General features: G+C 62.8%; 206 protein-coding genes, 1 tRNA gene, 1 other RNA gene, 1 pseudogene and 1 riboswitch (1 of these 210 cut by a window edge). Of the genes and pseudogenes, 100 read left to right on the top strand and 109 right to left on the bottom strand.

Features of this window, described 5'->3' with window-relative positions:
• Both C8348_RS09415 and C8348_RS09410 read left to right on the top strand, forming a co-directional pair.
• On the top strand, window positions 1-1,183 hold the 3' portion of the coding sequence (locus tag C8348_RS09415; protein ID WP_106753061.1) for an FAD-binding oxidoreductase. The gene continues 230 nt to the left of window position 1, outside the view; 1,183 of the gene's 1,413 nt are visible here — the last part of the coding sequence; its start codon lies off the left edge, out of view; it ends in the stop codon at window positions 1,181-1,183.
• A 44-nt stretch (window positions 1,184-1,227) separates the two neighbouring features.
• A complete protein-coding gene (locus C8348_RS09410; RefSeq protein WP_106753060.1) occupies window positions 1,228-5,253 on the top strand; it encodes an AsmA family protein in 4,026 nt (1,341 codons plus the stop codon).
• Window positions 5,254-5,395: 142 nt separating this feature from the next.
• On the opposite strand, the gene C8348_RS09405 is transcribed toward C8348_RS09410, so the two are convergent.
• The 4 genes from C8348_RS09405 to ssrA all read right to left on the bottom strand — a co-directional run bounded on the left by C8348_RS09405 (window position 5,396) and on the right by ssrA (window position 7,056).
• The gene (locus tag C8348_RS09405) at window positions 5,396-5,620 is read right to left on the bottom strand and encodes a ribbon-helix-helix domain-containing protein (protein WP_106753059.1); all 225 of its coding nucleotides are present in this window, start codon (window positions 5,618-5,620) and stop codon (window positions 5,396-5,398) included.
• Between the two features lie 99 nt (window positions 5,621-5,719).
• Window positions 5,720-5,962, bottom strand: coding sequence for a DUF4169 family protein (locus C8348_RS09400; RefSeq protein ID WP_106753058.1), 243 nt, complete (start codon window positions 5,960-5,962; stop codon window positions 5,720-5,722).
• Window positions 5,963-5,973: 11 nt separating this feature from the next.
• Window positions 5,974-6,555, bottom strand: coding sequence for an SspB family protein (locus C8348_RS09395; protein ID WP_106753057.1), 582 nt, complete (start codon window positions 6,553-6,555; stop codon window positions 5,974-5,976).
• Between the two features lie 142 nt (window positions 6,556-6,697).
• Window positions 6,698-7,056: a transfer-messenger RNA gene (ssrA, locus tag C8348_RS09390) on the bottom strand.
• Window positions 7,057-7,199: 143 nt separating this feature from the next.
• Here ssrA and C8348_RS09385 point away from each other — a divergent pair.
• The 9 genes from C8348_RS09385 to C8348_RS09345 all read left to right on the top strand — a co-directional run bounded on the left by C8348_RS09385 (window position 7,200) and on the right by C8348_RS09345 (window position 17,532).
• Window positions 7,200-7,994 (top strand): thymidylate synthase, encoded by a 795-nt coding sequence (locus C8348_RS09385; protein WP_106753056.1) that lies wholly within the window; start codon window positions 7,200-7,202, stop codon window positions 7,992-7,994.
• 32 nt (window positions 7,995-8,026) lie between these two features.
• Window positions 8,027-9,058, top strand: coding sequence for a glycerophosphodiester phosphodiesterase (glpQ, locus tag C8348_RS09380; protein WP_106753055.1), 1,032 nt, complete (start codon window positions 8,027-8,029; stop codon window positions 9,056-9,058).
• Window positions 9,059-9,070: 12 nt separating this feature from the next.
• On the top strand, window positions 9,071-9,649 hold the full coding sequence (locus C8348_RS09375; protein ID WP_106753054.1) for a dihydrofolate reductase: 579 nt from the start codon (window positions 9,071-9,073) through the stop codon (window positions 9,647-9,649).
• The gene (locus C8348_RS09370) at window positions 9,630-10,124 is read left to right on the top strand and encodes a GNAT family N-acetyltransferase (protein ID WP_244293971.1); all 495 of its coding nucleotides are present in this window, start codon (window positions 9,630-9,632) and stop codon (window positions 10,122-10,124) included. The genes C8348_RS09375 and C8348_RS09370 overlap by 20 nt, the downstream gene beginning before the upstream one ends.
• A 196-nt stretch (window positions 10,125-10,320) precedes the next feature.
• A complete protein-coding gene (gene hflK, locus C8348_RS09365) occupies window positions 10,321-11,520 on the top strand; it encodes an FtsH protease activity modulator HflK (RefSeq protein ID WP_106753052.1) in 1,200 nt (399 codons plus the stop codon).
• Entirely contained in the window at window positions 11,520-12,419 is a 900-nt protein-coding gene (hflC, locus tag C8348_RS09360) for a protease modulator HflC (protein ID WP_106753051.1), read from the top strand. The genes hflK and hflC overlap by 1 nt, the downstream gene beginning before the upstream one ends.
• Window positions 12,416-12,601 carry a DUF2065 domain-containing protein gene (locus C8348_RS09355; RefSeq protein ID WP_106753050.1) on the top strand — a complete coding sequence of 62 codons (186 nt, stop codon included), beginning with the start codon at window positions 12,416-12,418 and terminating at the stop codon, window positions 12,599-12,601. The genes hflC and C8348_RS09355 overlap by 4 nt, the downstream gene beginning before the upstream one ends.
• A 164-nt stretch (window positions 12,602-12,765) precedes the next feature.
• Complete coding sequence (locus tag C8348_RS09350) at window positions 12,766-14,211, top strand: Do family serine endopeptidase (RefSeq protein ID WP_244293970.1); 1,446 nt, start codon at window positions 12,766-12,768, stop codon at window positions 14,209-14,211.
• 327 nt (window positions 14,212-14,538) lie between these two features.
• Window positions 14,539-17,532: a putative bifunctional diguanylate cyclase/phosphodiesterase gene (locus tag C8348_RS09345; RefSeq protein WP_198646984.1), complete on the top strand. Its 2,994-nt coding sequence runs from the start codon at window positions 14,539-14,541 to the stop codon at window positions 17,530-17,532.
• 18 nt (window positions 17,533-17,550) lie between these two features.
• On the opposite strand, the gene serB is transcribed toward C8348_RS09345, so the two are convergent.
• Window positions 17,551-18,441, bottom strand: a complete 891-nt coding sequence (serB, locus tag C8348_RS09340; protein ID WP_106753047.1) for a phosphoserine phosphatase SerB — start codon at window positions 18,439-18,441, stop codon at window positions 17,551-17,553.
• Here serB and miaA point away from each other — a divergent pair.
• Together miaA and C8348_RS09330 are read left to right on the top strand one after the other, a co-directional pair.
• Window positions 18,440-19,393: a tRNA (adenosine(37)-N6)-dimethylallyltransferase MiaA gene (miaA, locus tag C8348_RS09335; RefSeq protein WP_106753046.1), complete on the top strand. Its 954-nt coding sequence runs from the start codon at window positions 18,440-18,442 to the stop codon at window positions 19,391-19,393. The genes serB and miaA overlap by 2 nt on opposite strands.
• A 136-nt stretch (window positions 19,394-19,529) precedes the next feature.
• A complete protein-coding gene (locus C8348_RS09330) occupies window positions 19,530-20,066 on the top strand; it encodes a GNAT family N-acetyltransferase (RefSeq protein WP_106753150.1) in 537 nt (178 codons plus the stop codon).
• A gap of 5 nt (window positions 20,067-20,071) precedes the next feature.
• Here the strand turns inward: C8348_RS09330 and C8348_RS09325 are convergent, their stop codons facing one another.
• The 6 genes from C8348_RS09325 to C8348_RS09300 form a co-directional block, all read right to left on the bottom strand.
• Entirely contained in the window at window positions 20,072-20,416 is a 345-nt protein-coding gene (locus C8348_RS09325) for an antibiotic biosynthesis monooxygenase family protein (RefSeq protein WP_106753149.1), read from the bottom strand.
• A 345-nt stretch (window positions 20,417-20,761) separates the two neighbouring features.
• Complete coding sequence (locus C8348_RS09320; protein ID WP_106753045.1) at window positions 20,762-22,336, bottom strand: 2-isopropylmalate synthase; 1,575 nt, start codon at window positions 22,334-22,336, stop codon at window positions 20,762-20,764.
• 393 nt (window positions 22,337-22,729) lie between these two features.
• A complete protein-coding gene (locus tag C8348_RS09315; protein WP_106753044.1) occupies window positions 22,730-23,641 on the bottom strand; it encodes a PhzF family phenazine biosynthesis protein in 912 nt (303 codons plus the stop codon).
• Window positions 23,642-23,780: 139 nt separating this feature from the next.
• Window positions 23,781-24,941: a GNAT family N-acetyltransferase gene (locus C8348_RS09310; RefSeq protein ID WP_106753043.1), complete on the bottom strand. Its 1,161-nt coding sequence runs from the start codon at window positions 24,939-24,941 to the stop codon at window positions 23,781-23,783.
• A 76-nt stretch (window positions 24,942-25,017) separates the two neighbouring features.
• A complete protein-coding gene (locus C8348_RS09305; RefSeq protein WP_106753042.1) occupies window positions 25,018-25,533 on the bottom strand; it encodes a GNAT family N-acetyltransferase in 516 nt (171 codons plus the stop codon).
• 3 nt (window positions 25,534-25,536) lie between these two features.
• A complete protein-coding gene (locus C8348_RS09300; RefSeq protein ID WP_106753041.1) occupies window positions 25,537-25,809 on the bottom strand; it encodes a type II toxin-antitoxin system TacA family antitoxin in 273 nt (90 codons plus the stop codon).
• A 254-nt stretch (window positions 25,810-26,063) separates the two neighbouring features.
• Between C8348_RS09300 and C8348_RS09295 the strand changes: the two genes are divergently transcribed.
• A complete protein-coding gene (locus C8348_RS09295; protein ID WP_106753040.1) occupies window positions 26,064-26,474 on the top strand; it encodes a hypothetical protein in 411 nt (136 codons plus the stop codon).
• A gap of 96 nt (window positions 26,475-26,570) precedes the next feature.
• On the opposite strand, the gene C8348_RS09290 is transcribed toward C8348_RS09295, so the two are convergent.
• Window positions 26,571-27,476: a pirin family protein gene (locus C8348_RS09290; protein WP_106753039.1), complete on the bottom strand. Its 906-nt coding sequence runs from the start codon at window positions 27,474-27,476 to the stop codon at window positions 26,571-26,573.
• 250 nt (window positions 27,477-27,726) lie between these two features.
• Between C8348_RS09290 and C8348_RS09285 the strand changes: the two genes are divergently transcribed.
• The 3 genes from C8348_RS09285 to C8348_RS09275 are packed head-to-tail and all read left to right on the top strand — an operon-like array spanning window position 27,727 to window position 30,365.
• Window positions 27,727-28,653 carry an ABC transporter ATP-binding protein gene (locus C8348_RS09285; RefSeq protein ID WP_106753038.1) on the top strand — a complete coding sequence of 309 codons (927 nt, stop codon included), beginning with the start codon at window positions 27,727-27,729 and terminating at the stop codon, window positions 28,651-28,653.
• The gene (locus C8348_RS09280) at window positions 28,650-29,411 is read left to right on the top strand and encodes an ABC transporter permease (RefSeq protein ID WP_106753037.1); all 762 of its coding nucleotides are present in this window, start codon (window positions 28,650-28,652) and stop codon (window positions 29,409-29,411) included. The genes C8348_RS09285 and C8348_RS09280 overlap by 4 nt, the downstream gene beginning before the upstream one ends.
• A 27-nt stretch (window positions 29,412-29,438) precedes the next feature.
• Window positions 29,439-30,365: a D-alanyl-D-alanine carboxypeptidase family protein gene (locus C8348_RS09275; protein ID WP_244293969.1), complete on the top strand. Its 927-nt coding sequence runs from the start codon at window positions 29,439-29,441 to the stop codon at window positions 30,363-30,365.
• Window positions 30,366-30,441: 76 nt separating this feature from the next.
• On the opposite strand, the gene ilvC is transcribed toward C8348_RS09275, so the two are convergent.
• Both ilvC and C8348_RS09265 read right to left on the bottom strand, forming a co-directional pair.
• On the bottom strand, window positions 30,442-31,461 hold the full coding sequence (gene ilvC / locus C8348_RS09270) for a ketol-acid reductoisomerase (RefSeq protein ID WP_106753036.1): 1,020 nt from the start codon (window positions 31,459-31,461) through the stop codon (window positions 30,442-30,444).
• A 66-nt stretch (window positions 31,462-31,527) separates the two neighbouring features.
• Window positions 31,528-32,196 carry a TetR/AcrR family transcriptional regulator gene (locus tag C8348_RS09265; RefSeq protein WP_106753035.1) on the bottom strand — a complete coding sequence of 223 codons (669 nt, stop codon included), beginning with the start codon at window positions 32,194-32,196 and terminating at the stop codon, window positions 31,528-31,530.
• A gap of 395 nt (window positions 32,197-32,591) precedes the next feature.
• On the opposite strand from C8348_RS09265, the gene C8348_RS09260 reads away from it, so the two are divergent.
• From C8348_RS09260 to C8348_RS09245, 4 genes are all read left to right on the top strand, one after another.
• A complete protein-coding gene (locus C8348_RS09260) occupies window positions 32,592-33,185 on the top strand; it encodes a DJ-1/PfpI family protein (RefSeq protein WP_198646983.1) in 594 nt (197 codons plus the stop codon).
• Between the two features lie 411 nt (window positions 33,186-33,596).
• The gene (locus C8348_RS09255) at window positions 33,597-33,947 is read left to right on the top strand and encodes a ribbon-helix-helix domain-containing protein (protein ID WP_106753034.1); all 351 of its coding nucleotides are present in this window, start codon (window positions 33,597-33,599) and stop codon (window positions 33,945-33,947) included.
• Window positions 33,948-34,069: 122 nt separating this feature from the next.
• Window positions 34,070-34,513 (top strand): hypothetical protein, encoded by a 444-nt coding sequence (locus tag C8348_RS09250; protein ID WP_106753033.1) that lies wholly within the window; start codon window positions 34,070-34,072, stop codon window positions 34,511-34,513.
• Window positions 34,514-34,529: 16 nt separating this feature from the next.
• A complete protein-coding gene (locus C8348_RS09245) occupies window positions 34,530-34,898 on the top strand; it encodes a DUF4087 domain-containing protein (RefSeq protein ID WP_106753032.1) in 369 nt (122 codons plus the stop codon).
• Between the two features lie 45 nt (window positions 34,899-34,943).
• On the opposite strand, the gene C8348_RS09240 is transcribed toward C8348_RS09245, so the two are convergent.
• The 4 genes from C8348_RS09240 to C8348_RS09225 all read right to left on the bottom strand — a co-directional run bounded on the left by C8348_RS09240 (window position 34,944) and on the right by C8348_RS09225 (window position 39,682).
• The gene (locus tag C8348_RS09240; protein WP_106753031.1) at window positions 34,944-35,693 is read right to left on the bottom strand and encodes a pyridoxine 5'-phosphate synthase; all 750 of its coding nucleotides are present in this window, start codon (window positions 35,691-35,693) and stop codon (window positions 34,944-34,946) included.
• Window positions 35,694-35,811: 118 nt separating this feature from the next.
• Entirely contained in the window at window positions 35,812-37,056 is a 1,245-nt protein-coding gene (serA, locus tag C8348_RS09235) for a phosphoglycerate dehydrogenase (protein WP_106753146.1), read from the bottom strand.
• Window positions 37,057-37,321: 265 nt separating this feature from the next.
• Window positions 37,322-37,894 (bottom strand): acetolactate synthase small subunit, encoded by a 573-nt coding sequence (gene ilvN, locus C8348_RS09230; RefSeq protein ID WP_106753030.1) that lies wholly within the window; start codon window positions 37,892-37,894, stop codon window positions 37,322-37,324.
• Window positions 37,895-37,906: 12 nt separating this feature from the next.
• On the bottom strand, window positions 37,907-39,682 hold the full coding sequence (locus tag C8348_RS09225) for an acetolactate synthase 3 large subunit (protein ID WP_106753029.1): 1,776 nt from the start codon (window positions 39,680-39,682) through the stop codon (window positions 37,907-37,909).
• 561 nt (window positions 39,683-40,243) lie between these two features.
• Between C8348_RS09225 and C8348_RS09220 the strand changes: the two genes are divergently transcribed.
• The 9 genes from C8348_RS09220 (at window position 40,244) to trhO (ending at window position 46,278) form a co-directional block, all read left to right on the top strand.
• Window positions 40,244-40,319 (top strand) — tRNA-Lys (locus C8348_RS09220).
• A gap of 620 nt (window positions 40,320-40,939) precedes the next feature.
• Complete coding sequence (locus C8348_RS09215) at window positions 40,940-41,518, top strand: RNA polymerase sigma factor (RefSeq protein WP_208983669.1); 579 nt, start codon at window positions 40,940-40,942, stop codon at window positions 41,516-41,518.
• Between the two features lie 48 nt (window positions 41,519-41,566).
• Complete coding sequence (locus C8348_RS09210; protein ID WP_106753028.1) at window positions 41,567-41,791, top strand: RebB family R body protein; 225 nt, start codon at window positions 41,567-41,569, stop codon at window positions 41,789-41,791.
• A 441-nt stretch (window positions 41,792-42,232) separates the two neighbouring features.
• A complete protein-coding gene (locus tag C8348_RS09205; protein WP_106753027.1) occupies window positions 42,233-42,925 on the top strand; it encodes a hypothetical protein in 693 nt (230 codons plus the stop codon).
• An 89-nt stretch (window positions 42,926-43,014) separates the two neighbouring features.
• Window positions 43,015-43,542 (top strand): hypothetical protein, encoded by a 528-nt coding sequence (locus C8348_RS09200; protein ID WP_106753026.1) that lies wholly within the window; start codon window positions 43,015-43,017, stop codon window positions 43,540-43,542.
• Complete coding sequence (locus C8348_RS09195; protein WP_106753025.1) at window positions 43,511-44,401, top strand: hypothetical protein; 891 nt, start codon at window positions 43,511-43,513, stop codon at window positions 44,399-44,401. The genes C8348_RS09200 and C8348_RS09195 overlap by 32 nt, the downstream gene beginning before the upstream one ends.
• A gap of 128 nt (window positions 44,402-44,529) precedes the next feature.
• A complete protein-coding gene (locus C8348_RS09190) occupies window positions 44,530-44,850 on the top strand; it encodes a RebB family R body protein (protein ID WP_106753024.1) in 321 nt (106 codons plus the stop codon).
• 169 nt (window positions 44,851-45,019) lie between these two features.
• Entirely contained in the window at window positions 45,020-45,349 is a 330-nt protein-coding gene (locus C8348_RS09185; protein WP_106753023.1) for a RebB family R body protein, read from the top strand.
• Between the two features lie 137 nt (window positions 45,350-45,486).
• On the top strand, window positions 45,487-46,278 hold the full coding sequence (gene trhO, locus C8348_RS09180; protein ID WP_106753022.1) for an oxygen-dependent tRNA uridine(34) hydroxylase TrhO: 792 nt from the start codon (window positions 45,487-45,489) through the stop codon (window positions 46,276-46,278).
• Window positions 46,279-46,293: 15 nt separating this feature from the next.
• Here trhO and C8348_RS09175 read toward each other — a convergent pair whose 3' ends face one another.
• Together C8348_RS09175 and C8348_RS09170 are read right to left on the bottom strand one after the other, a co-directional pair.
• Window positions 46,294-47,178 carry an SMP-30/gluconolactonase/LRE family protein gene (locus tag C8348_RS09175; protein WP_106753021.1) on the bottom strand — a complete coding sequence of 295 codons (885 nt, stop codon included), beginning with the start codon at window positions 47,176-47,178 and terminating at the stop codon, window positions 46,294-46,296.
• Between the two features lie 54 nt (window positions 47,179-47,232).
• Window positions 47,233-47,736 (bottom strand): Lrp/AsnC family transcriptional regulator, encoded by a 504-nt coding sequence (locus tag C8348_RS09170; protein WP_106753020.1) that lies wholly within the window; start codon window positions 47,734-47,736, stop codon window positions 47,233-47,235.
• 148 nt (window positions 47,737-47,884) lie between these two features.
• On the opposite strand from C8348_RS09170, the gene ald reads away from it, so the two are divergent.
• Window positions 47,885-49,003 (top strand): alanine dehydrogenase, encoded by a 1,119-nt coding sequence (gene ald, locus C8348_RS09165; protein WP_106753019.1) that lies wholly within the window; start codon window positions 47,885-47,887, stop codon window positions 49,001-49,003.
• Window positions 49,004-49,110: 107 nt separating this feature from the next.
• Here the strand turns inward: ald and C8348_RS09160 are convergent, their stop codons facing one another.
• The 4 genes from C8348_RS09160 to C8348_RS09145 form a co-directional block, all read right to left on the bottom strand.
• A complete protein-coding gene (locus tag C8348_RS09160) occupies window positions 49,111-49,392 on the bottom strand; it encodes a glycine zipper domain-containing protein (protein ID WP_106753018.1) in 282 nt (93 codons plus the stop codon).
• Between the two features lie 87 nt (window positions 49,393-49,479).
• A complete protein-coding gene (locus C8348_RS09155) occupies window positions 49,480-49,749 on the bottom strand; it encodes a glycine zipper domain-containing protein (protein ID WP_106753144.1) in 270 nt (89 codons plus the stop codon).
• 182 nt (window positions 49,750-49,931) lie between these two features.
• A complete protein-coding gene (gene pgi, locus C8348_RS09150) occupies window positions 49,932-51,557 on the bottom strand; it encodes a glucose-6-phosphate isomerase (protein WP_106753017.1) in 1,626 nt (541 codons plus the stop codon).
• Between the two features lie 124 nt (window positions 51,558-51,681).
• Window positions 51,682-52,281: a PhnA domain-containing protein gene (locus tag C8348_RS09145; protein WP_106753016.1), complete on the bottom strand. Its 600-nt coding sequence runs from the start codon at window positions 52,279-52,281 to the stop codon at window positions 51,682-51,684.
• A 249-nt stretch (window positions 52,282-52,530) separates the two neighbouring features.
• Here C8348_RS09145 and C8348_RS09140 point away from each other — a divergent pair, with 249 nt between their 5' ends.
• The gene (locus C8348_RS09140; protein WP_106753015.1) at window positions 52,531-52,929 is read left to right on the top strand and encodes a rhodanese-like domain-containing protein; all 399 of its coding nucleotides are present in this window, start codon (window positions 52,531-52,533) and stop codon (window positions 52,927-52,929) included.
• 22 nt (window positions 52,930-52,951) lie between these two features.
• Here the strand turns inward: C8348_RS09140 and C8348_RS09135 are convergent, their stop codons facing one another.
• The 8 genes from C8348_RS09135 to C8348_RS09100 form a co-directional block, all read right to left on the bottom strand.
• Complete coding sequence (locus C8348_RS09135) at window positions 52,952-53,887, bottom strand: calcium/sodium antiporter (RefSeq protein ID WP_106753014.1); 936 nt, start codon at window positions 53,885-53,887, stop codon at window positions 52,952-52,954.
• Between the two features lie 256 nt (window positions 53,888-54,143).
• Window positions 54,144-54,782 (bottom strand): 2-dehydro-3-deoxy-phosphogluconate aldolase, encoded by a 639-nt coding sequence (locus C8348_RS09130; RefSeq protein ID WP_106753013.1) that lies wholly within the window; start codon window positions 54,780-54,782, stop codon window positions 54,144-54,146.
• 43 nt (window positions 54,783-54,825) lie between these two features.
• On the bottom strand, window positions 54,826-56,646 hold the full coding sequence (edd, locus tag C8348_RS09125; RefSeq protein WP_106753012.1) for a phosphogluconate dehydratase: 1,821 nt from the start codon (window positions 56,644-56,646) through the stop codon (window positions 54,826-54,828).
• Window positions 56,647-56,832: 186 nt separating this feature from the next.
• Window positions 56,833-58,305 carry a glucose-6-phosphate dehydrogenase gene (zwf, locus tag C8348_RS09120; protein ID WP_106753011.1) on the bottom strand — a complete coding sequence of 491 codons (1,473 nt, stop codon included), beginning with the start codon at window positions 58,303-58,305 and terminating at the stop codon, window positions 56,833-56,835.
• Window positions 58,306-58,458: 153 nt separating this feature from the next.
• Window positions 58,459-59,253 carry an ATP-binding cassette domain-containing protein gene (locus tag C8348_RS09115; RefSeq protein WP_106753010.1) on the bottom strand — a complete coding sequence of 265 codons (795 nt, stop codon included), beginning with the start codon at window positions 59,251-59,253 and terminating at the stop codon, window positions 58,459-58,461.
• On the bottom strand, window positions 59,250-60,323 hold the full coding sequence (locus C8348_RS09110; protein WP_106753009.1) for an ABC transporter permease: 1,074 nt from the start codon (window positions 60,321-60,323) through the stop codon (window positions 59,250-59,252). The genes C8348_RS09115 and C8348_RS09110 overlap by 4 nt, the downstream gene beginning before the upstream one ends.
• Before the next feature lie 71 nt (window positions 60,324-60,394).
• Complete coding sequence (locus tag C8348_RS09105) at window positions 60,395-61,411, bottom strand: sugar ABC transporter substrate-binding protein (protein WP_106753008.1); 1,017 nt, start codon at window positions 61,409-61,411, stop codon at window positions 60,395-60,397.
• A 105-nt stretch (window positions 61,412-61,516) separates the two neighbouring features.
• Window positions 61,517-62,809, bottom strand: coding sequence for an ROK family transcriptional regulator (locus tag C8348_RS09100; protein WP_106753007.1), 1,293 nt, complete (start codon window positions 62,807-62,809; stop codon window positions 61,517-61,519).
• Window positions 62,810-63,349: 540 nt separating this feature from the next.
• On the opposite strand from C8348_RS09100, the gene C8348_RS09095 reads away from it, so the two are divergent.
• Window positions 63,350-65,011, top strand: a complete 1,662-nt coding sequence (locus C8348_RS09095) for a long-chain-fatty-acid--CoA ligase (protein WP_106753006.1) — start codon at window positions 63,350-63,352, stop codon at window positions 65,009-65,011.
• A gap of 276 nt (window positions 65,012-65,287) precedes the next feature.
• Here C8348_RS09095 and C8348_RS09090 read toward each other — a convergent pair whose 3' ends face one another.
• Genes C8348_RS09090 through C8348_RS09080 form a run of 3 tightly spaced genes read right to left on the bottom strand, consistent with a single transcriptional unit; the run spans window position 65,288 to window position 68,404 of the window.
• Entirely contained in the window at window positions 65,288-65,998 is a 711-nt protein-coding gene (locus tag C8348_RS09090; protein WP_106753005.1) for an ATP-binding cassette domain-containing protein, read from the bottom strand.
• 16 nt (window positions 65,999-66,014) lie between these two features.
• Window positions 66,015-67,214, bottom strand: a complete 1,200-nt coding sequence (devC, locus tag C8348_RS09085) for an ABC transporter permease DevC (RefSeq protein ID WP_106753143.1) — start codon at window positions 67,212-67,214, stop codon at window positions 66,015-66,017.
• Window positions 67,214-68,404: an HlyD family efflux transporter periplasmic adaptor subunit gene (locus tag C8348_RS09080; RefSeq protein ID WP_157950412.1), complete on the bottom strand. Its 1,191-nt coding sequence runs from the start codon at window positions 68,402-68,404 to the stop codon at window positions 67,214-67,216. Before C8348_RS09080 ends, devC begins: the two co-directional genes overlap by 1 nt.
• A 93-nt stretch (window positions 68,405-68,497) precedes the next feature.
• Between C8348_RS09080 and C8348_RS22520 the strand changes: the two genes are divergently transcribed.
• Together C8348_RS22520 and C8348_RS09070 are read left to right on the top strand one after the other, a co-directional pair.
• A complete protein-coding gene (locus tag C8348_RS22520; RefSeq protein ID WP_106753003.1) occupies window positions 68,498-69,148 on the top strand; it encodes a TetR/AcrR family transcriptional regulator in 651 nt (216 codons plus the stop codon).
• A gap of 126 nt (window positions 69,149-69,274) precedes the next feature.
• Window positions 69,275-71,575 carry a xanthine dehydrogenase family protein molybdopterin-binding subunit gene (locus C8348_RS09070; RefSeq protein WP_106753002.1) on the top strand — a complete coding sequence of 767 codons (2,301 nt, stop codon included), beginning with the start codon at window positions 69,275-69,277 and terminating at the stop codon, window positions 71,573-71,575.
• 28 nt (window positions 71,576-71,603) lie between these two features.
• Here the strand turns inward: C8348_RS09070 and C8348_RS09065 are convergent, their stop codons facing one another.
• Window positions 71,604-72,269 carry a hypothetical protein gene (locus tag C8348_RS09065; RefSeq protein WP_106753001.1) on the bottom strand — a complete coding sequence of 222 codons (666 nt, stop codon included), beginning with the start codon at window positions 72,267-72,269 and terminating at the stop codon, window positions 71,604-71,606.
• 316 nt (window positions 72,270-72,585) lie between these two features.
• Between C8348_RS09065 and C8348_RS09060 the strand changes: the two genes are divergently transcribed.
• A complete protein-coding gene (locus C8348_RS09060) occupies window positions 72,586-73,641 on the top strand; it encodes a DMT family transporter (RefSeq protein WP_106753000.1) in 1,056 nt (351 codons plus the stop codon).
• 55 nt (window positions 73,642-73,696) lie between these two features.
• Here C8348_RS09060 and C8348_RS09055 read toward each other — a convergent pair whose 3' ends face one another.
• Window positions 73,697-73,933 carry an Lrp/AsnC ligand binding domain-containing protein gene (locus C8348_RS09055; protein ID WP_106752999.1) on the bottom strand — a complete coding sequence of 79 codons (237 nt, stop codon included), beginning with the start codon at window positions 73,931-73,933 and terminating at the stop codon, window positions 73,697-73,699.
• A 124-nt stretch (window positions 73,934-74,057) separates the two neighbouring features.
• A riboswitch (TPP riboswitch) is annotated at window positions 74,058-74,161 on the top strand.
• 104 nt (window positions 74,162-74,265) lie between these two features.
• On the opposite strand from C8348_RS09055, the gene C8348_RS09050 reads away from it, so the two are divergent.
• The 8 genes from C8348_RS09050 to C8348_RS09020 all read left to right on the top strand — a co-directional run bounded on the left by C8348_RS09050 (window position 74,266) and on the right by C8348_RS09020 (window position 82,089).
• A complete protein-coding gene (locus C8348_RS09050; RefSeq protein WP_106752998.1) occupies window positions 74,266-75,018 on the top strand; it encodes a hydroxyethylthiazole kinase in 753 nt (250 codons plus the stop codon).
• 38 nt (window positions 75,019-75,056) lie between these two features.
• Window positions 75,057-75,869, top strand: coding sequence for a bifunctional hydroxymethylpyrimidine kinase/phosphomethylpyrimidine kinase (gene thiD, locus C8348_RS09045; RefSeq protein ID WP_106752997.1), 813 nt, complete (start codon window positions 75,057-75,059; stop codon window positions 75,867-75,869).
• Window positions 75,866-76,960, top strand: a complete 1,095-nt coding sequence (locus C8348_RS09040) for a TRAP transporter substrate-binding protein (RefSeq protein WP_106752996.1) — start codon at window positions 75,866-75,868, stop codon at window positions 76,958-76,960. Before thiD ends, C8348_RS09040 begins: the two co-directional genes overlap by 4 nt.
• A 145-nt stretch (window positions 76,961-77,105) precedes the next feature.
• Window positions 77,106-77,495, top strand: coding sequence for a hypothetical protein (locus C8348_RS21940; protein ID WP_157950411.1), 390 nt, complete (start codon window positions 77,106-77,108; stop codon window positions 77,493-77,495).
• Between the two features lie 39 nt (window positions 77,496-77,534).
• Entirely contained in the window at window positions 77,535-78,845 is a 1,311-nt protein-coding gene (locus tag C8348_RS09035) for an OmpP1/FadL family transporter (RefSeq protein WP_106752995.1), read from the top strand.
• Between the two features lie 338 nt (window positions 78,846-79,183).
• Entirely contained in the window at window positions 79,184-79,987 is an 804-nt protein-coding gene (locus tag C8348_RS09030; protein WP_106752994.1) for a UDP-2,3-diacylglucosamine diphosphatase, read from the top strand.
• Window positions 79,984-81,045 (top strand): glycosyltransferase family 4 protein, encoded by a 1,062-nt coding sequence (locus C8348_RS09025; protein WP_106752993.1) that lies wholly within the window; start codon window positions 79,984-79,986, stop codon window positions 81,043-81,045. Before C8348_RS09030 ends, C8348_RS09025 begins: the two co-directional genes overlap by 4 nt.
• Before the next feature lie 66 nt (window positions 81,046-81,111).
• The gene (locus C8348_RS09020) at window positions 81,112-82,089 is read left to right on the top strand and encodes a threonine ammonia-lyase (RefSeq protein WP_106752992.1); all 978 of its coding nucleotides are present in this window, start codon (window positions 81,112-81,114) and stop codon (window positions 82,087-82,089) included.
• 72 nt (window positions 82,090-82,161) lie between these two features.
• Here C8348_RS09020 and C8348_RS09015 read toward each other — a convergent pair whose 3' ends face one another.
• Complete coding sequence (locus C8348_RS09015) at window positions 82,162-83,196, bottom strand: DUF2336 domain-containing protein (protein WP_106752991.1); 1,035 nt, start codon at window positions 83,194-83,196, stop codon at window positions 82,162-82,164.
• Between the two features lie 385 nt (window positions 83,197-83,581).
• Between C8348_RS09015 and C8348_RS09010 the strand changes: the two genes are divergently transcribed.
• Window positions 83,582-84,925 (top strand): globin-coupled sensor protein, encoded by a 1,344-nt coding sequence (locus tag C8348_RS09010; RefSeq protein WP_106752990.1) that lies wholly within the window; start codon window positions 83,582-83,584, stop codon window positions 84,923-84,925.
• Between the two features lie 53 nt (window positions 84,926-84,978).
• On the opposite strand, the gene C8348_RS09005 is transcribed toward C8348_RS09010, so the two are convergent.
• Window positions 84,979-86,079: a protein phosphatase CheZ gene (locus tag C8348_RS09005; protein WP_106752989.1), complete on the bottom strand. Its 1,101-nt coding sequence runs from the start codon at window positions 86,077-86,079 to the stop codon at window positions 84,979-84,981.
• Between the two features lie 124 nt (window positions 86,080-86,203).
• On the opposite strand from C8348_RS09005, the gene C8348_RS09000 reads away from it, so the two are divergent.
• Complete coding sequence (locus C8348_RS09000) at window positions 86,204-87,388, top strand: MFS transporter (RefSeq protein ID WP_106752988.1); 1,185 nt, start codon at window positions 86,204-86,206, stop codon at window positions 87,386-87,388.
• Here C8348_RS09000 and dgcA read toward each other — a convergent pair.
• Entirely contained in the window at window positions 87,385-88,365 is a 981-nt protein-coding gene (dgcA, locus tag C8348_RS08995; RefSeq protein WP_106753142.1) for an N-acetyl-D-Glu racemase DgcA, read from the bottom strand. The genes C8348_RS09000 and dgcA overlap by 4 nt on opposite strands.
• On the bottom strand, window positions 88,365-89,378 hold the full coding sequence (dgcN, locus tag C8348_RS08990; RefSeq protein WP_106752987.1) for an N-acetyltransferase DgcN: 1,014 nt from the start codon (window positions 89,376-89,378) through the stop codon (window positions 88,365-88,367). The genes dgcA and dgcN overlap by 1 nt, the downstream gene beginning before the upstream one ends.
• 112 nt (window positions 89,379-89,490) lie before the next feature.
• Between dgcN and C8348_RS08985 the strand changes: the two genes are divergently transcribed.
• The 4 genes from C8348_RS08985 to C8348_RS08970 are packed head-to-tail and all read left to right on the top strand — an operon-like array spanning window position 89,491 to window position 93,763.
• The gene (locus C8348_RS08985) at window positions 89,491-90,639 is read left to right on the top strand and encodes an ABC transporter permease (RefSeq protein ID WP_106752986.1); all 1,149 of its coding nucleotides are present in this window, start codon (window positions 89,491-89,493) and stop codon (window positions 90,637-90,639) included.
• A 34-nt stretch (window positions 90,640-90,673) separates the two neighbouring features.
• Window positions 90,674-91,450, top strand: coding sequence for an ABC transporter ATP-binding protein (locus tag C8348_RS08980; RefSeq protein WP_425270814.1), 777 nt, complete (start codon window positions 90,674-90,676; stop codon window positions 91,448-91,450).
• A 10-nt stretch (window positions 91,451-91,460) separates the two neighbouring features.
• Complete coding sequence (locus C8348_RS08975; RefSeq protein WP_106752984.1) at window positions 91,461-93,107, top strand: MlaD family protein; 1,647 nt, start codon at window positions 91,461-91,463, stop codon at window positions 93,105-93,107.
• Window positions 93,108-93,157: 50 nt separating this feature from the next.
• Window positions 93,158-93,763 carry an ABC-type transport auxiliary lipoprotein family protein gene (locus tag C8348_RS08970; RefSeq protein ID WP_106753141.1) on the top strand — a complete coding sequence of 202 codons (606 nt, stop codon included), beginning with the start codon at window positions 93,158-93,160 and terminating at the stop codon, window positions 93,761-93,763.
• Window positions 93,764-93,872: 109 nt separating this feature from the next.
• Here C8348_RS08970 and C8348_RS08965 read toward each other — a convergent pair whose 3' ends face one another.
• On the bottom strand, window positions 93,873-99,260 hold the full coding sequence (locus C8348_RS08965) for an apolipoprotein A-IV repeat region-like domain-containing protein (protein ID WP_106752983.1): 5,388 nt from the start codon (window positions 99,258-99,260) through the stop codon (window positions 93,873-93,875).
• An 829-nt stretch (window positions 99,261-100,089) separates the two neighbouring features.
• Between C8348_RS08965 and C8348_RS08955 the strand changes: the two genes are divergently transcribed.
• Entirely contained in the window at window positions 100,090-100,461 is a 372-nt protein-coding gene (locus C8348_RS08955) for an Hpt domain-containing protein (RefSeq protein ID WP_106752982.1), read from the top strand.
• Window positions 100,462-100,550: 89 nt separating this feature from the next.
• Window positions 100,551-100,871 carry a 2Fe-2S iron-sulfur cluster-binding protein gene (locus C8348_RS08950; RefSeq protein WP_106752981.1) on the top strand — a complete coding sequence of 107 codons (321 nt, stop codon included), beginning with the start codon at window positions 100,551-100,553 and terminating at the stop codon, window positions 100,869-100,871.
• A 74-nt stretch (window positions 100,872-100,945) separates the two neighbouring features.
• Here the strand turns inward: C8348_RS08950 and C8348_RS08945 are convergent, their stop codons facing one another.
• The gene (locus tag C8348_RS08945) at window positions 100,946-102,172 is read right to left on the bottom strand and encodes an MFS transporter (protein WP_106753139.1); all 1,227 of its coding nucleotides are present in this window, start codon (window positions 102,170-102,172) and stop codon (window positions 100,946-100,948) included.
• 160 nt (window positions 102,173-102,332) lie between these two features.
• Here C8348_RS08945 and C8348_RS08940 point away from each other — a divergent pair, with 160 nt between their 5' ends.
• Entirely contained in the window at window positions 102,333-103,121 is a 789-nt protein-coding gene (locus tag C8348_RS08940) for an AraC family transcriptional regulator (RefSeq protein ID WP_106752980.1), read from the top strand.
• Between the two features lie 68 nt (window positions 103,122-103,189).
• Window positions 103,190-103,621 (top strand): universal stress protein, encoded by a 432-nt coding sequence (locus C8348_RS08935; protein ID WP_106752979.1) that lies wholly within the window; start codon window positions 103,190-103,192, stop codon window positions 103,619-103,621.
• Between the two features lie 58 nt (window positions 103,622-103,679).
• Here C8348_RS08935 and C8348_RS08930 read toward each other — a convergent pair whose 3' ends face one another.
• The 5 genes from C8348_RS08930 to C8348_RS08910 form a co-directional block, all read right to left on the bottom strand.
• Window positions 103,680-104,855 carry a vWA domain-containing protein gene (locus C8348_RS08930; RefSeq protein ID WP_106753138.1) on the bottom strand — a complete coding sequence of 392 codons (1,176 nt, stop codon included), beginning with the start codon at window positions 104,853-104,855 and terminating at the stop codon, window positions 103,680-103,682.
• A 57-nt stretch (window positions 104,856-104,912) separates the two neighbouring features.
• The gene (gene ppk2, locus C8348_RS08925) at window positions 104,913-106,019 is read right to left on the bottom strand and encodes a polyphosphate kinase 2 (protein ID WP_208983668.1); all 1,107 of its coding nucleotides are present in this window, start codon (window positions 106,017-106,019) and stop codon (window positions 104,913-104,915) included.
• Between the two features lie 112 nt (window positions 106,020-106,131).
• Window positions 106,132-107,163 carry a YcjF family protein gene (locus C8348_RS08920; RefSeq protein WP_106752978.1) on the bottom strand — a complete coding sequence of 344 codons (1,032 nt, stop codon included), beginning with the start codon at window positions 107,161-107,163 and terminating at the stop codon, window positions 106,132-106,134.
• Window positions 107,160-108,680 carry a YcjX family GTP-binding protein gene (locus tag C8348_RS08915; protein ID WP_106752977.1) on the bottom strand — a complete coding sequence of 507 codons (1,521 nt, stop codon included), beginning with the start codon at window positions 108,678-108,680 and terminating at the stop codon, window positions 107,160-107,162. Before C8348_RS08915 ends, C8348_RS08920 begins: the two co-directional genes overlap by 4 nt.
• A gap of 70 nt (window positions 108,681-108,750) precedes the next feature.
• On the bottom strand, window positions 108,751-109,266 hold the full coding sequence (locus tag C8348_RS08910) for a SixA phosphatase family protein (protein ID WP_106752976.1): 516 nt from the start codon (window positions 109,264-109,266) through the stop codon (window positions 108,751-108,753).
• Between the two features lie 302 nt (window positions 109,267-109,568).
• Here C8348_RS08910 and C8348_RS08905 point away from each other — a divergent pair, with 302 nt between their 5' ends.
• Window positions 109,569-110,942 (top strand): NAD(P)/FAD-dependent oxidoreductase, encoded by a 1,374-nt coding sequence (locus C8348_RS08905; protein WP_157950410.1) that lies wholly within the window; start codon window positions 109,569-109,571, stop codon window positions 110,940-110,942.
• Here the strand turns inward: C8348_RS08905 and C8348_RS08900 are convergent.
• Both C8348_RS08900 and C8348_RS08895 read right to left on the bottom strand, forming a co-directional pair.
• Window positions 110,914-111,480: a hypothetical protein gene (locus C8348_RS08900; protein ID WP_106752974.1), complete on the bottom strand. Its 567-nt coding sequence runs from the start codon at window positions 111,478-111,480 to the stop codon at window positions 110,914-110,916. The two genes, C8348_RS08905 and C8348_RS08900, sit on opposite strands and share 29 nt — an antisense overlap.
• A 3-nt stretch (window positions 111,481-111,483) precedes the next feature.
• Entirely contained in the window at window positions 111,484-112,329 is an 846-nt protein-coding gene (locus tag C8348_RS08895; RefSeq protein ID WP_106752973.1) for an AAA family ATPase, read from the bottom strand.
• A gap of 217 nt (window positions 112,330-112,546) precedes the next feature.
• On the opposite strand from C8348_RS08895, the gene C8348_RS08890 reads away from it, so the two are divergent.
• The 3 genes from C8348_RS08890 (at window position 112,547) to C8348_RS08880 (ending at window position 117,470) form a co-directional block, all read left to right on the top strand.
• Entirely contained in the window at window positions 112,547-113,998 is a 1,452-nt protein-coding gene (locus C8348_RS08890) for a flagellar hook protein FlgE (protein ID WP_208983667.1), read from the top strand.
• A 71-nt stretch (window positions 113,999-114,069) separates the two neighbouring features.
• Complete coding sequence (flgK, locus tag C8348_RS08885) at window positions 114,070-115,923, top strand: flagellar hook-associated protein FlgK (protein ID WP_106752971.1); 1,854 nt, start codon at window positions 114,070-114,072, stop codon at window positions 115,921-115,923.
• Between the two features lie 8 nt (window positions 115,924-115,931).
• Window positions 115,932-117,470 carry a flagellar protein gene (locus C8348_RS08880; protein WP_106752970.1) on the top strand — a complete coding sequence of 513 codons (1,539 nt, stop codon included), beginning with the start codon at window positions 115,932-115,934 and terminating at the stop codon, window positions 117,468-117,470.
• An 85-nt stretch (window positions 117,471-117,555) separates the two neighbouring features.
• Here C8348_RS08880 and flaF read toward each other — a convergent pair whose 3' ends face one another.
• The 11 genes from flaF to C8348_RS08825 form a co-directional block, all read right to left on the bottom strand.
• Window positions 117,556-117,939 (bottom strand): flagellar biosynthesis regulator FlaF, encoded by a 384-nt coding sequence (gene flaF / locus C8348_RS08875; protein ID WP_106752969.1) that lies wholly within the window; start codon window positions 117,937-117,939, stop codon window positions 117,556-117,558.
• On the bottom strand, window positions 117,842-118,315 hold the full coding sequence (flbT, locus tag C8348_RS08870) for a flagellar biosynthesis repressor FlbT (RefSeq protein ID WP_106752968.1): 474 nt from the start codon (window positions 118,313-118,315) through the stop codon (window positions 117,842-117,844). Before flbT ends, flaF begins: the two co-directional genes overlap by 98 nt.
• Before the next feature lie 91 nt (window positions 118,316-118,406).
• Window positions 118,407-119,906, bottom strand: coding sequence for a flagellin N-terminal helical domain-containing protein (locus C8348_RS08865; protein WP_106752967.1), 1,500 nt, complete (start codon window positions 119,904-119,906; stop codon window positions 118,407-118,409).
• A 266-nt stretch (window positions 119,907-120,172) separates the two neighbouring features.
• A complete protein-coding gene (locus tag C8348_RS08860; protein WP_106752966.1) occupies window positions 120,173-121,690 on the bottom strand; it encodes a flagellin N-terminal helical domain-containing protein in 1,518 nt (505 codons plus the stop codon).
• 540 nt (window positions 121,691-122,230) lie between these two features.
• Window positions 122,231-123,748 (bottom strand): flagellin N-terminal helical domain-containing protein, encoded by a 1,518-nt coding sequence (locus C8348_RS08855; protein ID WP_106752965.1) that lies wholly within the window; start codon window positions 123,746-123,748, stop codon window positions 122,231-122,233.
• 267 nt (window positions 123,749-124,015) lie between these two features.
• Window positions 124,016-125,176: a flagellin gene (locus tag C8348_RS08850; RefSeq protein WP_106752964.1), complete on the bottom strand. Its 1,161-nt coding sequence runs from the start codon at window positions 125,174-125,176 to the stop codon at window positions 124,016-124,018.
• A 262-nt stretch (window positions 125,177-125,438) separates the two neighbouring features.
• Window positions 125,439-126,599, bottom strand: a complete 1,161-nt coding sequence (locus tag C8348_RS08845) for a flagellin (RefSeq protein ID WP_106752963.1) — start codon at window positions 126,597-126,599, stop codon at window positions 125,439-125,441.
• Between the two features lie 296 nt (window positions 126,600-126,895).
• Window positions 126,896-127,285 (bottom strand): hypothetical protein, encoded by a 390-nt coding sequence (locus tag C8348_RS08840; RefSeq protein WP_106752962.1) that lies wholly within the window; start codon window positions 127,283-127,285, stop codon window positions 126,896-126,898.
• 128 nt (window positions 127,286-127,413) lie between these two features.
• Complete coding sequence (locus C8348_RS08835; protein WP_208983665.1) at window positions 127,414-127,905, bottom strand: hypothetical protein; 492 nt, start codon at window positions 127,903-127,905, stop codon at window positions 127,414-127,416.
• A complete protein-coding gene (locus tag C8348_RS08830; protein ID WP_106752961.1) occupies window positions 127,902-128,216 on the bottom strand; it encodes a rod-binding protein in 315 nt (104 codons plus the stop codon). Before C8348_RS08830 ends, C8348_RS08835 begins: the two co-directional genes overlap by 4 nt.
• On the bottom strand, window positions 128,216-129,340 hold the full coding sequence (locus C8348_RS08825) for a flagellar basal body P-ring protein FlgI (RefSeq protein WP_425270813.1): 1,125 nt from the start codon (window positions 129,338-129,340) through the stop codon (window positions 128,216-128,218). The genes C8348_RS08830 and C8348_RS08825 overlap by 1 nt, the downstream gene beginning before the upstream one ends.
• A gap of 282 nt (window positions 129,341-129,622) precedes the next feature.
• On the opposite strand from C8348_RS08825, the gene C8348_RS08820 reads away from it, so the two are divergent.
• Together C8348_RS08820 and dksA are read left to right on the top strand one after the other, a co-directional pair.
• On the top strand, window positions 129,623-130,042 hold the full coding sequence (locus C8348_RS08820; protein ID WP_106753135.1) for a flagellar assembly protein FliX: 420 nt from the start codon (window positions 129,623-129,625) through the stop codon (window positions 130,040-130,042).
• Between the two features lie 152 nt (window positions 130,043-130,194).
• A complete protein-coding gene (gene dksA, locus C8348_RS08815) occupies window positions 130,195-130,611 on the top strand; it encodes an RNA polymerase-binding protein DksA (RefSeq protein ID WP_106752959.1) in 417 nt (138 codons plus the stop codon).
• A gap of 489 nt (window positions 130,612-131,100) precedes the next feature.
• Here the strand turns inward: dksA and flgH are convergent, their stop codons facing one another.
• Genes flgH through C8348_RS08795 form a run of 4 tightly spaced genes read right to left on the bottom strand, consistent with a single transcriptional unit; the run spans window position 131,101 to window position 134,389 of the window.
• Window positions 131,101-131,847 carry a flagellar basal body L-ring protein FlgH gene (gene flgH / locus C8348_RS08810; protein WP_106752958.1) on the bottom strand — a complete coding sequence of 249 codons (747 nt, stop codon included), beginning with the start codon at window positions 131,845-131,847 and terminating at the stop codon, window positions 131,101-131,103.
• Window positions 131,844-132,839, bottom strand: coding sequence for a flagellar basal body P-ring formation chaperone FlgA (gene flgA, locus C8348_RS08805; RefSeq protein ID WP_106752957.1), 996 nt, complete (start codon window positions 132,837-132,839; stop codon window positions 131,844-131,846). The genes flgH and flgA overlap by 4 nt, the downstream gene beginning before the upstream one ends.
• Before the next feature lie 11 nt (window positions 132,840-132,850).
• Window positions 132,851-133,630 (bottom strand): flagellar basal-body rod protein FlgG, encoded by a 780-nt coding sequence (gene flgG, locus C8348_RS08800; protein ID WP_106752956.1) that lies wholly within the window; start codon window positions 133,628-133,630, stop codon window positions 132,851-132,853.
• 18 nt (window positions 133,631-133,648) lie between these two features.
• Window positions 133,649-134,389, bottom strand: coding sequence for a flagellar hook-basal body complex protein (locus tag C8348_RS08795; RefSeq protein ID WP_106752955.1), 741 nt, complete (start codon window positions 134,387-134,389; stop codon window positions 133,649-133,651).
• A 277-nt stretch (window positions 134,390-134,666) separates the two neighbouring features.
• Here C8348_RS08795 and C8348_RS08790 point away from each other — a divergent pair, with 277 nt between their 5' ends.
• From C8348_RS08790 to C8348_RS08770, 5 genes are all read left to right on the top strand, one after another.
• Complete coding sequence (locus tag C8348_RS08790) at window positions 134,667-135,167, top strand: flagellar basal body-associated FliL family protein (RefSeq protein WP_106752954.1); 501 nt, start codon at window positions 134,667-134,669, stop codon at window positions 135,165-135,167.
• Window positions 135,168-135,176: 9 nt separating this feature from the next.
• Window positions 135,177-136,406: a flagellar motor switch protein FliM gene (gene fliM, locus C8348_RS08785; RefSeq protein WP_106752953.1), complete on the top strand. Its 1,230-nt coding sequence runs from the start codon at window positions 135,177-135,179 to the stop codon at window positions 136,404-136,406.
• Window positions 136,403-137,170 (top strand): DUF6468 domain-containing protein, encoded by a 768-nt coding sequence (locus tag C8348_RS08780; protein WP_106752952.1) that lies wholly within the window; start codon window positions 136,403-136,405, stop codon window positions 137,168-137,170. Before fliM ends, C8348_RS08780 begins: the two co-directional genes overlap by 4 nt.
• A complete protein-coding gene (locus tag C8348_RS08775; protein ID WP_106752951.1) occupies window positions 137,167-137,871 on the top strand; it encodes a MotE family protein in 705 nt (234 codons plus the stop codon). The genes C8348_RS08780 and C8348_RS08775 overlap by 4 nt, the downstream gene beginning before the upstream one ends.
• Window positions 137,872-138,047: 176 nt before the next feature.
• On the top strand, window positions 138,048-142,049 hold the full coding sequence (locus tag C8348_RS08770; protein WP_208983664.1) for a hypothetical protein: 4,002 nt from the start codon (window positions 138,048-138,050) through the stop codon (window positions 142,047-142,049).
• Between the two features lie 16 nt (window positions 142,050-142,065).
• Here C8348_RS08770 and fliP read toward each other — a convergent pair whose 3' ends face one another.
• Window positions 142,066-142,875, bottom strand: a complete 810-nt coding sequence (fliP, locus tag C8348_RS08765) for a flagellar type III secretion system pore protein FliP (RefSeq protein ID WP_106752950.1) — start codon at window positions 142,873-142,875, stop codon at window positions 142,066-142,068.
• Complete coding sequence (locus C8348_RS22095) at window positions 142,872-144,785, bottom strand: flagellar biosynthetic protein FliO (protein ID WP_106752949.1); 1,914 nt, start codon at window positions 144,783-144,785, stop codon at window positions 142,872-142,874. The genes fliP and C8348_RS22095 overlap by 4 nt, the downstream gene beginning before the upstream one ends.
• A gap of 492 nt (window positions 144,786-145,277) precedes the next feature.
• Here C8348_RS22095 and flgB point away from each other — a divergent pair, with 492 nt between their 5' ends.
• The 8 genes from flgB to C8348_RS08720 all read left to right on the top strand — a co-directional run bounded on the left by flgB (window position 145,278) and on the right by C8348_RS08720 (window position 152,399).
• Entirely contained in the window at window positions 145,278-145,679 is a 402-nt protein-coding gene (gene flgB / locus C8348_RS08755; protein ID WP_106752948.1) for a flagellar basal body rod protein FlgB, read from the top strand.
• 11 nt (window positions 145,680-145,690) lie between these two features.
• The gene (flgC, locus tag C8348_RS08750; RefSeq protein WP_106752947.1) at window positions 145,691-146,101 is read left to right on the top strand and encodes a flagellar basal body rod protein FlgC; all 411 of its coding nucleotides are present in this window, start codon (window positions 145,691-145,693) and stop codon (window positions 146,099-146,101) included.
• 28 nt (window positions 146,102-146,129) lie between these two features.
• On the top strand, window positions 146,130-146,441 hold the full coding sequence (gene fliE / locus C8348_RS08745) for a flagellar hook-basal body complex protein FliE (RefSeq protein WP_106752946.1): 312 nt from the start codon (window positions 146,130-146,132) through the stop codon (window positions 146,439-146,441).
• A gap of 33 nt (window positions 146,442-146,474) precedes the next feature.
• Complete coding sequence (fliQ, locus tag C8348_RS08740) at window positions 146,475-146,741, top strand: flagellar biosynthesis protein FliQ (RefSeq protein ID WP_106752945.1); 267 nt, start codon at window positions 146,475-146,477, stop codon at window positions 146,739-146,741.
• A 13-nt stretch (window positions 146,742-146,754) separates the two neighbouring features.
• Window positions 146,755-147,528: a flagellar biosynthetic protein FliR gene (gene fliR / locus C8348_RS08735; RefSeq protein WP_106752944.1), complete on the top strand. Its 774-nt coding sequence runs from the start codon at window positions 146,755-146,757 to the stop codon at window positions 147,526-147,528.
• Window positions 147,529-147,535: 7 nt separating this feature from the next.
• Window positions 147,536-148,615 carry a flagellar biosynthesis protein FlhB gene (gene flhB, locus C8348_RS08730; protein ID WP_106752943.1) on the top strand — a complete coding sequence of 360 codons (1,080 nt, stop codon included), beginning with the start codon at window positions 147,536-147,538 and terminating at the stop codon, window positions 148,613-148,615.
• 85 nt (window positions 148,616-148,700) lie between these two features.
• Complete coding sequence (gene cckA, locus C8348_RS08725) at window positions 148,701-151,250, top strand: cell cycle histidine kinase CckA (protein WP_106752942.1); 2,550 nt, start codon at window positions 148,701-148,703, stop codon at window positions 151,248-151,250.
• A gap of 105 nt (window positions 151,251-151,355) precedes the next feature.
• Window positions 151,356-152,399, top strand: coding sequence for an alpha/beta hydrolase family protein (locus C8348_RS08720; protein WP_106752941.1), 1,044 nt, complete (start codon window positions 151,356-151,358; stop codon window positions 152,397-152,399).
• Between the two features lie 254 nt (window positions 152,400-152,653).
• Here the strand turns inward: C8348_RS08720 and C8348_RS08715 are convergent, their stop codons facing one another.
• The 8 genes from C8348_RS08715 to C8348_RS08680 form a co-directional block, all read right to left on the bottom strand.
• Window positions 152,654-153,733, bottom strand: a complete 1,080-nt coding sequence (locus tag C8348_RS08715; RefSeq protein ID WP_106752940.1) for a helix-turn-helix domain-containing protein — start codon at window positions 153,731-153,733, stop codon at window positions 152,654-152,656.
• Window positions 153,734-153,790: 57 nt separating this feature from the next.
• Window positions 153,791-154,285 (bottom strand): hypothetical protein, encoded by a 495-nt coding sequence (locus C8348_RS08710; RefSeq protein WP_106752939.1) that lies wholly within the window; start codon window positions 154,283-154,285, stop codon window positions 153,791-153,793.
• Window positions 154,286-154,388: 103 nt separating this feature from the next.
• On the bottom strand, window positions 154,389-154,892 hold the full coding sequence (locus tag C8348_RS08705) for a DinB family protein (RefSeq protein ID WP_106752938.1): 504 nt from the start codon (window positions 154,890-154,892) through the stop codon (window positions 154,389-154,391).
• A gap of 45 nt (window positions 154,893-154,937) precedes the next feature.
• Entirely contained in the window at window positions 154,938-156,377 is a 1,440-nt protein-coding gene (locus C8348_RS08700; RefSeq protein ID WP_106752937.1) for a coiled-coil domain-containing protein, read from the bottom strand.
• A 31-nt stretch (window positions 156,378-156,408) separates the two neighbouring features.
• The gene (locus tag C8348_RS08695) at window positions 156,409-157,347 is read right to left on the bottom strand and encodes a DUF6384 family protein (RefSeq protein ID WP_106752936.1); all 939 of its coding nucleotides are present in this window, start codon (window positions 157,345-157,347) and stop codon (window positions 156,409-156,411) included.
• A gap of 121 nt (window positions 157,348-157,468) precedes the next feature.
• The gene (locus C8348_RS08690; RefSeq protein ID WP_106752935.1) at window positions 157,469-158,638 is read right to left on the bottom strand and encodes a cell surface protein; all 1,170 of its coding nucleotides are present in this window, start codon (window positions 158,636-158,638) and stop codon (window positions 157,469-157,471) included.
• A gap of 387 nt (window positions 158,639-159,025) precedes the next feature.
• A complete protein-coding gene (locus tag C8348_RS08685; RefSeq protein WP_106752934.1) occupies window positions 159,026-159,976 on the bottom strand; it encodes a pseudouridine-5'-phosphate glycosidase in 951 nt (316 codons plus the stop codon).
• A gap of 82 nt (window positions 159,977-160,058) precedes the next feature.
• Window positions 160,059-160,973 (bottom strand): PfkB family carbohydrate kinase, encoded by a 915-nt coding sequence (locus C8348_RS08680; protein WP_208983663.1) that lies wholly within the window; start codon window positions 160,971-160,973, stop codon window positions 160,059-160,061.
• A 348-nt stretch (window positions 160,974-161,321) separates the two neighbouring features.
• Between C8348_RS08680 and recA the strand changes: the two genes are divergently transcribed.
• Complete coding sequence (recA, locus tag C8348_RS08675) at window positions 161,322-162,392, top strand: recombinase RecA (protein WP_106752933.1); 1,071 nt, start codon at window positions 161,322-161,324, stop codon at window positions 162,390-162,392.
• Window positions 162,393-162,904: 512 nt separating this feature from the next.
• Window positions 162,905-165,568: an alanine--tRNA ligase gene (gene alaS / locus C8348_RS08670; protein ID WP_106752932.1), complete on the top strand. Its 2,664-nt coding sequence runs from the start codon at window positions 162,905-162,907 to the stop codon at window positions 165,566-165,568.
• A gap of 60 nt (window positions 165,569-165,628) precedes the next feature.
• Here alaS and C8348_RS08665 read toward each other — a convergent pair whose 3' ends face one another.
• A complete protein-coding gene (locus C8348_RS08665) occupies window positions 165,629-167,656 on the bottom strand; it encodes a putative bifunctional diguanylate cyclase/phosphodiesterase (RefSeq protein ID WP_198646981.1) in 2,028 nt (675 codons plus the stop codon).
• A gap of 371 nt (window positions 167,657-168,027) precedes the next feature.
• On the opposite strand from C8348_RS08665, the gene C8348_RS08660 reads away from it, so the two are divergent.
• On the top strand, window positions 168,028-169,278 hold the full coding sequence (locus C8348_RS08660) for a cyclic nucleotide-gated ion channel (RefSeq protein WP_106752930.1): 1,251 nt from the start codon (window positions 168,028-168,030) through the stop codon (window positions 169,276-169,278).
• A gap of 37 nt (window positions 169,279-169,315) precedes the next feature.
• Here C8348_RS08660 and C8348_RS08655 read toward each other — a convergent pair whose 3' ends face one another.
• Together C8348_RS08655 and C8348_RS08645 are read right to left on the bottom strand one after the other, a co-directional pair.
• Window positions 169,316-169,753 carry a hypothetical protein gene (locus tag C8348_RS08655; protein ID WP_208983662.1) on the bottom strand — a complete coding sequence of 146 codons (438 nt, stop codon included), beginning with the start codon at window positions 169,751-169,753 and terminating at the stop codon, window positions 169,316-169,318.
• 637 nt (window positions 169,754-170,390) lie between these two features.
• Entirely contained in the window at window positions 170,391-171,605 is a 1,215-nt protein-coding gene (locus C8348_RS08645) for an NADP-dependent isocitrate dehydrogenase (RefSeq protein ID WP_106752928.1), read from the bottom strand.
• A gap of 131 nt (window positions 171,606-171,736) precedes the next feature.
• On the opposite strand from C8348_RS08645, the gene cutA reads away from it, so the two are divergent.
• Genes cutA through C8348_RS08630 form a run of 3 tightly spaced genes read left to right on the top strand, consistent with a single transcriptional unit; the run spans window position 171,737 to window position 172,632 of the window.
• Complete coding sequence (cutA, locus tag C8348_RS08640; protein WP_106752927.1) at window positions 171,737-172,054, top strand: divalent-cation tolerance protein CutA; 318 nt, start codon at window positions 171,737-171,739, stop codon at window positions 172,052-172,054.
• Window positions 172,055-172,114: 60 nt separating this feature from the next.
• Window positions 172,115-172,366: a type II toxin-antitoxin system Phd/YefM family antitoxin gene (locus C8348_RS08635; protein ID WP_106752926.1), complete on the top strand. Its 252-nt coding sequence runs from the start codon at window positions 172,115-172,117 to the stop codon at window positions 172,364-172,366.
• On the top strand, window positions 172,363-172,632 hold the full coding sequence (locus C8348_RS08630) for a Txe/YoeB family addiction module toxin (RefSeq protein WP_106752925.1): 270 nt from the start codon (window positions 172,363-172,365) through the stop codon (window positions 172,630-172,632). The genes C8348_RS08635 and C8348_RS08630 overlap by 4 nt, the downstream gene beginning before the upstream one ends.
• Window positions 172,633-173,378: 746 nt before the next feature.
• Here the strand turns inward: C8348_RS08630 and C8348_RS08625 are convergent.
• The 3 genes from C8348_RS08625 to C8348_RS08615 form a co-directional block, all read right to left on the bottom strand.
• The gene (locus tag C8348_RS08625) at window positions 173,379-175,589 is read right to left on the bottom strand and encodes an NADP-dependent isocitrate dehydrogenase (RefSeq protein ID WP_106752924.1); all 2,211 of its coding nucleotides are present in this window, start codon (window positions 175,587-175,589) and stop codon (window positions 173,379-173,381) included.
• A gap of 260 nt (window positions 175,590-175,849) precedes the next feature.
• Window positions 175,850-176,410 (bottom strand): HdeD family acid-resistance protein, encoded by a 561-nt coding sequence (locus C8348_RS08620; RefSeq protein ID WP_106752923.1) that lies wholly within the window; start codon window positions 176,408-176,410, stop codon window positions 175,850-175,852.
• Between the two features lie 169 nt (window positions 176,411-176,579).
• The gene (locus C8348_RS08615) at window positions 176,580-177,533 is read right to left on the bottom strand and encodes a DUF8189 domain-containing protein (protein ID WP_157950409.1); all 954 of its coding nucleotides are present in this window, start codon (window positions 177,531-177,533) and stop codon (window positions 176,580-176,582) included.
• A gap of 173 nt (window positions 177,534-177,706) precedes the next feature.
• Here C8348_RS08615 and C8348_RS08610 point away from each other — a divergent pair, with 173 nt between their 5' ends.
• The 3 genes from C8348_RS08610 (at window position 177,707) to rpsD (ending at window position 180,196) form a co-directional block, all read left to right on the top strand.
• Window positions 177,707-178,540 carry an RNA methyltransferase gene (locus C8348_RS08610; protein ID WP_106752921.1) on the top strand — a complete coding sequence of 278 codons (834 nt, stop codon included), beginning with the start codon at window positions 177,707-177,709 and terminating at the stop codon, window positions 178,538-178,540.
• Complete coding sequence (murI, locus tag C8348_RS08605) at window positions 178,537-179,325, top strand: glutamate racemase (RefSeq protein WP_106752920.1); 789 nt, start codon at window positions 178,537-178,539, stop codon at window positions 179,323-179,325. The genes C8348_RS08610 and murI overlap by 4 nt, the downstream gene beginning before the upstream one ends.
• 253 nt (window positions 179,326-179,578) lie before the next feature.
• Entirely contained in the window at window positions 179,579-180,196 is a 618-nt protein-coding gene (gene rpsD / locus C8348_RS08600; protein WP_106752919.1) for a 30S ribosomal protein S4, read from the top strand.
• 61 nt (window positions 180,197-180,257) lie between these two features.
• Here rpsD and C8348_RS08595 read toward each other — a convergent pair whose 3' ends face one another.
• On the bottom strand, window positions 180,258-180,983 hold the full coding sequence (locus C8348_RS08595; protein ID WP_106752918.1) for a proteasome-type protease: 726 nt from the start codon (window positions 180,981-180,983) through the stop codon (window positions 180,258-180,260).
• A 200-nt stretch (window positions 180,984-181,183) separates the two neighbouring features.
• Here C8348_RS08595 and C8348_RS08590 point away from each other — a divergent pair, with 200 nt between their 5' ends.
• Both C8348_RS08590 and ttcA read left to right on the top strand, forming a co-directional pair.
• Window positions 181,184-181,891 (top strand): substrate-binding periplasmic protein, encoded by a 708-nt coding sequence (locus C8348_RS08590; RefSeq protein WP_106752917.1) that lies wholly within the window; start codon window positions 181,184-181,186, stop codon window positions 181,889-181,891.
• Between the two features lie 196 nt (window positions 181,892-182,087).
• Entirely contained in the window at window positions 182,088-183,047 is a 960-nt protein-coding gene (ttcA, locus tag C8348_RS08585; protein ID WP_208983660.1) for a tRNA 2-thiocytidine(32) synthetase TtcA, read from the top strand.
• Between the two features lie 4 nt (window positions 183,048-183,051).
• On the opposite strand, the gene C8348_RS08580 is transcribed toward ttcA, so the two are convergent.
• From C8348_RS08580 to purL, 4 genes are all read right to left on the bottom strand, one after another.
• On the bottom strand, window positions 183,052-183,333 hold the full coding sequence (locus tag C8348_RS08580) for an antitermination protein (RefSeq protein ID WP_106752916.1): 282 nt from the start codon (window positions 183,331-183,333) through the stop codon (window positions 183,052-183,054).
• 193 nt (window positions 183,334-183,526) lie between these two features.
• On the bottom strand, window positions 183,527-183,850 hold the full coding sequence (grxD, locus tag C8348_RS08575) for a Grx4 family monothiol glutaredoxin (protein ID WP_106752915.1): 324 nt from the start codon (window positions 183,848-183,850) through the stop codon (window positions 183,527-183,529).
• 73 nt (window positions 183,851-183,923) lie between these two features.
• The gene (locus tag C8348_RS08570; RefSeq protein WP_106752914.1) at window positions 183,924-184,157 is read right to left on the bottom strand and encodes a BolA family protein; all 234 of its coding nucleotides are present in this window, start codon (window positions 184,155-184,157) and stop codon (window positions 183,924-183,926) included.
• Between the two features lie 101 nt (window positions 184,158-184,258).
• Complete coding sequence (gene purL / locus C8348_RS08565) at window positions 184,259-186,457, bottom strand: phosphoribosylformylglycinamidine synthase subunit PurL (protein WP_106752913.1); 2,199 nt, start codon at window positions 186,455-186,457, stop codon at window positions 184,259-184,261.
• Window positions 186,458-186,722: 265 nt separating this feature from the next.
• Between purL and C8348_RS08560 the strand changes: the two genes are divergently transcribed.
• The gene (locus tag C8348_RS08560; protein WP_106752912.1) at window positions 186,723-188,090 is read left to right on the top strand and encodes a methyl-accepting chemotaxis protein; all 1,368 of its coding nucleotides are present in this window, start codon (window positions 186,723-186,725) and stop codon (window positions 188,088-188,090) included.
• A gap of 3 nt (window positions 188,091-188,093) precedes the next feature.
• Here the strand turns inward: C8348_RS08560 and speB are convergent, their stop codons facing one another.
• From speB to purC, 6 genes are all read right to left on the bottom strand, one after another.
• Window positions 188,094-189,065, bottom strand: a complete 972-nt coding sequence (speB, locus tag C8348_RS08555) for an agmatinase (RefSeq protein ID WP_106752911.1) — start codon at window positions 189,063-189,065, stop codon at window positions 188,094-188,096.
• Between the two features lie 383 nt (window positions 189,066-189,448).
• Window positions 189,449-189,697, bottom strand: a complete 249-nt coding sequence (locus C8348_RS08550) for a DUF2164 domain-containing protein (RefSeq protein ID WP_106752910.1) — start codon at window positions 189,695-189,697, stop codon at window positions 189,449-189,451.
• 29 nt (window positions 189,698-189,726) lie between these two features.
• Complete coding sequence (gene purQ / locus C8348_RS08545; RefSeq protein WP_106752909.1) at window positions 189,727-190,398, bottom strand: phosphoribosylformylglycinamidine synthase subunit PurQ; 672 nt, start codon at window positions 190,396-190,398, stop codon at window positions 189,727-189,729.
• A gap of 31 nt (window positions 190,399-190,429) precedes the next feature.
• Window positions 190,430-190,537: a phosphoribosylformylglycinamidine synthase-associated small membrane protein gene (locus C8348_RS22370; RefSeq protein ID WP_198646980.1), complete on the bottom strand. Its 108-nt coding sequence runs from the start codon at window positions 190,535-190,537 to the stop codon at window positions 190,430-190,432.
• A 19-nt stretch (window positions 190,538-190,556) separates the two neighbouring features.
• Window positions 190,557-190,796: a phosphoribosylformylglycinamidine synthase subunit PurS gene (gene purS, locus C8348_RS08540; protein WP_106752908.1), complete on the bottom strand. Its 240-nt coding sequence runs from the start codon at window positions 190,794-190,796 to the stop codon at window positions 190,557-190,559.
• Window positions 190,797-190,972: 176 nt separating this feature from the next.
• Entirely contained in the window at window positions 190,973-191,770 is a 798-nt protein-coding gene (purC, locus tag C8348_RS08535; RefSeq protein ID WP_106752907.1) for a phosphoribosylaminoimidazolesuccinocarboxamide synthase, read from the bottom strand.
• Window positions 191,771-192,045: 275 nt separating this feature from the next.
• On the opposite strand from purC, the gene C8348_RS08530 reads away from it, so the two are divergent.
• From C8348_RS08530 to C8348_RS08520, 3 genes are all read left to right on the top strand, one after another.
• On the top strand, window positions 192,046-192,369 hold the full coding sequence (locus C8348_RS08530) for a DUF1476 domain-containing protein (RefSeq protein ID WP_106752906.1): 324 nt from the start codon (window positions 192,046-192,048) through the stop codon (window positions 192,367-192,369).
• Window positions 192,370-192,850: 481 nt separating this feature from the next.
• Window positions 192,851-193,624, top strand: a complete 774-nt coding sequence (locus tag C8348_RS08525; RefSeq protein ID WP_106752905.1) for an HpcH/HpaI aldolase family protein — start codon at window positions 192,851-192,853, stop codon at window positions 193,622-193,624.
• 144 nt (window positions 193,625-193,768) lie between these two features.
• Entirely contained in the window at window positions 193,769-193,981 is a 213-nt protein-coding gene (locus C8348_RS08520; RefSeq protein WP_106752904.1) for a hypothetical protein, read from the top strand.
• A 378-nt stretch (window positions 193,982-194,359) separates the two neighbouring features.
• Here the strand turns inward: C8348_RS08520 and C8348_RS08515 are convergent, their stop codons facing one another.
• The 3 genes from C8348_RS08515 to C8348_RS08505 are packed head-to-tail and all read right to left on the bottom strand — an operon-like array spanning window position 194,360 to window position 196,814.
• Window positions 194,360-194,914, bottom strand: coding sequence for an RBBP9/YdeN family alpha/beta hydrolase (locus C8348_RS08515; RefSeq protein ID WP_106752903.1), 555 nt, complete (start codon window positions 194,912-194,914; stop codon window positions 194,360-194,362).
• 4 nt (window positions 194,915-194,918) lie between these two features.
• Window positions 194,919-196,247, bottom strand: coding sequence for an adenylosuccinate lyase (gene purB / locus C8348_RS08510; RefSeq protein WP_106752902.1), 1,329 nt, complete (start codon window positions 196,245-196,247; stop codon window positions 194,919-194,921).
• A gap of 60 nt (window positions 196,248-196,307) precedes the next feature.
• Complete coding sequence (locus C8348_RS08505; protein ID WP_106752901.1) at window positions 196,308-196,814, bottom strand: hypothetical protein; 507 nt, start codon at window positions 196,812-196,814, stop codon at window positions 196,308-196,310.
• A 94-nt stretch (window positions 196,815-196,908) separates the two neighbouring features.
• On the opposite strand from C8348_RS08505, the gene C8348_RS08500 reads away from it, so the two are divergent.
• The gene (locus tag C8348_RS08500; RefSeq protein ID WP_244293967.1) at window positions 196,909-198,150 is read left to right on the top strand and encodes an NAD(P)/FAD-dependent oxidoreductase; all 1,242 of its coding nucleotides are present in this window, start codon (window positions 196,909-196,911) and stop codon (window positions 198,148-198,150) included.
• A 385-nt stretch (window positions 198,151-198,535) separates the two neighbouring features.
• Here C8348_RS08500 and C8348_RS08495 read toward each other — a convergent pair whose 3' ends face one another.
• Window positions 198,536-199,015 (bottom strand): Lrp/AsnC family transcriptional regulator, encoded by a 480-nt coding sequence (locus C8348_RS08495; protein ID WP_106753130.1) that lies wholly within the window; start codon window positions 199,013-199,015, stop codon window positions 198,536-198,538.
• Between the two features lie 154 nt (window positions 199,016-199,169).
• Between C8348_RS08495 and C8348_RS08490 the strand changes: the two genes are divergently transcribed.
• Entirely contained in the window at window positions 199,170-202,682 is a 3,513-nt protein-coding gene (locus C8348_RS08490; RefSeq protein WP_106752899.1) for an indolepyruvate ferredoxin oxidoreductase family protein, read from the top strand.
• A gap of 188 nt (window positions 202,683-202,870) precedes the next feature.
• Window positions 202,871-204,487 (top strand): Na/Pi cotransporter family protein, encoded by a 1,617-nt coding sequence (locus C8348_RS08485; RefSeq protein WP_157950408.1) that lies wholly within the window; start codon window positions 202,871-202,873, stop codon window positions 204,485-204,487.
• A 69-nt stretch (window positions 204,488-204,556) separates the two neighbouring features.
• On the opposite strand, the gene C8348_RS08480 is transcribed toward C8348_RS08485, so the two are convergent.
• The gene (locus C8348_RS08480; RefSeq protein WP_106752897.1) at window positions 204,557-205,570 is read right to left on the bottom strand and encodes a P1 family peptidase; all 1,014 of its coding nucleotides are present in this window, start codon (window positions 205,568-205,570) and stop codon (window positions 204,557-204,559) included.
• A gap of 377 nt (window positions 205,571-205,947) precedes the next feature.
• On the bottom strand, window positions 205,948-206,502 hold the full coding sequence (locus tag C8348_RS21930) for a flavin reductase family protein (RefSeq protein ID WP_198646978.1): 555 nt from the start codon (window positions 206,500-206,502) through the stop codon (window positions 205,948-205,950).
• 321 nt (window positions 206,503-206,823) lie between these two features.
• Here C8348_RS21930 and C8348_RS21925 point away from each other — a divergent pair, with 321 nt between their 5' ends.
• From C8348_RS21925 to C8348_RS08460, 4 genes are all read left to right on the top strand, one after another.
• Window positions 206,824-207,936: a branched-chain amino acid ABC transporter substrate-binding protein gene (locus C8348_RS21925; protein ID WP_157950407.1), complete on the top strand. Its 1,113-nt coding sequence runs from the start codon at window positions 206,824-206,826 to the stop codon at window positions 207,934-207,936.
• Between the two features lie 95 nt (window positions 207,937-208,031).
• Window positions 208,032-208,583 (top strand): L,D-transpeptidase, encoded by a 552-nt coding sequence (locus C8348_RS08470; protein ID WP_106753129.1) that lies wholly within the window; start codon window positions 208,032-208,034, stop codon window positions 208,581-208,583.
• 109 nt (window positions 208,584-208,692) lie between these two features.
• Window positions 208,693-209,076: a CidA/LrgA family protein gene (locus C8348_RS08465; protein ID WP_106752895.1), complete on the top strand. Its 384-nt coding sequence runs from the start codon at window positions 208,693-208,695 to the stop codon at window positions 209,074-209,076.
• The gene (locus tag C8348_RS08460; protein ID WP_106752894.1) at window positions 209,073-209,798 is read left to right on the top strand and encodes an LrgB family protein; all 726 of its coding nucleotides are present in this window, start codon (window positions 209,073-209,075) and stop codon (window positions 209,796-209,798) included. Before C8348_RS08465 ends, C8348_RS08460 begins: the two co-directional genes overlap by 4 nt.
• A gap of 16 nt (window positions 209,799-209,814) precedes the next feature.
• Here the strand turns inward: C8348_RS08460 and C8348_RS08455 are convergent, their stop codons facing one another.
• From C8348_RS08455 to C8348_RS08440, 4 genes are read right to left on the bottom strand one after another with little or no spacing between them, the layout of a single operon-like run.
• The gene (locus tag C8348_RS08455; protein WP_106752893.1) at window positions 209,815-210,102 is read right to left on the bottom strand and encodes a BrnA antitoxin family protein; all 288 of its coding nucleotides are present in this window, start codon (window positions 210,100-210,102) and stop codon (window positions 209,815-209,817) included.
• Entirely contained in the window at window positions 210,099-210,347 is a 249-nt protein-coding gene (locus C8348_RS08450; protein ID WP_106752892.1) for a BrnT family toxin, read from the bottom strand. Before C8348_RS08450 ends, C8348_RS08455 begins: the two co-directional genes overlap by 4 nt.
• Before the next feature lie 43 nt (window positions 210,348-210,390).
• The gene (locus tag C8348_RS08445) at window positions 210,391-211,629 is read right to left on the bottom strand and encodes a vWA domain-containing protein (RefSeq protein ID WP_106752891.1); all 1,239 of its coding nucleotides are present in this window, start codon (window positions 211,627-211,629) and stop codon (window positions 210,391-210,393) included.
• A gap of 4 nt (window positions 211,630-211,633) precedes the next feature.
• Window positions 211,634-212,596 carry an AAA family ATPase gene (locus tag C8348_RS08440; protein WP_106752890.1) on the bottom strand — a complete coding sequence of 321 codons (963 nt, stop codon included), beginning with the start codon at window positions 212,594-212,596 and terminating at the stop codon, window positions 211,634-211,636.
• Window positions 212,597-212,846: 250 nt separating this feature from the next.
• Between C8348_RS08440 and C8348_RS08435 the strand changes: the two genes are divergently transcribed.
• Together C8348_RS08435 and C8348_RS08430 are read left to right on the top strand one after the other, a co-directional pair.
• Window positions 212,847-213,230, top strand: a complete 384-nt coding sequence (locus C8348_RS08435) for a c-type cytochrome (protein WP_208983658.1) — start codon at window positions 212,847-212,849, stop codon at window positions 213,228-213,230.
• 131 nt (window positions 213,231-213,361) lie between these two features.
• Window positions 213,362-213,634, top strand: coding sequence for an usg protein (locus tag C8348_RS08430; protein WP_106752889.1), 273 nt, complete (start codon window positions 213,362-213,364; stop codon window positions 213,632-213,634).
• 156 nt (window positions 213,635-213,790) lie between these two features.
• Here the strand turns inward: C8348_RS08430 and C8348_RS08425 are convergent, their stop codons facing one another.
• From C8348_RS08425 to C8348_RS08415, 3 genes are all read right to left on the bottom strand, one after another.
• Window positions 213,791-214,120 carry an NHLP leader peptide family natural product precursor gene (locus C8348_RS08425; RefSeq protein WP_106752888.1) on the bottom strand — a complete coding sequence of 110 codons (330 nt, stop codon included), beginning with the start codon at window positions 214,118-214,120 and terminating at the stop codon, window positions 213,791-213,793.
• A 134-nt stretch (window positions 214,121-214,254) separates the two neighbouring features.
• Entirely contained in the window at window positions 214,255-215,049 is a 795-nt protein-coding gene (locus tag C8348_RS08420; protein ID WP_106752887.1) for a tRNA1(Val) (adenine(37)-N6)-methyltransferase, read from the bottom strand.
• Window positions 215,046-215,276 carry a putative signal transducing protein gene (locus C8348_RS08415; protein WP_106752886.1) on the bottom strand — a complete coding sequence of 77 codons (231 nt, stop codon included), beginning with the start codon at window positions 215,274-215,276 and terminating at the stop codon, window positions 215,046-215,048. Before C8348_RS08415 ends, C8348_RS08420 begins: the two co-directional genes overlap by 4 nt.
• Before the next feature lie 274 nt (window positions 215,277-215,550).
• On the opposite strand from C8348_RS08415, the gene C8348_RS08410 reads away from it, so the two are divergent.
• Complete coding sequence (locus C8348_RS08410; protein WP_106753127.1) at window positions 215,551-216,486, top strand: polyprenyl synthetase family protein; 936 nt, start codon at window positions 215,551-215,553, stop codon at window positions 216,484-216,486.
• 90 nt (window positions 216,487-216,576) lie between these two features.
• On the opposite strand, the gene C8348_RS08405 is transcribed toward C8348_RS08410, so the two are convergent.
• Window positions 216,577-217,491 carry a 4-(cytidine 5'-diphospho)-2-C-methyl-D-erythritol kinase gene (locus tag C8348_RS08405; protein WP_106752885.1) on the bottom strand — a complete coding sequence of 305 codons (915 nt, stop codon included), beginning with the start codon at window positions 217,489-217,491 and terminating at the stop codon, window positions 216,577-216,579.
• A 7-nt stretch (window positions 217,492-217,498) separates the two neighbouring features.
• Window positions 217,499-219,313, bottom strand: a complete 1,815-nt coding sequence (locus tag C8348_RS08400) for a tetratricopeptide repeat protein (RefSeq protein WP_106752884.1) — start codon at window positions 219,311-219,313, stop codon at window positions 217,499-217,501.
• 345 nt (window positions 219,314-219,658) lie between these two features.
• Between C8348_RS08400 and ppdK the strand changes: the two genes are divergently transcribed.
• Window positions 219,659-222,322: a pyruvate, phosphate dikinase gene (gene ppdK / locus C8348_RS08395; RefSeq protein ID WP_106752883.1), complete on the top strand. Its 2,664-nt coding sequence runs from the start codon at window positions 219,659-219,661 to the stop codon at window positions 222,320-222,322.
• A 4-nt stretch (window positions 222,323-222,326) separates the two neighbouring features.
• Window positions 222,327-223,277: a methylmalonyl Co-A mutase-associated GTPase MeaB gene (gene meaB, locus C8348_RS08390; RefSeq protein WP_106752882.1), complete on the top strand. Its 951-nt coding sequence runs from the start codon at window positions 222,327-222,329 to the stop codon at window positions 223,275-223,277.
• A gap of 78 nt (window positions 223,278-223,355) precedes the next feature.
• Here the strand turns inward: meaB and C8348_RS08385 are convergent, their stop codons facing one another.
• Window positions 223,356-225,620 carry a putative bifunctional diguanylate cyclase/phosphodiesterase gene (locus C8348_RS08385; RefSeq protein WP_106752881.1) on the bottom strand — a complete coding sequence of 755 codons (2,265 nt, stop codon included), beginning with the start codon at window positions 225,618-225,620 and terminating at the stop codon, window positions 223,356-223,358.
• 117 nt (window positions 225,621-225,737) lie between these two features.
• Window positions 225,738-225,902: pseudogene (locus tag C8348_RS08380) on the bottom strand (JAB domain-containing protein); the annotation flags it as partial.
• Window positions 225,903-226,015: the final 113 nt, after the last annotated feature.

Below are 226,015 nucleotides of genomic sequence, written 5' to 3'. Positions count from 1 at the left end.
CGTTCCGGTTATTCCGTTCGGCACGGGCTCGTCGCTGGAAGGCCACGTCAATGCCCCCGGCGGGGGCGTGTCGGTGGACGTCTCGCGCATGAACAAGGTGCTGGCCGTTCACGCCGAGGATCTGGATTGCGTGGTGCAGCCGGGCGTCACCCGGTCCCAGCTCAATGCCTATCTGCGCGACACCGGCCTGTTCTTCCCGATCGATCCGGGTGCCGATGCCAGCCTTGGCGGCATGGCGTCCACCCGCGCCTCCGGCACCAATGCGGTGCGCTACGGCACGATGAAGGATGTCGTCCTCGGCCTCACCGTGGTGACTGCCGAGGGCAAGATCATCCACACCGGTGGCCGTGCCCGCAAATCCTCCGCAGGTTATGATCTCACCCGCCTGTTCGTTGGTTCCGAGGGCACGCTCGGCATCATCACCGAGCTGACCTTGCGCCTGTTTGGTCAGCCGGAGGCCATTTCCGGCGGCGTCTGCCCGTTCCCGGATGTGGAAAGCGCCTGCAACGCGGTCATCATGACCATCCAGTCGGGCATCCCGGTCGCCCGCATCGAGCTGCTCGATGCGCTGCAGGTCAGGGCCTGCAACGCCTATTCCGGCCTTGGCCTTGTGGAAACACCAACCCTGTTCCTTGAGTTCCACGGCACCCAGAACGGGGTGAAGGAACAGGCCGAACTGTTCGAGGCCATCGCTGCCGATTGTGGCGGTGGCGCCTTCAAATGGTCGACCCAGGCGGAGGAACGGACCAAGCTCTGGACCGCACGCCACAACGCCTATTTCGCCGGGATCGGCCTTCGCCCCGGCAGCAAGGCTGTCACGACGGATGTCTGCGTCCCCATCTCCCGCCTTGCCGAATGCGTCGCGGCGACAGCCGAGGATATTGCCGCTTCGGGTCTCGTGGCACCGCTGGTCGGTCACGTTGGCGACGGTAACTTCCATGTGATGGTGCTGGTGGATGTCAACGAGCCCAAGGAAATCGCGGCCGCTGAAGCCTTTGTCGAGCGTCTCAACTGGCGCGCCATCGACATGGAGGGCACTTGCACCGGCGAGCATGGCGTCGGTCAGGGCAAGATGAAATACCTCAAGAAGGAACATGGCGAGGCGCTGGACGTCATGCGCACGCTGAAAATGGCGCTTGACCCGCAGAACATCATGAACCCGGGCAAGATCGTCACGGTCTGATCATCTTGATCTGATCTGCAGGGGCGCGCCAGCTGGCTGCGCCCTTGCCGCACTGGAGCCGCAATCGGCTCGAATCCTTCCCGCAGTCCGGTCCGGATCATCTGGCACCGACCTGGCAGAGCCCTTGGAGAACGAAGCTGAACTCGGTCTATATCACGGCAGGCGTGGTCATCATTCTGGCGCTGCTGACGGCGCTGGTCGGGCCGTTCTTTGTCGACTGGACAGCCTATCGTTCCACCTTCGAAACCTATGCCGAAGAGGCTCTGGGCCACAAGGTGACCGTGCTCGGCAAGGCGGACATGAGCCTGTTGCCAGCCCCGACCCTGACCTTCACCGATGTTCGCGTCGGCGAGGCCGAGGATCCGCTGCTGATCGTCTCGCGCTTCCAGATGCGGGTGGAATTGCCGCCCCTGTTGAAGGGCGAGATCCGGGTTCTCGACATGCGGCTGGAACGGCCGCAGCTGACCCTTGCGATGGATGAATATGGCCGGCTCGACTGGCTGACGGACAACACCCGCCCGGCCGGCCTGGCGCGGCTGGATCCGAAGAACATCGCATTTGACCAGATCGAAATCGACAACGGCTCGATCACCTTGCTTGATGCCCGCGACAGTTCCAGCCAGAAGGTCGAGAACGTCAACGTTGCTGTCAGCGCCCGGTCGCTCAAGGGGCCGTTCAAGGTTGATGGCAGTCTTGTGCATGAGGGCAAACCCTATTCCCTGCGCCTCACGACAGGAGAGCGGCTTGCAGACGGGCCTATGCGTTTGCGGGCCGAGCTTGTTCCTGCCCTCCAGCCACTACAATTGATCGTCGACGGGGCCGTTACACAGGATGCGGGTGCGCCGGGCTTTGACGGCCGGTTTACCGTCGCTTCAGTCGGGAGCGTGACGGACGCCGGCGTCTGGCGCGCGGAAGGGCAGGCCGTCGTCGGCGCTGCCGGCCTGACGATTCCCTCGTTTGAACTGCGCATGGGGCCTGAGGATCGCGCCATCAGTCTCAAGGGCGATGGCAGGGTCGAACTGGCCGCGCCGAGACGCTTTGAAATCCGGGCCAGTGCCAAGCAGGTCGACCTTGACCGTATTCTCGGCGAAGGTCCGCAGAAGCCCGTGGGACTGGCTGCCGCCCGCGACGGTGTCCTGGCTCTTATCGCGGATATTCCGGCAGCTCCGATTCCGGGTCAGATCGAACTCGATGTGCCGGCGATTGTTGTCGGCGGCGGGATCATCCAGTCGACGCGGCTGGATCTGGAAACTGTCGTTGGTGGCTGGCGGATTGCGCGGCTGGCCGCTCGATTGCCCGGTCGCACCGAACTGGCAACCCAGGGTGAAATCACCACCAGTCGCGAGATGTCTTATGCCGGGACGGTGTCGCTGAACTCTGCGCAGCCGCAGACGCTGGTTGCCTGGCTCAACAGGACTGCGGCCGGCGTGTCAGCCGGCGGGCCGATCGGAGTGGACGGACGGGTTGCACTCCAGCGCGGCGGCTGGTCACTCACCGGAGCAACCCTTGATCTGGCCGGCGCACGCGCGACAGGTTCGATGTCCTACGAGGCCAACGGATCAGGACGCGGGCGTTTTGCCGCCAGTCTTGATGCCAACCGGCTGGATTTTGATGAACTTGCCAGCCTCAGCGGGCTGGTTCGCCAGCCCGAAGTTACCGGCGCGCTGGTGTCCTCCGACATTTCCCTCCGCCTGTCAGCCCGGGAGCTGTCCATACGCGGCATTGACGGCAAGTCCCTGTCGCTTGAGGCCGCGCTCGCGGGGGATGACCTGACGATCTCCAGTCTGTCGGCGGCGGACTTTGCCGGCGCGAGGATCGAGGCCAGTGGTTCGATCGACAACATCTCAACCTCGCCGTCAGGGCTCATCACGGCGGAAGTGGACGCCAGGTCGCTCGCTGGCATTGTTGCCCTTGCCGAAGACCTGGCTCCGGCATCTCCCATAACGCTCCAGCTGATGCGAGCGGCCGATCATCTGGTTCCAGCGCAGCTTGCAGCACGGCTCGAAGCGAAGGCGACCGCTGATGGCAGCGACACTGATCTGCGCATTTCAGGCAAGGCCGCAGGCGCCGAATTGGAGCTGTCCGCCCGCTTTGCCGGCAGGACCGATGCCTGGCGTGACGGCGATGTGGCCGCGAGCCTGCGCCTGAAAGGGCCTGATGCGGCCGTCCTGGTACGGCAGATCGGCCTGGATATCGACACCGAGGGGAGCCTGAATGCGGGACAAATCGAGGCACGGCTGAATGGTCGTCCTTCGGAAGGCATGGCCATGAGCGTGCTGGCGCGGGCAGGGAATGCCAGGCTGGACGCCACGGGAGAGCTTCAGTTCGTCGAGGGCTCGCAGCCGCGTTATGCTGCGGAGGTGAAGACGAAGGTGGAGGATCTGGCGCCCATCGCCTTGCTGTGGGGTAAGGTTCTGCCGGTGCTGTCCGGGGAGATCGGCGCTGATTTCACCTTCGAACTGGTTGGCGAAGGCACCAACCTGACCCTGGATGATCTGAAGGGACAGTTTGCCGGAGCCGAGGTCAAAGGGCGTCTGGCCGGCAATTTGCGGCCCGGCGATGCCTCCGGCCTGCGGCGTCTGACGGGAGCGCTTGATTTTTCGGCCCTGGATCTCAGGGTCCTGTCGGAATTGCTGCTCGGCGCGGATCAATGGCTGCAGCCTGAGGAGAGCGAGATCTGGCCGAAGGCCGCGTTTGGTCCCTTGCAGTTGCCGCATCTGGATCTGGGGCTGGACTTGCGCGCTACGGAGACCTTTGTCTCCGATGATGTCGTTTTTGGTCCGCTGACCGCTAAACTCCGGCTCAAGCCCGATCTCTTGCGGTTGGAGGGCATTGAAACCACCTTGGCAGGGGGAAGCATTACCGGGCAGTTCGCTCTCACTCGCACTGGGCCGGAGGCTGCGCTGAGCGGTACGCTGCAGGTTGCCGGTGCCCGGCTGGAAGATCTCGTCTGGCGTCCGTCCGGACGGGCGTCGGCAACCGGCGGTCTTGATCTGTCCGGTGAGTTTCAGGGAACCGGACGCTCGATCTCTGCCGTTGTTGCCAATCTCTCTGGTGGCGGGACCCTGCAACTGACCGACGCCGAGTTGCGCTCGATGAATCCGGCCGCCTTCGGTCTGGTCATTCGGGCTGCCGATGCTGGCCTTGCGCTTGAGGACGACAAGATCCGGGAGGTCTTCGCCAGCCAGTTGGATGCTGGATCGCTCGCCCTCAAACGTCTGGATGGCAGCCTTGTTCTTAACGGCGGCCGGCTTGCCCTGCGCAATGTCGCCGTTGACGCGGACGACGTCGGCCTGTCCGGTCAGGCGCTGGTCAACCTCAATGACTGGACGCTCGACAGCGACATCACCTTGAAGGTGGAGGCTGGCCTTGACGCCGTCGCAGGCGCCGAGCCGCAGGCAGCGCTGTTGTTCAGCGGCCCGCTGTCCGAGCCAGAGCGGCGGATCGACGTTGCCCCCTTCACAGCTTTCCTGACCTTGCGCGCCTTCGAGCAGGAGGTGGAACGGGTCGAGCGGCTTCAGGCCGAGATCCTCGAGCGGGACCGATTGATGCGCGAAGTGAAGTATTTCCGCGAGGAGGCCCTGCGCCGCCAGCAAGAACGTGCGGCGAGCCTGATCCCCGTTGCCCCCGCAGAGCCTGCAGCGCCTGCTGAAGCGCCGGCTCCTGCTGCCCCGCAGCGGCAAGGCACAGCTCAGCCGCCCGCCGCAACGGCAACGCAGAAGAATGGCGATGCCATCGGCGATCTTCTCAATTTTGAAAGCCGCATCCGTTCCACGCTGGATGCCCGCACTCCTGCAAACGCCCCCGCCAGTGACCGTGCAACTTCATCCGCCGTCCTCCCGCCGCTCGAGCCGGCTCGCGAAATTGGTTCGTTGACGGGGCCGCAGCAGGTTCTGGAGAGTGCTGACCCCTTGCGGCTGGTTCCGCCGGAAGTCTCCCAGCCAGTGCCGCAGGCGACCCAGAGGCCCCGCCCGGCAGCGCAAGCAGCACAGGCGCCGGTGCAGCCCGGTCCGCGTTACGTGACCGATCCGAACGGCCTCGTCATCACCTATCCGGCACCACGCAACTGAGGTCCGGCACTGCAGATCCAGTGTTCCGGCATGCTGTTTGACGAGCGGTCCATGCAGGGGGGCCGTTTGTCGCGTTTTGGGTGGGCTTTGGGGTGCATGTGGCACTGAATTGTCGGATGAGGGGTCTCGCGGATACGTCCGCTCACTGGCCGGTCTTGCGCTGCAGCAGATACCGGATGACATGCACCCTCGCCGCCGAGGACAGGGGTTGATCGGGAGAACGTTGGCTGTCGATCAGGTCGATCAATCCCGCCAGAGAGCGTTGTTCCTGCTCGGTAATTTCGTCGAGGACCTGCCAGAACTCGGGCTCCAGCGCCAGTGACGTCCGATGCCCTTTGAGACTCAGGGAGCGTTTGACGAAGGTCATCCTCACAGCACCTTCAGCAGGGTCCTGTCTTCATGACACAGGATAAGCCGGATCGTCCGCTTCGCAAGCTGGAACCAGCTGCTGGCCGCCGAAAGCCGGTCAAGTGTCAGGAGAGTTGTCAGGACGTTTGTCAGCAGCACCTTCCGGATCGGCAGCGTCACCGCCGACGTCGAGGTGGTGACCGTCCAGATGTTTGCGGGCCTTGTCCTGCCGCGCTTGCGTCAGTTCGCGTTCCGACCGGGTTTGGCCGAATTTTCGGCGGTTTTCCGCCGCGTCCGCCTCTTTTTTCGAGCGGTCCCGCTGCTTGCGGGCCTGGCGCAGATTGATGATGTCACCGGCCATGGCCCGACCTGTCAGGTCTTCTTGCGGAAAGCATCAAGGGAGACAACGGCCGCACCACCGTCTTCCGGCTTGCCAGGCTCGTCCTTGGCCTCAGCTTTTGCCTCGGACTTCGAGGCAGCTTCGCGCTTCGTCTTTGCCGGCTTCTCGTCCGAGCGGGTTTCCAGACTGGTGGCCGTCTCAAGCCGCGTCAGTTCGCCGACGGCTTCGAGCAGGTCATCCGGGATCGGTTCGGCCGTCTTGCCCGGTTCGAACTCGAGCGCAAACTGGACCGAGGGATCGAAGAAACCCTTTATCGCACTGTAAGGAACCAGCAATTTCTCCGGGATGCCACCAAAGGACAGTCCGACCTCGAAGGCGTGTTCGCCGATGGCGAGGTCCCAGAACTGGTGCTGAAGGACGATGGTCATCTCGTTCGGGTAGCGCTCTTTCAGCCGCGAGGATACCCGCACGCCTGGCGCATTGGTGTCGAACGCGATGTAGAAATGATGCTCGCCCGGCAAGCCGGTGCGCCCGACTTCGGCCAGGATCTTCTTCACTGCCCCACGAAGGGCATCCTGCACGAGAATGTCATAACGGAGCAGGTCTTCTGCCATGGTCGTCGTCCGCCGGAATCGTCTCTAGTCTCGTCGCACCTTGGCGTCAGCGACCCGAAAAGGGAAGCCAGATGCGTCCGGTTCGTAGTCCAACTTCCCACCAATGCAGCGCGAAAAACACAAGCGCAACCCGGCAAAAGGAAGTGGAGGCTTCTGTTGCCAGGTGCCTCCGGACCCCGCCTGCCGGTGCTACCCGTCAGGACTTTAAGTGGACAACCCGCACCGCATTACGCGGCGAGAGCGACGTCCTGAGCATAGTTGTCATTGGCAACTACAGATTTGGTCCGATATCGGTGGTACCATGCCGAGCGAAAGCCCAGTCTTTACACCCTCGTCGATCCTATTTCGCCCCCGCCGAAACTCACCTTGAAGAGATGGGCTTGGGTGGAGGCGCCGGGTACCGCCCCCGGGTCCGAAAGGCTTATTCCACTGACAATTTATCGCCATAGCCGGCAAGCCGGCACGCTCAATATAGAAGCTGAGGACAAGGATTGAAAGGGGGAGGCTAAAAGGACTGTGGAGCGACTCGCCTTGCCGCGGGTATTGTCCTGGCAGATCAGTCCGCGCCGTTTGCATCGGTTCGCGGACCGGGATAGACCGCCCGCAGGATGAGCCCCTGCGGGACCTGAAAAGCGAGGCAAGCCGTGCAGCAATATCACGACCTGATGCGCCGCATTCTTGAGGAGGGGACGGACCGGGGGGACCGGACCGGAACCGGCACGCGCTCTGTCTTTGGTCATCAGATGCGGTTTGATCTTTCCAGGGGGTTCCCGGTGGTGACCACCAAGAAGCTGCATCTGAAGTCGATCATCCATGAGCTTCTGTGGTTCCTCGCCGGTGACACAAACATTGCCTATCTGAAGGCCAACGGGGTCAGCATCTGGGACGAGTGGGCTGATGCCAACGGGGATCTCGGTCCTGTCTATGGCGCGCAGTGGCGCTCCTGGCCTGCACCCGACGGTCGGTCGATCGACCAGATCGCCAATCTTCTCACGATGATAAAGACCTCGCCCAACTCGCGGCGGCTGATCGTGTCGGCGTGGAACCCGGCCGAGGTGGACAACATGGCCTTGCCGCCCTGCCATGCCCTGTTTCAGTTCTATGTTGCCGATGGCCGCTTGTCCTGCCAGCTGTACCAGCGCTCCGCCGATGTCTTCCTCGGCGTGCCGTTCAATATTGCGTCCTATGCGCTCCTGACCTTGATGGTGGCGCAGGTTTGTGACCTTGAGCCCGGCGACTTCGTCCATAGCCTGGGCGATGCGCATCTCTATGCCAATCACTTCGACCAGGCCAGACTGCAGCTCAGCCGCGAGCCACGTGCCCTGCCGGTGATGAAGCTCAATCCCGATGTGCGAGACCTCTTTGCGTTTCGCTACGAGGACTTTGAGCTGGTGGGCTATGATCCACATCCGGCGATCAAGGCGCCGATTGCCGTCTGACCTGTCAACTCTCTGAGACTGAAGGAAAATCCATGTCCCTGCGCCACCGGACCCGCTGTCTGCTTCTTGCCGCGCTTGCCCTGTCCTGTTCTGAATTCGGGACGGCGCCAGCCCGGGCGGATACAGGCGCGGTGCTGGTCATCGCCCATCGGGGGGCGTCGGGCTATGTGCCCGAACATACGCTGGCAGCCAAGGCGATGGCCCATGCCATGGGCGCTGACTATATCGAGCAGGATGTCGTGCTGTCGAAGGATGGAATTCCGGTGGTGCTGCATGACATCACGCTGAATGCGACGACGAATGTTGCGGAGATTTTTCCAGGCCGCGCCCGGGCAGACGGGTTGTTCTATGCCATCGACTTCCTGCTCGCCGAGCTGAAGCAGCTGGATGTGCTGGAGCGCGGCAACAGGCAGGGGGAGCAGGCATTCAAGGGCCGTTTTCCGCGCCAGAAGACCGGGCTGACCATACCGACGCTTGCCGAGGAACTGGCGTTCATCCGGGGCATGAACGCGTCGACCGGCCGGGTTGCCGGGATCTATCCGGAACTGAAATCGCCCGCCTTCCACCGCGAGGAAGGGCATGACCTGGCTGCGGCGGTTTTGCGTGTGCTGGAAGATGCGGGTTATAGCGCCGACGATGCGGTCTATCTGCAATCCTTTGATTTCAGCGAGATCAAGCGGGTTCGGAATGAGCTTGGCTACAAGGGTAAGCTGGTGCAGCTGATCGGCGAGAACGCCTGGAACATGGCTCCGGGAACCGACTATGACCAATTGCGCAAGCCGGAAGGACTGAAGGAAATTGCGTCTGTCGCCAATGGCATCGGCCCTTCGTTGACCCAGGTCCTGACCGATGACAACAAGGACGGGATCGCCGAGGTGACATCGCTGGTGGCGGATGCGAAGGCCGCCGGCCTTGAGGTGCATCCCTACACCTTCCGCGCCGACCGACTGCCGCCCTTTGCCGCGACTTTTTCGGAACTGATCCAGCTTGCTGTCGAGACAGCCGGGGTCGACGGGCTGTTTACCGATCAACCAGATCAGGCCCGTGCGGCACTGGGTAAGTAAGGCAGGTCGGCAATGGACAGGCGCCTGAGCATCGTCCTGGTGGCAGCCGTTGCTGAAAATGGCATCATCGGGGCAGGCAACACCATGCCCTGGCATATTCCGTCTGATCTCAAGCATTTCAAGGCCTTGACCCTTGGCCGGCCGGTCATCATGGGCCGGAAGACGTTCGAAAGCCTTGGCCGCCCCCTGCCGGGACGGTTCAACATCGTCGTCAGTCGGGGAGCGGCACAATTGCCCGAGGGAGTTGCGAGGGCAACATCGCTTGAAGAGGCGCTTGGATTGGCGGCGCAGCGGGCTGAGCAGGATGGAGTGGACGAAATCATGGTGATTGGCGGTGGCCAGCTCTATGCTGCGGCGCTGCCACTGGCCGACAGGCTGGAGATCAGCCGTGTCCATGCCGAGCCGGAAGGGGATACGGTGTTTCCGGAAATTGATGCGGCACTCTGGACCGTGAAGTCGGCTGTGCCCGGCCTTCGCGACGAGCGTGATACGGCCGAGGTGTCCTATCTGACATTTGAGCGCCGATTGGGCCCTGCGGATACCAGCTCTCTCATCACATCAGGGCGAGGAGATGACCGGCATGACACATGAAGTGCAAAGCGACACACTGGCATCGACCTGGTACCGCTTTGATGAGCTTGGTGCCCATCGGCTTCACGACTTGTTGAAACTGCGGGTGGATGTATTCGTTGTGGAACAGCAATGTGCCTATCCCGATATCGATGGGCTTGATCCGAAAGCTGATCATCTTCTGCTGGAAACACCAGGCGGACAGATCGCTGGATGTCTCAGGTGCTTTGCGCCTGGTGCCTTGGGCGAGGTCGAGGTTCGGCTTGGCCGTATCATTGTGGCGCCGGCGTTTCGCGGGCTGCGGCTGGGAGATCGCTTGATGCAACTGGCGATCGAACGGACACAGCAGGCCTTTCCGTCAGCCGATATCGTCCTGTCGGCACAGGCGCATCTGGAACGGTTTTATGCAGGGCATGGGTTTTGTCCCTATGGTGAAACCTATCTTGAGGACGGGATACCGCATGTGCACATGCGGCGCGACGCTTCGACCACTTGAGGAATGGGGCTGAAAAGCTTGAAATTTGGGGTGAAGAGCCCCAATTCCGGCAGTGCGTGGGCTGCAAGACGCGGTTTGGATTGTGGGGTCCATTTCCCGAGTGAAGTGGTAACCTCGCCCTAACCCCTTGCAGGGCACAAACCGTTAGATCAACCAGGAAGCTGTGTCTGACAGTTTCCCGACGAAGGAAGACCTTATGCCTTGGAGCAACCAGAGTGGTGGCGGCGGCGGCTGGAAGGGCGGCGGCAATGCCGGTGGTCCCTGGGGCAGCGGCGGTGGAAATGGCGGCGGCCCGTGGGGTGGTGGCCCCAATCGTGGCGGTGGCAATACGCCGCCTGATCTCGAGGAATTGCTCAAGCGTACCCAGGACCGCATGAAGACCGTGCTGCCGGGCGGTGGCGGCAACCTCGGCGCAAAAGGGATTGCGCTGGTGGGCGTGGTTCTGGTTGGTGTCTGGCTGGCGACGGGACTTTACTCCGTGGCGCCGGATCAGGTTGGTGTCGAGCTAGTGCTCGGCGAAGTGACCGACCAGACACAGCCGGGCCTCAACTACAACTGGCCTTATCCGATTGGCCAGGTCGAGACCCCGGGCGTGCTGCAGGTCCGGGAAATGACCGTCGGCATGGAAGAGTTCGTTACCGGTGGCACTGTGCGCTCGCGTGATGTCCCGGAGGAAAGCCTGATGCTGACCGGCGATGAAAACATCGTCGATGCCGATTTCAAGGTCCAGTGGCGCATCCGGAACACCCGTGAGGGCGTCTCTGACTATCTGTTCAACATCCAGAACCCCGAAGGCACGGTAAAGGCAGTTGCCGAGAGTGCCATGCGCGAGGTGGTTGGTGCTTCGGACATTGATGCGATCCTGACGGAAAACCGTGCTCCTATCCAGATTGCGGTGCAGGATCTGATGCAGAAGACGCTGGATGACTATCGTGCCGGCATCGACATCATCAATGTGCAGATGCAGAAGGTCGATCCGCCGCAGCAGGTCATCGATGCCTTTCGCGATGTTCAGGCCGCCCGCGCCGACCAGGAGCGTATCCAGAACGAGGCCCAGACCTACGCCAACCGGATCGTTCCGGAAGCCCGTGGTGAATCGGCCCGCGTGATCGAAGCCGCAACCGCCTACCGCGACCAGACAGTCGCCGAGGCGACCGGTCAGGCGCAGCGCTTCACCAAGATCTATGACGAGTATAAGAAGGCTCCTGATGTGACACGCGAGCGTCTCTACCTGGAGACCCTTGAACGTGTGCTCGGTTCCAACCCCAAGATCATCATTGACCAGAAACAGAACAGCGAAGGCGTTGTGCCCTTCCTGCCGCTCAATGAACTCTTGAACCGCTCGCAGGGTCAGTCCTCTGCACCGGCAGCCCGCAGCAGCGTAGGAGCCCAGTGATGAAGAACGGTCTTCTTGGCCTCGTTGGCGTTGTCGTGGCCCTGGCTGCCTTCGCCGTCTATCTCTCGATCTATATTGTCAGTCCGACGCAGCAGGCGCTTGTCCTGCAGTTCGGTAAGGTAATTTCTGCCACCCAGCAGTCCGGCCTGCATTTCAAGCTGCCGCTGGTCCAGAACGTGATCTATCTCGACAAGCGGATCCTCGACCTCAACATGCCGCCGCTTGAAGCGATTGCCTCCGACAAGAAGCGTCTTGTGGTTGATGCCTTTGCACGCTACCGCATCTCCGATCCGGTGCTGTTCTTCCAGCGCGTCAACAACGTCTCGGCTGCCAACCAGCGGCTGTCGACGCTGCTGCAGTCGTCGCTGCGTTCTGAACTCGGCAAGGCCTCGTTCACTGCGGTGGTGCGCGACGATCGCGCCGGTATCATGGGCAAGATCCGCCGGGATGTCGGCGTCAGCGCCTCGGAACTCGGCATCGAGATCGTCGATGTGAAGGTCCGCCGCGCCGATCTGCCTGAAGCCAACAGCCAGGCCGTGTTCAACCGGATGCAGACGGAACGTCAGCGGGAAGCAACCGAGATCCGCGCCCAGGGTGAAGAGCAGGGTCGCCGTATCCGCTCGCGCGCTGAACGTGATGCAACGGTTCTGGTCGCCGAGGCCCGTCGTGACGCGGAAATCATCCGTGGTGATGGTGATGCTTTGCGTAACGGCATCTTTGCCGAGGCGTTTGGGGTGGATCCGGATTTCTTCGGTTTCTACCGCTCGATGCAGGCCTATGAGGCAGGGCTGCGCTCCGGCGATACCAGCCTGATCCTGTCACCGGATTCGAGCTTCTTCCGGTATTTCAACAATCCAGCTGGGGCCGGTCAGCCGGCGCAGGCCCTGCCGGCGCAATGACCGACCTTGTGGTCGCACTTGGACTGGTGCTGGTGCTGGAGGGGATCCTCTATGCACTGGCACCAGAGAATATGAAGACCATGATGCGCAAGGTCCTGGAAGCTCCCGACCAGACCCTCAGGCTTGCCGGGCTCGTCGCAGCTGGAGCGGGTGTGTTGCTGGTCTGGTTCGTGCGCGGATGATTTTTTAAGGCGGCGGTGGCGATGTCGAACTGCCGCCATTTTGTCGTATGAATGTGGTGCAGACGGGTGGCTTGAAGCCGCTACGAGCTCTTGGGATGGAAGGACAAAGGCCGATGGCCCTCATGTTCGCTCGCAAACAAATTGCACGTGGGGCAGGGGCCGCGATGGCGGCCATTGTCGCGTTCTCGCTGGCCGGCGCTCCGCCGGCATTCGCCCAGGTTCAGGGGCCGGCCTCGGTCGCAGATCTTGCCGAGAAACTGGCCGATGCGGTGGTGAATATCTCCACCTCGCAGACTGTGAAGGCGCAGCGCTCGATTCCTTTGCCCAAAGTGCCGGACGGCTCGCCGTTCCAGGAGTTTTTCGAGGAGTTTTTCAACCGCCAGCAGCAGGGTGAGGGCGAAGGCGACGGGCAGCCGCGCCGCGTTCAGTCGCTGGGATCCGGCTTTGTCATCGATGGCAAGGAAGGCATCATCATCACCAACAATCACGTCATCGAAGGGGCCGATGAAATCACGGCGAACTTCAACGACGGGTCGAAGCTGAAGGCAGAGCTTATCGGCCGGGACGAGAAGACCGACCTAGCCGTGCTCAAAGTCACGCCGGTCAAGGAACTGACCGCCGTTGCCTTCGGCGACAGCGAAAAGATCCGCGTCGGCGACTGGGTGATGGCAATCGGCAACCCGTTCGGGCTTGGCGGAACCGTGACTGTCGGTATCGTGTCGGCGCGCAATCGTGACATCAACTCCGGGCCCTATGACAATTTCATCCAGACCGATGCCTCGATCAACCGGGGCAACTCGGGCGGGCCGCTGTTCGACATGGCCGGCAATGTGATCGGGATCAACACGGCGATCATTTCGCCGTCGGGCGGCTCGATCGGGATCGGCTTTGCTATCCCGGCGAAGACGGCCACAGCTGTTATTGCGCAATTGCGCGAGTTTGGTGAGACCCGCCGCGGCTGGCTCGGCGTGCGGATCCAGGAAGTGACCGACGAAATTGCCGAAAGCCTTGGCATGGACAAGGCGATCGGTGCGCTTGTTGCCGGCGTTTCCGAAAACGGTCCGGCGGCTGCTGCCGAAATCCTGCCGGGTGATGTGATTGTCGAGTTTGACGGCAACGAAGTGCCGAGCATGCGTGACCTGCCGCGAATGGTTGCGGACACTGCAATCGGCAAGGCTGTCGATGTGGTCGTGTTGCGCAAGGGAGAGCGGGTCAATCTGAAAGTTACACTCGGCCGTCTTGAAGAGGCCGAAGCTGGTACCGAGGGTGATGCAGACAAGCCGGCCAAAGTCGAGCCGGCAGTCGTCAGCGAAGTGCTCGGCATGAAGCTGGCCACCTTGGATGATCAACTGCGCCAGAAGTTCCAGATCGAAGCCGGTGTTGAAGGCGTCGTGGTGACTGAAGTCACGCCCGGCAGTGCTGCGGAAGAAAAGCGGGTACAGGCGGGTGACACGATCAAGGAAGTCGCGCAGGAGGCAGTGAAAGCACCGCAGGATGTCCTGGCCCAGATTGAAAAGCTGAAGAAGGAAGGGCGTAAGTCGGCCTTGCTGCTTCTGGCAAATCCGACCGGAGAACTTCGCTTCGTGCCGGTTCGTATCGAGGACAAGTGAACGGCGGGACGTTGTTGATTTGATTGGTATTTGGGAGGGCGAGGCGAAAGCTTCGCTCTCTTTCTTTTTTATTACATTTTTCCGAATTATGCCTCAGGGTTAATAAAGTATATCGTCACTATTCCCGGTGGTCCTTTACGGAAATTATAGCAAGTCGGGCTATTCTTGCCTCTGGTTATGCCTCTCCGGGCGAAGGAGAGGGCCAAAGGGAATGCCTGGGCGGCCCGCTCGATCCGAGTTGGCGCGCGCATGGCATGGTGGGACGACTGAATGTTTTTTGGTGTGCCAAAGCTGAGCTTGCCACGGGCGAAGAGGCTGCGGGTGGTCATGACTGCCATCGGGGCTGTCCTTGTCCTGCTCATCGGAACGCTTGGCGTGGTCAGCACACAGCAGATTCTTGCGGTCTCGCATGGCATCCGCCTGATCAACGAGACGACAGGGCCGCTCTATACGGACGCCTTGCGGGCCTCTGCGGCTCTGCAGCACGTCAACTCCCTGTCGCGCAACCTTATCGATGAGTGTTTCAACCGGACGGGAGCCGATGTCAGTCGGTCCATCTTTGCGCTGCGCAATGCGGATTTCACCGATATCGAAGCCTTCCGCAGCCATGCGGAGAAGGTCCGCCTCGACGAACTCGGACGCAACCTGATCGGCGCGCAGAGCGAACTCGTCGGGATCCAGCGTCAGATCATCAATGTCTGCGAAGCACGGCAAACCAACCGCGAACGCCTGCTGCGAGCGGAAGAGGAGATCCGGTTCAGCCTGACGCGTCTAGATATCGCTGTCGCCGGACTGCTGGAGCAGAGCGACAAGACGATCAGCGGCAGCCTCGACGATGCGGAACGCGTGTTCCGGCAGACGCAGGGCATGGACAATGAACTTCTCCGCCTTGGAGCCATCCTTGTCGGGGACTGGCCCTTGGTGCGCGGATCCTATGACTTGCGCCTGCATGCCCAGAAGCTGCGGGACAGCCTGCTGGGGGATGCCTATCCTGCCAGCAGCCAGAGCCTGGCGCTGGTTGTTCAGGGGCAGGTCGAGGAATTGACGGCGTTGCGCCGTCATGTCCTCAAGATCACCCCCTGGCTCAAGAGCCGCGGCCAGTCTGAGTTTGTGCAGCATCTGGAAGAGATCCTGTCCCGGATATCCGATGAACTCATCGGCATGAATGGTCTGCGGGATGTGCTGATGCAGAACGTCCACATCGGCGAGCGGGTGCTGACGACGACGCGCCTGCTGCGGCTGAACGAGTACCGCCTGTCGAAAATGCTGCAGAAACTTGCGATCTGGGCGAAGCTTGAAAATCAGGATTCTGTCGAACGGATTTCGCAGAAAATCGATAGCAGCCTGGTCACGATTATCGGCGTTGCCACTTTCGCCGCCCTTGCCTGTATTGCCGCCGTCCTGGCATTCGGGGCGCTGGTCACCCGGCCCATCGAGAAACTGACGGCTTGTGTCCGCCGGCTGCGCAGCGAAGGTGGCTATGCGCATCACTTGCCCGAACGGCTTCTCAGCCGGCCGGATGAAATCGGCTCTCTTGCAACCTCCTTTGACAATCTGATGCGCTCACTCGAACAGGCCCGGCTGGATCTGCTCGCCGCATCCCGGCTTGAAGTCCGCCAGCAGTTCGATCGGTTGAAGTCGGCAGTGGAGAGCATTCCGCAAGGTATTCTGTTGACGGGACCAGACGAGCGCATCCTTCTTGCAAACGGTAATTTCCGTGCACTTTTCGGCTTGACTGAAGAGGATGTTCAGCCCGGAACGGACTTGCAGGTGATCATTGCCCGTTGCAAGCAAAATGGCGCGGTGGTGCTGGCTGATGACAATGAGCGGACTGCGGAGCTTCATCCACATTTCTTCCTGAGCAGCCAGCGGATCGTCAGCATCAGGGGGGAGCGCACGATCGTGGTCACGACCGCGATTACGCCGGAGGGCGGGACTGTCGCCGTCCATGAGGACGTGACGGAACGGCGAAAGCAGGAAGAGAAAATCTCCTACCTGGCTCATCATGATGCGCTGACTGGCCTGCCGAACCGGGTGCTGTTTCGTGAGCAACTGGTCGAGACGCTCGCGGCCTGCCAGACCAGCGGTGCTGCTGCTGCCCTGCTATATCTCGACCTTGATCAGTTCAAGACAGTCAATGATACGCTGGGACATCCCATTGGCGATCGGCTGCTGATTGCCGTTGCAGAGCGGTTGCGCGAAGAGCTAGGCGATAGCGGACATGTTGCGCGGCTTGGCGGTGATGAATTTGCGGTCCTGCTCGTTGACCGGTCGAGCCCGACGCGAGCCGCCGAACTTGCCGATCGGTTCATCTCGGCCATTGGCGAGCCCTACGACATCAGTGGTCATTGCATCTTCATCGGCGTTTCGATCGGCATCGCAAATGCTCCTGTCGACGGGGATGATGCGGATCTCCTGATGAAGCATGCGGACATGGCGCTATATCGGGCGAAGCAGGATGGCCGCAACGTGCATCGCTTCTTTGAAGGGGCCATGGACAAGGAGATCCAGGCGCGCCGGGAACTGGAAATCGACTTGCGCCATGCGCTTGCCAATGACGAGTTCCTGCTGCATTTCCAGCCTCTGTTCAATCTGCAGGGCGGACAGATCGAAGGCTTCGAGGCCTTGCTGCGCTGGCCGCATCCGCGTCTGGGCTTCATTTCTCCTGCCGAGTTCATTCCAATAGCCGAGGAAACCGGCCTGATCAGCGGCATCGGGACATGGGTCTTGCGAAAGGCCTGCGAGGAGGCAGCCAGGTGGCCCAGCCATATTCGCGTCGCGGTCAATGTCTCCCCGGTGCAGTTCCGCACGAAAACCCTCGTTCTGGAGGTCATCGCAGCACTTGGCGCATCAGGTCTGAGTGCCAACCGGCTCGAGGTCGAAATCACCGAAGGTGTCTTGTTGCAGGATACCGATGCTACCCTGTCGATCCTGTCGGATCTGCAGCGGCTTGGTGTCCGCATCGCAATGGATGATTTCGGCACGGGCTATTCTTCGCTCAGCTATCTGCGCAAGTTCCGCTTCGACAAGGTCAAGATCGACCGCGCTTTCGTCCAGGATCTCAACAAGGGGGATGACAAACTTGCCGTCGTGCGCGCGGTAACCGGTCTTTGCACGAGCCTCGGCATCGCGACAACGGCCGAAGGTGTCGAAAGCGAAGAACAACTGCTCGCTTTGAAGGCCGAGGGCTGCACCCAGGCGCAGGGCTACTACACCGGCCGGCCAATGCCGGCGCAACAGGCAACAACTCTTCTGATGCAGCAGGAAGTCATGGGGATGAGCGTCCAGAGCTTCGGAGCGCCAGTCGTTGCAGGCAGCTGATCAGGGTGCGGTCCGGCCTCAGACCGAAAAGTCTGAGGCAGAATAACCCTGGAAGTAGAGCAGCGCAGTCAGGTCGCCGTGGTCAACCCGGGCATCAGCCTCCGCTGCGACCTTTGGCTTGGCATGATAGGCCACTCCGAGCCCGGCACGGGCGATCATCGCCAGATCATTTGCCCCATCACCGACGGCCAAGGTGTCGTTCATCGACAGGCCGAGTTCCTCGGTGAGCTGCTCCAGTCGTTCCCGCTTGGCTTCGCGCCCGAGGATCGGCTCCCGCACCACACCAGCCAGCTTGCCATCGGCAACTTCCAGAATATTGGCGCGGTTCTCGTTGAAGCCGATCCGCTCGCCAACGGGGCCGGTGAACAGCGTGAAGCCGCCCGAGACCAGCGCGCAGTAGGCGCCGTGCGCCCGCATGGTCCGGACCAGTTCGCGCGCACCCGGCGTCAGGGTGATGCGGGTGTCGAGAACCCGGGTCACTGCGTCCAGCGGCAGGTCTTTCAGGAGGGCCACCCGCTCTCGCAGGGCTGGCTCGAACTCCAGTTCACCGCGCATCGCCCGCTCGGTGATCTCTGCAACGTGGTCCTTCAGCCCGACCTCAGCTGCCAGTTCGTCGATACATTCCTGGCCGATCATCGTCGAATCCATATCGGCGATCAGCAGACGCTTGCGTCGGCCCTCAATCGGCTGCACATGGACATCAATCGCCAGATCAGCCAGAAGATCGCGCAGGCGTGCGTCTGCCTCAGTTGCGGACAGCGCGGCATCAACATCAAGATCGGCAGCGATGCCAGCAGCAAGCCATCTGGCCGGCGCAAGTGCGCCAACGGCGGCAGAGGCCCTGGCGACGACCTGATCATCAAGTGCCGGCGTGGCCGGATTGGAAACGAGCGTGGCAACCAGGGACATGGACAAACCTTTCGGCGGAAGCAGCACAGCAGATGCGACTGGCGCGATCCTGATAGCCGGGCCGACCGCCAGCGGCAAGTCTGCCCTGGCTATTGAGCTGGCCGAACGGACGAATGGCGTGGTCATCAATGCGGATTCCATGCAGCTCTATCGCGAACTGCGGCTTGTCACGGCGCGTCCCGATACCAGCGACGAGGCTCGGGTTCCGCACTGGCTCTATGGTGTGCTGCCTTCGTCCGAGGCGTTCTCCACCGGAGCCTGGCTCAAGCGTGTGGCGCAATGCCTGGCCGAGGCGAAGGCAGCGGGACTGCGTCCGATCATTGTGGGAGGCACCGGATTGTATTTCAGGGCGCTGACACACGGGTTTGCCGAGGTGCCGGACGTTGCCGCTGATGTCCGCGCCCGATGCCGGCTGCTTGCGGAGGAGGGCGGCGTAGAAGCGGTCAAGGCTGCACTTCTGCCGCTTGATCCTGACGCGGCCAATCGGCTGATCGATCTGCAGCGACTGACCCGGGCGCTTGAGGTGGTTTTGTCATCCGGCCGGACGCTGGCGAGCTGGCAGGCGGACAAGCCCGGCGCGCCAGTGCTGGAACCTGGAACGTTTGCATCCGTTGTGCTGGCTCCGCCCCGAGCCTGGCTCCACGCGCGCATCGCGCAACGCGCCCGGATGATGCTGGTGCCAGAGGGCGTGGAGGAAGTGCGCTCGCTTCTTGCGCTGGATCTACCAGACACGCTGCCTGCGATGCGGGCCATTGGCATTCGCGAGATCAGCGCCTGGGCCGCTGGGCATCTCGATCCTGAGGAGGCGAAGCAGCAACTGGTGGTGGCAACGCGGCAGTACGCGAAACGGCAGGAGACGTTTTTCCGGGGCCAGCTTGGCGATTGGGTTCGGCTTGATCCGTCAGTTCTGACGGAAAAAGAACAATTTATTCAGACGCATAGCGCTTGGTAGTGTAAACTGTCGCAGCGTCGGGCCGCAAACTTTTCCGCCTTTTGCCTTCCGCATGCCCTTGTATACGCACATTCCCCAGCTATCTCCAGGTTGCCGTTTGAGCCATCAAGCGAGCGTCCAAACGAGGGGTATGGGCATGCAGGAAACTGTTCTGGCGTCCCGGCAGCTCCGGGCCATCGCCTTTTCACAAAACGATCTCCCCGCACTCCAGGCATTGCATGGTGATCCGGAAGTCAACCGCTACCTCGACGGGGATGCCTCCGCCTGGGACCCTGCGCGGCTGGCCAGCCGATTGGTTGATTATGTCACCGGCCATGCGCTGCAGGGCTTCGGAATGTGGAAAATCCTGTCCCGCGAGGGTGAATTCGTCGGCCGTGCCGGGTTCCAGCCGTTTGAGGAAACGTCTGAAATCGAGATGGAAATCGTCATCGCGCGGGAGCATTGGGGCAAGGGCTATGCGCGCGAGCTGGCACCGGCGCTGGTGCGCTGGTTTTTCGACAACACCTACTACAGCCACCTGATCAGCTTCGCCCGCAGTGACCACACGCGGGCGCGGCGAGTGCTGGAACTGGCCGGCATGACCTTTCGCGAACGCCGCCGCATCCGCGACATGCCGCGGGATATCTATCAGGTGCTGAGCCCGGCCATGTGCCGGCTGGTTGCCAATGGCTGACAGCGTCAGCCATTGAGCCTGCGGCTGTCGTCGGGGGCCTCGTCGCGCTCGGTAAGGCCATAGTCCCGCAGAACGGCGGCGACGCGCAACCGGTAGCCTGCGAACATCATCTCCCGTCCAGCCTTTTGCGCCGAACGGTGCTGCGCCAGCCGGCGCCACTCGGCGAGTGCCGCCTCATCGCGCCAGAACGACAGCGAGACGAACTTGCCCGGCGTTGTCACGCTTTCGAAGCGCTCGACCGAGATGAAGCCGTCGATCTTGACAAGCTCGCTCTTCAGCGCGCCGGCGAGGTCGAAATAGGCCGCCACATGCTCGGCGTGTGGCTCGACTTCAAAGATCACGGCAATCACGGCTGGCCCCTTGCTGGCTGTCGACATCCATACGATCCGAAAGCCGGACCAAAGAGCAACGGAAAACCGCGGGCAGCGAACACAAAAGGCCGGGGGCTTGTGCCCCCGGCCTCAGACTGCTTACAAACCTCGACCTCACCGCCGTCATCCCGGCCAAGCGCAGCGCCGAGCCGGGACCGGGGAGTCGAGGCCTCTATCATTCAGTCAGTTAAACCCGGAGAGATCTCGGCTCTCCGGTCCCGGATCTCCGCTTCGCTGCGGCCGGGATGACGATAGAGGGTTTGTCATCAACCTCAGGCCGGGCACTTGCCCGGCCCTTGATTGTTACGAAGTACCTCTGCCGGTTCAGCCGGCCATCAGTGCGCCCGGGTTGGTCGACTGCTGGCGCAGGTTGAGCTTGTTCATGGCGGCGACATAAGCGCGGGCAGAGGCGACCAGCGTGTCCGTGTCGGCACCCTTGCCTGTGGCGATGCGGCCGTTGGCTTCAAGGCGGACGGAGACTTCCGCCTGCGCATCAGTGCCTTCGGTCACGGCATGAACCTGGTACAGCGACAGGGTGGCCGTGTGCGGGCAAATGGCGCGGATGGCCTTGAACAGCGCATCGACCGGACCGTCGCCGGTGGCTTCCTTGGTTTCGTGGCGGCCGTTGATGTCCATCGTCAGGATGGCCTTCTGCGGGCCGCCCGTGCCGGCGATGACGGTGAGCGCGATCACCTTGGCGCCTTCGCCAGCGGTTGCGATCTCGTCCTCGACCAAGGCTTCGATGTCCTCGTCATAGACGTTCTTCTTGCGGTCGGCGAGGTCCTTGAAGCGGCGGAAGGCTTCCTGCAGGGCGTTGTCGCCCAGTTCGTAGCCCAGATCCTTCAGCTTGTCCTTGAAGGCATGGCGGCCGGAGTGCTTGCCCATGACCAGCGAGGTGGCCTTCACGCCGACGTCTTCCGGACGCATGATCTCGTAGGTTTCGGCGTTCTTGAGCATGCCATCCTGGTGGATGCCGCTTTCATGGGCGAAGGCGTTCTTGCCGACGATGGCCTTGTTGTACTGCACCGGGAAGCCGGAGACGGCCGACACGAGCTTGGACGCGCGGGTCATGAACTTCGGCTGGACGTCGCAGGTGTAGGGCAGCACGTCGGAGCGGGTGCGGATCGCCATGACGATCTCTTCCAGCGCGGCATTGCCTGCGCGCTCGCCGAGACCGTTGATGGTGCATTCGATCTGGCGCGCGCCGCCCGCCACACCGGCCAGCGAGTTGGCGACCGCAAGGCCGAGGTCGTCGTGGCAGTGCACGGAGAAGATCGCCTTGTCGGCATTCGGGACCCGGTTGCGGATCTCCATGAACATCGACTTGTACTCGTCCGGCGTTGCATAGCCGACGGTGTCGGGCAGGTTGATCGTGGTCGCGCCGGCCTTGATCGCGGCCTCGACGGTGCGGCAGAGATATTCGATCGGCGTGCGGGTGGCGTCCATGGCGGACCATTCGACGTCATCGATCAGGTTGCGGGCGCGGGTGACCGTGTCGGCGATGATGGCCAGGACTTCGTCCTCGGACTTGTTCATCTGGAACTTCAGATGGATCGGCGAGGTGGAGACGAAGGTGTGGATGCGGCCCTTGTCGGCATGACGGACGGCTTCGCCGCAACGGTCGATGTCGGCGTGGATGGCACGGGCGAGGCCGGCGATCACCGAGTTCTTCGAACGCTTGGCAATCTCGCGCACCGCCTCGAAGTCGCCGTTGGAGGCAATCGGGAAACCGGCTTCGATGATGTCGACGCCCATGTCGTCGAGGAGTTCGGCCACCTGCAGCTTTTCCTCCAGGGTCATGGAGGCGCCGGGCGACTGTTCACCGTCGCGCAGGGTGGTGTCGAAAATGAATACCTTGTCCTTGGAGCTGGCCTTGTCTGCCGGGCTGTTCGCGGTCATCGGTGGTTTTCCTTCCCTTCAGTCCCGCTGGCCCTAGTCAATCATTGCCATGGAGGGCGGCAGGCGGGAGCGGTCTTCAATCCTTGGGTGAGTTCGCTATCCCCTGAGTGCCCGCCCACGCATGGGCCTGCCGACGCTCAGGGGCATCTAAGCAGCAGCAGCTTGCCAAGCAGGAGGGCGCGCGCAGAAAGGCCACCGCGGAGAGCCGCAGTGTTCGAAGCTTCGATCATGTCGCGAACGGCGATCATGCGGGCTTTCGGCCTTTTGTTGGGATCAGCCGGTGGCTGATCGTTGAAATGCCGGCCTGAGGGCCGGCGCGCGTCGATAGGCAAATTCTGTAGCGGATGGGGGAGGGGCGCGCAAGACAAATTGGGCCGTGCGCGCCTCAGCCAATCAGAGGAAGAGCTCGCCGCGGGCGATCAGGGTCGCCTGGCCGCCGATGCGCACTGCGTGCAGCGAACCGGCTTCCACATCGATTTCCAGGTCGATCAGGGACGGGCGGCCCATGTCGAAGCCTTGCTCGATGCGCAGGAAATGCGTGCCATTGGTCGGGCGGTCGAAGTGATGCACCACGCCGGCAAAGGCTGCGGCCGCCGAGCCCGTTGCCGGGTCCTCGTGCACGCCAAGGTCGGGGGCGAACATGCGGGCGTGGAAGGCGCTGTCATGTGACCGGGTCTGGCGCGTGTAGATATAGGCGCTGCGGGTCTTGGCCGGACCGAAGGCTTCGGACCACAGGGACACGACCGGGGAGACACGGGACAGGACGCTCATGTCGGCGACCGGCACGAACAGGAAGGCCACGCCAGCGTCATAGAGGCAGGGCTTGTGGTTCTCGAAACCGATCTCGGAGGGGATCAGCCCGAGGGCGGCGGCAATCGCCTCCTTGTCCTGCGCAGGCACGCCCGGCTGCGGCAGCTTGGGCACGTCGAACTCGGCAAAGCCGGCGGCGTTCTCCTTCAGCGTCACGCCGCAGCGCACGGTGCCGATCTCTTCCTCCAGCACGACAACGGCATTCTGCTCGCCCTTGATCTCGCCGAACCGTTCCATGGCAAGGAAAATCGCCGTGCCGACGGTCGGGTGGCCGGCAAAAGGCAGCTCGCGGGTTGTTGTAAAGATGCGCACCTGCGCCGAATGGGCGGGGCCGCGCGGGGGCAGCAGGAACACGGTCTCCGACAGGTTGAACTCCCGCGCGATGGCCTGCATCTGCGCTGTGTCGAGCCCTTCTGCGTCCTGGACCACGGCAAGGGGATTGCCCGCCAGGGCCTTGTTGGTGAACACGTCGAGCACGGCGTAGCGGCGTCCCATCGGCAGTCTCTCCCGGATGCGTGTCAGAGGCGTGTCCCGATCAGGCGGGACCGGCCGGACTTTTGCATGGTTTTGCCCGCGCTGCCAGTCCGCCCTGTTGCGAAGTGGTTAGCAAAGGGTTGATCCGCAAGGGATCCTGTCAGCCCAGAAGATGCTGCGCGATCAGCCGCGAAAAGGCCGGAACCTTGGCGGACGGCAAGTCGCCGGGGCGTTCGAGCACAAGAATGTCGGACAGTTCCTGCTCTTCTGTCGCGCGGGAATGGGCCAGCATGTCGTCCCGCAATTGCCGGGCCGGCCGGTTGAACCGCAGCTCGCGGGCGACCGACAGGCGCGGTCCGTCGCGCACGGCAAACAACGCGCCGGCTTCCGCGTCCTCCACCTTGAGCCCGGTTTCCTCCGTCAGCTCCCGCGCGATCGAACCTTCCAGATCGACGGTGCCGGCCTCGGTCAGGTCCCCCAGATCCAGGCTGCCGCCGGGGGGATAGATCAGGCCGTTGTTGGCTGTCTTCGGACCCATGACGCCGAACAGCAGCTCACCACCGGCCGCGCGCACGACGGCGGAGCCGAAGACATTGGCGCCGCGGCGGTCCGGACAGCCCCAGTCGCGCCAGGCGATGAAACTGGCAAAGGCAATCTCGGCGCAGGTGCCGCTCAGCGTGCCCGCTGCATTGATGGCAATGTCTGTCGTCTGCAACATGCGCCCGTTCCACATGTGCGGATTGCGCGCCAGCGCCTCTGCCCAATGGGCCGCGATGGCCGCCTCGTTGTCGGTCTCGAAGGCCCAGCGGGCGGCGGGGTCAAAGCGCAGGGCAACGCGCTGCAACGGCAGCACGCTGGGCGCAAGCTCGCGTTCCATCAAGGGGATGCGCAGGCCCGGGATCATCGTGCTGTCGCGCTCGGTCAACACCGCAAAGCCGAGGCGCTTGTAGAAGCCGACAGCATTGGCATCGCTCTCCAGCATCAAGCGCCGGTGACCGCTTTGGCGCATGTGGTCTTCCACGGCGTCAATGAGCAGCCGGCCAAGCCCCATGCCTTGCGCTTCCGGGGCGACAAACAGGAAATCGAGATAGAAATGATCGGCCCGCTTGTCTCCGGAGGCAAAGGCCACCGGCTTTCCATCAAGTTCGGCAACGATCACCGTCTGCGACGTCAGCATCGCCGGTGTCACCCTGTTGTTGGCACGAAACCCCGCCATCTCCGGCTCCGGATACCCCCAGGAGCCCTTTGACCGGTGCAGGATATCCGTCAGGGCAGCAGCATCAGAAATGCGCCCGGGGCGCAGGCGGGGAGCAGCAGGCATATCGGCAAGGTCCAGTCTGACAGGCTGGCGGGAGGCAGACAGGAAGTAGCCTTGAACGGCCGGGTCAGCAAGGGCGTCAGTGGCCGCTGCCGCTCAACACCCGGATATCCTTGATGAGGCGGTAGAGGACAAACGGCGCGCTTTCGAACGGGACGAAGCCGAAAGCCGTGTAGAAGGCGCGGGCGGGTTCGTCCTTGGCGTGGACCACGATAGCGCGAATGCCTGCGATGTCGGCAGCGCGCAGCGTCCTGAGCAGCGCATCCTTGAGCAGGCCCGAACCGAGACGCTGCCCCTGCCAACGGCGGTCGATGGCGAGGCGCGCCAGCAACATGATCGGGACCGGATGCCGTGGAAGCCCTTTACGCAGGCGATCCGGCGCGGCTGCGGTCTCGATCTGCCCGACAGCAAGGCTGTAGAAGCCCACGACACTGCCGTTCATCAGGGCGAGATAGGTTTGGGCACTGCCAGCAGACTGATTGCCCAAGGCATGGTTCTGGAGAAAGCTATTCAGCGCCGCCGAGCCGCAATCGAAGCTGCCAAGATCGTGCAGGGCAGTCAGTTTCTCGATTTTGGGCTTGTTCGGGCTCGTCATGCCTCAGTCGAAGACACTTGGGGACGTCAGAAGCTGTTCGAGCCGGTCGTCGCGCCGAGGTGGGCCATCCAGGGCCGCGAGAAAGGCGGTCCAGTCTACGTCGTTCAGCTGAATGATGCGGCGATCCAACAGTGTCGCCTCGGCTTCGGCCAGGGCGCTGTCGAGAACGAACTCCGACATGCTCTTGTGGCGCAGCTCTGCTGCCTCCCGCAGAAGCCGCTTGGCTTCCGGCGAGAGGCGCATTTCCAGCTTCTCTGTCCTTGCGGGCGATGACATCAGCCAAACCTTTGCGGGCGCATAATTCTTGCCTGTTAGACTAGCTCATCGTCCTGACGATGTCATGACCGGATTTTTGCCCCAACCCCTCACCCCTTGGTAAACGTCCCGTTGCGCAGTTCGGTGACGGCCTGGATGAGTTCCTCGCGGGCGTCAATTGGGTTCGTTTTTGGGAGTAAAATTGCGTCTCTGGCTATGACTGGCTATTTTGTTGAGTGAAGATGTCTTGTTGGTAGCATCACAGCGAATTTTTGATGAAGGCAATTCTAGACGTTGAGAACAAGGCGCCTAAAGAGGTGAGTAACTTTGGGGCTATTGAAAAATCTCTCAGGGCTTTGAAGAGCTATGGCTCTCAGTCTTTTGCTATCGTTACGAGGCCGGATGGTTCGTACATTCAGGTTGCTGGGGGACGGTTCACATGTGTCCTCGAAATGCGCAGCCAATCTGATCAGAAGCACTATCGAGCGCACTACGACGTGCCGAAAGTGCCTTTTGAAGGGCCGCAAGTCTTGGTGTTCGGCGGCGGTCAGATAACCGTAAACCCAGACGAAATCTTGTTTATCGATGATGTTGTGAACGCATTCACGGCATTCTTGGGTCTGGCCACCTATCCGGACAATATCGTCTGGCGCGATGTGACCGAGATTTTGAACAGTACACAATAGTCGTACAAAGACATTATTCGACTGTCAACCGCCCTTGCCCCGGACTAACCAGAGAGCAAAGGCAGCTGGACTTGGCCGTTCGGGCTCCCCAAACCCTCACCCTTTGATAAAAGTTCCGTTGCGCAGTTCGGTGACGGCCTGGATGAGTTCCTCGCGGGTGTTCATGACGATGGGGCCGTGCCAGGCGATGGGTTCGCGGATGGGGGCGCCGGAGACGAGGAGGAAGCGCATGCCCTGTTCGCCGGCCTGCACGACGATCTCGTCGCCCGCGCCGAAGATCACCAGCGTGCGGTCGCCGGTCTCGTCGCGGATGTAGAGTTCCTCGTTGTCGAGTTCCTTTTCCGTCAGCACGCCGAAGGGCTTGGAGGCGTCGGCGAACTTGCCGGCGCCCTCGAAGATATAGGCGAAGGCCTGGCGGCGCGTGTCGACGGGCAGGCGCTTGGCGCGGCCGGGCGGAATGGTGATGTCGAGATATTGCGGCTCGGCGGCGATGCCGTCGACCGGGCCGCGCTTGCCCCAGAACTCGCCGCAGATGACGCGCACGATGGTGCCGTCGTCGTCCTGGATCACCGGGATGTCCTTTGACGTCACGTCCTGGTAGCGCGGCGCGGTCATCTTCAGCTGCGAGGGCAGGTTGGCCCAAAGCTGGAAGCCATGCATGCGGCCGCGCGCATCGCCCTTCGGCATTTCCTGATGCAGAATGCCGCGCCCGGCGGTCATCCACTGTACGTCGCCAGCACCGAGGCTGCCATTGTTGCCGAGGCTGTCGGTGTGGTCGACGGTACCGGCCAAGACATAGGTAATGGTCTCGATGCCCCGGTGCGGATGCCAGGGAAAGCCGGCGGCATAGTCGCGCGGGTTGTCATTGCGGAAATCGTCCATCATCAGGAACGGATCGGTCAGCTCCGGATCGCTGAAGCCGAAGACGCGGTCGAGGCGGACGCCGGCACCTTCCAGGGTCGGGGTTGTGCCGCTGATCTGGCGGACGGGACGGATGGACATGGGAAGTCTCCCTTCAGGTCTTGTGTTGCCTTGAAGGTAGTGCGGTTTCGCCCGTCCTCAAACGGCGGTGACACGGACGCAGTGTTCACTCTGGGTAAACAGACCTCCGCCGTTGTTCTCGTCCTTTTTCGTCTGCCGGGGCTGTTTCGCCGGGAAGATCCCTCTATGATCCGCGCTATCCGCCAGCACGCTCAGGTCGTGTCAGCCCCGGTTTCCGTTTTCCTTTTCCCGGCCCGCTACGGGAGTTCCCATGCCGCCAGCCCTTCAGATCGAGCAGCTTTCGAAAACCTATGAGAGCGGCTTCAAAGCACTCAATTCCGTCAATCTCACCATCGAGCGGGGCGAACTGTTCGCGCTGCTTGGTCCCAACGGGGCGGGCAAGACGACCCTGATCTCGGTGATCTGCGGCCTGGTGCGCGCCAGTGCCGGCACCGTCCGGGTGCATGGGCACCACTGGACCGAGGAGTATCGCACCGCGCGCCGCCTGATTGGCCTGGTGCCGCAGGAGCTGACAACCGAGTCGTTTGAAACGGTGTCGGCAACGGTCAACTTCAGCCGGGGCCTTTACGGGCTGCCGAAGGATCCCGCCCGCATCGAGCAGATCCTGAAGGACCTGTCGCTGTGGGAGAAACGCGACTCGCGCATCATGACCCTGTCCGGCGGCATGAAGCGGCGCGTGCTGATCGCCAAGGCCCTGGCGCATGAGCCCAAGGTGCTGTTCCTCGACGAGCCGACGGCCGGTGTCGATGTCGAACTCAGGCGCGACATGTGGGACGTGGTGCGGCGGTTGAAGGCCTCGGGCGTCACCATCATCCTGACCACCCACTATATCGAGGAAGCCGAGGAAATGGCTGACCGCGTGGGGGTGATCACCAAGGGCGAGATTATCCTGGTCGAGGAAAAGAACGCCCTGATGCGCAAGCTCGGGCGCAAGCAGCTGGTGCTGCAGCTGGTCGAGCCGCTGGCCCGGCTGCCGGAAAGCCTGGCCGGCTATGACCTGACGCTGGCTGCGGCGGGGGATGAACTGACCTACACCTATGACAGCCAGGGCGAGCGGACCGGGATCACCGCCCTGATGAGCGAACTGAGGGAGGCTGGCATCCACTTCCGTGACCTGCAGACCCGGCAGGATTCGCTGGAAAAGATTTTCGTGAACCTGGTGAGGCAGTCCCAATGAACCTCCACGCGATCCGCGCCATCTACGCCTTCGAGATGGCCCGCACCTGGCGGACCCTGTTCCAGAGCATTGTCTCGCCGGTCATTTCCACCTCGCTCTATTTCGTCGTCTTTGGCGCTGCGATCGGCTCGCGCATTCAGGAGGTGGACGGGGTCAGCTATGGCGCGTTCATCGTGCCGGGGCTGATCATGCTGTCGCTGTTGACGCAGAGCCTGTCGAACGCGTCCTTCGGCATCTTCTTTCCCCGCTTCACGGGGACAATCTTCGAGGTCCTGTCGGCGCCGGCGTCCTATTTCGAGATCGTGGTCGGCTATGTCGGGGCTGCGGCCACGAAGGCGATGCTGGTGGGTGTGATCATCCTCGTCACCGCCAATCTGTTCGTCGACATGCGCATCGAGCATCCGCTGTGGATGGTGCTGTTCTTCGTGCTGACGGCGGTGACCTTTTCGCTGTTCGGCTTCATCATCGGCATCTGGGCGAAGAATTTCGAGCAACTGCAGTTCGTGCCCCTGCTGATCGTCACGCCGCTGACCTTCCTCGGCGGCTCGTTCTACTCCATCCGCATGCTGCCGGAGTTCTGGCAGACGGTGACGCTGTTCAATCCGGTGGTCTATCTGGTCTCCGGTTTTCGCTGGAGCTTCTATGGCCAGGCGGATGTCGGCGTCGGCCTCAGTCTTGCCATGACGCTGGTGTTTCTCGCCGCAAGCCTCGGTGTGGTTGCCTGGATCTTCAAGACCGGCTATCGCCTCAAATCTTGAATCACAGCCGTTTTGCGGAGACATCCCGTGCCTGTCCTGACTGCCCAGACGCTCGCCAGACCCCTGCTTGTGCTGCTCTTGGCCGGGGGGCTCGCCGCCTGCCAGAGCAGTGGTGCAAGTCAACGGGCAGTGCCGGCCCCGGGCAATCAGGTGGCGTCCGCCGCCGCTGTGGCGGCACCAGTTGTTGCAGGCGCGGCTGTTGCCCAGCCTCCAGCCAGTGCGGAAGCCCGCGCAAAGTCGGTTCTGGTGCTGGATGGCAGTGGCCGGGAGATCGACGGCTTCAACGCAGATGCGCCGCGTTATCCGGCGTCGCTGACCAAAATGATGACGCTCTATCTTCTGTTCGAGGCCATTGACCGGGGCGAACTGACGATGATGAGCGAAATCCCCGTCTCCGCCCGGGCCGCCTCGCGGCCACCGGCGCGGATCGGGGTGCCGGCCGGATCGACGATCCGTGTCGAAGACGCAGTCCAGGCGCTGGCGGTGCGTTCGGCCAATGACATGGCCGTTGCCGTGGCAGAAGCCGTGGCAGGGTCGGAAAGCGTCTTCGCGGCGCGCATGACCGCCAAGGCCCAGGCGTTGGGGATGAGCCGGACGCGCTTCGTCAATGCCTCAGGTCTCAGCGATACGCGGCAGGTGACCACCGCGCGCGATATGGCGCGCCTTGCCGCAGCGCTTAGCAGCCGATATCCGCAATATCTGCATTACTTCAACCGGACATCCTTCGCCTATGACGGCCGTGTCTTCGAGGCAACCAACAAGCTGATTGGCCGGGTGCCCGGCGTGAATGGCCTGAAAACCGGCTATCTGTCGATGTCCGGTTACAATCTCGTTGCGACCGCCGAGCGGGGTGGTCGCCGTGTGATGGTCGTGGTCATGGGCGGGGCTACGGAGGCAGCTCGCGACCGTGAAGTGACCGATCTGATCGAGCGCTATTACGCAGACGGCGTGTAAGCACATATTTGCCTCTGCAAGTGAAAACGGCCCGCCAAATGGCGGGCCGTCTGCGTTCCGAAAGGGCTGAGGACGATCAGTTGCGGGATTTGTCGACCAGCGCGCCCTTCTTGATCCACGGCATCATGCCGCGCAGCTTGGCACCGACTTCCTCGATCTGGTGCGCGTCGTTCAGGCGGCGGGTTGCCTTGAACTTGGCGGCGCCAGCGCGGTACTCCTGCATCCAGTCGGAGGTGAACTTGCCGGTCTGGATGTCCTTCAGGACGCGCTTCATCTCTTCCTTGGTTTCGGAGGTGACGATGCGCGGGCCGGTGACATACTCGCCCCACTCGGCGGTGTTGGAGATCGAGTAGTTCATGTTGGCAATGCCGCCCTCGTAGATGAGGTCGACGATGAGCTTCACTTCGTGCAGGCACTCGAAGTAGGCCATTTCCGGAGCGTAGCCGGCTTCAACCAGGGTCTCGAAGCCAGCGCGGATCAGCTCGACGAGGCCGCCGCACAGAACGGCCTGCTCGCCGAACAGGTCGGTCTCGCACTCTTCCTTGAAGGTGGTCTCGATGATGCCCGAGCGGCCGCCGCCGACGCCACAGGCGTAGGACAGGCCGAGGTCAAGGGCATTGCCCGAAGCGTTCTGGTGAACGGCCACGAGGCACGGCACGCCGCCGCCCTTCTCGTATTCGCCGCGCACGGTGTGGCCCGGGCCCTTCGGCGCGACCATCAGCACGTCGACAGTGGACTTCGGCTCGATCAGGCCGAAATGGACGTTGAGCCCATGGGCGAAGGCAATGGCGGCGCCGTCGCGGATGTTGGCTTCGATGTGGTCCTTGTAGATGTCAGCCTGCAGCTCGTCCGGGGTGGCCATCATCATCAGGTCGGCCCAGGCGGCAGCCTCGGCGACGCTCATGACCTTCAGGCCGTCAGCTTCGACCTTCTTAGCGGTGGTGGAGCCGGGGCGCAGGGCAACGACGATGTCCTTGCAGCCGCTGTCCTTCAGGTTCAGCGCATGGGCGCGGCCCTGCGAGCCGTAACCGATGATGGCGACTTTCTTCGACTTGATCAGGTTGAGATCAGCATCACGATCGTAATAAACGCGCATGGGTCTTCCTTTCTCCCTATTGCGGATCAAGAGGCGTTGCCGTGGCACCGGCTGGCCTCCCGTCTTTCATTTTCCTCCGCCCGCGAGCGGCGCATCGGCGCCGAACAGGCGGTAGAACCGGTCCACCGCCAGGCTTGCCTGACGGTCTACGTCCAGATCCTTCGTGCGCGGCTTGTCGCCGAGGAGCTGGCGGATATGCTGATCGCGGACGGCCAGGCCATAGAGCACCTGATAGGCCTCCTCCGCGTCTTCAAACTTCAGGAAACCCCGGAACCGGCCAGCCTCGAGCAGGGCACGGGCGCGGGTGGAAATCGTGTACTTGCCACGCAGCAGCAGCAGGCGGCCAAGGCGGGCATCCTCGCGGTTGGATTGACCAATCGCCAGCCGGTTGAGCGCCAGCGAGGTCTCGCCGGTCAGAACGCCCAGAAGCTCGTGCACGAAGGCGGTCAGGTGGCTGCGGAACGTGACCGCGTCGGTCGCCGCGCCTTCGGAGGCAAAATGCACCTTGCTGGCCTGGTAGGAGACGACGGCAGCCAGCAGGCCATCGCGGTCGCCGAACCACTTGTAGAGGCTTTCCTTGGAGCAGTTGGCGCTGCGGGCAAGACCTGCCGTCGTCAGGGCCTTTTCGCCACCTTCAACGAGCAGCTTCAGCGCGCATTCCAGCACGGCCTGCTGGCGCGGGGTGAAGGCCTCGGCCTCATCCGGCAAGCTGTCGTGTAGGGCTGTGTGCGCCACCGCGAACTCCTCTTCAATGTGTACCGTACCGTACGGTTCATGCTTTTAGGGGAGGATAGGCGGGCTCGTCAAGGGGGCAAGCGACGAAACGCAGAGGGCATTGAAAGGACGTCTTCGACCGCTCAGAGACCCTCGGTTGTCTTCCCGGAGGTAGCGAAGCGGAGATCCGGGACCGGAGACCCAAGGTCTCACAGGTTTTAGCTTATGGACACATCGATACCTTGGCTCTCCGGTCCCGGCTCGGCGCTGCGCTTGGCCGGGATGACGCAGGTGAGGGGAATGTCTGTCGGCTGTCCGTTCGATCAAAAAGGACGCTGTAGTAGCGCCATAATACCCGTGTGCCGCGCGGTTTTGCTAGGGTTTGCGCCTACCGCTTTCAGCCTAGGGAGGACAGCATGGCGGCCAAGAAGATCCTGATGATCACCGGCGATTTCACGGAAGATTACGAAACCATGGTGCCGTTCCAGGCCCTGATGGCCGTCGGCCATACGGTGCATGCGGTATGCCCGGGCAAGAAGGCCGGACAGACGGTGGCCACCTCGATCCATGATTTCGAGGGCGACCAGACCTACACGGAAAAGCGCGGTCACAACTTCGCGCTCAACGCGACCTTCGCCGACATCAATCCTGAAGACTATGACGCGCTGGTGATCCCCGGCGGCCGCGCCCCGGAATACCTGCGTCTCGATGCGGCGGTGCTGGCGGCTGTCCGGCACTTCTTCGAGGCCGGCAAGCCGGTGGCTGCCATCTGTCATGGCGCTCAGCTTCTGTCGGCCGCGCGTGTCATCGAAGGGCGGACGGTTTCGGCCTATCCGGCCTGCCGCCCAGAGGTGGAGCTGGCCGGTGGCACCTATGCCGATATCGCCATCGATGGCGCCGTGACGGACGGCAATCTTGTCACCGCCCCGGCCTGGCCGGCCCATCCCGCCTGGCTCGCCCAGTTCATGACGGCCATGGCGGCCGCCGACACGGCCCGCCAGGCAGCCTGAGCCGGCAGAACCAGCGAGGGGCGCACGATTGGGTGCGCCTCTGACCGGTGCGATTCCTTGTCATGTGGTCGTCATCCCGGCCCAGCTGAGCGACAGCGAAGCGCCGAGCCGGGATCCAGACATCAGTCGCGCGAAGCGCGACATGACTTAATCGGCGCTGGGTTTGAAGCTGACGAGTTGAGGCGCTCGCTTATGCTCGCACATATGTGCTGGATCCCGGGTCAGGCCCGGGACAGGCCCCGGATCTGCGGTTCGCTCACGCTCACCTTGTCCGGAATGACGGCGGAAAAGATTTAGGGCCTCGGCAGCCAGATCCAGCCGGCGTCCTGGCGCAGCATTCGGCTCGACAATGAGTCCGCCTTCGTTCCTGATGTGGAGCAGGGGGCGGCTTTGATCCTGGGGAGGATACCGATGTGCAAGCTGTTCATCAGCGCGGACCCGCAGCTTTGGGAGAGCACCACGCGGTCGCTGCGGATCGACGGCATGGTCACGAGTGTCCGGCTGGAAGCGTTCTTCTGGACCGTGCTGGAAGAAATTGCCGGACGCGACGGGATGAACGTGGTCCAGCTGATCACGCGCCTGCATCACGAATCGATCGACGCCGGACATGACCTTGGCAACTTCACCTCGTTCCTGCGTGTGTGCTGTGGCCGTTATCTGGCCTTGCAGTTGACGGGTGACGTTCCAGCGGACAAGCGCGTTGGGATTTCCAGCCTTGACGCAGACGGTATTCTCGAAGGCGAGCGCGGTCGGTGGCATTGATCGGGCTCTGATTGGGGCCATCAAGCCCGATGTGGACGCGGTCCGATGCCCCCAAACTTCGCCAAGCGGTTATCGCGCGGCTCGGATATGGTTCCAGACATCCTGAAGTCTGGAGCCCCCTGATGAAGCGTTTCCTGCTTGCCGTTGCTGTCGTGCTGTTTCCCCTCCTGTCAGGCCCCGTGCAGGCCGCGAGCGAGGAAGAGATCTACGCCGAAGTCGAGAACCTTCTGGGCGACGCGGCCGGGCTTGATCCGTTCCTCAACGAGCTGCGCCGGGCACTGGTGACCGGAACGGCCAGGGATGTCGCAAAGCTGACCGCCTTCCCGCTGCCGGTGAACAACAACGGCACATCCTTTGATGTCAAATCGGCCAAGGAGTTCGAGAAGAACTATGCGCGGCTGATCACCGAGGCGACCAAGGAGCTGGTCGCGTCTGCCGACTACACGGAGCTGTTCGTCTCGTCTGACGGCGTATCAATCGGCAATGGCGCGGTCTGGATTGCGCCGGTGTGTGACAACCAGTCCTGCAGCAAGAGCCATTGGGCTCTGGTGTCCGTGAACAACTGAAAACCGGAGAGCTGACATGCGCCGACTGCTTCTTGCCGCCCTGCCACTTTGCCTTGCCTTAGCAGCTGCCGAGGCCGCGCCGGAGAACCGCTGCGGTTGGGTCGTCAATCCGACGCCGGGCAACTGGTGGCTGACCGACCGCGACGGCGACTGGATCCTGGCCACCCAGGGCTCGGACCGGGAAGCGCTGGGCATGGAAAACATCGGCGACATTTCGGCCGGTGACTACAAGGCCGTCAACGGCAACTATGGTTACGCCTGCGGCTGCATGAAGGTCGAAACCGAGGTATCGGGCGGCCAAAGGCACATCACGGCGGTCTATTCCTTCAAGCAGGGCAAACTGGCCCAATGCGCCAAGGACAAAAGCCTGCCGCCAGTCGAGTGAGATGAGACCATCCGGCTTGTTCCGCCAGATGGTCTGTCGCCTCTATCAAATCTCGCCCATTGACCTGCGGAAGCGGCGGACGCTTTCGGCGAAGCCGTGGATCAGGGCGTCGGCGGTAAAGCCGTGGCCAATCGACATTTCGCGGATGAAGGGCGCACGCTTGATCAGGGCGGGGATGTTCTCGACGGTGAGGTCATGTCCGGCGTTGACACCAAGGCCGGCAGCCCGGGCGGCTTCCGCCGTCGCGACGATCTTGTCCAGTTCGCGCTGGGCGGCAGCCTCATTGTCGTAGCAGCCGCCATAGGGGCCGGTGTAAATCTCGATCCGCTCCGCGCCGATCGCAGCAGCTTCCGCGGCCAGTGCCGGTTCCGGATCCAGGAAAAGGGACACAGTCACGGAGGCGTCGCGGGCAGCGGTAATGGCTTCCTTCAGCAGCGCCTTGCTGGCCGGATCAAAGCGCCAGCCGTGGTCGGAAGTCTGCTGGTCCGCCGCATCTGGCACGAACAGCACCTGGTCTGGCCGCGCCTTCTCGACGAGGTCGAGGAAGTCAGGCGAGGGGTAGCCTTCCAGGCACAGTTCCTTGTGCGGGAACCGGTCCTCGATCAGTTCGGCAAGCTCGAACACGTCCGTCTTGCGGATATGGCGCTCGTCGGGGCGCGGATGAACGGTGATGCCCTTTGCGCCAGCCTCCAGAGCGATGGCCGCGAGGCCGGTGACGCTTGGCCAGGGCAGGTCCCGGCGATTGCGCAGCATGGCGATGGCATTCACATTCACGGACAGGCGCGAGGCGGTCATGGGCGGGATTTCCGGAAAACAAGACGGGAAGGGGCAGCCAACAGACCGCCCCTTTGCCTAGCGTGACGAAATTCCCGGTGCTGTCAACCGCTTCCCTGTGCTTGCCGATGAGGCAATTTCACACGCGGTTGAGCAGGCGGGCGCGAACGGTTCCCGGGAGCTGGCGGATTTCCTCAAGGATCTCGACGCTGTTCTCCACCTTGCCATCGACATCCAGCACCACATAGCCGGTTTCCTGAACCGTCTGCATGTACTGGGCGTGGATGTTGAGGTTGTGGCGGGCGAACAGGTCGTTCAGGGCGCGCATGGCGCCCGGCACATTGCGGTGCACCTGGATGAAACGGGTCGCATCGGTGCCGCGCGGCAGCTGAACCTGCGGGAAGTTGACCGCACCGAGTGTCGAGCCGACGTCGGAATACTCGACCAGACGGCGGGAGACTTCCTCGCCGATGCGCTCCTGTGCCTCTTCAGTGGAGCCGCCGACATGCGGCGTCAGGATGACATTGGGCAGGCCGCGCAGCGGGCTGATGAACTCGTCCGAATTGCCCTTCGGCTCGCTCGGGAACACGTCGATCGCGGCACCGGCAATGTGCTGGGTCTTCAGTGCCGCCGTCAGGGCGTCGATGTCGATGACCTTGCCGCGCGCATTGTTGATCAGGAAACTGCCGGGCTTCATTTTCGCCAGCTGCTCAGCGCGGATCATGTTGCGCGTCTCCGCCGTGTCGGGGACATGCAGCGAGACCACATCCGAGCGGCTCAGCAACTCGTCCAGCGTGTCGACCGGCATCGCGTTGCCGTGCCGCAGCTTGTCGGTCTTGTCGTAGTAGATGACCGTCATGCCAACGGCTTCGGCCAGAACCGCCAGCTGCGAGCCGATGTTGCCATAGCCGACGATGCCGAGTGTCTTGCCGCGCACTTCGCGGGAGCCGGTAGCGGTTTTCATCCAGCGACCCGCGTGAGCTGCGGAGGACTTTTCAAACACGCCACGCATCAGCATGACGATTTCGGCAATTGTCAGCTCTGCGACCGAGCGTGTGTTTGAGAAGGGGGCGTTGAACACCGGGATGCCGCGCTCACGCGCTGCGGCCAGATCAACCTGGTTGGTGCCGACCGAGAAGCAGCCGATGGCAACCAGCGTGCCGGCCGCCTCGATCACGTCGCGCGTCAGCTGGGTGCGCGAGCGGATACCCACCACATGCACGCCCTTCAGCGCCTCGATCAGGGCATCCTTGTCCAGAGCCTTGGTCAGCATCTCGACGTTTTCGTAGCCGCTTGCGTCCAGAACGTCCTTGGCCGTGGAGGCGATGCCTTCCAGCAGCAGCCAGCGGATCTGGTTCTTCGGGCGGGACAAACCGTTGCTCATGGGCATCTAGCCTTCCTGGTGGGACTGCTTTGGTCAGCGTCCGGATGTGGCGCGGCGGGGGCAGGAGGGGGCCCGGCCGGAGTCGGAGCTTCCTATATTGCCTCTGCCGCCATCCGTCTATGGGACTTCGGTTCTGAAGTACCATATGCCGCAAACGAGCTTGCGCGGCGGCAACAGGCTATTGCCAGTCACGAAAACGCCCGCCTGCGAAAACTGCGCGGGCGGGCGTCTAAAGGCGTCAAGACATTGAGCAGACGGACTTTTCTTACAGGCTTTCCGGTCCGCGCTGGACGGCGGCCACCCCTGTGCGGGAGACTTCCACCAGGCCAAGCGGCTTCATGATCTGGATGAACTGCTCGATTTTGGAGGTGCGGCCCGTGATTTCGAAGACGAAATGTTCGGTCGTCGCATCGATCACTGTGGCGCGGAAGGCATCGGCAAGGCGCAGGGCCTCGAGACGCTTTTCACCATGGCCCGCAACCTTCACCAGCGCCAGCTCCCGCTCCAGCGGGGCGTCGATGCTGTTGAGGCGGGCTTGAACCGTCAGGTCGGTTACGCGGTGCACGGGGACCAGCCGGTCAAGCTGATGGCGGATCTGCTCGATTACCATCGGCGTGCCGGTGGTCACGATGGTGATGCGCGACAGGTGCGCCTCGTGCTCGGTTTCCGAGACGGTCAGGCTGTCGATGTTGTAGCCGCGGCCCGAGAAAAGGCCGATGACCCGGGCCAGCACGCCGGGTTCGTTATCGACCAGCAGCGATAGGGTATGGGTCTCGGTCTTGTCGCTGACTTCGGCCATGAAATAGGCCGAAGGCGCGTTGACGTTCTGTGCGTTCATGTATCTCGCTCCTCAGACCAGCGCCTTGCCTTCGGCGGAAATGGCGTTGGCGACGGCTTCGTCGTTGGCCTCATCCGGAAGCAGCATTTCGTTATGCGCCTTGCCCGACGGAATCATCGGGAAGCAGTTGGCAAGGTTTGCCACGCGGCAATCGAACAGCACCGGACGGTTGACCGCGATCATCTCGAGGATGGCGTCATCCAGTTCGCCCGGCTTGTCGACGCGGAAGCCGACGCCGCCATAGGCCTCAGCCAGCTTCACGAAGTCCGGCAGGCTTTCCATGTAGGAATGCGACAGGCGGTTGCCATGCAGCAGCTGCTGCCACTGGCGCACCATGCCCATGTACTGATTGTTCAGGATGAAGATCTTGATCGGCAGGCCAAACTGCACCGCCGTCGACATTTCCTGCATGTTCATCAGAACCGAGGCGTCACCAGCCACGCAGACGCAGAGCGCATCCGGATGGGCGACCTGTGCGCCGAGAATGGCGGGCAGGCCGTAGCCCATGGTGCCAAGGCCGCCGGAGGTGAGCCAGTGGTTCGGCGATTCAAAGCCGAGATACTGGGCTGCCCACATCTGGTGCTGGCCGACTTCGGTGGAGATGTAGGTGTCGCGGCCCTTGGTGAGCGCGGCGAGGCGCTGCAGGGCGTATTGCGGCATGATCACATCGCTGTTCGGCATGTAGGCAAGGCAGTTGCGCGCGCGCCAGAGGTTGATCTGACCCCACCAGGCCTTCATCGCCGAAGGATCGGCCTTGTTGCCGGAGGTCCGCCAGAGGCGAACGAGATCCTCCAGGACATGACCGACGTCGCCGATGATCGGCACGTCGACCTTGACGATCTTGTTGATCGATGACGGGTCGATGTCGATGTGGATTTTGCGGGCGTTCGGGGCGAAGGCATCGATGCGGCCGGTGATGCGGTCGTCAAAGCGGGCGCCGACGCAGATCATGACGTCGCAATCATGCATCGCCATGTTGGCTTCGTAGGTGCCGTGCATGCCAAGCATGCCGAGCCAGTTGTCGCCGCTCGCCGGATAGGCGCCAAGGCCCATCAGGGTCGAGGTGATAGGGAAGCCGGTGAGTTGGACCAGTTCACGCAGCAGCATGCTGGCCTGCGGGCCCGAGTTGATGACGCCGCCGCCGGTGTAGAACACAGGCTTCTTGGCGTTTGCCATCAGTTCGATGGCTTGGCGGATGGCGCTGATATCACCCTTGACCTGCGGCCGGTAGCTCTTGTGGGCGGCGGCCGGCGTTGTCGACGGGCTCTGGTATGTGCCGGTCGCGAACTGCACATCCTTCGGAATGTCGACGACAACCGGGCCGGGCCGGCCCGAGGTTGCGACATAGAAGGCCTCGTGCAGGATGCGCGGCAGGTCGTTGACGTCGCGAACCAGCCAGTTGTGCTTGGTGCAGTTGCGCGTGATGCCGACGGTGTCGCATTCCTGGAAGGCGTCCGTGCCGATCAGATGTGTCGGAACCTGGCCGGTCAGGCAGACGAGCGGGATGGAATCGAGCATCGCATCGGTCAGTGCGGTGACCATGTTGGTCGCACCGGGACCGGAGGTGACGAGAACAACGCCCGGCTTGCCGGTGGACCGGGCGTAGCCTTCGGCCGCATGGCCGGCGCCCTGTTCGTGGCGCACCAGAATGTGCTGGATGTCGTCCTGCTGGATGATCTCGTCATAGATCGGCAGCACAGCGCCGCCGGGATAGCCGAAGACATGTTGAACGCCCTGGTCTTTCAGCGCCTGGAGCACCATTTCGGCTCCGGTCATCTCCCGTGTCATCGCGTCATTTCCTTGCGTTTGGCCCTTGGGTCTTGCTCGGGGTCTTGCTGGTGGATCGGGTTTGCGGGGGCTTTGCTTGGGGCTGTAACGAAAAAGGGCTCCGAAGGAGCCCTGTCTGCGCGCCAACCCGTTCCGAACGGATCAAACCGTTCCGGTGGCGCGCGTCCCTACTACAAGAATCAGACTTGCCATCTCAAGCAACCTGCCACCAGCCCCATCTCACCAGCCCGCCATTCGAGCCGATCGGGATGAGATCGTATCTCGCCGGCGGGCTCCGGCAGGGCGGAACCACATCAGCGATTGCGCCGCACACTAGTCGGGGCCGAAACCGCGGTCAAGTTCAAATTCTGAAAGTTTCGCAAATCAGGCATCAGCTTGCCGATTGTTGCGCGGGGTGCGGGCTCGATCTTGTTTCCCTATCGTCTTCAAGCACTTGTCGGGTTTCCCACAGAACCGGTCGTTTGCCATAAAAACTTCATCAGAGGGGGTTGCCACAAGTTAGGGGCGTAGGTATAAGCCGCTCATCCGACGCGGACGGCACGTTCGATCCGGCGGCGAGATGGGTGTATAGCTCAGTTGGTAGAGCATCTGACTCTTAATCAGACGGTCCAAGGTTCGAATCCTTGTGCACCCACCATCTCCTTCTAAAGATACGACGAGCGCCGAATGGCGCTGATGCAAGGTGGCGAGAGCCGCCTTTTTTGTTGTTTGTGTCGCGCGCTTGATATTTTGGCGAGGTGCAGCGCAGCTGCCAGATGCTGGCTGGCCTGTGCAGCGGGGCACCCATCTGCGGAGCCATTGTCTCGCAACTCTTTCTCGCTCCCGGTATGAGTGCCGGCTCCTGCAACCTCCATACAACTAGATCTGAGCCTTTCAGGACAGGATTCCTGAGTTGCGCCAAGGTTTGTCTTGCGGGGTGATGGTTATTCTGGGTTGTGCAAGTCGGGTGGTTCGTTGGTTGTATTTTGGTTGCATTTCCGCAATCAGGGGTGGATTTCCGTTGTCGGACTGTCAGGTCTTTCCAGGCAGATGATGCGTGTAGGTCACCCACAGGAATAACTGGCATCCGTCATTCAAATACAACCCGGATATCAATAAAAACATGCCTAACAAATTCCTAACGCATCGAATCTTTAAATAAAAAATCTTCTGATCTAATGTCACGAAGGAATATCTTCAGCGTCTCTGAGAGCACAAGGCCGTAAAAGAGCCAAATGCGCAGGGAGACAGTCCGTGGACGAGATCAGGAAGCGCGCGATGTTGGAAACGATGCCTGCCGGTGGCCTCTGGTCGAGCTGGATTGACGATGGCCCGGTGCTGCGGCGCAGGGCAATGCGGTTGACCCGAGGCGATCGGGAAGAGGCGGAAGACCTGCTCTCGTCGACGCTGATCAAGGCGATCAGTCATGTGGAGCGGACCGACACGCAGGTTCGTGAACCGCGCGCGTTTCTGCTTTTCGCCCTGAAGAATGAATACATCTCGAGGTTGCGGCGGCGGAATTCGGAGCGGCAAGTCCGCGATTTCTCGGCCGACATCTACGAGGACAGCACGGCAGACATGGCCGACAGCCGTCCGAGCCAGGAACATCTTCTGTGGCAGCAGGAAGCGCTCGCCAGGGTCATGCGGCTGATCGACCGGTTGCCGGAGGAGCACCAGAGGATCTTCGAGATGCGCTTCTGCGATGAGCTGGGCTACCGCGAGATCGCTGCGGACCTGGGTATTTCGGAGGCCCTGGCGCGCAAGCGGGTACAGAACCTGCGGCAGATGCTGCGAGCAGGTCTCGAACACGCGGAAGAGCCGCAGTTGATCCCGCCGCCGTCACGACGGAAAGGGTGAAACGTCCAGAGGGATACGGCAATCGCGAGCTGAACAGGAAAATCTACCATGGTCGATCTTGTAAACGCACAAATCACCGATGCAGTCACCCAGACCAATGTGAAGGTTGTGGCGGAGGCGCCGGCTCAGGCGATCGCCAGCCTGTATCAGGTCAGCAGCCATGCGACCGGTCTTTCGATCCAGAACGCCGTGCACAGCCAGCAGGCCATGAACCAGATCATGACGGCAGTCGTGTCGAAAGCGGTGCAACTGATCATGGACATCGGAGAGTAGCGGCAGCGCGCCGCTGGCCAGCGCTTTCGCGAGGCCGGCGTGTCGGAAATGCCCCTCGTCCTGTTGCGGTAACCCGTCGGCGGTCAGCGGACCTGTCGCCGGGGTTGATTCCACGGGAGACGGATCATGTGGCTGGCGTCAGGACTCCAGCGTCTCAAGTCATTCTTTGACGGACCGCCGCAAGCCGCTCCAGCTGGTGCGGGGCAGGGGGCGGGTTGGCCTGACGGCGGGAACGATGGCTGGACCGCCGATTGGGTGCCCGACCGGCCGCGGCGACGCCTGACTGCTGAAGGTCTTGCCGGAACGCCGAATGCAGCGCGCGCTACGGCACATGTCATGGAAGGGGCATCGCGTGGGGGAAGCGCCAGCCGTCCGCGCCCACAAACCGACGCGCCCACCACAAGCAACCGGGAAACCCGCGACAAACAGGGAAGGTCTGACATGGACATTCAGGGGCAAGGCAGCCTGGCCGCCGAAGGCAGGATGAACGGAGCGGCTGCACATGGTGCATTCGCCGCCCTGCCAGAAGACAATGACGCGCCGGTGCAGCTGCAGAGGTTGGCCGGCGAGGACATGGTGCGCCGCAGCCCTGCCCCGAACCGGAGTGCTGAACCGGCCGCAGCTCTTGCGGCAGCACCAGGCGGTGGCGGCAAGGGCACAGGCGGGCTTGGTGCCGGTATCGGCGGCAATGGTCTTGGAGACGGGGGCGGCGATGGTACGGGCGATGATCCTCCAGCCCCGCCAGCCCCTCCGGCCCCTCCCGCGCCATCGGGTGGCAGCACCTCGGCACTGAACCAGCAGGTGGTTCAGGCAGTGCAGTTTTCCAATACGGAGAACCTTGCCTACGGCATGAAGATGGCCGTGACGCCACCGGAAATCATGGTGGGCCAGACCACCGGGCAGGCGGTGCAGGATGCAGCCAGCTACATGAACGCCATCATGCAGATCGCGGTCGCTGCCCAGGCCATTGCGATCAAGAAGGCCGCGCAGGGTCCCGTTGGTGAGGCTGAAGCCGTGCCGCTGCTGGCAGAAATCCAGAGCATGGTGACCGCCGCCGTGCAGGTCTACGGGTCCGTGAGCACGACGGCCGGCCAGTCGGCCCAGACGATCTTCAGCGATCTCAAGACACCCTGACCGTCCCATCGGTCCGGATACGACCAGACCCTTGCGAAGCAGTCTTCGCCGGGCAGGGACCACGCATGCCCGAAAAAGGAGCGGTGATCATGGAACTCGAAATCAATGTCATCTGTACCGAACTGGACAGCCTGCTGGCTGACTTTCTAACCAGCTGGGCCGAGGATCTGGGCAAGGAGCGCGACGCTGCCGAGCTTGAACGGCTCTACTGCATGTATCCGCGCGTGATCAGCCAGATCGCCAGTGCCCGGGCCTCGTTGTGGGGCGCAGACCAGATGATGGCGGTTGCCCGCAATCTGCGCTTTGCCCCGGCACCCGAAGTCGAGCTGCGGGCCATGCATGTCAGCGGTGGATGTGGCCATCCCTGCAGCTCCGGCGTGAGCGGGGTCTATGTCGCCCGCAGTGGCGATCATGGCTGCCGCTGCCATGAACATGCGGAACCGCGCGGTACTGAGCGGACCACCGACCGGGATGTGATCCGTCCGTCTGACCGTGACTATGAGCGGGAAGTCAGCAGCACAACCGCAAGGGCTTCGGGCCGGGATGCCGGCCGCGAGGATGACCGCAATTCCGAGGAGAGCAGCGATGACCGAAACGCTGATCGTTTCCGCGCCTGAAACCCCGACGCTCGTCGCGCCGAACGTTGTGGCACCAACGGTTCCGATCCCGACCGCTGATGCGCCGGAAGTGACTGCGCCCGTGGTGCCCGTGCCCAAGATCGAGGTGATGGTTGGCGGGGTTCCTGAGCCGGAAACCCCGCCGCCCGCATCTCCTGCGCCTGTAGCATCTGCCAGCGGCAGCGAACCGCCTGTCGCCCAACCTGCTGTGCCGCCGGTGACGCCTGGCCCGGCGGGCGAACCCGCTGCTGCGGCGGCGGGATCGGGGCCGGCGTCCGGGCTCAGCGTGCCGGAAGGCGACCAGCTGATGCGCCGCCTCCTGCAGGATCATCTGAAAGTGGCGGCCTTGCAGGCGGGATATCAGGCCGTTTCCCGCTCGTTGCCGGCCATTCTTGCGGCCGGAATTGAAGCCGGCCGTCAGAAGCGCGCGGCCGATGCTGCATTCGAGCAGGGCATCGCGACGGCGGCAAAGATCCTGGCGGCCACGCGCGATACGGCCGCGCAGCTGTCGACCTCGATGCGCAGCGAGCACGAAACCATGCTGCGCCTCCTGTCGGACAAGGATCTGCTCGGACAGCTCACATCATCTGCCTCTGTCGCACTCGCTGCAGCCAACACGCTTGGACATGGCCTAGGCGCGCCTCCGGGCAGTGAACCGGCACCAGCAGCTGGACAAGGGCAACCTGCAGCCCAGACAGGTGCCATGCCCCAGGCGACGCCCAGGGGCATGGCCATGCAGATGAACCAGAGAATGGGCGATGTCCGCGGGGTCGTTGCTCAGGAAGTTGACCGGAAGATCTCCGGTCTTCTGGCCCAGCTTGCCGCCCGACTGGAGCAGAAACGCGCCGGTCGGGGATAGGCGCGTTTGGTGTTTTGGCTTGAAAAAACTCAATAAAAATAACGAGTTATAGTTCACACATACCAAGTTCAGGCGTCGATATGAAGGCAACGGGGAGGGCATCACCCCCCGCAATCAGGAGCAAACAGATGGCCGTACCTGTCACCGTGAATCCGATGGTCACCGACGCCGTGACCCAGTCCAACCTCAAGGTCGTGGGCGAAGCCCCGGCGATTGCCATCAGCACGCTGTATCAGGCGATGGCGCATTCAACCAGCATCCTGTTCCAGAACGCGGTGCAGGCGCAGCAGCAGCAGACGTCGCTGGCCCAGGCGGCTGTCAACCAGGGCATCATGCAGATCTATTCGCTCGACACCACGGCTGCCGCCGGTGCGACCGAGAAAATCGGCCAGACCGGCACCAGCGACAGCCTGACCAGCCTGCTGTCGGTTCTCAACTCCTTCAGCTGACCGGGCGCTCGTGGCCCCTTCGACCTCGCGAACCGAGCTTTGATTGCGAGAGCAGCGAACTGAAAAAGCAAAGAAACGCAGTGCTTTCCCGTCACAACGTCCCATCAGGGGCGTCCTATCAGATGCAAAGGCCGAGTGACGTGCGGCCTCCCTCTAAGGAGCAAGACCCATGGCAGATCCTGTAACCGTCAATCCGATGGTCACCGATGCGGTGACGCAGTCCAACGTCAAGGTCGTGGGTGAAGCCCCGGCCATTGCCATCAGCACGCTGTACCAGGCGATGGCGCACTCCACCGGCATCCTGTTCGAGAATGCTGTGCAGGCGCAGCAGCAGCAGACGTCGCTGGCCCAGGCTGCTGTCAACCAGGGCATCATGCAGATCTACTCGCTCGACACCACGGCTGCCGCCGGTGCGACCGAGAAGGTCGCCCAGACTGGCGTTGCCGACAACCTCACCAGCCTTCTGACCGTTCTGAACGCCTTCAGCGGCGGTCGCTGACGGCATCCTCCCGGCTTCCTCCCGGGACCAAACTGGAACGCTTTCCGCTGGCTCTGGCCGGAGGCAAGCGTTCCTTTTTGCGTTTTGCCAGCTTTGGGGGCATACAGTCCGCATCCAGACCTTGCTGACGCCGGACCATGACCCAGTTTCTCGTTGCTGCCCTTTACAAGTTCGTTCCGCTTGAGGACTACGCCGACCTTCGCCTGCCGCTCCACGAGGTTTGCACAACGAACGGAGTGTTCGGCAGTCTTCTGCTCGCGCGCGAGGGGGTGAATGGAACCATTGCCGGGCCTGAACAGGGGATCCGGACTGTGCTGGAGCATATGCGCAGCGATCCGCGCCTTGCCGATCTGGTGCACAAGGAAAGCTGGTGCGAGCACATTCCTTTCAAGCGCATGAAGGTGCGGCTGAAAAAGGAGATCGTGACGCTGGGTGTTCCCAGCGTGGACCCGCGCAAGCACGTGGGCACCTATGTCTCGCCGCAGGACTGGAACAGCCTGATCAGCGAGCCGGATGTGCTGATCATCGATACCCGCAATGACTATGAATTTGCCTTCGGAACGTTCAAGGGCGCGGTCAATCCGGAGACACGGTCGTTCCGCCAGTTCCCGGACTGGCTCAAGCAGCAGCGCGATCTCGGCAAGGCCAGCAAGGTCGCGATGTTCTGCACAGGTGGCATCCGCTGTGAAAAGTCGACGTCCTATCTGATGGATCTGGGGATTGAGAACGTGTTCCACCTGGACGGCGGCATCCTCAACTATCTGGAAAAGATGCCGCAGGCCGAAAGCCTGTGGGCCGGCGAATGCTTCGTCTTCGACGAACGCGTCTCGGTCGATCATGACCTCAAGCCTTGCTGGGGCAAGGTGATCCCTGAGGCGGCCAAGGGCTTCGTCCGGGCCGGACGGGACGTCTCGGACGAAGCTGCCTGAGGACGCGGCGCGGGCTCAGGCCCGCGCGCCGAAGCGGTAAGTGGGAAGGCCGCGCACGCCGGGGACAGCGTGGAACAGGCTGCCTGACTGCGGTGCTGCCTCAATGGCTGCTGCGTCGTCCGGGCGCAGGCTCGTCAGCACCAGATCCGACAGGTCCGGGCCGCAGAAGCAAGGCATGGTCGGGCGCGGAACCGGAACGGCATAAGCCCCAATCTGCGTGCCATCTGGCGCAAAGCAGTTGAGAACACCCGCAGACACTCCCGCATTCCAGTAGTTGCCGTCGCTATCAACGGTACCGCCGTCCGGACGGCCGGTCTCGGTGACGAGCTGTGCGAAGCGGCGGCGGTTCGATGCCTCACCGCTGGCCGGCTCGAAATCCCAGGTGTCAATCCAGCCGGGGCCGCTGTCGGCGTGATACAGGGTGCGGCCATCCGGCGACCAGGCAAGGCCGTTGGAGACGCGCAACTCGCCGATGATCCGGGTCAGGGATCCGTCAGGGCCGACACGATAGAGGCCACCAACAGGTTCGCGCGGGGTGCGGATGTCCATTGTGCCGACCCAGAAGGCGCCATCGGGGCCAACCTTGCCATCATTCAGCCGGGTATGCGGCAGGTCAGCTTCGATGCTGGCCAGAGGCTCCTGGGCGCGGGTCGCCGGATCGAAGAGATAGACTTCGTCCCACTCGGCCACGACGAAGCGCCCGTCCGCTGCCAGCCCGAAGGAACCGACCTCACGCTCGAAGTGCCAGCTTGCAGTGAGGGCGCGGCTTGCCCAGTCCAGCGCATGGATCGTCTTGCCCTTGATGTCGACGAAGTAGAGCGTGCCGGTTGTCTCGTCCCACGTCGGGCACTCGCCCAGGGCATAGCGGCCATCGAGCAGGCAGGTGAAGTCAAGCGACACGCGGAAACTCCTCAGGTTTTCAATCGATTCAGGCTGGCGGGACTATAACGGCGGTCAACCGGTGCGTCGACCGCCCTCGTCGTTCGGCCGCCCCTGCGCATCAAGCGAGAAGGCGGTCTTGCGGACAATGGGCCGGATGGCGAAGGAGGACTTCATGCGGGAAACGCCCGGCAGGCGGGCGAGGGTTTCGCGGTGGATGCGCTCGAAGTCATTCGGGTCTTCTGCGGTCAGGCGCAGGAGATAATCCGCGTCTCCGGCCATCAGGTAGCATTCCATGATTTCCGGATACTGCGCGACGGCCTGTTCAAAGGCGTTGAGCACCTCGTTGGCCTGGCCGACCAGCGATATCTCGACGAAGACGTCCATGCGCCGGCCGATCTTGCGCTGGTCCAGCAGGGCGACATAGCGGCTGATGACGCCGGTCTCCTCCAGCGCCCGCACCCGGCGCAGGCAGGCGGAGGCGGAAAGGCCGACCTTTTCGGCGAGATCAGCATTGGGAATGCGGCCATCCTGCTGCAATACGGCCAGAATGCGTTTGTCGAGCCGGTCAAGCTTCATTGCGGAACCTTCGAATTATCTGCGGTCAAACCTGTCATATGCGGCAGAATGTTGCGAGTTTACGTATTCATTCGCGCAGAACGCAATCCAATTCGAAACGGGCTCGGATACTGTAACTGAATAAGTCCTATCCAGAGAGGATCCTGCAATGCGTATTGGTGTTCCGAGAGAAATCAAAAACCATGAGTATCGCGTCGGCTTGACGCCAGATAGCGTCATGGAAGTCGTCGCGCATGGACACGAAGTATTTGTCGAAACCCAGGCCGGTGCTGGCATCGGTGCTGATGATGCAGCCTATGTCGCTGCCGGTGCAAAGATTGTCAAAACGGCTCGCGAAGTCTTTGACAGCGCCGAGATGATCGTCAAGGTCAAGGAGCCGCAGGCCGTCGAGCGCGCCATGCTGCGCCCGGACCACACGCTCTTTACCTATCTCCACCTTGCTCCGGATGCAGAGCAGACCGCTGACCTCGTCAAGTCGGGCGCGACCTGCATCGCCTATGAAACTGTGACCGACGGTCGCGGCGGTCTGCCGCTGCTGGCCCCGATGTCGCAGGTTGCTGGCCGCCTGTCGATTACGGCTGCTGCCAACGCGCTGCAGAAGGCCAACGGCGGTTCGGGCATTCTCGTCGGCGGCGTCCCGGGCGTTGCTCCGGCCAAGGTCGTTGTCATCGGCGGCGGTGTCGTTGGCGCGCATGCCATCACCATGGCTCTTGGCCTTGGCGCGGAAGTCACCGTTCTGGATCGCAACGTCGACGTTCTCGCCAGCCTGTCGCGGTCGTTCGGCTCGGCCCTGCGCACCGTCTACTCCACCAAGGCTGCTCTTGAGCAGTACGTTCTGGATGCCGACGTTGTCATCGGCGCGGTCCTGGTTGCCGGTGCTGCTGCTCCCAAGCTCGTCACCGCTGACATGATCAAGCGGATGAAGAACGGTTCCGTCGTCGTTGACGTCGCCATCGACCAGGGCGGTTGCTTCGAGACCGCGCATGCCACGACCCACGCCGAGCCGACCTATGTCGTCGACGGCGTCGTGCACTACTGCGTTGCCAACATGCCGGGCGCCGTTCCGCGCACCTCGACCTTCGCGCTCAACAACGTCACGCTGCCCTACACGCTGGCGCTGGCTGACCACGGTGCAAAGAAGGCGCTGCTGGCCAACCCGAACTTCCTGCCGGGCCTGAACGTCTACAAGGGCAAGGTCACCTGCAAGGCCGTGGCTGACGCACTTGGCTACGACTACGTCGCGCCGGAAGCGGCCCTGAGCGCCTGATTGCATAGTCGGGTTAGCCCTTGAAAACAGAAAGCCCCGGGTGACTGGCCCGGGGCTTTTTCCTTTCGGATTGTCCAGACATCAGGCTCTGCCGGTCAGGTGCAGGGTCAGGGGCAGGGGACCTTGTAGGGGTTCCGGTTGGCGTCGCGGGCAATGCATTCGCGTGGGGCGGTCGCAGCCCCGATCAGGCCACCGCCGACGGCACCGATGGCCGCGCCTGCCAAAGCTGCGCCGGCTGTCGAACCGGCTGCCGCCCCGATTGCCGCACCTGTCGCAGCGCCAAGACCGCCGCCAACCAGAATCCGGTCGCGTTGGCTGGTGCTCGAACAGGCTGCAAGGCCGCCGCAAATCAAAAGAAGAGATATGTGCGCGAGACGGCGCAATGTCATGCTGCGGTCTCCAGCGTCACGGAAAGGCAAGACGAGCCCGGCCGGGCGGCGAGAGCCAAACCCGGCGCGGGCCTAGATCTGATCCGATTACGGGCAAACCACGCGGTACGGACGGCCATACCGGTCGTAAGCAACGCAGTTCTTCGGGGTCGTTGCCGAACCGACGATTGCGCCGCCAGCTGCACCGATCACACCGCCGACAACTGCGCCGCCGACATCGCCGGTTGCTGCTGCGCCGATGATTGCACCGGTCGCAGCACCCAGGCCACCGCCGACCAGAGCACGGTCACGCTGGCTGTCAGACTGACAGGCAGCCAGTGCGAGGCCTGCCACGGCCAAGACTACAAACTTCTTCATCATGGGTCTCCCATAACCTGCGGACGAGGCATCAATGTCCCGCAGCCAATGCCCTAGGCGATAATAGGCTAACTTGGCGATAATGCGGTGATCTAAATCACTTGGTCAATGCGCAAGGGCCCGGATTCGCTCCCGGATCCCTGCGTCATGTTTGGGGCAGATGCCCGCTTCGCGCAAGAGTGTCAGGTCTGCTTGAGCGCGTTCAGCAGGCCGCGTGTGGAACTGTCCTTTGCGGACGAATCGGCTTCGCCCTTGACCATCGGCAGCAAGGCAGTCGCCAGTTCCTTGCCCAGCTCGACGCCCCACTGGTCAAACGAGTTGATGCCCCAGATGACACCTTCGACGAACACCCGGTGTTCATAGAGGGCAATCAGACGGCCGAGCGCATAGGGGGTGAGCTGGTCGTGGACGATGGTGATCGACGGGCGGTCGCCCGGGAACACTTTGTGCGGTGCCAACTGATCGATCTCGTCCGGCGACAGGCCTGCGGCTGCCAGCTGCGCGCGGGCTTCAGCTTCGGTGCGCCCCAGCATCAAGGCCTCCGACTGGGCGAGGCAGTTGGCCACGAGCATTTCGTGGTGGTGGGCGAGGTCCGACTCATGCCCCTGCGCAGCGACGATGAACTCGCACGGGATCACGGTCGTGCCCTGGTGCAGCAGCTGGTAGAATGCATGCTGGCCATTGGTGCCGGGCTCGCCCCAGACGAGCGGGCCGGTCTCGACGCTGACCGGAGAGCCATCGAGGGTCACGCCCTTGCCGTTTGATTCCATGTCGAGCTGCTGCAGATAGGCGGGCAGGCGCGACAGGCGCTGGTCATAGGGCAGGACGGCGCGGGCGGCATAGCCGAGCGCATTGCGGTTCCAGACGCCAACCAGCCCCATCAGCATCGGCAGGTTGTCCTCCACCGGCGCGGTCTGGAAATGCAGGTCCATGGCATGGGCGCCCTCGAGGAACTCCGCAAATGCATCCGGACCGACGGCGATCATCAGCGGCAGGCCAATGGCCGACCAGACGGAATAGCGCCCGCCAACCCAATCCCAGAAGCCGAAGACGCGCGAGGGTTCGATGCCAAAGGCTGCGACCTTGTCGATAGCGGTGGAGACGGCAGCAAAATGGTCACCCACGGCCCGCTCGCCGAGCGCATTGGCCACCCAGAGACGGGCCGAGCGGGCGTTGGTCATGGTCTCGATCGTGGTGAAGGTCTTCGACGCGACGATGAACAGGGTCGTTTCCGGGTCGAGTGCCTTCAGCGTGTCGGCAAGATGCGCGCCGTCCACGTTGGAGACGTAATGCAGGCGCGGGCCATCGTGGTAGGGCGCGAGCGCCAGGGTGGTCATGACCGGGCCGAGATCCGAGCCGCCGATGCCGATGTTGACGACATCGGTGAAGGGCTTGCCCGTCGCGCCGGTGATCTCGCCGGCCCTGAGGCCTTCGGCAAAGTCGCCAAGCGTCGCCAGCACTTCGCGCACATCCGGCATCACATCCTCGCCGTCGACGATGACCGGATTGTCGGACAGGTTGCGCAGGGCGGTATGCAGGACAGCACGCTTTTCGGTCGCGTTGATTTTCTCGCCGGCGAACATTGCATCGCGGCGGGCCTCGACACCAGCTTCCCGCGCGAACCGGCAGAGCAGTGCCAGCAGCTCCGGCGTCAGGCGTGACTTCGAAAAGTCGATCAGGAGATCCGCGTCAGACCGGCTGAGTTCTGCAAAACGATCCGGGTTGGCGGCGAAGAGTTGCCGCAGGCTGGTGCCCTTGAGGGCTTCGGCGTGAGACTTCAGCGACTGCCAGTGGTCAGCGGTAAACATGCAGGCTCCTAAATCGATTTAAATCAATCGCCGCAGGATCAGCGGTCCGGCCTTGGGATAGCACAGTCGACGTCGGATGGGCAGGCGGAAAAGGCCGGCAAAGTCCGGCTGCACCATTGGGGCGTCAGGTCGTCTTCTTGACGAATTCGGTCAGGATCACGATTCGCTGGTCGTTGACCCGGCCCTCGATCTGCTCCGGATTGTCGATGACCAGCGAGATGTTGCGCACGGCGGTGCCGCGCTTGGCGGTGAAGTTGGCGCCCTTGACCTTGAGATCCTTGATCAGGGTCACGGTGTCGCCCGCACTGAGGGGCGCGCCGAACGTATCCTTGTGTCCGGTGCCGGTTTCACCGCTGCTGTCAGCTTCCGCTTCGGGCTTGGCATGGACCCAGGCGAGTGTGTCCTCGTCGAGATAGAGCTGGTCGAGCAGGTCGCGCGCCCAGTCTTCTTCGGGCAGGCTCTCCAGAAGACGCCAGGCAACGACCTGGACCGCCGGTACCTGGCTCCAGGCGCTTTCGGTCAGGCAACGCCAGCGATGGTCCGGCGCGCTGCCCTCCGTCAGGGCGTCGCGGCACGTGCGGCAGGTCAGGATGGTTTCCTCGGCGCTGTCACCGGGGCGCGGCGATACCGCATAGGCAGCAAGCTCGGTCGTTGCGCCGCACAGTTCGCAGCAGCCTCCGGCCCGCGTGATGAGAAGGTCGCGCTCGGCGGCGGAAAGGGGCATCTGCAACTCCGGATCCTGAACAATTTTGCGTCCCTTACGCCATTTGACGTCCAAGTGATAGACCGTAGGTATGCATAGGGGGGCATCTGGTTCACTGATGTGGCCTGTTCAGGGTGTTAAGCCGCGCCGCTTCCAGTGCTTCTGTGTGATGTGCCTTGATTGATTGGTTCTTGCCAAATGCAGGCTGTGGGCCGAAGTGTTGGTCTTTGAGCGTGCCGGGTCGTTGCCGGCCAAAGGGAGACAAGCGCAATGCCTCAGAAGATCACCACCGGGTATCAGGCTCTGCTGGATGAGGCCAATGCCCGTGTTGTGGCGGTCTCCCCGCAGGAGGCGATCGAGCTGCTGCCGCGCGACGATCACATCTTCATTGATTTGCGTGATCCGCGCGAGCTGGAGCGGGAGGGCGCAATACCTGGGGCATTCCATTGCCCGCGCGGTATGCTGGAATTCTGGATCGATCCGGCCAGTCCCTACCACAAGGACATTTTTGCCCGGGATGCGACGTTTGTCTTCTTCTGTGCCGGGGGCTGGCGGTCGGCGCTTGCCGGTGTCACGGCCCTCGACATGGGGCTGAAGCCGGTGGTTCATCTCGAAGGTGGCTTCACGGCCTGGGTCAAGGCCGGCGGTGCGGTGGACCGACGCGCTTGAGGCGCGCCGGTCGCGGTTTCAGTCAAACGCCAGGGGTCTGGGTGAACAGCCAGGCGCAGTAACCGGCGTAGAGCACAAGGAAACCGCCGCCGATCAGGCGTGACAGGTGTTTCGTTGCCAGCAGCAAGACCACTAGCAGCACAGAGGCGGCAAGCATCAATGGAATGTCAAAGCCGGCAATGGTCGGGTTGATCGAGATCGGGTGGATGATCGCGGTCAACGACAGGATGCCGAAGATGTTGAAGATGTTCGAGCCGATCACATTGCCGATGGCGATTTCCGAGTGCTTGCGGAAAGCCGCGACAACCGAGGTTGCGAGTTCCGGCAGGCTGGTGCCGACGGCGACGATCGTCAGGCCGATGACAGCCTCTGAGATCCCGAAGCTGCGGGCAATCGAGGTTGCCCCCGTGACGAGAAGGTCAGCGCCGTAAACCAGGGCCGCAAGCCCTGCGAAAATGAAGCCCAGCTGCTGCCAAAGCGGCAGGGTTGCGGGCTTCTCCTCATCATCGTCGGACTTTCCAGACATCGCAGCGTAGGTGAGATAGCCGATGAGCGCGATGAACATGGCCGACCCCGTCAGGCGATCTACGGCTCCCATGAATCCCAGTCCAAGGGTGAAGAACGCCACGCCCAGCATGACAAACAGGTCGCGGCGGATGCCCGGGATGCGGGTCGGGATCGGGTAGATCACCGCTGCAGCACCAAGGATCAGCAGGATATTGGCGGTGTTTGATCCCACCACATTGCCGACGGCAATGTCAGGCGAACCTGCGAAGGCGGCCTTCAGCGACACGACCAGTTCCGGCATCGACGTGCCGAAACCGACGACCGTGAGGCCGATTAGCAGCGGTGACATGCCGAGGCGGGCGGCCAGGGAGACAGCGCCGCGTACGAGGCCTTCGCCTCCAACAAAAAGCAGTACCAAACCGATGGCGAGAAAAGCGATGTCGAGAGCCATTGAGGGCGCATTCCTTGTTCTGCAGTCGCCGGATCGGCCGGCTGAAGGGATACGGCACGCTTGCACTGGGTCAGTGAGGCCACCACATCCAGGGAAAATCGAGCAGGGAAGGAACAAGGGGACCACTTTTGCCGGAAGCGACGTGGTTCCCCTCAAAACTTGACCGTCTGTCGCCGGCGGCAAGTAATGAAGTCGGGCGGCCTATTCAAGGCCGCCCGATGCGATTGTGTCGATTTTTCGGCAAGATAACCAGGTTTTACCGTGCCAGTGCTGCTGCTTCGCGGGCTCGCGCCTCGATCCCGGCCCAATCTCCCGCCGCAATCGAGGCCGCATCGGCAATCCAGGAGCCGCCGACACACAGGACGTTCGGCAGGGCGAGATAGGTCGGAGCCTTGTCGAGGCTGATGCTGCCGGTCGGGCAGAATTTCACCTGCGACAGCGGCGAAGACAGCGACTTCAGATAGGCAGCGCCGCCGGCCTGTTCGGCCGGGAAGAACTTCAGCCGCAGGTAACCGCGTTCGATCAGGGCCATGACTTCCGATGCGGTGGCAGCGCCAGGCAGCAGCGGGACATCATGGTTCGCGGCAGCATCCAGCAGTTTCGGGGTCGCGCCCGGAGACACGATGAACTTTGAACCGGCCTTCACCGCAGCCTCATACTGGGCAGCATCCAGAACGGTGCCTGCACCAGGGATCGCCCCTTCAACATGGTCGGCAACGGCCTTGATGGCCTCGAGCGCACGCGGGGTCCGCAGGGTGATCTCGATTGCCGGCAGACCGCCCCGGACCAGAGCTTCCGCCATCGGCACGGCGCTCTTCGGATCATCGACGATCAGTACCGGGATGACGGGGGCTGCACGCATGACAGCTTCGATACGGGCGGTGTCCTGGGCCATTCCTGAATTTCCTTATGCAATGATGATCGGGGTGCCGGTACGGTCACGCACCGAAGACATGAGCCCCTTCGTCCGCGGTGCCAACGAGGGCGCGGAAGCCGGCGAACAGGTCGCGGCCGACGCCGAACTGGTTGGCGGACAGATCCTGCGTCGCCAGCGGCCGGGCATTGAAGGTCGCCTCATCCACCAGCACTTCCAGCGTTCCGGTCACCGCGTCAACACGGATGATGTCACCGTCCTGAATACGGGCAATGGAGCCTCCGGCGCAGGCCTCCGGCGTCACGTGGATTGCGGCAGGAACCTTGCCGGAGGCTCCGGACATGCGTCCGTCGGTGACGAGGGCGACCTTGTGACCACGGTCCTGCAGGATCCCGAGCGCGGGCGTCAGCTTGTGCAGTTCCGGCATGCCGCAGGCCTTGGGGCCCTGGAAGCGGACAACGGCGACGACGTCCGACGTCAGTTCGCCTGCCTTGAAGGCCGCTTGCAGCGCGTCCTGGGAGTGGAACACACGGGCCGGAGCCTCGATGATGTGCCGCTCCGGCGCCACGGCCGAGATCTTGATGACCGCGCGGCCAAGGTTGCCGGTCAGCATCTTCAGGCCGCCATTGGACTGGAATGCCTTGCCGAGCGGCGCGAGCACCTTCTCGTCGCCGGACTGGGCCGGAGACGGATCCTTGCGCAGGCTGCCATCGTCGTTGAGGTGCGCCTCGACCGTGTAACCATCGAGGCCGGTGCCGTTCACCGTCCGCACGTCCTTGTGCAGGAATCCGCCCGACAGAAGCTCACGGATCAGGAAGCCCATGCCGCCTGCCGCCTGGAAGTGGTTCACATCGGCCTTGCCGTTGGGGTAGACGCGGGCGAGCAGGGGGACGGCGTCGGACAGGTCCGAAATATCGTCCCAGGTCAGCTTGATGCCGGCCGCGTTGGCCATGGCAACAAGATGCATGGTGTGGTTGGTCGAGCCACCGGTGGCATGCAGGCCGACGACGCCGTTGACCACGGCGCGTTCATCAATCACCTCACCGACCGGTGTGTATTCATTGCCGGATGCGGTAATGGCGAGCGCACGCTTGACGGCTTCGCGGGTCAGCGCGTCGCGCAGGGGGGTGTTCGGGTTGACGAAGGAGGCGCCCGGCAGGTGCAGGCCCATGATCTCCATCAGCATCTGGTTGGAATTGGCCGTGCCGTAAAAGGTACAGGTGCCCGGGCCGTGGTAGGACTTGCTTTCGGACTCCAGCAGTTCCTTGCGCCCCACCTTGCCCTCGGCAAAGAGCTGGCGAACCTTGGCTTTCTCGTCGTTGGAGATACCGGTGGTCATCGGACCGGCTGGAATGAACACGGCGGGCAGATGGCCGAAGGACAGGGCGGCCATGACAAGGCCAGGGACGATCTTGTCGCAGATGCCGAGGAATACGGCCGCGTCGAACATCTGGTGCGACAGGCCGATCGCGGCGCTCATGGCGATGACATCGCGCGAAAACAGCGACAGTTCCATACCGTCCTGGCCCTGGGTAACGCCGTCACACATGGCCGGCACGCCGCCGGCGACCTGCGCCACAGCTCCGGCCTCGCGTGCGGCCTGCCGGATCAGTTCCGGATAGGTCTCGTAGGGCTGGTGGGCGGACAGCATGTCGTTATAGGCGGTGATGATGCCAAGGTTCGGCACCACGTCGCCGGCAAGGGCGGCCTTGTCGGACGGACCGCAGGCGGCAAAGCCATGGGCGAGGTTGCCGCACGCCAGTCGTGAGCGCACCGGGCCTTTCTCGGCAGCTGCGCGGATGCGGTCCAGGTACAGCGCGCGGCTGTCATGGCTGCGGCGAGCGATGCGTTCGGTGACTTCACCGATACGAGCGTGAATGGTCATGGACCTCTCCCTCAGGCTGCCCCCGATGCCGTCCCCAGCCCAGTGCCGATATCGGGGTCACGCGGATGCGCGATGCAAGCAGTTGATTTCAATCGATTTAAGGTCGGTGCCGGAAAAAGGCCTCTTAAGGGCCTTGCCGTGCTGCCGGTCCGGTGACGGCGGCGTCTCGCCGTCACCGTCTCCGTATCAGATGCCGTCTTCGGCCCAGGTGCGGCCATCGCGTTCGATCAAGGCGATCGAGGCAGACGGGCCCCAGGTGCCGGAGGTGTAGGCCTTCGGCTGGTCCTTGGCTGCCGCCCAGGACTCCAGGATCGGGTCAACCCAGGCCCAGGCTGCGTCCACCTCGTCGCGGCGCATGAAGAGGGTCTGGTTGCCGCGGATGACATCCATGATCAAACGCTCATAGGCATCCGGATTGCGGACCTTGAAGGCATCGGCAAAGCTCATGTCGAGCGGTACCTGGCGCAGGCGCATGCCGCCCGGGCCCGGATCCTTGATCATGACCTGCATCTTGACGCCCTCATCCGGTTGCAGGCGGATGATGAGGCGGTTGGCGGAAATGACGCCCGCTTCCGGCCCGAAGATCGAATGCGGGATCGGGCGGAACTGCACCACGATCTCGGACACGCGCGTTGCCAGCCGCTTGCCGGTGCGCAGATAGAACGGCACGCCGGCCCACCGCCAGTTGGCGATCTGGGCCTTCAGGGCCACAAACGTCTCGGTCAGGCTGTCGTCGCGGCCAAGTTCGTCGAGATAGCCGGGAACGGCTCCGCCTTCGGATGCACCGGCCTTGTACTGGCCGCGCACGATGTGCTTTTCGGCCAGTTCCGGCGTGATCGGGGCGAGCGCCTTCAGCACCTTCAGTTTCTCATCGCGCACGCTGTCGGCGTTCATGGACTCCGGCGGCTCCATGGCGACAAGGCAAAGCAGCTGCAGGATGTGGTTCTGCACCATGTCGCGCAGTGCGCCGGCCGTGTCGTAGTAGCCGGCGCGGCCACCGACGCCGAGCGACTCGGCAACCGTGATCTGGACGTGGTCGATGTGGGCGGCGTTCCAGAGCGGCTCGAACAGGGCATTGGCAAAGCGCAGCGCCATGAGGTTCTGCACGGTCTCCTTGCCGAGATAGTGGTCGATACGGAAGATCTGGTGTTCCTTGAACACCTTGCCGATGCTCTCGTTCAGGGCATGGGCAGAGGCGCCGTCCTTGCCGATCGGCTTTTCGATGACCACGCGCGTGTTGGCAGTGACCAGTCCATGCCGGCCGATGCCATCGCAGATGGTGCCGAAGAAGTCGGGTGCCACGGCCAGGTAGAAGGCCCGGATGACTTTCGGGCGCTTGGCGAGGATCGCACCGAGTTCGGCCCAGCCTGCATCGGTTGCAACGTCGATGGCGATGTAGATCAGCCGGTCGAGGAAGCGCTTCAGTGCGGCCGGCTCCAGATCCTTGACGTGCTCGCCGAGCGCGCCTTCCGCCCAGGCCTGGTATTCCTCGCCCGAGAACTCGCGGCGGGAGGTGACGACGATGCGTGCGCCGGCTGGAAGCTGGCCATCGAGATCGCGATGATACAGGGCGGGCAGCAGCTTGCGGTGCGCAAGGTCACCGGTGCCTCCGAACACCACCAGGTCGAAATCATCCACCTCGATCACGCGTACGGCCATCAGCCAGATCTCCCGAGACAGGCGCCAAATCAGGGCAGCCAGAAATTTTCAATCGTTTTAATAAGGGAAGCGGTTCTCTTGTGCAATGCCGAAGGGCACAAGGCTTCCGTTACGGCGAAAGCCCGCCGGGCGGCCCGGCGGGCAAATGCCAGATCAGGCTGCCAGATCCTGCGGCGGTTCCTTGGCACCGGTCATGATGGCGACCGCATCGGACATGCTGTAGTCGTGTGGACGGATGACGCAGGCGCGCCGGCCGAGGCGGTGAATGTGAATTCTGTCTGCCACTTCAAACACATGTGGCATGTTATGGCTGATCAGGACAATCGGCAGGCCGCGGGCCTTCACATCCTTTATCAGGTCAAGGACACGGCGGCTTTCCTTCACGCCAAGGGCCGCCGTCGGTTCGTCCATGATTACGAGTTTTGACCCGAAGGCTGCGGCGCGGGCGACGGCAATGCCCTGGCGCTGGCCGCCCGAGAGGGTCTCCACCGCCTGATTGATGTTCTGGATCGTCAGGAGACCCAGTTCGCTCAGCTTCTCGCGGGCGATCCGTTCCATCGCCTTGCGGTCGAGGGTGCGCAGGTATTTGCCCATGAAGCCGGGCTTGCGGATTTCACGGCCCATGAACAGGTTGTCGGCGATGGACAGGGCAGGGGAGAGGGCCAGGTTCTGGTACACTGTCTCGATCCCGGCCTCGCGGGCCTGCATCGGTGAGGTGAAGTTGATCGTCTGGCCCTCGAGCCGGATCTCGCCCTCGTCCGGCGTGACGGCACCGGAAATGGCCTTGATCAGTGTCGACTTGCCAGCGCCGTTGTCACCGATCACGGCAAGGATCTCGCCGGGATAGAGGTCAAAGTCGGCGTGATCGAGCGCCACCACGCGGCCGTAGCGCTTGACGAGACTGCGGGCTGTGAGGATCGGTGCGGGCAGTGTGGAGGTCCTGGTCATGCGGCAACCTTTCTGATCCACTGGTCAATGGCGACGGCGGCAATGATCAGCGCGCCGATGAGGAGATAGGTCCACTGCGGGTCGGTGCCGATCAGGCGCAATCCCAGCGAGAACACGCCGACGATCAGGGCCCCGAAGATCATGCCGAGGATCGACCCGCGGCCACCGAAGAGTGAGATGCCGCCGATCACTACAGCCGTGATGGATTCGATGTTGGCGAACTGGCCTGCCGTCGGCGACACCGAGCCGATGCGGCCAATCAGCGTCCATCCGGCAAAGGCGCAGATCAGGCCAGCCAGCGTGTAGACCGAGATCCGGACCCTGGAGACCCGGACGCCTGCCAGTTCGGCCGCATCAGGGTCATCGCCGATGGCATAGACATGGCGGCCCCAGGCGGTGTGGTTGAGGATGTAGTTGAACAGAAGCACCAGCAGGATCATCAGGATGACGCCATAGGTGAACACCGCGCCGCCGATGTTGATCTTCTCGCCAAAGAACTGGAGGATCGGAGCCTGAGCCGAGATGTCCTGGCTGCGGATCGTTTCATTGGCCGAATAGAGGAAGTTCGAGGCCAGCACGATCTGCCACATGCCAAGCGTGACGATGAAGGGCGGCAACCGCATGACGGCGATCAGAACGCCGTTGACGAAACCGCAGAACGCGCCGACCGCCAGGCCGCAGAGCACGGCAATTTCCGCTGGCAAGCCGTATCGGAAGGTGAACTGCCCCATCACCACCGACGACAGCACCATGATGGCGCCGACCGACAGGTCGATGCCGGCGGTGAGGACCACCAGCGACTGTGCGACGCCGACGATGCCGACAACGGCAACCTGCTGCAGGATCAGGGTGAGGGAGAACGGGGTGAAGAATTTCTCCCCGAGGATCAGGCCGAAAATCAAAAGGGAGGCCGACAGGACGATCAGTGGCACGCCCGCCGGGTTGGCATGCAGCGCATGTTGCATTCGGGCGAGGGGCGATCGGTCGTGGGTGTCGAAACTGGCGACGCGGGTGGCGCTGCCTTCAAGCCCTTTCTCGAATTCCTGCCCTGATTGGCCTTTCTCGGTCATTCGTCTCCCCCTTGTTGTGATGCGCCCCGGTGCTTGAGGCACCGGGGCTTTGCGTATGGGTCAGGCCTTGCTCAGCCCCAGCACTTGTCGAGGCCTTCCTTCGTGTCGATTGACTCTACGCCCGCCGCCGGCTTGTCGGTCACAAGGGCAACGCCGGTGTCGAAGAAGGCCTTGCCGTCGGTCGGCTTCGGCTTCGCGCCGGTGTCGGCAAAGGTCTTGATGGCTTCGATGCCAAGGGCCGCCATCAGCAGCGGGTACTGCTGCGACGTGGCACCGATGACGCCTTCTGCAACGTTCTTCACGCCCGGGCAGCCGCCGTCGACGGACACGATCAGCACGTCCTTCTCACGGCCCACGGCCTTGAGCGCCTCATAGGCACCGGCAGCGGACGGCTCGTTGATGGTGTAGACGACGTTGATCATCGGGTCCTTGGTCAGAAGGTTTTCCATCGCCTTGCGGCCGCCTTCCTCGTTGCCCGAGGTGACTTCGTTGCCGACGATGCGCGGATCTGTCTCGTCGCCCCACTTGTTCGGGTCGGCCACGTCGATGCCGAAGCCGGTGAGGAAGCCCTGATCGCGCAACACGTCGACTGACGGCTGGCTGATGGACAGGTCGAGCATGGCGATCTTGGCGTCTTTGGTCTTGTCGCCCAGCGTTGCCTTGGCCCAGGACCCGATCAGCGTGCCGGCCTTGAAGTTGTCGGTGGCGAAGGTCATGTCGGCGGAGTCGATCGGCTCCAGCGGGGTGTCGAGTGCGATCACCAGAATTCCGGCGTCGCGCGCCTGCTTGACGCTGTCGACAATGGCCTTGGTGTCCGACGCTGTGATGAGAATGCCTTTCGCGCCGTCGGCGATGCAGGTCTCGATGGCAGCGACCTGGCTTTCATGGTCGCCATCGATCTTGCCGGCATAGGCCTTGAGCGTGACACCAAGCTCTGCGGCCTTGGCGGTCGCGCCTTCCTTCATCTTGACGAAGAAGGGATTGGTATCGGTCTTGGTGATCAGGCAGGCGCTGGTTCCGGCTGCCTGCGCGGGCATTGCGCCCATGGCGGCGAGAATGGAACCGGCGAGAAGCATCTTGCGGATCATTGGTTTTCCTCCCTGGCCGTTGGCAACAGTCCTCCCGTCCGCAGGCCGACCAGTTGCCTGCAGGGCGATTTCGGGCGTGCAGCGCACGCATGTCCAGTTTCCCCGTCAATCCCGGGGCAGCATCTCCGGTCGTGCGTTGCCGTTCACGGCAACTGCCTGGGCCCCACCAGTCAGGATCGAGGCCCTTGGAGAAAAGTTGAAGAACATCGGCAGGCTGGCGGCGCCAAGCGCACCGGCATCCTGACCGAAACTGCCGCGCGCAACGCGCGGCGCGTGCCTTGCCTCCGGCGCTCCTGCCTCCAGCGCCGCCTGAAGCCGGGCGAGCAGCGTGGTCAGCATGCCGCCATCGACATCGCAGTCGACCACCACCAGCGGCACATCCAGAAGGGCGTGTCCGGCCTGGATCGTCGGGGTCAGGGCGTCGATGCAGTCATCAAGCCACTCGGCCACTTCCGGCCGGCCAGCCGAGATGGCCTGCTCGAGATCGGAGCGCAGGGGCCGCAGGCCCGTGCCCGGTGTCAGATGGCGTGCCAGCGCGCCCAGCGAGGCCCTCGTCAGCAGGATATCCCACTGTCCCTTTGGCCGCGGCGCACTGGCGAGACGGCTCGGCAGGACCGGCATGACGGCAACATCGGCGGCGTTGCCGGTGCGGCCGCGAACCACATCGCCGTGCAGGATCAGGCCACCGCCGATGGCCGGGCCAATGAACAGGTATAGAAAGTCGTCTTCATTGCGTCCGATGCCGTAGAACAACTCTGCGACAGCGGCGGCGGTACCGTCGTTCTCTGCAAAGACCGGCAACCGGGTCGCCTGCTCCAGTGCCGATGCCACATCGACCTCGTCCCACGGTTTGAAGTTTTCCGCCGGCAGACCAAGTTCCCGCAGCCACGCACCCAGGTTGAAGGGTTGCGCCAGGCCAATCCCCGTGATGCGCCGGCGTTCGGCCGGCGTGAGCAGTTCATGCAGGCCCTCGATATCGCGCCGGATGATGTCGATGGCCTTTTCCGGGACCGGCAGCACCATGTCATGTGCGCTGCGCCCGATGACGCGACCGGCAAAGTCGACCAGCACGGTTTCGATGCCGGCGCGGCCGAGCCGGACGCCGAAGCCGAAGGCCCCACGTGGTGCCAGACGCAGCATCGTCGCCGGTTGCCCCCGGCCGCCATCGTGGCGCTTGCCGACGTCCTCGATCAGTCCCTCGGTATCGAGATCCTGAATGATTGCGCCAATCGCCGCATTTGTGAGGTTGGCGGCACGGGCGAGATCAGCCTTCGAGGCCTCGCCGGCGCGCCGCAGGATCTGTAGCACCAGGCGCTCATTGTACCGGCGCAACTGGGCCGAGTTACTGCCGCGCCCCGTCCCTGTGCCGGACTGTCCGGCTGTTCCTGCCCTGCTCATTCAGCGCCCTCCCTGCCAGAGCGTTTCCACCGGCAGCACCGAATAATTATTGTTGGATTAATTAATAGACATGATGTTGCCGCGGTCAATGAGGAAACTGTGTTGCGGCGCCGCATTTCGACGGTGCAATGCGAGAGAAGCCAAGGAATGCCCTGCGGCAGATACGCCGAATGCGGCGGTTGTTCATCATGCTGCGCGGGGCGGTGCGCTCGCGGCTCAGTTCTCCCCGAGGTTGCGTTCGCGATCATCCTGACGCAAATTTATTAAGCTGCAAGGTGTTTTGTTGACAGTACCTGCTGACTGGCATCAGCCTGTGTGCAGAGCATGTTTTTTGGCCAGGTGCCGTTACGTTGCGGGTTGACGCAAACGGAAGGCCTGATCAAAGCTGACGCTGACTGTTCTGGACAGAAGGGAACACCCTCCTGCCTGCGGACTGTACGACGGGGAAGGACATCCGGGCGACCGGATGGGCGGGTTGAGGAGCCCGCTGACGTCGGCGGACTGGACGAGGCAGGCGGAATAACCACGGTGGAGACCGCCATGACGACTGCGGAGGAATTTGGCCCGGTATTCCGGGCGCGTGCGGTGCATGAGTATCTGGAGGAGACTGTGCGCAGCTATGGCAAGAGCCGGGCTGTCGACTTCCTGGGCAAGACCTGGACCTATGCCGAAATCGGCGCACTGACGAACCGCACGGCGGCGGGCCTGCAAGCCATGGGCGTGACCAAGGGCACCAAGGTTGGGCTCTGCCTGCCCAACACGCCCTACTACACGATCTTCTACTTTGCGCTGCTCAAGATCGGCGCCACGGTGGTCAACTTCAATCCGCTCTATGTCGAGCGTGAGATCGCATTCCAGACGCGCGATGCCGATGCGCGCATCATGGTGACGCTTGATCTCAAGGTGATCTACGACAAGGTCGAGGCTGTCCGCCGCGACGGCATGCTTGAGAAGATCATCGTTTGCCCCTTCACCGAGATCCTGCCGCAGCCGAAGAAATTCCTGTTCTCGCTCTTCAAGGGCAAGGAGCGGGCAAAGGTTCCTGAAGATGCGGCGCATATTCCTTTTGCCTCGCTCCTGACCCGGGGCGGCAAGGTCACGCCTGTTGCCATCAATCCGGACGAGGACGTGGCCGTCCTGCAGTACACCGGCGGCACCACCGGTGTGCCGAAGGGGGCGATGCTGACGCATGCGAACCTCTCGGCCAACATCGAGCAGATGAAGCTGGTTTTCCATGCCGCCGAGATGGGCAAGGAAAAGATGCTCAGCGTGCTGCCGTTCTTCCACGTCTTTGCCATGACGGTGGCGCAGAACCTTGCCGTGGTGCTTGGGGCGGAAATGGTGCTAATGCCGCGGTTCGAGCTGAAGATGCTGCTCGACACGATCAAGCGCACCCGGCCCACCCTGTTCCCGGGCGTGCCGACGATCTACACCGCCATCAACAACTCGCCGATGACGGCCAATTACGACCTCACCTGCATCAAGCTCTGCCTGTCGGGTGGTGCGCCGCTGCCGGTGGAGGTGAAGGAAAAGTTCGAGAAGCTGACGCATTGCGTGCTGGTCGAGGGCTACGGCCTCACCGAATCCTCGCCGGTTGCCGCCGTCAATCCACTTGATGACACGCGCCGTGCCGGCTCGATTGGCCGGGCCGTGAGCTGGACCACAATCGAGTTCCGGGCCCTCGACAATCGCTCGGTGCCGGTTGCTGAAGGCGAAAAAGGCGAGCTCTGCATCAAGGGCCCGCAGGTGATGAAGGGCTACTGGAAGCGGCCGGATGAAACCGGGCAGACCATCGAGGACGGTTTCCTGCACACCGGCGACGTTGGCTACCGCGATGCAGATGGCTTCATCTATCTCGTCGACCGCATCAAGGACCTGATCCTGTGTTCCGGCTACAACGTGTACCCTCGTGTGATCGAGGAAGCGCTGTATCAGCACCCGGCGGTCGAAGAGACGATCGTGATCGCCGTTCCCGATGAATATCGTGGACAGGCGCCAAAGGCCTTCATCAAGGTTCGCGCAGGCCATTCCGTCTCTGCCGACGACATCAAGACCTTCCTGAAGGGACATCTGTCGGCCATCGAGCTGCCGCGCGAAATCGAGTTCCGCGAAGCGCTGCCCAAGACCATGGTCGGCAAACTGTCCAAGAAGGAACTGGTCGAGGAGGAAGCCGCCAAGCGCGCCAAGGCACCGGCGGCCTGAACCTGCTCAATTGGCTCGACTGAACCTGCAGAAGCCCTCGTCCGGTCGTCCGGGCGGGGCCCAAACTGCAAACAAACTTTCCATCGTCATCCCGGCCGAGCATCAGCTCGAGCCGGGACCGGAGAGCCAAGGTCTCTCCGGTGTTCACTCATTGAAATATAGAGGCCTCGGCTCTCCGGTCCCGGCTCAGCGCTTTGCTTGGCCGGGATGACGCAGGAAAGGTCTGGTTTTGTCATCAACACCAGCCCTCATCCGGTCGTCCGGGCGGGGGCTTTGTCATGCTGCGTGCCGGGTGGTGTCGGACTTGAGGCGTCCGTCTTCCATGACGATGATCCGGTCGGCAAGATCGAGGATCCGGTTGTCATGGGTCACCATCAGGATGGTGGTGCCCGTGCTGCGGGCGCGTTGCAGGAACAACTGCACCACGGCAAGGCCGCTGTCCTTGTCGAGCGCCGCCGTCGGCTCGTCGGCAAAGATCAAGGGCGGGTTCGCCACCAGCGCGCGGGCGATGGCCACTCGTTGTTTCTGTCCGCCGGACAGGCGGGAGGGGAGATAGTTGAGGCGCTCGCCAAGCCCGAGCTCCCCCAGCATGGCGCGGGCTTTGTTCTCCCAATCTGTCATCGCCGGCCGGCCATGCACTTCAAGCCCCATGCGCACGTTTTCCAGCGCCGTCAGGCTTTCGTGCAGGTTGTGCGCCTGAAAGATGAAGCCGAGCTGGCGCCGGCTGGTGACGAGTGTTGCCTCGTTCGCCCCGGCCAGTTCCCGGCCCAGCAGACGAATGCTTCCGGACTGTACCGAGCGCAGGCAGCCGGCCAGGGTCAGCAGGGTTGTCTTGCCGGACCCGGACGCGCCCATGAGAATGACGAGTTCACCGGGCTTCAGCGTCAGGTTGATGCCATGCAGCACCTGCTTCTGTGCCTCGCCCTCGCCGAACCAGTGATTGAGCCCCATGACGGTGAGGACATCGGGGCAGGATTGCGCGTTCATGCGTTGGATCCTCGCATCAGAACAGGTCAGCCGGGTCGGCGGCATTGAGGCGCCGGGTGGCAAGCGCGCCGGAAAGTGCACAGGCGGCAATTGTGCCGATCAGCACCGCGCCGGCCCGCATCATGTTCATTTCGAGCGGCAATCCGGTTGCCTTCGAGACCACGGCGTAAAACCCGGTGGCGATGAGAAGGCCCGGTACGAAGCCGAGCAGGGCCAGCAGCACGGCTTCTTCAAAGACGATGCCGAGGAAGAACCGGCGCGGATAGCCCATGGCCTTGAAGGTCGCATATTCCTTCAGGTGATCGGCGACGTCGGTCGACAACACCTGATAGACGATGATGATCCCGACCAGCATGCCGATGATGACGCCAAAGCCGAAGACGACGCCGACCGGACGCTTTGTCGTCTGGTAGCTCTGGTCCTTGGCGATGGCGCTCGCGAGCGTCTCGACGCGGGTGTCTTCCGCTGGCAGCACCTCTCGCAGGTCCGTGGCGACTTGGTCAGCCTGGGTCCCACCAGCCTTGCGCAGCAGGATGTGGTTTGGCGCGCCGGGACTTCTGGCAGGAAACAGCCGCATGAAAGTCTGGTCCGAGACGATCAGATAGCCATCTGCTTCGAAACCGCCACCGATCCGGAAGCCGCCGATCAGATCCAGTTGCCGCCCTGCAAGTTCCAGTGACACGGGCGCTTTGAGCGAGGCATTTGCAAAGCGGGACTTGTCGAGCGTGCGCGTTGCCATGTCGAGCAGAGCGGTGTCAGGCACCGACAACGCTGTCAGCTGGTCATTCAGCTCCTGTGACCGGAATGGCCGCGTTGCCGGGTCAAAGCCGAAGACCTGCAGGGAAATCGACTGCCCCGGAGCCAGATCCCAGTCCAGCTTGCCGACATACCAGGCGTGCCCGCCCTCGATGTCGGGCCGTGCCAGAGCCTCGTACAGTCGCTGGCGCGGAAGATAGCTGCCATCTGTCAGCGTGTTGGCATCTGCGGCCGTCAGGAAGATATCGGCATCCAGCAGGCGGTAGGGCATCCGGATTGTCTCCAGCAAGGCCCCGAAAAAGCCGAGCTGCATGAAGACCAGAATGTTGGCGAAGGCCACGCCGCCAACGGCGGCGATCAGGCGCGTCCTGTTGTGCGTCAGCTGCAGCCAGCCGATCGGCAGCCGTCCCAGCAGAAGCGTCAGGACGCGTGCGGTGACTGGCTTTCGCGACGCCGTCATCATTGGCCACCTTGCGTGGGCTGGTTTCCGGCCGCGTGCCCGGGGGCGATCCGCGCCAGCGCCTGCAGTCCGATCAGGCGGCCAGCAAGGGCCGTGGACGGGCCATCCAGCGTGATGTCGACTTCAATGACCCGGGCGTCGGTGTTGGCGGCGGGGTTCTTGTCGATGATGCTCTGGCGCTGCACCTGCAGTCCGATGCGTGACACCGTGCCTCGCAGCTCGTCCGGGAGGGCGGAGGACTGGAGTGTCGCTTTCGCACCGAGGACCACTGACGCGATGCTGGTTTCATAGATCTCCGCGCGGCCGATCATGTGCGACGTATCCGCCAGCTCCAGAATGCCGCTGCCGGAGGGCTTTTCCCCCGCACGGGCATGGATGGCGATGATCGTGCCGTTGATCGGGGCGCGAATGTAGGCCTGCTCCAGATCTTGCCGGCTGGCATCGAGCTGGCGTTCGGCCTGGTCGAGGTTGCTGAGCGCAAGCCGGATGTCGCCCTGTTCCAGCACCGAGGCGGGAACTCCTTCTCCGGTGACATAGCGGGACAGGGTGGCACTGGCCGCTTCCACGCGCTGGCGCGCCTGGCTGGCCGTTGCTTCGGCCTGGTCCAATGCGGCCTTTGCAACGAAGTTGCGGTTGAAGAGACTGCGGGTGCGCTCCAGTTCCTGGTCTGCGACCAGCGCTGCCGCTTCCTCGCGGGCGAGGGCTGCGCGGGCCTCGCCGATGCTCGCCTGATTGCGGTCGCGCGCCAGATCCAGCTCGGCCTTGCGCACATTGACGGTTGCTTCCGCGAGCCTCACGGCGTGTTGCAGCCGTCCCTCATTGTCGAGCCGGGCGAGAACGTCGCCGGCCTTGACCTGATCCCCGAGCTCCACGTCCAGCACGGCAATGCGCGCGTCCGTCGAGCCGGAGGGCAGGGCGAGGGTGCGGATCTGGCTGGCGGGCAAAAGCGTGGCAAGACCAATGGCGGCATCGCGTGGCGCCGGCCGCTCTACGGTGGGGCTGGCAGCGGTGGGGCTGGCTGCGGTGGAGGCGTCCAGCAGCCGCTGCCGAGCCACATAGCCGCCAGCCGCCACCATCCCGATCAGCGCAACGCCAACCGCCAGACGAGCCCAAAGGCTGCGCCGACGCGGTGTCTTTGCGGGGTACGAGGGCGCAGGCTGCGTGCTCGCGACATGAGGCTGGCTGTCCATTGTGTTCCCTGTCGGTTCGGGACATCTTGAGGGATATCTTTTTAATGACCCATGAGTCATTAATATCGTCATAACCGCGACGAGGCAACTGGCATGATCGACGACGCAGCGGCGGGAACCGCATCACCGAAGCCTAGACAACGCCGCCGGGAACAGCGGCCGGGCGAAATTATCGCCGCAGGTTTTGCGGAGTTTGCTGCGAATGGCTTTGAAGGCACGCGGCTGGAGGACGTCGCGGCGCGGGCCGGGGTCGTCAAGGGAACGATCTATCGCTACTTCGACAGCAAGGAGGCGCTGTTCGAGGCCGTCGTCCGCTCCCGCCTGACAAGCAATCTCGACGCGATCGGCATGGCGATTTCAAGCTACCCGGGCAGTGCCACGGCCTTGCTGGAGCACATGATCGGGCAGCTCTATGAGCTGGTTCTGAAGTCAGATGCACATGTGCTGATGCGCATCCTGATTGCGGAGGGACCACGGTTTCCCGGCATCACCGAATTTTATCACCGCGAAGTCATCAGCAAGGGTACGGCGCTGATCGGCGCTGTGGTCCGTCTAGGCGTGGAGCGCGGCGAGTTTCGCGATGGGCCGTTGGCCCGCCTGCCGATGGTTCTCTTTGCCCCGGGACTGATGGCGGCGATCTGGCAGCTGACCTTTGCGCGGCACCAACCCATTGATCTGGACGCGTTCAAGGCGGCCCATGTCGATCTGGTGCTGAACGGACTGAAGCTGAACGAAAGCGCGTGAGACAGGTGATGGCCGCCAGGGGTGGTCGGGGCGGCATCCGCGCGCTATTCTTTCCGCAATGCAAGACAAGCCTGCGGCTTTTTCCCCTGTCGCCGGCTTTCCCCCAAAGCTTGAGGCCGCCTCCAGATGAACGACATGACGCCGAAGAAGTTCGGAATCGGGGCACCGATCCGGCGCAAGGAAGACGCGACCCTGATCACCGGGCGCGGCCGCTACACCGACGACTTTGCACCCGAGGGCCTGCTGCAGGCTTACGTGCTGCGCTCGGCCATGGCCCATGCCACGATCAAGCTCGACGGGCTCGACGCCGCCCGGGCTGCACCCGGCGTCCATCTGGTGCTGACCGCCGCCGATCTCGGCGCGATGAAGCCGATGCCGACCAAGGCCGTGATGCGGCAGGTCGACGGCACGACGCACAAGGTGCCGGAGCGGCCGGTCCTGTGCTCTGACACGGTCCGCCACGTGGGCGATGCCATCGCCTTCATCGTCGCTGACAGCGTTAATGCCGCGAAATCCGCTGCGGAGCTGATCGAGGTGGAATACACGCCGCTGGATGTGGTGGTGGACATCGAGGCGGCGCTGCAGGACGACGCACCGCTCGTCTGGCCCGAGTTCGGCACCAACCGCGCCTTCACGCTCGGCCATGGCGATGCCGCAAAGACGGAAACGGCCTTTGCCTCGACCGCACATGTGTCGCAGATCAAGCTGCACAACAACCGGCTTGTGGCCAACTACATGGAGCCGCGCGCCTGCGTTGCCGAGTTCGATCCGTCGAGCGGGCGCTACACCCTGACCGCCGGCACGCAAGGCGGCCACGGCATGCGCGACATCATCGCCCGCGACATCCTCGGCATCGAGCCCTCGCAGCTGCGCATTGTCACGCCCGAGGTCGGCGGCGGCTTCGGCACCAAGATGTTCGTCTACCGCGAATATCCGCTCTGCCTGTTTGCGGCCGAGAAACTGCGCCGGCCCGTGAAGTGGACTGGCGAGCGCATGGACCACTTCGTCACCGATGCCCATGGCCGCGACAACGTGACGACGGCGGAGCTGGCACTGGGCGCAAACGGCAAGATCCTCGGCCTGCGCATCCATGTGCTCGCGGCAATGGGGGCCTATCTGCACCAGTTCGGGCCGTTCATTCCCTTTGTCGGCACGTCCATGTCGACCGGGCTCTACGACATCCCCGCGCTGCATGTGACGGCAACGGGCGTCTATGCGCATACGGTGCCGACCGATGCCTATCGCGGCGCCGGCCGTCCGGAGGCGGCCTATCTGATCGAGCGGCTTATCGAGCAGGCGGCCCTTGATCTGGGCCTTGCCTCCGACGAGATCCGCCGCCGCAACTTCATCCCGAAGGAGGCGCTGCCTTATCGCACGCCGACGGGACGCCTGTACGACACGGGTGACTTCACCGCGCACATGGACAAGGCGTTGCAGGTGGCCGACTGGGCCGGCGTTGCCGCGCGCAAGGCCGACAGCGCCGCCCGTGGCAAGTTCCGCGGCATCGGCATGTGCTGCTACATCGAGGCTTGCGCCTTCCCGGGCGGGGAGGAAGCGACCGTCGAGCTGAATGGCAACGGCACGGTGACGCTGCTGATCGGCACGCAGACCAACGGCCAGGGCCATGCCACCTCCTATGCCCAGGTCATCGCCGAAGAGCTCGGTCTCGATCTAGACCGCATCGAGGTCATCCAGGGCGACACTGACCGGGTGCGCAAGGGTGGGGGCACGGGCGGGTCGCGCTCCATTCCGCTGGGGCTGCCGTCCGTGCTGAAGGCGTCGAAGAGCCTCGTGCAGAAGATCAAGGACCAGGCGGCCGAGAAGCTGGAAGCCGGACCGGAGGATCTGGAACTGGTCGATGGCACCGTGCGGGTCGTCGGCACGGACCGGATGGTGACGCTGGCCGAGATCGCCGCCGGTGCGTCCGAGCCGCTCGCCGGTCAGGAGGAAGTGAAGCAGGTCGAGGCGACCTATCCGAACGGGACGCATGTCTGCGAGCTGGAGGTGGACCCGGAGACGGGCGACATCACCATCACCAACTACACGATCGTTGACGATTTCGGCGTCACGGTGAACCCGATCCTGCTCGCCGGGCAGGTGATCGGCGGCACCGCTCAGGCCATCAGCCAGGCGCTGTGTGAGGAGACCGTCTACGATGCCGACGGCCAGCTGCTGACGGCCTCGCTGCTCGACTACCGGCTGATTCGGGCTGCCGACCTGCCGGACATTCATTTCGAGACCAACAACATTCCCTCCACCACCAATGCGCTGGGCATCAAGGGCGCCGGGGAGGCGGGCACCATCGGCGGCTGCGCCTCCGTGATGAACGCGCTGCAGATGGCGCTGCGCGAGGGCGCCGGCGTCCAGCACATCGACATGCCAGCCACGCCGCAGAAGGTGTGGCAGGCCATTCAGGCGGCACGGTAGTGGTCGTTGAAAATTTCGCCAGAAAGTGCTATCTAGTTGGGTGTGAAAGAGGAGAATTCTGATGCGCGGTCCGGACCCGATCAAGATTTGACCGAAACTGCTGGTACCTCTGTTCGAGACCTGCGGCGCTCGTGCTTGTTTGCGGGGAATTTCTCTGCGTACGACGCAAGTTAAGCGCTGAATACTCCAGTTCCATCACACCGAGTATTGTTCGCCCGAATGTCGCGCATTCCCCGACAGTCTTGAAGATTTCACGAATTGTTGCCTCGCGTCCGTCGGCTGAGATCAGGGTGAAGCTCTTGAGATGAATGCCATCTATCTGCGTCTTGAGCTTCTCCAGAAAGCCGTAAAAGCACACCAATTGGCCGGTGAGATCGTTATTAACGTATGTAATCTTAGATACATCTGATCGATAGATGTCAGTGTGACGTGCGTCGGTAATGTGGGGAATGAAGCCCTGAGTACTCCGAACCTTGTCTACCACTGCCTTGATTGATGCTGACTGCGACTGGAACAGTTCCATATCATAAGTGTTGAAGTCGATTTCAGCATAGAGCGCGCGGATATAGTTCCGGTTTTCACGTCGTGTTGCGCGCCAGTCCTTGATCCAGTCGAACAGGCGTGTCGCGACCCAGATGACGACCGAGACGCTTGCGGTTACCGCCGCTGCGGCAGGTATGGAGATGCTTTCCATCGCGCGGCTCCCGGTCGCTCTGCCTACAACACCTGGACAAGCAATTAATTGCATTCTTGCCACCGTGCAACCAGATGGCTGTCAGGGGGCGTGACCTGCCTCTGCCTTTCCTAGCCGTTCGCACTCCCGGCTTGACCTCCGCCGCGCTGCTTGCTTCAGTAAGGTCGCGACTCGTTCAATCCTGCCATCTCTCTGCCATGATTGCCGTCTTGAAATCGGTCTCATCGTGGCGGACTCCTGCCCTCCTTTCCTCCCCAAGAAGTGGCTCCCCAGCCGGCCACCTCCAGATCAAAGAGCTGGCGACAAGGACATGACCATGGCGTTGAAGGACGCAGGGACACCTCGAGATGAAGGCGTTCCCACCCGGCCAGATGGCGAATTGCAGGATCGCCAGGCGGATACGATCCCGCCGCAGGCCGTCGACCGGACGGAGCACAAGCCTCTCCTCGGCATCGGCCTGAAGGTAGCGTCCACGCTTGTTTTCTCGATCATGGTGGTCGCGCTCAAGATCGCAGCCGAGCGGGTGCCGATCGGACAGGTTGTGTTTGCGCGCAACTTCTTCGGCATTGTTCCGGTGCTGGTCATCCTGCTCTGGCGGCGTGAACTGGTTTCGGCGATGCACACCCGCCAGCCGCTCGGGCATATTGGGCGGGCGACGGTGGGCATGCTGGCCATGGCCTGTTCCTTCACCGCGCTGAGATACCTGCCTCTGCCCGATGCCACGGCGATCGGTTTTGCCTCGCCGCTGTTTACCGTCGTTCTGGCTTTCCTGTTTCTGGGGGAAACGGTCCGCGTCTATCGCTGGAGTGCAGTCGCTGTTGGCTTCTGTGGGATCATGATCATCCTGTCGCCGCACATGGGCGGATTGCAGATCACGGAAGCGACCTGGTTTGGCGCCCTTGCGGCTGCCGTCGGGGCGCTGTTCTCCGGCATGGCCATGATTTTCGTGCGTAAGCTGTGCGAGACCGAACGCACATCCACGATTGTTCTCTGGTTCTCGGCCAGCGCATCGCTGATGGCATTGCTGACGATCCCGGCTGGCTGGTTTGATCCTGCCTATGCCTGGGTGCTGCCGGACTGGGAGACTGCGGGGCTCCTGATCTTCGTCGGGCTCGCCGGCGGGATTGGGCAGATCATCATGACCGAGTCCTACCGCTATGCCGACGCCTCGACCATTGCCCCGTTCGATTACACCAACATGATCTGGGCGGTGCTGCTGGGCTGGATGTTCTTTGCCGAGGTGCCGGTCTGGCAGGTCATCGTCGGCTCGCTCATCGTGACCGCCGCCGGTCTTTTCGTGATGTTCCGCGAACGGCAGCTTGGCCGCGACGACACACGGGCGCGCAAGGCCGGAGGGCCAATGCGACCGTGATGGCGCCCTCCGACGGCGTTCTTGCGCGGTTGTTCCGTGAAAGTCAGGCCTGAGCTCAGAAGGCCTTGAAGGTGATGATGGTGCGCGTGTCGCGGATGCCATCGAGGCAGTGCAGCTTCTGGTTCACGAAGTGGCCGATGTCCTCGCCGTCTTCGATGTAGACCTTGACCAGGAGGTCATAGTCGCCGCTGGTCGAGTAGATTTCCGAGGCAATCTCGGCATCGGCAATCGCGTTTGCCACCTTGTAGGTGTCGCCCAGGTTGCACTTGATCATGATGAAAAACGGCTTCATGGCGGCTCCTCGCGGGGCAGCGTCCGGATGCTGCCCTGTGACAGGTGGAATGGCCGATCGGCGCGGCCGCGTCAACACATGCCATCGCCTCTTGCATTGCGCCGCCGCTCTTGTTAGCTGTCTTCCCGTCTCATGGGGGTGCCCGATATCCGGGCTGAGAGGCATCGTGCCAACTCCTTGAACCTGATCCGGGTCGTGCCGGCGGAGGGATTTGGGATGACAGGCCAGATGTGTTCGGCCGCGCCTTCGATGCGCTGCCAGTTGATTTCCTCGACATTGCTGCTGCCCTTCGCTGAGCATCCGCTCGCGTTCCATCTATTTGGAGAGGCGGCATGAACGCTGCGATCGATCACTCACGTGAGGCGCTGGCGGACGCCATGGCTGGTGTCCTGGAGCGTTTGCGCCAGCGGGCTCCGCGCGTCCATTGCCTGACCAACGCCGTTGCCCAAGCCTTCACCGCCAACGTGCTCCTGGCACTTGGGGCGATCCCTTCGATGACACTGGCGGCCGAGGAAGTCCCGGCCTTCGCGGCAAGTGCCGATGCCCTGCTGCTCAACCTGGGCACGCTGGATGACACACGCCGCACCGCCTTTGCCCTCGGGCTGGAGGTCGCCGAACGGGACGGCAAGCCCTGGGTGCTCGATCCGGTCTTCGTTGACCGCTCGCCGCCCCGTCTGGCGCTGGCCGGGGACCTGCTTTTGCGGACCCCAACCCTGCTGAAGGTCAACGCCGGCGAACTTGCGGCGATGGGCGGGGCGGATCGGCTGGGTGCCGGTTCCTATGCGGTGACAGGGGCCGTTGACGTCGTGTCTTGCGGCGGCCGCCAGCTCCGTCTGGCCAATGGCGATCCGATGATGGGCCGCGTGACGGCCACGGGCTGCGCAGCCGGTGCCGTGCTCGGGGCCTGCCTGGCGGTGGAACCTGATCCGCTGCTGGCAGCCGCGAGCGGTCTCAGCTTTGTGGCGATTGCAGGGGAGCTGGCTGCGCGTGAGGCGAGGGGGCCGGGCAGCTTCGTGCCCGCGTTCCTCGATGCGCTCTACGGCCTCGACGCCAGAACCCTTACAGACCAGCTGCGGCTCGCCTGACCGTCTTCATCCTGTCTTCTTAAACCTGGGGCATCCCGATGACAGCAATTGCCTTGACCATTGCGGGCTCGGATTCCGGCGGCGGTGCCGGCATTCAGGCCGATCTCAAGACCTTCTCTGCACTCGGCGTCTACGGCGCCAGCGTTCTGACCGCGTTGACGGCGCAGAACACCCACGGCGTCACCGCAATCCACGATGTGCCGCCGCAGTTCGTTCGGGCGCAGATGGATGCGGTGCTGGGGGATCTGTCTGTCGATGCGATCAAGATCGGCATGCTGTCCCGTCCGGACGTGATCCTCGCCGTGGCGGCCGGGCTTGATGCCTACAAGCCGCGTCCGGTGGTTCTCGACCCCGTCATGGTGGCGGCCTCCGGTGATCCGCTGCTGGTGCCTGAGGCGGTGCAGGTGATCATCGCTGAGCTGCTGCCACGGGCGTCGCTCATCACGCCGAACCTCCCCGAGGCCGCGCGCATGCTTGGCGTTGCCGCTGCCATTGGCAGGGACGACATGCGGATCCAGGCCGGTGCGCTGCTTGGCCTTGGCGCCCGCGCAGTTCTGCTCAAGGGCGGTCATGGCGAAGGTCCGCAGAGCGAGGATCTGCTGCTGACCGCTGACGGCAGCGAGAACTGGTTTTCGGCGCCGCGTCACACCACCCGCAACACCCACGGCACGGGCTGCACCCTGTCATCGGCCATCACGGCAGGACTGGCCCGCGGGCTCGCGCTGCCGGATGCGGTTGCCGCCGCCAAGGCCTATGTGACTGCGGCCATTCGTGCCGCCGATCATCTTGCAATCGGCTCCGGACACGGACCAGTGCACCATTTCCATGCCGTCTGGGAGACTGCTGAATGACCCATGATCTGACACTGTCCCGCCGCAAGGCGCTTGGCCTTGGTCTGGCTGGCGCTGCAGGCACGCTTGCTGCGCCTGGGCTTGCACTGGGGTCTGCGACCATCGAATGGAAGATGGTGACCTCGTGGCAGAAGAACCTGCCAGGTCCGGGCGTGACAGCACAACGCATTTGCGACCAGATCGGCAAGTTGTCGGGTGGCCGCATGCGGGTGCAACTGGCCGCCGCCGGCGAGCTGGTTCCAGCGCTCGGCGTGCTCGACGCTGTCTCCTCCGGTACGGCACAGATGGGGCACACCGCATCGTTCTTTTGGCAGGGCAAGATGCCGGCTGCCGTGTTCTTCACCGCCATCCCCTTTGGCCTGACGCCGCTCGAACACATGACGTGGATCGACCAGGGGGGCGGTCAGGCGCTGTGGGATGAGCTTTACGCTCCCTTCGGCATCAAGCCGGTGATGGCCGGCAACACCGGCGTGCAGATGGGCGGCTGGTTCAAGCGTGAGATCACGTCGCTGAATGATCTGGCTGGTCTGAAGATCCGCATGCCGGGGCTCGGCGGTGAGGTCCTGCGGCGGCTTGGAGCAACTCCGGTGGCGCTGCCGCCTGGCGAGATCTTCCAGGCCCTCCAGTCCGGCGTGATTGATGCGACCGAGTTTCTGGGGCCATGGAGTGACCAGGCCATGGGCTTCCAGAAGGTGGCGAAATACTACTACGCCCCCGGCTTCCACGAACCGAACGGAACCGGCGAGGCCCTGTTCAACAAGGTGGCGCTTGACGGTCTGCCGGAAGACCTTCGCGCGATCGTGCTTGAGGCCTGCCGCGCGGAAAACGCGCTGGCCCTGACCGAAAGCGAGTGGATGAATGCCGGCTCGCTCGCCACCCTGCAACAGACGGATGGCGTTGAGGTGCGTTTCTATCCCGATGACGTGCTGGCTGGCTTGCGCAAGGAAAGCGACGCGGTGCTTGCCGGATTTGCCGACAAGGATCCGCTGTCGGCGAAGATCCTTGAAAGCTATCAGGCCGCAGTCGCGCGGCTCGCGCTTTGGAGCCGGGTCTCGGTTCAACGCTTCCTGTCGGCGCGCGACGGCGCCTGACCGGCATCTGAGCACGCTTGACGTAACGTGTGACGCATTCAGGGCTTTGCGGGGCGAAGAGCGCTTCCTGCATTCCGCTGGCCCCGAATCGTGCTGTTCAAAGCGGTGACCTGCTCTGGTCCCTGCTGAGGTCAGGCCACGGCCATTGGCAGGGAACAGGGCGCCGTCGCCCGCCGGCAAGCACGATCCTCCCGCCCCCTGGCCGGACTTCGCCCGGGGGTGGCGCGCCTTCGACAAGGGACTGCCACTTGATCTGTTGCAGTTCAGCAACGCAAGTGACGAAAATATGTCCGTTCTGTGGGGTGGTGATTTTGCTCAAAAATTAGGCAATGTGCGAGTTCAGAGCCTGGGCGTTGCAGGAAACAGTGTGAACCAGAAGAAATTGACGTTATCGGCAGGGGTGACGTTGGGGTATCGGGTTAAGTTCTCGTCATTTTTGCACCGCAGCATGACTAGGCCGCGCTACGCACTGCTGATTTTCGCAATTGCACTTGTGTCGGGTTTTATTGATCCTCTTTCCAATCGTGAAAGCTAGGCAGAGCGGACACGAATGTTTTTGGGAGGGAACTTGAATATGAACCGTGCACTCAAGGCTGCTGCTCTGTGCGGCTCGGCGCTGAGCCTGATCGCGGTGGCCGGGCAGGCCCAGGCCGGCGGCTTCGCGCTGCGGGAGCAGAGCGCCTACTACCAGGGCATGTCTTTCGCAGGTAACGCCACAACTGGTCCGAGCATTTCATCGATGTTCTGGAACCCGGCGACGATCACCGGCGCAGGTGAGGGGATCACCTTCGAATCCCACAACTCGTTCATCGTGCCGAGTGCGGATCTGGATGCAACCTTTACCAGGGGGGCTATTCCGTGGATCGGTTCGGGCTCAGGCAAGACAGGCGATATCGGTTCTGATGCCTGGATTCCGGCCAGCTACAATGCCTACAAGGTCAATGACGACCTCTTTGTCGGTATGTCGATCACCGCCCCGTTCGGTCTGGCAACCAAGCCGAGCCCCGACTGGTCCGGCAAGTGGTACAACCGCTCGTCGGAAGTATTCTCGGTCAATTTCACCCCAACCATCGGCTATCGCATCAACGACATGATCTCGGTGGGTGCCGGCATCCAGATCCAGTATCTGCAGGTTCGTCTGAAATCCGCTTTCCCGTTGTCCTCGACGGCGCAGAATGCCGAAGTAAAGGGCAGCGATATTGGGTTTGGCGTGACAGCGGGTGTCACGGTCAAGCCGATGGAAGGCACCGAATTCGGTCTCGGCTTCCGTTCTGCCGTGTCGCATGAACTTGACGGGAAGTACATCCAGCCGGCTGGCGTGGCGCTTCCCTCCGGTACACCGTTCCCGGCGATGACCACGGGCATCACCGCGTCGACGATGACCCCGGAAATGGTGACCTTCTCGGTCAAGCAGCGCGTGTCGGATGCGTTCCGGGTGGCGGGTACCGTCGAGTGGACCAACTGGAGCCGCCTGGGCACCATTCACACCAAGCCGAAGTCTGGCACTGCGTCGACCCCGGATCTCAAGTTCAACTACAATGACGGCTGGTTCTTTGCCGTTGGTGGTGAATATGATTTCAATGAAAAGCTGACGCTGCGCGCCGGCCTTGCTTATGAGCTGTCTCCGATCGATGAGAAGATCCGCTCTGCGCGTCTTCCGGACAACAATCGGTACTGGCTGTCGGCTGGCCTGAGCTACAAGGTCATGGAAAACATGTCCCTGGATCTCGGCTACACGCACATCATTCCGGAGAAGACCAAGATCAACATCGGCCCAGGGCATCAGGACTATAACCCTGCCGTTGGCCGTCTGACCGCGAATGTCGATGCCAATGTCAACATCTTCACGGCAGCCTTCCGCTACCGTTGGGGTGGCAAGCTCTGACAGCCTCCTGAAAAGACAAGAAGAGCCGGCGCAGTGCGTCGGCTCAGACCGCTGACAAACCCTCTATCGTCATCCCGGCTCGGCGCTTCGCTTGGCCGGGATGACTTCGGTGAGGTCGAGGTTTGTCATCAAGCTCAGCCGGCGCAGTGCGTCGGCTTTTTTGTTTGCTGCAGTGTCATGAAGGCCCCGGCAGCGTTAAGCATGCTGTCATAAAGCGCCGTTTCATTTCAGGGATTTAGTCGATCTGGCCGACGGAAACCGCCGCTTTCTGCGCTTTGTCATATTCCTGATACTTGAATCGCGTCTAAGAGCCTCGTCCTTGACGTGGAGTGCGGACGATGACAGCGCGACCGGAAGCGCGGCACTATCGGGCTTTGTTCATTTCCGATGTTCATCTCGGAACCCGTGGTTGCCAGGCTGACCTCTTACTTGATTTCCTCAAGTACAATGATGCCGAGACCGTCTATCTGGTTGGGGATATCGTGGATGGCTGGCGCCTGAAGCGGGCGTGGTATTGGCCGCAGGCGCACAACGACGTGATCCAGAAGATCCTGCGCAAGGCTCGCAAGGGCGCGCGGATTTTCTACATCCCCGGCAATCACGATGAGTTCCTGCGCGACTTTCTCGGCACGCATTTCGGCGGCGTGGAGGTTGCTGACAGCGTTGTCCATACCGCTGCGGACGGGCGAGAATATCTTGTGATCCATGGCGACCAGTTCGATGTGGTCATCCGCCACGCGAAGTGGCTCGCCTTTTTCGGGGACAAGGCTTATGTCGCGGCACTTGGCCTCAACACGACGCTGAACTTCATGCGTCGTCGTCTTGGCCTGACCTACTGGTCGCTGTCCGCCTGGGCGAAGCTGAAGGTGAAGAATGCGGTGAGTTTCATCGGCCGCTTCGAGGAGGCCTTGTCAGACGAGGCGAGACGTCAAGGGACCCATGGCGTGATCTGTGGGCACATTCACCATGCGGCCAGCCACATGACCCATGGCATCCATTACATCAATACCGGTGATTGGGTTGAGAGTTGCACGGCCGTCGCCGAGCATCATGACGGGACCTTCGAGGTGATCCGATGGGTGGAACACGCGAAGCTGGAAACCTCGGACGAGGCGGCCCAGGAGCAGCCCGTCGCGGCATGACCTCCGTTCTCATCGTGACGGATGCGTGGCATCCGCAAATCAATGGCGTAGTCCGTTCGCTCGAACGCACAGCTGAAGAGCTGGAGCGCATGGGGGTACGCGTCGAGTTTTTGACGCCGCAGCTGTTCCGCACCCTGCCATGCCCGACCTATCCGGAAATACGCCTGTCGTTGACGACACCGGGGCGGGTTCGGTCCCTGATCCGCAAGTTCAATTGCGACCATCTCCACATCGCGACGGAAGGACCGCTGGGCATTCTCGCCCGCCGTGCCGCGTTGAGATCCGGGCAAGTCTTCACGACGAGTTACCACACGCGGTTTCCTGAGTATCTCTCCGCCCGCTTGCCCGTGCCGCTTGACTGGACCTATGGCTGGCTGCGCCGGTTCCACAACGCCGGGCAGGGGTGCATGGTGGCAACCCGGTCACTGGATGAAGATCTGACCGCCCGGGGCTTCACCAACTTGATGCGTTGGTCGCGCGGGGTTGATGATGCCGTGTTCCGGCCTTTCGAAGGCAATGTCCTGCCCGATGATCTGCCACGGCCGATCTTCATGAATGTCGGGCGCGTTGCGGTCGAGAAGAATATCACCGCGTTCCTGGATCTGGATCTTCCGGGCAGCAAGGTTGTGGTCGGCGAGGGGCCACAGCTGGAACCCTTGCGCAAGGCCTATCCGGATGTGCTGTTTACCGGCGCCAAGGTCGGTGAGGATCTGGCCCGCCATTACGCCGCCGCCGATGTTTTTGTCTTTCCGTCTCTGACGGATACGTTTGGCAACGTCCTGCTTGAAGCGCTTGCCTGCGGTGTCCCTGTCGCGGCCTATCCAGTGATGGGCCCACTGGATGTTATCGGGGAGAGCGGGGCAGGAGTTCTCTCGCATGATCTGCGCGAAGCTGCTCTCGCGGCGCTTGATATCCCGCGCGATTACTGTCGCCAGGTGGCGCAGGGGTATTCCTGGGCCAACAGTTCGCGTCAGTTTCTCGAAAATGCCGAGCTGGCCCATGCAAGTCAGAACGCTGGACACAACCCTGCCGCGGACACCTCCGCTGCGGCGGAATAGCATCTGACCGCTTGTCGAGGTGTCTTCGGGCTGCTACCGCTGAGGAGCGCAACGGAGTACCCTCAGATGTTGGACCTGCCGAGCTATGAGACAGTGCTGGCGGCTCGCGACCGACTTGCAGGCCACGTGGTTGTAACACCGCTGTTGCGGTTCCAGGTGCTTGATGCTTTGGCCGGTCGCCCCGTCCTGGTAAAGCCCGAGGTTCTGCAGCGCACCGGCTCCTTCAAGTTTCGTGGCGCATTCAATCGTCTGTCCATGATTCCTTCCGATGAGCGGTCGTCCGGCGTTGTTGCCTGTTCCTCGGGTAATCACGCGCAAGGCGTTGCGGAAGCCGCGCGTATCCTCGGGCTTCAGGCTACGATCGTGATGCCTGACGATGCTCCGGCCATCAAGCTGAAGCGCACGCGTGATTATGGCGCGCAGGTGATCACCTATCGCCGGGGTGTGGATGACCGGGATGCAATCGCGGCGGAAATCTGCGGACGGACCGGGGCCACCTTCGTGCATCCGTACAATGATGCAGGCGTCATTTCCGGCCAGGGTACAGTCGGTCTGGAGATCGGTGCGCAGGCGAAGGCGCTGGGGTTGGTGCCGGAGGTCGTCGTGGCCTGCACAGGCGGAGGCGGGTTGACCAGTGGCATGGCGCTTGGCCTTGCGGCCGATGCGCCGGGTGCACTTGTCTGCACCAGCGAACCGGCCGGGTTTGATGACTATGCCCGCTCGCTGGAAAGTGGCACCCGGCAGGCGAATGCGGCTGCAAGCGGGTCAATCTGCGATGCGATCCTGACGGGTGAGCCCGGTGAGACAGCGTTCGGCATCCTCCTGCAACGCAAGGCGCGCGGCTTGGTCGTCAGTGATGCTGAGGCGCTTGCTGCCGTCGCCTTTGCGTTCCGGGAGTTGAAGCTGGTCGTTGAGCCAGGCGGTGCCGTGGCACTGGCTGCGCTTTTGTCTGGCAAGGTGCCGTCCGGTTCTGGGCCGGTTGCCATAGTCCTGTCTGGCGGCAATGTGGATCCGGCGATGATGCAGCGCGCACTTGCTGCTTAAGTCTTTGAAAATACATATGTATTTTCTGCTGCCCGTCCCAATGTCACGGTTCTGGCGTGGGTCGGAACTGCGTTAGACAGCGGCCATGCGTCGGCCGGTCCGGAAGCGGAGGATCTCGTCGGGGATCGTCCGGTTGCTGCGGTCGAACCACTGGCACCGGGCTTCCAGAAAGCGGCGGAAGGTCTTGTGGTCGATTCCCGTATCGCGCATCAGGTTTGTCACGGCGCTGTCAGCGTCCGACTTGATGATCTTGGCGACCGTCGTCTCGGGGACATGTGTCTTGCGGGCAATCAGCCAGAAACAGGCGTCGATACGCTTCTGCTCGATCAGCGTCAGCAGGATGGAATCGAACGACAGTTCTCCCGATGCGATCTGAACATGGGCCTCGTGGCAGGAGATCGACTTGCCATCGATGCTGAAGTCTACGGCCTTGTCGTCGCTTTTCGCGGTCCGTGCCAGACGCTCCAGGTCATCCTCCTTCATGGCCTTGGCGAGGGCAGGCGGGATCAGCGGGCAATTGGCGTCGAGGATGGTCTGGAGGTCGCTGCGAAAGACTTCGTCCTGAAGGGCCCGCTGGGCGATGCCGCCAAGGACGGGCTGTTCCACATTTGCGAAGATCAGCAGGGCCAGAAGTCCGCGCGCCGAGAATGTTACTGATAGATTGCGCAGGAGGATGTAGGTGACACCGCGGCCGGCCTTGGCAATCATCGTGTCAACGATGTCTTCCGGCAGATCCATGCGCCGGGCAATCGCGGCCCGGTGGCGATCGGATCGACTGCGGACGATCTCGCGCAAGGCGCTTTGGCTGATGGTCGGCGAGAATTCAAGGACAGGTTCGCTGAGCTCGAAATCCTCCTGCGCGAGACGGTCTGCCAGTGCAGATGTTATCCTCTGCGTCTTGGCCAGCCGGACGACCAGATCAAAGCGCGTCGGTCGGTCGAGCTGGTGAAACACATCCAGCACCAGGGCTGAGAACAGTTCCCGCTCCATCGCGGACGGGTCCGGTGTCGACGGATTGGCAAACTCCGAGCCAAGCGTCCGGATCAGCTCTGATCTGGCCGAGGCGTCCTTGTTTCTCGCGAGCTGTTCCAGGCTTTGCAGTAGCATTTTGCTGTGATGCTTTGGCTTCGCGGTCGATGTCACTCGCCGCCTTTTCTTTCTCTTCTTAATGTTGCGGACAAGAATGAATTAATCGTTGTTTTCTTTCATATTCAACGCGCTAGTGCATCGATAGTGACAGAAATCCAAGGGTCTCAACTACACTGCATCTTTGGTGGCAGATCGCGTGTGGCAGTTGTTTCGCAAACCGGCTTGCCGAGGCTCAAGGGACTTTGGGAGGAGAAAGCAAGCTGCAGGACCTGTGATTAGCCGCCTCAGGGCTGTGGATGTTTACGTTGCATTAGAACAGAGCCGCCATGGTCGCAGCAGAACCCGGCAGGACGGATGCCGGGCCGACCTGCCTTTGACCGCCCAACGACCACATGGAGGGGAAATGACCTGTCTGCAGATTGCGGACCGGCTGAAGTTTTTTCAGCTTGATCCGGCCGAGATCGCTCTGGCGCGTGATGCCTGGAGATTGATCGAACCGGCTCTTCCCGGGATCCTTGAAGGATTTTATCGCCATGTTGGCCGTGTTCCGGCCCTTGCCGCGATTGTAGGGGGACGGCAGTCACACCTCATCACGGCCCAGACCCGGCATTGGCAGCAGCTGTTCTGCAGCGGTTTCGACAATGCCTATCAGGAAAGCGCGCTGCGCATCGGACGCGCGCATGTGCGGATCGGTCTCGAACCCAGCTGGTACATCGGCGGCTATGGTTACGTGCTGGCGCAGTTGACCGATGTGATTGGCCGCAAGCATCGCTTTTCGGGCCAGCGGACAGCGAGGCTGATCGGACTGGTGACCCGGATCGTCCTGCTCGACATGGACATTGCTGTTTCCACCTATGGCGAGGCGATGGTCGAGCAAGCCGAGCAGCGCGAGAAGCGGGTCCGCGATGCGGTCCAGGGCTTCGAGGAACAGCTTCGCTCAGCCCTCGGCGGACTTGTGGCCGCCTCGCAGGCGCTTGAGACCACGGCGGATCACCTCTCCGGTGCCGCAAGTGATGCCGGCACGCGGGTCGGCACCATGGAACTGTCAGCGGCCAATACCTCACGTGGCATTCACTCCAGCGCGGCCGCGACCGAGCAGATGTCGGCCTCGATCCACGAGATCAGCCGCCAGGCCAGCATGTCGCGCGACATCTCCAACGGCGCTGTCGAGAACGCGCGGCGGACCAATCAGTCCGTCCAGAGCCTGTCGGCCGCAGCCGAGCGGGTAGGTTCCGTTATCGAGCTGATCTCGGAAATCGCTGGCCAGACAAATCTCCTGGCACTGAACGCGACCATCGAGGCTGCGCGTGCAGGAGAAATGGGACGCGGATTTGCCGTCGTCGCGGCGGAGGTCAAGGATCTCGCCGGCCAGACCACCCGGGCAACCGAGGAGATCACGGGTCAGGTCGCAGCCATCCAGGCGGCCACCCGTCAGGCGGTCGTGGACATCAACGGGATCTCGGAAACCATCGAGACGATTGCCGGCATTGCCGCTGAAATCTCTGCTGCCGTCGAACAGCAGATGGAAGCCACCACCGAGATCTCGCGCAATGTCCAGACGGCTGCGGCCGGAACGGCGACCATGAGCGACGAACTGACTGCCGTTCATGGCATGGTCCAGGGGACGCAGGACACGGCCGAAAGCATTGCACAGATGTCGGGACAGTTGCGGTCCCAGTCGTCAGGCCTTGGCGAAAGTGCAAGCATCTTCTTTGCCAATGTCTTGGGCGATAGAAAAAGCGCCTGACTGAAACGAAAAAACCCCGGCAAGCCGGGGTTTTTGTTTTGAACTGTTGAGATTCAGCTAAAAAGCGCCTGGCGTTCGTTTTCTGACAACATTGCCAGCGGATCTGCCTCGTCGATTTCGGCCAGGATTTCTTCTTCTTCCCAGGCCGCGTCCGCCGAGGCTTCTTCGACCGGATCGCTGTCCGTGTCGCCTTCAGGAATCGTGTCAAACAGGGCTGCGATGCTGTCCGCATCCATGACGTCGTCGGCAGCGCCCTCCATCTCATCGTCTTCGGAGGCGAGGTCGTCATCTGGCGCGTCGAAAATCGCGTCGATGGTTGCAGCGTCGAGCTGTTTGTCAGACGTCTGAACATCGGCCATTGCGGCGGTCTTGGGTGCGTTGTCGGCGGTCGCGCCCTTGCTGCTGAACTCCATATCGAAGTCGTCGCTGTCGACGGCTGAGCCGGGCGACATGAACATCATGCTGTCGACATCGGTCTGATTGACACCCTTGCCATCAAGCTGCGGGCCGTTCAGAAGATGCGCATCGGGACGGCTGTCCACCGGACCGGCCGTGTCTTCCGCCTTCATTTCCGAAATACCCCAGATCCCGATCATCAGATTGATCCGGCTCTCCAGGTAGCGCATCACATGCACCACCTTCTGGGTCCGCTGGCCGGTCAGGTCCTGGAACGAGCAGGCCATGAAGATTTCGGTCGCCTTGGCATCGATTTCGTCGCAGACCGCGTCGTCGGCGCCCTTTTCACGCAGGATCCAGGCCTGTTCCTGGATGCGCTCGGCAGCAGCCAGGATGTCCTGTGTCGCCCGTTCGGTCTGGGTGACGATGGCATCCAGCTCGCTGGAGGTGTTGGTGAAGCGGTTGCCGTCATCCTCTTCCAGCTTGATATTGGCAATCTCGCGCTTTGTGCGCTCGATCGCTTCCTGCATGTCTGCAAGGTCAAGCTTGATGCGGTTGAGGTCCGGTACCGTCCGTTCCCGGTGCATCACCCGTTCCAGTCGCCCGATGGCGTCGAGAATCGTGTTGGTTTCCGAACTGCGATGCCGGCGCAGATACTCGGCGAGGAAGCGGCGACCGCGGTCAGACTCAGTCAGTGTCTGCTCGAGGACGGTGTATTCGGTTTCCTGGATCAGGACTGGCGGTTCGATTGCTGCCATCGTAAAGGTCTCGATGTCCTCTTCGCCGCGCTGCCCCTGATTCGAGGCAAACGCCGATACTCAGGGTAAAGTTAGGCCGCAACAGTTAACATCTCTTTAGGCCCGAAACTCTGGGTCAAGGCTCATGGCAAAATTTCAAGTCGGCTTGTCTACCCGCGTTAGTGGTCTCTTCTGGGTTCACTTCATTGGGTCTGGCCTTTTTCTGCCCTTCTTTCCGCTGCTCCTCAGCAATCGATCGCTTTCCGTTTCGGAAATTGCGACGGCTCTGGCACTGGCGACCTTTGCTCGTATTCTCGCAGCACCGCTGCTGACTTCCTTGTCGGACAAGACCGGGCGCCGAAGACTGTCGATCTTCATCTACTCCTGGGCGGGTGTGGGTTTCCTGGTTTTGTTCGCCGCAACAGACAGCTACATCGCAACGCTGATTGCGGTAGCCGGCCTGATGATCTTCTGGGCACCGATCATTCCGCTGGCCGATGCCTACGCGCTGGACGTGGTGCGGCTGCGGGGCGGGCAATATGGCCGGATGCGGTTGTGGGGCTCGGTTGCCTTTATTGTCGGCAATCTTGCCGGCGGCTGGCTGATTTCCTTTGCGACAGACCTTCCCTACCTGGGCGGTATCCTCCTGTCGCTGCTGGCCACGGCGGTCGTCGCGATCACCTTGCCCCCGGCATCACGGCGCGAGGGCGGCGAACAGCAGGCCGACGACGTGCGGCCCGTGGTGTTTCGCCAAATCTGGTTCCTGGCACTGCTGGGCGCCATTGGCCTCATCCAGGCCAGCCATGCCGGCTACTACGCCTTTGCCACCATCTTCTGGCGGACCTCCGGTGTTCCCGACACGGCCATCGGCCTGATCTGGTCGATTGGTGTGATCACGGAAATCGCGCTGTTTCTCTATGCCAGCCGTCTGCCGGTCTGGTTCACGCCGTTGCGGCTGATCCTGATCGGCGGACTGGCCGGCGTCCTGCGCTGGCTTCTGTTTGCCGAAGCGACGAGCCCGGCGTTCATTGTTCTGCTGCAGGGCCTGCATGGCCTGAGTTTTGGCGCGGTGCATCTGGGCACCGTCAGCCTGCTCGGACGGATCGTGCCATCGCGCTGGTCAGCCACCGGCCAGAGCCTGATGGCGACATCGATTGGCCTGCTCAATGCCCTGGCCACCTGGGGCAGCGGCCCGCTTTACGCGCAGGCGCCGGCATATGCGTTCTGGGCGATGTCCGGCCTCTCCTTGCTGGGTGTGGTGGCCCTGCTGGCACTTGCCGGTCGGGTGACACGCGAAGTTTCGGCTGACTCCGCTTTGGCGGATCGCTAGCCCCAGAGGGAAGACTGTGGCGGGATCAGTGTGCTGCCCTCAAACACGAGCCCGCCTGGACGATCATGGGACAACAGCAGCGGACCGTCGAGATCAACATAGTCGGCATCCTGGGCAATGAGGACAGCGGGTGCCATCGCGAGGGACGTGCCGAGCATGCAGCCGACCATGACCTTGAAGCCGAGCGCACGCGCATCGCTGTAAAGCGCCAACGCCTCTGTCAGGCCGCCGGCCTTGTCCAGCTTGATGTTGACGGCATCGTAGCGTTTCCGCAGGGCCGGTAAATCGGCCCGTGTGTGCAGGCTTTCATCGGCGCAGACCGGGACTGGCCGGGCCAGGTGTTCGAGCGCGGCATCATGTGCTGCGGGCAAGGGCTGCTCGATGAGTTCCACCCCGGCTTCTGCGCAGGCGGCCATGTTGTCGGTATAGCAATCTTCGGTCCAGGCCTCGTTGGCGTCCACCACCAGACGGGCGTCTGGCGCTGCGGCCCGGACTGCCGCGATCCGGGCGGCATCGCCCGGGCCTGCCAGCTTGACCTTCAGGAGCGGCCTGCCAGCAGCCTTCAGAGCCGCCGCCGCCATGCTCTCGGGCGACCCGACGCTTAGCGTGAAGCAGGTGGTCAACGGTTTCAGGCTGCCGATAGCAGCCAGGTCCGCCGCCCGGCGTCCGCTGCGCTTGGCCTCCAGATCCCACAGCGCGCAGTCGATAGCATTGCGCGCAGCGCCGGCCTTCAGCGTTGCGGCAAGGCTGTGCCGGTCGAGGCGGTCGCCCAGTTCTCCGACCGTCGCCCGGACTGCCGCCATCACGCTGTCGATGCTTTCGCCATAGCGTGGGTAGGGCACGCATTCACCCCGGCCGGTGTGGACGCCGTCGCTTAAGGCGACAACCACCACATCCGCATGGGTGCGGCTGCCGCGTGAGATCGCAAAGCCGCCGGCAATCTCGAAGCGTTCATGTTCGATTTCAAGGCTCAGCATCATGGTGCCCCGAACTCGGAGGCAAGCCGGTCGATCACCGGCATCATGCCGTAGCGGACGGGATCAGTGGCCGGCAAGGCGTATTTCTTCTCCAGATCCGCCAGATAGGTCCGCGCTTCCGCATCGCCAAGCGCGGCTGTATTCACCGAGAGGCCGATACAGCGGATGGCCGGATTGGTCAGCTTGCCGCACTGGATCGTCAGATCGATCACCGCCTGGATCGAGGGCAGGGGCGTTTCGACCCCGCGCATCGTGCGGCGGGTTGGTTCATGGCAGACGATGAAGGCATCGGGTTGCGCACCATGCAGCAGACCCAGAGTGACCCCGGCGAAGGATGGGTGGAAGAGCGATCCCTGGCCTTCGATCACATCCCACTGCTGCTCATCCATGGCCGGGGAGATCCACTCGACGGCACCGGAAATGAAGTCTGCGATCACCGCATCAATGGCAACGCCGCGTCCGGAGATGAAGACGCCTGTCTGGCCTGTTGCCTTGAAGTCGCAGGCGTAGCCGCGAGCCCGCATGTCGCGCTCCATGGCCAATGCCGTATATTTCTTGCCAACTGAACAGTCAGTGCCGACGGTCAGGATCCGCTTGCCGGAGCGCTTGCTGCCCTTGCCCGTGGCGAAGACCTCGCTGGAGTGGCGCACATCGAACAACTTGCGGCCATTGCGCTCGGCCGCCTCCCGAATCGCCGGGATCGAGCCCAGTCTCACATGCAGGCCACTGGCCACGTCGAGCCCGGCGTCCAGGGCCGCGACGATCGAGGTGACCCAATGATCTGGCAAACGTCCGCCGGCGTTCACCGCACCGACGATCATGGTGCGCGCGCCGGCCTTGGCGGCCGCCTCGATGCTCATGTCGGGAAGCCCTGCATCGGCCTGGCATCCAGGAAGGCGGTTCTGACCAAGGCACCATTCCCGTCGCCAGTCGACCACGCCCAGGGCTGTCTTCGCTGCCAGCGCGTCCGGAACGTCACCGAGAAACATCAGGTAGGGATTTGCGATATCCATGGTCATATCCGCCTTTTACCGAGGCTGCAGGGGTGCGCGGCTGGACGCCTTGCTGTCCTGTCAGGTATAGGGGGTTGTCCTTCACAGCGGCAAGAGGCTCGCGGCGCGCGCTATGGCCTTATTCAATGACATGATCGAGCCACGATGCGCTACGCGCCATGACGGGGAGCGCGTGGTTCTCATACTGTCCGGGGACTGGATCATCCGCTCGGCCATGGACTGCGAAGCCTTGGCAGAGCAGATCTGCAACGACTTGCGCGCTGCAGTCGTCGCTGTCGACTTTTCGGCGCTCGGCCGTCTTGATACGGCCGGTGCCTGGATCCTTCACAAGTTTCGTGGCCGCATCGAGTATTCGGGTGCCCGGGTTCAGGTTGTCGGCGTCAGCGAGGAACACCGGCTGCTGCTGAATGAGGTGGACGCCCACCACCCGCCTCCGTTCGTGCCGGACAACAATCGCACCTCCATTGTCAGCGTTTTTGACTCGACCGGTCGTGCGGTCGTCGAGGCGTGGCGGGACTTCATCGCCATTCTGCATATTCTCGGCTCTCTTAGCGCGGTAGTGACCACCGTCCTGTTTCAGCCAAAGCGCTTGCGCGGCATTGCCATTGCTGTCCAGTTCGACAAGACCTGCATCGGCGCGGTACCGATCGTCGCGCTGATGAGTTTCCTGATTGGCGCGATCATTTCACAGCAAGGCGGCTTTTACCTCCGGCAGTTCGGTGCTGATCTGTTCGTGGTGGATCTGGCCGGTGTCCTGGTCCTGCGCGAAATCGGTGTTCTCCTGACTGCAATCATGGTGGCTGGCCGGTCGGGATCAGCGTTCACGGCCGAACTGGGCGCGATGAAAATGCAGGAAGAGATCGACGCCCTGCATGTCATCGGTCTCAATGTGACCGAAGTCCTTATCCTGCCCCGGCTTCTTGCCCTGATGGCGGCGGTGCCGGTTCTCGCCTTTGTGTCCGATATTGCCGCCCTGACAGGGGCCGGTCTTGTGTCCTGGTCCTACCTCGGCATTCCGCCGCAGGCGTTTATTTCGCGCCTGCAGGATGCGGTGACGATGCAGACGTTTCTCGTCGGCATGGTCAAGGCGCCCTTTATGGCCCTGATCATTGGCCTGATTGCCTGCGTTGAGGGGCTCAAGGTCGGCGGCTCGGCCGACTCGCTCGGCCGTCATACGACCATGTCGGTCGTTAAGGCGATTTTCCTTGTCATCGTCGTGGATGGCCTGTTTGCCATCTTCTTTGCCGCGATCAACGTGTGAGGCCCGCGTGAGCACTTTCACACATCCTGCCGGTATCGAGCCGGGCGAGGCAACAGCGCGGCCGAAGATCCTGACGGCGCGTGGCGTCACGGTCGGCTTTGGCAACAAGCTGATTCTGGAAAACCTCGATCTCGACGTCTATCGCGGCGAGGTTCTTGGCTTTGTCGGGGGATCGGGCACCGGCAAGTCGGTCCTGATGCGCAGCATTCTCGGCCTGACGCCGCGCCGGGCTGGACGGATCGAGGTCTTTGGCCAGGATCTGGACACAGCCACATCCGACGAACGCAACCTGATCGAGCGGCGCTGGGGCGTCCTGTTCCAGCAAGGGGCATTGTTCTCCTCCCTCACAGTAAAGCAGAACATCCAGGTTCCCATGCGGGAGTACATGGGTTTGTCCCAGGTCCTGATGGATGAACTGGCCTGGCTGAAACTGGAACTTGTCGGCTTGCCGCGGGATGCCGCTGACAAGTATCCCTCGGAACTGTCGGGCGGCATGGTCAAGCGGGCCAGTCTGGCGCGGGCGCTGGCGCTGGACCCGGATCTCGTGTTCCTTGATGAACCGACCTCAGGTCTTGACCCGATTGGCGCTGCGGCTTTCGACAAGCTCATCGCAAAGTTGCGAGAAACGCTTGGGCTTACCGTCTATATGGTGACACATGATCTCGATAGTCTGCATTCCATCTGTGATCGAATTGCGGTGCTGGGTGAGCGCCGGGTCTTGTTGGCAGGAACGATAGAAGACATGATGGCGAGCGATTATCCTTGGATCGAAGCCTATTTCCGGGGCGAGCGCGCCCTGCGCCGGGTTTGAAGGAAGACAAATGGAAACCCGGGCAAACTATGTCCTGATCGGTGGCTTTGTTCTCGGTACGCTTCTTGCCGCCTTCCTGTTCATTTACTGGCTGGCGGCCAGTTCCGACAGCCGGACCAGCGTCAATGTCAAGGTTGTGTTCCCCGGCGCAGTGACCGGTCTGCCGGTCGGTGGGCAGGTGCTGTTCAACGGGATCAAGGTCGGCGATGTCGCGACGCTTGACTTCGATCCGACGGACCCGCGCATTGTCGTCGCGACCATACGCGTGACCCCGACAGCGCCCCTACGCAAGGACGTCAAGGCGACGCTCGGGTTCCAGGGCCTCACGGGCGTTGCCTATGTTGACCTCAAGGGCGGGACATCCGGTTCCGGCTTGCTGCTCGACGACACCGTACAGGAGCCGGTCATATATGCGGACCGGTCGTTCTTTGACGACATCCTTGATCATGGTCGGGATGTTCTGCGCAAAGCCGACCAAACGTTGTCAACCATCGATGCGGTCATCCAGGAAAACCGGCCGGTAATCTCGGCCACTGCTCGGAATGTGGAAACATTCTCTGCAGCTCTTGCCGAGAACTCTGACGGCGTGAAGGAATTCATGACCTCTGTCGGCGAAGCCACAACAGCCTTCAAGTCTCTGGCCGGCCGGATGGAAGGTCTTGTCGTGGAAGGTGAGCGCATCCTGGCTGCTGTGCCCTCGGACAAGGTCGAGGAACTTGTGGGCAATGTCACAACCTTCTCCCAGTCCTTGCGTGATGCCGGTCCGGAAATCAGCAAAATGGTTGCCGATGCACAGTCAGCGACATCCAATCTCAATGATTTCACCGTGCGTCTCAATGGATCCCTTGCCCAGGTTGAAGCGGTGGTGGCTGCTGTGAACCCGGAAGCTGTGAGCAAGGCTGTCGGCGGCGCTGCCGCCCTTGGTTCGGTCCTGACAGACCGCTCGGCCGATATCGAACGGCTCATCGGCTCCACGGCCGGCACCATGGAGAATCTTGACCAGATCACCCGTACGGTTCGCGCCCGAGAAGCTGATTTCACGACCTTTATCACCGATGGCCGGCAACTTGTCGGTGAATTGTTGAAGACCGTCGAGAACGCCGGCGGCGTCGTCGCAGCCGTCGACCCTGCGCGCGTCAGCAGCATACTGGCCAGTGTTGACAAGGTCGTCGGTAACTTCGCCGGCCAGGGTGAGGCGATCACCGCGACGATCACCTCGGCTCGCAGCGCTGCCGCCAATATCGAGACGCTCACCAATGACCTCAATGCCCGTCGCGGCGATGTCGACCAGATCATCACCGATGCGAAGACCGTGTCGACAAACCTGTCGACGGCGTCCGGCAAGCTCAACGGCCTGGTGGACAACGTCAACTCGATGGTCGAGGGCAATGGCGAGGGGCTGATCGTCGAGGCGACCAAGGCCGCTGCAGCGATCCGCAAAATCGCCGAAACCTTCGAGAGCCGGGCCGGTGGCATTGCCGACGGCCTTTCCAAGTTCGCGCAGCAGGGCTCGACCGACTTTGCCGCGACACTTGACCAGATCAACCGTACCTTCGCCGCGATCCAGCGGGCAGTGGACAATTTTGACCGGGCGCCGAACCGAGTAATCTTCGGCGGTGACGACGTGCCCCGATTTGGCGGGGGGCAGCGGCGTTGAAGCCGGCGGTGACAGGACCCAGGATGATGATGCAACGGGCATATGAGGCCATGACGGGTAGAACAAGGGCCAAGCGGCATCGCCGGGCCGCGCTGGGGCTTGCAGCGGCTGCGCTGCTTCTGGCTGCTTGCGCATCGACGGCGCCCAATGCGCTCTACGGGCTCAACGCGCCGTCGGACTTTGTCAGCGGACAAAGGCGCTCCGTCCAGATCCTTGTGGCCACACCGCGTGCCTTGAGCGCCCTGGATACGTCCAATATCGCCGTTGTCGACAAGGGCCCGTCCTACAGCTACTTCCCGCAGGCTGCCTGGGCCGACCAGTTGTCAAATGTCGTGCAGGCCGGCCTGGTCCAGACGCTGGAGAACACCAATCGACTGAAGGGAGTTGGTCTGGCCGGTGAAGGCCTGCTGATCGACTACCAGCTTCAGACCGAGTTGCGGGCGTTCCAGTTGCAGGTGGACGGCGCGGATCGTGCCGTTGTCGAGATCGCCGCCAAGCTTGTGAATGACCGCAACGGGCGGACGGTCGACAGCCGGGTCTTCAGCGCCGTCGTTCCGTCCAATGGGACGGGCGTGGAGCAGGCTGTTGCCGCAATGAACAGTGCATCCGGCCAGGTGTTCCGGGAAATGGCGGCCTGGGTTCTCTCCAAGGTCTGATCAGGCCCTTGTGGCCGCGGCCTTTGTGGCTGCCCTTTTTGTCCCATGCCAAATAAAAGGCCCGCCGGATCGCTCCGGCGGGCCTTTCTGCATTGTGATGTGAGGAGCCTCAGTCGAGGCGGCCGCTGGCATGGGCGAGCATGGTGTAGACCTTGCCCGTGTCCGAGGTCAGGTAAGTCTGCCCCAGCATGTTGTCGCGGTCGTTGCGCGAGACCTGCGCAAGCAGCGCCTCGAAGTCGGCGATGTAGCGGTCGACTGCGGTGCGGAATTCCGGATCGCGGCCGTATTTCTGGCGGATCTCGTCGAAGGTCTGCTGGCCCTGCAGCGTGTAGAGCCGGCGGGTGAAGACATGACGCTCACCGCGCTTGTAACGGTCCCACAGGTCGACAAAGGTCTCGTGATCGATGGCCCGTGCGATGTCCATGGACAGGGAGTTGAGGCTCTCGACCATGTGCAGCGGCGAGCGCGGGACCTTCGCGGACGTGGCAGGCGCCTCTTCGTCACGCGAGGCGCGGCGGAGCAGGTCGCTGACCCAACCCTTGGCGGCAGGGTCAGTTGCCTGCTGGGGCTGGATCTCTGCCGGTGCCGTCCTGCGCGGGGCTTCCGCGCGCGGGGCAGGGCGTTCTGCTTCGGTCCGGGCGGGAACGGCAGGGCGAGACGCCGGCTGGGCCGGGAAGGTGGCAGGGGCGGCTGCAGAGGCTGCAATCCGTTCCTGCTGCGGCCGGGAGATGTCGAGGACGTTGGACTGACGTGCAACGATCTCGGACAGCTCTGTCAGGGCGCGGATCTGCTCATTGACCACCTTGCGCAGTGCGGCCGAAGATTCTTCGGCTTCTTCCGGCAGGTTGAGCACGCCCTGCTTCAGTTCCTTGCGGGTCGCTTCCAGCTCAAGATGGACATCCCGGGCGACATCCCGCATGCGGGTTGCCGCCTCGCCGAAGCGTTCGGAAGCTTCTGCCACCGAGCGGGTCATTTCCTTCATGATCTCGTCCTGCACCGACCGGATGGCATCGCGGGCGCGCTGCCCTTCCATGCCTGCCGTCAGGCGCATCGATTCGAACTGTTCGGCGACCTGACGCGAAGCAGCTTCCGCAGCAGCGGCCAGCATGCCTGCGGCATCCCGTGCCTTGTCGTCTGCCGTCTCCAGCGTTTCGGACAGGGTGCTGGTGAACGTCCGCATCAGGGTGTCGACAGACTCGGTCTTCGCCAGGAGGGTGTCGGCAACGGTCTCGATTGCAGTCTTGCGTTCGCCGATCCGGTTCTCGACGAGACGGTTCGTCTCCTCGAGGTGGCGGGCTGCCGAGATCAGGCTCTGGCTCTGCTGGTCAAAGCGCGAGGCAAGGGCCTGGATGTCGGTGAGGACCGTGGACGTCACGTCGCGCAGCGCGCCCACCTGGCCGTCGATGAGGTTCGTGGACGCATTCGTCTCGGTGACTGCCCGCTCGACTGCGTTGCGGAACTCGCCGGCGCGGCGGGCCAGGTTGTTCTCCACATCGGCCATGTTGGCACCGGCATGGGACATGACGTCCTGCAGCGTGGTGTTGGACTGGTCGAGGCGATCCAGGATGGCCGAGACGTCCGCTTCAAGCTGCTGCTTGGTCCGCTCGAGCAGGGAGACGGCGCGCATGGAGCGGTCGTCGATGCCCGTGATGATGCGTTCGCCTGCATCGACCAGCGAGCGGGTCGCTTCCAGGCCGTGCTGCGCGAAGGTATCGGCGACATCGCGGCCCTTGACGGAGATCGCATCGAGAATCGCCCGGTGGATTTCCCCGACGCGGCTGGTGAGTTCGGTGGCCCGGGCCTCGATGGCCGTGACCAGCTCGTTGCCATCTGTGCCGACAAGGCGGGCGAACTCGCCGCTGCGGGCTCCGAAGGCCTCGTTCAGTTCTGCGGCCTTGTCGAGCATTTCTCTCGCCACCGTGTTGCCACGCTGGGACAGGAGATCGGCAGCCTGCTGGACCGCGCTGCTGACGCGGGTGCGGACGCTGTCAGCCTCGCCGGACATCAGGTTGCGCATCTCTTCGACGGTGCGGGTCAGGGTGACGCGCGCATGTTCGCTTTCTGCGGTCAGGTTGCCGGAGATCTCTGCAATGGTGCGCGAGAGATCCGAGCGCACCTTCTCGCTCTCGCCAGTCAGCGAGCCGGAGAATTCGGCGAGCGTGCCGACATACAGGGTGCGGGCCTTCTCGCTCTCGGCGGCCATCGAGCGGGCTGCTTCCGAGACGGCGGTCAGAACGAGATCGCGGACGCGATCCCCTTCACCCGACAGATGTCCGGTTGCCTGCGACATCGCAGATGTAACCGTTTCGGCAGCCTTCTGGCTTTCGCCGACGAGCACGCCGCGTGCTTCGCCAACGGCACCCAGAACCAGCTGGCGCAGGCGCTCGCCTTCACCGGCAAGCTTGCCGGTGACGTCGGTGAAGGTCGCGTTGACGGTTTCCACCGTGCGTTCACGTTCGCCGGCAAGCGAGGCGGCAGCCTGGCCGACGGCTTCGATGACCATGTCACGCACACGGGTGCTTTCGCCGGACAGGACAGAGCTTGCCTCGATCATTGCGCCGGTGAGTGTATCGCGCGCCTTCTCGGTCTCGCCGGACAGCGTTCCGGAGATTGCGGCAAGACGCTCGTTGAGCACGGCTTCCAGCTGGCTGGCGCGGGTGTCCAGCGTTTCGGCGACTTCGAACACCTTGGCACCGAGCGAGACATTGATCTCTGCGATGCGCTCGGACAGGGTCTCGGTGAGTTCAGCGCTCTGGCGAGCCAGCACGCTGCCAGCCTCGTCGAGGCGGCTGTCCAGTGCCTGCGTCATCTCGCTCTGGCCGTCAATGAAGGCCTTGGCGATTTCACGGGTGCGGGAAATCAGGGTCTCGCTGATCTGGCGGGCGCGATTGTCGAGCGTCTGGTCGATACGCTCCGTGCCGGTCGCCATGCTCTCAGCCAGGTGCTCGGCCTTGTCGCTGATCGACACGGCAGCAGCATCCACCCGCTCGTTGATGGACGAGGCGGCGACTTCAACGCGCTCGCTGATCGAGGAGGCCGCTCCGTCGACCTTGTCCGCGATGATCTGGCCCACCTGCTCGGCGCGTTCCACCAGCTGCTCGCCAGCGGAATCCACACGGCGGGACAGTTCGTAGGTGATGGCGTCGGAGCGGTCAGCCAGCACTTCGGCGATGGTGCGGGATTTCTGTTCCAGCGTTTCGCTGAGCACTTCGGTCCGGCTGCTGATGGCTTCCGCCAACAGGGTCGTGCGCGATTCAAGCGCTGCTTCGAACGAAGCCGTGCGCTGCTCCAGCGTCAGGTCGAGGCTGTTGATCCGGCTGTCCAGCGAGGAATCCAGTCCGCCGACGCGGGTCTCGAAGGTTGCATCGAGCGTCTCAAGCCGGCTGTCCAGGGTCTGGGCCAGGACCTGGGCGCGGCTGTCGAACGACTGCACAAGATCGGAGCCGCGCTCGGCGACAATCTGCTCCAGTTCGTTGAGGCGGGAGGCAAGGCCTTGCTGCAGGGCCTGGCCACGCTCGTCCAGGGTTGCCGCGATCCGGTCGCCAACGGTGCCGATGTCCGTGCTGACCCGGTCGCCACGGGTGCCGATGAGGCGGGCGAGTTCGGTTCCGGTCTCGGCCAGCTTCTGGGCCAGGTCCGTCGTGCGCTGTCCGAGCGTTTCGGAGATTTCGGACGAAGCGGTTGCAAGCGTCTCGCGGAAGCCGATGGTCTGGCTTTCGATGAGCAGGGCCATTTCGGTGCCGCGGGCGCCAAGGCGCTGGTCGAGGTCCGCACCATGGACAGTGATGGCCGTCTCGATACGGTCACTGATCGAGCCAAGGCGCTCGGCCAGGTCGCCGCCATGGACCGTAATGGTCTGGGTGAGGCTGGATGATGTCTCGTCGAGCTTGGCGGCAATCTCGCCGCCGCGCAAGGACAGGTCGACAACGATGGATTCGCCCGTTCCGCGCAGGATTTCCGCCACTTCTGCGCTGCGTTCGGACAGGGTCTCGACGATCTCGGCGCCCTTCACCGAGATGGTGTCGGTGACCTGCTGGCCGCGCTGCGAAATGCTCTCGACCACACGCTCGCCGGTTTCATTCAACGAGTTGTCGAGATGGGTCACGCGGCTGTCGACGGTGGTGATCAACTCGGTGGTGCGGGTGGTGATGGTGTCGATCAGGCGGCCGCTGGTGAGGGCGAGCGTTGCATTGATCTCGTCACCACGCTGCGCGATCGTGTCGCCAACCGTTGCGCCGGTCCGGTCGAGGGCCTCGGTGAATTCCTGGGTGCGCTGGGTCAGCGTCGAATTGATTTCGCCGCCACGTACGGTCAGGGTTTCGACGAATTCGCTGGCCGTGGAAGCAAAGCGCTCGTTCACCTCATTGCCGCGCAGGCTGAGGGTTTCCCAAAGCTCGGTCCCGGTGCGCGACAGGTTGTCGACCATCTCGCTGCCTGAAGCGGTAAGACGGGAGACGTAATCGCCGGCACGGTCAGTAAGGGCCTCGACCAGTTCAGAGCCGGATGCGGTCAGGGACGAGTTGAGCGCATCGATACGGCTGTCGACGGACCCGGTCAGATCGCCGATCCGGTCTTCGACGGCGGACACGAGGCGCGACGTTGCCGCGTCGACCGTCCGGGAAATCTCGTCGGACGTGACCGACAGCTGACCTGCGAAGCTTTCATGCGCACCGGAAATCGTCTCACGGACGCGCTCGGCATTGGCGATGATTGCCTCGCGCTGGGAGATGAGTTCATCGATCAGCGCGCGGATCTTCAGCTCATTGTCGTTGTAGGACCGCTCGAGCGAGGAGACCTCGTTGTGCACCAGCACCTCGAGTTCGCTCGCACGGGCAATTGCCCGCTCGATGCCATCGCCCATGGCGGCGACTTCACGGCGGATCGCCTGACCGACGGTCAGAACGGATTCCTTCGCCATGTCCTCAGGCTCGGCAAGGCGCAGGGCAACTTCGGTCATGCCGCGGGCGACGATGCGCATTTCCTGCGCGCGCCAGATCATCATGGCCATGACGAAGAAGAACAGGATGGGTACGACAATGCCGACACCGGCCAGCACCAGGGAAGGAGAGGCGGCAAGGGCTTCCGGTCCGGACAGCGCGGCGATTTCGGCACTGAAGCCGGAGAGCAGCAAGGTCCCGCCGATCAGCCCCCAGGCGATGCTGAGAACCAGAGCGACCCAGAACGGGGCAGCCGAGGGGCGGCTCTGCAGGGCATAGATCAGATTGCCAATGCTGCGGCGATCATCGTTGGCAGCAGGCGGACGTCCGCCACGACCACGGCCACGCCGGCTGTCGGCCGGTCCGGCGTCATTGGCTGAGGTTCGTTCGCTTCCCCCAAGCGCCGGCTTTTCAGCCAGGGCCTCGCCAAGGGCTGCGCGAGCCGCATCGTCACTGGCTGCCACTGTCTTGTCCGGGCCGCCGAAGTCGAGCTTCAGCGCCTCTTCGACAGCGGACAGGGCCGCTTCCGCAGGATCTTTCACCTTCGGGGGATTTGCCATCTTGGATCGCCTCACATCCGTACTCATTACATATCGGAGGCCGAAGCCGCCGAACGCGCTCCCTGCAGCGTTCCGCCAGACTGACTGCTGACTGTCGCCGCATGGATTGAGACAAGGCCGGGTGCCGCCGCATCTGCTGTCCGCCGCTTTGCCGGACAGCCTTTTCCCCACCTTGCCGCATTCCTCAATCTAATGGCACAATCTGCGTTAAGGAACAAGAAACGCCGTTATGCATCAGGTCTCTCAAGGGGGTGGAGCCATGCCCGGACGCAGCGTAAAATCACCGAGGCAAGGGGGTCTGGCGGCCTCCGAAAGCGGAGGGACAGGCACTGCTTCGCCCACCCCTGTGCAACTGCGATGGCTGCGCCGCGGGCTCGAGCAGGCCGGTGGCAAGCTCCCGCTTTTTGACGAGGGCGGACGGGAGATGTCTCCCCGGACCATTCGGGCCTGCGTAAAGGCCGGATGGGCAGAGCCTTGGTTTTCCAATCCAATTAAGCCCGATTGGCTCGTCTGCCGGCTGACCGAAGCCGGACGGGCTGTCGCCGAGGCTCCGGGCTCCGGTCCGGCGACCGAGCGGTAGTGGCGTCGCCGTTGATCGCGGCTTTCGATTTCTCCGACCATGGATGTTGCGCCGCGAAAGGAGTTCTGGCGACTTTCCAAATGCGCGTTAACCAATGATTCACTTTGTTGGGGAGAGTTGCCCATCTGCACCCCTTGGGCGGGCCACTCTTAACCTCGCATTTTCGAAACCGGGTGCAAATCTCTCTAAACATTCGGCTTGTTCGCCATCAGTCAGAGCCACCGACGGTCGGAGCAGCGGGAGAATCAGATGGGCCATAAAGCACCGACCGGGACGGATTGGCCTTGTGAGAACCACGAACCCTCGCCACCGGTGGATCGCTCGGTGCTCGCGGCCAGTACCTTTGGCAACACGGACCTCGAGCAGGAGGTCCTTCGCCTTTTTCTCGTTCAGGCCCAGACGCTTCTCCAGCGCATTGGATCAGCCCCCACCAAGGGCGAGGCAGCAGATCAGGTCCACACACTCAAGGGCTCATCGCGTGCAGTTGGCGCCGGCCGTCTTGCGGATGCCTGCGAAGTCGTCGAAGCGGAGTTGCGCGCGGGCGAAGCTCCAGCACTTCTGACCCTGGTCCGTCTCGTTGAGGAAGCCTCAGACTATATCCGCCGGCAGATGCTGGCTTGAGACAGGCTGCCGCAGCGGGCTTGCTTGACCTTTTGCGGTGAACCTATATTCCGGTCAGCACAGACATAATTCACCGGACGGACGCGCATATGCCCCATATCACTTTCGTTACTGCCGATGGCGCACGCCATGAGGTTGATGCTGCCGATGGCGCCACCGTGATGGAAAGCGCCATCAAGCATATGGTTCCCGGCATCGAGGCCGAATGTGGCGGGGCCTGTGCCTGCGCAACCTGCCATGTCTATGTCGACGACGCCTGGTCGGCAAAGGCCGGCAGCCCGGAGCCGATGGAAGAGGACATGCTGGACTTTGCCTATGACGTTCGTCCGACCTCGCGCCTGTCCTGCCAGATCAAGATGAACTCGGCCCTCGACGGCATCGTCGTTCATGTGCCGGAACGTCAGGCCTGAACTACGGCTTGCTGTCTCGGAAAAGAGAAAACGCCCGCGCTGGGAGACGCGGGCGTTTCCTTGTGTCCTGACCCTCACTCCGCCGGTCGGGCGGGCGTGCTGCTCCAGGGCAGGACAACTTCATTGCCCACATCAGGGGCGTGCGGCACCAGTCGAGACAGGCCGAGGCTGGAAACCGCCATGCCGGCACCGACAAGGAATACGGCAGCGGGTGACACCAGCCACAACAGGCCGAAGGCGACCGGGATAAACACCGCTGCGATGTGGTTGATTGTGAAGGCGACGCCGGCGGTCGGGGCGATGTCGGCGGGGTCGGCGATTTTCTGGAAATAGGTCTTCATGGCGATGGCGATGGCAAAGAACATGTGATCGATCACATAAAGGGCCGCCGCCACGGATGCGTTCGTCACAAAGGCATAGCCGACGAAGACCAGGAACAGACCGCCATATTCGATCGCCATGGCGCGCCGCTCTCCGATACGCACGATCATCTGGCCGATCTTCGGGGCGATCAGCATGTTGACCGCGCCGTTGATCAGGAACAGCCCGGCGACTTCGTGCACGTCGTAGCCGAAGCGCTCGACCATCAGGAATCCGGCAAAGACAGTGAAAATCTGCCGCCGGGCGCCGGCCATGAAGGTTAGCGCGTAGTAAAGCCAGTATCGCTTGCGCAGGATCAGTTTCTTGTGCTGGGGCACGCCTTCGCGGAACTTCGGAAAGATAAAGATCAGGGCCGCCAGGGCGATCAGCGTGGTGATGCCAGAGACCAGGAAGACGGTCTCGAAAGTCAGGCCGAACGTCTTCCATCCCAGCAAGATGAGAGAATAGGCGATCAACTGGGCAAAAGCGCCAACAGCCAGGATCTTGCCCATGCCTGCTGCTGCCGTCTGCTTCGGCAACCACTGCAGCGCAAGTGATTGCGCCATGGTCTCATAATAGTGGAAGCCGATCGACATGATCAGCGTCGTTACATAGAATCCGAAGGCGGTCGGGAAGTAGCCCGTGACCGCAACGCCAATGCCCAGGCAGGCGAGCGAAAGATAGGCCAGCGTCTGTTCGCGCATCAGCAGCAACAGATACACCGCCGTGAAGGCCAGAAACCCCGGGATCTCGCGGATCGACTGCTGGATGCCGATTTCCTTGCCGGTGAACAGCAGTTCCTGCACGGCGAAATTGTTGACGAGGTTCCACCAGCCAGCGAAGGATAGTTGCATTGCGCCGGCCATCACCATCAACAGGACGAGCGGCGACCGCCAGCCGGTGGCGGTCATCGGGTCTGCTGCGCGGGTGAAGTAGCTCATCGGCTTGTCCGTTGCATTCGGGCGACCTGTCATGCGGCCGCATTTCAGGAACCGTACGGTACGGTTCTTGGTTGGATGCCCTCTTATACGCGTCTTGCGCCCTTGCGTGTTAGCGCCGTTTTGTCATCATATGTCGCTGAGTTGCCAAAGGAGCCGTCGCATGGCCATTCATCCGGAACTGCACCAGTCACCGGGCGGGCCACTTCTGTCGCCGATCTATGCCTACACGACACAGGAGACGGCTGGTGAGGTGACGCTGCTGCATTGTCACGACGCGGCGCAGTTGTTTCACGTCGTGCGCGGATCCCTCGCCATCGACACGGAGCGCGGCACCTTTTTCGTTCCGCCGGAACGGGCCGTCTGGATTCCGCCGCGCTTTGCCCATGAGACGCGATACCTAACCCAGTCCGAGGTCCGGTATCTCTACATCCGCAGGGATGCGGCGGCCCAGTTGCCGCAGGAGCCCCGGATCCTGCAGATGACGCTGCTGCTGCGGGAACTGATCCTTGCCTATATGTCCTATCCGCGCGCGGAAACGGCGGGGGGGGCAGCAGCACGGTTGGGTGCGGTCATTCTCGACCAGCTTGACCTGCTGCCAGCGCAAGGGCTGGAACTGCCGATGCCGGCCGAGGGACGGTTGCGGCAGCTCTGCGAGGCGATTGCCCGGGATCCCGGCACCGTGCCACAGCTGCCCGAGGCGGCAGCCGCCTGTGCCTTGTCGGTTCGCTCCTTCGAGCGGCGAGTGCAGGGGGAGACGGGCCTGTCCTACCGCAGTTGGTGCCGGCAGGCGAAACTGTTCCGCGCCCTGGAGTTGCTTGCCTCCGGCGCGCGGGTCTCCGATGTGGCCGATCACCTCGGCTACGAGGGGCCAAGCGCGTTTGTCGCAACCTTCCGCAAGGCGTTCGGAGTTACACCGGGGCGATATTTCAATCCCTTGCCGAGGTCTTGATCCATCTCAACGTCATGTCCCCTTCAGAATGCGAGGTTGCCTGCCGAACGACCTTAGAGGAGGGATTGATGTTCAAGATGATTATCGTGCCGGTGGATCCGGGTGAGCCGAAGTTCTCTGCCCCGGCCATCGAGGCGGCCAGCCGTTTTGCCCGCGATTACGGCAGCAGCCTTCGCCTCGTTGCCGTCCTGGCGCATTCGCAGGGCTTTGTCGCCAGCTATCTTCCGGCGGACTTTGAGGAAAAGGCCATCTCCGACACCCGCGCGATGCTGGATGACTTGGCGCACGGCCTCGGCCTGCCCAAGGACAAGATCGCAGTCAGTGTCCGCATCGGGTCAATCTATCATGAGGTGATCGAGGAGGCGAGAGACGCCGAAGCCGATCTGATCGTGATGGAATCCCATCGCCCCGATCTGTCGACCTATCTGCTCGGCTCCAACGCCGCCAAGATCGTGCGTCACTCGACCTGTTCGGTCATGGTGTTGCGGCCCTCGAAGTAAGGGCCCGTCAAGCGGCAGGGGCTGATGCATCTGCCGCTTGTGATCTCTGCCGGGGCCTTCAGCGGGCGAGATCGCGCATGGCGTCCGTCAGGCCTTCCAGCGTCAGGCCATACATCCGCCCGCCCATCAGCTCGCGCATCATGCGGATGGAGTGGGTGTAGTCCCAGTGCTGCTCCGGCACCGGGTTCAGCCAGGCCGCGCGGTGATAGATGTTCAGCACCCGCTGCATCCAGGCGCTGCCCGGCTCCTCGTTCCAGTGTTCCACCGAGCCGCCGGGATAGGCGATCTCGTAGGGGCTCATCGAGGCGTCGCCGACGAAGATTACCTTGTAGTCGGCAGGATACTTGTGCAGCACATCCATGGTCGGCAGCCGCTCGGAATGGCGGCGGCGGTTTTCCTTCCACACATGCTCGTAAAGGCAATTGTGGAAGTAGAAATGCTCCATCACCTTGAACTCGGAGCGTGCCGCTGAAAACAGTTCCTCGCAGACGCGGATGTGGTCGTCCATCGAGCCGCCGATGTCGAAGAACAGCAGCACTTTCACCGCGTTGCGCCGCTCGGGTCGCATCTTGACGTCCAGCATGCCCCTGTGCGCGGTCGAGCGGATCGTGTCATCGAGATCCAGTTCGTCGGCGGCGCCGGTGCGTGCAAACTTCCGCAGCCGCTTCAGGGCAACCTTAATGTTGCGCGTGCCGATTTCGACGCTGTCGTCGAGATCCTTGAACTCGCGCTGGTCCCAGACCTTGACCGCGCGGCGATGCCGGCTTTCCTTCTGGCCGATGCGCACGCCTTCCGGATTGTAGCCGTAAGCACCAAAGGGAGATGTCCCGGCCGTGCCGATCCACTTGTTGCCGCCCTGATGGCGCTCCTTCTGTTCTTCGAGCCGCTGCTTCAGCGTTTCCATCAGCTTCTCGAAGCCGCCGAGGCTTTTGATAAGGGCTTTTTCTTCTTCGCTGAGGTGCTTCTCGGCCAGCTTGCGCAGCCAGTCTTCCGGGATCTCTGCCCCCGGGGCCTCGCTCATCAGGTCGAGCCCCTTGAAGACATGCCCGAACACCCGGTCGAAGCGGTCGAGATGGCTCTCGTCCTTCACCAGCGCCGTGCGGGACAGATAATAGAAGTCCTCGACCCGTCGGCCGGCGAGGTCAAGCTCCAGCGCCCGCATCAGGTCCAGGTACTCACGCAGGGAAACCGGAACGCCGGCCCCCTTCAACTCGGTGAAGAAGGTGATGAACATGGGCAGAAGGTAGGCGGGCCTGGCCACCTTGTCGAGAGGCAGGCCCACTTCACCGCATCAGCCACCGCTGTCGCCGGGCGTGAGATCCGGATGGAGCTTCCGGCCCAGGATGTGGGTGCTCTGGCCGATGACATGATGCGCTGCGCCGACGATCAGCGGATCGGGCGCTCCGACTATATGCGGGTCCTTGTCCGGATAGGGCAGGGCACTGAGAAAATGATCCATGCAGTTCAGCCGGGCGCGCTTCTTGTCATCGGATTTCACGATGGTCCAGGGCGCATCGGCGGTGTCGGTGTAGAAGAACATCGCCTCCTTGGCCTCGGTGTAGTCGTCCCATTTGTCGAGGGAGGCAAGGTCGATGGGAGACAGCTTCCACTGCTTCAGCGGATCGGTCTGGCGTTCCATGAACCGTTTGCGCTGTTCGTCCTGGGTGACCGAGAACCAGTATTTGAACAGCCGGACCCCGTCGCGCACCAGCATACGCTCGAACTCCGGGCACTGGCGCATGAATTCGAGATACTGGCTGGCGGTGCAGAAGCCCATGACGCGCTCGACGCCGGCCCGGTTGTACCAAGAACGGTCGAACAGCACCATTTCACCTGCGGAGGGAAGGTGCTGGATATAGCGCTGGAAGTACCACTGCGTTGCCTCGCGCTCGGTCGGCTTCTGCAGAGCAACCACCGTCGCGCCGCGCGGATTGAGGTGTTCCATGAAGCGCTTGATGGTGCCGCCCTTGCCGGCAGCGTCACGGCCTTCGAACAGGATGATCACCCGTTGGCCGGTTTCCTTGATCCAGCGCTGCGCCTTCAGCAACTCAGCCTGCAGCTTCGCCTTGCGCTTTTCATATGGGGCCGCGCGCATCCGCGTGGCGTAGGGGTATTCACCGCTCTCGAAGATCTGGTGGATCGTCGCCGGGTCGTGCCGTTTCTCTGCAACGCTGGCACGATGTACGGATGGTGCCGGAGCCGTCTCAGTGGCGACGGTGGCAGAACCAGACGCCGGCGCCGTGGACGCGGGGACTTCTGCTATTGTTCCGGTCTCCGGCTCCGGTGCCGCAGCAGTCGGGGCAGGCGCTGCGGTCTTGCGTTGGCGGCTGGTCGTGCGCGGGCGGGCCACGCCGCCTCCTGCCGCCGCTCCACTGGATGCGTTGTCTTCGTCTGCCATGCCGGTCCTCCCGCTTCCTGTCTTCCGTTGAGGAAAGCTTAGCAGGCAAACGCAAACAAGCCCTTGATCAAAATCACATGGCTGCACATCCAGCGGGCCAGATGGCGCGCGGTCAGGCGCTGCTCTCATCCTTGGGGATGGACCGTGTCAGTTCGGCCAGGAAATCCTGGATGCGGGGGCCTTTCGTGCCGATGAAAGGGGCGGGGCGGCAGACATCGGTCGCTGCCACCCCGATCCGGGCTGTCAGCAGTCCGTTGATCACACCTTCGCCAAGGCGTGCGGAGAGGCGGGCGGCCAGTCCATGGCCAAGAAACTGCGATATGAGGCTGTCCCCCGCGGCCATTCCGCCCGTGACAGCCAGATGTCCAGCCACTTCCCTGGCAAGGCGGATGAAGCCAATGGTGCCGGGGCGTCCGCCATAGAGCGCCGAGAGGCGGCGGATGATGCGAATGTTCTCGGCCAGCACCACGATCAGGTCGAGGGCGGCACGCGGGCTGACAGCAGTGATCAGCGAGACGCGCTTGGCGCTGTCGGTGACGATCCGCCGGGCGGCGGCATCCAGCGGGGCCAGCAACTCCCGTTCAGCGAGCAGGATCAGGTCACGGCCGTCAATGACTTCCGCCATATGCGCCTTCATGGCGGCGCGCCCGCGCGCCGTCTCGGGGCGGTCTTTGTAGAGCCCGATCAACTCGGTGATGGCGGCCTTGGCCGCCTTGGTGTCGTCAGCCTCGGCTGCTGCGCCCATCGCGTCGCGTAGCCGGTCAATGCGGCGCAGCCGGGCGAGGCCGGCTAGTTCCCGGATGATCAGGCCCGCCAGACCGAGAACGGCCAGGGCAACGAGGGCGAGCCCCAGCCAGCCGAGCCAGTCGGTGCGGGCAAAGAGGTCCCGGATCAGGCTGTCGATGGCAAGGCCCATGGCCAGGCTGACGAGGCCACCAAGGCCGGCCAGGAACCAGCGGCCGAACCGGACGCTGGGGGCAGAGCGAACCGGGCTTGCCGCATTGTCCTCAGGCTCCGCCGCAGCCGGAATGATCCTTGCCTCATTGCGCAGCGGGGTTCCGAGCGTTCCATCCTCGAAGCGGACATTGGCATCGTCGAGCCGGAAGGCAGTCGGGCGTCGCGGCGTGCGGGTGTCTTCGCTCATGCGAGCCTGTCTCCGATCAGGAAGTTGATGGCGCGGTCGAGGCGGATATGCGGCAACGACAGGGTCAGCCCCTCCGCTGTTCTCTCAAGGGCCGGCGGCCGGAACCGAACAAAGCGGAGCCCGGCCTGGCCTTTTTCCTTCTCCTGAAGCCGCTGAAGTTCCGATTCAGAATCAACGGCTGCAGGTGATGATTCTGATTCAACGGTTTGAAAAAGTGAGTCCGCTTCTTCCGGCAAGTCCCCGGGAAACATGGCGATTTCCGTCCGGCCATCGTATTTGTCGCCATTCACAGCCTCACCCGGCAACGGCGTGCCAAGGATGGCCGGAAGGTCTTCGCCCGCGTGACGGACGGTCGCCTCACGTGTCGCGCGAACGGCGGCCAGGGCCAGGACTTCGACCTCGGCACCGCGAAACTGGGCATGTTCGATACCGCGTGCCACCAGCCGGCGCAGGATGGCTTCCAGGCGGTCATGATCGTCCCGGTGCAGGTGGTCGGCCTTTGTCGCGGCAAACAGGATCCGGTCGATCCGCCTTGTGAGAATAGATGACAGCCAACTCGACCGGCCCGGGCGGAACGAGGTCAGCACCTGCCCCAGTGCAGTCTCCAGATCGCGCAAGGCTGCCGGTCCCGCGTTCAAAGCCTGCAGCGCATCCACCAGCACGATCTGCCGGTCGAGCCGGGCAAAATGGTCGTGGAAGAACGGCCGTATCACATGCTTCTTGTAGGCCTCGAAGCGTCGCTCCATCATGGCCAGCAGACTGCCGGGACCTGCCGGGCCGGGATGACCGCTCAGATCCAGCGGTGCAAATGTCAGTGCCGGCGAGCCGTCCAGGTCACCGGGCATCAGGAACCGCCCCGGTGGCAACATCGACAAGGCATGTTCGTCGGTGCGGCAGGCGGCCAGGTATCCCGTGAAAGCGCGGGCGAGAGCCCGGGCGTCAGTCTCGTTTTCCGGGGTGGCCGGGTCTGTTGCCTGAAGTGCGGTCAGATAGTCTTGCGCCAGAGCCGTCCGGCCGGGGGCTCTCGCCAGGCGCAGGGCCTCATCCGAGAAGCTGCGAAAGTCCTTGGACAGCAGCGGCAGGTCGAGAAGCCATTCGCCCGGATAGTCGACGATGTCGAGATGCAGCTTTCCGCGCCCCAAGGTCCGCGTCAGGAACGAAGCCGATTCATATTCGACCGTGAGCCGTAGCTCGGACACCTGCCTGGTCGACTGCGGCCAGACCCTCTCATTCACCAGCGCGGCAACATGGGCTTCGTAGTCGAAGCGCGGCACCGCATCATCGGGCTGCGGCTGCAGCGATGTCGCGGAGATCCGCCGCCCGGCAGCCGCATCGAACAGCGGCAGGCGGCCACCATGCAACAGATTGTGCACGAGCGCCGTGATGAACACAGTCTTGCCGGCGCGGGCAAGGCCGGTGACACCGATCCTGAGGCTGGGCACGCCGAGATCGCCTGCCGTGCCGGTCAGGTTTTCCAGGGCCAGCAGGGCCTCATCGGCGAGGGAGGAGAGTTTCATCGAAGCATCCTTGTCAGGACTTCGATGTAGGAAGCCGCAGCTCCGGCTGCAACGCCGACCATTTCCGGTTTCACATCAGGTCCCGCGGCCGGACAAACCGGACAAGCCGTCCGCTCGCCGGCTGCAGTCCGGAAAAGTCCTCGCACGGCAGATTTATTTCGGCGAGACCGGCCGTCGGAAATTTTTCGGCCAACGCATGCATGGCGTCCGCGTCACCATCGACTACCAACTCACGCGCGGTGTCATGGATGGCCGGATTATGCGCTATCAGCATCAGGGTTTGAGCGCCACCGCCATGAGTGCGCAGGAGGTCGACGTAGTCGCTCTCGGAGGCATCATAGATCTCGCGCAGCAGGCGGATCTCGCAGGATCCGCGCAAAACCGGCAACAAGGCCTGCAACGTCAGGCGCGTGCGCAGGGCCGTGGAGCACAGGATCAGGTCGGGCGTCAATCGTTCCGCATCGATCCAGGCGGCCATGCGCTGCGCCGCGTCCTCGCCACGCGGAGCGAGCCATCGGTCGTGGTCGTGGACCTCCGGATTGCTCCAGTCGGACTTGGCGTGGCGATAAAGGATCAGTCTGGGCATGGCACACTCCCGTTGCTGTCTGAATTTCTAGCAGATCCCCCTCCGCACGGTATAGCCAATGCTTTGGCGTGACGATTTGCGACGAAACCTGATGTGTTCAGCTCATTCTTCGAGCTGGATCTGTTCTAGTTTTACAGTTCCTTGAAAATTAATTCAGCCAGACAGTGTTCTTCCGGAGTATCGACGTTGTATAGTTAATTCTTAAAATTTAAATTTGCCTATGCGTTAGTTTTGCTTTTCTGTTGCGGGTGTCAGCCGGATTGAATAGGACCAGTGTGGGTGAGGCGAATGGTGGGGGTGTCGTGTCCATTCCACATGCGCATGTCGCATCATACTACCGTGCGATCCGGTCTGCTGACGATACCGCCTTCATCGGTCTCGATGGCCGGGCGCATGCCGAGATCTGTGTCATCGGCGGTGGTCTTGCCGGACTGACCACAGCGTTCGAGCTTGCCCGTCAGGGGCGGCGCGTTGTCCTTATTGAGGCGGATCGGATTGGCTGGGGTGCGTCGGGGCGCAATGCCGGATTTGTCTCCTGCGGCTTTGCCGAAAGCATCGATGCGGTCGAGACCCGGGTTGGACCGGCCAATGCCCGGGCCCTGTTCGACCTGTCCCGCCTGGGCGTCCAGTATGTCGCCGAAACCATCATTGCAAGCGACCGGCGTGACATTGTTGCCGGTCGCGGTGCGCTCAGCCTGTCTCGCCGGCCCGAACTCAAGGCCCTGCAGCAGCGCCAGACAAAAATGGCGGAGAACTACGGTTGCAAGCTGGATCTGTGGTCCCGCGACAAGGTCGCGTCGATGCTGGCGACGTCGACTTACTTCGACGCGCTGCATGACCCGTCCGCGTTTCAAATCGATCCGCTGGCCTATACGGCACTGATGAGCGACCGCTGCCGGGCCGCCGGGGTATGGATCTTCGAGGCCAGTCCAGTGCACCGGATCGCCGATGTCGGCGCCGGCTGGCGTGTCGAGACGGACCGGGGCGTCGTCCACTGCGAGCAGGTGGTTCTGGCGACCAGCGCCTATGGTGTTCTCAATCATACCTATCGACCGGTGGACCGTGCTGTCCTGCCCGTTGCCACCTATGTCATCACCAGCGAACCATTTGGCGAGCGGCTGCGCGAGACGATCGCTTTCCGGGGCGCGCTGTCAGACAGGCGCAGGGCAGGGGATTACTATCGCGTCGTCGGGGGCGACCGGCTGCTGTGGGGTGGACGCATCACAACCCGGCGGGCAGAATCGGGCCGGCTGGCGGATATGCTCAAGGCCGACATTCGGCGCATCTATCCGCAGCTCGGTGATTTTCAGGTGGACTTCGCCTGGTCCGGGCTGATGGGCTATGCCCGCCACAAGATGCCGCTCATCGGCATGATCCGGCGCGGGCTCTGGGTTGCCACGGCCTTTGGCGGACATGGTCTCAACACAACCGCGATGGCCGGACAGTTGATCGCCTCGGCCATTGCAGATCAGGATGATCGCTGGCGTCTGTTTGCACCCTTCGAGGCGACCTGGGGTGGCGGTTTTGCCGGCCGCATCGCCGCCCAGCTTGAATATTGGCGCATGCAAGTGCTCGACCGGGCCGGGGAATGGCGGCATCGCCGTGGTTCGGCTGCCGGATCTTCGACCGTTTCCCCGAAACGGCCGGTTACCTCAGACGCGCCAACTGCTCCGTGATTTCCTGAAAGGCCGGTTCCAGCAGGGTTTCGTGCTCTGGCAAGCTGTAGGAAATCCAGAGCGAATAGTCGGAAGAGCGGCCAGTCAGGTGCCAAAAGCTTTCCAGAAGGGCTCGCTTGTCGGTGCCACCCGTCCGGAAGGTAATGCCCTGCTCGGCGACGCCGCTGAGGCGCAACAGGGCATAGCCGGCTTTCTGATAGGCATCGGCAAAGCGCCTTGCCTCATCCCGCCCCGTTTCCGGCGCATGCTGCCGGACAACCAGTTGCATGCCCCGTTCGGAGGTATAGATGCAGCCGGCAAGGCGGGTCCGGGCGGCGGCCAGCACCTTGGTCCGGGTCAGGTCTCCAAGCCGGTTGGGGCAACTCAGCCCGGAAAAATGGCGCATGCCAAGCGCATCATTGACCCAGCCGGCTTCGTATTCGCTCTGCACCTTTGGGGCTGCCGTCTGCGCAAGCGCTGATGTCGGCTGCAACAGGCCTGACACGATCAGGCAGGCGGCGAGCCAGGCAGGGGCGGTGAGGCGACACGGGTGTTGCATGGTTCAGCGTTGCTCGCGCCGTGTCATGAATGCAAGCCGCTCGAACAGATGCACATCCTGCTCGTTCTTGAGCAGTGCCCCGTGCAGGGGCGGAATCAAGTGCTTGGGGTCCCTTTCCCTTAGCACCGAAGGATCGATATCCTCGTTGAGCAGCAGCTTGATCCAGTCGAGCAGTTCCGAGGTGGAAGGTTTCTTCTTGAGCCCTGCCACATCGCGGATGTCATAGAACAGCGACAGGGCTTCGCGCAGCAGTCGGTCCTTGAGACCTGGAAAATGCACGGCGACGATTTCGGCCATGGTCTCCCGGTCGGGGAACTTGATGTAGTGAAAGAAGCATCGACGCAGGAATGCGTCGGGCAGGTCCTTCTCGTTGTTCGAGGTGATGATCACAACCGGCCTTTGCCGGGCTTTCACCAGTTCGCCGGTCTCGTAGACATGGAACTCCATCCGGTCGAGTTCCTGCAGCAGGTCATTGGGAAACTCGATGTCGGCCTTATCGATCTCGTCGATCAAGAGGACTGGCCGGACGTCGCTGGCAAAGGCATCCCAGAGCTTGCCCTTGCGGATGTAGTTGCGGATGTCCTTGACCCTCTCGTCGCCAAGCTGGCTGTCGCGAAGGCGCGACACGGCGTCATACTCATAAAGTCCCTGCTGCGCCTTGGTGGTCGACTTGACATGCCATTCGAGCAGGGGCGCACCCAAGGCTGCAGCCACCTCGTGGGCCAGAACGGTCTTGCCGGTCCCCGGTTCGCCCTTGACCAGCAGCGGCCGCTCCAGAGTGACCGCCGCGTTGACCGCAACCCGGAGGTCTTCGGTGGCAATATAACTCGTCGTCCCATTGAATCGCATCTGCGCGTCGGCTCCATCTGGTTTTGCGCCGGAGAGTAGGGCCGGGGACTGGGGCGTGCAAGTCTTGCCCGGCCTTGCTGCACACGGCGTGTTTTTCCCGGTGCCCCGGCAGCTTTTGCCGTGGCCCGGCAGGAATGCTCCCATGATGCCAAGCCGCAGTTCATGCGGGGTTCTGGCCTTTTTCAATTAATTCAATGATTTAAATTGTTTTCCCCGATTGGCACGCCGTTTGCGAGGAAGGTGCAGGGCCATTCCTGTTTTATTGAGTCCAAGAGGAAGCGGAATGAGTATTTACGGGGCAATCAATGCGGCGACTTCCGGCCTTACGGCTCAGTCGAAGGCGCTTGAGAACATTTCGGGCAACGTCGCCAACTCACAGACGATCGGCTACAAGCGCCTTGACACCACCTTTGCCGACCTTGTGTCGAGTGGTGGTGCAGTGCAGGGCAAGCAGGTCGCTGGCACCACGCTGGCAACGTCGCGCGCAACCAACACGGTCTCGGGTGCCATCGTTGCGTCCCAGGTCGACACCTATCTGGCAATTAACGGCAAAGGCTACTTTGTCGTTACCAAGGCTGCCGATGTCATTGATGGCCAGACGACCTTTGCAGATGCCGAGTATTACTCGCGTGCCGGCGACTTCGAGCTGGACGAGAACGGCTACCTGGTCAACAGCGCAGGTTACTTCCTCAAGGGGTTCCAGCTCGATCCCTTGACGGGCAATGCCGTGGGTGACAACGCCACTGTCATCCAGATATCCAAGAAGCCGATGGCTGCCAAGGCGACGTCCGAAATCCGCTATCAGGCCAACCTTCCGACTTATCCGCTGACAAAGAACGCAGACAAGACGGTGCCGGGCAGCCAGTATCTTGATACTTCGGGCGCTATTACCGCGACATCAAATATCACCAATGCGGATCTCCAGGACTTCCTGGATTCGTCTATCTCCGGTCAGTCCATCACGTCTTATGATCAGAATGGTGCGCCGTTGAACGTCGAGGTTCGTTGGGCGCAAACCGGACCGAACACCTGGAACGCCTATTACTCGGCTGGTCTGAATGCTGCGACCGCAGCGCCTGCGGATGTGATGTGGAACCTGATCGGCGAGGCGACCTTCACGGCGGCTGGGAAGATGGACGTCTTGACGCCGCAGGCTCCCAACACACTGGCGCCTGGTGGCGCAGGATTCGTGATCGATAACCTGACGGTTGGCGGCGTAAATGCTGGCAACATTCAGTTCTCCTTCAAAAACGATGCGCTCACCCAATATGCTGATCCCAAGGGTCTTGCCTCATCTGTTGCATTGAACCAGGACGGTTATGCAGCTGGTCAGGTCGTTGGCGTGACCATCGACGCGGCTGGTCGTGTGACTGCCTCTTATTCAAATCAGCAGCAGCTGGCGATTTACGAGATCCCGATCGCGACTTTCAGCGCCGAGCATAATCTGCGTCGCGTCGATGGTGCTGCATTTGCTGCGACGCCTTTGTCCGGTGTGCCGGTCTATGGAGAGGGTGGCTCGGTGCTGTCCAACAGCTACGAGGCATCCAATGCGGATATCGCAGCCGAGTTCGCCAAGTTGATCATCACTCAGCAAGCCTATTCGGCCAATTCCAAGGTCGTTACCTCTGCCGACGAAATGCTGAACAGCGCTCTCAACATGATCCGCTGACGCGGGAAACGTGAATGGTGAGGGCGGCTGCTCCGGCCGCCCCACCGAAAGGTAAGGGTCCGGAGGCGCATATGAGTTTGACGTCTGCCCTCAACACCGCCTTGTTCGGCCTGACTCACAATCAGCGTCAGATCGATGTGACGGCTGCAAACATTGCCAACGCCAACACCGCAGGCTATACGGCCAAGCGCGTCGAGGCGAATGTCTATTTTGACAAGCACGGCAATGTTTCCGGTTTGCTGACCAGCAACATTCGGCGCGATATTGATCGGGCAATCCAGGGTAACTACTGGGACAGCCTTGCCCAGACCGCTTTTGCCAATACTAGGCACGCCTATACCAGTGAGATCGACCGGACGATCGGGTCTCTCGGAGACTCGTCATCGTTGCCCTCGTTGATGTCCAAGTTGAACACCAATTTGGCCAGTCTCGTAAGTGCGCCAGACAGTTATGCCGCGCGCCAGGAGTTTCTCGGCACTGCCGATCTTCTCGCTCGTCGCTTGAATTCGACCTACGAAGACCTGCAGAACATGCGAACACGCGCCGACAGCGCGATTGGCAATCAGGTCGGTGAAGTCAATCAGTTGCTCGCGCGGATCCAGGAAATCGACAAGGAAATCCAGTCGGCCAAGCTGACGGGCATGCCGGGCGTTGATCTGTACGATCAGCGGGATCGTTATCTTGAGCAGATATCGAGCTACCTTGATGTGTCTGTCTCGTTCGACAACAACGGCTTCACGCGGATCAACACCTATTCCGGACAGATCCTTTACAGCGATGGTCAGGCCGCCAAACTGGAGTTCAGGCCGACCGGAACCTTGAAGCCGGGGCAGGACGGCAACACGATTACGGTCGTGACACCCGGTGGGACGCCCTACGATCTTGTTTCGGCCTCTCGCTCCGGATCCATGATGGCGCTTGTCAATCTGCGGGACGAGACGCTGACGGAGGCTCAGGCCCAGCTTGATGAATTGGCTTCCCAGTTGTCGCTCGCCTTCTCGAACGTGAATGTTGCGAGCACGGAGACGACAGTGGGACCCGAGACCGGGTTCACCCTCGATATTGCCGGCTTGCAGGCAGGGAACACGGTGTCGCTGTCCTATGTCGACAGTGGTGGAACGACGCGGAATGTCAGCTTTGTTGCAGTGAAGGATCCGGCACTGTTGCCCTTGGCCGCGTCCACCACGGCCAGGCCCGACGATATTGTCTTCGGCATTGATATCTCGAGCGGGACACCTGCGAACTATATCGCGCAGATCGCGACGGCCCTGATCGGCTCCAATCTCGCTGTAGCAGATGACGGAACGGGCAAGCTGCGTGTTTTGGGAGATTCGGGTACCAACACCGTTGCCAAGTCCCTGTCTGCCAATGTCACCACGACGGCCTCCTCCAACCAGGGGCTGGGGCTTGCGGTGTTCGTGGACGGTCGCAACGGCCAGGAGCTTTATACGGGGGCACTGGAGAACGGTGGCCAGCGGACCGGGTTCGCGCGCTCCATTTCGCTCGACCTGACTTTGAAGTCCGACAGTTCCAAGCTGGTCAATTACCAGACGACGCCGACGACGAACTCACCAAAGGACTCCTCGCGGCCGCAGTACCTGCTTGATGCGCTGAGCAAGACCAACTTTTCCTTCGATGCTTCGATGGGAATCGGGACGGAAGGGGACCCGTTCAAAGGGACAGTGATGGGATTCGTCAACCAGCTTGTTTCCTATCAGGGTGAGCAGGCTGAGACCGCGAAGCAAACATCAAGTGCCCGAACGACGTTAACTCAAAATCTCGCTATCCGATACGAAGAAGACTACAAGGTTGATATGGATGCTGAGCTTGGATTTCTGATCCAGTTACAGAATGCATACTCGGCGAATGCGCGCGTGATGCAGGCTACGCGTGAAATGTTTGATGTTCTCCTGAACTCTGTCTAGAGGTTCGTATGGCTATCGGGTCCATCACTTCGTCACGCGGGTATCTGACCCAGCAGTTGACGACGCTCAGCAGGACGCTGACGGAAAAGACCGGCCAACTGGCGACAGGCAAGGTCGCAACCACCTATGGCGGTGTCGGCAATCAGCGCGGGCTTGATCTGGAACTCACCCAGAAGGTGAAGCGGATCGAGGCCTATCAGGAAACGATCACGATGAGCCGTCTGCATATCAAGACGCTCAACATCAATCTTGACCGCCTTGAAAAGTTACGGATCCAGGCAAAAGATGCCATGGATATCAATAACTTCGAGCTCCAGGCTGATGGTCAGACCTCGACCCAGGCAACGGCAGAAATCCTGCTGACGGAAGCGATCAGCCTTCTGAACTCTGAGGTTGGCGGGCACTATCTGTTTGGTGGCAGTGATTCCAGCACCAATCCCGTTCGTCAGATGAAGGAGATTCTCGACGGCGTTGACGGCAAGGCCGGGTTGAAGCAGGTGCTGTCCGAGTTCTGGCAAGCCAATCGTGGGGCAAGCGAACTGGGCCGGTTGGACATGTCGGCATTGACGACAACGCTGGACGGCTTCGGTGCCCCCTTGACGTCCTCTTTCACGGTGACAGAGGATGGTGCGCATAACTTCGGCTTTGATATCAAGGCTGTGACATCAGATCTTAGCAATCTTACCCTGACCGCGCCGACGGGTGTCGATCCGGACAGTTTTGGCGTGGAGTTTACCGGGCAACCTTTGCCTGGCCAGAAAATCACCCTTGAACTCGCATTACCTCCGGCTGGCGAGCGGACGACAAAGATCGAGTTGACGTCGGCTGTAAGCGGTAACACGAAGAATACCTTCCTCATTGGTGCTGATCTGGCCGAGACCGCTGCGAACCTGCGCACGGCAGTTACCGACGCCCTCAAGGAAGAAGCGAGCACAACCTTGCGCGCTGCCTCCGATGAATGGGCGGCGAGTTCCTTCTTTGACAGCTTTGGTGGCAATCCGCCAATGCGGGTGAATGGCCCTCCCTTTGACACGGCCACATCGTTGATGGATGGTTCGGCGACGACCACGTCCTGGTACATCGGCGAAAACACGCCCACCAGTGATCCCAGGCAGGACAAAATAGCGGCTGTCGATGACAATCTGCGCCTTGGCTACGGCGTTCGCGCCAATGAGCAGGGACTGACCGACGTGATCAAGTCACTCTCGACATTCATCGCTGGCGACTTTTCTGGCAACACGTCCACGGACGAAAAATACTACACCGCGCTCGCCGACAGGATGAAGGCAACCATCCAGCCGCAAGGGACGGCCCGGTCCGGCATTGTCGACATAACGACTGAGGTGGCCATCGCCTTCCGGTCGATCGAATACACCGCTGAACGCCACACTGTGCTGAAGTCCGGTTATCAGGGCACCATCGCGGATATCGAAGGTGTCGACAAGGAAACCCTTGCGGTTGAGATCCTGCAACTCCAGACCATGCTGGAAGCCTCCTACAGGGCATCCGCGATTGCCATGAAGATGTCGCTGGCCGATTATCTCTGACGCATACTCTGAAGCCCATAGAAATCAGAAAGGCCGCGCGATCAGATCGCAGCGGCCTTTCAGTGTCTGGATGTCGCGATCGGTATCAGGTCGCAGCGGCCGGTTGGGCGCGTAGGCCTTCCGCAATGCTGCGGTTGATCGAAATCAGCGTGTTCAGCTTTTCCGGCTGCGGGTCGATCAGGATGTCCATTGTGTGGCGGAAGATGAACACGCCGAGCGTGGCAATGTTGTCCTTGATCGGTTGCGGCAGCGGATTTTCCGGGTTGGTGACTGAAGTCACCAGAATGGTCCAGAGCTTGCGGTTGTAGGTCAGAGCCTCGTCCTTTTCGGCGAAGGAGGTCTCGTCCCACTCGTCCTTGACAAGCTGCAGTCTAGCGGCCGCCTTCATCAGGATCGTCGCTTCCAGTTCCCGCGGGGAAACGGCGACCTGGCTCGTTTTCTGATAAGCCTGTGCTGCCTGCTTGTACATGACTGATAAGCGTCCTCTCGTACTCGATAAGCTTCTTTGCTTCCTTCAGAGCCTTGTAGAAGGCACCTCCCAGGATCGAGTTACTCACCTTTGTAACATAAGGAATGGTACTCGGCGCTGCCCGGATAATGTCGTTGACCAGTGTAAAGTAGTCGTCCTTAATTTTCTCTATATCGGCCGAAAGATACATCAACTGCACAGCAAGATAGATCCGCTTGGCGGGCGTGTCTGCCGTAGCTGGAGTCAGGATATCCTTCTCGCGGAGAATTGGCGCCTGGCCTTCTATGAAGAGCCGCGTGCGCTGGTTGTCATTGGTAATGACGCTGTCGCCAACGATGATCCTCTCGCCTGGCTTCAACTCTACCTTGAGCGCCATGACCAGCCCCCCACAGTCCAGTTTGGTTCACAACCATTAACCAAATGGTTAACGACGCCCATGCGATCTTTAACGTTTCGACGTATTCCCATCAGCCGAACAGGCTGAGCACGCTCTGGTCCGCCTGGTTGGCGAGCGAGAGGGCGGTGGAGGACAACTGCTGCCGGGTCTGGAGTGCCAGCATGTTGGCACCTTCCTGGTTCATGTCGGCGATCGTCAGGGCGCCCGCTCCCACTTCAAGGGTGTTGATCAGCTGCCGTGTAAACTTCTGGCGGACTTCCACGGTCGACAGGGTGGTTCCGAGTGACGATGCGCTGGACCTTAGCGTTGCGAGCGCCGAGTTGATGGCCTGCAGCGTCCGCTCGATGTCGGTATCGTCCTTGAAGTCGGAGTCCGTTGCCGTCAGCTTCACCGTTCCGTCGGTGGTCGCAAGCGCTGCAATATTGAAATCCGGGTTGCTGCTCTTTACGTCAAAGGAAACATCCCCGATCAGGCTGATCGTGCCCCCGGAGAAGCCGGCCTTGAGGCCCTTGACGCCGTTCATGAGCTTGACGAGATCATCTATCGTTGTGTTCGCTGAGACTTCCAGCGCGGCGGCCTCGTAGCCATTGCCGTCGACGATCCGCAAGACGTCACCGACTTGATAGCTGCCGGACGAAATGAGTTTGGCATTCTGGGTCATCGGTGCGGTCGTCAGGGTTGTTGTCCCGGTCCCGATGCCGCCGTTCGTTGCTGACCCGCCGCCCGCCGCGTTCTTCGCAATGGTCACGTTGACGCCAACGCCAGACGTTACTGTAATCTGGTCAGTGCCTTCGTCGAACTTCGCCTTGATGCCGCCAACGTTGTTGAGGGCATTGACATAGTCCTGGACCGTCCTGATCTGGCCCGGTCCACTGCCGATCGTAAATGTTTTCGTGGTGACGCCGTCAGACACACTGACGACATCCCCATCGGCCCAGGCAGCCAGTTCATTCAGGTTTGAAGACGCCTGCAGCCCGGTAAGATCCAGTGTGGCGTTTGCACTGCTCAGTGCAAAAGATGCAGTTGCGCCGGCTCCCGTTGCGAGATCCTTGAGGGCCAGGCCGTCTTCAAGCGTCGTGTCGGTGAAATCAACCGGGAGCACTTTCAACGTTGATGTGCTGTCTTCATTGAAGATGACGGTCAGCTCGTTGCCAGCCCCAGCCAAAAGGTTCTTGCCCTTGTAGCTGGCATCGCGTGCCATGTCTTCGATCTGCTCCATCACGGCATTGTAGCGCTCGGCGTAGACCTTGCGCTCATACTCGCTCTGCGTTTGAAGAGCCTGATTGGCGATGGCCTTCGCAGATTCCACCAGCTTGGTGATTGAGGTGATGCCGTTGTCGGCTGCCTTGATGGTCTGAACGGCCTGTCCCATGCTGTCGAGCAGATTGTTCAGATCCTTGGCCCGGTCATTGAGGCCGGCGGCCGTGAAAAACGAGTTCGGATTGTCGAGGGCACTGTTCACCTTCAGGCCGGTGGCCAGACGGTTCTGCGTCGTGGACATCAGCTGGGCGGTATTCTTGAGCGAGAGCAGGTTCTCCCGGACGGCGCTGGACAGGACAATGTCGCTCATGGCGTGCTCACCGATCTCTACAAGTGTGGTCCATTAACAAACCACTGACGATGTTCTGACCTTATTTCTTAATGAAAAGTAAATGCGCTGTGTACCTGTTAACGGTTTGGTGAGTGAAGTTACCAAATGGTTTCTTTTATCTGATTGAAAACCAACGATAAAATTCGACTGGGGGGAACTGGTTGCAAGCGTGCAACAACGCAAAAGGCGGGGCTTTCGCCCCGCCTTCGCGGTGAGTGTCAGGATGTGAGTCGCGCGACTGATTCTTAGAACAGGGACAGCACTGTCTGGTCCGCCTGCGAGGCGAAGGACAAGGATGTCGATCCCAACTGCTGCCGTGTCTGCAGGGCCAGGAGGTTCGCACCTTCCTGGTTTGTATCGGCCAGGGTCAGCTTGCCGGCGCCTTCCTGAAGCGTGTTGATCATCTTCTTCGTGTAATCCTGACGGATTTCCACGGTCGACAGGTTGGTACCGAACTCGGACGCCTGCGAGCGCAGGTTCGACAGGGCGTTGTTCAGCCGGTCGATGACCTTGTTGATCGCCTCATCCGAGGCAAAGCCGGATTCCTGTTGCGCGACCACATTCACGCCATCGGTATCAGCCGTGAAGGCAGCCGCGTTGAAGTTCTTGTTGTCGCTCTTCAAGGTGAGTGAGACATCGCTCTCGATCGTCACCTTGCCGGTGCCGCTGTTGAACGAGGCCTTGACACCGTTGAAGTCCTTGATGAAGTCGACAAGGTCGTTAACAGAAGTCTTCTTGCCGATTTCCAGCGAACCCAGTTCGTAGCCGTTGCCGTCAACGAGCTTGAGGATGTCGCCGACCGCGAAGGAGCCGGTGTCCATGAGCAACTGGCTTCCGGCGGTGAAGTTGGCAGCCGTCAATGAAGCCAGATCCGAAGGTGCCGGCGTTGCGGCGCCGGCATCTGTGTTGCGCAGGTAAACGTTGTCATTCGACGTGATGCTGAGGGTGCCGGTCTTTTCGTCAAACTCGGCCCGGACGCCAGCAGCCTTGTTGATCTCGTCAACGACGTTCTGAACGGTGGTGTTGGCACCGATTGTGATGGCCGAGGTGCCGCTGACAAGCGTGCCGCCACCGGAGGCTGCGGTGCGCAGTTGCAGCACGTCGCCGAGTTCAAGGCTGGTGGCGTCCGAGATCAGCGAACCGGACGTGAGCGTATTGCCGGAGCCGTTGGTGAAGGTGACCGAGGTCTTGCCGCCTTCGATCTGCAGGGCAGACGCACCACCCTTGGCCTTGGCCAGATCGGAGAGGTTCAGGCCTCCGGACAGGGTCGTGTCGGTGTAGTCGACGGCCGACACGGTCAGCTTGGAGGTGTTGTCCTCGTTGAAGATGGCGGTGAGATCGTTGCCTTCGCCGGCGAGCAGGTTCTTGCCCTTGTAGGACGAGTCCTTGGCGACGTCCTCGATCTGCTTCAAGAGGTCGTTGTACTGCTTGGCGTACTGGGCGCGCTCATACTGGCTCTGGGTCTGCAGGGCCTGGTTGGCCTTGGCCTTGGCAGTTTCGACCAGCTTGGTGATCGAGGTGATACCCTGATCAGCTGCCTTCATCGTCTGCACCACCTGGCCCATGTCGTCGAGCAGGCTGCTGAGGTCATTGGCGCGGAAATTGAGGCCAGAGGCCGTGAAGAAGGAGTTCGGATTGTCGAGGGCGGAGTTGACCTTCTTGCCGGTTGCGAGGCGGTTCTGAACACCGGACATCAGGTCGGCGGTGGTCTGCAGCGTCAGCAGGTTCTGCCGTACGGCAGCCGACAGGGTAATATCGGACATTACTAATCCCTTTCCTGGGGCAGATACTGGTACCGCTCTTCCTGAGCGGGTTGGCCTTGATCATCTTTAGTTAACCTTAATCAAGGGTTAACGATGTGGGGCTTCCGTTTACCATTTCTGCACAGAGGTTACCGAAACCCTCTGAATTCGTTGCGTTATGCAAAACCGGCATGGCGAGTGTGGATAAAAAATTTACGTCTCGGGCCAACCTGCAACATAAGTTTGTCTGGCGCGCCGGGTGAGGGCAGGGGGCAGAGTTCGCGCAAATGCAAAAGGCGGGGCTTTCGCCCCGCCTGAGGTTGATCACAAACCCTGGATGGTCATCCCGGACGCAGCGAAGCGGAGATCCGGGACCGGAGAGCCAAGGTCTTTCCGGGCTTAACTCATTGAATTATAGAGGCCTGGACTCTCCGGTCCCGGCTCGGCGCTGCGCTCGGCTGGGATGACATCGGTGAGGCCGCAGTTTGTCATAAAGCTAAAGGCGGGGCTTTCGCCCCGCCTTTGCGGTGAGTGTCAGGTTGTGAGTCGCGCGACTGATTCTTAGAACAGGGACAGCACTGTCTGGTCCGCCTGCGAGGCGAAGGACAAGGATGTCGAAGCCAACTGCTGCCGGGTCTGCAGGGCCAGGAGGTTCGCACCTTCCTGGTTTGTATCGGCCAGGGTCAGCTTGCCGGCGCCTTCCTGAAGCGTGTTGATCATCTTCTTCGTGTAATCCTGACGGATTTCCACGGTCGACAGGTTGGTACCGAACTCGGACGCCTGCGAGCGCAGGTTCGACAGGGCGTTGTTCAGCCGGTCGACGACCTTGTTGATCGCCTCATCCGAGGCAAAGCCGGATTCCTGCTGGGCTACGACATTGATGCCGTCAGTATCGGCCGTGAAGGCGGCCGCAGCGAAATCCTTGTTGTCGCTCTTCAAGGTGAGTGAGACATCGCTCTCGATCGTCACCTTGCCGGTGCCGGTGTTGAACGAGGCCTTGACACCGTTGAAGTCCTTGATGAAGTCGACAAGGTCGTTAACAGAAGTCTTCTTGCCGACTTCCAGCGAACCCAGTTCGTAGCCGTTGCCGTCAACGAGCTTGAGGATGTCGCCGACCGCGAAGGAGCCGGTGTCCATGAGCAACTGGCTTCCGGCGGTGAAGTTGGCAGCCGTCAATGAAGCCAGATCCGAAGGCGCCGGCGTTGCGGCGCCGGCATCTGTGTTGCGCAGGTAGACGTTGTCATTCGACGTGATGCTGAGGGTGCCGGTCTTTTCGTCAAACTCGGCCCGGACGCCAGCAGCCTTGTTGATCTCGTCGACGACGTTCTGGACGGTGGTGTTGGCGCCGACCGTGATGGCCGAGGTGCCGCTGACGATCGCACCGCCACCGGAGGCTGCAGTGCGCAGCTGAAGCACATCGCCGAGGGCGACAGAGGTCGCATCCGAGATCAACGAACCCGAGGTCAGCGTATTGCCTGAGCCATTGGTGAAGGTGATCGAGGCCTTGCCGCCTTCGATCTGCAGCGACGAGGCGCCGCCTTTGGCGGTGGCCAGATCGGAGAGGTTCAGGCCGCCGGACAGGGTCGTGTCGGTGTAGTCGACGGCCGACACGGTCAGCTTGGAGGTGTTGTCCTCGTTGAAGATGGCGGTGAGATCGTTGCCTTCGCCGGCGAGCAGGTTCTTGCCCTTGTACGACGAGTCCTTGGCGACGTCCTCGATCTGCTTCAGGAGGTCGTTGTACTGCTTGGCGTACTGGGCGCGCTCATACTGGCTCTGGGTCTGCAGGGCCTGGTTGGCCTTGGCCTTGGCAGTTTCGACCAGCTTGGTGATCGAGGTGATGCCCTGATCAGCTGCCTTCATCGTCTGCACCACCTGGCCCATGTCGTCAAGCAGGGTGCCGAGGTCCTTGGCGCGGTTGCTGAGACCCGACGCGGTGAAGAAGGAATTCGGATTGTCGAGGGCCGTGTTGACCTTCTTGCCGGTTGCCAGCTTGTTCTGGACGCCAGACATCAGGTCTGCGGTGGTCTGCAACGTCAGCAGGTTCTGCCGTACGGCAGCTGACAGGGTAATATCAGTCATTACTAGTCCCTTTCCTGGGTCCATCACGTGCCGCCGCTCTTCCTGAGCGGGTATGGAGCAATCATGATTTGGTAACCCTAATCAAAGGTAAACGACTGAAATTTTAAGGTTAATCAAACGTAAACTCGTAGGCTGAAAGCTTTGAAGGGCTGGTGGGGGTGTTAGTAAAAGATTAACCCTGCGGCTTCTGTCGCAGGGGCGCGAGGGCTGAAACGCAAAGCGGCGGGCCGAGGCCCGCCGCTTGCAGTGTCTTGCGGATCGTATGGATCAGAACAGACGCAGCACGTTCTGGTCGGCCTGCGAGGCCAGCGACAGGGCCGTGGAGGCCAGGGACTGCTGGGTCTGCAGGGCCAGAAGGTTGGCGCCTTCCTTGTTTGTGTCGGCGAGGGTGAGCTTGCCGGCGCCTTCTTCAAGGGTGTTGATCATCGCCTTGGTGAAGTCCTGACGGTTCTGCACGATCGACAGGTTGGTACCGAAGGTCGAGGCCTGGGCACGCAGGGTGTCCTGTGCGCCCTTCAGCTTCTTCAGGGCAGCGTCAATGTCGCTGTCCTTGGCAAAGCCCGACTCTGCCGAGTTGTTGGTCGTGCGGTCAGCGAAGGAGCCGGCAGCTTCAGACGACGACTTCATCGTCAGCTTGAACTCGGAAGTCACGGTCATCGTGCCACCGGAGAGCTCCGCTTTGATGCCCGAGGTATCGTCAAGGAACTTCTTCAGGTCGTTGACAGTGGTCGTCGCGGTGATCTCGAGCTTGCCGATTTCCGTGCCATTGGTGTCGGTCAGGCTGAGGACATCGCCGGCCGCAAATTCGCTGTCTGCGGCCAGCAGGCTGCCGCCGGTGAGGGCCGTGGTGGCCGTGCCGTTGGTCAGCGTGATGGTCGCGGTGCCGCTGGTGCCGGTTGCCAGGTCCGAAAGGTTCAGGCCGGTAGACGAGGTGGTGTCGGTGAAGTTAACGGCGGAAATGTCGAGTTTCGACGAGCCGTTTTCGTTGAACGTCACCTTCAGATCGTTACCGGTACCGCCGAGCAGGTTCTTGCCCTTGTAGCCGGAGTCCTTTGCGACGGACTCGATCTGGGACATCAGCTCGTTGAACTCTTTGGCGTACTGCGCGCGCTGGGTCTGGCTTGAGGTCTGGGCGGCCTGGTTGGCCTTTGCCTTGGCGGCGTCGACGAGGCCGGAGATCGAGGTGATCCCCTTGTCGGCTGCCTTCAGGGTCTGGACGGTCTGGCCCATGTCGTCCAGAAGGGTGCCAAGGTCGCTTGACCGGTTTTCCAGGCCCTTCGCAGTGAAGAAAGAATTCGGGTTATCGAGCGCCGAGTTGACCTTTCTGCCTGTGGAGAGTTTCTCCTGGACGCGGCTCATCATTTCAGAAGTCGACTGAAGAGCGGAGAGGTTGGCGCGCACTGCGCTCGAAATTGTAATACCAGACATCGTTCTATTCCTTCCTGGGAATGTGTTTTACTCAAACCCTTCCTGGGTCTGATGTGAGAAAATCTGCGCTTTAAATGCGAATGAGATGTAAAAAGACTTGGTTAGCGCAATTTAACCTTAACGGGGATTGAAGTATTGAAAGTAGTGATTTGCAAAATGCTTGTGCTGGAAGGGGTTGCGAAAAGCGAAAAAGTAAAACGGCGGACCGATGGCCCGCCGTTTTCCGCGTCTTGTTGTCCGACGCTCTCCCTGTGTAACGAAATCAGAACAGACGCAGCACGTTCTGGTCAGCAGATGCTGCCAGCGACAGGGCCGTTGAGGCCAGGGACTGCTGGGTCTGCAGGGCCAGAAGGTTGGCGCCTTCCTGATTGGTGTCGGCGAGGGTGAGCTTGCCGGCGCCTTCTTCCAGGGTGTTGATCATCGATTTGGTGAAGTCCTGACGGTTCTGCACGATCGACAGGTTGGTGCCAAAAGTTGACGCTTGGCCGCGCAAGGTATCCTGGGCGCTCTTCAGTTTGCGCAAGGCGGCGTCAATGTCGCTGTCCTTGGCAAAGCCCGACTCTGCCGAGTTGTTGGTCGTGCGGTCAGCGAAGGAGCCGGCAGCTTCAGACGACGACTTCATCGTCAGCTTGAACTCGGAAGTCACGGTCATCGTGCCACCGGAGAGCTCCGCTTTGATGCCTGAGGTATCGTCAAGGAACTTCTTCAGGTCGTTGACAGTGGTCGTCGCGGTGATCTCGAGCTTGCCGATTTCCGTGCCATTGGTGTCGGTCAGGCTGAGGACGTCGCCGGCCGCAAATTCGCTGTCTGCGGTCAGCAGGCTGCCGCCGGTGAGGGCCGTGGTGGCAGTGCCGTTGGTCAAGGTAATCGTCGCGGTGCCGCTGGTGCCGGTTGCCAGGTCCGACAGGTTCAGGCCGGTGGACGAGGTGGTGTCGGTGAAGTCAACGGCGGTTATGCTCAGCTTGGAGGTGCCGTTTTCGTTGAACGTCACCGAGACGTCGTTGCCCTTGCCGCCGAGCAGGTTCTTGCCCTTGTAGCTGGAGTCCTTTGCGACGGACTCGATCTGGCCCATCAGCTCGTTGAACTCTTTGGCGTACTGGGCGCGCTGGGTCTGGCTTGAGGTCTGGGCGGCCTGGTTGGCCTTCGCCTTGGCGGCATCGACGAGGCCGGAGATCGAACTGATCCCCTTGTCGGCTGCCTTCAGCGTCTGGACGGTCTGGCCCATGTCATCCAGAAGGGTGCCAAGGTCACCTGCGCGGTTCGAAAGGCCCTGCGCGGTAAAGAAAGAATTCGGGTTGTCGAGCGCCGAGTTGACCTTCTTGCCCGTGGAGAGCTTCTCCTGGACCTTGCTCATCATCTGCGACGTGGACTGCAGAGCCGTGAGGTTGTTTCTCACAGCGCTTGAAAGTGTTACTCCTGACATTTTTTTGTTCCTTCTGGTTTGCGCCTGTCATCCTTTCTGAATGACGAAGAAACAATTGCCAGATAGAACTGTATTACTTGTAAATTGATATGGTTTCCGGAATTTAAGTTTAAATATATGTAAATTTAAATGACTTCTGTACTGTTTATTTACATTAAGTTCTTTGGTAAATATTGTGTTTCTCGGTGTCCGTGCCTGAGGTTTTGCGCCAATTTGCAGAAGGGGGGCAGGTAAACGAAAGGCCCTCGCGCCGGGTGGCGGAGGGCCTTTCGTTGGGGGGGCGGGCAGGCGAGGGGTCAGGCGGTCCTGATCACGCTCGCCTTCCTGTCCTGATTTTCCTGGTTGTCAGTCGAGATCGCGTAGGCGCGCAGCCGGCGCAAGGTCTCGCTGGGCACCTGTGTCACGACCTCGCCGGATTCCCGATCCATGGCAACATAGATCAAGGACTGGCTTTCTGGGTCGAGCTTGTTCTTGCGCACGAGGTCACGCAACTGCTGGCCCCCAACCGGACCCTGGTTGCGTTCTTCCTTTGCCGGACGCTGGGCCGAGCTCTCCCCCGACGGGGTTACCGTCTTGGCAATATCGTTATCGGTTTTTGCTGCGGGTTCGTTGCGTTGCGGCGCCCGCGTTTCCGGTGTGATTGCCGTATAGGCCGGCAACGGCGACCGGATCACTCCTGTGTCCATGGCAGCCTCCTCGGGGTATCTGTTCCTAGACCCGATGCTACCTTCTGACGTTACGGCAAGGGTGTGAATCGCTCCTTAACGGAAAGGTTAGGATTGTCCCGAAGGGGTGTTTTTTTGATTCGGTCTGCTCAGAGAGACCGGTTGACCGCGATGCCTTCTGCCGGTCGTGCCGGAGCCGGCGCGGTACCGCCCGGCCCGTAGGTTGTGGTCCGCTGCCGTGAGCCAACCGCGCGGGCGACCGTGCTGACGATGTCATTGGTCACTTCCCGAGCCGTGGCGAGCACGGCGAGATTGATGCGTAGCACCGGCTGGAACTCGGCGTGCTGCCGGCGCAGGGCCTGCACGGCCACAGGGGCCAGGTTGCCGAGGGCGACCGAGTGCTCCTTCGCATAAAGGACGCCCTGGGTATAATGGTGGATCAGAACCGCCTTCTCGCCCTGCAGTTCTCCAGCGGCGCGCAGCTGCCCTTCGCGAACGAGATCTGTCTCCTGTTCAATCACCTCCAGCAGCCGCTCCATGGTCCGGCGAACGGCATTGCAGAAGTTCTCTGCTTCCTGTCTGCTGGATGGACGCTCGATGGCGAAGGGAAGGGCAACGGTGGTTTCGGCCTGTTCACTCACTGGGAAATCTCCTGAAGGGCCAGCAGTTCGCGTTCGACGGTCGCGGCAATGCCGATGCCGCCGCGCGCTGCGATGTTCTTTGCAAATTCGTCGATGAGGAGGCCTTGCCAGGTTTCGGATCCTTGGCCGCCCCCCCATGCTCCGCCTTCCTCGATGCCGGTGAACATCGATTGCAGCATGGTGTTGAGGAAGACTGCCTCATACGACTGAGCGGCTTGCTTCACCTTCGCCTTGGCGGCGTCTTGCGCGCCGCCGAGCGTCGATGCTTGCAGGGAGCGCAGGGTCGGGACGGGGTCATTGGCGGTGAGCATCACAGCGCCTCGATTTCTGCCTGCATGGCACCTGCGGCCTTGATGGCCTGAAGGATGGAGATCATGTCGCGTGGTCCGATGCCGAGGGCGTTGAGCCCGTTCACCAGTTCCTGCAGGGTTACGGTCTCCTTCAGGATGGCGAGCTTCTTGTCGGCGTCCGTGTCAACCGTCACGTCCGTGCGTGGCACGACCGTGGTTTCCCCATTGGCAAAGGGTAGCGGCTGCGAAACTTCCGGGCTTTCCGCGATGGTGACCGTCAGGTTGCCTTGCGCGACCGCGACCGTGGAGACCTTGACGTTCTGACCCATGACAATGATGCCCGAGTTCTCGTCGATCACGACGCGCGCCGGCATGTCCGGTTCAATGATCAGCTGCTCGATGTCAGTCAGGAGATCGACGATGTTGCCGTCGTAATCCCGGGGCAGGTCGATCCGGACGGTTGCCGGATCCATCGGCTCTGCCGTCGGCAGGCCGATCAGTTCGTTGATGGCCAGGGCAATGCGGCGCGATGTGGTCAGATCCGGGTTGCGCAGGGCCAGGCGAAGCGTGGTGAGGCCGGCAAGTTTGAACTCAACTTCCCGTTCAACCAGGGCCCCGTTCGCGATCCGGCCGGAGGTCGGCACGCCGCGCACAACGGCTGCCGCATCGCCCTGTGCCGAAAAGCCGGCGATGGCGACGGACCCTTGCGCAATCGCATAGACCTCGCCATCGGCGCCCATCAGCGGCGTCACCAGCAAGGTGCCGCCCTGAAGGCTCTTGGCATCGCCAAGTGCGCTGACATTCACGTCAATGCGCGTGCCTTGCGTGGAGAAGGGCGGCAGGTTGGCCGTTACCATGACTGCAGCGACATTGTTGGTATTGAGATCGACGCCGCGGGTGTTGACACCTAGCCGTTCCAGCATCGCCTGCAGACTTTGCCGGGTGAAGGGGGCGTTGCGGAGGGAGTCGCCCGTGCCATTGAGGCCAACCACCAGGCCGTAGCCGATGAGCTGGTTTTCACGGATCCCCTCGAAGTCGGAGATATCCTTGATGCGGGAGGCAGCCGTGGCCGCAGAGGCGAGACACGCCAGCAGGACAAAAACGGCGCCGAAGCGGAACAGGTTGGCAGGCGTCATTCGGGTCAATCCGGACATGAGATTTTGCCGGTCCTATGCGAGAGCCGTGCCACATTCTGCGCTGTCCGCCGGAAGCTGTCTTAAGTCACTGTAAAGTTGGGTTAATTTTTCTTTAATCACGGCCGGGCGCTTCCGGCAGGGGATAGTCAGGTCGGCACGTGACGGCAAAAGTTGCCGGGGCATGGGGGATGCCGTAGATTTGCCGGGAAGAAAATGACAGGTGCCCGGGCAACTGAACGCAGCCGACCGGCGGCCAGGGGTCGGCGCACACCTCCGTTGAAGGTCGGCTTCATGCGCATTACAGGCAATCCCCCCATTTCCACGGTGCAGGGCAAGGGCGGCAAAAAGCGCACGGGCAGCGGCGGCGACGGGTTCTTCCTGACTTCGGACAGCGAATCGACGTCGGTTTCCACGACGAGTTCTGCATCGGGCCTGGGTGGCATCGATGCTCTGCTTGCCCTTCAGGAAGTCGAGGTCCAGCCTGACAACCGGGATATTGCCGGCAAGCGCGGCCATTCGCTGCTCGATGCACTGGATGCCCTCAAGGCGGATCTGCTCGCCGGCCTAGTGCAGGATGGCCGTCTGGAGAGCATGGCAAGCACGCTCAGGGACCGGGCTCCAAGCGGCGATGATCAACTCGACAGTGTCATCGACGAGATCGAACTTCGTGTCCGGGTTGAGCTGGCCAAGCTCGGCAAATTCGACGAGTAAGCCGGCAAAGCGAATGCCCGCGCGAGAGCGCGTTAAGCTTAACTATCTGAAATCAAAATCAAAATCGTTTGAACTTTTTTCAAGGACAGCCGTTGTACGGGCGGTCGGTAAGGAATATATTGCGCCCGTCCTAACGGTAACCGGAGTTTTCGATGACGGTTGAACTTGAGTCTGATTATCGACCTTCCGAGGACGAGCCGTTCATGAATGATCGGCAGCGTGACTATTTCCGCAACAAGCTGATTGCCTGGAAAGAGGACATCTTGCGGGAAAGCCGCGAGACGTTGGCGCATCTTCAGGAAGAAAGCACGAACCACCCGGATTTCGCGGACCGGGCTTCCTCGGAGACGGACCGTTCCATCGAACTGCGCGCCCGCGACCGCCAGCGCAAGCTGATCTCCAAGATCGATGCCGCGCTCGAGCGTATCAATGACGGCAGTTACGGTTACTGCGAGGAGACAGGCGATCCCATTTCGGTGAAGCGGCTTGATGCCCGCCCGATCGCGACCTTGTCCATCGAGGCGCAGGAAGCTCACGAACGCCGCGAGAAGGTCTATCGTGACGATTGACCTGACCATCAGCGACTGAATTTCTTGAGGCCCCGGACGTCAAACGTCCGGGGCCTTCAGATTTCCGACAAACCCTCGATGGTCATCCCGGACGCAGCGAAGCGGAGATCCGGGACCGGAGAGCCTAGGTCTCTTCCGGGTTAGCTCATTGAAATATAGAGGCCTCGACGCTCCGGTCCCGGCTCGGCGCTGCGCTTGGCCGGGATGACTGCGGTGAGGTCGAGGTTTGTCATCAAGCTTACGGCCCCGGACGTTAAACGTCCGGGGCCTTTATTGTTCGTAGTTTTTTCCGAAGCACGGGCCGTGGGGAGCGGCTGGCACTGGCATCGGCAGATGAGAACGGGCACGGCGCTCGGGGAGCGAGACGCCGTGCCCGTCGTCAGGCGTCCTGAAGCTCGAGTTCTTCAGGACGCCCGGGGGACTGTGATTTAGGATGAGAAGGAGAGCATGCCGGCAGCAGGGGGGGGGCGGCCGCGTGCGGGGCGGCGGTCAGAACGGCAGGATGATGTCCATGACCTGGGCGCCATAGCGCGGCTGCTGCACGTCCGTGATCTGGCCACGGCCACCGTAGCCGATACGCGCTTCGGCGATCTTCTCGCTGGCGATGGTGTTGTTGGCCTGGATGTCCTGCGGCCGGACCACGCCAGCGACGACCAGTTCGCGAACTTCGAAGTTCACGCGGACTTCCTGGCGCCCTTCGATGACAAGATTGCCGTTGGGCAGGACCTGGGTGACAACGGCTGCGACTGTGGTTTTCAGGGTTTCCTTGCGGTCGATGGTGCCATTGCCCTTGAAGTTGGACGCGCCATTCAATGTTGCCAGGTTGCTGGCGCTGACGCCGGCGGGCAGGAACACTGTGTCGATGGCCGTGCCGAGGGCCCCGCCGGCACCGGCGGAATCCGAGCCGGAGCGTGAGCGTTCGGTCTGGTTGTCGAACTGGGCCTTGTCAGAGATCGTCACCATGACCGTCAGCAGATCGCCAACGCGGCTTGCCCGCTGGTCCTCGAAGAAGGCCCGGTTGCCGGACTTCCAGAGCGAATTGGCATTGTAATGCGCGGGCTGGGGTGCAGGCATCGGCATCTGCACCGGCCGGTAGCCCGGCATGGTGGTCGGGTCCTGGATCGCGTTGAGGGGCGGCTGCTGGCCGACCTGCGACAGCCGGTCAGCCGCGCCACAGGCGGCAAGGCTCAGGCCGATCGCCGTCAAGGTGAAGGCGGTGGAGAGGGAGCGGATCATTGGGCAATCTCCTTGGCCGGCGTTTCGGTCAGGGCGGCAACAGCGCGGGGCGGTGTGCCGACGCGGACCTGGCCGCGGCCGAGAACAGTTCCGGTGACGGTCCGGCGGGACTGGATGTTCATGATGTCGATGAGGTCGCCTGCCGCGCCGCTGGCCATGGCCTGGCCCTTGGTCGTCAGGCGCATGGCGCCGATTTCATAGACCAGCGTGACCTGGTCGCCCCGAGCAATGAGCTGGGGCCTTTCGAAATCGCTGCGCGACAGCGGGCGTCCGGGACGCAGGTTGTTTCTCGCCGCAAACCCCGCAATGTCCGAGACATCCGTCAGTGTGCGCGCGGGTACGCGGCTGCGCGGCAGGCGAAGCACCGTGACGTCCTCCGGCTTGATCAGCTGTCCCTTGTCGAGCGGTTGTGCCAGGGTCAGGACGGAGGCCATCTCGCGGGCGGTGCCAGTCAGGACGAGCTTGCGCGGACCGGAGGCGCCCACGAGTTCGATAGTGATGTCGAAACGACCGTCGTTGCGGGACCAGACCACCTGCTCGAAGCGGATTGGCTCGGAGGCTGCCGGGTCGACGTGCGTTGTCTGCGGGTTGCGCACGAACAGGACATCGAGATCGGCGGCGAAGATGTCCGGGTTTTGTGCCGCGATGGCGTCGGCTACCATGGCCGACAGGCGGCCGGTATCCATGACAATCGACTGGCGCTCGACCAGGACATCGCGCAGGCCATCTGTTCCGGCACCGCTGAGGCCGGCTGCCCGGGCCCGTTCTGCGACGACACCCGCCTCTACCCGGCCGCTCTGGCCAAGGTCGGGAGAGCGGAACAGCGGCACACCGGCCAGCAGCCCGGCATTTGAGTAGAAGTCGCCGACGGTGACCACGTCCGAGTTGATGGAAATCTGCGACCGCAACACGGGTGTACCGAGCGCGAGGGCTGGAAATCCTGCGAGCGCTGCACCCAGAAGAGCGAAGGCCGCGATGAGGATATGACGCATCAGACCCTCCCTTACCGGATGTTCGTTGTGGTGGAGTACATGTCGTCGGCTGCCTTGATGACGCGGGAGTTCATCTCATAGGCGCGCTGGGCGGCGATCAGGTCCGCGATCTCCGACACGGCCTCGACATTGGCCATTTCAAGGAAGTTCTGCTGCAGACTGCCGTATCCGTCCGCGTCAGGGTTGCCGACCTGTGCTGCGCCACTGGCTTCCGTTTCCAGGAACAGGTTGTCACCGACGGCTTCCAGACCTGACTTGTTGACGAAGCGAGCCGTCTGGATCTGGCCAAGCTGCTGTGCCACCCCGCCGACGATGGCCTGGACAGAGCCTTCTGCCGAAATCGTGACATCGCGGGCATCCTGCGGGATCACGATGCCGGGCAGGATCGTGTAACCGTCGATGGTGACCAGCGTTCCGTTGGCATCGCGCTCGAAGGAGCCGTCGCGGGAATAGGCCGTGGTTCCGTCCGGCATCTGGACCTGGAAGAAGCCTTCGCCGCGGATGGCGACGTCGAGTTCCTTGCCGGTCTGTTGCAGGTTGCCCTGGGACATGATGCGGGCAGTGGCGGCGGTCTTCACGCCCGAGCCGATCTGCACGCCGGTTGGCACGATGGTGCCGTTGGCCGAGGTGTCCGTGCCCATGCGGCGCAGGTTCTGATAGAGCAGATCCTGGAAGTCGGCGCGCTGGCGCTTGTAGCCCGTGGTCCGCATGTTGGCCACGTTGTTGGAGATAACTTCGACGTTCAGCTCCTGGGCCTTCATGCCCGTGGCGGCAATATGGAGTGCCTTCATCTGTCAGTTCTCCTGCCGTCAGGCCTGGCTCGAGCCGAGGCGTTCGATGGCCTGGCGGGCCAGGTCATCGGTGTCCTTGAGCATCTTGGTCACGGACTCGTATTTGCGGGTGATCTCGATCATGTCGGCGATTTCAACGACGCCCTGGACGTTGGAGTCTTCAAGGCCGCCCTGGATCACCCGGACCCTGCCAACGGGCTGAGGGTTCTCGTAGGTCACCAGGTTGTTGCCGATGGCGACGGCGTTTTGGGGCCGGTCCAGTTCGACAAGCCGCAGCCGGCCGCGCGCACCCAGACGTGTGGAGATCGTGCCATCATCGGAGATCGTGATGCTGCCGTCTTCCGGCGTGAAGCTGATCGGGCCACCGTCAGTGAGGACCGGGCGCCCCTCGGATGTGACCAACTGGCCGACATTGTTGAGATGAAAGGCGCCGTTGCGTGAGTAGGCCTCCGAACCATCTTCCATCTGGATCGCAAACCAGCCGTCGCCGTCGACTGCCACATCAAGCTCGTTTCCTGTGAGCTGGATGCTGCCGGCAAGGAAGTTGGTTATGGTGCGCGAATCCTGGACGTAGGACAGCTTCAGGTCGCCACGCGGAAAGGCGGTCGCCTCGGCGACCGGCATGATGAATTCCTCGAAAATCAGACGCTTTGCCTTGAAGCCAGATGTGTTGAGGTTCGCGATATTGTTCGCGGTCACGTCCATTTGGCGTCGCAGGCTGATCTGACGCGACAGGTTGATTAACTGCGCGTTTTCCATGTTAACGATTCCTTATGCTCCCCGAGGGACGCCAGACCTCCCCAGACCCGTCGTCCGACCCTATGTAAGCAGGGATCGTGCCAAGACGAATTGCATTGAAAAACAACGATAAAATTTTGGGAGCTGCTCTGGCTCGGCAAATAGGTGAGGAAAAAGTTAACCAGTCGGCAAGACCTGCCGGGTGATGGGTTAAGGGTTTGGTAACCACTCGTTAACCATTAACCCTTTAGAAACCATTTACGCGCGCGTGACTGGTGCAAGGCAGGCGGGGCATTTCATGGCGGCTGAAGCTGAGGCCGACGGCGAAGACGGCGCAGAAGGCGCCAAAGGCGGCGGCAAGAAGAAACTCATCATTATCGGAGCTGGTGCGCTGGTCGCGCTGCTGGCTATCGGCGGTGGCGCGTATTTCTTCCTGTTTTCCGGTGGCAATGAAGCCCCGTCCGACCCGAATGCGCCACCGGTGCGGGAGCAGAAGCCGGTGATGTTCTTCGAGCTGCCGGAGATGACGGTAAACCTGTCGACGACCGGGCGTGCGACCTACCTGAAGGTCCGCATCGCGCTTGAAGTCGATGACCAGGGAACGATCGACCGGATCACGCCGTTGCTGCCGCGCATTCTGGATGCCTTCCAGATTTACCTGCGCGAGTTGCGTCCAGCGGATCTTGAGGGATCTGCAGGCTTGTTCCGGCTCAAGGAAGAACTGCTTCGACGCATCAACATGTCGGTTTATCCGGCAAAGGTGAATGCGGTGCTGTTCAAGGAAATCCTGATTCAGTGATGGTGCGGCATGGCTGACGACGATGACGATCTGAGTGATGCCGATCTGGCAGATGCCTGGGGTGCGGCCCTGGCAGAACAGGGCGTTGGCGATGATGACGACGACCTAGCGTCTGCGTGGGGTGCCGCGCTCGAGGAGCAGGGCGTCGGCAATGCGGATGACATGGCGGCCCAATGGGCGGCGATGATCGATGACAGCGAGCCGGAGCTTGAAAATGCGACGCGCGGGGCTGACCGCGTCCTGAACCAGGAAGAAATCGACAACCTCCTCGGCTTCAACATTGAGGACACAATTGCCGGTGACCAGAGCGGTATCCGCGCCCTGATCAATTCGGCGATGGTGTCCTATGAACGCCTGCCGATGCTGGAAATCGTGTTCGACCGCCTCGTGCGTCTGACCACGACGTCCTTGCGCAACTTCACGTCGGACAATGTTGAAGTCTCTCTGGATTCGATTTCCTCCGTCCGTTTTGGCGATTACCTCAACTCTATTCCGCTCCCCGCAATCCTTGGCGTGTTCAAGGCCGAGGAGTGGGACGGATTCGGGCTGGTGACCGTCGAGTCGAGCCTGATCTACTCGATCATCGACGTACTGCTGGGCGGTGGGCGTGGCACCACCGGCATTCGTGTTGAAGGCCGGCCCTATACGACCATTGAGGTGAACCTCGTCCGGCGGATGCTCGAACTGATCCTGGCGGATGCGCAGCAAGCCTTTGCGCCACTGTCACCGGTTCACTTCAACCTGGAGCGCCTGGAAACCAACCCGCGCTTTGCAGCGATCTCGCGCCCGGCCAATGCGGCCATTCTTGTCGAACTGCGCATCGACATGGAAGACCGGGGCGGCACCATCGAGATCATGATGCCCTATGCCACGCTCGAGCCGATCCGCGATCTGCTCCTGCAGATGTTCATGGGCGAGAAATTCGGCCGTGATCCGATCTGGGAAGGGCATCTTGCCAGCGAGATCCACGCAGCTGAACTCGAGGTCGATGCAGTTCTGTACGAGACATTCCTGCCGCTCGGGCGGGTTCTCAGCTTCGATGTGGGTCAAACCCTCGTTTTCAATGTGGAACCTACCGATCCAATCACCATCAAATGCGGCAATGTGGCCCTCACGGAGGGTACACTCGGGCGGGTCGAGGATTCGATCGCGATTCGGGTCACGCGAAGCCTCAGGCGGCCGAAGATGACTCTGGCAGCCTTTGAACGCGCGATGCAGAAGGAAATGGAAAGCACATGAGCCCCCTGCCAATCGGAATGATCATCGAGAGCCTGGTGGCGGTCCTTCTTGTCGTTACCATCGGCTATTGCTGGATCCTGAATCGCCGGCTGCAGCGTCTTCGCGCCGACGAGGAGACCCTTCGGGCCACGATTTCCGAGCTGATCACCGCCACGGAAATTGCCGAACGCGCCATTCTCGGCCTCAAGGCCACTGCGAACGAGGCCGACAAGACCCTCGGCACTCGCCTGTCCCAGGCCGAGCAGATGTCCAAGCTGCTGGCCGACCAGCTCGGTGAAGGCGAGCAGGTGCTGACCCGGATTGCGCAGATCGCCGAGGCGGCACGCACGGCGCACACGGCCGAGGCCTCACGCCGCGTGGCCGAAGATCAGGCTGAAGTTGCCCGGTCCGCCGCGCAGGCCGCTCAGGCAGCTGCGGTCCATGCCGCCCGTCCAGTTACCGGCGGGGCCCATCAGCCGGCCTATGCCCCGACCCGTCCTGCAGCGCAGGGATATGTTGCGCCGCAGCCGCAGCCACGTCCGACTGCCCCGGCCTACCAGCCGTCATCAGGCAGCCAGTTCCGGCAGCCGATGTCCCAGTCTGTAGCCCAGACGGCAGCCCAGCATGCAGTACAGCCGCAGGGGCAGGCCCCGTCCGCGCAACCCGCCGTTCCTGTGAGCCATTCTCAGGCTGGCGTTTCGACCCGGGACATCCGGGCAGCTGCAGCTGAAGCAACGGCCCGGCTCGAGCGGTTCCGCAAGAAGTCGGAGGAGGCAGCAGCGTGACACTCCGCCTGCTTCCTATTGTCGGTATTGCAGCCAGCGCTCTGCTGGGTCTGAAGGTGCTCGGGCTTGTGCTCGGGCATTCGACGACCGTATTGCCGATCCAGGAAGCCCGGGCGCAGGCCCCTGCCGCCAACCAGACGCCACCTCCACCAACGCCCCCGGGTGGGGCGGAACCTCCTGCTCCGCCGGGTGATCCGTCTGCAAGTGCTGTTCCACCACTGGCGGGGACCAACGAGATGGAAATTGGCGGATCTGCCGCCGAGCGGGCTGTTCTTGAAAGTCTTGGCAACCGCCGCCGGGCCCTGTCCGATCAGGAGGGGCAACTGGACCTGCGCGAAAAGCTGCTGCAGGCAACGGAGGACCGGGTGCAGCAGCGGGTCGATGAACTGAAAGCGCTTGAACAAAAGATCGAACAGGTCGTCGAGGAAAAGCGCAAGCAGGAAGAAAGCGAAGTCGCCGGTCTGGTGGTCATGTATGAAAACATGAAGCCAAAGGATGCAGCCCGGATTTTTGACCGCCTGGAGTTGGAGATCCTTCTCAAGGTCGTGCGGCAGATGAAGCCGCGCAAGATGGCAGATATCCTGGCGAAAATGAGCCCTGAGTCCGCAGAAAAGCTGACGGTTGCCATCGCCAGCGGCGATCCTGACAAGCGGGCTGATCCTGCCGCTCCTGCCCAGCTTCCGAAGATCGGCTCAAATTGAGGGATTCGGACCGTTTCGGTCAGTTTAGGGCTCGCCTGTAAGGCCGCGTTAAGGCCAGCGTCCTAGGGTTGGGCGTGATGCCGAGCGAGAGGATAACCCTGACTTTGTTGACACTTATGAGGCAAGCGCGTGAGTTCGCCTCGTCATGGGGCCAAAGGGCCGCCCGGGGACTTCCGGTGCGGAAGCGCTTCTTCGTTGCGTTGACACCTTTCCTGCTGCTTTCGGCGCTGCTGCCCGGTCCGGCCATGCTCGGGCATCCGTCCGGTTTGGCCTATGCCCAGAGCCTGTCTATTGTGGAGATGCAGGCCAAGGCCGAGAAGGGCTATGGCCGCATGATCCTGACCTTCAAGGACAAGACGCTGCTGCCGCACTATGATGCGACGGTTACCAGCGGCGTCTTGCGGATTGCCTTTGAAGAGCCGATCGCGATCAGCGTCGATGATATCCCGCTGCAGCTTGCCGACTATATTGCCATTGCCCGGCGCGACCCGGACGGCAGTGCAATCCGCTTTGCGCTGAAGGACAAGTTCCGCATCAATACGCTGGAGGCCGGCGAGAAGCTGTTCGTTGATATCCTTCCGGCCAACTGGCAGGGCCTGCCACCCGGCTTGCCGGACGACGTGGTGCGCGAGCTTGCCAAGCGCGCGGAAGAAGCAATGCGCCAGGTGCGCGCCCTGGAACAGGCGCGGCTGAAGGCAGAGGAGGGACCTCGGGTCAACCTGCGCGTTGGCGAACATCCGACGTTCACCCGGCTGGTCTTTGACTGGACCGTTCGATTTGACACGTCCTTCGTCCGGGAGGACGATATTGTCCGCGTTACCTTCAACCAGGCTGCCCAGCTTGATGTCAGTGACCTTAGGGCACATCTGCCTCCGGGCGTAGTTGATGCAACGTCTTTTCTCGACGGCGGCAAGCTGAAGTTCCTGATGCGGATCGATCCGACCGTCGATATTCGCGCGTTCCGCGAGGAGCAGACCTATGTCATCGATATCACGCCGACGGTCGGTCGGGTGGGCGATGCGGTCAATGATGCCATCGGCGCGGCGATGAATGGCCGCCCGGCGGGGGCGCAAGGGCTGATTGTTGCACCGGGTGAGGGGGGCAATGCCATGCCAGCGCCGCCTGCGCCCGGGCAGGGTTCGGCCAGCGATCTTCCGGGTGTTCCAAAGGCTGATCCGGAAACCGTTCCCAAGCCCGGGGCCATTGCACCCGCGGTGGTGCCTCTTCCCGTATTGGCGGATGCCGGGCCGGCGACGGACCCGGCCTTCGTGCTTCCAAGAGCCAAGCCAAGCCCGGACCTGGTCGTGCTGGCAGGGCGTGAGGCTTCAGCCGGGCAACTGCTGCCTGAGGCGGGCGAGCCTGATACGGTTGCGTCCGTTTCTTTCGTTCCGCCTACGACTGAGGCTGCTCCGCAGTCCGGGCCTCCGGAGCTTGTCCGGTCAGCCCAGAACAACGCCGCAGCGGACGCGGGCCCGCGCGTGCTAAGCGCCCAGAAAGATTTCGGCGACCGGATCATCAATGCTGCGCCACTGGATCTGATGCCCGGGACGGGCGTGCCCCAGATTCCGTCGTCCGACCAGCCGAGGGCACCGCGTGTTCTCGAGGGCGTGCAGATCCCGGCTGCTGTTGACTTGCGCCAACCGTCCCCGTCGACTGCGGCCGATCCCTGGCGCGCTGCGGGCGGTGCGCAGGGCAGTGAAACACAGCCGTCGCAGCCGCCGGCGGAGCCGGCCTCGCCCGAAAGCCTGCCGGCCAACGCCGCAGACGCCGTGCGCAACTATGTTGCCGCAGAGGCCCGACGGATCGGCAACACCGTGCGGGTGGTGTTTCCGTTCCGCGAACAAGTGTCGACTGCGGTGTTCCGGCGCAATGATTCGATCTGGATGGTGTTCGATACCAGCGTCACCATCGACGTGCGGGCGATCAAGTCAGCCTTGCAGGATGTCGCCAGCGCCATCGACATGCGGGAGTATGGCGACTACCAGGTCTTGCGCGTCGATGTGACCTCGGCGGCCCTTGCAACAGTCGGGGCCGATGGCAACGCCTGGAACCTTGTCGTCGGTGACATGATTGTCGAGCCGTCGCGCCCTCTGTCCATCGAACGCAACGTCCGGTCCGATGGCGGCAGCGTCCTGCGCATTCCGTTCCAGAAGCCGCAGAACGTGCGCACCCTGACAGATCCGTTTGTCGGGGATACCATTGTGGCCGTGACCGGGTTCGGACCGGCGAGGGGGCTTTTAAAGCCGCAGCGCTTTGTCGATCTCGATACTTTGGCCTCGGCGCATGGCGTTGCCATCGTGCCGCAGACGGATGGCGTGAAGCCGGAACTGGCTGGTGACGATGTCATCCTGCAGCGCGACCAGGGATTGACCCTGTCGACCGGGAACCTGCGCGGCTCGCGTGTGCTCAACACGATCATTGATCCCAACCAGCCCAATTACGTCGATTTCACCAGCCTTGCGACGAGGGATCAGGGCGAGTTCATGCAGCGCCGGATGGAACTGGAAGCGGTCCTGACCAACGCGCCGCCGGACCGGCGGCGCGGACCGCGCATGGATCTGGCACGGTTTTTCCTCGCGCATCTGCTGCCTTATGAAGCGCTGGGAATGATGCAACTGGCGCTGGAGGAAGATCCGGCACTTGCGGACGAAAGTGCCTTCAACCTGATGATGGGGGCGGCCCAGACGCTGGCGGCGCGCCCTGAGCAAGCCTATCCGCATCTCAATCGCCCGGATCTCAAGAACAGTCCCGATGCGGCCGTCTGGCAGACCGTTGTCGAGGTCGCACTCAACAACTGGCCGGGGGCACGCATTTCCATGCCGCGCGGCCGGGCTGTGATCGGCAATTACCCGGTGCGGATCCAGGCTGAGTTCAACATCGCGGCTGCGCAGGCGATGGTCGAGCTGAATGATTTCGGCATGGCCAATGCCATTCTGGCCGAGATCGAGCCCAGCCTGATTTCACCCGTTCAGGCGGCCCGGTATGACCTGTTGCGCGGCCGGGTGGCCGATGCGTCCGGGCGTTCGCTTGAGGCCTTGACTGCGTTTGACCTTGTGGCTCGGACGGATGACCGGCCGCGCGCCGCCGAGGCAACCTACCGGGCCCTGCGCATTCGCCACCGGGATGGCGAACTGACCACGGACCAGACGGTCGAGGAACTGGCTGCGCTGGCAACCTGGTGGCGCGGTGACGAGGTTGAGCTGAAGACATTGCGCTTCCTCGCCCAATTGCAGGCTGAACGCGGCAACTACCGGGAAGCCTTCGAGGCGATGAAGCTGGCAGTGCAGTCGAATTCGGAATCCGAGACAACGCGGCTGCTGCAGGAGGAAATGAACGCACTGTTTGCGCTGCTGTTCCTCGATGGCAAGGCCAATGAAATGCCTCCGGTGAAGGCATTGGCGCTGTTCTATGATTTTCGCGAGATGACCCCGCCGGGGCGTCAGGGCGATGAAATGGTACGCGGCCTTGCCAAGCGGCTGGTGGAGGTTGAATTGCTCGACCAGGCCAGTGCCCTGCTGCAGCATCAGGTCGACAACCGGCTCAAGGGTGCGGCCCGGGCGCAGATTGCGGCCGATCTGGCTGCCATCTACCTGATGGATCGCAAGCCTGAGCGGGCGCTCTCGGTGTTGAACCGGACGCGGCAGGCAAACCTTCCCTCAACGCTTGAACGCCAGCGCAATGTGGTGGAGGCCCGCGCCCTGACAGAGAGCGGGCGGCCGGATCTGGCGCTGGAACTGGTGCGCAACATGCGCGGCGGCGAGGTGGACCGGCTACGGGCAGATACGTTCTGGGCAGCGCAAAGCTGGCGTGAGGCCGGGGAACAGCTGGAGGCTATGTATGGCTCGCGCTGGTCTGACAGCATTCCGCTGGAGCAGATCGAGCGCAATGACGTGCTGAAGGCCGGGATCGCCTATTCGCTCGCCGGTGACCAACTCAGCCTCGACCGGCTACGCACGAAATATTCCGCCAAGATGTCTGACAGCCCGGAGTCCTTTGCCTTTGACGTGGTGACACGTCCCATTGAGGCGCAGGGTGTCGAGTTCCTCGAGGTCGCCCGCGGAGTGGCCTCTATCGACACGCTCACCACGTTCATGGATGAGTACCGCCGCCAGTACATGACGCCGAATGACAGCACCGGAGGCGGGGCGATGGCCAACGCCCAGTCCTCGAACGGCTAAGGCGACCTAGGCCGCGCTAGCCGCCCGTACCAAAACTTCGCACCAGGCTGCCGGCAACCAGGTTCCAGCCATCCACCAGCACGAAGAAGATCAGCTTGAATGGGAGCGAGATCACGACCGGCGGCAGCATCATCATGCCCATCGACATGAGGATCGAGGCAATGACCAGGTCGATGATCAGGAACGGCAGGTAGAGCAGGAAGCCGATTTCAAAGGCCCGGCGCAACTCACTGATCATGAAAGCCGGGATCAGGACCTGGAAGGACAATTCCTCGGGGGTCTCCGGTACCGCTCGCCCCGACAGTTCCTGGAACAGCGCCAGATCCTTCTCGCGCACCTGTGACAGCATGAAACTGCGGAAGGGCTCGGATCCGCGCTCGAACGCCTGTTCGAACTCGATTGTTCCCTCGACCAGCGGCTTGACGCCCTCTTCATAGGCCAACTGCAGGGTCGGAGCCATGATGAAGGCAGACAGGAACAGGGCGAGGGAGATCATCACCGAGTTTGGCGGTGCGGTCTGGAGGCCGATGGCCGAGCGCAGCAGTGACAGCACCACAACGATCCGGGTGAAACAGGTCACCATGATCAGGATGGAGGGGGCGAGACTGAGGATGGTCAGCAGCGCGACCATCTGCACGGCCCGCTCGGTGACGCTGGTGCCCTCGCCAAAGCCGATTGTGATTTCCTGTGCCTCGGCTGCACCGAGGCCCAGGAACGGCAGGGACAGGAGACCGATTAGGCCGGTCAGGACAAGGAGAGCGGGCTGGGACCGGGAGGCCGGGCGGCTTCTGCCTGCCCGGGCTCCAACTAGGGTCAGGCCCGTCATTTCCGCCCTTGCACGCCGATTTCGGAGAGAAGGCGTGCCATCTCTTCCTCGATCGCATTGACACCCGCAGCGTCGCGGTTGCCAGCCTGAACTTCGACTTTCGGGACTTCAATCGCCGGGACTTCAATCGCCGGGGCTTCGACGACAGCTTCAGAGACCGGGGTGACTGCCGGGATGGTGGCCTCCGGGGGACTATCGGGCGCCGTGGCCGCCTGCGTCGGTACGACCAGATCGGCCGCCGTCAGTTTGATTTCCGGGATGACCCCGGCGACTGGCGGGTGGGAAACAGAGACCGGGTTGACTGCCGTCTCACTGCCGATGGTCAGGGATGCGAGCGTGGCTGCGGCGGCAACGGTTTCGGTCGAGGCCTGCTTCGGCTCGGGCCGGGATTCCAGCTCGAAGATGTCATCAGCAGCCGGAGCGGCTTCCAGAGGCGCTTTCGCCTCTGGCTGCGCTTGCTCTTTCACGGGCCCGCTGCTTGTCTGGAGAACGGGCGGTGTCAGCCGGACTTCGGATGACACGGGCGCGAGCGGGCGAGTGGAGGTGCCGGGCACAGGACCACCGAGCCGCACGTTTGCCATCACCGGCTCCCTTTTCGCGGGCGGGGTCTCAAAAGGTGCAACTTCGGCAGCAACCGGCGGCGTCGCGGGCTCTGGCTGCTTGCGCGGCGGGACCGGGAAGCCGCCGAACATCTTGGTGTCCGCAACAGTCGGAGCAGCGGCAGCGGCGCGGCTTTCCGGGTCGTCGACCTTGGCTGGCGGGGTGGATCCAGCCTGCTCGGTTGCGGCAGGCGCCGGCTGTCTCTCGATCTCTGCCACAGCTTGAGGCGCTGCTGCGGCCTGTTGCGCCGCCAAGGGGTTGGGGAAGGCGGTCCGGGCGCGAGCGGCAGGTCCCGAGGAGGGCGGCGTCAGCTGCCGTTTCACTTCCGGCTCGGGCGCAGTTCCCGTGCGCTCAGAGGACCTGGACAGGCTCCGGGCAAGGTCAGCCACGGCAGCGCCTGCAGCGGCAACGGATGCGCCTGCCTTTGTTGTCAGTGTCGAGGCCGCGGCGGCAATCGCCTCGGCCGGGCGCGCAGGCTGCTGGGACAGGGTCGGCTGGACCCTGGCGGCGTCTGGATTGGCCGCTTCGCTGTGAACGGCGGACGCAACTTGCGTATCAGCCACCGGGGGGCGGCGTAGCGGTTCGGTCAGTGCGGCAATGCGCGGGCGCAGCGACTTGACGTTGGTCTCGTCTTCGCCATCGGGCGTTGCGGCCTCGACGCGCGGCGTCGTGTTGCGGCTACGCAGGGCGGCCAGGGCAGCTTCCTGTGCGGTCTGCCGCAGAGAAGAGGCGCGCGGTGCAGCTGGCGTCGGTGCGACCTGAGCCTGAGCCCGTACAGCAGCCTCAGGTGCGGCGGCTACCGGTTGCGCCGCTGCGTGGGCGGCCATGGCGACAGGGGCAACGGGTGTGGCCGCTGTGGCCGCAGCTGGGGCAACCGGCCAGGAGGCGGGGGCGGTTGCTGGGGCGGCGGCATAGGGTTCCGGCTCGCCCTCATAAGGGGCCGTTCCGTATTGCGGCGCCGGTTGGCCTGGACCCTGTCCGGCTCGCGGGTAGGGCGCGGCAACCGGTGCGCCGCGGACAATGGCCTGCTCGACCACGACATCGGTCGGTCCGCCCACGAGGATCAGGTGCTCGACATTGTCCCGGCGGACCAGCAGCAGGCGGCGCCTTGGATCAATGTGCATGGCATCCATGACCGCGATGCGCGGTTGCCGGTTGCGGCCCGTGCTGATGCGGTTGCCGGTCAGTCGCCGCAGGACGAACAGGACGAGACCGATCAGGCCAAACACAATGGCCAGCGCGATGATGAAGGACATCACCCGGGCGATGCCGTCTCCCACGCCGAAGGTTTCCGCGATCCATGTGTACATGCGAACCTCTTGAAGCCTAGACCATCTGGTGCAACGGAAAGCCGCACGCTAGATGCTCTAACACATTAAGATCGATCAGCTTTTCAGCATTCATCGTTGCCGGTTGAATGCGTGCCGATCTCGTGATGGCCTGAAGCTATTCCGGCGTCCGGACACACTGTCCAGCAGCCAACGGCCGTTTCTGGTGGTGTGCAGATATCATCTGAAGCCGATCAGGTATACTGTTGCGTCATTGTGCGGAGCTTGCCGGCCCCTTGCTCGGGTCCTGACCAGCCGGTCGCAGTGATTCTTTCCGGTTGTTAGGAAAGATTAACACCGTGCGGCAAAAATTGCCGAGTCCGGTCGGGCGTGTCCGGTTGCGTTTCCCGCAGAAATCCATGATTTCCACTGAAATGCGGCGCCAGTTTGAAATTGCAATAGGCTCAAGCTTAACCATTCGTTAACCATTTGACCGGCAACACTTGCCTAATCCGTTAACAAATGGTGACTCGCATGGCCTTGTCGGATCTTTCGATGTTCCGGGCGTTGAAGTCCAAGATGCACTGGCACCAGTCGCGTCAGAGCGTTCTGTCGGAAAACGTTGCGAATGCCGACACGCCCGGCTACCGCGCCCGGGATATGAAGGCCTTCGACCTCGACAAGCTGGACAACACCGGCAGCGCTGGCCTGTCCACGGCGATCACTCAGAAGAATCATCTGGCCGGTTTCATGACGGCATCTTCCAACAAGAACACCAAGATCGATTCCTTCGAGATCACGCCGGACGGCAACAGCGTGTCACTGGAAGAGCAGATGATGATGGTGACGGCCAACCAGATGGACTACCAGGCCGCGACCAGTCTCTACACCAAGAGCATCGGGCTCATCCGCATCGCCCTCGGCAAGACGGCGTAAGGAGCACTGTCATGGATCTTGTCAAATCCCTGTTCGTTTCGGCCTCTGGCCTTAAAGCCCAGAACGGCCGTATCCGCGTGATCGCTGAGAACATCGCCAATGCTGATTCCACCGGCAAGACGCCGGAAGAGGATCCCTACCGGCGCAAGATTCCGACCTTCAAGAACCAGTTTGATCGGGCATTGCAGGCCGAAACGGTGGCTCTCGGCCGCATCGAGGAAGACAAGTCTCAGTTTCCCACCCGGTATGAGCCGGGTCACCCGGCAGCCGACATCAACGGCAATGTGCGGATGCCAAATGTGAATTCGCTGGTGGAGAGCGTCGACATGCGCGAGGCGCAGCGCTCCTACGAAGCAAACCTGAATGTCATCGAAGCCACCCGCCGCATGCTGCAGCGGACAATCGACATCCTGCGCGGCTGATCGCCGGCACGCTGAGGAGCCTTGAGCCATGTCCATTCCCTCGATCGCGGCGAATGCCTACCAGAACATGTCGCGGCTGACGAAGCCGATTGCCGCCGAGGCCGAGATGGCCCCTGCTGGTGGAGCCGATTTCGGTGGCCTGGTGCGGGATGCGGTGAACAACGTCGTCCAGGGGGGGCGCGAGGCCGACAAGATGGCGCTGGGCCTTGTGCAGGGCAAGGCGGACGTGGTTGACGTGGTGACTGCCATTGCCGAGACCGAGGTTGCACTGGAAACCATGGTCACCGTGCGGGACCGGGTCATCGCTGCCTATGAGGAAATCATGCGCATGCCGATCTGATCGGCTTTTGCAGCGCTGAAAGCGGGGAAAGGCATGACCGGACCTGAAGTCATGGACGTGGCACGCGAGGGTATATGGACCCTCGTGCTTTTGGCTGCGCCGACGATGGTCGTCGGGCTCGTGGTCGGCGTGATCATTGCCCTGTTCCAGGCACTGACCCAGATCCAGGAAATGACGCTGGTTTTCGTTCCGAAGATCCTTGCCATCTTCGTCACCATGGTTCTGACATTGCCATTCATGGGCAGCCTGATGAGTTCCTTCATGGCGCGCATCACCGACCTCATCCTGGCAACCGGCTGAAAGGGGGCGGGCGGTGACGCTGGAACTGTCCTTCCTGCCGGCGATGGCCGCCATGTTCATGCTGATGTTCGCAAGGCTTGGCACAATGGTGATGCTGCTGCCGGGGCTTGGGGAGAGTTCGATCCCGGGGCGGATGCGCCTCACCATCGCCCTTGCCGTGACCCTGGTGCTCTATCCGATGGCATCACGCAGCTATCCGGCTGATCTCATGACGAACCTGCCGCGGCTCGGGGTTTTGCTCGCCGGCGAGTTCCTGATCGGCTTTGCCATTGGGCTGTCGGCGCGCATGATCACGGCTGCGCTTCAGATCGCGGGGACGATCATCGCCAGCCAGATCGGCCTTGCCTTCGCGATGGGCTCGGATCTCACCAATTCCGGCCAGCAGGGGGCCCTGATCGGCAACTACCTGTCCATTCTGGCGGTGACGCTGGTATTCGTCACGGACGCGCATTTTCTGATCATCGCGGCGCTGCATGACAGTTTTACCCTGTTTCCTCCTGGGGACCTGATGCCGATCGGCGACTTTACCAAGGTGGCCGTCGACACGTTTGCGCATGTGTTCTCGATCGCGGTGCGCATGAGCGCGCCTTTCATCGTTGTGGGGCTTGTGTTCTATTTCGGCCTCGGCCTGCTCAACAAGCTGATGCCACAGATGCAGATCTTCTTTATCTCGATGCCGGTGAACATCACGCTCGGCATCGTGCTCCTGCTGGTCCTGATCGGGACGATCATGTCCTGGTATCTCACCCATTTCGCCGAGCAAATCGGCCGATACACGGCGGGGTAGGGGCGCTATGGCTGAAAGCGGCGACGACGCCGAGAAAACCGAGGACCCCACGCAAAAACGCCTCACGGAGGCGATGCAGCGCGGGGATGTCGCGAAGTCCCAGGAAGTCTCGACCTGGTTCCTGATGGCGGGAACAGCGATGGTGGTTGCCTTTTTCGCGCCGGCGGCCGCGCGTGATCTCGGCGCGCACCTGAAGTGGTATCTCGAACAGGCCGCAATGATCCAGGCGGACGGCAACGCGCTGACGGATCTCCTGTGGGACGTCGGTTTCGTCATGGGAGCGGTGCTGGGCCTCCCGTTTCTGCTTCTGCTGCTGATGGCCGTGGCCGGCAACATGGTGCAGCACAGCCTCATCTTCAGTGCCGAGGCGCTGAAGCCGAAACTGTCCAAGGTCTCGCCCCTGTCCGGCTTCAAGCGGTTGTTCTCGGCCGACAGCCTGATCAACTTCGCAAAGGGGATCGTGAAAATTACAGTGGTCTCGATGCTGATGATTGCGGTGTTGTGGCCGCAGCGGGACCGGGCCGAGACCATCATTTTTGCGCCGGAACTGGTGATGCTGGAAGAAACACGCCAGCTGATCCTGCAACTGATCGGGGCGATCCTCGCGGTCATGACAATTGTTGCGGCTGGCGACTATCTCTGGCAGCGGCGCAAGTGGTTCGAAAAGCAGAAAATGAGCCAGCGCGAGGTCAAGGAAGAATACAAGCAGACCGAAGGTGACCCGCTGATCAAGGGCAAGATCCGGCAGTTGCGGATGGAGCGCAGCCGCCGCCGCATGATGGCCGCCGTGCCGCAGGCAACCGTCGTGGTGACTAACCCGACGCACTATGCGGTTGCGCTCAAATACGATGAGGCCATGGGCGCGCCACAGTGTATTGCAAAGGGCACGGATGCGGTGGCGCTGAAGATCCGTGAAGTCGCCAAGGGGGCAAATGTACCGGTGATCGAGAATCCGCCACTGGCCCGTGCGCTCTATGCCAGTGTTGAAATCGACCAGTTCATTCCGGAAGAACACTACAAGGCGGTCGCGGAAGTCATCGGATTCGTTTACCGGATGCGGAAAACCCGGAGCTGGCGCGCGAATTAGCGCAACGCGAGTTGAATTTCGCCGCCGCCCGCAGAATGCTGGCGCAGGTGCCGAATCCCGCTGGGCGGGAGGGAGATGGTCAGGAATGAGCGACAGGGACGGGGAGCCGGCAGCGCCGGTGGTCGATCGGGGCGAGCGGACCGGCAACATTGCCGTCTTGCTTGTGCTCGCGCTTGCCCTGGTGGGCGCGGCGACAGCCTTTGCCGTCATGGGGCAGGAGGCATCCGAACCCTATGTTCTCGGCCTTCTCGGCATCCTGGCGGTGGTCGGGGTGTTTTCGCTGTTTGCCGGAGCCATCGGTCTGTTGCGCTTTGCGCCGCGTGCTCCGGTCAATCCGCTTGGTGCGGCGTTTCTCGACAGCCTGGATGATGGCGCGATCGTCACCGATGCCGATGGCCGGATGATCTATGCCAACCAGGCCTATGCGCAGCTGACCGGTGCCGAATCGGCAGCTGACGTGCGCACCGTCGAGCGGGTGTTCTCCTCTGACCCTGATGCAGCCGACGTGATCTTCCGCCTGTCGCAGGCGATGCGCGAGGGGCGCCGGGTGCAGGAAGAGGTGCGGCTGCCCTATGCGCTGGATGGCAGCGACGGCGGTGCGCGCTGGTACAGGGTGCTGGTGCGCCCGTTGTCTGTCGCCCGCAAGGAGGGCGGGACAGGTCGCCGCATGACCGTCTGGCAACTGGCCGACATCACCCGCGACCGCAGCGACCAGGAAAGCTCTTTCCAGGAACTGCAGCGGGTCATCAACTTCCTCGACCATGCGCCAGCCGGGTTCTTCTCCTGCGATGCCCGGGGCAAGCTTGTTTATCTCAATGCCACTCTCGCCGACTGGCTCGGCTATGATCTGGCCCAGTTCCAGGCGGGCGAAGTGGCGCTGTCGGAGATTATCCGGGGCGACGGGGCCGAACTGGTCCGCTCCGTGCGCGGCACGGCGGGTGAGGTCAAGAGCGAGACCTTCGATCTGGATCTTGTCACCCGCAACGGGCGCGGCATTCCGGTTCGCCTGCTGCACCGCGTGCCCTTCGGTGCCGACGGCATTGCCGGTGACAGCCGCACGCTGGTGCTGAACCGGTCACGCGGTGAGGAGGTTGCCGAGGCGCTGCGGGCGGCGGAAGTGCGCTTCGCCCGGTTCTTCAACAACACGCCGATCGCCATTGCCTCCCTTGATGCCGAGGGCCGGGTGCTGCGCACCAATGCCCCGTTCCTGCGCCTGTTCGGCGCCGCCGACCCGACCTCGGACGGCACAAGGCTGCAGGATTTCGTCACCGGCCCCGGGCGCGAGGAACTCACCAAATCGCTGGCCGCCGCCTCCAAGGGCATCGGCGCGATTGCGCCGCTCGACCTGCCGCTGGCCAAGTCGTCTGACGGCCGCTCGGCGACGTTCTATGTCTCGGCGGTGCAGGACGGGGCAGGGGATGGCGAGGTGGCCATTGTCTATGCGCTGGAGACGACCCAGCAGCGCGCGCTGGAAGCCCAGTTTGCCCAGAGCCAGAAGATGCAGGCCATTGGCCAGCTCGCCGGCGGTGTGGCGCATGACTTCAACAACGTCCTGACGGCGATCATCGGCTTCTCCGACCTGCTGCTCGCCAGCCACAGACCGACCGATCCGTCCTTCCAGGACATCATGAACATCAAGCAGAACGCCAACCGGGCGGCGGGCCTTGTCCGCCAGCTGCTGGCCTTCTCGCGCCGCCAGACGCTCCGGCCACAGCAACTGGCGCTGAATGATGTGCTCGCCGACCTGACCGTGCTGCTCGACCGGCTCCTGGGCGAGACCATCGAGCTGAAGATGGTACACGGCCGGGATCTGTGGCCGGTGATGGCGGACGTCAACCAGCTCGAACAGGTGATCATGAACCTGGCGGTGAACGCCCGCGATGCGATGGCCGAGGGCGGTCTCCTGACCATCCGCACCGGCAATGTGAGCGAGCAGGAGTCCACGCTCTTCGACAACACGCGCGGCATGCCGCCCGGCGAATACACCATGATCGAGGTGGTCGACACCGGCACCGGCATGTCGCCGGAGATCATGGAAAAGATCTTCGAGCCGTTCTTCTCGACCAAGGAAGTCGGCAAGGGCACCGGTCTTGGCCTGTCGACGGTCTACGGTATCGTCAAGCAGACCGGCGGCTACATCTTCTGTACCTCTGAACTCGGCTCTGGAACCACATTCCGCATCTTCTTCCCGCGCCACATCCCCAAGGAAGTTCCGGTCGTCGAGAAGAAGCAGGTCGAGGAACCGGAAAAGGTCAAGGATCTCACCGGGTCGGCGACCATTCTTCTCGTCGAGGACGAGGAAGCGGTGCGCGCTTTCGCCGCCCGCGCGCTCGCCTCGCGCGGCTATACCGTGCATGAGGCGTCCTCCGGCACCGAGGCGCTCGAGGTGATGGAGGAGACCGGCGGTACCATCGATCTGGTGGTCTCCGACGTGGTCATGCCGGAAATGGACGGCCCTACACTGCTGGTCGAACTGCGCAAGACGCGGCCCGACCTCAAGATTATCTTCGTGTCGGGCTACGCCGAGGATGCCTTCGAGGAAAACCTGCCGGCGCATGAGAAGTTCTTCTTCCTCGCCAAGCCTTTCACGCTGAAGCAACTGGCGACAACGGTGAAGGACGTGCTGTCAAGCTGAGGCGGCAAAAAAGGGTTCAACCAGGGTCCTCGATCACGTTTCAGGTCTCCAGGAGAGGCAACGACGGGCAGAACGGCCTCGTTCAACCCCTTCCGGAGACCGATCATGTTCCAGACCTTATCTCTCAGCCGCACTGCATTTGCGGCTTTCACCCTTTTTGTTGGCGCGTCCAGCCATGCCACCGCAGCTGACATTGGCTTTCGCGACTTCGAGACAGGTGCCGACACCGCGCGGCCCTTGCATGTCAGCCTGTGGTATCCCGCCAGGAGCGGCGGCACGCCGGGCATCGTTGGCGACAATCGCGTCTTTCACGGCATTGCTGCCAGAACGGGTGCGGAGCCCGAGATGGGACCGCATCCGCTTGTGGTCCTCTCGCATGGCTATGGCGGCAGCTGGCGCAATCTCAACTGGCTTGCCGGGGAACTGGCCGCGCAAGGCTATGTGGTAGCCGCGCCCGATCATCCCGGCACCACGACGTTCAACCGGGACCCGGCATCCGCAGCCCGGATCTGGGAGCGGCCGAAGGACCTGTCCCGCGTCATCGATGCGGTGCTGGCCGATCCGGCGTTGGCAGGCCGCGTGAATGGCGAGAAGATCGCGGCGATCGGGCATTCGCTGGGCGGCTGGACCGTCACGGCGGCGGCAGGGGCAAGGTTCGACACGCGGCGCTTTGCCGAGGACTGCGCCAAGGGTCACAGCCCGCGCGCCTGCGGCCTGCTGCAGGAACTGGGGCTCGACAATACGAGCGTTGAAGCCGACCTCAAGGACCCGCGCATCGGGGCCTTCGTCTCATTCGACCTTGGCCTTGCACGCGGCTTCACACCGGAAAGCCTGAGCCAGCTGAGCGTTCCGGCGCTGATCTTCGGCGCAGGCGTGGACATTGGCGATCTGCCGGCGCGGCTGGAATCGGGCTATCTGGCCGAGCATCTGCCAGCATCGACCGCACGCTACAACGAGATCGCCGATGCGGCGCATTTCAGCTTCATGCAACTGTGTAAGCCCGGTGCGGTCGAACTGATCGAAGAAGAAACACCCGGCGATGGCATCGTCTGCAAGGATGGGGGTGAACGCAGCCGCGAGGACCTGCATGCGGTGGTCTCGGCCGAGGTCATCGACTTCCTCGGCAAGGCGCTCGCAACGCCGCGATAAACGTGGGCTCAAGGTGCTCCTGGGCTCTCTGATGTCACCCCGGCCGAGCAACGCGAGAGCCGGGGCCTACTCGCTTCCAGATCGGCGCGGAGAGATCCGCAGCGCCACGGCAGGCATTCTGCAGCTTATCGGAATTTGTGGCGCAGCCCTGTCACAGTTTGCCGCTCTGCAAACGAGTAGGCCCCGGGTCTGCGCTGCGCTCCGCCCGGGGTGACACGTGGAGGGATGCGGGCAAACCTGGGGGGCTTGTTGCCTCAGGCGGAGCGGCGGTAGTCGCTTGGGGTCGTGCCGGTGACGCGGGCGAATTCGCGGTTGAAATTGGACTTGGTCTGGAAGCCGCAGTCGAACATCACCGTGGTGACGGGTCTGTCGGTCTCCGCCAAGAGCCGCATGGCCTCGGCAATGCGGTACTCGTTGACGACCTGCGACACGTTGCGTCCGTGGATGCGATTGACCGCTGCCGAGATCTGCCGCGCCGGGATGCCGATGCGCCGGGCGAGGCGTGTCAGCGTCAGGTCCGGATCGCGGTAGAGCTGGCGCTCCCGCATCGTGCGGTCGACGCGGTCCAGAATGGCGGCATCGGTTGCCTGTTGTCCGTCTGGATCGTCAGCCGTTGACGGGGGTGCGATGGCCGGTGGCGGGGCATTGCCCTCGCTCTCATCGGCCGGAAGGTCTGAACGGGCGGCCGTATCATCGCCTGTTTCCTGTCCGGGCTGGCTGCGGCCGATGACCATGATGGCATAGGCTATGACCGGCAGGGTCAGCATGTTGGCGAGGCTGACGATCGATGCCGCGTGCTGCCCGCCGAGGAGATCGAAATCGACAGCGACCGCAAGATCCACGCAGCCTGAACCGACCAGCACGAGGCCTGCGAAAAGTACCGCGCGACGCGCAGTCGGCGCATCGCTCAGCCTTGCATCAACGAGCCGGTCCGTCCCGGCCGCAGCCTGGCGCAGCAGTGCAGCGCCGTAGCCGAAGAACAGACCCGCCAGAACCAGATCAAGGGGCGGATGCCACCGGTTCCAGCTCGCGCTCAGGATCAGGACCAGCACCGGTCCGGCGGCGTGGTGCCAGGCATGGCGGAGAGGCTGGCGAGCAAGTCCGGTGAAGGAGAGCCAGGCAAAAGGCGGCAACAGGGAGGCCACGACCGGCTGAAGCATTCGCAGCGCGGGCAGGTCTATGGTCCAGCGCAGCCCGACGACAGCGGTCAGGAGCGTGCAGCCACCAATGAAAATGGTCGAGGCCGTCGGGCGAAAACTGCTGCGCAGCAGGTTCTGCAGCAGCAGGATCAGCAACAGCAGTGCCAGCACGAAGGGGAGGGGGATGGCCGGCACCACAGTTCATCGGCTCCCTTGTGGCCGTCAGAGGACCTACCGCTGCAAGTTCCGCTATCAGACCGCCGGGCAGCCCGACGTCTGCTCCGCGCGGGACTTGAGGCCCTTCAGGCTGTCCATGGTGTTGGCGTTGCCCGGCAGCACGAAGCTCTGTTCCAGCGCCGTGCGGGCGTTGTTGATCACCGCCAGATCCTGCACCGCAAGCGTGTTGCAGGGCTCTCCGGTGAAGCGGACGCGCACGCGGATGACCCGGTCGCCATTGTCGGAGGCACCGAATTCGGCATCCAGCGCCGGGTTCGCACCGGTCATCTTTCGCTCGATCACAACCATGTTGGCATCCTGCTGCACAACCGGCGTGCCGCGCTGCTGGGCGCTTTCGACCAGGGCTGCGCGCACCTGTTCCGGGCTGGCCGCTATGGTCAACGACTGCGCACCGGCGGGAACGGACAGGGCCGGCTGGGCGGGAAGGGCAGGGGCCGTCGGCACAGGCCGCGAGGACTGGCAAGCGGCAAGAGTGGCGGCGAGTGCGACGACGGTGAGCGACTGGCGCATGGCGCGATCCTTCGGCTTGGCCGGTTCGGTCGGCAACCGGGGCGACGGTGGAGCCTGTGCTAACCGGCACCCTGTTTCAGAAACGTCTTTGGACAATGGTCCATCACATAACCAGATCCGGCATGAAAGGAAGGTCTGTCACACCGATATCCACCTCCAACTGTGACAGGAGTGTGGTGATCTGGCCACGATGATGCGTCTGGTGATTGAACATGTGGCTGACCAGAAGCCAGCGCGGACGGGTGCTGACGCGGCTGCCGTCGGTGCTGGTCCAGGTGAGATCATCTGCCAGCCACTGCGGCGTCAGGTCCAGCGTCCAGTCAAGGATGCGGCCGCATTGCTCCAGATGCGCCTGGCGCAGCCCCTCAAAATCATCATGGATATCAACGCCCATGCCGCGATCGGCCGCCGGTGCGCCGGTGAAACGGCTCATCCAGACCATGTCACCAAAAAGTATGTGGTTGAGGGTCGAATGGACCGAGCGGAAATATGCGCCGCGATCCGCCTTGCGCGTTGCATCGTCAAGGCCGGCTGCGGCGCTGTAGAGCTTCGATGTCATCCAGGAGTTATAGGCGGCGAATCGCTGGTAGAGCGCTGGATCGGACATGACTTTGCCTTGCTTCCTGCGGTTTCGATTAGCGGCAACAAAAGATCAGAATGTTTCCCCGGTGCGGAACCCGTCGCCGCCGGAGGAATTGCTGCCGGATCCGCTCCGCGACCCACCACCAGACCCGCCACCGAAGCCGCCCGGAAGGCCGCCGCCGAGACCACCACCGAACCCGCCTGGCAAGCCGGCCTGGCGCCGGTTCGATGGCTTGCGGCTGTGCGAGCGCTTGGCGCGTGCCCAGTAGTCGGCACCGGTGATGGCACCCTTGACCAGTTCACCGAGCAGCACCGTGGTCAGGTTGTCGTCCTTGAAGGTGGAATCCCAGCCATCATAGCCGCTCTGGCGAAACTGGCCGGCAACCTTGGTCAGTTCCTCGCGCCGGCGCGACAGGTCGCGCTGCAGTTCCTTGTCCTGCCGCACTTCGCGGGTCAGGTCATTCACCTGCGCCTCGATTTCCTGCAACTGGCGCACCAGCTTCTCGTCCTCCAGCGAGGGCGTATCTAGCGCGGCACGGAACAGGTCCGTGAGATCGGTCATCTTCAAGACTTCGGCCAGCTTGCCTTCGGCGGCCTTGTAGGTGTCGTCCTCGCCATTTGCGTAGCGCTGCAACTCGGCACTCAGCGCGGCGATTTCCCGCTCAAGGTCTTCGAGCGACTGATCCTGCGTCACGATGGCGGCTGTCTTTTGCTCGATGACGGAGTTGAGATCCTGGCCGGCAAGGTCTGCCGCTGCCTTGCGCTGCGCCTGTTGCAAGGTTTCCAGCGCTTCGGCGGCCTCAACCTCGATCCGGGCGGCATGGGCTGCCAGCCGCTCGGGAATTTCGGTCAGCATGACATAATTGGGCCGTGCGGCCTCGAACTGGATGATCCGGGCCACCCAGCGGTCCATGCTGCGGATCAGGCCGCTCGAGGCATAGGACGTGGTGCCGAAGCCGCGCTGAAGCAGATACAGGAACAGCGGGTCGCTTTCATAGGCCTTGCCCTTCTCCGCCTTGTCGGCCGCTGCTGTTGCGGCCTTGGACCTTGCAGCCTCAGCCATGGTCTGTGCCGTTTCGGCGGCCTGCTTCAGGGCCTGGAAGGTGCTGTCGGCGGCCAGTTTCTCGCGGAGCTTGCCGGAGAGCTCTTCCAACTGGTCCTCGGCACTATCGCGCGCATCCGCCAGCTTTTCCCGCTCGCGCTGCAGTTCCGCCCGTTTGGCTTCCTTGAGGCGAAGGCGCTCGGTCAGGGCTGCAATCTCTTTCGATCGTGTGTCGAGCAGCAAGCGCGCGCCCTTTGACGCGCCGCCCAGCCGGTTGTCGATGTCATCGGCCTTGCCGGTGTCGAGGCGGAAGCGGGCGAGCGCAGAGAACACTTCGCCCTGCTGCGCGTGCAGGTCAGAGACGGCGCGGGTCGCCCGTTCGATGCGGTGGTTGAGTTCGGCTTCCTCGCGGCGCAGGTCGGCCAGCGCCTGTTCGATGGAGCCGAGGGTCTGGCGTCCGCTCAGCATCTGGCCTTGCTCCCTGTGTTCGCCCGCGCCGTTACCATGTTGTGATCGCTCCGTTTTCGACCTTCATGGCCCAGTCGATGTCGAGCTTGCCACGGGCCTTGGTTCCGAGCACGGCGTCCTGGACAATCCCGTCCTTGGCCTTGTCGTCGCGGATGCGGTTGAAGACGGCTTCCGGGACGCGCTGGCCCCAGATGGTGACGGTCTTGGGCTTGCGGTCTTCTTCCGAGATGATGGTCCGCTGCAGCGCCTTGCCATCCGGGCCGATGGCTTCCACCAGGAGATAGAAGTTTCGCGTGGCGCGGTTGACGTCCGGAATGCGGGTGACGCCGGTCGGTGTTCCGGGCCGCGAGACGATGCGCACCTCGAAACGGGTGCTCAGTTCGGCCTCCAGCGCGGCGAGATCAGCAACCGCCTTGCGTGCGGCCGTCAGATCCTTGGCCTGGACGGCGCGGTCAGCGTCGGTTGCAAGGGTCACGGCCTGGGTCAGCGCAGCCGGATCCTGGCTCAGCCGGTCGATGGCCCCGGTCAGCCGGGCCACTTCGGCCGGAATGCCCGTGGTCAGTTCCTGAGCCAGCGTCACGGCGGCCCGCTCGCGGGGGGCAACGACGAGCGTCTGCCAGCCGATGACGGCGGCAAGGATCAGCGCCACGGCAATGCCACCGAATTTTGCGATCATACCCCGGCGGATATAGGCAAGCGCCAGCGTCCGCGAGAAGCCTGCGGCGGGCGGGGCATAGACGAAGCGGTCCTGCTTCAGGCCACTGACGCCCTGTTCGAGGATACGGTCGGGAACCGATATTCCCTGCGAGGCATAGATTTCGCGCAGCCGCGCAATCAGGGCGGCATCACTGGTATCCTTGCCAAGCTCGCGCTGCACCAGGGCGTCATCGTGGCGGAGCGTGTCCACCACATCCATCGCCATCATCAGGTCGTCGAGGGGCGGCTGCCCTGCATTCGCCGTATCGGCCATCGAGATCCTCCGACCCGCATATGGGTCCGTGGAATGCGCTTGAAAAGAGGTGTCCCGGCCGCACCGGCAATGCCGGAACCAGGGCGCGTGGCAAGATCAGTGCGGCCGCAAACGCATCATGTCAGCGCAGGGCCGCGCCTTCGGCGGTGAGCTTGGCAAGGCGGCGCTTGCCGTCTTCCACTGCCACACGGATCTCCTCGGAGTTCTTGGTCGACATCTCGCGCATCTCGTTGATGATCGAGCGGGAATTTTCCTGGAAGGAAATGACGCTGTCGACGAGTTTCTTCACCGAGGCAGCCTGGACGGTCGGGCCATAACCGGCCTTGATTGCAGCTTCCTGCACCGCGCCACCGATTTCGGCAAGGGTCTCGAGGCTCTTGTTGACCCCGTCCTTCATGGCGTTCAGCGTCTCGGTCGATTCATGCAGGCCCTGCAGGCCTGTGAAGGACGCGTTCAGTGCCGTCAGCACGGACTCGTTGGTGGAGAAGAAGCTGACCGACTGGGCGTAGACCCGTTCCTTGGCATTGGTGGTCTGCAGCAGGCGGACCATGATGACTTCGGAGGTGTTGTAGCCGATGGTCAGGTTGTCGGCGAGGTCCTTGGCGACCTGGTACCGCTTTTCCTCGTCCTGCATCCGGCGCATCTGCTCGTCGCGGGCCAGTTCCAGCCGGGCCTTTGCGGCCGCGTCGGTTCCGGTATAGGCGGAGACTTCGGCCGAGGCGGCCTCCAGCGCTGTCTTGGCGGCGTCGAGCTTGGCGGTCGCCGTGTTGAGCACTTCCAGCGCCAGCACCTCGGCCTGCTTCAGCGCGCCGCGATAGTCGCGATAGGCGTTGAGGATGACCTGCTCGCGTTCGATCTGGTCCTTGGTGGCCTTGGCGACCTCGATATAGGTCTTGCGGATGTCGTCGAAGCGGTCGGAAATCGTGCCGCGGCGCATGTCGCGCCAGCGATTGGACAGGTTCTCCATGAAGGAGATCTTGCCGTCGGCGAGCTGGTCGACCAGCGCCTTGGCATCGTCGCGGATCGAGTTGAAGGCTTCGGTGATGGTCTCGTAGCGCTCACCGATGGACATCGTCTGGATCTGGGTGCGGACCACCTCGTTGAAGGTCGATGCCTGGCCGAGGGTGCGGGTGATGACCGCGATCTTGTCCGGCGACAGGTCGGAAATCTGTTCCAGCAGCGCGTTGATCGGCGCATCGGCCTGGGTTTCGGGCATCAGGCCCATGTCGCGCAGGGCGCCAACGGCCTTGTCGAGGTACTGGAGGGGAGAAAGCGCAGTCGTTTCGGTCATTTGCCGCTCCTTGTTCATGGACGGGAGACAGGCTCCCGCCATGGCATCCGCCGGCCGTCGTGGCCGTTGTTGTCCGGCCTTTCGGCCTGTTTTGCGAACGACGGCGAGCTGTTCTGCCCGAAAGCTGCCGTTGCGTCCCGTTCCTGCCCCTTTGGCGCCCGCCCGGCGGGCGATGAGAGCATCACCACCCAGGCGATGCCTTCATCCCGGCCACTCGCATGGCGCAGTGCACCAAGTAGGTCAGTCCGGTGCGATGAAGTCAACGCCTTGGCAGGTCAGGTCAATCATATCCCTACTGCCTGTAACCGGAACGTGACACTGCGTCAGGTGCGTCCGTTGGATGTCAGGCGCAGACATCTGGGATCCGTTCGACACGGCAGGGCAGCGTCAGCTTCCGGTCAGTGCGACGGCGATGGCGGCGGCCAGCCGGGCGTTGTTCCGCACCAGCGCGATGTTGGTGACGAGGCTGCGGCCCTTGGTCAGTTCGAAGATCAGCGCCAAGACGAAGGGCGTCACGGTCTTGCCGCGAATGCCGCGACGGTCAGCCTCGGCGATGGCAGCATTGATGAACCCTGCCATCTCGGCCTGCGGGATCTCGGCCTCCGTCGGCACCGGGTTGGCGACCAGCACACCGCCGTGGTCGCCAAAGATCTGGCGGGCCCGGATCAGCCGGGCTAGGTCTTCCGCGCTGTCCATCCGGTACGGGGAGGGCAGGCCGCTTGTGCGCGACCAGAAAGCCGGCACCTCGTCCACGCCATAGGAGACGACCGGCACGCCGCGCGTTTCCAGGACTTCCAGCGTTTTCGGGATATCCAGCAGGGCCTTGGCTCCGGCGCAGACGACACAGACCGGGGTGCGCGAGAGTTCGTCAAGGTCGGCGGAGACGTCGAAGCTGGTCTCAGCGCCCTTGTGCACTCCGCCAATTCCGCCGGTGGCAAAGACCGCGATCCCGGCCAGATGGGCGGCCATCATGGTGGCGGCAACCGTGGTGGAACCAGGGCGGCCGGTAGCTATGGCGATGGCAAGGTCGGCGCGCGAACATTTCATCACGCCTGTCGCCTGGCCAAGACGGTCGAGATCGACGTCATCAAGGCCGATGCGGATCCTGCCATCAAGAACGGCGATTGTTGCCGGCACAGCACCGGCAGCGCGGATATCGGCCTCGACCTGGCGCGCGGTCTCGACATTCTGCGGGAATGGCATGCCATGGGTGATGATGGTGGATTCCAGCGCGACGATGGGCTGTCCTTGCGCGCGCGCTTCGGCGACTTCGCGGGAGAACTGCAGCAGGCCTGCGGCATCGACGGGCAGCGCGGACAGGGGCAGCGTGGCGGACATGGCGTGTTCCTTGTGGCTTTGGATTTGAAACAGGCGTTTCGAATGACAGGGATTGAGGGGATGATACCGGAATGCCGGCGGATCAGGGGGCCAGAACCGGGCAGATATTGTCCCATGCAAGATCAGGCGCGACCGCGCCCGTGGCCTCGAGTGTCAGCCGGGCCGCAATGAGCCCGGCATGGGCTGCATCCTCCAGCTGCAGGCCGTGAGCCAGGCCCGCTAGGGTGCCGGCGATCAGGGCGTCGCCAGCGCCGGTGACATCGACGATCTCGACCGGGGACGGCTCGATCTGCAGCGGCCTGCCGCCCTCGACAATCGTCAGCAGTCCGGCCCCGTCGCTCAGCACAACCTGGCGCGAGCCGAGGGCTGCAACGGCCAGCGCCAGTGGAACGGCCGGTTTTGCCTCGGCAAAGCCCGTCCAGGCGGCAGCCTCCGCCCGGTTCAGGAACACTAGGTCGAGCCGTCCGGCGAGGGCGGCAAGGCGCGGCGCCTTGGCACTGGAAACGGCATCGGCGACCAACAGCCGCTCGCCAGCCCGTTCGGCCAGCTCTGCCAGCGCGTCATCGGGCAGGTTGGCCTCGGCGAACCAGATCGGGCATGCGTCAAGAAGTCCTGCGGCATGGGCAATGAACCCGGCGTCGAGACTGTCTGTGATGGTGGTGTCGCAGATTGCACCTGCAAGGCTGCCGCCCGGATCATGCAGGGCGACATAGCGGCCTGTCGGCAGGTCGGTGCGCGCCAGTGCGGACAGGTCGATCCCTTCTTCTGATAAAAGCCTGTGTAGGCTGATCCCGTCGCTGTCGGTTCCGACAGCGCCGGCGAGGTAAGCCGGGACGCCCAGCCGGGCAAGGGCACGGGCCACATTGGTGGCCACTCCGCCGGGGGTCATGGCAATCGTGCCCGGTGTCGAGGTCTCGCGCAGGACGGGTCTTGCGCCATGGGCGATGAGATCGGCATGGACAGCGCCGAAGCAGGCGATGGCGCGGGGGTTCATCATGGACAACCTGTGGCCGGGACCTGGGTGAAGTTCGGAGCCCTTCTTGTGATCCGATGCCAGGCGGCGCCAGACACCTTGATGGAAAACCCGAAGGCACAAGCGGGCGGCGTATCAGGACCGGCCTGCGCGGGCAAGCCAGCTGATTCCCGGGGTGTTGCGAATTTCGTCTTGCAGGTTGTAAATTTACGTTGCGGCATATTTGTGTCTATGAGTGCGAACATACAAGGAACGATTTGATAATTCAGGATAAATATCAATTGTGTAAACGGGCTTGGCAAACGAGAACAAAAAAGGTACAAAAGCTGAGTTTGAAACGGCGAGTCCATCGTGGAATAAGGAGCCTCGCATATGTCCCAAAGTTCACTTCGCCTTGTAGAGAGCAGCCAGATGGACAAGACCAAAGCGCTCGACGCCGCGCTGTCGCAGATTGAACGGGCCTTCGGCAAGGGATCCATCATGCGGATGGGTGCTGGCCAGGTGGTCGAGGTGCAGACGGTATCGACCGGCTCGCTCGGGCTGGATATCGCCCTTGGCATCGGCGGCCTGCCCAAGGGCCGTATCGTCGAGATCTACGGACCGGAATCCTCGGGCAAGACGACGCTCGCCCTGCACACCATTGCCGAGGCCCAGAAGTCCGGCGGCATCTGCGCCTTCGTCGATGCCGAGCACGCGCTGGATCCGATCTATGCCCGCAAGCTTGGCGTCAATCTCGATGACCTGTTGATCTCGCAGCCTGATGCCGGCGAGCAGGCGCTGGAAATCGCCGACACGCTGGTCCGCTCCGGCGCCATCGAGGTTCTGGTCATCGATTCCGTGGCGGCCCTGACGCCGAAGGCGGAACTTGAAGGCGAGATGGGCGACAGCCTTCCAGGCATGCAGGCGCGCCTGATGAGCCAGGCGCTGCGCAAGCTGACGGCCTCGATCTCCAAGTCGAACTGCATGGTGATCTTCATCAACCAGATCCGCATGAAGATCGGCGTGATGTTCGGCTCACCCGAGACCACCACCGGCGGCAACGCGCTGAAGTTCTATGCCTCGGTCCGTCTCGACATCCGCCGCATCGGGTCGATCAAGGACCGCGAGGAAGTTGTCGGCAACCAGACCCGCGTCAAGGTGGTCAAGAACAAGCTCGCGCCTCCGTTCCGTCAGGTCGAATTCGACATCATCTACGGCGAAGGCGTTTCGAAATCCGGCGAGCTGGTGGATCTTGGCGTCAAGGCGGGCATCGTCGAGAAATCAGGTGCCTGGTTCTCCTACAACAGCCAGCGCCTTGGCCAGGGCCGCGAGAACGCCAAGCAGTTCCTGCGCGACAACCCGGCCGTTGCTGACGAGATCGAACTGGCAATCCGCCAGAATGCCGGCCTCCTGGCCGATGCGATCACGGTCGGCGACAGCGGCGACGACGACACGGACGAGTAAGCTCTGCCGTTCGCCGGCATGGCGGATGCGATCTTGCTGACTTTCAAGGCCCCGGGGTTCCTCTCCCGGGGTTTTTGCTTTTGACAAACTTAGGGTTTCGTCAGTTTGCCGTCATTCCGGACAAGGTGAGCGGTCAGCGAACCGCAGATCCGGGATCCAGGGCGTCTGTGCGAGCGGGAGCGAGCCCATAGTCAAGTCAACGCAGCAAACCTTTCGACTGACAGGTTTGTCGCGCTTCGCGCGGCTGATGTCTGGATCCCGGCTCGGCACTTCGCTAACGCTCAGCTGGGCCGGGATGACCGTGAGTAGGTTTGTCAGCAGTCTGAGCCCCGGGATTCGTCCCCGGGGCTTTTGCTTTGCCGGTATCCCGAGGGCCTCGCCGCTGGACACACAATGGGGTGAAAGATAAAAGGCTTTGAATTGCTTGCGCGGGCTGAGCCGGTGCAGCGTCTGCCGAGACGCCGCGCCCTGAGTTGCCTGCCGGCCCCGGAAAAGACAAGAGCGAGACCCAGATGAGCGGCGTAAACGAGATCAGATCAGCGTTTCTGGACTACTTTGCCAAGAACGATCACCAGGTGGTGGATTCCAGCCCCTTGGTGCCGCGCAATGATCCGACGCTGATGTTCACCAACGCCGGCATGGTGCAGTTCAAGAATGTCTTCACCGGCCTTGAAAAGCGCGACTATGCCCGCGCCGTCACGTCGCAGAAGGTCGTGCGCGCCGGCGGCAAGCACAATGACCTCGACAATGTCGGCTACACCGCGCGCCACCACACCTTCTTCGAGATGCTCGGCAATTTCTCCTTCGGCGACTATTTCAAGGAACGGGCCATCGAACTGGCCTGGAACCTGATCACCAAGGAATATGGCCTGCCGCAGCACCGCCTGACCGTCACTGTCTACTCCGAGGACGACGAGGCGCACGGGCTGTGGAAGAAGATTGCCGGCCTGAGCGACGACAAGATCATCCGTATCCCGACCGCCGACAATTTCTGGAGCATGGGGGACACCGGCCCCTGTGGTCCCTGCTCGGAAATCTTCTATGACCATGGCGACCACATCTGGGGTGGCCCTCCGGGATCGCCGGAAGAAAACGGTGATCGCTTCATCGAGATCTGGAACCTCGTGTTCATGCAGTATGAGCAGACGCCGGAAGGCCGTTTGGCGCTGCCGCGTCCATCGATCGACACCGGCATGGGCCTCGAGCGCATCGCCGCCGTGCTGCAGGGCGTGCACGACAATTACGACATCGACCTGTTCCGGGCGCTGATCTCCGCCTCGGTCAATGCCACGGGCGTCGAGGCGGAAGGCGCGGCCCGGTCCAGCCACCGGGTCATTGCCGACCACCTGCGCTCCTCCTGCTTCCTGATTGCGGATGGCGTGCTGCCGTCCAACGAAGGCCGTGGCTATGTGCTGCGCCGCATCATGCGCCGTGGCATGCGCCACGCCCATCTGCTGGGCGCGCGCGATCCGCTGTTGTGGAAGCTGGTGCCGGCGCTCATCCGCGAGATGGGCCGGGCCTATCCGGAACTGGTGCGCGCCGAGGCGCTGATCACCGAAACGCTCCGGCTGGAAGAAACCCGTTTCCGCAAGACGCTGGAACGCGGACTTGGTCTGCTCGACACCGCCACGGCGGATCTGACCGAAGGCGGCGAGCTGGATGGCGAGACCGCATTCAAGCTCTATGACACCTACGGCTTCCCGCTCGACCTGACCCAGGATGCCCTGCGCGCCCGTGGCATCGGCGTCGACACATCCGGCTTTGCCACGGCCATGGAACGGCAGAAGGCCGAGGCGCGTGCCGCCTGGTCGGGCTCGGGCGAAGCGGCAACGGACACCGTCTGGTTCGCGCTGAAGGAAAAGTGCGGAGCGACCGAGTTCCTCGGCTACGAGACCGAACAGGCCGAAGGCGCGATCCTTGCGCTCGTCAACGAAGGCAAGGAAGTGTCCGAGCTTGGCGCTGGCCAGAGCGGCTTTGTCATCGTCAACCAGACGCCATTCTATGCCGAATCGGGTGGTCAGGTCGGCGACACCGGTCTGCTGAAGGCCACCGGGATTCTTGCCCGGGTCACGGACACGATGAAGAAGGCCGATGGCCTGTTCATCCATGCGGTCACCGTCGAGGAAGGCAGCCTGACGGCCGGTCTTGCGGTTGATCTCGTCGTTGATCACGGCCGCCGCGGCCAGATCCGCGCCAACCACTCCGCCACGCACCTCATCCACGAGGCGCTGCGCGAAGTGCTCGGCACGCATGTGGCCCAGAAGGGATCGATGGTGACGTCTGACCGCCTTCGGTTCGACTTCTCCCATCCCAAGCCGATGTCTGATGAGGAACTGAAGGTCGTCGAGACCTATGCCAACCAGATCGTGCTGCAGAACGCGCCCGTCGACACGCGCCTGATGGCCGTCGACGACGCGATCGAGAGCGGTGCCATGGCGCTGTTCGGCGAGAAGTACGGCGAGGAAGTGCGCGTCGTCACCATGGGCACCGCGCTGCATGGGGCCAAGGCGGGCAAGTCCTATTCCGTCGAGCTTTGCGGCGGCACGCATGTGAAGCGCACTGGTGACATCGGCCTCGTCCGGCTGGTGGCTGAAGGCGCGGTCGCCGCAGGTGTCCGCCGCATCGAGGCGCTTACCGGTGAAGCGGCGCGGGCCTATCTCGACGAGCAGGACCAGCGCGTGCGCGACATTGCCGGTCTCCTGAAGGTTGGTGCCGGTGAGATCACCGCGCGCGTGGCGCAGCTGGTGGAAGACCGCCGCCGCATGGAAAAGGAACTGGCAGAAGCCAAGAAGCGTCTGGCAATGGGCGGTGCTGGCGGTGAAGGCTCGGCGGCTGCTGTCCGCCAGGCCGGCCGGTTCGCGCTGCTGGCACGGATCGTCGATGGCATCAATCCGAAGGACCTGAAGGGTCTGGCGGATGAGTCCATGGCTCAGGTCGGCTCCGGCGTCGTCGTGCTGATCAGCCGTTCGGAAGATGGCAAGGCCGCCATCGTGACGGCGGTTGCCAAGGATCTGACGACATCCGTCAGCGCCGTGGATCTGGTTCGCATCGGTGCGGAAGCCATGGGTGGCAAGGGCGGCGGCGGCCGTCCGGACATGGCCCAGGCCGGCGGCCCCGATGCGTCGCAGGCTGAGGCAGCTGTTACCGCAGTCGAGGCGCATCTGGCCGCGCTCTGAGGCGTCCCGGCCGGGCAAGACATTCGAAAGCCGCCGGTCATTCCGGCGGCTTTCCTGTTTTCAGCCTGGTTCGCGTTTGGCCAGCCAGGCATGTATGAGCGCCGGGTCGGTTTGTGGCCGGCAGATGTGATAGCCCTGCGCCATGTCACAGCCGATGGACCTTAGAAACGCCAGCTGCCCGGGCGTTTCCACCCCTTCCGCAACCACAGTCATGCCGAGGCCATGTGCCAGTTCCACCATCGCCCGGACGATGACACTGTCTTGCACGCAAGTCTCCACATTCATAATGAAGGACCGGTCGATCTTGATGCCGGTGACCGGGAACTGCTTGAGGTGGGTAAGCGAGGCGTAGCCGGTGCCGAAATCGTCCAGCGTCAGCCGGAACCCCATGTCGCGCAACACGTCCAGGGCCCTGCGGATCTGGTCAATCGACCGGTCGAGCAGCGTGTTTTCGGTGATTTCCAGTTCGATATGTTCCGGCTTCAATCCGTACCGTTCGAGGCATGTCTGCAGCATGTCGGGGAAGCCGGACGATTTCAGCTGGGTTGTGCCGAGGTTGACTGCGGCAAAGCCCGGATCCAGTCCTTCGCTGATCAATGCCGCCAGCTTGGTGCAAGTGCGGTTGAGCATGTTCTGTCCAAGGGCAAGGCCGAGGCCGGCATCCTCCGCCACCGCGACAAATTCAAATGGCGAGATCGCCTCGCCGTTCCTCGACCAGCGGGCAAGTGCCTCAAAGCCGACATGGGCGCCGCTGGCCACATCCATCAATGGCTGCAGCGCCGCGCGGATATCGCCGAGCATCAAGGCCTCGGCGAGGTCCTCGCGCAGCTGGCTGCGCCGGCGCAGGCGGTCTCCAAGGTCCTGGTTGAACAGCGTCCAGCCGTTGCGGCCGCTTTCCTTGGTTCGGTACAGCGCCGTATCTGCGCTCTTGAACAGTTCGGCGGCGGAGTTGCCGTCCCGGGGAAACAGGGCGATGCCCATGGATACGCCGGGGCGCAGGAGCCGACCCTGGATGTTGATCTCTTCGGTCAACGCCCGGTGCAGGTTGCTGGCGACGACCTCGCATGCTTCCTCCTGGGCAAAGCCGTTGGCCAGCACGGCAAATTCATCGCCTCCAAGGCGTGCAATCGTGTCGCCAGCCCGCAAGGAGGCCTTCAGCCGGTCCGCCATGATCCGAAGCACCTGATCGCCGGCCGCATGCCCAAGCGTATCGTTGATCGCCTTGAAGTGATCGATGTCCAGCATCAGCAGGGCGCCGCTACGATCTGCGATGCGCTGTCCCTTGAGAGCACTCTCGAGCGCGTTCAGCATCACGCCGCGATTGGCAAGGCCCGTGAGAGCGTCGGTTTCTGCCGTATGCCGGATTACCGCTTCGGCTTCCTTTAGGGCAGAGACATCTGTGCGGACCCCGACGACGTTGCCGGAGGCGGAGCGCCTTTCGCGCACATGCAGCCAGCGTCCGTTCGGCAATTGCTGGATGAGGGCGGTCTGTGCCGGATCCCGATGCGCAGCCAGCCGGCCCGCCAGCCATGCGTCATGTTGCTCGCCGGTTGTCCCGGCATCGACGTATTGGCCAGCGGCCAGGCCATAGCGCAGGATGTCCTCGAAGCGGGACCCGATCCGGATGGACGGGGCCGAGAGCTCATAGAGCTTGCGATAGGCGGCGTTGAACAGGATCAGCCGGTCGTCCCGGTCATAGGCGGCAATTGCATCGGGAATGGTCTCGATGACATCGTCGAGCAGGGCGCGGGCGTCTTCGGCCTCGCGCTGTGTAGCGATCCAGGGGTCGTTGTTGATGGCGAGCCCCAGTGCTCCGATGATCACCGCATTGTCGAACACGGGAACGATCGTCGTGTCGAAGTGGCTGACGCCATGCCGGGTTGCGATCTTGCGGGTATGGCGGACGACTTCGCCTGTCAATGCGCGCCGATGTGCCCTGACCCAATCGGCAGCCTGATCTGCCGGCATCCAGTCCTTGTCGGGTAGCTGACTGGAAAGATCGCCGAAACAGGCCCGATGCATCCGGTTCTGGTAGATATACTGACCCTCGCGATCAACCACCCAGGCCCCATGTGGCAAATCGTCCATTGCCTTGTAAATTTCAGCAGTGTCAGTTCTAAGTGAGTTAACTGCCATAGCGGAACCTGATGTAAATCGCTCAACATGAATGAAAACATTTACACCCAAGCTTCAACGACAAGTTAATCTAGAGATTATTTATGTAAATGATGGTCTCGTGTGTTGAGTTTGAAATATTTATACATATTGTCACGAACTGCAGCCGTGCGGGGTGGGAGTGCGGGGAAAGTTCTCGCACGGTCGGGCGAAAACCCCGAGGAGTGCAAATTATTTCAAGTGCTTGCGGTTCGTGGACCGGGTGGATCGTTTGGATCGGGTCGCGCCGGTTTGCAGGTTCAAGAGCTTGTTCGTATAAGGATTGAACATGCCGGAGCCCCGTAATGACATCGTTCAAGAAGCGTCTTTATCGCCTGCTCGAGGACGGACGGGAGAATGACCATGCGGCACGGCGCGTCACCCGCCTGCTGGTTGCCTTGGTATTGGTGACAGTCGCCATTTCCGTTCTGGAAACAGTTCCGGCCATCCAGGCATCCTGGGGGCGGCATTTGTCGGACGTTCAACTGGGGCTGGGCTTTGTCTTCCTTGCCGAGTATCTCTGCCGGCTCCTGGTCGCGGACCTGCATCCACCGCTGCGCCGCTATGGTCCGGTCGGGTCCCGGTTGCGATATGCCCTGCAGCCGATGGCGATCATCGACCTGCTGGCGATCCTGCCCCTGCTGCTGGTGTTTGTCCTGCCGGTGACGGCCTTGCCGGCGCTTGCGGTGCTGCGGCTGCTGCGGTTTCTCAAGCTGCTGCGCTACTCCCCGGCGCTGCGCTCCCTGGCGGCGGCCATGGCGGGAGAAAAGCGTGCCCTGGCAGCGAGTTTCCTGATTGTTTGCGGCGTCATTCTGGTGGCCTCGACCCTGATGTATCTCGTCGAGCATGACGAGCAGCCGGACGTCTTTGGCAGCATTCCCCTGGCCGCCTGGTGGGCCGTCACCACGGCAACGACCACCGGCTATGGTGATGTTGTTCCCTCGACAGCGCTTGGCAAGATGATCGCAGGTCTCGTCATGATGACCGGCTATGCCCTGCTGGCGCTTCCGGTCGGCATCATCGCCTCCGCCTTCGCCCGCGAAGTGCACAGCCGCGATTTCGTGGTCACCTGGTCCATGGTGTCCCGCGTTCCCCTCTTCGAGGACCTGAAGGCGGGGGAAGTCGCTGAAGTTGCAAAGCTGCTCCGGTCCCATGTCGTGACCGCCGGCGAGCTGATTGCCGAACGCGGCGAGGCTGCGCATTGCATGTATTTCGTCGCCTCGGGCGAGGTGGAAGTGACCATGCCCTCCGGAATTGTCCAGCTGGGCGAGGGGGCGTATTTCGGGGAGATGGCGTTGTTGCGGCAGCGCCGCCACCTGGCAACAGTCCGGGCGGTCGAGCGGACACAGCTTCTGGTGCTGGATGCCGCATCGCTCAAGCATCTGATGCGGCAGAACCCCGAGCTTGCCCGCCGGATCCAGAACGAAGCACAGGCTCGTGAGGCGTGGGCGCGGCAAGGAGGTGGCGACCTGACCGAAGAGGAATTGCACCAGCCCGAAGCGCTGGATCTTCCTCCACCCCATTCGGTTCACGTCAAGGATGAGCGACCGGCTTGACCCGGTCCGGCTCATCTTTCGACGCAGTCAGACGCCGTTATTGCGGTATGAGACCGGCGGGCAGCTGTTCATAGAGCGGCTGGCCATACCAGAACGCATCCGTCGGGCCGATGGCGAAGTCGATGATGTTCCAGCGGCCATTCGCCTGGCGCAGCAGGGCATAGAGGCTGGCGTCACCACTGAGTTCGGCCAGATCCGCCAGCATCGTCTGGCTGAGGTCGATCGCCTTGCCGCCCGGGCGTTGTGGCAGCAGGATGACGAAGGCCCAGCCATTGGCCACCTGCATCCGTTCCACGACGAATTCAACCGGAGCGCCGAGCCGGGCTTCCATCATCGGCCGGACGGCATCGTTGATCGCGGCCCGCTCGGCGCTGCCACGCGGGGGCTCATAGGCGCCTGCGGCAAGAGACGGCTCTGCAAAGGCAAGGGTCAGCGCAAGGCTTGCTGCGGCAATCAGGCTGGTTTTCCGGAACATGGCCATCCTCGAATCAAGCTGAGACACTAGCGGTGACGATAGCCGTTGTCTCCCTGTTCCGGAATGCCGGCGCGGCGGCTGGGCGCGAAACTTACGGGGTGGAGTTGGTGGGCACTGTGCCCGTCATCCTGGCCCTGCAAGCTATGGCAAAAGGCCAGACCGAGATCGACGGGGGAGGACAGCTTGCCGGTAGAATCTTTTTCCGGAAGCGGTGCAGCATACAACCCCTCTCCCCCCTTGAGGGGGAGATGCCCCCGGAAGGGGGCAGAGGGGGGTATTCTGCCTCTCCATACCGACCTGAGTTGGTTTGTGTTGCAACGCCGTTCCCCCCCTCTGTCTGCTGACGCAGACATCTCCCCCTCAAGGGGGGAGAGGGGGGCGGTTGCACGTCAACAGATCCCGGCAGACTGCTGACAATCCCTCCGTCGTCTTCTCGGGCGCAGCGGAGCGGAGACCCGGGACCGGTGAGTTAAAGGCTCTCCCGGGATAACGCATTGAAAGATAGAGGCTTCGGCTCTCCGGTCCCGGCTCGGCGCTTGGCCGGGATGACTACGGTGAGGTCAAGGTTTGTCATCAAGCAAAAAGGCGCGACTTGGGGGCCGCGCCTTGAGATGTGTCATTGGTGGAAAGGCAGCCCTCAGGCGCCCATCGCCTTCTTCAGGTTCTCGTCGATCTTGTCGAGGAAGCCGGTGGTGGTCATCCAGCCCTGATCCGGGCCGACCAAGAGGGCGAGGTCCTTGGTCATGAAGCCGGATTCGACCGTGTCGATGCAGACTTTTTCCAGCATCAGGGCGAAGTTCAGGAGTGCATCGTTGCTGTCCAGCTTGGCGCGGTGGGCAAGACCGCGCGTCCAGGCGAAGATCGAGGCGATCGGGTTGGTCGAGGTCTGCTCGCCTCGCTGATGCTGGCGGTAGTGGCGCGTGACGGTGCCATGGGCAGCTTCCGCCTCCACGGTCTGGCCATCCGGCGTCATCAGCACCGAGGTCATGAGGCCGAGCGAGCCGAAGCCCTGCGCGACGATGTCGGACTGCACGTCGCCGTCATAGTTCTTGCAGGCCCAGACATAGCCGCCCGACCACTTGATCGCCGAAGCGACCATGTCGTCGATCAGGCGGTGTTCGTACCAGATCTTCTTGGCCTCGTAGGCTGCCTTGAATTCCCGGTCGAAGACCTCCTGGAACAGGTCCTTGAAGCGGCCGTCGTAGGCCTTGAGGATCGTGTTCTTGGTCGACAGGTAGCAGGGCACGCCGCGCTGCAGGGCGTAGTTGAACGAGGCGCGGGCGAAGTCGATGATCGAATCGTCGAGGTTGTACATCGCCATGGCGACGCCGGCGGACGGGGCGTCATAGACGTCATGCTCGATCACGGTGCCGTCGTCGCCGACAAACGTGATGGTCAGCTTGCCCTTGCCCGGGAACTTGAAATCGGTGGCGCGGTACTGGTCACCGAAGGCGTGGCGGCCGACGATGATCGGCTGGGTCCAGCCCGGCACCAGCCGGGGCACGTTGCTCATGATGATCGGCTCGCGGAAGATCACGCCGCCGAGGATGTTGCGGATGGTGCCGTTCGGGCTCTTCCACATCTTCTTCAGGCCAAACTCGGCCACGCGCGCCTCATCGGGGGTGATGGTCGCGCATTTGACGCCGACGCCGTGCTTCTTGATCGCATGGGCTGCGTCGATGGTGATCTGGTCGTCCGTCTCGTCGCGCTTCTGGATCGACAGGTCGTAATAGTCGAGGGTCAGGTCCAGATACGGAAAGATCAGCTTGTCCTTGATGAACTGCCAGATGATGCGGGTCATCTCGTCGCCGTCGATATCGACGACGGGGTTCGCTACCTTGATCTTTGCCATGGGGGGAGACCTCGTTTAGGGATGAAGGATTGTGTGCGGCTGTATACGATTTTGCTGGCTGTCAGGCAAGCGCTACCGCGCAACAGGACTTTGCCGGAAGTTTGGCTCACAGGGAAGGGTAGGGCAGAAACATGACGCTTGCCGTCTGCACAACGACCGAAAGTCGTGAAGAAGCGCAAAAAATTGCCCGGGCCTGTGTCGAGGCGCGGCTGGCGGCCTGCGTCCACATTGACGAGATCGCCAGCATCTATGTTTGGCAGGGCGACGTGCAGGAAGGGCGTGAGTTCCGCCTGACGATGAAGACGACGACCGAGGCCTATCCCGCGCTTGAAGCGCGGATCCGGCAGCTGCACTCGTATGACCTGCCGGCGATCTACGCCTTTGAGGTGGTTCGGGGTAGTGAGGACTATCTGGACTGGGTGCGGGGGGAAGTTGATCCCAAAAAGTGATGGGTCGTTGAATTGTACAGAATTCTGTGCATATTATTCAGCCCAATGAGGAGCCTTGTCATGGACGTCATCACCTATACCGATGCTCGCGCGTCCTTGAAGGACGTGATGGACCGGGTCATCCATGACCGCGTCGAGGTGATCGTCACCCGCAAGAAGCGGGAGGCCGTCGTGATCATGTCGCTCGACGAGTTCAATGCGATCCAGGAAACGCTGCATCTGCAGAAGAGCCCGGAGAACGCGCGGCGGCTGCAGGCTTCGATTGCCCAGTTGACAGCCGGTGAGGGCAAGGAGCACGAGATCGACCTGTGAAGCTCGTCTTTTCCGATCATGCCTGGGACGATTATCTCTGGTGGCAGTCACCCGGACGGGAAAAGGGGCTCGAACGGGTCAACATCTTGATCCTTTCAACCCGCAGGCAACCCTTTTCCGGCATCGGCAAGCCCGAACCGCTCAAGGGCGACCTCACGGGCTGGTGGTCGCGCCGCATCACGGATGATCACCGCTTCGTCTATCGGGTCAGCGGCAAGGCTGATGCGCACAGCCTCGAGATCGCGCAGCTGCGCTATCATTATTGAGGGCGTGAAACCGACCGCGGCGACGCGGGACATGCCACGCCTTTCCTCGTTCCGCAGTCATCCATTCACGGGCAAAGCAAGCTTTTGCCTGCACCCGCAGCCGAATCCCGCGCCGTCCCGGCCTTGTGCCGGGACCTGTTGTTCATGCACGGCCCATCACAGGTCCCGGCTCAAGGCCGGGACAGCGCGGAGAGGGGGAAAGGCGGTGTTCAAAGAGGGCCGCCCGCTGTCTTGCGATTGTTGTCGCAGAACACATGACGACGCGTCGAGGCCTTGCCGTATGCGCCCTCTCCCCCCTTGAGGGGGAGATGCCCCCGGAGGGGGCAGAGGGGGGTATCGGATTGTCGTCGCTGCCGGCGTTGGTCCTGCGCGGAGGCGCAGCCACCCCCCTCTGTCTGCTGACGCAGACATCTCCCCCTCAAGGGGGGAGAGGGGCCCCTGTCGACCGCCGAGCACATTCAGTGCCGCAGCGAGCGTGCCAAACAAAAAAGGCGGCCCGTGGGACCGCCCTCGATGTTGATGACAAACCTCGCCCTTACCGAAGTCATCCCGGCCAAGCGTAGCGCCGAGCCGGGACCGGAGAGTCGAGGCGTCAATGTTTCGGTCAGTGAACCCCAGAGAGACCTTGGCTCTCCTGTCCCGGATCTCCGCTTCGCTGCGTCCGGGATGACCATAGAGGGTTTGTCATCAGTAAAAAGGGCGGCCCGTAGGACCGCCCTTTTCCGTTTCAACAGCAGACGAGCATGTCAGCCGATGATGGCGTTCAGCGTGGCGCTCGGGCGCAGGGCGGCGGTGACCTTGGCGGCCGGGGCGTGGTAGTAGCCGCCGAGATCGACGGGCTTGCCCTGCACGGCGTTCAGCTCAGTGACGATCTTGGTCTCGTTCTCGGTCAGCGCCTTGGCGATCGGGGCGAAGTGCGCCTGCAGCTCGGCGTCCTTGTCCTGTGCGGCAAGGTTCTGCGCCCAGTAGAGGGCGATGTAGAAGTGGCTGCCGCGGTTGTCGAGCTGGCCGACCTTGCGCTGCGGCGACTTGTCGTTGTCGAGCAGCTTCTCGATGGCCCCGTCCAGCGTGTCGGCCAGAACCTGAGCCTTGGCGTTGGACTTGACGTTGGCCAGATGCTCCAGCGAGGCACCAAGGGCGCAGAATTCGCCGAGCGAATCCCAGCGCAGGTAGTTCTCTTCCATCAGCTGCTGCACATGCTTGGGCGCAGAGCCGCCGGCGCCGGTCTCGAACAGGCCGCCGCCGTTCATGAGCGGAACGATGGAGAGCATCTTGGCCGAGGTGCCGACTTCCAGGATCGGATAGAGGTCCGTCAGGTAGTCGCGCAGCACGTTGCCGGTGATGGAAATGGTGTCGAGACCCTTGGCGATGCGCTCGGTCGAATAGCGGGCAGCCTCGCTCGGCGACATGATCTGCAGGTCCAGACCCGAGGTGTCGTGCTCCGGCAGATAGGCTTCCACCTTCTTGATCAGCTCCGCATCATGGGCGCGGGCCTTGTCGAGCCAGAACACGCCCGGCATGCCGGAGAGGCGGGCGCGGCTGACGCCGAGCTTCACCCAGTCGCGGATCGGGGCGTCCTTGGTGAGGCAGGCGCGCCAGATGTCGCCGGCCTCGACCTCATGCGCGATCAGCGTGGTGCCGGCCGCGTCGACAATGCGGATGGTGCCGTCGCTGGCGGCCTTGAAGGTCTGCGGATGCGAGCCGTATTCCTCGGCCTTCTGCGCCATCAGGCCAACGTTCGGCACGGTGCCCATCTTGGACGGGTCAAGCGCGCCGTTCTTCTTGCAGAACTCGATGACCGCGTCATAGACGCCGGCATAGGACGAGTCCGGGATCACGCACTTGGTGTCGTGTTCCTTGCCGTCCGGACCCCAGCACTTGCCGCCGGCGCGGATGAGGGCCGGCATGGAGGCATCGATGATGACGTCGGACGAGACATGCAGGTTGGTGATGCCCTTGTCCGAGTTCACCATGTAGAGCGCCGGGCCGGCGTCGAGCGCGGCCTTCAGATCGGCCTGCAGGTCGGCAGCGTTCGGCAGGGCGGCAATCTTGGCTTCCAGATCGCCAAGGCCCAGATCCGGGTTGACGCCGGCGGCTGCGAGCGTGGCGCCGTGCTTGGCGAAGAAGTCCTTCAGGAACACCTTGACCACATGGCCGAAGATGATCGGGTCGGAGACCTTCATCATCGTCGCCTTGAGGTGGACGGAGAACAGGATGCCCTGCGCCTTGGCGTCGGCGATCTCGGCGGCGAGGAAGGCGTCGAGCGCCTTGGCGCTCAGGAACGTGCCGTCGAGCACGTCACCGGCGTCAAGCTTCAGGTTGTTCTTGAGAACGGTGACGGTGCCGTCCTTGGCCACGTGCTCGATCCTGGCGGTACCGGCGGAGCTGGCCGCGATGGTGACCGACTTCTCGTTGGCGGCGAAGTCGTTCTTGCCCATGGTGGCGACATGGGTCTTGGAGGTCGGCGCCCAGGCGCCCATCGAATGGGGGTTCTTCTTGGCGAATTCCTTCACGGCCTTGGGCGCGCGGCGGTCGGAGTTGCCTTCGCGCAGCACCGGGTTCACGGCCGAGCCCTTGATGGCGTCATAAATCGCCTTGACGGCCTTTTCCTCGTCCGTGGCCGGTGCGTCCGGGTAGGAGGGGATGGCATAGCCCTGGGCCTGCAGTTCCTTGATCGCGGCGTTCAGCTGCGGCTGCGATGCGGAGATGTTCGGCAGCTTGATGACGTTCGCATCCGGCTCGATCACCAGGCGGCCGAGTTCGGCCAGGTCGTCCGGCTGCTTCTGCGCGTCGGTCAGGTACTGCGGCAGGTTGGCCAGGATGCGGCCGGCCAGCGAGATGTCCTTGGTGCCGATGGTGATACCGGCCGGCTTGGCAAAGGCCTTGATGATCGGCAGCAGCGAGGCGCTGGCCAGTTCAGGGGCTTCGTCGACCTTGGTGTAAATGATGTCGGCCATGTCGTGTGCTTCCTGGAACGTGAGGACGGATCGTCAGTTGTGCGGGCGCTCGGCCCGGATTCTCAATCGAGAACTCGTATACAGTTGTGCGCAATATTTGCGAAGGCGCAGCCGCAACATTTTGCAGGGTGTTCTAGCAAACAGGGGGGAAAAGGCAATCAACCGAAAGCCGCAGGCCAGACCGCAAGCCGGGTCGCGCTTCGCAAATGCGTCAGGATCACGAAGGCCGGCGACGTCTGCCGCCGGCCGGCATACGAGAATTACTCGGCGGTCGCGCGGGCGGCGAGGCCAATGGCGATATAGCTCCAGCCGTTGAACAGGATGGAGATGCCGGCCATCAGGCCGAGGGCCCAGTCTGCCGACGCGGGCAGTTCCGCCCAGATCATGCCGCCGGCAGCGAGCGAGACGACACCGGCGATCAGCACCCAAACCCAGCCGGCATGGGGCCGCAGGCGGAGGGCAAAGACGACCTGCGAAATGCCCTGTGCCACAAAGACGGCGGCGACAACCAGCGTGAGGGCCAGCGTTCCGGCGAGCGGGTTGGTGTAGATGATGATGCCGCCAGCCAGGGCGATGGCACCGGTGATCAGCGACCACAGGAAACCGGCCCAGCCCTGAACCTTGAACGACTGATAGATCTGGATCGCCCCACCGATGACCAGCACGGCTGCAATGAACAGCGTCACTGCGATCGACGCGGCCAGCGGTGCGGCGATGATCACGAGCCCGCCCAGCACAAGGATGACCCCGAGGGCAACAAACCAGCCCCAGTTTTCCCGCACGCGGGCCGCGATGGATTCGAGGTCTTGGTCATGGCTCATTGATCTTGCTCCGTCTTTCACCTTTTCGGGCTGCATGTGCGACCCGGTCGGATCCACCATGAGTTGCGAGACGTTACATCCTCGTGAAAATTGTCAAGACAAGCCCCTGATTTCGCCATTGGTAACTGTAATGGCCAGATGGACCTGCCAGGCCAGGCATCCTGGATCGCTACTTCAAGTCTGCGGAATCGATCCCGAGTGCGGTGACGGCCCCGACCTGGTTGACGATGGCGCACCAGATCCGACCGGTCGGAAAACGGGCGCAGCCTGGATCATGGGCGATCTTGCCGGGTAGTTGCTTCAGGGCCTTCCAGTTTCCAGGGGCCGCCCGGCGCGTCGCGGTGATCTCATTTGATGAATTGCGGAAGAACACATAATAGTCGCCCTGGACGGGCGAAGCACGAAACACCTCCGGCCTTGTGATCATCGCTTGCTTCAGGGTTTCGATCTGGGGCGAGGCTCCGATAGCGGCCGCGCTTGCGTTCTCGAAGAATTCGAAGCTTTTTGTGTCGCGGTTCCGCATGAGGCAAGGCACCGGCGAAACATTCATGTCAGAGCAGGACGGGGCCGTATCGTAGAAGCGGTCTTGCGCGGTCATCTGCCAGGGCCGGTCACTGCGCCACTCCCAAAGGCGGTTGTCGCGTCCGATCGCATAGATGAAGAGAGCCTGCTGCCCAAACATGTCCAGTCGGATGACGTCCGGATCAGACAGGACTTTAGCGCCCGTGCTTGTAAACCCGGCCCACTTGCCCGACTTGATGTCGTAAGATGTGTACTGCACCGAGTCATCGGCCCATCGAACGGCGCAGACGACCGATCCAAGGCCGTTGTTGGCACATGCCGGTGCGCCCTTGAGCGAGCCGCCGATACGGGCCCAGCCGTACCACTCTCCCATTCCGTTGCCGGCCTGCCACCACAAGGCGTTGTCCTGGCCGCGAATGAAGATTGCTACCCTTTGCGAGCTGCCGCTTCCCCAGACCACGACGGCTGCCCGCGATGTTGCGACACCGCCGAGCGGTTTGAACTCGAGTGCAAGTGCCGGCTGAGCCGACAGGAATGCAATAACAATCAGCGACATGAACAAGCGCGGGAGTTCCCTCGCCATAGCTGCAAGTGACGCCATGTTGACCGCGCTCCTGGATTAGTGGCTGCTTTGTTTGCCGTTACGGAAGCAAGGTGCTCCGTCTTGTTCCGGGCGTCAATCAGCGCCGTCGGATTTGTCCTTGCAGCAGCGCTTGTGGCTCTTTGGCCGAAGAGCTGGAGTTTGCCGCAAACATCCGCTAAATCCCGCAGATCATGACACGAAACGCAAACATCCGCGATGAAGCCCTGACCGTCGACGTCCGTCCGCCGGCAGTGATCCTGTGCGAGCCGCAGCTGGGCGAAAACATCGGCACCGCCGCCCGCGCCATGGCCAATTTTGGCCTGACCGATCTGCGCATCGTCAATCCGCGCGATGGCTGGCCGAGCGAGAAGGCCCGGGCTGCGGCCTCGCGCGCAGACCATGTCATCGACAAGGTCCAGGTCTTTGACAGCCTCGAGGCGGCCATCGCTGACCTGACCTTCGTCTATGCCACCACAGCGCGCTCACGCGAGGTCGCCAAGCCCGTGCAGGGGCCCGACGAGGCAGCGGCCAAGGTCACCGGCCTTGGCGCGCAGGGGCTTGCCACCGGCTATATCTTCGGGCGCGAGCGCTGGGGCCTCAACAACGAGGAAGTCGCGCTGGCTGACGCTATTGTCACCCTGCCGGTCGATCCGAATTTTGCCTCGCTCAACATCGCCCAGGCGGTGCTGGTCTGCGCCTATGAGTGGCGCAAGACGGCAACCAACGGTGCCCTGCCTTTCGTGCTCGACACGGAGGCCAATCCGCCGGTGCAGAAGGACGATCTGCTGCGCTTCTTCGAGCATCTGGAGGGGGCCCTCGACCGGGTCACCTTCTTCCGTCCGGTGGAACGGCGGCCGCATATCGTGCGCAACATCCGCAACATCTTCCAGAAGGCCGAGCTGACCGATCAGGAAGTGAAGACCCTGCGCGGCATCATCGCCGCGCTGGAAGGCCGGCCGACACGTCCGCGCAAGGATCAGGACGCTGCCGCGACCGAGCCGCAGACGGAGACACCAGACCAATGAGCCGGCCCGTCCTCCTGTTCGATTCCGGTATCGGCGGGTTGACGGTCCTGCGCGAGGCGCGCGTGCTCATGCCGGAGCGCAGTTTCGTCTATGTCGCCGATGATGCCGGCTTTCCCTATGGCGGCTGGGAAGAAGAGGCGCTGAAGGCGCGGCTTCTGTCGCTGTTCAAGGACCTCCTGCACAGGTTCGATCCGGAGGTGGCGGTGGTGGCCTGCAACACCGCCTTCACGCTGGCAGGTGCCGATCTGCGGGCTGCTTTTCCCGGCACGGTCTTTGTCGGCACGGTGCCGGCGATCAAGCCGGCGGCGGAACGCACCCGCTCGGGCCTTATCTCCGTGCTGGCAACGCCTGGCACGGTCAAGCGGGCCTATACCCGGGACCTGATCCAGTCTTTCGCCAGCCAATGCCATGTGCAGCTCGTCGGCTCGCCGAAGCTCGCCAGCATGGCGGAGGCTTATATTCGCGGCGAGACGCTGACCGACGACGATGTCCGGGCCGAGTTTTCCGGCTGCTTCCAGGAGCGGGAAGGCGCACGCACCGACATCGTCGTTCTGGCCTGCACCCATTATCCGTTCCTGGTGAATGTGTTCCGCCGTCTCGCGCCCTGGCCGGTCGACTGGCTCGATCCGGCAGAGGCAATTGCCCGGCAGGCGCGCCGGTTGGTGCCAGCGCTGGACCGGCTCAAGGCCGATTCCCGTCCGGACCGTGTCGTGTTCACCTCCGATGCGCCGGATTTTGCCACCCGGCGCCTGGTCCAGGGCTTTGGTCTGTCGCCCCTGGTTTAGAAAATGGCCGGATTTCCGGCTTTTTTCGTGCGGAGGCCATGTCCGCGCGTTTGACAATCCCGGTCGTCTCGTCTATTGACCCGCGATCCGTACGGGGCTTGCCCTGTCGGTCCACGCACCCGTGGGGATTTTCCAGCCGGCGCAGTTCAGCTGGACCCCTGTCGATCAGATCGCTTTGGCAAATGTCGAGGCGGATCCGATAAAGGAGGGCGCGTTTCCTTAAAAAACGAGCCAAACGACAAAGGAAACAGCGATGTCGAAGCGCCACAGCGTTAAGTACAAGATCGACCGCCGCATGGGCGAAAACATCTGGGGTCGCCCGAAGAGCCCGGTCAACAAGCGTGAATACGGCCCGGGCCAGCACGGTCAGCGCCGCAAGGGCAAGATGTCCGACTTCGGCGTGCAGCTGCGCGCCAAGCAGAAGCTCAAGGGCTACTACGGCAACATCTCTGAGAAGCAGTTCCACAAGACCTACGTCGAAGCGTCGCGCATGAAGGGTGACAGCTCCGAGAACCTGATTGGTCTGCTGGAGCGCCGTCTCGACGCGATTGTCTACCGCGCCAAGCTGGTCCCGACCGTCTTCGCAGCCCGTCAGTTCGTCAACCATGGCCACGTCAAGGTCAATGGCAAGCGCGTCACCATCGGCAGCTACCGTTGCCGTCCGGGCGACCTCATCGAGGTCCGCGACCGCTCCAAGCAGATGGCCCTGGTCATCGAGGCGACCCAGTCGTCCGAGCGTGACGTTCCGGAGTACCTGGAAGTCGACCACGGCAAGATGACCGTCAAGCTGAACCGCGTCCCGGCCTTCAACGAAGTGCCGTACCCGGTCCAGATGGAACCGAACCTGATCGTCGAATTCTATTCGCGCTGATCGGTCTGGTCCTCAGACTTACGGAAAGGCCGGGCAATCGCCCGGCCTTTTTGCGTTCGGATTACAGTTCGGGGGGCGGCAGGGCGTTGACGATGCGTGTCAGGCCTTCGGCATAGCCCTCACGCAGTTGCGTCAGATAGGCATCGCCCTCGTCGAAGGAGCGAAGCCGCTGCGCCTCCAATGATCCATTCTCATAAAGCAGCAGATCGATCGGTGCCCCGACCGACAGGTTGGAGCGCATGGTCGCGTCGAAGGACAGCAACGTCAGCTTGGCTGCTTCCTCAAGGCTGGTGTCATGCCGCAGCAGTCGGTCGAGGATCGGCTTGCCGTATTTGGTCTCGCCGATCTGCAGGAAAGGCGTGCGTTCCGAGGCTTCCATGAAATTGCCGGCGGAATAGATCTGGAACAGCCGTCGATCCTCGCCACGGATCTGGCCGCCGAGCAGAAACGAGGCGGAGGGGTCACCATAGGGATGCACGAAGCTGGCTTCCCGCGCCAGCACGTCCCGCAGGCAGTCACCGATCTTCTGGGCTGCATCGAAGAGGGATCCGGACAGGGCGAGGTCTCGTTGCATGTCGCCGGTGCCATAGGCCTGGCGCAGCGCCGAGATGACCGCCTGGGTGGTTGCAAGGTTGCCGGCAGACAACACGGTCATCAGGCGCTCGTCCGGCGTTGCAAAGATGGCCAGCTTCGAAACTGTCGCGATCTGGTCCACGCCGGCATTGGTGCGCGAATCGGACGCCAGAAGCAGGCCGCGCTCTAGGAGAATGCCAAGGCAATAAGTCATGTCGAATTGCTCGCGACTTTGAAAACCACTGCTTACCATCTCGCATGGAAATGACCTCAAGCCTAACAGGGTGGCGAAATTCATGCTGAAACCCTCTTGTGTCACTGGTTTCAGTAAGGTGCAGGTAATAATTCTGACGCAGGGTTATTTCATAAACACCGCGCGTGTGTGTGCGGAAAAACTGCCAGAGGTCATACAGAATGAAGAAAATCCTGCTCTCCGCGATCGCTCTTGTTTGCTTTGTAGGTTCGTCGAACGCAGCGGAAATCACGCTCACGACGGAAGATTACAAGCCTTACAACTTCATGGAAGGTGACAAGATTGCCGGTATCGGCGCAGATCAGGTGTTTGAGCTGATGAAGCGCGCCGACGTGCCTTACAAGGCCGAAATGATGCAGTGGTCCCGCGCCATCGGTCTGGCTGAGAAGGATGCCAACACCTGCGTCTTTACCGCCTCGCACAGCGCCGAACGTGACAAGCGCTTTGCCTGGGTCGAGCCGCTGTTCGTTGATCGCACCCTGCTGATCCGCAAGGCCGGTTCGTCGATTGCTCCGGCGAATGTTGACGAGGCCAAGTCTTACAGCATCGGCACACAGGCCAAGGATTACACCGAGGATCTTCTAAAGACCTCCGGGTTCCCAAAGATTGATCCGGCCAACAACCTGGAGCAGACCCTGAAGAAGCTCGACGCCGGGCGCGTTGACCTGGTCGCTGTGTCCGGCTCCTATTTCGACAGCCTGAAAAAGACAGGGGCGCCGGTCGAGGAGGCCTTTGTTCTCAACGAGACGACCCTGTCGATGGCCTGCAATCTGGGCACCGATGCCGCTGCCCTCGACAAGATGCGCGGTGCCCTGAAGTCGATGATTGACGACGGCACCCAGGCCGCAATCGTTGCCAAATACCAGTAAGGCCGTCTGACTTTCACTTGCCTGACTTCCATCTGCAGTCTCCCAAGACTCCCCTCAACTGGCCGCCCCACCGGGCGGCCTTTCTTTTTCGCCCAACTCCTGCCCACCGCGCCCTTTACAAAGCCGGAGTGGGGCGGCATAGCAGCCTCAAATACCGGGCCGCGACAGCCGCGCCGGATCAGGACCGAGACCCGACATGACCACTGCACCCGAAAGCCAGATGCTGGAGGCGGAGGAAGCCATCGATGCCGATTGCCCGGCGATGCTGCGCGCCGCGCCGTCATCCGTCGAGTTCAAGAAGCTGCGCAAACGGCTGCTGCGTGAGGTGCGCCAGGCCATCGATGACTACGGCATGGTGTCGCCGGATGCGCATCTGAAGCGCCCCAGATGGCTGGTCTGCCTGTCGGGCGGCAAGGACAGCTACACGTTGCTCGCCGTGTTGATGGACCTGAAGTGGCGCGGGTTGCTGCCGGTAGATCTGCTGGCCTGCAATCTCGATCAGGCGCAGCCTGGTTTCCCGCCCGAGATATTGCCGGCCTTCTTCGAGAAGAACGGCATCGAGAACCTCATCGTGCGTGAGGATACCTATTCCATCGTCACGTCGAAGATCCCGGCGCACAAGACCTATTGCTCGCTGTGCTCACGCTTGCGCCGCGGCATTCTCTACCGTATCGCGCGGGAGCAGGGCTGCGAGGCCATCGTGCTGGGGCATCACCGCGAGGATATCCTCGAGACCTTCTTCATGAACCTGTTCCACGGCGGGCGACTGGCATCAATGCCGCCGAAGCTGGTGAATGACGAGGGGGATATCCTGGTGTTGCGGCCGCTTGCCTATTGCGCGGAAAGCGATGTGGCGAAGTACGCCGCCGGCATGCAGTTCCCGATCATTCCCTGCAATCTCTGCGGCTCGCAGGATGGTCTGCAGCGCGAAGAGGTCAAGCGCATGCTGATGGACTGGGAACGTGCGTCTCCGGGCCGTCTCGGCGTCATGGCGCGGGCGCTGGCCCATACGCGGCCGTCGCATTTACTTGACAGGTCGCTGTTCGACTTTCCGGCTGTCCGGCCCGATGCTGCCAATGGCAAGGCGTCCCGGGAAGCGGAGGAGCCCTGCGGCGCCGGCTTGGCGATGGCCGCGAATTTGTTCGGCGATCTGTAACGGCTCAGGATCCCGACCGGCCCTTGAAACCGCCAACAGGCGTGTTGCGCACGAGGATAACGAGACCCTCGTTGCTTGGGGAGGCATCGGATGCGGCCAGGCCGCCATGCGGACGGCACAGATCATCTGCCGAAGCCCGGTTCGCGGACACGAACAGCGTGAGTTTGGCGCAATTGATCCGCGTCAGTTCTTCGTCCTTGATGATCTTCGGAGTGTTAGCCAGTGCGACGGCACCCAGTGCAGCGACTGAGGTTGCGCAAGCGATAAAACGGATGGTCTTCAGCATGGTCCCCGCTCCCTGTTGCCCGGCCTCATGGCCGGCTTCCGGTACGGAGAATGGCGGTACACGACTGTACTGACCTTGAACCCGGCATTCACCTGATGTTCAGGTTAGACGAGTCGGCAAAATTTGCCTACCGGGCATGAATAGACCGGCCGCGCAGGGCACGACCGGTCCACAAGTTTCTGCCCTTACGGCATCAAGCCGTGGTGACGCCCTTTTCGGCGAACGCGGCCTGCAGTTCCTGGTTCTGGAACATCTCGCGCACGATGTCGCAGCCGCCGACGAACTCACCCTTGATGTAGAGCTGCGGAATGGTCGGCCAGTTTGCGTAGTCCTTGATGCCCTGGCGCAGGTCCGCGTCCTCGAGAACGTTGATGCCCTTGTAGGGCACGCCGAGGTAGTCGAGGATCTGGACGACCTGACCGGAGAAGCCGCACTGCGGAAAATTCGGCGTGCCCTTCATGAACAGCACAACGTCGTTGCTCTCGACTTCGTTCTTGATCCAGTCCTGAATGCTCATCGCTTGGTCCTCGTCTCCATGGGCCGCTTCAAGGGGCCTGGAACAATGTCTGCAGGGGCTTTTGTCGTCTTGCTCAATCCGGCGCGTTGGTCTGAAGGGCGAGGGCGTGCAAGGTGCCGCCCATGTTGCCCTTCAGCGCCTGGTAGACCATCTGATGCTGCTGCACGCGGCTCTTGCCCCGGAAGGCTTCCGAGACGACGTTTGCAGCATAGTGGTCACCGTCACCAGCCAGATCGCGCACCTCGATCGTGGCATCTGGCAGGGCAGCCTTGATCAGGGTGATGATTTCATTCGCGTCCATCGGCATCGGTCTGGCCCTCTTCCCTTTGACTTCCCGCCCGGGCGGCACATCTCCGCCCGCGCTTGCATTTCCTTATCCGGCAGGATCGCCGGCCCGGTTGCTCCGGGTCAGCGCGCCGACATGAAGGCAGGGAACCATTCTTCATGCGCCTGACGGAGCTTTGCAACGGATATGGTGAGGATCCCGTCCACAGTCAAATCCGTACCGCCGGTCGTTCCGATCCGCTGGATGTCGATCCCAGCGTCCAGACCATCCTCGATTGCCGCGTCCGCCTCGTCTTCTGCCACAGTCACGACATACCGACCTTGATCTTCGCCAAACAGGGTAGCATGTGCGGGGCCTTCCAGCTTGACGCTGGCCCCCAGATCGCCGGCCATCGCCATTTCAGCGAGAGCGACACCGAGGCCACCGGAGGAGATGTCATGCACCGCGCTGACCCGGCCGGCGCGGATCCACTCCCGCACGAGGTCGCCGTTGCGGCGCTCGGCGGCCAGATCCACCGGCGGCGGAGCGCCTTCTTCCCGGCCCAGAATATCGGCAAGATACTGGCTGGCGCCCAGATGGGTGCCGTGCCCACCGATCAGGAGGATCACCTCTTCCGGTTCGGCAAAGCCGATGCTGGCGCGCTTGGTGACATCGTCCAGGAGGCCCACACCGGCGATGGCCGGTGTCGGGAGGATCGCCTGGCCGTGAGTCTCGTTGTAGAGCGAGACGTTGCCGGAGACGACGGGGAAGTCGAGGGCGCGGCAGGCTTCGCCGATGCCTTTTATGCAGCCGACGAACTGGCCCATGATCTCCGGCTTTTCCGGGTTGCCGAAGTTGAGGTTGTCGGTGATCGCGAGCGGCTCGGCGCCAACGGCGGTCAGGTTGCGCCAGACTTCGGCCACGGCCTGCTTGCCGCCTTCGACCGGATCGGCCTCGCAGTAGCGCGGCGTCACGTCGGCGGAGAAGGCGAGGCCCTTGCCGGCGGCGTTGACGCGGATGACGCCCGCATCGCCGCCCGGACGCTGGGCGGTGTTGCCCTGGATCAGGGTGTCATACTGTTCGTAAACCCAGCGGCGCGACGAGCCATTGGCCCCGCCGACGAGCCTCAAGAGCGCGTCGGCATAGTCCGCAGGTGCGGCGACATCGCTGGCGGCCAGAAGCGGACGCTTCGGGCTTTCCACCCAGGGCCGGTCATACTCGGGAGCCTCGTCGCCGAGTTCCTTGATCGGCAGGTCGGCGACAACTTCGCCCTGGTGCTTGATGATGAAGCGCAGCGTGTCGGTGGTCTTGCCGACGACGGCGAAGTCGAGGCCCCACTTGACAAAGATCGCCTTGGCTTCCTCTTCCTTCTCCGGCCGCAGCACCATGAGCATGCGCTCCTGGCTTTCCGACAGCATCATCTCGTAGGCGGTCATGCGCTCCTCGCGCACCGGCACCTTGTCGAGGTCGAGTTCAATACCGAGGTCGCCCTTGGCGCCCATCTCGACGGCCGAGCAGGTGAGGCCCGCCGCGCCCATGTCCTGGATCGCAATGACGGCGCCGGACGCCATCAGTTCAAGGCAGGCTTCCAGCAGGCACTTTTCGGTGAAGGGATCACCCACCTGAACGGTCGGGCGCTTTTCCTCGATGCTGTCGTCGAATTCGGCCGAGGCCATGGTTGCGCCCCCGACACCGTCACGGCCCGTCTTCGCGCCGAGATAGACGACCGGGAGGCCGACGCCTTCCGCCTTGGACAGGAAGATGCCGTCCTTCTTGGCAAGACCGGCTGCAAAGGCGTTGACGAGGCAGTTGCCGTTGTAGCGGGCGTGGAACTCCACCTCGCCGCCAACCGTCGGCACGCCGAAGGAATTGCCATAGCCGCCGACGCCAGCGACGACGCCCGAAACGAGATGGCGGGTGCGCGGATGGTCCGGCGCGCCGAAGCGCAGCGCGTTCATCGCGGCAACAGGGCGCGCGCCCATGGTGAAGACGTCGCGCAGGATGCCGCCGACGCCGGTCGCCGCGCCCTGGTAGGGCTCGATGTAGGACGGGTGGTTATGGCTTTCCATCTTGAAGACGACCACGTCATCGTCGCCGATGTCGACCACACCGGCATTTTCGCCCGGGCCCTGGACCACGCGCGGGCCAGTGATCGGCAAGGTCTTCAGCCACTTCTTGGAGGACTTGTACGAGCAATGCTCGTTCCACATGGCGGAAAAGATGCCCAGTTCCGTGAAGGTCGGCTCACGGCCGATCAGGTCGAGGATCCGCTGGTATTCGTCAGGCTTCAGCCCGTGGGCCGCGACGAGGTCAGGGGTGATCTTGATGTCGTTGGGGATCATGGGCATCCGCTTCGTTGCGCAAGGGACAAGGCCTGTGCCGGCTCGCGCCCCCTTTAACAGATCACCGCGCGGAATGGGAGTGCTTCACGGCTCAAAACACAGCCTGAAAAGGTCCGGTGCTGGAGGGGAGTGCAAGCAAAAGGCTCGAAGTTGTTTCGCGCTCGCCTTACAACTCACTGCCAATTTTTACGATGCAACTTATTATTTTAAGATTTCGTTCAGCCTGTCCCCTTAGCTCTGGTTATGGATGACCAAGGGGAAGTAAATGTTCCGATTCAAGTCAGTAACGTCCGAAACGCCAAGTGCTGTCAGTAAAACTCCCGATCTTCCCTTGCTGGCAGTCGTGGCGGCCTTGCGCGGACTTGAAGCCCACGCCCGGCTTGAGGGCCTTGATGCGCTTCCGGCTGACCTGGCCAATGCGTTGAAATCCCTGGCCGCCACGCTTGGCCGGCAGGACGAGACCCAGCTGCGGCAAACCGTTGACTATTCTGTCCAGGCCAGCGAGGCGATGGCGGCCACCGCGCGCATCACCGGCGAAATCCGCGATACCGACCAGCAGGCCCGGATGATGTCGGCTGGCGTCGACGAACTGACGGCCTCCATCGAACAGATCTCACATACGGCCAACGAGGCCGCCACATCCATGGAAGTGGCGCATGAGGCGCTGCAGGGCGGGGCAGGGGCTACGCGCAAGGCGGCGGCATCGTCGCTGCGTATTGGCGAGTCCTTCGACAAGATGAGCGAAAGCGCCCGTCAGCTCGCTCTCGCGGCCGAACAGATCAGCACCTTTGTCGCCACCATCGATGGTCTGGCGCAGCAGACCAACCTGCTTGCGTTGAACGCGACCATCGAGGCCGCGCGCGCCGGCGAGGCGGGCAAGGGCTTTGCCGTTGTCGCCAGCGAGGTCAAGCAACTGTCCGGTCAGACCCAGAAGGCAACCGACGACATCCGCGCCCGCATCGAGCGCCTGCAGGTGCATGTCGGCGAGGTCATGTCTTCGGTTGACGAGGTTCAGGGACTGGTCGGGGACAGCGCCGAGCAATCCGAGGATGCCGCCACCAAGATCGGTTCCGTGCTCGAGCATGTCGGCAGCAATGCCACCCGGATGAACGCGATTGCCGGTCTTCTCAGCCAGCAGAGCGAAGCCGTGCGCGAGATCGCCACCGGCATCCACGCTGTCGCCCGCCATTCGGAGGCAGCGACCCGTTACACCGAGGACGTCATTCGTGCGGTCGGCAGTTCGGAAGCGGTCATCAACGCCCAGTTTGCCGAACTCGACAAGCGCGAGATCGCCAACTACGTGCTGCACCGGGCAAAGTCGGATCACCTTTTGTGGAAGAAGCGGCTGTCCGAAATGCTGGTCGGGCTGAAGAGCCTCAAGACCGAAGAACTCAACGATCATCACCACTGCCGGCTGGGCAAGTGGTACGACGGCGTCACCGATCAGTCGCTTCGCCGCCATCCCTCGTTCTCGGCCTTGCTGCCCGTGCATGAGGCCGTGCATCGCAACGGCAAACTGGCGGCCAGCCTTCATGCCAAGGGCGACAGGGATGGCGCACTGAAGGCGCTGGCCGACATGGAAAAGGCTTCAACCGAAGTCGTTCGCCATATCGATGCCCTGCTGAAGGGCTGAGCCTCAGTCCTGCTCCAGACGCGCGCTGGCCAGCACGCACATCAGTTCGAACATCAGTGAGGCTCCCAGCCAAGCGGTCCCGCCAGAGGGATCGAAGGGCGGGGAGACTTCGACCAGATCCGCGCCAATCAGGTTGAGGCCGGAGAGCTTGCGGATCATCCGCTGCGCCTGGAACGAGGTAAAGCCGCCGATCTCCGGCGTGCCTGTGCCCGGGGCGAAGGCCGGATCGATGCCATCGATGTCAAAGCTGACATAGGTGGGCTCGCGCCCGACACGTTCGCGTGCCTCGTCCATCACATGCTCAACGCCGCGCTCCATCAATTCCTCTATCATGATGATGCGGACGCCCTGAGCTTCACCCCACTCGATGTCTTCTCCGTCATACATCGTGCCGCGGATGCCGATCTGGACGACCCTTTCCGGATCCAGCAGCTCTTCCTCAATGGCGCGGCGGAACGGCGTGCCATGGGTGTAGCGGAAGCCGCCGAAATAGCCGTCGAAGAGGTCCGTATGGGCATCGAAATGCACCATGCCGAGCGGCCCCTGCCGGGCAAGGGCCCTCAGGATCGGCAGGGACACCAGATGGTCACCGCCAGCCGACAGCGGCGTGATGCCGAGATCCATCACCTGGTCGTAGAAGCCTGTGATGCGGGCCAGCGCGTCCTGCACATCCGCCGGGTTGACCGGGGCATCGCCAAGGTCGGCGCAGCGCGCCAGCTTGAACGGGTTGACGCCCGTGTGCGGATGCACCTGGCGGATCATGGTGGACAGGTCGCGTAACTGCCTTGGCCCATGGCGGGCGCCGGCGCGGTTCGTTGTACCGCCATCCCAGGGCACGCCTATGAGACCGATATCGACCTCATCCACCCGGTCATCGCGCAAATGCACATGCGGCAGGCGCATGAACGTCGGTATTCCGGCAAAGCGCGGCAGATCGAAGCCGGACACCGGCTGGAAAAAGTCATCCCCCGTCATCAGTTCCCCCTGTTTTGCGTCAGCATGCACAACGGCGGCGAGGGCGGCAAGGGGAGGGGGGCGGCAAGGGCCGCTGCTGCGTGCCCGCCAAGTCGGGACGTCGAGTGGAAGGCCCTGGTCCCTTCAGTCGAACAGCAGTTTGTCGTCCTGGAGTAGTTAGGAGCCGGATGCTCTCCCCCCTTGAGGGGGAGATGCCCCCGATAGGGGGCAGAGGGGGGTATTGGGCCTGTCAGGAAAGGGTGAAGGTGGAACAGCGCGGCGGCGCTGCACCCCCCTCTGTCCGCATGCGCGGACATCTCCCCCTCAAGGGGGGAGAGGGGGCCTGCGGTCAGTTTGTTCAACCCCGGAGAGGGCGGGTTTCTGATCGCCAACCGCGCGGTGTCTCACCGCCGGTCGTGGCGCTCCAGGGCGGAGAGATCGTCGCTGAGATCGTCGAAGCGGCGGGCGGTGAGGGCGGCGGCGTCGCGCACGCCTTGCGTATAGAAGGCGCTGCCGGCTTCCTGGCTGAGGAAATCGAGGAGCCGCAGCGCGTCCATGTTGCCGATATCGATATCCAGCTCGTCGCGGCAGAAGGCGGCAAGGCGGCTGGCGATGTCACTCTGGAGGTCGCGGGGCAGTTCGAGCTTGCTCATGTCCTGTCCCCGCGCAGTGGTGTTTCTGGTCAGGCGACCAGCTGGCCGACGAGGCTCTCGAACAGCTTGCGGCCGTCGCTGCCGCCCTGCAGGTCCTCGATCAGGTTTTCCGGATGCGGCATCATGCCGAGGACATTGCCCTCGGCATTGACGATGCCGGCGATGTCGTTCAGCGAGCCGTTCGGGTTCTGGCCATCCGCATAGCGGAATACGACCTGGCCGTTGTCCTCGATGGCCTTCAGCGTCTCGGCGTCGGCGAAGTAATTGCCGTCATGGTGGGCAATCGGGCAGCGCCAGACTTCGCCCTCCTGGAAGGCATTCGAGAAGGCGGTGCGGGCGTTCACGGTCTTGAGCTGCACTTCCTTGCAGATGAACTTCAGACCGGCATTGCGCATCAGGGCGCCCGGCAGCAGGCCAGCCTCGGTGAGGATCTGGAAGCCGTTGCATACGCCCAGGACATGCACGCCCTTGGCAGCGCGCTCGATCACGGTCTGCAGCACCGGCGAGCGGGCGGCAATGGCGCCGCAGCGCAGGTAGTCGCCGTAGGAGAACCCGCCCGGGATGACGATGAGATCGACGTCCGGAATGTCGGTGTCCGTGTGCCAGACCGTTGCCGGCTTGCGGCCGGTGATCGTCTCCAGCGCGTAGAGCATGTCGCGGTCGCGGTTGAGGCCTGGGCAGAGGATGACGGCGGACTTCATGATCTCGGTTCCCCGTTGGTCAGGTTTGCGCCTAGAGCAGGACCAGCACGGCCAAAAGGCTCAAGGCAGCGGGAAGCAGGATGAACACGGCGGCCTTGAGGAGAAGGAAGCGGATCGCGCGGGCGCTGTCCTCATCCATGGGCCAACCTCCTTCTGCTTCAGAGGATCTCGATGGCGTAGTTCTCGATCACCGTGTTGGCGAGCAGCTTCTCGCACATGGCGGCGATCTCTTCGCGCGCCTTGGCAGCGTCACGGTCGCTCAGTTCGATGTCGAAGACCTTGCCCTGGCGCACGCCGCCGATGCCGCCGAAGCCGAGCGCGCCAAGCGCCCCCTCGATGGCCTTGCCCTGGGGATCCAGAACGCCGTTCTTCAGGGTGACGGTGACACGTGCCTTCATCGCTGTCGTCTTTCCGCTTGTCGCCTTGACCCCACAGGGTCATCCGTTGCGCGCTCCTTACACCACAGCGGCCAAGCGCGAAAGAGCCAAGCTCCCGCTCAGGACCCGGAAAAGCAAAAACCCCCGGCGAAGTATTCGCCAGGGGTTTTCCGTTTCGGGTGCGCGATGCCGGATGCTTACTGCACCAGCGTCGGGCCGGAGCCGCCGGGGCGCTCGTTGTCGTTCAGGATGCCCAGACGGCGGGCAACTTCCTGGTAGGCCTCGAGCATGCCGCCGAGGTCGCGGCGGAAGCGGTCCTTGTCCATCTTCTCGTTGGTCGTGATGTCCCACAGACGGCAGTTGTCCGGGGAGATCTCGTCGGCAACGACGATGCGCATCATGTCGCCCTCGAACAGGCGGCCGCATTCGATCTTGAAATCGACAAGGCGGATGCCGACGCCAAGGAACAGGCCGGACAGGAAGTCATTGACACGGATGGCAAGCGCCATGATGTCGTCGAGTTCCTGCGGGGTGGCCCAGCCAAAGGCGGTGACATGCTCTTCGGCGACCAGCGGGTCGTTCAGCGCATCGCTCTTGTAGTAGAACTCGATGATCGAGCGCGGCAGCTGGGTGCCTTCCTCGAGGCCGAGACGGGTCGCCAGCGAGCCGGCGGCCACGTTGCGGACCACGACTTCCAGCGGAATGATCTCGACTTCGCGGATCAGCTGCTCGCGCATGTTCATCCGGCGAATGAAATGGGTCGGAATGCCCATGCCGTTCAGCTGGTTGAAGATGAATTCGGAGATCCGGTTGTTGAGGACACCCTTGCCGTCGACAATCTCGTGTTTCTTGGCATTGAAGGCTGTTGCGTCGTCCTTGAAATGCTGGATCAAGGTTCCAGGCTCCGGGCCCTCATAGAGGATCTTGCCCTTGCCTTCATAGATGCGCCGGCGGCGATTCATGGGCACGTACCGTGTTCGTTCGAGGAAATCCATCGAGGCGGGAAACTCCTTGGCGTCTGATTCCGGGTGGCGCGAGCGCTGACCAATCACCGCGTTATCGACATTTAGCCCCGCATTAGCGGCGCGGAACTTAACTGATCCTTCGCAAAAGCACAATGAGCGCGGCCCCGCCTTTCTCTTTGCTGGCGCACCGATGCGGGATCGCGGCGATATCGCGTTGATTTGCAGGGCGGTGAAGGATATTGAGAAGCCCGAAAAAGCCCCCATTTCAGGGGTAGACTTTCTGTCCGCCAGTGAGGAGGCACCAGATGAGCACGTTCGATAATCGCGAGAAGGGTTTCGAGAGCAAGTTTGCTCACGACGAGGAACTTCGCTTCAAGGCCACTGCCCGCCGCAACAAGCTGCTCGGCCTTTGGGCTGCCGACCTGCTTGGCCTTTCCGGCGAGCAGGCCGACGCTTATGCCAAGGAAGTCGTCCGCGCGGACTTCGAGGAAGCCGGTGACGAGGACGTGTTCCGCAAGATCCGCGGCGACCTCGACAAGGGGCATGTCGAACAGTCCGACCACCAGATTCGCCGCACGATGGACGAACTGATGCACACCGCCATCGACCAGATCCAGAAGGGCGAATAAGCCTTTCTCCGATGAGCCTTCCAGACCCCGCTTCGGCGGGGTCTTTGTTTTTTTGGCAAGACTGTTCATTCTGTCGTCATCCCGGCCAAGCTGAGCGTTAGCGAAGCGCCGAGCCGGGATCCAGATATCAGCCGCGCGATGCGCGACGAGACTGGTCCGGTGTTTGCGGATACTTCTGCTAAGGTGAAGGGCTCGCTCGCGCAGATCCGCTGGATTCCGGATCGTCGGTTCGCTGAACGCTCACCTTGTCCGGAATGACAGGGGATGGAGGTAACTGCGGAGGCGGGCAGAATGGGTTTTCGCTGTGGTCACGTTGTTCTGTTTGTGCCTTGACCTTGTGTGAACTTGTTTCGCCAAGGCAACTGCCCACTGTCTGTCACGCCTTGCCGTCGCCGTGCGAACCGGCTTTGATCCCGCTCCAACCGGACGGCGCTGGCGAACCTCTTGCCGCGCAGTCGTGACAGCTCAGGGATCCAAGATCATGTCCATCTCAACCCAGCCCAGCCTCGCCACGCGTCTGCGTGCCGGCGAAACCATCGTGACCGCCTGGTCCAACCTTGCCGTGCCGATCCTCGCCGAGGTCATGGGCCGGGCCGGGTATCCCTGCGTCACGCTCGACATGCAGCATGGCATGCATGACATTGCCAGCCTGCGGGACGGGCTGGCGGCCATCGCGCTTTCGGGTGCGCACCGGGCCGTCCGTATTCCGGTCGGCGAATCGGGCACGGCCAGCCGCGCACTGGATTTCGGTGCCGAATTGGTCATCGCCCCGATGATCAACTCCGCCGCCGAGGCCAAGGCCTTTGCCGATGCGATGAAATACCCGCCGATTGGCGCGCGCAGCTGGGGGCCGCAGCGTGGCGCGATGCTGGCCGGCAAATCGCCCGCCGACTATCTCGCGAGTGCCAACACCGAGCTTCTTTCGCTGGCGATGATCGAAACGCCGGAAGCGATTGCCGCACTCGATGACATCCTTGCCGAGCCGGGGATCGATGGCATCTTCGTCGGGCCGAGTGACCTGTCGCTGACGCTGAACAAGGGGGCAAAGCTCGATCCGGGCGGCAACATGACGATGGCAGCTGCGCAGGATATCGCCGCACGCACGCGCGCGGCCGGCAAGATTGCCGGCATCTTCTGCCTTGAGGCCTCCGGCGTCGGCCAGGCCCGGGACATGGGCTACAGCTTCATCGCCCATGGCGTCGATTTGACGCTGTTATCCGCCGCGCTGAAGGACACGCTGGCGCGGATCAGTTGACAAGGGTCAAGGCAGGGCAGGGTGGCTCGGGTCATCCTGCCTGCCAGGTCATCCCCGGGACGCGCGAATGCGTCCGGACGGCGGGACGATGACAGCAGGGCCGGATCCTGTTCCGGCTGAACCCCTTGTCAGGGAACCCGTCACATGTGGAAGCTTGCAGCCATCCTCTTCATCATCATCGGCCCGACGCTGGCCGGCATCGGTGCGCTCGTGCCGCTGACCGTCTATGGCGTCAATGAATTCAACCCGCTGCTTCTGGCAATTGCAGCCGGCATCGGCCTTTTGGTCGCCATTCCCGTCAGTCTGGTGGTGGGCAAGAAGATTAATGACGCCATCCGCCCGCGCCGCTTGGCGTGAGGGGCAGGGGTGGGAGGTCAATCGCACCAGAGCGCAAATCTTTATCGCGGCGTCTCAGCGCCCCTCCCCCTCGTGGGGGCCCAAGGCGGGGCGAGACCGTTGGCTCGACCCAGGTCGGGTAAGGGGTGGGGGGCTCTACGACCAAACGTCAGATATTGAAACCAGGTGCAGGCTGCGGTCACAAGACGTTGGCTTCTCATGGTCTGTCCGCCGCTGTCCCCCCACCCCCGACCCCTCCCCACGAGGGGGAGGGGCGCTGAGAGGCTGCGGCTGACACGCCAGAAGGACTGCGGCGGTCATCCCCGCACAAGGCGGGGATGACCGCTGTATGACTGGCGCTCCCAACCATCCCGCGAACGTTGTGCTGCCGGCGCTGCGTTACAGCCGTGCCATGAAATGGGCGAAGGACATCATGCCCTCCGGCCAGGGGCCGTGGCCGCTTTCCAGGTTGATGTGGCCGGCCTGTCCGGCGTCCTGCAATGTGGCGCCCCAAGCCGTCGCCAGATCATGGGCAACGGCATAGTCGCAGTAGTCATCATTGCGGCTTGCCACCACATGGGTGCGGAAGGGCAGGGGCATGCGCGGCACCGGCACGAAGTCGCCGCCGTCGAACTCCGGCACGAGGCCTGGGCGGTCCCAGTCGGAGGGGGCAACGAGAAACGCCCCCCTGACCTTGTCCTTCGGCAGAACATGCGCGCCATGGGCCACGAAGATGCAGCCCAGGGAATGTGCCACCAGCACGACCGGCTTGGTTGCCCGCTCGATTTCCGCGAGCAGGGTTTCCATCCAGACCTTCTTCGACGGCGTCCACCAGTTGTCCTGCTCGACCACCCGGGCGGTCGAGATCTTGTCCGCCCAGCGGCGCATCCAGTGGCCGGCCTCGGCATTGCCGAAGCCGGGGATGAGCAGGATCTCAGCTTCTGCCGTCTTCATCGTCTCAGGCCTCGCCAAACACACGCTTGAAGATCACGTCGACCGCCTTGGTGTGGTAGCCAAGGTCGAAGCGGGCGCGGATCTCGTCTTCCGACAGATACTTGCGCACGTCAGCGTCGTTGAGAAGCTCGGTCAGGAAGTCGACCGTGGCGCTGCCGGCGACCTGGTAGCTTTCCCAGACCTTCATGGCGTTGCGCTGGACGAGACGGTAGGCGTCCTCGCGCGAGGAACCGGCCTGGGTCAGGGCCAGCAGGATGCGCTGGGAATGCACGAGGCCACCGAGACGGTCCATGTTGCCCATCATGCGCTCCGGATAGACCAGCAGCTTGTCGATGACGGTGGTCAGGCGCGCGAGGGCGAAGTCAAGGGTGATGGTCGCGTCCGGGCCGATCATGCGCTCGACGGAGGAATGCGAGATGTCGCGCTCGTGCCACAGGGCGACGTTCTCCATCGCCGGGATGGCATAGCCGCGCACCAGGCGGGCCAGACCGGTGAGATTTTCGGTCAACACCGGGTTGCGCTTGTGCGGCATCGCCGAGGAGCCCTTCTGGCCGGGGGAGAAATACTCCTCCGCTTCCAGCACTTCCGTGCGCTGCAGGTGGCGCACTTCGGTCGCGAGGCGCTCGATCGACGAGGCGATGACGCCGAGCGTGGCGAAATACATCGCATGGCGGTCGCGCGGGATGACCTGGGTCGACACCGGCTCGGCCTTCAGGCCCATGGCCTCGGCGACGTGTTCTTCGACGCGCGGGTCGATGTTGGCGAAGGTGCCGACCGCGCCGGAAATGGCGCAGGTGGCGATTTCCTCGCGCGCATGCAGGAGGCGGGTGCGGCAGCGGTCGAACTCGGCATAGGCCTGGGCGAGCTTCAGGCCGAAGGTGACCGGCTCGGCGTGGATGCCATGCGAGCGGCCGATGGTGACCGTGTCCTTGTGCTCGAAGGCGCGGCGCTTGAGGGCGGCGAGCAGCGCGTCCATGTCCTTCAGCAGAAGGTCCGTCGCCTTGACCAGCTGAACGTTGAAGCAGGTGTCGAGCACGTCAGAGGAGGTCATGCCCTGGTGCACGAAGCGGGCATCCGGACCGACGATCTCGGCCAGATGGGTCAGGAAGGCGATGACGTCATGCTTGGTCTCGCGTTCGATCTCGTCGATGCGCTCGATGTCAAAGGTGGCCGGGCCGCCCTTTTCCCAGATGGTCTTGGCCGCTTCCTTCGGGATCACGCCGATCTCGGCAAGCGCGTCGCAGGCATGCGCCTCGATCTCGAACCAGATGCGGAACTTCGTCTCCGGCGACCAGATGGCGACCATGTCGGGGCGGGAATAGCGCGGGATCATCGCGGGCCTCGTGTTTTCAAGGGATGTTGGCCGTGCCAATAGCAGGTAGCGCCCTGAACCTCAATCAGCGCGGCTGTCCTCCCGGCTTCGCTGGCGCACAAAGATCAGCGCGGCGCAAACCAGCAGCGGCAGCCCGGCTGGCAAAAGGATCCGCGTGCCGTCGATGGCAAACAGATAGCCGGCGTTGGCGCCGGTCATCAGCGTTTCGAGGATCCAGTCGCGGCTGAGCGGCGTCTGGTGGAAGGCGGCATAGTAGAGGCGGAACTGCAGGAAATAGCAGAACGCCGTCGCTCCGGCCGTGCCGAGGCCGAGCAACAGGAACAGCGCTGCGAAACGTGCGGTTGCGGCTTTCCGGCGGTCGGCAATCCACAGGGCCAGCGGCCAGGCGAGCAGTGCGCCCGTGAGCCCGCCAAGGCCGTAGATGACCATCAAGGCAAGCGTTCGGGCGGTCATCGCTTCCTCTGCGCGCAGCACATGAAACCCGGCGAGCGCAGCCATGGCCGGTGGCCAGAGCAGGGCGGCAATGCTCACCTCCAGGGCTCGCCCCTTGTGGCTGCGGACGGTCATTGCTGAATTATCCCTGTGTCTTGTTGCGTTTCAGGGTATATGCCGGAAGATGACGGTGGCAACATCCGGTAAATCGTCTTGGGCAGGAGCGGGCGTGCACAGTGTAGACGTCATCGTGCTGGGGGCGGGGATTGTCGGGGCCTCGACGGCCTTGCAGCTCCAGCGCAAGGGGCTTGACGTCGCCCTTGTCGATCGCCGCCAGCCCGGCGAGGAAACTTCCTATGGCAATGCCGGCATCATCGAGCGCAATGGTTTCGTCCCGATCGGCTTTCCCGACGACTGGCGTTTTCTTCTCGACATCGCGCTGAAGCGCAGCCCGGCCGTCAATTATGACCTGAGGACCGTCCTGCGCATTGCGCCCTGGCTGGCGGCCTTGAAGCGGCAATCATCGCGCGCCGGACTGCAGCGCTTTGCCCATGCCATCGACAGTTTCGAGCGTCATGCAGTGGTCGAGCATCAAGTGCTCGCCGAAATGGCCGGCTGCGAAGCCTTTTACCGCAAGACTGGCTGGCTGCATCTCTACCGGACGGAAGCGGCCTACAGGGCCGCCGAGACGGAACGTCACTTCGCCCGCATCTTCGGCGCCGAGTACCAGGAACTGGGGCCGCTCGAAATCAATGAACTGGAACCGGCGCTGCTGGCTGATTCGTGTCAGGGGGTCTACTGGCCGGAGAGCCATTCGGTGTCCAGCCCGGGTGGTGTCACCAAGGCCTTTGCGCGGGCCGTCGTCGAAGGCGGCGGCCGGCTGTATCTGGGCGATGCCCGCCGCCTCAGCCGCTCGCGCGGCGGTTGGGCCGTGGCAACCGACCGGGGGCCGGTACGCGGGCGGGCGGTGGTTGTCTGTCTCGGACCCTGGGCGCCGGATCTCCTCAAAGGCTTCGGCCTGCGCTTTCCGATGATCGTCAAACGCGGTTATCACCTGCACTACAAGGCCCCGGCGAATGCCGTTCTTGGCCGGCCGGTCGTCGACATGGAACACGGCTATGTCCTGACGCCGATGGAAAAGGGCATCCGTCTGACCACGGGGATCGAGTTCCGCGACCGTGATGCGCCGCCGTCGCCGGTGCAGATCGGCAAGGCGCTTGAGAAGGCGAAGGAAATCTATCCGCTTGGCGTGCCGGCGGAATCCGAGCCCTGGATGGGCGCGCGGCCCTGCTTTGCCGATTCTCTTCCCGTCACGGGCGCCGCGCCTGGTGAGGCCGGCCTGTGGCTCAACTTCGGCCACGGCCATGTCGGCTTCACGCTCGGACCGGTCACTGGCCGCCTGATCGCCGAAATGATCACGGGTCAGGACCCGTTTGTTGATCCCGGCCCGCTGTCGCCCAATCGGTTTTGATGGCGCGTGCCTTCGCGCCATTGGCGCGGTGCCACTGTTCCCTCTGGAGGGCAGGGCTCTCGCAGATTTGGTCAGACAGTTTTCGAGGCCTCGCCGCCCCCCTCCCCCTCGTGGGGAGGGGTGAGGGGTGGGGGGCACGGCGACCGTTTGGTCGCAAATTGCGTGAAACACGTCCAGTCAGGAACGCCGGTTATCTGGATTGCAGTCTGTTCCCCCCACCCCCAACCCCTCCCCACGTGGGGGAGGGGAGCGGAGGGGCTCCGACAGGGTAATAATTTCCGGCTCAGTCGTTCACTGAACATGTGCTGCACATCATATGCGAAAGCCCTGCCGTCCAGGGAGGGGAGCGGCGCTGGGGTTCTGACTGCCGGTTCTGGCGTTTTCCTCACCGCTCTCGCAGCGGCAGGGCGACGGTGTCCTTCACCGTGTTGACCACGATGCGCGACTGCACGTCCGACACCAGCGTGTTGTCGAGGAGTTTCAGCCGCAGGAAATTGTCATAGGCCTTGATGTCGTCCGTCACCACCTTGATCAGGTAGTCGACCGCGCCGGTGATGCGTTCACAGGTAACGACTTCCTGCCAGTGATGCACCAGCTTGTCGAAGGTCTCCATGTTGTCGCGGCTGGGCACCGTCAGCTTCACGAACGCATAGGAGACGAAGCCGAGACCGACGGATTCCCGGTCGACGACGGCCACCACTTGACGGATGACCCCCATCTCCTTCAGCTTCTTGATACGGCGCCAGCAAGGCGTCTGGCTCATGCCGGCCGCCTTGGCAATTTCAGCGATGGATTGCGATGCATCCCGCTGCAGCACCCGGAGGACCCGGATGTCGGAAGGGTCTAGGAGAAAATTTTCGGTCATTCCCGGCTTCTTGGAAGGATTGCGCCACTTCGGGCTCTTGGGCAGGCACATTAGCACAGAACTTGCCGTGGAAAAGGACGATATTGGTTCCTCGAGAGGCCGTGGGTTGGCGAGGGCTGAAAAGCGTCGTCAATCTGGCCGAGGAGGGGATCCGATGAACGTTTATGCACCCATCGTCACACGCGACGATCAGGCTCGCAAGTCCGTAACGCTGGACGATAAATTTGCTGCACTCGATGGCCGCATCTATCTGACAGGCATCCAGGCGCTGGTGCGTCTGGCGCTGGATCGCAAGCGCCTCGACCGGGACGCGGGACTGAAGACGGGAGGCTTCATCTCAGGCTATCGCGGCTCGCCGCTGGCCGGTTACGACACCGAGCTGACCCGGGCGCGTCGTCATCTCGCAGCCCATGACGTGGTGTTCAAGCCGGGTGTCAACGAGGAGCTCGGCGCCACCGCGGTCTGGGGCTCCCAGAAGGTACGCCAGCACGGGCGCGGCTCCAGCTACGACGGTGTTTTCGGGATCTGGTACGGCAAGGCCCCGGGCGTTGACCGGGCCGGTGATGTGCTGAAACAGGCCAATGCCTCGGGGGTTGATCGCAACGGCGGCGTTCTGGCCCTTGCTGGCGACGACCACCTTGCCAAATCCTCGATCCTTCCGGCGCAGAGCGAGTTCTTCTTCGAGCACGCCGAAATGCCGATCCTCAATCCGGCTGACATTCAGGAAGTTCTCGACTACGGCCTGCACGGCTTCGAACTGTCGCGCTATGCCGGTCTGTGGACCGCGATGATCTGCCTCGCCGACACGATGGACGCTTCGGCCACCATTTCTGTTGCCCCGCAGCGGCTGACGTTCCTGCGCCCCGACAGCGATCCCTGGGGCGAACAGGATCTCAACCGCGTGCTGATGCTGGGCAACCGGCTGGAGACCGAGCGCCTTCTGCGCGATGTGCGCATCCCGGCGGCCCAGGCCTATGTCCGTGCCAACCGGCTTGATGCCATCGCCTTCGGCGCCAGCCGTCCGCGCTTCGGCATCGTTGCCACCGGCAAGGCCTTCCGCGACCTGCTGCAGGCGCTGGATCTCCTTGGCATCACCGAGGCCCGCGCCCGCGACATCGGCCTTGCTGTCTACAAGGTGGCCATGCCCTGGCCGCTGGAGCCCTACAATTTCACCGAATTTGGCCGTGGCCTGTCCAAGCTGCTCGTCGTCGAGCACAAGCGGGCCTTCATGGAACAGCAGATCAAGTCGATCTCCTACCATTGGCCGGAAGGCTCGCGCCCGTTGATCTGGGGCAAGCGCACACCGGATGGCTCGCCGTTCCTGTCCGATGTGCTGGAACTGTCTGTCGCCGAAATCCTGCAGGCCCTGCTGAAGTATCTGCCGGAAGATGTTGTCAGCGACGAGATGCGCGCCGTCAGCGAAAAGATGACGATGCAGGTGATGTGGGCCCAGGGTCATGCGGAACGCGCCGCCCGCGTGCCGTATTTCTGCTCCGGCTGCCCGCATTCCTCTTCAACCGTGACGCCGGAAGGCTCCCGCTCGCTGCCGGGCATCGGCTGCCACGCCATGACCGAACAGGCGGGCCGCACCACCGACGGCCAGATCGCCATGGGCGGGGAGGGCGTGCTGTGGGTCGGGCAGAAGGACTTCTCCAACGACACCCACGTTTTCGCCAATCTGGGCGATGGCACCTATTTCCATTCCGGAATTCTGGCGATCCGTCAGTCCATCGCCGCGAAGATGCCGATCACCTACAAGATCCTCTACAACGACGCCGTCGCCATGACCGGCGGCCAGCCGCATGACGGCACGCTCACCGTGCCGCAGATCACCCGGCAGCTCGAGGCCGAGGGCGTTGACCGCATTGCCGTCGTCTCGGAAAACCCTGATGCCTATATCGGCCGAAGTGATCTTGCCCCGCTGACCCAGGTCGTGCACCGCGATTTCCTGATGGATGTGCAGCGCGAGTTCCAGACCGTGCTGGGCGTCACCGTCATCGTCTATGACCAGACGTGCGCAGCCGAAAAGCGTCGCCGCCGCAAGAAGGGCTCGTTCCCCGATCCGGATCTGCGCCTGTTCATCAACGACCGTGTCTGCGAGGGCTGCGGTGACTGTTCGGTGCAGTCCAATTGTCTCTCCGTCGAGCCGCTGAAGACGGCCTTCGGCGAAAAGCGCCAGATCAATCAGTCGAGCTGCAACAAGGACTTTTCCTGCGTGAAGGGCTTCTGCCCGTCCTTCGTCGAGGTTGGCGGCGCAGCCCTGCGCAAGGCGACCACAAAGGGCCTCGATATCGACGCCATGCTGACGGACCTGCCCGAGGTCGAGCTGCCGGGGCTGGAGCGCACCCGCAACCTGCTCGTTGCCGGTATCGGTGGCATGGGCGTGACGACCATCTCCGCCGTTCTCGCCATGGCGGCGCATCTGGATGGCATCCAGGCCTCGACGCTGGACATGACCGGTCTGGCCCAGAAGGGTGGCCCGGTGACCTCGCATGTGCGCTTCGCCTCGCTTGAGCGGGGTATCGAGGGCCCGCGCGTGCCCACGGCCGCGCTTGATGTGCTAATCGCCTCCGACATGGTCGTGGCCACCAACGCCGAACAGCTTGCGCTGGCCAACCGTCCGGTGATGCTGAGTGTCGCCAATACCCGCGTGGCACCGACCGCCGAATTCGTGCTGAAACAGACCTTGTCCTTCGACGAGGCGCGGATGCTGAAGTCGCTGGAAGCCGCCTCGCGCGCCTGCCTGCCGATGGATGCGGCGAGCGTTGCCGAGAAGCTTTTCGGCGATGCCATCTACGCCAACATGATGCTGGTCGGCATGGCCTATCAGGCCGGCGGCCTGCCGCTGCATGCCGAAGCCATCGAGGCCGCGCTGGAACTGAACGGCGCGTCTGTAGCCAGCAACATCAAGGCCTTCCGCGCCGGGCGCGTGCTGGCTGCCGATCCGGTGAAGATCCTGTCGGCCCTGCCGGGCCAGGAAAAGCCGGCGGCCGAGACGCTGGACGAGAAGATCGCCCGCTACGCCCGGGAGCTCACCGCCTACCAGAACGCTGCCTATGCCGACCGCTTCACAGCGCTGGTTGGCGACATGCGCAAGGCCGACGCGACCCATGGTCCGGGCACCTTCCGCCTCACGGGGACGGTCGCGGACATGCTCTACAAGGTGATGGCCTACAAGGACGAGTATGAGGTCGCGCGGCTCTATGCCGATCCGGCCTTCAAGACCAAGCTGCTGGCGCAGTTCGATGATCCGAAGAAGCTGAAGGTCCTGCTGGCCCCGCCGCTTCTGGCCCATCGCAAGGATCCGAAGACGGGCCGCCCGGCCAAGATCGGCTTCGGTCCGTGGATCTTCACCGCCTTCCGCCTGTTGTCGAAGTTCAAGTCGCTGCGCGGCACCAGGCTCGACATTTTCGGCTACAACGCCGAGCGCAAGGCAGAGCGGGCGTTGGTCGACAGCTACAGCGCCGATGTCGCGGTTCTCACCGGTCACCTCGGCACGGCGAGCTACGGCCTTCTGGTGGAGATCGCCCGCGTGCCGGATCTGGTGCGTGGTTTCGGCCCGGTGAAGGAAGCGAACCTTGCCAAGGCCGAGGCCAAGCGTGAGCAACTGATGCACAAGCTCGTCACCGGCAACGGCTCGGAAGGGTTCATGGCTGCGGCGGAATAATCGCGTTCCTTGTTGCCGCCGCATAGGTGTCTTTCCGGCTGCACATGCGGCGGCCCTCCGGCTATGGCAATGTCGTGTTCCGACAGTCCGGAGCACAGCAGGAGGGCTGTCGTCATTCGCACCCATGAATGTCTTTTTCCAGGCGCATGCACAGGTCACGTGCCTCCTATGCCGGCCGGGGTGGCGGCATGATAGCCCTGCTGCTTGGCGGCACGGGTCTCTTTCTCGCCGGCATGTGGATGATGACCGATGGTCTGAAGCTGGCGGCCGGCAAGGCGCTCGAGAGCTTGTTGCGCAGCGCCACCGGGGCGCCCTGGCGCGGAGTTCTCGCCGGTATTGCGGTGACGGCGATCGTTCAGTCGTCTTCGGCGGTGACGGTTGCCACCATTGGCTTTGTGAACGCGGGTCTCCTGTCCCTGGCCCAGTCGATATGGGTGATATTTGGCACGAATATCGGGACGACGATGACCGGCTGGCTGGTGGCCACTCTGGGGTTCAAGCTGGACATTGTCGGCCTTGCCCTGCCCCTGCTCGGTGCCGGAATGGTCGTCCGCGTGGCAGCGGGGTCCCGGGGCCGGCTCTCCGGGCTTGGGCAGGCCATTGCCGGATTTGGCGCCTTCTTTCTCGGCATCGGATTCCTGCAGCAGGCCTTCGGTGATGTGGCCGTGCCTGCGGCACTCTCAGGTCTGGCTGAAACGCCCCTCACCGGAATTCCGATTTTCCTTCTGGTCGGGATAGCCCTGACCATCCTGACCCAGTCGTCGAGCGCAGCTATGGCCATTGTGCTGACCTCGAGCGCGGGGGCAGGCCTGCCGCTCTTTTTGGGGGCTGCAGCCGTCATCGGAACCAACATCGGCACAACATCGACAGCGGCTTTTGCGGCGCTGTCGGCAACGCCGCCGGCCCGGCGGGTTGCGGCGGCCCATATTGCCTTCAACTGCCTCACGGCCTGTGCCGCGCTGATCTTGCTGTACCCGTTGCTGCACCTTGCCCGGCTCCTTGCTGCCGACGTTTCGGGGGAGGCAGCTGGCGCGGCGGATATCGCCCTGATTCTAGCGGTTTTTCATACTCTTTTCAATTGCTTGGGCTTGGTTCTGATTTGGCCGCTGACGGGTGGACTGGTCCAGTGGCTTGAACGGCGCTTCGTCAACGCGGAGGAAAGGATCGGCCGGCCGGAGTTTCTTGATCCGACCCTGCGCCCGGTGCCGCAGCTGGCGCTGCGCGGCGTGCTTCTGGAAACAGCGAGGTTGTCATCCATCACGCATTCCCTCTCCCTCGATTGCTTTGCCGAACCGGTTCGCTCACCTGCCGAGCTTGAGGTGCGCCTCAGCGGGAGCCTTGTGCTTGGCCGGGCAATCCGCAGCTTCATCGAGCAGATGAACAAGGAGGCGATGCCGGAAGCGGTCTCGTCCGCCATTCCTGATGTCATCCGTGGCGTCCAGCACCTTGAGGAGGCCGCGCGCCTTGCCGTTGCGGCGGTACCTGGCCTGCAGGCAAAGGACGACGATCCGGAGATCGGGCAGATGCGCAGGACGGTTATTGCGGCGCTCCAGGCGACACATCTTGGTCCTGACGCGGAACCGGTGGCAGACCCGGATGCTGCGGTAAACGAGGTCGAGACATCTTACCAGTTGCTGAAGGCATCGCTTCTGGCTCAGGCCAGCCGCCCGGGCGCTGACCTTGAAGCGGTGGAACGGCGTTTGCTGCAGATCCAGCAGATGCGGCGTTGTGCCATGGCTGTCTGGAAAGCACGGCAACGGCTCGGCCGCTGGCTTGACCCGCTCTGCACGGACGTCCGGGCCTGAGGCGCTGCAATAGGTGTCATGCTGGCGGGGTGTGCCGCCAGCATGACACCGGTTGTTCTTGCGTCCGGTTCAGGAAAATTTCTGCTGCCAGGTTGGCACCGGATCGCCCGGTGCCGGTGTGGCGTGGTAGATGCCCCGGGCAATGGCGCGGGCGAGGGTGGACACGGCAGCTGCACCCAGCTGAACCATGTCTGCCATCGGCCGCTCCAGTTTTTTCTGGCCGGTGGAGATTGCAAACACCAGGTCGCCGTCCAGCGGCGTATGCGCCGGCCACAGCGCCCGGGCGAGGCCATCATGCGCCATCACGGCAAGGCGCTTGGCTTCTGCCTTGGTCAGGATCGCATCGGTGGCGACGGCCGCGATCGTGGTGTTCGCGCCTGCTGACAGCGCGTCGAGCTTGGTCCGTACGCTGACGGCATCGTCGGGCAGGGGATTGGGATAGCCCAGTCCGCCGAACTCGCCGTTGCGCTCGTAAGGGGCGGCCCAGAAGTGCCGCGTATCGCCAACGGTTGCCCGGCCCAGTGCATTGACGGCAACGATGGCGCCAACTGTCACCCCGTTCTCCAGCCGGATCGAGGCGGAGCCGAGCCCGCCCTTGAGGTTGGCCGTCGTCGCGCCGCAGCCCGCGCCGTGCGAGCCGAGCGGGAAATCGCGTGAGACCGTGTCGAGTGCCGCCCGTCCAAGGTCGCGATAGGGGGCCATGTCGCCCCAGCTCTTGTTGCCGCCGTTGAGGAGGTCGAACAGGATCGCCGAGGGAACGATTGGCACGCGCACCGGGCCGACCTGAAAGCCGCGTCCCATTTCCGCCAGCCGTCCCTGCACGCCCGCGCCAGCATCGAGGCCGAAGGCCGATCCGCCGGCCAGCACAATGGCATCGACGGCCTCCACGGTTTGCTCGGGTTCCAGCAGCGCGATTTCGCGCGTGCCCGGCGCGCCGCCATGGATGGCGACCGAGGCCACCGCAGGCTGGTCGGGCAGGATAACCGTGACGCCGGACTTCAGGTCAAGATCATCGGCCCAGCCCACAGACAATCCGGGTACGTCGGTGATGAGGTTGCGCAGCGTGTCACTCAATCCCGGCATCGCGGTCCTCCGTCAGCCGGACCTTAAACAGACGAGGCTCCGGAGCCCCAAGCCTGATCGGCTTTTGACTTCTGTGCAAGGGGAGGGACCAGGAAATGACGGGTGAAGCTCCACAGGCCTCGAAGCCCCCCTCCCCCTCGTGGGGAGGGGTGAGGGGTGGGGGGAGCGGTCTTAGATCCAGGCTACTTATGTCCCTGACAAGGCTTACTTTATACGCTTTGTGATCTGACGGTCTCCCGTGCCCCCCACCCCACCCCTCCCCACGAGGGGGAGGGGGGCTGAGATGCCTTGAAAACAGTCTGGCCAAATTTCAGATAGTCAGGTTTCCAGGGGGAGGTGCGCATCGCCCAACCAGCACCATAAGGACGCGGTTGACCTCAGAGGCTGTGATAGGCGCGGGCCTTGTAGATCAGGGCGTCATGCGCCTCGCCCAGTCGCACATCCTTCAGCGCGCCGATGAAGATCGAATGCGAGCCGACATCGTGGGTCTGCAACAGGCTGCAATCTGCGCTCATCAAGGCGCCGACCAGCACGGGCGCTCCGGTTGCGCCGGTGATCCATTCGGCGCTGGCAAAGCGCGGCTCCATGTCCGCGCCATTGCGGCCGGCGAACGTGTCCGAGAGCCCGCTCTGGTGTCCGGCCAGCGTGTTGAGGCAGAAGACCCGGTTCTCCATCACGGCCGCGTGGATGCGGCTGGAGCGGTTGACGCAGACGATCAGAGCAGGCGGGCTGTCGGTCAGCGAGCAGGCCGCGGACACGGTCGCGCCGCAGCGCCCGCTGACGCCGTCCGTCGTCAGAACATGGACAGCGGTGGCGATTCGGCTCATCGCCTCGCGGAAACGGGCGATGTCGAGCGCCGGCAGGGCAGCGGCCTTGCCTGCGAGTGCAGTCGGATCAGGCTGGTTAGGAGCAGGCTTGTTAGGAGCAGACATGGGCGAAAAGGTCTTTCCCTTGCGTCTTGCGGTCAACGCGCGAAAATGTGGCCTGGCAGCAAGCTCGGCACGGGGGCAATGCACTCATCGGCCAGAGTATTTCTCAGGCTGTCCGGTGGCGAAAGCCAGTATGGCGGCAAGGATATAACGCGGCCTTGCCGAACTTGCACCCCGGACCGGTCTTTTGGTTGCGGTAAAGTGTCAGCCACGCAAAAAAATCATGTCTGGTTGCAGCGGTTTGTCCGCGCGGATGATACTAGGACACGGAACGTCGGATTGAGGCCAGCGCTGACTGGCAAGCGATTGAGGATCGGAACGGGGATGAAGCGCGGGATCGCGGCGGCGACAGGTGTGGTTCTGGCAAGCCTCTGGGCACCCTTGGCCATGGCGGATATCGCCATCGGAGTGGCTGCTCCCCTCAACGGGCCCTTTGCTCCCCTTGGCCAGCAGCTGCTGTCGGGCGTGCGCGAGGCGATCGCGGATCTGAATGCCCGTGGCGGGGTGGCGGGCGAGAAGCTGAAGCTTGAAGCGGTCGACGATGGCTGCGAGGCGAAAAAGGCCGAAGCCGTCGCCAACCAGCTGGTTGGCCGCAAGATTCGCCTTGTCGTCGGTCACGTCTGCTCGGCAGCTTCGCTGGCAGCTGCCAAGGTCTATGCCGAGGCCGGGATCATCCAGATCAGCCCGGCGACCCTGTTGCCCCGTCTGACGGAGGATCGTGCCGGCCCTGGCCTGTTCCGTCTGGCGCGGCGCGACGACGCACAGGCGACAGCGCTTGCCGATCTGCTCCTGAAGCAGTTTGGCACGGAGCGCGTCGCGCTGATCGCGGACCGCAGTGCCTATGGCAAGGCGCTGTCCGATGCAGTGAAGGAAAAGATCAATGCCGGCGGTTTGCGCGAGGCCGTCAACCTGACCTTCGAGCCGGGGGAAAAGGATTTTCGCGGCCTTGCCTCCACGTTGAAGGGCGAGACCATCGACGCCGTCTTCATCGCCGCCCATGCTGCCGATACGGGCAATCTCAAGGCTGCACTTGCCGGGCTCGGGCTGAACGTGCCCGTCATTGCCGGCGATGCGGTGATGAGCACCGACTATGGTGCTGCCGCAGGTGAGGCTGCCAGCGGCATCAGCGTCAGCTTCCTTCCCGATGCGACGGGACTTGCCGCCGCCCAGGACATCGTTGAACGCCTGCGCACTCGCAAGGACGAGGCTTTGGGCTATACCTTGCCGGCTTATGCCGCACTCGAACTCTATGCGGCGGCTGTAGCTGATGCCGGAGACACGGAGTTCGCCAAGGTCGCAACGGCCTTGCAGCAAGGCCGGTTCGAGACGGTGATCGGCCCTGTCGCCTTCACCCCGGACGGGGATGCGGACATGCCGGGCTATGCCTTCTATGACTGGCGCGACGGCGCCTTCCGGCCCGCTGACGCAACCAATTAACCCTTTGTTCAGATATCGCCCGCCGCCGGGTGCCGCGCGGACGGGGTACTGCTAGTGTTGCCGCCAGTCTTGTCTGGTTCAGGCGGCGGATGGAAATGGCAGCAAATCACGGTGGGCGGAGGCTTTGCCTCGTTACATATGGCGCATGTCTTGCGCTTTTCGGACTTCTCGGTCTTGGCCCGGCAACGGTCAGCCCGGCCCATGCTGGCGGCACGCTGGTGCATTTCGAGGACCCGCGCTTTGCCCCCGGCACCATCGTCGTGCGCAATGGCGAGCGGCGGCTCTATCTGGTCGTGGGGCAGGGCAGGGCGCTTGCCTATCCTGTCGCAGTCGGCAAGCGCGGCAAGAGCTGGACCGGCCAGACCTATGTCGACGGCAAATACGTGAAGCCAGCCTGGATCCCGCCGGCCGAGGTGAAGCGTGACATCCCGTCCTTGCCGGACCGCATTCCCGGCGGCGCGCCCAACAATCCGATGGGCATTGCCGCGCTGACCCTGTCTGGCGGCGAATATGCCATTCACGGCACCAACCGCCCCGACAGCATCGGCCGCCCGGTCTCCTACGGCTGCATCCGCATGCACAACGACGACATCGCCGACCTGTTCCACCGCGTCGCCGTAAACACGCCGGTCGTGGCGCTGCCGTAAGGCGGGCAGCTCAACAAGGCGGACGCTCCCGCGCCGCATTGCCACCTTGTGCCTGACGGCTGGCCCGGACACTCTGGAGCCTTGATTCCTGAAGGGGCCGGAGCGGGCGATGTTGTTCTATCTCACTGTCATTCTCGTCTGCCAGCTCGCGGGCGAGCTGATTGTCGTTGGGCTTGGCCTGCCGATGCCGGGGCCAGTGATCGGCATGATCCTGCTGTTTGCCGGGCTCGTCATCCGGGGCGGCATTCCGGAGGGGCTGACGCGGGTGGGGGATGCGTTTCTCTCCAACCTGTCGCTGCTGTTCATTCCCGCCGGCGTCGGCGTCGTGCTGCATATGGGGCTGATCGCGCGCGAGGCGAAGGCGCTGGGCGCAGCCCTCTTCGGCAGCACGCTGATCGCCATCGCCGTCACCGGCCTCCTGATGCATCTGCTCACCCGGCGCCAGCGGGCCCGGGCGGGTGAGGGCACGGGCGAGACGGGAGACCGGCCATGAGCGCGCCGGCCAGCCTCACCGAACTCTGGGTCTATCTCGCTGCCAGCCCGCTGACGGCGCTGACCATGACGCTGATCGCCTATCAATGCGGCATGTGGATCTCGGCAAAAGCCGGCTTCAGCCCGCTGGCCAATCCGGTGCTGCTCGCCGTGCTCCTGCTGGTTGGCTTGCTGCTCGTCACCGGCACCGACTATCGAACCTATTTCGAGGGCGCGCAGTTCGTCCACTTCCTGCTCGGACCGGCCACCGTGGCGCTGGCGTTGCCGCTCTACCGGCAGATCGAACGGGTGCGGCGTTCGGCCCTTGCCATCACGGTCAGCCTCATCACCGGCGGCGCGGTGGCGGCGGCAACGGCGGTGGCCATAGGTGCCTTTTTCGGGGCCGGGCCGGACATTCTCGCCTCGCTCGCCCCGAAGTCGGTCACGGCTGCCGTTGCCATGGGCATTGCCGACAAGCTCGGCGGACTGCCCTCGCTCACCGCCGTGCTGGTGATGATCACCGGGGTGATCGGCGCCGCGCTGGGCCCTCTGCTGCTGACGCTCCTCGGCGTGCGCGATCCGGCCTCGCGCGGGCTTGCCATCGGCACGGCGGCGCATGGCATCGGCACGGCGCGCGCGCTGCAGATGAGCGATCTCGAAGGTGCCTTCGCCGGCCTTGCCATGGGCCTCAACGCGCTTGCCACTGCACTGCTCTTGCCGCTCGTCTGGGGCTGGGTGTTCTGACGAGGCCTGCAGCTGCTCAGTCGAGACCGGCGGCCTTCCTCAGTGCGGCGTTCATGCGCGATTGCCAGCCTGCGCCAGACTGCCGGAAATGATCGACCACATCTGCGTCCAGTCGCAAGGACACCGGCAGCTTCACCGTGTCTGCCTTCGGCCGACCGCCAAGGTTCTTGCGCATGGCGGCGGCGAGGTCTGGAAACACCTCGGCAAAGGGTCGTGCGGCCGCAAGTTCCGTTTCGCTCGCCTCTGGTGCATCTGGGTCAAGGGATGGCGCGGGCCGGAGTGGAGGTTTCCGAGGTCTGGTCACAGCAGGCTCCTTTCCCTCTGGCTTGCCGGGCGCATGGAGATGACCGAAAGCCCTTCGGCTCCGAGCACCGTGAAAACAACGGCAATTGTCCCGTCCAGCAAACGCCCAATGGCCATAAACCGACCGCCGCGCGACGGGATCACAAGCGAGTTCAGAAAGAACGCTTCATCCAGATCCGCAAAGTCGAGGCCATGCTTGGCCAGATTGGACGCCCGTTTCGGTTCGTCCCAGACGATCAGACGCATCGGTTTTTGTATATACGAAAACTGGACAGTCGTAAAGTCGTCGCTACCGCACCCCGAGCCAGGCTCTGGGATCAACCTTCGCGTCCGTATTTCCGGTTCCCGAAAGAGCCTTCACCAGATCGGTGACGGCCTCCAGCGAATGGACGGCGCGGAATTCGTCCACATGCGGCAGCATGGCGCGGATGCCGCGGGCTTTGGGCTCGAAGCCGTCGAAGCGCAGCAACGGGTTGAGCCAGATCAGCCGGCGGCAGGAGCGGTGCAGCCGGTCCATCTCGCGGGCAAGATCCTCGTCGGTCTCCCGCTCCAGCCCGTCGGTAATCAGCAGCACGGTCGGTCCGCCGGAGAGCACCCGGCGCGACCAGTGGCGGTTGAACAGGTGCAGCGCCGTGGCGATGCGCGTGCCGCCGGACCAGTCGGCGACACCGGCCGAGCACGCTTCCAGCGCCTCGTCCGGGTCCTTCATGCGCAGCGAGCGGGTGACATTGGTGAGCCGCGTGCCGAACAGGAACGTGTGCACGTCGCGCCGGGTCTCTGTCATCCCATGCAGGAAATGCAGGAGGATGCGGCTGTATTGGCTCATCGACCCGGAAATGTCGCAGAGCGCCACGATGGGCGGCAGCTTTTCCTGCCGCGCCCGGTGCTTCAGGTCGATGATGGCACCGCCCGCGCGCAGGGATGCGCGCAGCGTGCGGCGCGGGTCGATCTGGCCGCGCGGGGCCGCGACCTGGCGGAGATGCAGGATCATGTCCTTCGGGATCCGCATGGCCCTCAGCGCTGCTTTCGCCTCGGCGATCTCGGCGGCGGTCATCTGGGCAAAGTCCTTGGCCTGCAGCAGTTCGCGGCCCGACACGGTGAAGCGGGCATCCACCTCCACCTCGGGCTGCTCGGCCAGCGTCTCGCGCCGCTCGCGCGCGGCCTGGAAGGCCTGGGACACGCGGGTCTGGCCGGCCTTGGCCTTTTCAGGGGCGGCACGCGGCGGGGCGACAGGCGACAGGATCGCCAGCATCTTCTCGATCAGCCCGCGGCTCTGCCAATAGATGCGGAAGGCCTCGTCAAACAGCACCCGGTGTTCGCGCTTCTGCACGAACAGGGCATGCAGCGTCCAGTAAAGGTCGTCGCGGCTCTCGATGCCGTTCACCTCGACCGCGCGCACGGCTTCCACCACGGTGGCCGGTCCGGCGGGCAGTCCGGCGCGGCGCAGGGTGCGGGCGAAATGGACGATGTTCTCCACCATCCGTCCGCGCCGATCGGCCTCTGTCGTCACCGGTCCCGCGGTCACCATCGGCTCAGGCCCCGCCGGCCGGGCGCTGGCCGAGGTCGCGGGCGCCTTCCTTGCGGATGTCCTCGACGATCTGACGCAGGCGTGAGCCGCGCACCCGCTCGATGTCGTCCTGGTATTTCAGCAGCACGCCCAGCGTGTCGGAGGCCATGTCGGGATCAAGGGCCAGTTCGTTGAGCTCGGTCAGCGCCGTGGCCCAGTCCAGCGTTTCGGCGACGCCCGGCTGCTTGAACAGGTCTTCGGTGGCGCGCAGGCGCTGGACGAAGGCGACAATCTCCGCCGTCAACCGTTCCGAGGCACCGGGCACCTTGCCCCGGACGATGGCGAGTTCCCGCTCCGCATCCGGATAGTCGACCCAGTGATAGAGGCAGCGCCGCTTCAGCGCGTCATGGATCTCGCGGGTGCGGTTGGTGGTGATGATGACGATCGGCGGCTCGGCGGCGCGGATGGTGCCGAGTTCGGGGATCGTCACCTGATTGTCGGACAGAACCTCCAGCAGAAACGCTTCGAAGGCTTCGTCTGCGCGGTCCAGCTCGTCGATCAGGAACACCGGCGGTCCCTTCAGCGAGGGTTCAAGTGCCCGGAGCACCGGGCGCTTGATCAGGAAGCGTTCATCGAAGATGGAGCGCGACAGGGCGCTGTGGTCGGTGTCGCCGGAGGCTTCGGCAACGCGGATTTCCACCATCTGCGCGGCGTAGTTCCACTCGTAAACGGCGGCGGAAATGTCCAGCCCCTCATAGCATTGCAGGCGAATGAGATCGCGGCCGAGGGTGGCCGCCAGAACCTTGGCGATCTCGGTCTTGCCGACGCCGGCCTCGCCTTCCAGAAACAGAGGCCGGCCCATCTTCAGGGCCAGATGCAGCACGGTTGCCAAGGCCCGGTCGGCGACATAGCCGCCGCTGGTGAGTAGCCCCAGGGTGGCATCGATGGAGGCGGGCAGGGCGCTGGGCGCGTGAGGGGTCGGCGTCATGGGGTCTCCCGGCATGTGTCGCTGCCGTCCATCCCCGGTCGCCGGGCGGGCAGCTGTTGGCGGGCGCTCCCGCCCGCGCAGCATATAAGGCGGCATTGAACTTGGGCAGCGGTGAATGCGACAGCGCCGCTGAAACCGTCTCAGGCCCGGGACATGTCAGTGCCGGCACCATCTTGCCTCGGGGTTTTGCCGGACTTGCTGTGGCGACGCGCGCCGCCCACCTTCACCGCAGAATGACGGGGAGAGGTTCATGCGATTCGAAATCGGCCGCACAGGCGGCGTGTTGCTGGCGCTTGGTCTTGCACTGGCCCTGATAGGGGGGAGTGTCACCGCCGCACCGTCACCGCAGCCGGATGCTGCATCGGACCTGAAGGCCGTGGAACTTGGCCGGGGGATTGCCGAAGTCAATTGCGCTGTCTGCCATGCGCTTGGCCGCGACGACACAAGCCCGATGGTGACGGCCCCGGCCTTCCGCGACCTGTGGAAGCGCTATCCGGTCGAGCAACTGGAGGAGAGCCTTGCCGAGGGCATTGTCGCCGGCCACGAGAACATGCCGGAGCTGATGCTGGAGCCGAACGAGATCAACGCTTTCGTTGCCTATCTCAAGTCCCTCGGCGGTCCGATCGGTAACTGAACGGCTGGCAGCACTCAAGGTAACCGGCTGCTAACATATTGAATTTTAAAGTGATATGCTGATTTTTTAGTTGTCTGTTTACTTTGCTGGCGTGACACTTTTGCTGTGGCAACCACGTCATGAGGTGACCCATGCAGGCAAGTGAAAGTTTTCGCCGCCAGTTTGCTGGCTATGGCGTTCTGACCGCCGAAATCCTGTACCGCATGCCGGACCATCCGGCGCTCTTGCAGAGTTTTCTCTGGCAGACCGAGGACAAGGCGCCGCAATTTCCCGAACTGCGCCGCTTCCTTGCCTATTGGGAGCGGGAGATCGAGGCTCTGATCCACTCGGTCCGTGTCGCCCACAAGGATCTGATCGGCCCGATGGACGTGCGCTACGCCAAGGGCGAATTCCTGATCCATTGACGCCGACGGGCGCATGAAAAAGCGGGCAGAGCGTCAGTTCTGCCCGTCTGTCTGTTGCCAAAAATTCTGGCGGTCCGCACCCGCTCGGCGTCACCAATGCGACGCGGAAGGTGGGCCGGACTTGACCTTGCTGATGCAAGGTCAAGTCAGTTCATGTCACTTCTTGCAGCCCTGGCCCTTCGGATAAGGGGGGCCGTAGAGGACGAACGCCGAGAAACTGGTGCCGCCCGATGCAAGGTCGAGCAGTTCATCCGGCAACTCGTCCTGTGCGATGGACCGCGGTAGCACAAGCACTGCTTCGCCCGGCGCTTCCTCGATGACGGTGATCTTGTAGGACGGGATCGGGTCAGTGCCGATCAGTTCCTTGATGGCCGCATGCGGGTTGGACTTCAGCAGGTCACGGAAGGCTGCATCGGTCGAGGCCCGTTTGATCAGGTGCTTCTCGATGTGCTGGCGGGCCTGGATAAGCGGATCGGTTTCCGACATGAGCGTACTCCTTGGCATTTCTCATGCAATCAGGTCTGCGTCGTCATCGCCGTCGTGACGCTGCCGAAGCATCCTCGTGCCAAGATTTACGGCAAGATTTCTGATGCTGCGGGGTTGGACCCCAAATCTGCCACTCAAGGTCTAGGCTGCAGGTCCAGCCCCTTGCCATCGCGCATCACGGCCTTTGCCTCGGGGAGAAACTCCGAGCCGTCGCCTTCATGCAGCACAAAGCCTGGCATCAGGCGCAGCGGCGCGCGGCTGGCGCGGATGGCGCGCAGCAGGATGCGGGTGGCGGCAGCGTCCGGGCGCGGACGCAGGGGGATGATGTCGATGGCGCCGAAGCGGCCCTGCAGCACCTCCAGCACCTCCTGCAAGCCGTCGGCGCGGAAGATGACCGTCAATGATCCGCCTTCGCGCAGGATATCGGCCGCAGTGCGGGCCCAGGGCTCCAGGCCCCGTTCGTCCAGCATGTGTGCCTGCGCCCTTGCATCCGCCGGCGAGGAGCGGAACTGGCGCGCCGGATAGTAGGGCGGATTCATGATGACGTGATCGGCCATGCCCGGCGTCAGGCCGCTGGCATGGCGCGCGGCGCCTTTCGCCGTGATGTCAGCGGCCAGCACCTGCACCCGTGATGCAAATGCGGCATTGAGCGGGGCGGTCAGGCTGCTGCGCGCCAGGTCCAGCACCAGCGCATCATTGTCCACGAGGGTGACGGTAATGTCGCAAAGCCGGGCGGCGGCGCAGAAACCGGCGGTGCCGACGCCTGCGCCCAGATCCACCACATGGCCAGTCGTGGCATCGGGCAGGGCGGCGGCGAGGTAGACCGCGTCGAGCCCGGCGCGATGCCGACCCTTGGCCGGTTGTTCCACGGTGACAAGACCACCCAGAAATGCATCCCGCGTCGTCGCAGGCGCAGCATCACCCGTCATTTGCGTGGATCACTCAATTCATGGCCGAGTTCGGCGTCACGCATCAGCCGGCGGGCGGTGTCGATGTCGTCGCTGTCCACCATCACCCGGCGCGGAATGATGCCCAGCGAGCCTTCCAGGATGCTCATGTTGCCATCCGCGACAAAATGCGCGATTCCCGCCTGGCCCAGCAATGAGCCGACGACAGAAATGATCACGGGATCATTGGTTCTGAGCAGTTCTTCCATGATCTTCCGGGTCCTTGGCGAGTTGTTGGCCGGCAGGCAGGACGGCAGTTCCAAGCTTTATGCCGCCTGCTGCGTCGTGGACAAGTCTGTTCAACGGTTTGTCAATTGAATGCTCCCTTGCCCCGGACGGCCGAGGTGCCTATTGTCCGCCAAAACCTGACCCCTCGCCAGACCCGTTGGGAGAGTGCATTTGGCAGCCCTTGTCGCTTCCGCACCGGATAAAAGCCGCGCCCAGCCGGGCATCCAGCTTCTCGTTGATCTCGTTGCCGCCGACATGCAGAAGGTCAACGAGTTGATCCTGTCGAAGGCGGGTTCGAATGTCGAGCTGATCCCGGTCATCGCCAAGCATCTGATCGATTCCGGTGGCAAGCGGCTCCGGCCGATGCTGACCCTCGCGCTCGCCGGCATGTTTGGCTATGCCGGCAACGGCCATGTCATTCTGGCTGCCAGCGTCGAGTTCATGCACACCGCCACGCTTCTGCATGACGATGTGGTCGACGAGAGCGACATGCGCCGGGGCAAGTTGGCCGCACGCAAGCTCTGGGGCAACCAGGCCAGCGTTCTGGTCGGTGACTATCTGCTCGGCCAGGCCTTCAAGATGATGGTCGATGTCGGTTCGCTCGAAGCCCTGCGCATCCTGGCCGAAGCCTCCGCCGTGATCGCGGAAGGCGAGGTGATGCAGCTGGGCGCGGCCAAGAACATCGCCACCACGGAAGCTGCTTATCTCAAGGTCATCGAAGCCAAGACGGCGGCGCTGTTTGCTGCTGCCGCAGAGGTTGGCCCGGTGATTTCCGGCCAGAGCGCCGAGATCTGCGCCGCCGCCCGCCGCTATGGCATGGATCTTGGCCTCGCGTTCCAGCTCGTCGACGATGCCCTTGATTACGGCGGCTCGTCGGCTGACCTTGGCAAGCAGGTCGGTGACGATTTCCGGGAAGGCAAGATCACCTTGCCGGTGGTTGTGGCGCTCGAGCGCGGCTCCGACGAGGACCGCGCCTTCTGGAAGCGTTGCCTCGAAACCGGTGACATCCGCGACGGTGATCTTGACCACGCAATCGCCTTGCTGCGCCAGCATGGGGCGATCGAGGAGACCATCCTGCGCGCAAGTCACTACGGTGCCAGCGCCCTGGCTGCCCTTGAGGCGCTGCCGGATACCGCGCACCGTCAGGCACTGGCCGATGCCGTCGAGTTCTGCATCGCCCGCGTCAGCTGACGCGAACCAGCCAGTTCCGGTCATCGAAACCAGACTACTCTCCGCGCGGTCCCGGCCTTGAGCCGGGACCGTTTTTTGTTGGTCAAGACGTCATGCCTGCAGAGTTGGGCTTCCCGCCACCCACCAGCCGGGATGCTTGCGTGACAGGTCGCTGACCAGCCCTTGAACCTCAGTCGCCGCGCAAAGGGCAAAGCAGGTCGCCCCTGATCCGGACATCCGTGCGAGGGAAATGCGCGGGTCGGCCTTCAGAATTGTCAGAACCTCGCCGATGGCCGGACAGATCGAGATGGCTGGCGCTTCAAGGTCATTGCGCGCGTTGTTGAGATACTCCAGCAGCGCTGCGGCGTCGGCAAAGCCATCCGGAATGTCCGGCAAGGCGGCATTGTCGCGCCTTGTCAGGGCCTTGAATACGTCCGGCGTTGCCACCTTCTGGCGCGGGTTGACCAGAACCAGGCCGAGCTGGGGCAGTTTCGGCAAGGGTAACAGTTCCTCGCCGATGCCGCGCATGCGGCTGGCACTCTGACTGAGGCACACCGGCACATCGGCGCCGAGGCTTGCTGCGATTTCCGCCAGCATTGCATCGGGAACGGGCGTGCCGCTGTGCTGTGCCATCAGGCGCAGGGCTGCCGCCGCATCGGCCGAGCCGCCGCCGATGCCGGAGGCAACCGGCAGGCGCTTCGTCAGACGCAGGTGATAGGCCGGCTCCGCCGTCTCCAGCCGCAGGGCCAAGGCCCGAACGGCGCGCAGGACCAGGTTGCTGGCGGGATCCTCGCCTTTCAGCTCGCCGGCAAACGGGCCCTCGATGGCAAGATCCAGTTGATCCGCCGGCTCGAGCAGCAGCACATCACCGATGGCCGGAAACACCACCAGACTGTCGATGAGATGATAGCCATCTGCCCTCTGTCCGGTGACATGCAGCGCCAGATTGACCTTGGCGCGCGCCAACTGCACCCGGGGCGGCGGCGGCCCGCGCCGCGCCTCCGGGCTTTCATCCCTGTCGCTCATCGCAACCTCAGCCGCCGTTGCCGCTGGTGTTGGCGGCTGTTGGCGTTGCCGGCTCGTCCATCAGGCCATTGGCGATCTTGTCGAGGATCTTCGGCAGGTCTTCCGGCTCCGGGCTCAGGTCGCGGGCATGGTTCCACTGGAACCGGGCTTCCAGTCGCCGTCCGACTTTCCAGTAGGCGTCGCCGAGGTGATCGTTGATGGTCGGATCGCCGGGGCGCAGTTCGACGGCGCGTTCCAGTTCCTTGACGGCGTCCTCGTAGCGGCCAAGCCGGTAATAGGCCCAGCCCAGGCTGTCGACAATGTAGCCATCGCTCGGGCGCAGGGCGACCGCCTTCTTGATCATGCCAAGAGCTTCATCAAGCTTCAGGTTCTGGTCAACCAGCGAATAGCCGAGGTAATTCAGCACCATCGGCTGGTCCGGATAGAGCTCCAATGCCTTGCGCAGGTCTGCCTCGGCTCCGTCCCATTGCTTTAACCGCTCGCGGCAGATGCCCCGGTAGTAGAACAGGGCCCAGTGCCGCCCATCGGTGTCCTTCACCGTATCGATGCCGCCCGAATAGATTTTCTCGGCTTCGGCAAACATCTTGTGCGCTCGCAGCACGTTGCCGAGCGAGGTGATCGCCTCCAGGTCGCTCGGGTCCTGCTTGATCAGCGCTTCCAGATGCGCCCGGGCCTCGTCGACCTTTTCCAGGGCATTGAAGTTCAGGGCGATCTGGATTTCCGCATCCCGCTTCAGCGGAGAGGACTGCGGCACCTGTTCCAGCGCTTCGATGGCGCGCTGCGGATTGTTCATCCGCTCATGGAGGCCGCCGAGCGCGATAGCTGCAAAATCGGCATCCGGGTTGAGATAGAGCGACAGGTTCAGATAGGCAGCGGCGAGTTCCTCGGCGCCATCCCGGCCAATGGCCGAGCCTAGACCATTCAGCAGTTCTGCGACCCCCAGCAGCGGGCTCTTGACCAGTGGCGGGATCTTCTTGCCCGATTCGATGGCCTCGCGACTGGCTTTCAGCAGCGGATGGCCGGGGACAATCTCGTCATATTCGGCCAGAACGGCCAGTGCTTCCTTCTTCTTGCCATTGCTGGCCAGCAGGCGGGCATAGGAATCAGCAACACGCAGTGCACCGCGGTCAGCGTTATAGGCGGCCTCGATGCGCTCCAGCGCCAGCTTGGGCCGGCCGGCGTTCTGCGCAATCAGGGCCGCATGGTTGGCCTTGAACACGTCGAACCATTCGGGACCCTTGAGGCCATCGATCCGCGACAGTGCCTTGTCGACTTCGCCAGCACCCGCCTCCATCCAGGCCTTGGCCAGGGTCAGGGTCAGTTCGGCCAGCGGGCCGCCGCCGGGATCATTCTTCAGCGCCGAGGCAGCGGAACGGAACTTCTTGTCCTGTGCCAGGTTGACCGAGGTGACCAGGTAGCCGAGGAAATTCCCGAGCTTCATTGCATCGAGATCGCGCGCCAGCTCGCCGGCGAAGTCAATCTCGCCATTGGCCATCTTCAGCATGAAGGTGCGTTCCAGCAGGAACGGGTTCTGCGGGTCCGTCGCCAGCGTCTCTTCATAGAAGGCGGCGGCGGACGCAAAGTCCTTCACGCGGGTGGCCAGCCGCCCGGACAGGTAGCTGCCGGACTGGGTAATATTCAGATCATCCGGTGTCCCGGGGCGCACCGGCTCCGCAGTCTGGGATGCATGAACGGGCACAACGAGGGCCGGTGCGACAAGGGCCGGTATGGCAAGGGCGACCAGCGCGGTTGTCAGCAGCCCCCGCAGGCGGAAGCGGGAGATCAGCCGGAGTTTCCTCGGCGCGGCGATGACGTTCTTCATTGATCCTCGCAGGTAACCTCGCAGGACGAGCGTATCGGATGCATGGCCGGAGCCGGACCGATTCAGGTTCGTCCAGTGAACTCAGACGACAGTGGCGGGTTTGTGGCGATGCGGCAAGCAACTGTGCTCGGCTTGCACCAAACCCGTGGTCAAATCCCTGTGCATGGTAGACCAATTACCAAGCCGGCTGTTGTGCGCTTTGGTCGGTTGCAGTGCAAAAAAGGCTTGTGTCGCCCCCCCTTGACGTAGCAGGAATACGCCTGCTCCGGGCACCGGGTTCTCCGGTCCTGGACCTGAAGTGACCAGCAGGAACCTGCGGGACCTGCTGTGAGGACGGAGGCGGGAATGTCCAAGTGGGTCTATGGTTTCGGCAACGGTGCCGCCGAAGGCGATGCCAGCATGAAGAGCCTGCTCGGTGGCAAGGGTGCGAACCTCGCCGAGATGAGCAATCTGGGCCTGCCGGTTCCTCCCGGTTTTACCATCCCCACCGAGGTCTGCACCTGGTATTACGACCATGACAAGACCTATCCGGCTGATCTGGCTGCCCAGGTCGAGGCCGCACTTGCCGAGGTTGGCCGGTTCACCGGCCGTGCCTTTGGCGACAAGGTCAATCCGCTGCTGGTCTCCGTACGCTCCGGTGCCCGCGTGTCCATGCCGGGCATGATGGACACGGTTCTCAACCTTGGCCTCAATGACGAGACGGTCAAGGCGATTGCGCAAAGCTCCGGCGACGAGCGCTTTGCCTATGACAGCTACCGCCGCTTCATCCAGATGTATGGCGACGTGGTGCTTGGCGTCGATCACCATTCCTTCGAGGAAATCCTGCAGGAAGTGAAGGACGAGGCCGGGCATGTGCTCGACACCGAACTTTCCGCTGCCGAGCTTGCCGGCATCATTGAGCGCTTCAAGGATCTCGTCGCCGAGGAACTGGGCCGTCCGTTCCCGCAGGACCCGATGGAGCAGCTGTGGGGCGCAATCAGCGCCGTCTTCAGCTCCTGGATGACCGCCCGCGCCCAGACCTACCGCCGCCTGCACGACATTCCCGCCAGCTGGGGCACCGCCGTCAACGTCCAGGCCATGGTGTTCGGCAACATGGGCGAAACTTCGGCCACCGGCGTTGCCTTCACCCGCAACCCGTCCACCGGCGAGAAGGCGCTCTATGGCGAGTTCCTCGTCAATGCCCAGGGCGAAGACGTGGTTGCCGGCATCCGCACGCCGCAGGACATCACCGAGAAGGCCCGCATCGAGGCTGCCTCCGACCGTCCGTCGATGGAACGGCTGATGCCGGACGCCTATGCCGAGTTCATCCGCATCTGTGATCGCCTCGAGGCGCATTACCGCGACATGCAGGACCTCGAATTCACCATCGAGCGCGGCAAGCTGTGGATGCTGCAGACCCGCTCGGGCAAGCGCACCGCCAAGGCCGCGCTCAAGATCGCGGTCGACATGGCGGCCGAAGGCCTGATCACCGAGAAGGAAGCGGTGCTGCGCGTCGAGCCGTCGGCGCTGGACCAGCTGCTGCATCCGACCATTGATCCGAAGGCGGAACGCAAGATCTTCGTCACCGGTCTGCCCGCATCCCCGGGTGCAGCCTGCGGCGCCATCGTCTTCACCTCGGAAGAAGCCGAGCAGGCCAAGGCGGCCGGGCGCAAGGTGATCCTTGTGCGCGTGGAAACCTCGCCGGAAGACATTCACGGCATGCATGCGGCCGAGGGCATCCTCACCAGCCGCGGTGGCATGACGTCACACGCTGCCGTGGTGGCGCGCGGCATGGGCAAGCCCTGCGTCTCCGGCGCCGGCTCGCTGCGCATCGACTATCGCAACGGCACGGTCAGCGCGGGCGGCAAGGTTCTGGAAAAGGGCCAGATCGTCACCATCGACGGGTCCACCGGCCAGGTGCTCATCGGCGAAGTCCCGATGCTGCAGCCCTCCCTGTCGGGTGACTTTGCCACGCTGATGGTCTGGGCCGACGCTGGCCGCCGCATGAAGGTGCGCGCCAACGCCGAAACCCCGGCCGACGCCCGCGTTGCCCGTGACTTTGGCGCCGAAGGCATTGGCCTGTGCCGCACCGAGCACATGTTCTTCGACGGCGAGCGCATTCTGGCCGTGCGCGAGATGATCCTGTCCTCGACCGAGGAAGGACGCCGCGCCGCGCTCGCCAAGCTTCTGCCGATGCAGCGCAACGACTTCCTGCAAATCTTTGAAATCATGAAGGGTCTGCCGGTCACCATCCGCCTGCTCGACCCGCCGCTGCACGAGTTCCTGCCGCATTCCGACGCCGAGATTGCGGAAGTGGCTGCAGCAATGGGCGTCTCTGCCGACAAGCTGCGCGAGCGGGCGATGGAACTGGCCGAGTTCAACCCGATGCTCGGCCACCGCGGCTGCCGATTGCTGGTGTCCTATCCGGAAATTGCCGAAATGCAGGCCCGCGCCATCTTCGAGGCGGCTGTGGAAGCCGGCAAGCGCACCGGTGCCCCGGTGGTGCCGGAAGTCATGGTGCCGCTGGTCGGCCTCAAGGCCGAGCTGGACCTGGTGCGTGGCCGCATCGATGCCATGGCCAAGGCGGTCGCAAGCGAAACCGGCATCGCCATCGACTATCAGGTCGGCACCATGGTGGAGCTGCCGCGCGCGGCCTTGCGCGCTGGCGAGATTGCAGAGGCGGCGGAGTTCTTCTCCTTCGGCACCAACGATCTCACCCAGACGACCTTCGGCATCTCGCGCGATGACGCCTCGTCGTTCCTCGGCACCTACCAGCAGAAGGGCCTGATCGAACAGGATCCGTTCGTCTCGCTCGACCGCGAGGGCGTTGGCGAGCTGATCAGCATCGCCGCTGAGCGTGGCCGCAAGACCCGTCCAGACATCAAGCTCGGCATCTGCGGCGAACATGGCGGTGACCCGTCGTCGATCCACTTCTGCGAAAGCGTCGACCTCGACTACGTCTCCTGCTCGCCGTTCCGCGTGCCGATTGCCCGTCTGGCGGCGGCGCAGGCGGCGCTGAAGCGGAGCTGACGCCATGACCGATGGGGCAGGGGAGGCACTCGCCCTTCTGCGGCAGGGCGGCAAGCTTGCGCTGTCCCGTGCCCTGTCGCGGCTGGAAGCGGAAGAAGGCAGCGCCCGTCTGGCGGCGCTGCTTGATCTTGCGGTCTCAGAAGGCTCCGGCCGGGCGCTGGGCCTCACGGGCCCTCCCGGCGTCGGCAAGTCGACGCTCACCAATGCGTTGATCCGCGGCTTTCGCACGGCTGGCGACACGGTTGGCGTTCTGGCAGTGGACCCGTCCTCGCGGCTGACCGGCGGGGCGCTGCTGGGTGACCGCACGCGGCTTGCCACCGATCCGGAAGACCAGGGCATCTTCGTGCGCTCCATGGCCGCGCGGGATCGTCTCGGCGGCCTCTCCGACCATGCCATCGCCGCCATTGCCCTGTTCCGGGCCGCGCGGGATCAGGTCATCGTCGAATCGGTTGGTATCGGCCAGTCAGAGGCGGACGTGGCATTCGCCGTCGACACGCTCGTCCTGTGCATCCAGCCCGGCTCCGGCGACAGCCTTCAGTTCATGAAGGCCGGTGTCATGGAGCTGCCCGACATCATCGTCGTCACCAAGGCCGACATGGGTGCGGCCGCCGCGCGGGCGAAGTCGGATGTTGAGGGCGCGCTCAGCCTGTCACGCCTTGCCAGCCAGGACTGGACGGTGCCGGTGCTGACCGTTTCAGCGGCGGAGGACAAGGGGACAGCGGAGCTGATGCAGGCCATCGCCCGCCACCAGGCCTATCTGACATCCAGTGGCAAGGGCGCGAGCCGCTATCTTGCCCAGCAGCAGGACTGGGTTTCTGATTTTGTCCTGACCCGTTACGGCCGCGCAGGCGCCAGCCTCGTCGATGTCCCCGCTCGCCTGGCCCTTGCCGGCGGTCCTTTTGCGGCGATGGCAGCCATCCGTCAGGATCTGGACGCCCGGCTCGGTCTCGTCTGAAGCCGGTCTGGCAAGGAAGTTGATACATCGCCTCAAGGCGATCAGCGGGTCATGGCAGCCTTGTTCAGCTGAAAAGTCCTAGCTCGCCCGCAGCTGGCTCGCGGCAATCTTGACCCGGCTGTCGATCAGGCTGCCGGCAATCACCGGGGCAATCTCGTTCGCGGGCCCCGGACGGCTGATGTAGTAGCCCTGCAACCGCTCGCAGCCGATCGAGGTGAGGAATTCCATCTGCTCCGGCGTTTCGATGCCTTCGGCGACGACCGTCATGCCCAGCGCTTCGCCAAGATCGATGATCGTGCGCAGGATGGCCTGGGCCTGCGGGCAGTCCCCGGCCGGCAGGATGAAGTCCCGGTCGATCTTGAGGATGTCAAAGGGGAAACGGCGCAGGTAGCTGAGTGATGAATAGCCGGAGCCGAAGTCGTCGAGCGCGATCTTGATGCCGAGTTCCCGCAGCCGCTTCATCACGTTGAGCACGGCCATATCCTTGCCGGCAAAGACCGATTCCGTCACCTCGATTTCCAGGCGCGATGGCGGCAGGTCAAAGGAGGCGAGCGTTTCGATCAACTGGTCGATGAAGCGCGGATGGCGGAACTGGGTTGGCGAGATGTTCACCGAGATCATCACATCCGGCCACAGATGCGCGTCGCGGCAAGCGCGGCGCAGCACCCAGAGACCCAGGTCATTGATCAGGCCGGTTTCCTCGGCAATCGGTACGAAGCTTGCGGGACTGATCGGGCCCCGCTCGGGATGGTTCCAGCGTACAAGCGTCTCGATGGCCGTGATCTTGCCGGTCTTCGACGACAGCTGCGGCTGGTAGGCGACAGCCAGCGCGTCATTGTCGATGGCGCGGCGGAGTTCACGGGCGATGTTGTCGCGCGTCTGGACATATTCTTCCATCGAGGGATCGAAGAACGACCAGCGGCCGCGTCCGTTCGCCTTGGCATCATAGAGCGCGATATCGGCCTTGCGCAGCAACTCGCCGGCCCCGGTGCCGTCCTGTGGCGAGATCGCCGCGCCCATCGACAGGCTGACGAACAGCTCTGTTCCCGCCACCTTGACCGGGCGGATCAACTCGTCCTGCACCCGGCTCAGCTGGTACTCGATCAGCGCGCGCGACGAGCACTGGCTGAGCACCATTGCGAACTCGTCGCCAGAGATGCGCGCGAGCGTGCCGGTTGGAGGAACGACGCTGCGCAGCCGGGCGGTTACGGCGCGCAACACCTCGTCTCCGGCCGCATGGCCGAGGGTGTCGTTGATATCCTTGAAATGGTCCAGGTCGATATAGACCACTGCCGTCAGGCCCTTGTCGTCATAGGCATGGGCGAGGGTCTGGGTCAGAAGACCGGTGAAATAGTCGCGGTTCGGCAGGCCGGTCAGGCTGTCATGCTGGGCGGCATAGACGGCCTTCGCCTCGCTGCTGGCAAGCTTGCGCGTCGACGAGCGGGCATAGTTCAGCAGCACGCCGGTCAGGACGGCGACCGCGAGCGCCAGGATCACCATCACTGGCAGGATCCGGTTCAGCATTTCAGAGCCGGGACTTTTCGACACCCAGTTCAGCCGCACGACGGGCTGGTTGTTCGGATCCCGCAGCATCAGGTCTGCCATGCCGTGGCGGCTATTGCTTGGCTGCGTTGCGGCGATGCTCGACAATCCGGCCATTTCCGACAGGCGGCCAAGCGCAAGGCTGTTGATCGGTACGAAACTCACGATCACCGACGGGGGCTCGCGCTCCGCGCCGATGGTGTGCAGGTCCGGGGCGATGGCTGTCACGGAAAAATAATAGGGCGCGGCATCGATGCGTACGAGACCGGTTTCGAACAGGGAATGATGGAAATTGCGATAGACCGGCTGGAACTTGTAGGTTCCGGATGGAGTACGCACGAAACTGTTGATGTAGCGGGCCCGAACCCGGGCGATCGGGCCCTTCAGCGCGTTCAGCAGGTGCTCGCTCGCCCAGTTGCCGTCACCGGAGCGATCGAAGGCGACGAGAATATCGCGCTTGCTTCCCAGGATCAGGCTGCGGCTGTGGCCATAGCCCTCGGCAAGCCAGGCGGAGACATGATGGCGCAGCCAGTCGCGGTTCTCGATCCCCCGTTCGGCGCGGAAGAATGCGTCGTCCCAGACCGCAGCGCCTTCCTGTTGCTTGGCGATCTGGTCCAGCTGCAACTGGATCGCCTCCTGCAACAGGTTGCGTTCGCTGGTGACGGCTGCCTCATCGGTGAGCCGGGATGACCAGACAAGGATTGCAAAGACGAAGACAACAGCAAGCGCCACAATCCCGATCACCGGCATGATGATCGTGTTGGCAATTTTGCCGCTTCGAGCGCTTGATGCCGGTTCCATCCTTGACCACCCTGCATGTGTCAGCGAACGTTAGCGCAGACGCCTTAAGGAAAGGCCGACGAATATAGTTAAAAATACCTGATCACCGGTCATGGAGGAATGAAATACAGGCGGGCATCAAAGCAATTGCAGGCCCCGGAAGCTTACCTCCGTACCCCGTGCAACGATGATGTGGTCATGCACTTCAATGCCCAGCGGCTTGGCGATGTCGATGATCTGCCGCGTCATCTGGATGTCCGCGCGCGACGGCGTCGGGTCGCCGGAGGGGTGGTTGTGCATCACCCATTTTAATCTACTATTATATTGAATATGCTATATATTAATACTTTTTGAGAGTAGGTGGGGACGTCGTTCGGGGTATGTAGGTCGTGCTCTAGTATGATCATCACGCTTGA

This window comes from Pannonibacter carbonis (assembly GCF_003012935.1).
GTDB classification, from domain to species: Bacteria; Pseudomonadota; Alphaproteobacteria; order Rhizobiales; family Stappiaceae; genus Pannonibacter; species Pannonibacter carbonis.
Note: the sequence above shows the minus strand (reverse complement) of the source record. Positions and strands in the feature narration are given on the sequence as shown.

Bases quoted from the DNA above. Each gene is read 5' to 3' on its own strand.
- C8348_RS09405 (WP_106753059.1), bottom strand. From the start codon at position 5,620: ATGACCTTCGTCAAACGCTCCCTGAGTCTCAAAGGGCATCGGACGTCA.
- C8348_RS09400 (WP_106753058.1), bottom strand. From the start codon at position 5,962: ATGGCCGGTGACATCATCAATCTGCGCCAGGCCCGCAAGCAGCGGGAC.
- C8348_RS09395 (WP_106753057.1), bottom strand. From the start codon at position 6,555: ATGGCAGAAGACCTGCTCCGTTATGACATTCTCGTGCAGGATGCCCTT.
- glpQ (WP_106753055.1), top strand. From the start codon at position 8,027: ATGTCCCTGCGCCACCGGACCCGCTGTCTGCTTCTTGCCGCGCTTGCC.
- C8348_RS09375 (WP_106753054.1), top strand. From the start codon at position 9,071: ATGGACAGGCGCCTGAGCATCGTCCTGGTGGCAGCCGTTGCTGAAAAT.
- C8348_RS09370 (WP_244293971.1), top strand. From the start codon at position 9,630: ATGACCGGCATGACACATGAAGTGCAAAGCGACACACTGGCATCGACC.
- hflK (WP_106753052.1), top strand. From the start codon at position 10,321: ATGCCTTGGAGCAACCAGAGTGGTGGCGGCGGCGGCTGGAAGGGCGGC.
- hflC (WP_106753051.1), top strand. From the start codon at position 11,520: ATGAAGAACGGTCTTCTTGGCCTCGTTGGCGTTGTCGTGGCCCTGGCT.
- C8348_RS09355 (WP_106753050.1), top strand. From the start codon at position 12,416: ATGACCGACCTTGTGGTCGCACTTGGACTGGTGCTGGTGCTGGAGGGG.
- C8348_RS09350 (WP_244293970.1), top strand. From the start codon at position 12,766: ATGGCGGCCATTGTCGCGTTCTCGCTGGCCGGCGCTCCGCCGGCATTC.
- C8348_RS09345 (WP_198646984.1), top strand. From the start codon at position 14,539: ATGACTGCCATCGGGGCTGTCCTTGTCCTGCTCATCGGAACGCTTGGC.
- miaA (WP_106753046.1), top strand. From the start codon at position 18,440: ATGGACAAACCTTTCGGCGGAAGCAGCACAGCAGATGCGACTGGCGCG.
- serB (WP_106753047.1), bottom strand. From the start codon at position 18,441: ATGTCCCTGGTTGCCACGCTCGTTTCCAATCCGGCCACGCCGGCACTT.
- C8348_RS09330 (WP_106753150.1), top strand. From the start codon at position 19,530: ATGCAGGAAACTGTTCTGGCGTCCCGGCAGCTCCGGGCCATCGCCTTT.
- C8348_RS09320 (WP_106753045.1), bottom strand. From the start codon at position 22,336: ATGACCGCGAACAGCCCGGCAGACAAGGCCAGCTCCAAGGACAAGGTA.
- C8348_RS09315 (WP_106753044.1), bottom strand. From the start codon at position 23,641: ATGGGACGCCGCTACGCCGTGCTCGACGTGTTCACCAACAAGGCCCTG.
- C8348_RS09310 (WP_106753043.1), bottom strand. From the start codon at position 24,941: ATGCCTGCTGCTCCCCGCCTGCGCCCCGGGCGCATTTCTGATGCTGCT.
- C8348_RS09305 (WP_106753042.1), bottom strand. From the start codon at position 25,533: ATGACGAGCCCGAACAAGCCCAAAATCGAGAAACTGACTGCCCTGCAC.
- C8348_RS09300 (WP_106753041.1), bottom strand. From the start codon at position 25,809: ATGTCATCGCCCGCAAGGACAGAGAAGCTGGAAATGCGCCTCTCGCCG.
- C8348_RS09295 (WP_106753040.1), top strand. From the start codon at position 26,064: ATGAAGGCAATTCTAGACGTTGAGAACAAGGCGCCTAAAGAGGTGAGT.
- C8348_RS09290 (WP_106753039.1), bottom strand. From the start codon at position 27,476: ATGTCCATCCGTCCCGTCCGCCAGATCAGCGGCACAACCCCGACCCTG.
- C8348_RS09285 (WP_106753038.1), top strand. From the start codon at position 27,727: ATGCCGCCAGCCCTTCAGATCGAGCAGCTTTCGAAAACCTATGAGAGC.
- C8348_RS09280 (WP_106753037.1), top strand. From the start codon at position 28,650: ATGAACCTCCACGCGATCCGCGCCATCTACGCCTTCGAGATGGCCCGC.
- ilvC (WP_106753036.1), bottom strand. From the start codon at position 31,461: ATGCGCGTTTATTACGATCGTGATGCTGATCTCAACCTGATCAAGTCG.
- C8348_RS09260 (WP_198646983.1), top strand. From the start codon at position 32,592: ATGGCGGCCAAGAAGATCCTGATGATCACCGGCGATTTCACGGAAGAT.
- C8348_RS09255 (WP_106753034.1), top strand. From the start codon at position 33,597: ATGTGCAAGCTGTTCATCAGCGCGGACCCGCAGCTTTGGGAGAGCACC.
- C8348_RS09250 (WP_106753033.1), top strand. From the start codon at position 34,070: ATGAAGCGTTTCCTGCTTGCCGTTGCTGTCGTGCTGTTTCCCCTCCTG.
- C8348_RS09245 (WP_106753032.1), top strand. From the start codon at position 34,530: ATGCGCCGACTGCTTCTTGCCGCCCTGCCACTTTGCCTTGCCTTAGCA.
- C8348_RS09240 (WP_106753031.1), bottom strand. From the start codon at position 35,693: ATGACCGCCTCGCGCCTGTCCGTGAATGTGAATGCCATCGCCATGCTG.
- serA (WP_106753146.1), bottom strand. From the start codon at position 37,056: ATGAGCAACGGTTTGTCCCGCCCGAAGAACCAGATCCGCTGGCTGCTG.
- ilvN (WP_106753030.1), bottom strand. From the start codon at position 37,894: ATGAACGCACAGAACGTCAACGCGCCTTCGGCCTATTTCATGGCCGAA.
- C8348_RS09225 (WP_106753029.1), bottom strand. From the start codon at position 39,682: ATGACACGGGAGATGACCGGAGCCGAAATGGTGCTCCAGGCGCTGAAA.
- C8348_RS09215 (WP_208983669.1), top strand. From the start codon at position 40,940: ATGTTGGAAACGATGCCTGCCGGTGGCCTCTGGTCGAGCTGGATTGAC.
- C8348_RS09210 (WP_106753028.1), top strand. From the start codon at position 41,567: ATGGTCGATCTTGTAAACGCACAAATCACCGATGCAGTCACCCAGACC.
- C8348_RS09205 (WP_106753027.1), top strand. From the start codon at position 42,233: ATGGACATTCAGGGGCAAGGCAGCCTGGCCGCCGAAGGCAGGATGAAC.
- C8348_RS09200 (WP_106753026.1), top strand. From the start codon at position 43,015: ATGGAACTCGAAATCAATGTCATCTGTACCGAACTGGACAGCCTGCTG.
- C8348_RS09195 (WP_106753025.1), top strand. From the start codon at position 43,511: ATGACCGAAACGCTGATCGTTTCCGCGCCTGAAACCCCGACGCTCGTC.
- C8348_RS09190 (WP_106753024.1), top strand. From the start codon at position 44,530: ATGGCCGTACCTGTCACCGTGAATCCGATGGTCACCGACGCCGTGACC.
- C8348_RS09185 (WP_106753023.1), top strand. From the start codon at position 45,020: ATGGCAGATCCTGTAACCGTCAATCCGATGGTCACCGATGCGGTGACG.
- trhO (WP_106753022.1), top strand. From the start codon at position 45,487: ATGACCCAGTTTCTCGTTGCTGCCCTTTACAAGTTCGTTCCGCTTGAG.
- C8348_RS09170 (WP_106753020.1), bottom strand. From the start codon at position 47,736: ATGAAGCTTGACCGGCTCGACAAACGCATTCTGGCCGTATTGCAGCAG.
- ald (WP_106753019.1), top strand. From the start codon at position 47,885: ATGCGTATTGGTGTTCCGAGAGAAATCAAAAACCATGAGTATCGCGTC.
- C8348_RS09160 (WP_106753018.1), bottom strand. From the start codon at position 49,392: ATGACATTGCGCCGTCTCGCGCACATATCTCTTCTTTTGATTTGCGGC.
- C8348_RS09155 (WP_106753144.1), bottom strand. From the start codon at position 49,749: ATGAAGAAGTTTGTAGTCTTGGCCGTGGCAGGCCTCGCACTGGCTGCC.
- pgi (WP_106753017.1), bottom strand. From the start codon at position 51,557: ATGTTTACCGCTGACCACTGGCAGTCGCTGAAGTCTCACGCCGAAGCC.
- C8348_RS09145 (WP_106753016.1), bottom strand. From the start codon at position 52,281: ATGCCCCTTTCCGCCGCCGAGCGCGACCTTCTCATCACGCGGGCCGGA.
- C8348_RS09140 (WP_106753015.1), top strand. From the start codon at position 52,531: ATGCCTCAGAAGATCACCACCGGGTATCAGGCTCTGCTGGATGAGGCC.
- C8348_RS09135 (WP_106753014.1), bottom strand. From the start codon at position 53,887: ATGGCTCTCGACATCGCTTTTCTCGCCATCGGTTTGGTACTGCTTTTT.
- C8348_RS09130 (WP_106753013.1), bottom strand. From the start codon at position 54,782: ATGGCCCAGGACACCGCCCGTATCGAAGCTGTCATGCGTGCAGCCCCC.
- edd (WP_106753012.1), bottom strand. From the start codon at position 56,646: ATGACCATTCACGCTCGTATCGGTGAAGTCACCGAACGCATCGCTCGC.
- zwf (WP_106753011.1), bottom strand. From the start codon at position 58,305: ATGGCCGTACGCGTGATCGAGGTGGATGATTTCGACCTGGTGGTGTTC.
- C8348_RS09115 (WP_106753010.1), bottom strand. From the start codon at position 59,253: ATGACCAGGACCTCCACACTGCCCGCACCGATCCTCACAGCCCGCAGT.
- C8348_RS09110 (WP_106753009.1), bottom strand. From the start codon at position 60,323: ATGACCGAGAAAGGCCAATCAGGGCAGGAATTCGAGAAAGGGCTTGAA.
- C8348_RS09105 (WP_106753008.1), bottom strand. From the start codon at position 61,411: ATGATCCGCAAGATGCTTCTCGCCGGTTCCATTCTCGCCGCCATGGGC.
- C8348_RS09100 (WP_106753007.1), bottom strand. From the start codon at position 62,809: ATGAGCAGGGCAGGAACAGCCGGACAGTCCGGCACAGGGACGGGGCGC.
- C8348_RS09095 (WP_106753006.1), top strand. From the start codon at position 63,350: ATGACGACTGCGGAGGAATTTGGCCCGGTATTCCGGGCGCGTGCGGTG.
- C8348_RS09090 (WP_106753005.1), bottom strand. From the start codon at position 65,998: ATGAACGCGCAATCCTGCCCCGATGTCCTCACCGTCATGGGGCTCAAT.
- devC (WP_106753143.1), bottom strand. From the start codon at position 67,214: ATGACGGCGTCGCGAAAGCCAGTCACCGCACGCGTCCTGACGCTTCTG.
- C8348_RS09080 (WP_157950412.1), bottom strand. From the start codon at position 68,404: ATGGACAGCCAGCCTCATGTCGCGAGCACGCAGCCTGCGCCCTCGTAC.
- C8348_RS22520 (WP_106753003.1), top strand. From the start codon at position 68,498: ATGATCGACGACGCAGCGGCGGGAACCGCATCACCGAAGCCTAGACAA.
- C8348_RS09070 (WP_106753002.1), top strand. From the start codon at position 69,275: ATGAACGACATGACGCCGAAGAAGTTCGGAATCGGGGCACCGATCCGG.
- C8348_RS09065 (WP_106753001.1), bottom strand. From the start codon at position 72,269: ATGGAAAGCATCTCCATACCTGCCGCAGCGGCGGTAACCGCAAGCGTC.
- C8348_RS09060 (WP_106753000.1), top strand. From the start codon at position 72,586: ATGGCGTTGAAGGACGCAGGGACACCTCGAGATGAAGGCGTTCCCACC.
- C8348_RS09055 (WP_106752999.1), bottom strand. From the start codon at position 73,933: ATGAAGCCGTTTTTCATCATGATCAAGTGCAACCTGGGCGACACCTAC.
- C8348_RS09050 (WP_106752998.1), top strand. From the start codon at position 74,266: ATGAACGCTGCGATCGATCACTCACGTGAGGCGCTGGCGGACGCCATG.
- thiD (WP_106752997.1), top strand. From the start codon at position 75,057: ATGACAGCAATTGCCTTGACCATTGCGGGCTCGGATTCCGGCGGCGGT.
- C8348_RS09040 (WP_106752996.1), top strand. From the start codon at position 75,866: ATGACCCATGATCTGACACTGTCCCGCCGCAAGGCGCTTGGCCTTGGT.
- C8348_RS09035 (WP_106752995.1), top strand. From the start codon at position 77,535: ATGAACCGTGCACTCAAGGCTGCTGCTCTGTGCGGCTCGGCGCTGAGC.
- C8348_RS09030 (WP_106752994.1), top strand. From the start codon at position 79,184: ATGACAGCGCGACCGGAAGCGCGGCACTATCGGGCTTTGTTCATTTCC.
- C8348_RS09025 (WP_106752993.1), top strand. From the start codon at position 79,984: ATGACCTCCGTTCTCATCGTGACGGATGCGTGGCATCCGCAAATCAAT.
- C8348_RS09020 (WP_106752992.1), top strand. From the start codon at position 81,112: ATGTTGGACCTGCCGAGCTATGAGACAGTGCTGGCGGCTCGCGACCGA.
- C8348_RS09015 (WP_106752991.1), bottom strand. From the start codon at position 83,196: ATGCTACTGCAAAGCCTGGAACAGCTCGCGAGAAACAAGGACGCCTCG.
- C8348_RS09010 (WP_106752990.1), top strand. From the start codon at position 83,582: ATGACCTGTCTGCAGATTGCGGACCGGCTGAAGTTTTTTCAGCTTGAT.
- C8348_RS09005 (WP_106752989.1), bottom strand. From the start codon at position 86,079: ATGGCAGCAATCGAACCGCCAGTCCTGATCCAGGAAACCGAATACACC.
- C8348_RS09000 (WP_106752988.1), top strand. From the start codon at position 86,204: ATGGCAAAATTTCAAGTCGGCTTGTCTACCCGCGTTAGTGGTCTCTTC.
- dgcA (WP_106753142.1), bottom strand. From the start codon at position 88,365: ATGCTGAGCCTTGAAATCGAACATGAACGCTTCGAGATTGCCGGCGGC.
- dgcN (WP_106752987.1), bottom strand. From the start codon at position 89,378: ATGGATATCGCAAATCCCTACCTGATGTTTCTCGGTGACGTTCCGGAC.
- C8348_RS08985 (WP_106752986.1), top strand. From the start codon at position 89,491: ATGGCCTTATTCAATGACATGATCGAGCCACGATGCGCTACGCGCCAT.
- C8348_RS08975 (WP_106752984.1), top strand. From the start codon at position 91,461: ATGGAAACCCGGGCAAACTATGTCCTGATCGGTGGCTTTGTTCTCGGT.
- C8348_RS08970 (WP_106753141.1), top strand. From the start codon at position 93,158: ATGACGGGTAGAACAAGGGCCAAGCGGCATCGCCGGGCCGCGCTGGGG.
- C8348_RS08965 (WP_106752983.1), bottom strand. From the start codon at position 99,260: ATGGCAAATCCCCCGAAGGTGAAAGATCCTGCGGAAGCGGCCCTGTCC.
- C8348_RS08955 (WP_106752982.1), top strand. From the start codon at position 100,090: ATGGGCCATAAAGCACCGACCGGGACGGATTGGCCTTGTGAGAACCAC.
- C8348_RS08950 (WP_106752981.1), top strand. From the start codon at position 100,551: ATGCCCCATATCACTTTCGTTACTGCCGATGGCGCACGCCATGAGGTT.
- C8348_RS08945 (WP_106753139.1), bottom strand. From the start codon at position 102,172: ATGAGCTACTTCACCCGCGCAGCAGACCCGATGACCGCCACCGGCTGG.
- C8348_RS08940 (WP_106752980.1), top strand. From the start codon at position 102,333: ATGGCCATTCATCCGGAACTGCACCAGTCACCGGGCGGGCCACTTCTG.
- C8348_RS08935 (WP_106752979.1), top strand. From the start codon at position 103,190: ATGTTCAAGATGATTATCGTGCCGGTGGATCCGGGTGAGCCGAAGTTC.
- C8348_RS08930 (WP_106753138.1), bottom strand. From the start codon at position 104,855: ATGTTCATCACCTTCTTCACCGAGTTGAAGGGGGCCGGCGTTCCGGTT.
- ppk2 (WP_208983668.1), bottom strand. From the start codon at position 106,019: ATGGCAGACGAAGACAACGCATCCAGTGGAGCGGCGGCAGGAGGCGGC.
- C8348_RS08920 (WP_106752978.1), bottom strand. From the start codon at position 107,163: ATGAGCGAAGACACCCGCACGCCGCGACGCCCGACTGCCTTCCGGCTC.
- C8348_RS08915 (WP_106752977.1), bottom strand. From the start codon at position 108,680: ATGAAACTCTCCTCCCTCGCCGATGAGGCCCTGCTGGCCCTGGAAAAC.
- C8348_RS08910 (WP_106752976.1), bottom strand. From the start codon at position 109,266: ATGCCCAGACTGATCCTTTATCGCCACGCCAAGTCCGACTGGAGCAAT.
- C8348_RS08900 (WP_106752974.1), bottom strand. From the start codon at position 111,480: ATGCAACACCCGTGTCGCCTCACCGCCCCTGCCTGGCTCGCCGCCTGC.
- C8348_RS08895 (WP_106752973.1), bottom strand. From the start codon at position 112,329: ATGCGATTCAATGGGACGACGAGTTATATTGCCACCGAAGACCTCCGG.
- flgK (WP_106752971.1), top strand. From the start codon at position 114,070: ATGAGTTTGACGTCTGCCCTCAACACCGCCTTGTTCGGCCTGACTCAC.
- C8348_RS08880 (WP_106752970.1), top strand. From the start codon at position 115,932: ATGGCTATCGGGTCCATCACTTCGTCACGCGGGTATCTGACCCAGCAG.
- flaF (WP_106752969.1), bottom strand. From the start codon at position 117,939: ATGTACAAGCAGGCAGCACAGGCTTATCAGAAAACGAGCCAGGTCGCC.
- flbT (WP_106752968.1), bottom strand. From the start codon at position 118,315: ATGGCGCTCAAGGTAGAGTTGAAGCCAGGCGAGAGGATCATCGTTGGC.
- C8348_RS08865 (WP_106752967.1), bottom strand. From the start codon at position 119,906: ATGAGCGACATTGTCCTGTCCAGCGCCGTCCGGGAGAACCTGCTCTCG.
- C8348_RS08860 (WP_106752966.1), bottom strand. From the start codon at position 121,690: ATGTCCGATATTACCCTGTCGGCTGCCGTACGGCAGAACCTGCTGACG.
- C8348_RS08855 (WP_106752965.1), bottom strand. From the start codon at position 123,748: ATGACTGATATTACCCTGTCAGCTGCCGTACGGCAGAACCTGCTGACG.
- C8348_RS08850 (WP_106752964.1), bottom strand. From the start codon at position 125,176: ATGTCTGGTATTACAATTTCGAGCGCAGTGCGCGCCAACCTCTCCGCT.
- C8348_RS08845 (WP_106752963.1), bottom strand. From the start codon at position 126,599: ATGTCAGGAGTAACACTTTCAAGCGCTGTGAGAAACAACCTCACGGCT.
- C8348_RS08840 (WP_106752962.1), bottom strand. From the start codon at position 127,285: ATGGACACAGGAGTGATCCGGTCGCCGTTGCCGGCCTATACGGCAATC.
- C8348_RS08830 (WP_106752961.1), bottom strand. From the start codon at position 128,216: ATGCTCACCGCCAATGACCCCGTCCCGACCCTGCGCTCCCTGCAAGCA.
- C8348_RS08820 (WP_106753135.1), top strand. From the start codon at position 129,623: ATGCGCATTACAGGCAATCCCCCCATTTCCACGGTGCAGGGCAAGGGC.
- dksA (WP_106752959.1), top strand. From the start codon at position 130,195: ATGACGGTTGAACTTGAGTCTGATTATCGACCTTCCGAGGACGAGCCG.
- flgH (WP_106752958.1), bottom strand. From the start codon at position 131,847: ATGATCCGCTCCCTCTCCACCGCCTTCACCTTGACGGCGATCGGCCTG.
- flgA (WP_106752957.1), bottom strand. From the start codon at position 132,839: ATGCGTCATATCCTCATCGCGGCCTTCGCTCTTCTGGGTGCAGCGCTC.
- flgG (WP_106752956.1), bottom strand. From the start codon at position 133,630: ATGAAGGCACTCCATATTGCCGCCACGGGCATGAAGGCCCAGGAGCTG.
- C8348_RS08795 (WP_106752955.1), bottom strand. From the start codon at position 134,389: ATGGAAAACGCGCAGTTAATCAACCTGTCGCGTCAGATCAGCCTGCGA.
- C8348_RS08790 (WP_106752954.1), top strand. From the start codon at position 134,667: ATGGCGGCTGAAGCTGAGGCCGACGGCGAAGACGGCGCAGAAGGCGCC.
- fliM (WP_106752953.1), top strand. From the start codon at position 135,177: ATGGCTGACGACGATGACGATCTGAGTGATGCCGATCTGGCAGATGCC.
- C8348_RS08780 (WP_106752952.1), top strand. From the start codon at position 136,403: ATGAGCCCCCTGCCAATCGGAATGATCATCGAGAGCCTGGTGGCGGTC.
- fliP (WP_106752950.1), bottom strand. From the start codon at position 142,875: ATGACGGGCCTGACCCTAGTTGGAGCCCGGGCAGGCAGAAGCCGCCCG.
- C8348_RS22095 (WP_106752949.1), bottom strand. From the start codon at position 144,785: ATGTACACATGGATCGCGGAAACCTTCGGCGTGGGAGACGGCATCGCC.
- flgB (WP_106752948.1), top strand. From the start codon at position 145,278: ATGGCCTTGTCGGATCTTTCGATGTTCCGGGCGTTGAAGTCCAAGATG.
- flgC (WP_106752947.1), top strand. From the start codon at position 145,691: ATGGATCTTGTCAAATCCCTGTTCGTTTCGGCCTCTGGCCTTAAAGCC.
- fliE (WP_106752946.1), top strand. From the start codon at position 146,130: ATGTCCATTCCCTCGATCGCGGCGAATGCCTACCAGAACATGTCGCGG.
- fliQ (WP_106752945.1), top strand. From the start codon at position 146,475: ATGACCGGACCTGAAGTCATGGACGTGGCACGCGAGGGTATATGGACC.
- flhB (WP_106752943.1), top strand. From the start codon at position 147,536: ATGGCTGAAAGCGGCGACGACGCCGAGAAAACCGAGGACCCCACGCAA.
- cckA (WP_106752942.1), top strand. From the start codon at position 148,701: ATGAGCGACAGGGACGGGGAGCCGGCAGCGCCGGTGGTCGATCGGGGC.
- C8348_RS08720 (WP_106752941.1), top strand. From the start codon at position 151,356: ATGTTCCAGACCTTATCTCTCAGCCGCACTGCATTTGCGGCTTTCACC.
- C8348_RS08710 (WP_106752939.1), bottom strand. From the start codon at position 154,285: ATGCGCCAGTCGCTCACCGTCGTCGCACTCGCCGCCACTCTTGCCGCT.
- C8348_RS08705 (WP_106752938.1), bottom strand. From the start codon at position 154,892: ATGTCCGATCCAGCGCTCTACCAGCGATTCGCCGCCTATAACTCCTGG.
- C8348_RS08700 (WP_106752937.1), bottom strand. From the start codon at position 156,377: ATGCTGAGCGGACGCCAGACCCTCGGCTCCATCGAACAGGCGCTGGCC.
- C8348_RS08695 (WP_106752936.1), bottom strand. From the start codon at position 157,347: ATGGCCGATACGGCGAATGCAGGGCAGCCGCCCCTCGACGACCTGATG.
- C8348_RS08690 (WP_106752935.1), bottom strand. From the start codon at position 158,638: ATGACCGAAACGACTGCGCTTTCTCCCCTCCAGTACCTCGACAAGGCC.
- C8348_RS08685 (WP_106752934.1), bottom strand. From the start codon at position 159,976: ATGTCCGCCACGCTGCCCCTGTCCGCGCTGCCCGTCGATGCCGCAGGC.
- C8348_RS08680 (WP_208983663.1), bottom strand. From the start codon at position 160,973: ATGATGAACCCCCGCGCCATCGCCTGCTTCGGCGCTGTCCATGCCGAT.
- recA (WP_106752933.1), top strand. From the start codon at position 161,322: ATGTCCCAAAGTTCACTTCGCCTTGTAGAGAGCAGCCAGATGGACAAG.
- alaS (WP_106752932.1), top strand. From the start codon at position 162,905: ATGAGCGGCGTAAACGAGATCAGATCAGCGTTTCTGGACTACTTTGCC.
- C8348_RS08665 (WP_198646981.1), bottom strand. From the start codon at position 167,656: ATGGACGATTTGCCACATGGGGCCTGGGTGGTTGATCGCGAGGGTCAG.
- C8348_RS08660 (WP_106752930.1), top strand. From the start codon at position 168,028: ATGACATCGTTCAAGAAGCGTCTTTATCGCCTGCTCGAGGACGGACGG.
- C8348_RS08655 (WP_208983662.1), bottom strand. From the start codon at position 169,753: ATGTTCCGGAAAACCAGCCTGATTGCCGCAGCAAGCCTTGCGCTGACC.
- C8348_RS08645 (WP_106752928.1), bottom strand. From the start codon at position 171,605: ATGGCAAAGATCAAGGTAGCGAACCCCGTCGTCGATATCGACGGCGAC.
- cutA (WP_106752927.1), top strand. From the start codon at position 171,737: ATGACGCTTGCCGTCTGCACAACGACCGAAAGTCGTGAAGAAGCGCAA.
- C8348_RS08635 (WP_106752926.1), top strand. From the start codon at position 172,115: ATGGACGTCATCACCTATACCGATGCTCGCGCGTCCTTGAAGGACGTG.
- C8348_RS08625 (WP_106752924.1), bottom strand. From the start codon at position 175,589: ATGGCCGACATCATTTACACCAAGGTCGACGAAGCCCCTGAACTGGCC.
- C8348_RS08620 (WP_106752923.1), bottom strand. From the start codon at position 176,410: ATGAGCCATGACCAAGACCTCGAATCCATCGCGGCCCGCGTGCGGGAA.
- C8348_RS08615 (WP_157950409.1), bottom strand. From the start codon at position 177,533: ATGGCGTCACTTGCAGCTATGGCGAGGGAACTCCCGCGCTTGTTCATG.
- C8348_RS08610 (WP_106752921.1), top strand. From the start codon at position 177,707: ATGACACGAAACGCAAACATCCGCGATGAAGCCCTGACCGTCGACGTC.
- murI (WP_106752920.1), top strand. From the start codon at position 178,537: ATGAGCCGGCCCGTCCTCCTGTTCGATTCCGGTATCGGCGGGTTGACG.
- rpsD (WP_106752919.1), top strand. From the start codon at position 179,579: ATGTCGAAGCGCCACAGCGTTAAGTACAAGATCGACCGCCGCATGGGC.
- C8348_RS08595 (WP_106752918.1), bottom strand. From the start codon at position 180,983: ATGACTTATTGCCTTGGCATTCTCCTAGAGCGCGGCCTGCTTCTGGCG.
- C8348_RS08590 (WP_106752917.1), top strand. From the start codon at position 181,184: ATGAAGAAAATCCTGCTCTCCGCGATCGCTCTTGTTTGCTTTGTAGGT.
- ttcA (WP_208983660.1), top strand. From the start codon at position 182,088: ATGACCACTGCACCCGAAAGCCAGATGCTGGAGGCGGAGGAAGCCATC.
- C8348_RS08580 (WP_106752916.1), bottom strand. From the start codon at position 183,333: ATGCTGAAGACCATCCGTTTTATCGCTTGCGCAACCTCAGTCGCTGCA.
- grxD (WP_106752915.1), bottom strand. From the start codon at position 183,850: ATGAGCATTCAGGACTGGATCAAGAACGAAGTCGAGAGCAACGACGTT.
- C8348_RS08570 (WP_106752914.1), bottom strand. From the start codon at position 184,157: ATGCCGATGGACGCGAATGAAATCATCACCCTGATCAAGGCTGCCCTG.
- purL (WP_106752913.1), bottom strand. From the start codon at position 186,457: ATGATCCCCAACGACATCAAGATCACCCCTGACCTCGTCGCGGCCCAC.
- C8348_RS08560 (WP_106752912.1), top strand. From the start codon at position 186,723: ATGTTCCGATTCAAGTCAGTAACGTCCGAAACGCCAAGTGCTGTCAGT.
- speB (WP_106752911.1), bottom strand. From the start codon at position 189,065: ATGACGGGGGATGACTTTTTCCAGCCGGTGTCCGGCTTCGATCTGCCG.
- C8348_RS08550 (WP_106752910.1), bottom strand. From the start codon at position 189,697: ATGAGCAAGCTCGAACTGCCCCGCGACCTCCAGAGTGACATCGCCAGC.
- purQ (WP_106752909.1), bottom strand. From the start codon at position 190,398: ATGAAGTCCGCCGTCATCCTCTGCCCAGGCCTCAACCGCGACCGCGAC.
- C8348_RS22370 (WP_198646980.1), bottom strand. From the start codon at position 190,537: ATGGATGAGGACAGCGCCCGCGCGATCCGCTTCCTTCTCCTCAAGGCC.
- purS (WP_106752908.1), bottom strand. From the start codon at position 190,796: ATGAAGGCACGTGTCACCGTCACCCTGAAGAACGGCGTTCTGGATCCC.
- purC (WP_106752907.1), bottom strand. From the start codon at position 191,770: ATGGATTTCCTCGAACGAACACGGTACGTGCCCATGAATCGCCGCCGG.
- C8348_RS08530 (WP_106752906.1), top strand. From the start codon at position 192,046: ATGAGCACGTTCGATAATCGCGAGAAGGGTTTCGAGAGCAAGTTTGCT.
- C8348_RS08525 (WP_106752905.1), top strand. From the start codon at position 192,851: ATGTCCATCTCAACCCAGCCCAGCCTCGCCACGCGTCTGCGTGCCGGC.
- C8348_RS08520 (WP_106752904.1), top strand. From the start codon at position 193,769: ATGTGGAAGCTTGCAGCCATCCTCTTCATCATCATCGGCCCGACGCTG.
- C8348_RS08515 (WP_106752903.1), bottom strand. From the start codon at position 194,914: ATGAAGACGGCAGAAGCTGAGATCCTGCTCATCCCCGGCTTCGGCAAT.
- purB (WP_106752902.1), bottom strand. From the start codon at position 196,247: ATGATCCCGCGCTATTCCCGCCCCGACATGGTCGCCATCTGGTCGCCG.
- C8348_RS08505 (WP_106752901.1), bottom strand. From the start codon at position 196,814: ATGACCGTCCGCAGCCACAAGGGGCGAGCCCTGGAGGTGAGCATTGCC.
- C8348_RS08495 (WP_106753130.1), bottom strand. From the start codon at position 199,015: ATGACCGAAAATTTTCTCCTAGACCCTTCCGACATCCGGGTCCTCCGG.
- C8348_RS08490 (WP_106752899.1), top strand. From the start codon at position 199,170: ATGAACGTTTATGCACCCATCGTCACACGCGACGATCAGGCTCGCAAG.
- C8348_RS08485 (WP_157950408.1), top strand. From the start codon at position 202,871: ATGATAGCCCTGCTGCTTGGCGGCACGGGTCTCTTTCTCGCCGGCATG.
- C8348_RS08480 (WP_106752897.1), bottom strand. From the start codon at position 205,570: ATGCCGGGATTGAGTGACACGCTGCGCAACCTCATCACCGACGTACCC.
- C8348_RS21930 (WP_198646978.1), bottom strand. From the start codon at position 206,502: ATGTCTGCTCCTAACAAGCCTGCTCCTAACCAGCCTGATCCGACTGCA.
- C8348_RS21925 (WP_157950407.1), top strand. From the start codon at position 206,824: ATGAAGCGCGGGATCGCGGCGGCGACAGGTGTGGTTCTGGCAAGCCTC.
- C8348_RS08470 (WP_106753129.1), top strand. From the start codon at position 208,032: ATGGCAGCAAATCACGGTGGGCGGAGGCTTTGCCTCGTTACATATGGC.
- C8348_RS08465 (WP_106752895.1), top strand. From the start codon at position 208,693: ATGTTGTTCTATCTCACTGTCATTCTCGTCTGCCAGCTCGCGGGCGAG.
- C8348_RS08460 (WP_106752894.1), top strand. From the start codon at position 209,073: ATGAGCGCGCCGGCCAGCCTCACCGAACTCTGGGTCTATCTCGCTGCC.
- C8348_RS08450 (WP_106752892.1), bottom strand. From the start codon at position 210,347: ATGCGTCTGATCGTCTGGGACGAACCGAAACGGGCGTCCAATCTGGCC.
- C8348_RS08445 (WP_106752891.1), bottom strand. From the start codon at position 211,629: ATGGTGACCGCGGGACCGGTGACGACAGAGGCCGATCGGCGCGGACGG.
- C8348_RS08440 (WP_106752890.1), bottom strand. From the start codon at position 212,596: ATGACGCCGACCCCTCACGCGCCCAGCGCCCTGCCCGCCTCCATCGAT.
- C8348_RS08435 (WP_208983658.1), top strand. From the start codon at position 212,847: ATGCGATTCGAAATCGGCCGCACAGGCGGCGTGTTGCTGGCGCTTGGT.
- C8348_RS08430 (WP_106752889.1), top strand. From the start codon at position 213,362: ATGCAGGCAAGTGAAAGTTTTCGCCGCCAGTTTGCTGGCTATGGCGTT.
- C8348_RS08425 (WP_106752888.1), bottom strand. From the start codon at position 214,120: ATGTCGGAAACCGATCCGCTTATCCAGGCCCGCCAGCACATCGAGAAG.
- C8348_RS08420 (WP_106752887.1), bottom strand. From the start codon at position 215,049: ATGACGGGTGATGCTGCGCCTGCGACGACGCGGGATGCATTTCTGGGT.
- C8348_RS08415 (WP_106752886.1), bottom strand. From the start codon at position 215,276: ATGGAAGAACTGCTCAGAACCAATGATCCCGTGATCATTTCTGTCGTC.
- C8348_RS08410 (WP_106753127.1), top strand. From the start codon at position 215,551: ATGCAGAAGGTCAACGAGTTGATCCTGTCGAAGGCGGGTTCGAATGTC.
- C8348_RS08405 (WP_106752885.1), bottom strand. From the start codon at position 217,491: ATGAGCGACAGGGATGAAAGCCCGGAGGCGCGGCGCGGGCCGCCGCCG.
- C8348_RS08400 (WP_106752884.1), bottom strand. From the start codon at position 219,313: ATGAAGAACGTCATCGCCGCGCCGAGGAAACTCCGGCTGATCTCCCGC.
- ppdK (WP_106752883.1), top strand. From the start codon at position 219,659: ATGTCCAAGTGGGTCTATGGTTTCGGCAACGGTGCCGCCGAAGGCGAT.
- meaB (WP_106752882.1), top strand. From the start codon at position 222,327: ATGACCGATGGGGCAGGGGAGGCACTCGCCCTTCTGCGGCAGGGCGGC.
- C8348_RS08385 (WP_106752881.1), bottom strand. From the start codon at position 225,620: ATGGAACCGGCATCAAGCGCTCGAAGCGGCAAAATTGCCAACACGATC.